Consider the following 227,258-nt stretch of genomic DNA (forward strand, 5'->3'; position numbering starts at 1 on the left):
CCGGTCAGCGTAGCGGTCTGACGAGCGCGGAGAAAGACCGGATCAAGGAGTTGGAGCGCGAGGTTCGTGAACTTCGCCAAGCCAACGAGATCCTGAAGAAGGCCAGCGCATATTTCGCAGCGGCGGAACTCGGCCGTCCGTTCCGCAAATGATCGCGTTCATCGATGATCACCGTTATGTCCATGGTGTCAGGCCGATCTGCCGGTTTCTGGGGATCGCACCATCGACTTTCTACGCCTTCAAGGCCGTGGAGCGTGATCCCGATCCGGCATCGGCTCGCACCAGGCAGGACCGGCTGGACATGGTCGCCATCAAGGAGGCCCTCGATGGCAGCCGGGGACGATATGGCGCGCGCAAGGTTTGGCACCAGTTGCGCCGAGGCGATCACGACATCGCCCGCTGCACGGTGGAACGGCTGATGCGAACCATGGGATTGCAAGGTGTTGTGCGCAGCAAGAAGGTCGTCACCACCAATCCCGATGCGGCACAGCCTTGCCCGGACGACAAGGTGAACCGCGCTTTCGTGGCAGACATGCCGAACCAACTCTGGGTCAGCGATTTCACCTATGTCTCAAGCTGGCAGGGCATGGTCTGCGTGACCTTCACCATCGGCGTTTTCGCCCGCAAGATCGTTGGCTGGCGTGCCTCGACCTCGATGACGACTGGTTTCGTCTTGGATGCCCTGAACCAGGCCATCTGTCAGCGCCCACCCTCCGAGGCTGACAAGCTGATCCATCACAGCGATCGCGGCAGCCAAGGCAGATTCAATGCTGTGTTGCACGAAGACCAGTTCGCGGTCTTGTACCTTGCAGGGGTCCAACGGCTCATACCCTCCAGCTATCATACTGGATTCCCGAGGTGAATCCCAACAGGGAGTTGCGCTACAAGGCCCCGTGTAGGGGATTCCTGATATCGCAACCTTCTTGCTTCACATCCACATGCTGCAAGGCGTCTTGCTTTCATGGCGGCCATTCAGTTTGCGCAATCTGGTCTTGCACGTTACAAGCAGCAGCGCCTTTATCGGCACATGGTCGCGCTTTCCGGCGGGGTCAATGGAAAGATCCTGCGTCGTGCGCTGCCCGACCAATTCAAGGCCAACTGAATGGTTAAGCTCGATATTATGTCCGATCCGATCTGCCCCTGGTGCTATATCGGCAAGGCGCAACTGGATCGCGCGTTGGAGAAAAACCTCAACCACCCGTTCGAGGTAGAATGGCATCCGTTCCAGCTGAACCCCGACATGCCGGCAGAAGGGATGGACCGGCGCGCGTACCTGGAGGGCAAGTTTGGCGGCAAGGACGGCGCGGTGAAGGCCTATATGCCGGTTGGCGAACATGCCAAGGCTGCGGGGCTGGATCTGAACCTCGAAGGGATCACCCGCACGCCCAACACGCTGGATGCGCATCGCTTGATCCATTGGGGTGGCATCGAAGGACGACAGACCGCTATCGTCTCTTCGTTGTTTCGGGCCTATTTCCAAGAGGGCCGTGATATTGGCGACCACGAAGTGCTGGCGGATATTGCTGACGCATGCGGCATGGATGCGTCTGTCGTGCAGCGACTGATAAATTCCGACGCCGATGTGGAGGAGATCCGCAACCGTGACGCGGCAGCCCGCGAGATGGGCGTGACTTCGGTGCCGACTTTCATCGTGGACCGCAAACATGCCGTGCCGGGCGCGCAATCGGCGGAGCTATGGACCAAAGTCATCGAAGAGCTGGGTCAACAGGCCTGATCCTTACATCGCTATCGACGATAGGGGCCTTTGATAACGCCTGACCGATTTATTACTCACCATGTCAGGCAGCACGGGTCATCAAAGAGCCGCTGACCTGCCTCCCCCCGAAATCCCTCATTAGGGGGTGAGGGCCGCCTGACCTTTGCGCCACTGTTTTTCAGTCTCTACGCCCGAGAGTAAACCGATTGAGCAACCTGTTGTCTGGAAATTCGGCGCTGGCGGGATCGTGCATCTTGGCATTTCCATTTGATGCAGGCTTTGGTTTCGACAGCCCTTTTATCGACGATCTCGACCAGCAAGGTGCCTGCCAGCCGTGCGAGAGACTCCGCGTTCGGAAGCGCCCTGATCATTTCGGTGCAGCGTTTCAGCTCCTGCTGGATGGCAAGTGGCGGTGTCCCACGGCGTGGAGCAGGAGCGTCGATCTTCCGAGAGGTTCGAGGGTAATCAGGGGGCCATGGCGGGCAGCCTGACGGTGAAATTGTCGGTGACGCGGGCGTTGGCGAGAACGTGTTCGGGGATGAGGTCAACGCACGCCCGGAGGCGATAGCTGGCTCCTTCGATCTGGACGACCACGGCGTGGTGCAGCAGCCGATCCGCAAGCGCAGTGGCGACGACCGCATCGCCAAAGACCTCCCCCCATTCGGCGAAGCCGCGCTTGGATGTGAGGACCATGGCGTCTTTCTTGTAGCGCGCGTTGATGAGTTGGAAAAACAGGTTCGCGACGCCTTGGGGAATGGCAGATAACCGATCTCGTCCACGATCAGCAGGGACGCCCGTGCGTAGAAGCGGATTTTCTCGACCAAGCGGCCTTCGCGTTCGGCTTTGGACAGCCCTTCGAGAAAAAAACCGGGTAAATTCCTCAAGTAGAGACCGACTTTCCGGGACGCATTCCACTTGAGGGTCTGCGCGAGAACCCGATCACGACTATTTCTTTCCGCTACTGACGGACACAGGAAACATCGCCTTCTTCACAATAAAGATGTTTCTCCAGCAAGCCGGTTTGCGACGTTGTGACCGCCTCCAGACAGTTGGCAAGAACCATCGGATGGATGCTACCGCCACGATAAGGTTCTGCCTCGAAGGCACATTGGGCATCCTTGTAGGCAATCCATGCCCGTTGCGCCTTTTTCAACCTTTGCTGGCTGGGCGCATCAAGCTGTCGCATGAGCGCCTTGTAACTCCGGTTGAGATTCGCATCGGCGGCCTTCAATGCCTGGTCTGCACACCGATTGAGGCTGGCTTGATCCGCCGCGTTACTACAGTTCGATTGGGCATTGGCCCCTGTCGAAAAGAGTGCCGCCGCGCAGGCGATGGTAAACCGGGTTATCGTCATCTTTCAGTATCCTCTTCTGGGTGAGGGCAGCGTGTATGCCGCTGTTGTCCGATCGGATCAATCTGCAACAACCGCCGCGTTGCCATTCATCATGCCCGGTGCCGCCACATATGCGGCAAAACCCACGATCATCTGCGCGACAATGCCCTTGTCGCTCCACCGCTTCCATCGGTTGTAGAATGTCTTAGGAGGGCCATATTCCGCAGGCGCATCCCGCCAACGTAAGCCATTGCGCTTGATAACTATAATCCCGCTCAAGACACGCCGGCCATCAACGCGAGGCTTGCGATCGCTGTGTTGCAGCTCTGACGGCGTGCGTGCCCTCTCGGCAGATTTGCCAGGCAAATCGCCTGCCGGGTGACAGTATGTGGCGCTGCCATGACGAATTTGTCCCATACTGCTTTCTTCCATTCCAGCAAAAGGATCACACCATCAAACCGTGGGATCAACCACCTAGCGTATGCGCAGCGGTTTTACGCATCCGCCGGGGGCTCTTTGTCCCGGTGGCATATGCTGGCGGCACAAGAGGCGAAACATCAGGTGCTGCTTGACGCAGATGCGCACAGCCATGGACCCGTTGGCGAATTTTCGGCGCATGCATTGAACAGCGGCGTGTTTCGCCCCAAAAGGGTTTCAGACGGGGCGGTTTGGGATGGTGAGAATGGATACGAACGGCAGCGTACTGGCACTGGGATCAATGTCAGGCACCTCCCTGGACGGGGTGGATGCCGCGATGCTGCGCACCGATGGCGTAACGATCGAAGCCTTTGGTGACACCAGATATCGGCGGTATTCCAGCGGCGAACAGGCCATGCTTCGGGCGGCGTTGGGGCGCTGGCCCGACGAGGGCCTTGGGCAGGCTCCGGATGTTTCCCTGTCGGCACATGTCGAATTGTTGTCAGCGTTTGAGGGGGCCGAACTTGTGGGGTTTCACGGTCAGACGCTGGCGCATGATCCACAGGGGCGGGGCACCCATCAGATGGGGGACGGCGCGGCATTGGCGCAGGCCTTGGGCGTTCCGGTGGTCTGGGATTTTCGCAGCGACGACGTGATGAACGGCGGCGAAGGCGCGCCGCTGGCACCGTTCTTTCATTTCGCCTGCGCGGCGTGGATCGGGGCCACCGCTCCCTTGTGTTTTCTCAACCTTGGCGGGGTCGGCAACCTGACATGGATAGACCCCGACAAACCTGCGCCGGAGGTCGATGGAGCGTTGCTGGCCTTTGACACGGGGCCGGCCAATGCGCCACTCAACGACTTGATGATGCAGCGCTGCGGGCTGGAATGTGACCGCGACGGTGCTTTGGCTGCGCGCGGAACGGTTATCGATACTGCGGTGGCGCAGTTTCTGGACAACACGTTTTTCCGTCGCAGCCCCCCTAAATCACTGGACCGGGATGATTTTGCGACGGCGCTGGACCTTGTGCGCGGGCTGTCTGACGCCGATGCGGCCGCGACATTGACGGCGATGACGGCCGCATCGGTGAAGCGCGGAATGGAGCAATGTCCAATCCCGCCGGACCGCGTGTTGGTGACGGGCGGTGGGCGGCGCAATCCCGTGATGATGCGGATGCTTCAGGATGCGCTGTCTTGTCCGGTGATCGCAGTCGAAAGCGTCGGACTTGACGGCGATATGCTGGAGGCGCAGGCCTTTGCCCACCTGGCGGTGCGGGTGGCGCGCGGTTTGCCCACCTCTGCGCCGTCCACGACAGGGGTGCGTGCGCCGGTAAGCGGCGGAGTGATCAGCACGCCCTGACCGTTTCCGGGTGCCTGTGCTTGGCTCCGTCATTCGGTGTTCGCGGGTTTGCCGCATAGCCGGGTCGGCGCGTCGTCCATGACCGAACCTGCTACAATCGCAGAATCGGCACGAGGTTGTGATTATCGTGAAATTCCGCCCCAAACGGATCGCAATCAGCGACAAAACCCCACGAATTCATGCACCTACACGGCCAGCTTCCTCTTTATGGTGGTAAACTGTTGAGACGGGTCAAACCCGTGTTAGACTCTTGAAGGAAGATGCGATAGCTAATCGTCGTTAGCGCTAACGCAGTGATGCGCAAAAGCGCATTGCGCCCAGAAAATCGGAGTCCGAGACCAGATGGTATCCCGCGTCATTCCTGTCGATCCGTTCGATCTAGTTATTTTCGGCGGTACGGGCGACCTTGCCCGCCGGAAGATCATTCCCGGTCTGTTCCGGCGTTTTTGTGCCGGACAGATGCCCGAAGAGGCCCGCATCATTGGCGCTGCACGGTCTGATATGGATGATGCGGCTTATCGCAAAGTGATTGCCGACGCGATCAAGGAGTTCGGCAACGGATTCACCTTCGAAGCCGCCAAACTGACCGCGTTTCTTGAGCGGATCGGCTATGTCGCCGTTGATGCGACAGGAACGGATGGCTGGGCGGAGCTGGCTGACCGGATGCGGGAGGGGACGGTTCGGGCGTTCTATTTTTCGGTCGGTCCATCGCTGTTCGGCGATCTGGCGGAACGGCTGCACACGCATGGTCTGGCGACCGATCAATCGCGCATCGTTGTCGAAAAACCGTTTGGCCGTGATCTGCAAAGCGCGCGTGCGCTGAACGCCACACTGGCCGAGCATTTCCGCGAGGATCAGATCTATCGAATCGATCACTATCTGGGCAAGGAAACCGTCCAGAACCTGATGGCGGTGCGTTTCGGAAATGTGCTGTTCGAACCGCTATGGAACGCGCAATATGTCGATCATATCCAGATCACCGTCGCCGAAACCGTGGGTGTCGGCGGGCGCGGCGGGTATTACGACAAATCCGGCGCGATGCGGGACATGGTGCAGAATCACCTGATGCAGCTTCTGTGTCTGATCGCGATGGAGCCGCCCTCGAAATTCGAACCCGACGAGGTGCGCGACGAAAAGCTCAAGGTGATCCGCGCGTTGGAACCGGTTGAGCCGCACCATATCGTGCGCGGACAATACGGTGCCGGAGGCGATCAACCAAGCTATCGCGACCATGCTGAAAATCCACGCTCGAACACCGAAAGTTTCGTTGCCCTCAAGGCGCATATTTCGAACTGGCGTTGGGCGGGGACGCCATTCTATCTGCGCACGGGCAAACGGCTCAAGGCGCGCACATCCGAGATCGCCGTGGTGTTCAAGGATGCGCCGCACTCGATCTTCGGCGTTGATGCCGGGCGGCACCGCAATGTGCTGGCGATCCGGTTGCAGCCGAATGAGGGGATGACTCTGGATGTGACAATCAAAGAGCCGGGACCAGGCGGGATGCGCCTGATCGACGTGCCGCTGGATATGACCTTTGCCGACGCGCTTGGCGATGAGGCCGAGGAAGTGACCGACGCCTATGAGCGCCTTATCATGGACGTGATCCGGGGCAACCAGACGCTGTTCATGCGCGGCGATGAGGTAGAGGCCGCATGGGCCTGGACCGATCCGCTGATCGAGGGCTGGAAGCAACGCGGTGATGTGCCGAAACCTTATGACCCCGGCACTGCTGGTCCCGACGATTCGATGATGCTCATGCATCGCGACGGACGCCGCTGGAGGGAGCTGAAGACGTGAACCTGATTGAATATGCAGATCGTGAAATGCTGGCCATCGACCTGGCAGACAAGCTGGCATCGGAACTGCGCGCATCGCTTGACAGCCATGACCGTGTTACGCTGGCAGTGCCGGGTGGCACCTCGCCGGGGCCGGTCTTTGACGCGCTTTGCGGCGTCCGGCTGGATTGGGCGCGCGTCGATGTGATGCTGACCGATGAACGCTGGGTGCCGGAGGATCACGAACGATCCAACACGCGGCTGTTGCGGCAGCGTTTGTTGACCGACCGCGCGTCCGACGCGCGTCTGGTGCCGCTTTACGCAGATGCGCGCCAGCCCGAGGATGTGCTGGCCGAGATCGAACTGGAGATCAAACCGCGCCTGCCACTGAATGTCGTGTTGCTGGGCATGGGCGCGGATATGCACACCGCGTCGATCTTTCCGGGGGCAGACCGTCTGATGGATGCTCTGGCACCCGAGGCGCCGATCTTGCTGCCGATGCGCGCACCCGGCGCGCCCGAGCCGCGGATCACGATCACGGCGCATGTGCTGAACGGGGCGCTGGCCAAACACCTGCTGATTTTCGGGGCGGAAAAGCGCGACGCGCTGGAAAAAGCCCGCACCCTTTCGCCGGAAGAGGCACCGATCGCGGCTGTGCTCGACGGCATGACAGTCCACTGGGCGGAGTAACCTGCAATGACTTGGGATGATCTGAAAGCTGCGGCGGATGCCGTTGAAGACCGGCATATGCTGACATTGTTCGAGGACGAGACCCGTGCTGACGCCTTCAGCGTGGACGCTTTGGGGATGCGGTTCGACTATTCCAAAACCAATATTGATGTCGCGGCCCGTACCATGCTGGTCGAAATCGCCCGCGAGGCGCGTGTCGAAGCCAAGCGCGACGAGATGTTCAGCGGCGCAGCGATCAACAACACCGAGGGCCGCGCCGTGCTGCACACCGCGCTGCGCAATCTGGATGGCGGTCCGGTCACGGTGGACGGTGTCGATGTGATGCCAGGCGTGCTGGCCGGCTTGGACCAGATGCAGAGTTTTGCCGAGGCGGTACGCAGCGGCAGCTTCACGGGGCAGGGCGGCAAGATCACCGATGTGGTCAATATCGGCATCGGCGGATCGGATCTTGGCCCCGCGATGGGCACATTGGCGTTGGCACCCTACCACGACGGGCCGCGCTGCCATTTCGTGTCCAATGTCGATGGCGCGCATATCGCCGATACGCTGCACGGGCTGGACCCGGCAACGACGCTGGTGATCGTCGCCTCCAAGACCTTTACCACCATCGAGACGATGACCAATGCCCGCACCGCCAAGGCGTGGATGTCCGAGACCGTCAGCGACCCGGCCACGCAATTTGCCGCTGTGTCCACCTCGCTTGAAAAAACCGGCGAGTTCGGCATCGCGTCGGACCGTGTCTTCGGGTTCGAGGATTGGGTTGGCGGGCGTTATTCGATGTGGGGACCGATCGGGCTTGCGCTGATGATTGCGGTCGGCGGTGAGGCTTTCCGCGCCTTCCTGCGCGGCGCGCAGGCGATGGATGTGCATTTCAAATCCGCCAGTCTCGAAGAGAACATGCCGGTGCTGCTGGCGCTGGTGGGGATCTGGCACAATCAGGGCTGCGGCTATGCCACCCGCGCGGTGTTGCCCTATGACCAGCGGCTGTCGCGGCTGCCCGCCTATCTGCAACAGCTGGAGATGGAGAGCAACGGCAAGCGGGTCGCAATGGACGGCTCTACGCTGGATGTCGATTCCGGTCCCGTTGTCTGGGGCGAGCCGGGCACCAACGGCCAGCACGCCTTCTATCAGCTGATCCATCAGGGCACGCGGGTTATCCCTTGCGAATTCATGGTTGCCGCCGAAGGCCACGAGCCGGATCTGGCGCATCACCACACGCTGCTGATTGCCAATTGTCTGGCCCAGTCAGAGGCGCTGCTGCGCGGCCGCTCGCTGGATGAGGCGCGCAAGATGATGACCGATAAAGGTTTCACCGGGGACGAGCTGGAACGTCAGGCCCGCCACCGGGTTTTTCCCGGCAACCGTCCGTCAACGACCTTGGTCTATCGGCAACTGACCCCGGAAGTGCTGGGCCAGATCGTGGCGCTTTATGAACACCGGGTGTTTGTCGAAGGTGTGATCCTTGGCATCAATTCCTTCGACCAATGGGGCGTCGAACTGGGCAAGGAACTGGCCACCTCGCTTGGCCCCGTCGTGACAGGCGAGGCGAGTGCCGAGGGCAAGGATAGCTCCACCCGTGCATTGGTGGACTACGTTCTGAAGCATCGCGGTTAGGACTGACGCAGCGCCAGCCTGAGACCCGTCAAACGGAACAACGCGACAGACGCAATCCTGTCGCGTTGATCTATCGTTAAAATCTCTGGCGTGGGGCAGCGGTGCCGTCCGTGAATCTGCTCGGCCGCATGAACCGCCGGGCGAAGCTACGCCGTGCTCGCAATAGACCCCGCGCGGCGTGTCGAGACAGGCTTAGAACCAGCTTTGCACATTGCGCGCACCGGTCGAGATGTCCTGACCGACACCATCGACCGTCGCGCAAGCCGTCAGGGCGGCAAGGGACAGAAGCGCCAGGGCAGCAGTTATTTTTGTTCGTGTCATGTCAATTCTCTTCATACCACCAGACATCCGGATTCCAGCCGATCCAATCGCCATACATCGGGATGTTTTCGGGGAATTTCAACTCTTTCACATGGGCGATGCGGCTGATGTTCCATTGATAGATCGGAATCACATAGCGCCCGGTGGTCAACACGCGGTCCAGCGCCTTGGCGGCGGCCAGAAAATCCTCGCGGCTTTCCGAGGTCAGCAGCCGGTCGATCATCGCGTCGGCTGCGGCTGATTTCATCCCCATCAGATTGCGCCCGCCCGGTGCATCGGCCTCTTCGGACCCCCAGTAAAGACGCTGCTCATTGCCGGGGCTAAGCGACAGGCCGCGGCGCATATAGGTCATGTCGAAATCATAGCTGTTGATGCGTTCATTATACTGCGCGCTGTCGACGACCGTGATCCGGGGCGTGATGCCAAGACGTTTCAGCGAGCGGGCGAAGATGTCGATAATGGCCTGTTCCTCGCCGCCCGCCTGTTGCAGCAGGATGTCGAAGATGAAAGGCGCGCCATCGGCATTCTTCATCATGCCGTCCTGCACGGTCCAGCCGGCCTCTGCCAAAAGATCCATGGCGCGGGCGATATTGCGGCGGTTCCGCTCTGATCCGTCCCCTTCGGGCAGAGTGTAGCCTTCGAGCGCGCCGGGCAGCAATTCATCCGCAAAAGGTTGCAGAAACTCCTTTACGCGGCCGGTGGCGGGGCCGTGATCCATCGCCAGCACCGAGTTGGAAAAATAAGAGGAGATGCGGGGCTGCTGCGAGCCGGTCATCGTCTCGTTGACATATTCGAAATTGAACGCGTGCAGCATGGCGTCGCGGACGCGCCAATCCGCAAAAATCCGGTTGCGGGTGTTCATCACGAATCCGGTGATGCCCGAGGGGCGCTGATGGGGGATGACGGATTTGACCACATCGCCCTGAGTCACGGCGGGGAAATCGTATTGCGTGTTCCACTTCTCGACGTTGAATTCGCGCATCGCCGTCAACTGGCCCGCCTTGAACGCCTCGAACATCACAGAGCCGTCGCCGTAAAACTCCATACGGATCTGATCCAGATTGGCCTGTCCTGCCATGAAGGGCAGGTCGCGACCCCAATATTCCGGGTTGCGGCGCAGGGAGACAAAGCGGCCAGCCTCGAAATCGTCGATCACATAAGGTGCCGTGGCGATCGGGATGGTATCGAGCCCGGATTCGCCGAACGCCTTGCCGTCCCACTGTGCCTTTTTCAGGATCGGCCGCATGCCGATCAACAACGCCAACTCGCGGTTCGGTTCGGAAAAGGTAAAGCGCAGGCTGCGGGGGCCGGTCTGTTCCATGCGGGCCACCTGATTCCACGTCCCGTGATAGCGTGGATGGCCTTCGGTGCCCAAAGTCTCGTAGGACCACATGACATCCTCGACCGTGACGGGGGTGCCATCGGAAAAGGCCGCCTCGGGGCGCAGGGTGAATTCCGCCCATTCGCGATTCGGCCCGACCTCGATTGATTCGGCCAAAAGTCCGTAAAGCGTAAAGGGTTCGTCCCAGCTTCGGCCCATCAGGCTTTCATAAGAAAGGTAGCGCAATTGCCACGGCGTTGTGCCCTTCAGGATGTGCGGATTGAGGCTGTCGAAGCTGCCGGTTTCGCCGGTGACGATGCGCCCGCCTTTGGGCGCATCCGAGTTTGCGTAGGGGAGGGACACAAAACCAGGTGGGAGCGCCGGATCGCCATACATAGCTATGCCATGTTGCGGCTCTGCCACGGTTGATGTCGCGGCGCAGCAAAGTGCAATTGCCAGCCCCTGACGCCGCAGAGATTGGAAAAAATCTGGTCCCATATTGGCAACATTCCTCGACTGCTCTTGTTTTATGGAACCGGACCGTAACGATGGATTCACGCCTTTTCAAACTTTTAGCTTGGATGGCGGCGCAGGATTGCTTATAAAGGGGGCACTGCTCGATAGGTTTCTTGCCTGTATGAAACCTGCCTCAATAACTTAACGCCCGCTTCGTGCGGGCGTTTTTTTTTGGTAGGGTTTTGGCCCCACGCTTAAACCGCGCCACGGCAGAGAGGGGCAGATGGTGGACAAGAATACGGTGTTGCAGCCCTGTATAACAACATGACGCGGGCCTGACGGGCAAAGCGGGATGGGTTGCCGGCGAGGGCTTTGCGATGGATGGTCCATATTCCGACCCGACGGCACAGATGCAGGAACCTACAGCGCTGGCGGCGTGATTCTGTCGCGAAATCGCGGGTGCGAATCGAACTGGCCAGCGACGTCGGTCATCATCACGCACATCTGCGATTCGGCTGCCGTATTGCGATATGGGCCGGATCGGCACCGATGGCGGGGCTGTCGGTACGGTGGCACGGATAGTTTGCTGTCCGAGGTGATTGGCTTTGTCGGCGAGTTGTCGGAGGGGCAAGGTGCAGATCATAGATAATCGAGCTAAACCCCATTTCCGCGCGACAGTACGGTTATCCTCGCGGAGGTTCTGCGCCAGGGCGCGGCGCTGTGAATTGCGATGCGACCAAGTTATCGTGAAAACCCGATTTTCCCCTGTTTCTCGCGATTGTAGGGGCTAGGATGCTGCGCGACAGCATAGCGATGCATTCACGCAACGACGGAGACTATCACATGAGCTTGAAGGGCAAGACCGCCATCATCACCGGATCGAATTCAGGCATCGGGTTGGGCGTCGCACATGAACTGGCGCGTGCCGGCGCGGACGTGGTGCTGAATTCGTTCACCGACCGGGCAGAAGATCACAAGCTGGCCGAAGATCTGGCCGCGGAACATGGCGTCAAGGCGCGCTACATTCAGGCGGATATGTCCAAGGGCGATGAGTGCCGCAAGCTGATCGAAAGCGCAGGCGTTTGTGACATACTGGTGAATAATGCCGGCATTCAGCATGTCGCGCCGATTGATGAATTCCCCGTCGAAAAATGGGACGCGATCATCGCCATCAACATGAGTTCGGCCTTTCACACCACCGCTGCCGCCCTGCCGTTGATGCGCAAGGCGGGCTGGGGCCGTGTCATCAACATCGCCAGCGCGCATGGGCTGACGGCGTCGCCGTTCAAATCGGCCTATGTGACGGCAAAGCACGGCATTGTCGGCATGACCAAGACCGTGGCGCTGGAAACCGCGCGCGAGCAGATCACCTGCAACGCGATCTGTCCGGGCTATGTTCTGACGCCGCTGGTCGAAGCGCAGATTCCTGACACCGCCAAGAAATACGACATGAGCGAGGATGAGGTGAAACAGAAGGTGATCCTTGAGCGCCAGCCCTCGAAAGAGTTCGCGACCGTCGAACAGATCGGCGGCACGGCGGTGTTCCTGTGTTCCTCCGCGGCAGAGCAAATCACCGGCACGACGATCAGCGTGGATGGCGGCTGGACGGCGCTTTGAACGGCGACAAAGGCTTTCGCGGTCAGGATCTTTCAGGCGTTGTTCTTGGCGATGCGGCCATGTCGAGCGGTGTCACCGGTGACATCGGCGTGACCCGTACGACATTCACCCGAACCTTGTTGGAGGGCATGAAAGGCCTATGGCAAAACCGGTGAAAAAGCGGATCAATCTGGCGCTTCAGGGCGGCGGCGCGCATGGTGCCTATACTTGGGGTGTGCTTGACCGCCTGCTGGAAGAGCCGGATCTGGAAATCGCCGGAATTTCCGGCACATCGGCCGGGGCGTTGAACGGGGCCGCGCTGAAGGCCGGGCTGCGGCAGGGTGGGCGTGAACAGGCGCGCGACAATCTCGACTGGCTCTGGGGGCAGATCGGTGCCGTGAAAGACCTGCATGTGCCCGCCTGGATGGGCATGGCCATACCGGAGGCCCGATTGATTTCCGGCGCGCTGGAATGGTCCTTTCCCTACATGATGGCAGATTCCTTCAGCCGCATGGTATCGCCCTATGTCTGGGGGCCGTTTTATCGCAATCCGCTGGAACCGATCGTCAGCCAGTTTCATTATGACGATATTTGCGGGCCGGGTGGTCCTGACCTGTTCATCTGCGCCACCAATGTGCGCGATGGCAAGGTGCGGGTCTTTTCAGGCGACAGCATCAATGCCGATGTCGTCATGGCCTCGGCCTGCCTGCCGACCCTGTTTCAGGCCGTCACCCTGCGCGATCCGCGCTCCGGCAAGATGGAGCCGTTCTGGGATGGCGGCTATACTGGCAACCCCGCGCTGTTTCCGCTGTTTTCCAAGTCGCTGCCCGATGATCTGGTCATCATCAACATCAACCCGATCATTCGCGAGAAATTGCCCACGACACCGCCGGAGATCCAGAACCGGATCAACGAGATCAGCTTCAACTCTTCGCTGCTGCGAGAGTTGCGGGCGATCAATTTCGTGCAACGGCTGATCGGTGGCGGGTCGGTGGTGGACGGGGCCATGAAGAATGTGCTGGTTCATATGATTTCGGACGACGCGCTGATGAACGACCTGTCGGTGGCCACCAAGACGATTGCGATCCCCTCCGTCCTGAGCACGTTGAAGGCGGCAGGCCGGGCTGCCGCGCGCAGGTTTCTGGAAGAGCATTGGGACGATCTGAATGTGCGCCAGACAGCCGATCTGAAAGACATGTTCGACTGAGTGAATGCCTGTCTCGGGACGTGGCCGCTGCGCAGTTTCGGTGCCGGTCAGGCGCTGAGGCGGCGCTTTTCTTCTGCCCGCAATTTCGCCTTGGCCAGATCGGCAGGCTCTTTTTCGTGCGGATAGACCAGCCCGGCCGAGATCACCAGCTTGGCGGCGTCCTCGACGGTCATGTCCAGCTCGACCACATCCTCGCGCGGTAGGAACAGCAGAAAGCCGGAAGTCGGGTTCGGCGTCGTCGGGACAAAGATGCTTAGCAAATCACCGGCCACTTCGGGACGGGCTGCGACCTCACCCTTGGCCTGGGTCGAGACAAAGCCGATCGCCCAGATGCCCTTGCGCGGATACTGGATCAGGCAGGCTTTCTCGAAGCTGCGGTCACTTTGCGCAAAAACCGTCTCGGCGATCTGTTTCACACCGGAATAGATCGACCGGACGATCGGAACGCCTTCCAGCAGGCTTTCGGCAAAGCGCAGGATGGACCGTCCGATCAGGCCCTTGGCGACCCAGCCGACGATGATGGTGAACAGCAAAAAGATGATCACGCCGACACCGCGCAGGTTGATGCCGATGTATTTTTCCGGCTGGAACGTATAGGGGACCAGCGGCAGCACAACCCCATCGACCCATCCGATCAGCGTCCAGATGAACCAGATCGTCAGCCCCACCGGGGCAATCACCACGAGGCCGGTCAGAAAGCTGGAGCGCAGGCCGGCAAACAGGCCAGGGCGTCGCGGGTCTTTGTCGAAAGGGCTGTTCATGGATCTTTCCGCAGGGGTCGGTCCGCCTCAAACTAAGGGGTCGGCCGGGGTGCTACAATGGGCGCGGCCGTTTAAGACGGCGCATTCCCCTGTCGTTTGCTCATTTCTTGCGCAATCTTCGCCGCCAGACGGGCATTGTTGAGGACAAGTGCGATATTTGCGTCCAGCGACCGGCCTTTCGTCAATTCAAAGATGCGTTGCAACAGATAGGGCGTGACCGCCTTGCCGATGATCCCGTGCTGCTTGGCGTCGGCCGTGGCTTGCGCGATCACCGGCTGAATTTCAGATCGCGAGATCTCGGCCTCGACGGGGATCGGGTTGGCGATCAGCTGGCCGCCGGGCAGTCCAAGCGCGCGGCGTGCGACATGCGCTGCGGCAATGCCTGCGGGATTGTCGATGCGCAGCGGAGCGCGCAGGCCGGAATTGCGCGACCAGAAGGCCGGAAACGCATCCTGACCGACAGCTATGACCGGCACGCCGCGGGTTTCGAGTACCTCCAGCGTCTTGGCCAGATCAAGGATCGCCTTGGCACCGGCGCAAACCACGCTGACCGGCGTGATGGCCAGTTCCGCCAGATCGGCAGAGACGTCAAAGCTCATCTCGGCACCCTGATGTACGCCGCCGATGCCGCCTGTGGCGAAAACCTCGATACCTGCTTTCTCGGCCCCGATCATGGTGGCCGCGACGGTTGTGGCACCTGTGCCGCCTTGCGATATGCACACCGCCATATCGGCGCGGCTCAACTTGGACACACCTTTGGCCTGTGCCAGCTGTTCCAGCTGCGCATCGGTCAGCCCGACATGCAGGGTTCCATCGAGAACCGCGATCGTGGCAGGCTCTGCCCCATTGTCGCGCAGTTCCTTTTCGACCTGACGCGCGGTTTCAAGATTCTGGGGGTAGGGCATCCCGTGGGTGATAATGGTGCTTTCCAGCGCCACAACGGGGCGACGTTCGGCCAGTGCCTTTTCAACGGCGGGCGACAGAGTAAGCGAAGCAGTCATAGCGGTGTTTCTCCTGAGACGTAATCGGCGGCCACCTGCAAGGCAGAGGTCAGCGCCTCCTGCCTGTCGGTGCCGCGCTGTTCTGCGGCCATATGCGCGGCCATGAAAGTGTCGCCCGCGCCGGTGACACGGGTCACCAGCACCTCGGGCGGCATCTGTTGAATCACCCCGTCGGGTGAAGCATCCGAGGCGGGGCTGCCGCCATCGGTGACGAGCGCGCGCGCGGCACCGAGTTTCACCAGCGCAGCGGCGGCGGCGGCGCTGTCGTCAAAGCTTTGATGACACAGCAGCCCGGCCTCTTCGAGATTGACATATAACATGCCGCGGCCTTGCAGCAGGAAAGAGCGCAAGCGTTCCGCCTTGCCGGGCGAGGCGGGCGCGATGCGCAGATCGGCGCGGGCAAAGGCGGGATCCTTGGCGATCTCTTCCAGCAGGGTGGTGGTCAGGTTGCCATCCAGCGCGACGGTCCCGGTATATGGGGCCTCGGCGCCGCCCAGCGTGCCGTCGCGCAAGGGGGCCAGGATGCGCGCGCCTGCCGCTTCCAGTGAATGCGCGTCGGCGATTGCGGCAATCAGACCATTGGCACCCTCGACTGCCATGTAGACATCTGTCGGCAGATCCTCTGACCGGTAGATATGGTCCATCACCAACCCGCGCGACGTGCAAGCGGCCACCAGTTCATCGCCCTCCGCATCGCGACCCACCGCTGACAGCAGCACCGGGCGCATCTCGAATTGTGCCAGCGTCATCGCGATATTCAGCGCAACACCGCCGGGCAGCCGCGTGATCCGTCCGGGAACGTCCGATCCTTGACGCATATGGCTGGCGGCGCGGCCGATGACGTCCCAGAGGACGGAGCCGATGCAAATAATGGTATGGGGCGCGTGCGAAGTCATAAACATCTTTTGAACGGTTCCCTGCGGCGACGCAACAGGACTTCGCCGTGTTGAAGTTTCTACTTGATTGATGATCCACCTGAAATACTTTGCAAAGACAAGTTCTTCGGAGGGCGCATGCCACATTTGTTACTCGTTCGTCTGCTGACAGGCGTCTTCTTGCTGATTTCCGCGTCCACCGCTTGGGCACATGAGGTGCGCCCTGCAATCGGCGATCTGACAGCAGCCGACGGCCGGTTGGAATTGGCATTGTCATTGAACGCCGAAGCGCTTGTTGCTGGGGTCAACCTTGACGGTGTGACAGACACGGACGAGACGGACAGTTCCGACCGTGTCGATGCGCTGCGCGCGCTGTCGCCGGAGGAGATGGCTGAACGCCTGCGCGCGGCGCTTGCCGATGTCGTGGCAGCACTCGACCTGCGGGCAGGCGACGCGCCGCTGAATGCCCAGCTCGACAGCATTGACGTGGCGCCGGTGGGAAATACCGACCTGCCGCGTGACACGACGATTGTGCTCAGCGCCGATCTGCCGCCTGCCGTCGATACGGTGCAGATGTCCTGGCCTGCGGAATACGGCACGCTGGTGCTGCGCCAGCAGGGCGTCGAGGATCCCTATACCGAATACCTTTCGGGCGGGCAGGGCAGTGGGCCCATATCGATCTCGGGTGGCGATCAGCGCGGGGCGCTTGCGACCTTTGCCGCCTATGTGCCGGTGGGGTTTGATCACATCCTGCCGCTGGGCCTCGACCATATCCTCTTTGTGCTGGGGCTGTTCTTCCTGTCGCCGCGCATCCGGCCACTCTTGTGGCAGGTTTCGGCCTTCACGCTTGCCCACACCGTGACGCTGGCGCTTGGCGCGACCGGGGTGGTCAGCGTGTCACCCGCCATTGTCGAGCCGCTGATCGCGGCCTCCATCGCCTATGTCGCCTTCGAGAATATCCGCTCGCCGGTCATGAGCCGCTGGCGGCCGCTGGTGATCTTCGGGTTCGGGCTGCTGCACGGGTTGGGCTTTGCCTCTGTTCTGGGAGAGTTCGGATTGCCGCAGGACCGGTTCCTGTCCGCGCTGATAGGTTTCAATATCGGTGTGGAACTGGGTCAGTTGACCGTGATCGCTGCGATGCTGGCGCTGGTCTGGGTGGCGTTGCGTGTCGATGAGGGGCGCGCCAAGGTCGAGGCCGGGCAGACCGTCTATGGCGTGCTGATCGTGCTGTTCCTGGGGGCCGGTTTTCTGGTGGATCGGGGCGCGATGGCGGCAGTGCTGGAGGTCGATCCGATCGTCTTTCTCGCGCCGCTTGCCGTGCTGTCGGCGCTGTGTCTGGCATCGGTCACGCTGGTTGACGAACTGGCGGCCTATCGCCGGTTTGTCGAAATCCCGGCCTCTGCCGTGATTGGTCTGGTGGGCCTCTATTGGGTGATCGAACGGGTTTTCCTTTAGGAGAGGCCTGATAGCGCCCGCAAATTCAGGAGTTTGCACGCTTTTCAGTCGTCCCACTCTTTCCGCGGCGCAACGATGGCGGCACCCAACAAGCGGCTTGCAATGCATCAGGGCTTGCGCGCGGCTTTGATGCGGTCTATACGCGCGCCACTCAATCCGCAGGTATGGGCGGGCTGATGGGGGAGACATCCTCATCCGTCCACCGGTTGGCGCATTCCGCGCTGCACCCCGTACCAAGGCGAAAACCGGAAAGGATAAAGACATGGCTCTTCCAGAGTTCACCATGCGCCAGTTGCTTGAAGCAGGCGTTCACTTTGGCCACCAGACGCAGCGCTGGAACCCGCGTATGGGCGAGTTCATCTACGGTGCGCGCAACGGCATCCACATCATGGACCTGACGCAGACCGTTCCGATGCTGGATCAGGCGCTGAACGTCATCCGCGAGACCGTTGCCAAGAATGGCCGCGTGCTGTTCGTCGGCACCAAGCGTCAGGCCGCGACCCCCGTTGCCGAAGCCGCCGAGAAATGCGCCCAGTATTACATGAACCACCGCTGGCTGGGTGGAACGCTGACCAACTGGCAGACCGTGTCGAAGTCGATCAATCGCCTCAAGCAGATTGACGAGCAGATGGAGACCGGTGCCGAGGGCCTGACCAAGAAAGAGCGTCTGGGCATGGAGCGCGAGCAGACCAAACTTCAAGCCTCGCTTGGCGGTATTCGCGAGATGGGCGGCCTGCCGGATCTTCTTTTCGTCATCGACGTCAAGAAAGAGCAGCTGGCAATTGCCGAAGCCAACAAGCTGGGCATCCCGATTGTGGCCGTGGTTGACACCAACTGCTCGCCCGATGGCATCGACTACATCATTCCGGGCAACGACGACGCGGCCCGTGCGATCAACCTGTATTGCGATCTGGCCAGCCGTGCGGCGCTTGACGGCATGCAGGCGCAGTTGGGCGCTGCCGGCGTTGATCTGGGTGCGCTTGAAGAAGCCCCCGTCGAAGAAGCCATCGCCGAAGACGCACCTGCCGAGGCTTAAGCCCGACAGCGATGTCGTGAGAACGACATGATAGCTTGATACTGGGGCGCGGCAGTTGCCGCCCCCGACCCCCAAGAACATGAGGAGAGCCGAAATGGCGATCACAGCATCCCAGGTGAAAGAACTGCGCGAAATGACCGGCGCAGGCATGATGGACGCCAAGAAGGCGTTGACCGAGAATGACGGCGATATGGAAGCCGCAATCGACTGGCTGCGCACCAAAGGTCTGGCGAAAGCCGCCAAGAAATCCGGCCGCACCGCTGCCGAAGGTCTTGTCGCGGTCAAGGTCGAAGGCAACAAGGGCGTCGCCGTCGAAGTCAACTCCGAGACCGATTTTGTCGGCAAGAACGCCGAATTCCAGTCGATGGTCGCTGCGATTGCCGAAGCGGCGGTCAATGTGGCAACGGTCGAGGAACTGGCCGATGCGGATCTGGGTGGCAAGACCGTCGCCGAGACCCTGACCGCCAAGATCGCCACGATTGGCGAGAACATGGCCCTGCGCCGGATGGCCTCGATCGAGGGCGACACGGTTGTGTCCTATGTCCACAACGCCGTCGCTGACGGCATGGGCAAGATCGGTGTGCTGGTTGCGCTGAAAGGTGACAATGCCGCATTCGGACGTCAGGTTGCGATGCATATCGCGGCGGCATCGCCGCAGGCGCTGAATGCTGACTCGCTTGATCCGGCCGTGGTCGAAAAAGAGCGTCAGGTTCAGATCGATATCGCGCGCGAGTCGGGCAAGCCCGAGCAGGTGATCGAGAAGATGATCGTTGGCCGGATGAAGAAATTCCTCGGCGAAGTGACCCTTCTGGGCCAGGCTTTCGTGGTCAACCCCGATCTGACGGTTGAAGACGCTGCAAAAGAAGCCGGTGTCGAGATCCTCGGTTATGTCCGTCTTGAAGTCGGTGAAGGCATCGAGAAGAAAGAAGAAGATTTCGCCGCAGAAGTGGCCAAGGCCGCTCAGGGCTGAACCATATGGCGGTCGCTTTCGGGCGGTCGATGGGCTTTCAAACGGTGCCGCAGCTTTTGCCGCGGCACCGTTTCTTTTTCGATCCGTCCCAATGCGGGGAGCAAGCAGGGAAGGCCGATAAAAGGCGACCGAACCACACACAACACAGGCAACATTTAAAACGATCCGGCTCGGTCCGCGCCGGCAGAAATTGCCGGTTAGGGACGGCAGGGCCTAGTAATCGCTAGGGTGCCGTCCCCTGTTCCTTTGGCTAAAGCCACCACTCACGGAACATCTTCAGCATGCCCCTTAACCCTAGGTCACGAAAGTAAGGTATTCCGGACCTTTCGGAGAAAACTCTAGGGCCGTCGAATAACCATCTAATTTCAATGCCATTTTAGGATTGGACATCCAGAACGAACATCTGGTTCTGGAAAGAAGCTTTGAGCACGGCCTGCGCCGTTGTTTCAACGCTCAGCGCGACGCGGGCAAGCCGCAGATGCTTTTCCACCGTAGCCGTTGTCAGCCCCATCAGGATTGCAATATCCTGCATCGTCTTGCCGTCACCCACCCATTCCAGGGCTTCGCGCTGGCGCGGTGTCAGCGTCCGGTTCGGGGCGAAATAGGGCAGGGTAAGAATTTTCAGATGCGCGAGATTGTTCATCAGGATGATGTCATCGCTATGACGCACCCAGATATCGTCGACCTCGTCTTGCGTCAGACCCTTGCGGGCGGTCAGTGCGATGGCCCCTTTGGAGCGCGCCGAAACCGATTTGAAGCTGAGCGTATAGCCGGCCGTCACGTCTTGGGACAGGTTGAAATCAACCACGCGGCGTTCTGCCTTGCTTAGCGCATCGGCGCGCGCCATGTCGGCGATCACCCGCCAACTGCAATCGCCTTCGTTCTCCAGCGCCCAGTTGACCATCGGCGCGTGATGGTACAGCCCCTGGCCTATAAACCCATCCGTATAGGCCGTGCTGTGATTTGTCAGCAGAAGAAAGTCATTGGGATCCCCAAGCGAGCTGGCACTGCGGAACCGGGTGAAGCCGTACATGATCCGGTCAAATCCGAAGCTGGCCATGCGTTCGGTATGCATCGCCCAAAGCTCTTCGATGCTGGGCGTATTGGTCATCTCGATCAGATATTTCTTGTCGCCAGCGTTCATGTCTGCCTCTTGTCATTCAGGCTTAGCCCATACGGCCAGACACGCAACGGTCGCAATGTCTGGCATTCCCCGGAGCCGGAACCATTTCTGACATCGGCACCCAGGCAGGCGCGTTCACTCTTTACGGATCAAACAGCCACCCTTGGTGTACAGGCGTAAGGGTGACAGTTGCAAGTTTTGCTGTCCAGTTTGAAATTGACCAGCCGGTCAAAATGCAATCTTCGCATTTTTCTAACGTTTCAAATCGCTTCGAATGAAGCGCCAAAGCAGCCAGGCCAAGACCGCGAAGGCCAGAAATCCGGTAATGTCGCCAAGCACCTCGGAGATCTGCGAGACGTAGCTGCCGAACACATATCCCAACCCGAGGTAAAGCGTCACCCACACCACCTCGCCCGCGATATCGAAGGGCGTGAACCGTCGCAGAGGCATCGCCACCACGCCTGCCATATAGTTGACGCCCGGCCCCAGCGGAGCAAGCAGCCAGCGGGTCAGGAACACCGCCATGCCGCCGCGCGTCTTCAGCATGTGGCGGGCGCGGTCCATCAGCGGGATGCGCCAATGGGCCAGTCGTGCGCCGCCCCAACGCCCAACGGCATAGCCCGCATGATCAAAGAAGATCGCCGCGACAAGGCTGGTCACATAGACCTGCGCGCCGCTAAAATCCCCGGCGGCGATCAAAGACCCGCAGATAAGCAGCGTCAGTGAGGCCGGCGCAGGTGCGCCCAGGCACCCAAGTCCGATGATCAGCACCAGCACCGGAAGGCCGTAGACCGGCAACCATTCCAATGCGACTTCTGTCATTCAGTCGCCGCTTTTTGCCGGGCGATGACATCCATGACGCGCAGCGCATAGGTCTCGAAGTCGATGTTCTGTTGACGCGCCAGGTGACCCAGGCTGGTCTTGCGGTCCGGGACCGGTTCCAAAGCCAACGCATCGCGCAGCTTGCGGGGGTCCAGCATCCACGACCGCGCGACATATCCGATCGTCATCCAGGGTTCCAACTGCTGTTCATGGTGTTTCGGGTCGTTCCAGTACACCATGTCCAACCCGACACGCACGCCGAAGAACAGCGCAGCAACAAGCGACAGCCCCAGCAACCAACGGGCCGCGCGCCGGTTGCGTTCACGATGTTTGACGTTCGGGCTCACTTTCTGGTCTCCGCATGGTGTCGTCTGGGCCGGTATAGTGTGACGCATCCTGGCGCGGGGAACAATGCAGAGGGCCGCGCAGGCGGTTTTGCAAAGCGGTGTCGGCAGGTTTTTCACCTGCGGGCCGGTTTTGGCTTGATGTATCTGCCCGTCCTGCCGACATTGGGCATCGCAGATCACTCAAGGCGGCAGTCAGGCCGCGTCGCGAACAGGAGCGCGCATGCCAAGCGATAACCCGACATGAAATTCTTTGATCTTCGCATTCCGTTCTTCCTGCCACTCTGGCGGCGCGTCGTTACCGTCGTCTTGACGGGTGGTTGGGCGGCGTTTGAACTGGCGAATGGAAATCCCGGCTGGGCTGTGATTTTTGGCGCTGCGGGCGCGTTTTGTGCCTATGAGTTTTTCATCGTTTTCGATCCCGAGAATTTCAAGGGCGACAAGGATACCTGACCGGACTTGCGCTTGGCCTGCGCACCGCGCACTTTGAGGACAAATTGCAGCGGCCGCGCAATCCGGTGCCGCGCCACTGAAAAGAGAGGGCTTTCACATGATCATCGACAATAACCGCATCGCGGTCGTGACCGGCGGCGCGTCAGGGCTTGGCGCGGCAACGGCGCGGGCTTTGGCAACAGCGGGGGCGACCGTGGTTCTGTTTGACATGAACACCACCTCCGGCCCCGAGATGGCAAAGGAATTGGACGGAGGCTTCTACAAGGTCGATGTCAGTGATGCCGAAAGCGTGCGCGCTGCCCTTGCCGAAGTCGAAAGAGTTTATGGCAGGCTGGACATTCTGGTGAATTGCGCCGGTGTCGGTCCGGCGGCAAAAACCGTCGGGCGCGACGGGGCGCATGACCCGGCGATGTTCTCCAAGACCATTCAGGTCAACCTTGTGGGAAGCTTTAACTGCGCCAGCCAAGCCGCTGCGATAATGTCGAAAAATGATCCAGGCCCGGGGGATGGAAGTCGCGGTGTGATCATCAATACCGCGTCGGTCGCAGCCTATGAGGGACAAGTCGGGCAAATTGCCTATGCGGCCTCCAAGGGCGGTATCGTCAGCATGACCCTGCCCATGGCGCGCGATCTGGCCAGCCTTGGAATCCGGGTGTGCAGCATCGCGCCGGGACTTTTCCTGACACCGATGTTGCAGGGTTTGCCTGACGATGTGCAGGACAGCCTTGGACAACAGGTGCCGTTCCCGTCGCGGTTGGGCGATCCTGCGGAATATGCGGCCCTCGCGCTGCATATCATCGAAAACCAGATGCTGAACGGTGAGGTCATCCGACTTGACGGGGCGATCCGCATGGCCCCGCGCTAGGGCATTCTGGCGTCGCAGCCGAGGTCCGGGTTGCGCGGGAGGAGGCCGTTATCATGCAACCCGCCTGCGCTGAAGCGGCGGTTCGATGATTTGGACAGAGCCTGACGATCGCTCCGGTCGTCTACGGTGACACTTGCGTCATGTCCGGGATGCGGGCAGAGGGTTGCAGCCAGGATGCCGGAGAACAGGGTCTAAATGTCCACACAGCTCTTGAATAAATGGGTCGCCCTTACGCTGGCCGGATTGGCCGTCGTCCTGTCGCTGACGACGTGGTTTTCCGCGACAGCGGTTCTGCCGGATTTGCAGGTCGTGTTGGGGCTTGATGCGTCAGGGGCGGCCTGGCTGACAAATGCGGTGCAGGCTGGTTTTGTTCTGGGGGCGTTGGTTTCCAGCGTTCTGGCACTGTCGGATGTCTTGCCGCTGACCCGGCTGATGGCGGTGGCAAGCCTTGCTGCGGCGGGGTTCAATGCGGTGGCGCTGCTGGATCCGGGGGCCGGTTGGGTGATTGCCGCGCGGTTTGCAACGGGCGCGTCACTGGCGCTGGTCTACCCCCCTTCGCTGAAATTCATCGCGACGTGGTTCCGCAAGGGGCGGGGATTTGCGATGGGGGTCATGGTTGGCGCGCTGACGCTTGGATCTGCACTGCCGCATCTGGTGCGCGGGGTCGGCGTGGGGTTCGATTGGCAGGCGGTGCTTGTTGTCAGTTCTTTGGCAAGTCTTGTGGCAGCGGCAATCTTCGGACTTGTGCTGCGCGAAGGGCCGGACCCGTTTGGCCGGGCCGCAGTCGATCTGCGCCAGATCGGAAAGGTCATTCGGGACCGACCGGTGATGCTGGCCAATGTGGGCTATTTCGGCCACACATGGGAGGTGTACGCAATGTGGGCGTGGATACTGGTCTATATCGGTGCCGCGCAAGAGGCCGGGCTGGCTGTGACCAATGCCTCTATACTTGCCTTCGCGGCGATTGCGTTCGGCGCACCGGGCAGCGTGCTGGGCGGGTTGGTCGCCGACCGGATTGGACGGTGCAAGACAACGGCGATTGCATTGGCGCTTTCGGGCGTTTCCGCTGTGTTGATCGGGGTCAGCTTTGACGGGCCGGTCTGGATCTTTACCTTGGTTGCATTGTTCTGGGGCATGACAGTGGCAGCGGATTCCGCCCAGTTCTCGGCGGCTGTGACCGAGTTGGCGGATCAAAGTCATGTCGGTGCGGCGCTGGCATTCCAGATGGGCGTGGGGTTTGCGATCACCATCGTGACGATCTGGATGATGCCGCTGATCGCCGAGGCGCTTGGGTCGTGGCGATGGAGCTTTCTCGTGCTGGTGCCGGGGCCTGTGCTGGGAAGTTGGGCGATGCTGACATTGCGACGCATGCCCGAAGCCGCGAAGATCGCGGGTGGGCGGCGGTAACGTCCTGATCCTGCACGGCATCGAGTGGTGCTGAACGGGGGCCTACGCCCCGCGAAATATTCGCGATGCCCCGATCATCTTTTCCAGCGCGGCAATCCGGTCGGTGCTGGATGATCGCGCCTGAATGCCCGCCACCAGCGCCTCGATCAGAAAGTTGATCGCAAGGGTCGAATCCCAGCTTGAAGGCGCTTCGACCATGCTGCGAAAACAATGGCGGGCATGCGCCTCGATGGGCGAGCCCCATTGATCGGTGAACAGAACGATATTGCCGCCCTGCTCGACGACCAGTTTTGCCAGCCGCTCCAACTGTTTCTCATAGCGGCGGATGTCGAACACCACGAGCGTCGCGGAGGCGTCAATATCCAGCAGCGATTGCGGCCAGACACTGGGCGAGGCATCAAGCATCGACACACCCGGTCGGATGATCTGCAAATGGTTGTAGAAATAGATCGCATTGGACCGGGTGATCCGTCCGCCCATCAGGTAGATGTGGCGTTTCGGATCGGACAGAAGATTGGTCGCCTCTTCGAATTCCTGAACATCCAGGCGGTCTATCGTGGCGTTGATATTGCGCGACACGGCCAGCGCAAAGCGGCTGATGATGTGATCGCTATGCGCCTCCATTGCCGAGGTTTCCAGCTTCGCCAAGGGCTGCTTCACGCGCGCCGCAACCTCTTCGCGAATGGTGTTCTGGAAGTCGGAAAACCCGTCGAAGCCAAGTTTGCGTGCCAGCCGGACCACCGTCGCGGTCGACACTTGCGCAAGCTCGGCAAGCTTGGTGATGGATTGCAACCCGGCAACCAGTGAATCGTCCAGCAATGTCGCGGCCAGCCTGCGTTCAGCAGCGGTCAGGTCGGGTTGCTGGGCCTTCAGCATGTCCCAGATCAGCGCCTTGCCACCGGGCGATGCTGTCGGTTCGGTCATTTCCACACCTCCGGTCTGCACAGTAATAGAAACGATCTTGACATCATGTGCGACTCTGTAGTGATCTTTACACATTGAATACAAGGGAACAAGAAATGGATGCGCAGGATCGGCCTCCGTTTGTGATATCGGGCGAGGGCGGAACTGCGCCGGTTGTCCTGATTTGCGAACACGCCTCTGCATATATTCCGCCGGAACTGGATGGTCTGGGGCTAAGCGGTGAGGCGCAGAAATCGCATATCGCCTGGGATATCGGCGCGCTGGACATGGCCAAGCGATTAAGCGCGCAGATGGGCGCGCCGCTGATTTCCGGCCAGATTTCGCGTCTTGTCTATGATTGTAACCGGCCGTTCGAGGCATCAGACAGCATTCCCGAACAAAGCGAGGTTTATGCAGTTCCGGGCAACCGGGGGCTGAGTGCGGCGGATCGGAAGGCGCGTTTTGATTCGATCCATACGCCGTTTCACAACGCGGTCAGCACCGTGATCGACAGGCAGTCCGCTCTGACGGGCGGGCAGGTGGCTGTTATCACCTTGCACAGCTTTACTCCGATCTATCACGGCAAGACGCGCGCGTTGGAGCTTGGTTTTCTCTGTCACGAAAGCGGCGACCTTGCACAGGCGGCGACGGCAATCGAAGCGGAGCGGGGCCTGATGAAAGCGGCGGTGAATGCACCCTATTCAGCAAGTGACGGGGTGACGTACAGCTTGCACAAGCATGGCGAGGCGCGCGGGTTGCAGTCTGTCATGGTCGAGGTCCGAAATGATCTGATCGACACGCGTGCAAAGGCACATAGCATCGCGGATCACCTTGCAGACACGCTTGCTGCCGCAATGGAGCGCGTCGCGCAGCGGGGCCCCGCATGACGTTTTTCAGACGGTATATCGCGCTGGTTGACGCCATGAACCGCGCCATCGGACGCGTGACGATGTACGGCATTTTCGCGTTGATGGGCGTGCTTTTGTGGTCGTCGATCTCCAAGACATTCTTCAACCCTTCGCTGTGGACGCTGGAAATGGCGCAGTTCATGATGGTGGGGTATTACATCCTAGGCGGGCCGTATTCGATCCAGATGGGATCGAATGTGCGGATGGACCTGCTATACGGCGAATGGTCCACGCGGCGAAAGGCGGCGGTGGATTCCGTGACCGTCTGTTTCCTGATCTTCTATCTTGTCGTCCTGCTATGGGGCGGCATCGACAGCACGGCCTACAGCTTCAAATACGGCGGTGAGCGCAGCCCGACGGCGTGGCGGCCCTATCTCTGGCCGATCAAGATCGTCATGTGCGTGGGCATCGTGTTGATGCTGCTTCAGGCGGTGTCCGAGCTTTTCAAGGACATCCTGCGCCTGCGCGGAGAAGAGGTCGCCGATGTCGTATGAGATGATCGCGATCTTCATGTTCGCCACGATGATGGCGATGCTGTTGACCGGGCAAAGGGTGTTTGGCGCTATCGGCTTTGTCGCGGTGATCGCGGCGCTGGTGCTTTGGGGCGACCGGGGCGGCTATGACATCGCCTTTTCCAGTGCGATGAAGTTGATGAAATGGTATCCGCTGCTGACGCTGCCGATGTTCATCTTCATGGGCTATGTCTTGTCGGAATCGAAGATCGCCGATGACCTGTACAAGATGTTTCATGTCTGGATGGGCGGCTTGCGTGGCGGGTTGGCGATTGGCACGATCGGGTTGATGGTGCTGATCTCGGCGATGAACGGGCTGTCGGTTGCGGGCATGGCCATTGGCGCCACGATTGCGCTGCCTGAACTTTTGAAACGCAACTATGACAAGCGGATGGTGACGGGGGTCATTCAGGCCGGATCGTCATTGGGCATCCTCGTACCGCCCTCGGTCGTGCTGGTGCTGTATGCGATGATCGCGCGGCAACCGGTGGGGCAGCTATGGCTGGCGGGGGTGATCCCCGGTCTGATGATGGCCGCGATGTTCATCATCTACATCGTGATCCGTTGCTGGTGGAACCCGTCGCTTGGTCCCGCCTTGCCGCCGGAAGAACGTGCCATGCCCTTGGGCGAAAAGCTGAAACTGCTGCGCGCGGGACTGCTGCCGCTTGGCATCTTCGCGGCGATGATGGTGCCCTTTGTCAACGGCTGGACCTCGCTTGTCGAAAGCTCTGCCATCGGGGCGATGACAGCCTTTGTTGCCGCGGTCCTCAAGGGCCGGATGACGCGAGACGTGTTCGAGACCTCGGTGCGCCAGACGCTTGGGATATCGTGCATGTTCATGTGGATCATCCTCGCCGCCATGGCCTTTGGTGCGGTGTTCGACGGGTTGGGCGCGGTCAAGGCGATCGACACGCTGTTCACCGAACGGCTGGGGCTGGACCCGTGGATCATCCTGATCCTGATGCAGCTCAGCTTTATCCTGATGGGCACGTTTCTGGACGACACCGCCATGCTGGTGATTGTCGCGCCGCTTTATGTGCCGCTGGTCAAGGCGCTGGGGTTCGATCTGGTCTGGTACGGTGTTCTGTATACGATCACCTGCCAGATCGCCTATATGACACCGCCTTTCGGCTATAACCTGTTCCTGATGCGGGCGATGGCCCCGCCGGAAATTACCCTCAAAGACATCTACGGATCGATCCTGCCCTTTGTTCTGGTCATGGTCTTCGCGCTGGCCGTTGTGATGATTTTCCCGCAGATCGCCCTTTGGCTACCCGGATATATTTATGGAAACTAACCCCAAGAACTCCGCCAACGGAGCGTCAATTTCAAACCCAACAAGGAGAGTTCGATGACTTCACGACGTAAGTTTCTGAGCACGGCGGCGCTTGGCGGCGCTGCATCGCTGGCGGCCCCGGCCATCGTCAAGGCGCAGGCCCCGATCAAGTGGCGGTTCCAGACCTATGCGGGCGCGGCGCTTGGCGAATTTGTCACCAAACCGGTAATCGACTACATCAACGAGGCCGCCAATGGCGAGATGGAGATCGAGCTGTTCTATGCCGATCAGATCGTGCCCACAGGCGAGTTGTTTCAGGCGCTCCAGCGCGGCACCATTGACGGCGTGCATTCGGATGACGATTCCATGGCCTCGCCCACGCCCTTGCAGGTGTTCGGCGGCTATTTCCCGCTGGCCACAAAGCACTCGCTGGATGTGCCGGTGCTGTTCGACCAATACGGGCTGGCCGATATCTGGCGGTCAGAATACGAAAAGGTTGGCGTTGCGTGGCTGTCAGCCGCGGGGCAGGATCCGTGCAACTTCAACACCAAGAAAGAGATCACCTCGCTGGCCGATCTTGACGGGCTGAAGCTGTATACCTTCCCGACGGCGGGGCGCTTTCTGTCGCAATTCGGCGTTGTGCCAGTGTCCATCCCCTATGAGGACGCAGAGGTTGCGGTGCAGACAGGCGAGCTGGACGGTATGGCATGGTCCGGCATCACCGAGGATTACACCGTCGGCTGGGCGAATGTGACCGACTATTTCCTGACCAACAACATCTCGGGTGCGTGGATCGGGTCGTTCTTCGTGAACCAGGGCCAATGGGCGGATCTGCCCGAACATCTCAAGGCCGTCGTCATGGCCGGGATCGAAGCAGGCCACACCTATCGCAACCAGTGGTACTGGGGCGGCGAGGCTCGTCTTCGCGCGCAGGGCGACCAGTTGCAACTGCGGTCCATCCCGCAGGAAGAATGGAAAGTGGTCGAGGATGCAGCCGTCAAATTCTGGGACGAGATCGCCGAGGAAGGCGAGGTCCACGCCAAGATCGTAAAGATCTTCCGCGATTACAACGAGGTGATCAGCAAGGCTGGCCCTCCCTACACGTTTGGATAAGACCATATGGGACGCGCTTTGCGGCGCGTCCCGTTTCTGGATTACAAGGATCGGAGATTGCCCATGTCTGGCATATTGCCCTTTGATGACCTCAAGGCGCAGGTCGCAGAAGGCCGGATCGATACGGTACTGGTGTGTATTGTCGATATGCAGGGCCGCCTGATGGGCAAGCGGTTCCACGCGGGCCATTTCATCGCCAGCGCCTGGGAAGAAACGCATTGCTGCAACTACCTGCTGGCCACCGATCTGGAGATGGCCACGCCCGAAGGCTATGCCGCGACAAGCTGGGAAACCGGCTATGGCGATTATGTCATGAAGCCGGACCTGACGACTTTGCGGCCGGTGCCATGGTTGGAGGGCACGGTGATGGTGCTGTGCGATGTACTGGATCACCATACCCATCAGCCGGTTCCGCATTCGCCGCGCGCCATGTTGAAAAGCCAGATCGCGCGGCTGGAGGCGATGGGCTTTGACGCGATGATGGCCACGGAGTTGGAATTTTTCCTGTTCGAGAAGAGCTTTGAAGAGATCCGCAAGGGCGGCTTTCAGGACCTCACACCGATCAGCGGCTATAACGAGGATTATCACATCTTCCAGACCACCAAGGAAGAGCATGTGATGCGTCCCGTGCGCAACCATCTGTGGGATGCCGGTATCCCCATCGAGAATTCCAAAGGCGAGGCCGAGGCCGGTCAGGAAGAGCTGAACATCAAATACGCGGCTGCCCTTGATACGGCGGATTACCACAGCATTGCCAAACATGCGGTCAAGGAGATTGCCTGGCAAAACGGGCATGCGGCGAGTTTTCTGCCAAAATGGCACAAGGACCGGGTTGGCAGTTCCAGCCATGTGCACCAGTCATTGTGGAAGGACGGCGTGCCCGCGTTTTTTGATCCCGAGGACAGTTTGGGCATGAGCGCGCTGATGAAGAACTATGTGGCCGGGCTGCTGAAATACGCGCCTGATTACACCTATTTTCTGGCCCCCTATATCAACAGCTACAAGCGCTTCATGAAGGGGACGTTTGCGCCCACGCGGATCATCTGGTCCGTGGACAATCGTACTGCCGGGTTCCGGCTGTGTGGGGATGGCAGCAAGGCCATTCGGATCGAATGCCGGATCGGCGGGTCGGATCTGAACCCCTATCTCGCCATGGCCGGGATGCTGGCCGCAGGCATTGCCGGGATCGAGGAAGAGCTGGAGTTGCAGCCCCCGGCACGCGGAGATGTCTACCAGGGCGAGACAGCGATGATTCCCGATAGTCTGGAGGCGGCGCGCGCGGCACTTGGCGGGTCTGCCTTGATGCGGAAAGTCTTTGGCGATGCGGTCGTCGATCATTATCGTCGGGCTGCCGAGGTCGAGATCGAGGAATTTTCGCGTGTGGTGACGGATTGGGAAATTGCCCGAGGATTCGAGCGGGCTTGAGAGGACAGGAGCGAGGGGCCGGCCCCTCGCGCTCCCCGGAGTATTTTGGCCAAGAAGAAGGGCAGGGCGCGGGTCTTGCAAGAAAGGAAGGTTTGACGTGGGTCAGACAGTGAAATGTATTTCTCCGATCGACGGGTCTGTTTTTGCGGAGCGGGATGTGGCGGCGTTTGAACAGGCGCGTGACAAGGTCGCGGGCATGCGTGCTGCGCAGGCGGAATGGGCGGCGCGGCCCTTGCAGGAGCGGATCGACCTCGTGATGGCAGGGGTTGCCGCTGTGGGCGAGATGAATGATCGCATCGTGCCGGAACTGGCGCGGATGATGGGCCGTCCGGTGCGTTACGGCGGCGAGTTTGGCGGGTTCGATGAGCGCGCGCGTCATATGGCTGCGATTGCGAAGGATGCCCTGGCCGATCTCGTGGTGGGCGAGGATGCGACGTTCCGGCGCTATATCAAGCGGGTTCCACATGGGGTGGTTCTGGTCGTGGCACCGTGGAATTATCCCTACATGACGGCGATCAATACGGTTGCGCCTGCGTTGATCGCGGGCAATGCCGTGCTGCTGAAACATGCGACGCAAACCCTTGTCGTGGGCGAGCGGATGGCACAGGCGTTTCAGGCGGCTGGAGTGCCCGCCGAGGTGTTCGACAATATCTTTCTGGACCACGACACGACCTTCCAGTTGATCGCGGCCCGCACGTTCGACTTTGTCAATTTTACCGGTTCGGTCGGTGGCGGCCAGCAGATGGAGCGCGCCGCAGCGGGCACATTCACCGGGGTTGCAACCGAATTGGGTGGCAAGGATCCGGGCTATGTCATGGAGGACGCCGATCTGGATGCGGCGGTCGAGACGTTGATCGACGGGGCGATGTTCAATTCCGGCCAGTGCTGCTGCGGGATCGAGCGGATCTATGTGCAGGAAAGCCTGTTCGATGCGTTTCTGGAAAGGGCGTTGAAGATCGTGCGCGGCTACAAGCTGGGCAATCCGCTGGATGAGGCAACGACGCTTGGTCCGATGGCGCATGTGCGTTTCGCGGACGAGGTGCGCGCGCAGATCGCCGAGGCAGTGGCGGCCGGGGCCACGGCGCATATCGACAGATTTGCCGAGGATGACGGGGGCGCTTATCTGACACCGCAGATCCTGACCGGCGTGACGCATGACATGGGGGTGATGCGGGATGAGAGTTTCGGCCCCGTGGTTGGGATCATGCCCGTCAAGGATGATGCCGAAGCGATTGCGCTGATGAATGACAGCGAATTTGGCCTGACCGCCAGCCTGTGGACAGGGGACGTTGAGCGCGCGCAGCGTGTGGGCGACCGGATCGAAACCGGAACTGTGTTCCTGAACCGCGCGGATTATCTTGATCCGGGCCTGTGCTGGACCGGCTGCAAGAATACCGGGCGCGGCGGCGGCCTGTCGGTGATCGGTTATCATAATCTGACGCGCCCGAAATCCTACCATCTCAAGAAGGTAACGACATGAGTCTGACTGGAAACTGGTCCTATCCGACCGCAATCAAGTTCGGCGCAGGCCGGATTGCAGAGCTGCCCGATGCCTGTGCGCAAGCCGGGATCGCGCGCCCCTTGCTGGTCACTGACAAGGGGCTGGCGGATCTGCCGATCACCGCGCAGGTTTTGGATATTCTGGAAACCGCGGGCCTGGGCCGCGCGGTCTTTGCGCAGGTTGATCCAAACCCGAATGAGACGAACCTTGCCGCCGGTGTGCAGGCCTACCGGGATGGCGGGCATGACGGGGTGATTGCCCTTGGCGGCGGCTCCGGTCTGGATCTGGGCAAGATGGTGGCCTTTATGGCCGGGCAAACCCGGCCTGTCTGGGATTTCGAGGATGTCGGCGATTGGTGGACTCGCGCCGATGCAGATGCAATCGCACCCATCGTGGCCGTGCCGACGACCGCCGGGACAGGATCGGAGGTGGGGCGGGCCAGTGTCATCACCAATTCCGAGACCCATGTGAAGAAGATCATCTTTCACCCCAAAGTGCTGCCGTCGGTGGTGATATGCGATCCGGAATTGACGGTGGGCATGCCGAAATTCATCACCGCAGGCACGGGGCTGGATGCTTTTGCCCATTGTGTCGAGGCGTTCAGCAGCCCGCTCTATCATCCGATGAGCCATGGCATCGCGCTGGAAGGCATGCGTTTGGTCGTCGAATATCTGCCGCGCGCCTATGCGGATGGCACCGACGTTGAAGCCCGCGCGCAGATGATGAGCGCGGCCGCGATGGGGGCGACGGCGTTTCAGAAAGGGCTGGGCGCGATCCATGCGCTCAGCCATCCTATCGGCGCGGTGTTCAGCACCCATCACGGCACCACGAATGCGGTTTGTATGCCCGCCGTCTTGCAGATGAACGCAGGAAAGATTGCAGACCGTTTCGATCGCGCGGCAGGCTATATCGGCATCGAGGGCGGCTTTGACGGATTCTGCAAATTCGTGCAGGATTTCAACGACAGTTTTGCCATTCCGCGAAAGCTGTCCGAGATGGGCGTGCGTGCTGACCGGATCGACGAGTTGGTGCCGATGGCACTGTCCGATCCGTCCTGCGGTGGCAATCCCGTCAAGTTGACCGAAGGGAATGTGCGGTCGCTATATGAGACCGTCATCTGATGTGTCATCAATCTGTGATATGTCGGTCCTAAGGACGCAGGAAAGGCTATCCACGCCTTTGAGGAAATACACAACTTGGAGAATTGAAATGAAAACTCAGTTTCTTATGACGACAACCGCGCTTGTCGTGACGTTTGGCGCAGTCGCGCAAGCCGATACGCTTCGCCTGCTGACATGGGGCGGCTACGCGCCCGAAGAGGTGGTGGCCAAGTTCGAGGAACAGACCGGCCACACCGTTGAGGTGACAAAGTCCAACAACGAGGAAATGATCGCCAAGCTGCGCGCCACAGGCGGCGGCGGGTTCGACCTTGCCCAGCCCAGCCAGGATCGGATTGCAGGGCCGCAGGCCGAATTCGGCATCTACAAGCCGATGGACCTGTCCAAGATCGACGCGGATCTGTTCATTCCGTCGATGCTTGAAGCCACCAAGGGCAACACCACCGTGGGTGGTGACGTCTACGGTGTGCCGCATATCTGGGGCACCTCCGGTCTGGTCGTGGACACGGCTCAGGCCGCGTCGGTCAAGGATTATACCGATCTGTGCAATGACGATGTGGCGGGCAAGGTATCCTACCGTTTGAAACGCCCGACGCTGATCGGCTTTGCCTTCGCGATGGGCGAAGATCCGTTTGCGGCCTATGGCGACCCGGCGAAATACGAAGAGGTCATGGCAAAGGTCGAAGAGGCGCTGATCGCCTGCAAAGCCAATGTGAAAACCTATTGGGGTGGCGGGGATGAATTGATGGGGCTGGTTCGCTCGGGCGAGGTTGTGGCCTCGATGGCGTGGGACACCGGCGGCTGGAAGCTGAACGAGGACAACCCGGATGTGACCTTCTTGGCACCGGCATCCGGTGCGCTTGGCTGGGTCGATACGTTCGCGCTGCCCGCCAAGGGCAAGGCAGATGATGTCGCCTATGAGTGGATCAACTTCGTCATGCAGCCAGAGGTCGCCGCGATGATCACCGCCGCTGCGGGCAACTTCACCGCCTCCAAAGGCGCGGATGAATTCGCATCGGACGAGTTGAAAGCCCGCTATCAGGCAAGCTTTCCGCCGGAAGCCATTGACAACATCAAGTGGTATCCGCCAGTCCCTGCCGGTCTTGAAGTGATCGAAGGCGGTGTTCTGGACCGCGTGAAGGCTGCCAACTGATCTGACTTTGGCGGCATCCGGGCTGATGTTCGGGTGCCGCCCCCATGAATGGATTTCGCATGAGTTTTGACCTTGAATGTCGCAATCTGACCAAGCGTTTCGGGGGCACGACGGCTGTCGATGACGTGTCTTTCGAAGTGCCGAGCGGGTCGTTCTTTTCGATCCTCGGCCCGTCGGGTTGTGGCAAGACCACGATCATGCGGATGATCGCGGGTTTCCTGGAGCCAAGTTCCGGCGACATCCTGATCCGGGGCAAATCCATTCTGGATGTGCCGCCGAACAAGCGGCCGGTGAATATGGTGTTTCAGCATCTGGCACTGTTTCCGATGATGAACATTGCCGAGAATATCGGCTACGGATTGCGCCGACAGGGCATGGCCAAGGCGCAGATCGCCGTGAAGGTGGATGAGGCGCTGGACCGGATTGGCCTTCCGGGCATCGGCACGCGCAAGATAGACGAGTTGTCGGGCGGGCAGAAACAGCGCGTCGCCATCGCCCGCTGCATGGTGCTGGAGCCGGACGTGCTGTTGCTGGACGAACCGCTTGGTGCGCTGGATCTGAAGCTGCGCGAACGCATGAAGGTAGAGCTGAAATCGCTTCAGGCCGCGTTTGACACCACCTTTGTCTATATCACGCATGACCAGTCCGAAGCCTTGGTGATGTCCGACACGATTGCCGTGATGAACGAGGGCCGGTTTGAGCAGATGGGCAGCGGGCGGGATCTGTATTACCGCCCCGCAAGCGCCTTTGTCGCGGGCTTTGTCGGCGACAGCAACCGCTGGGCCGGCCGGGTGGAACGCGCAGAGGGCAATGTCATGCAGGTCCGCACGGAAAGCGGGCTTTCGATGCGCGCTTCTGCCCGTGACCGCGCGTTGGGCGTCGGTGACGCCGCGCAGATATTTGTCCGGCCAGAAGCGATCCGGATCAGCACCGCAGCCGATGATCTGGCGCATTTCGACAATCACCTGTCGGGCAGGGTCACGAACCTGCTGTTCAACGGTGCGGCCAGCCGCATCGTCGTGGCCGCAGATGCCGAAGAGATCGAGGTGAACCTGCCGCAATCGGGCGAATTTGCGAACCTGACCGAAGGGGACGCGGTGCATATCGGCTGGGCCGGCGATCAGGGCAATTGTTTTGCCGCAGGGGCCGCGCCATGAAAAGCGGCGCGCGTCTTGGCCTGATCCTGCTGCTGACCCCTTTGTTGTTATGGTTGGTCCTGCTGATCCTGATCCCGCATGTGGACATGTTCCTTGTCTCCCTGCGCGAACGGGTGGGCGTGGGCGAATACCAGGTCTCGCTTGCCAATTATCTGACGTTTTTTCAGGAGCCGCTTTACCTCTGGACGTTTCTGCGCACGGCGGTGATGTCCATTATGGCGACGCTCATCACGCTTCTGATCGCCTTTCCGGTCAGCTATTTCATCGCCAAGATCGCGCGCGGGCGCAGCCGTTCGGCGCTGTTTCTGCTGTGCCTTGTGCCGTTCTGGGTATCCGAACTTGTGCGCACCTTCGGCTGGATGATCCTGCTGCGCGAGACCGGCATCATCTCTAACCTGTTGCAATGGGCGGGGCTGGTCAGCGGCCCGGTCGAAATGCTGTATAACGACGCGGCGATCATGGTCGGGCTGGTCTATACCTCGATGCTGTTCATGGTGGTGCCGCTGGTGACGACACTGGAAAGCCTGCCGGACGAGGTGATCGAGGCAGGCTATGATCTGGGCGGCACCAATACCAGCGTGATGCGGGAAATCGTGATCCCCCATGCCGCCCCCGGCATCGTGTCGGGCAGCATCGTGGTCTTCATGCTGAGCCTTGGCAACTACCTGACGCCGACAATGCTGGGCGGCAAGGACAGCCTGTGGTTCACCGAATTGATCTATTCGCAATTCATCGTCCGCTTCAACTGGGAGCTTGGGGCAGCCTTTGGCTTCATGCTGCTTTTGTTATCATCGCTGATCGTCTGGGGAATGCTGCGGCTGACCGGGCAGACGCTTGAACGGACAATGGGGTGACGCCATGATCCCATCCATCCCGCAACCCCGCGCTTTGCGTGCCGCCTATGTGGCCTATGTCGCGGCGTTCTTCATCTTCCTCGCGCTGCCTTTGGTTGTCGTCGCGGCCTTTGCCTTCAATGACAGCCAGTTCCCGTCGCTGCCTTGGGAAGGCTTCACCTGGGGCTGGTTCATTGGCTCTGAACGCCCGATGATCGGCGCTTTCCACGAACGTGGGATCCTGCGTGCCATCGGCACCTCGGCCTTTGTCGCGGTGGGCGTATCGCTGCTGGCGGTGGCGGTGGGTTTGTCCAACGCCTTCCTGTTCAATCGGTACAGGTTTCGCGGACAGGGCATCCTGTATATCTTCATGCTGCTGCCGCTGGTGGTGCCGGGGATCGTGCTGGGGATCTCGATCCTTGTGTTCTCCAGCCGCGTGGCGAACGGGTTGTGGGATATGGCCCAATGGGATGTCGTGGCTTTGCGACCCGGTCTGACACTGGTCATCCTCGGGCAGTTTTCCTTCATCGCAACCATCGCGACACTCGTGATCGCGGCACGTCTGCAAAAGTTCGACCGAAGCCTGGAGGAGGCGGCGATGAACCTTGGGGCCGGGCGGCTGGTGGCGGTGCGGACCGTGACCTTGCCCTATCTGACGCCCGCGCTGATCGGCGCCTTCGTCGTGGCCTTCCTGATGAGCTTTGAGAATTTCAACACGACGCTGATGCTGGTCGGGTCGGATGCGCCACTGACCATCGCGATGTTCGACCGTCTGAAAGAGGGTTCTACCCCCTTGCTGAACGCGGTCTCCTTGCTTCTGATGCTGGGATCGTCGCTGCTGGCGCTGGTGATGATCGCGTTTCAGCGCAAATAGGGCGGGCCAGTGGTGTGGGAAATGCCGTCAAGCGACGTTATCTTGCAATTCTCAAAAAGTCGTTCCCCTTACAGCAGCTTGGAAAACGACATCGCCTTATACGCGTCGGAACTGTTCTGGTAGCGATCCGACAGGTTTTCGGTCACAGGCAGAACCGGCGGAGGGTCCGTATCATGCGAGGACCGCCGTAGTAGCGAGACCCCGCTCAGCTTCGGACGCTCGCTGAGGGGGCGCATCGCCTTGGCGAGTTCCCGCGACATGACCGGTGCCGCGATCGACGTGCCGCCGACACCGATGCGGCTGCCGCTGCGCGACCCCACTGCACGAATGACCCCGCGCATCCGCTGCATGGAGGCCGGCGCACTGGCGTCGATGCCGCGCAAACCTTGCCCGCCGCTGCCGCCTTCGCCGGAATAATCGACCGGTTCCAGCGTGTCCGCAAAGCAGCCGCCGACCACGACGATTTCCGGCGCCGTGGCGAAGGCGTTGATCGTGCCGGCGCGCCGAACATAGGGCAGGGTGCCGTCTGGTCCGGGCCGGTCCTTGGTCACGGCAAAGCCGCGCGCATCGACCTGGCTATATTGCCTGTCCTGTAGGTATGACTGCCGACCGCCACCCCGGTAGCCGGGGATCATGTCATCGCGCTGCACCACCAGATCCAGCGGCCAACCGGCCTCGGACGGCGAGGTATCGGCCGCTTCCAGCAACAGCTGCCATGGTCCCGGCACGGTATAGGCCGCGGCGGGGTTGCCGGGCACCGTTGGCGGCACGGCCAGAGTCAGCCGCACACGCCCCCCGGCGGATGGTGTGTCGATCCTCTTCGGCACCCATTGCGTGTAGCATCTCGCCGCGAGTTGGGCACCGTTCTTCAGATCGAACACACCGTCCAAGGGCACCGGGCCAAGCGGCGCGGCCTCTTTGCTATGGGCGGGCCGAAGGGTCAGGGAAATCGGCAAGGCGTCCGGCTTCTCGGGCAGGGGCGTTGACCAGATTTCCAGAAAGCTGGGGGTGGGATCGTCGGGTTCGATTGTCCAGAACAGCGGCGATGCTTGGGCATCCACCGGCGCGTCAAGCACGGCATGGACCTTGGCTTGCCGGAAGTTTCCCGCCGGAACGACGATGCGGATCGGAACCCGGTCACTGGGGCGGTTTGAATTTACGGCAGCGATAAACCGGTCCAGCAGGCTGGTGCCATCGCGCGGGCCAGCCGTAAGGCCAAGGCTGATATTGATGACCAGCGGATAATCCTTATCGTCACGCCGGCAGCGGTGTTCCACATGGCTGATAAGGCGAACCATGCCCAGGATCACAAAGATCTCGGCAAAGGTGCCCGACGTGTCCATGATCAGGCGCTCCGGCAGGGAAACAACAGCCAGATCAAAGTCTTCTGGTGCGATATTCATCTCTCCCGGAGGGGTCAGACCATCCGGCCCCCGCGCATTGGTAGAGACGCCGAAGCTCGCCGCCAGATCGGCCACGGCTGTTCCGTGCCCGGCTGTGCGTGCCAAAGACTGCGGCGTGCCGAGGCTCATATCCAGTGCGCTGGCGTGGCGGTACAGACCGTCTTCGTCAATCGTTTCGCCCATCGGGCCGCGCCGAAACTGGTCGATCAACCGTTCGATCCCGTTTCTGTCATATTCCCTGCCAAAGGAGGGTGCGTTTTCACCTGCCTTGTGCCGCGCGCTTTGAAGCCACAGATAATCGATGCGGCTGCGACCGTTTGGAAGCCTGAACCGCTCATGCGCGAAGGCCGTCGCATCATCGATGATGCCGACGATCACGCGGTCATTTGCGGGCGGTAAAGTTTGTACCTTGGCAGAGATGCTTTCCTCGTCGTGCTTGCCGTTTTCAGGCGCTTCTGTCGGAAGAGCGTGGCGTGGCAGGACATGATGCAAAAGCCGCCCCCAAGGGTCCGAAGCGTCGCCGATTGCCGTCTGGATGGCGCGCGCCAGCCATGGAATATCGGTGTCCAAAAGATCCTGCGCGGCAAAGGACTGGTCAACATGCGACCAGGCAGAGGTCCAGTGAATGTAGGGCGAGATGCGACCGCCCGGCGGCAGCGATTCAACATGGGTCCAGTCGTGTTGCCTGGCCATGACTTACCCGCCTTCCGGAAGATGTTCCGACGCGGCTTTCTTCCAAAGCCTGCTCCAAAGATCATCCGTCGCCCGCTCGGACGTGTCCTTTGACCGGACCACGGAGGTTGCGCCCTCGGTTTCGGCGGCGTCAATCAGATCCGCAACGATGCCGTGATGAAAATCCCTGTTGTTCCAGGCCGTCCCGTCAAACGCCCAGTTCCCGACCGGGGCAACGCTTGCACCCGCCGTCGCGGCAAGGTGTTCGGCCAATCCGATGCCCAGCACCGCACCCGCCGCGCTGTCCACCGGATAGTGCACCCCGGCAACCGTCCGGTTCACCGCGATGCGCGCAGCCAGCCGGAACCGTTGCTGCATATCGGCGGCGGCGCGGGCCGGATCACCGCCGCGCAACAGGGTCAGCAAAGACGCGATCAGAAACGCCTCGGTCGCGTGTCCGCTGGGAAGAGTGCCATGCGTCGGGGTTGCGATGATCGGCTCGACACGCGGCGAAAATTGCACCGGGCGCGGGCCGTCGAAACTCAGCTTGATCCGCTGGATGATGCCACCCGCATAGCCGGCGGCGGCGTCCAGCACTTTCAACGTGTAGGGGGTGCGTTCGGTATCCAGAAGATCGCCCACGGCAAAGAATGACAGGATGTCGCCCATCTGCACGATGATCTCTGGCAGGCGTTCGTCCCGCAGATCGGCGTAGCTTTGAATATAGGGCACCTGCTCGGCAAAATCGTCTATGCCGGGGCAGGTCATTTTTACGAACGGATCGCCCGCAAAGCCGTCCGAAAGCGGCCCGGCCTTGCTGATGACCCGCGCGTGCAGGCTGGCCTGTTTATCGCCAAGTTCGATCCGCGTGCTCTGGATCAATCCCGCGACAACCGCCTGAAGAAAATAGGGCGTGTCCGGCAGGCGCGGCAGTTGTGCATCATCCGATCCCAACAGGCCGGTCAGCCTGTCTTCCGCCTGTTTCAACCGGTCGCTGCGCAGGCCAATATTGTCGAAATCCAGCGCCTCTGTCGCGACCACACCGTCATGGCTGGTTGCGAGGGCAGCGGACAAAAGCGGGTTGCTGTCGCCGGTCACCACGCCTCTGCCTTGGGTCGATTGCGTGGATTGCGTCGACTGGGTGGACTGAGTTGATTGCGTGGAAACGAGGGTCTGTACTGATTGAACGGACATGAGAATTAACTGCCTTCTGAAGGTGAGTTTAAAAGCTCTGCATCATTCTTGGGCTGAATTGCCGCTACGTCAATGATCACAAGCCGGTCGGCTGGCAAGGAATACCTGACTTCCGTGATCTGTCCTTTGGGTTTACCATAGGTAAGAAATCCAACAGGAAGAGCGTTGTCATCACAATGTCGACCACACAGAATTTCGTTCTGAAACTGGCTGGTCCGGTGCGTCTTATCCGGTCGGACGGTCTTGAAATCACGCCCAGCGCGGCAAAACTGAAAGCCCTGCTGGTGCTGATCGGCACCGGCAATGGGATGCGACGGCCCCGCGCGTTTTTGCAAGACATGCTGTGGAGCTGTTCTGACCCCGAAAAGGGCGGTGCCAGTCTGCGCCAGGCGTTGAGTGCGGCGCGCAGGATGCCTGGCGGTACCCCGGATCTGTTGATGATCAATAACGATGCCGTTGCGCTGAACCCAGCGCGGGTCAAGGTTGATCTGTCCCTGCCGCGCGACTGTATCGAAATGCCGGAATTTGCCGAAGGGCTTGATGTGGCCGACCCGGAATTCGAAGACTGGGTGCGCGACAGACGGTCGGAATTTGCCGATGCCTGCGACAAGCTTCGCGATGCGGTGCCGACCCACCATGCGCTTGCCGCACGGGTCAAGGCTGCGATGCCCACGGGCCGGAAGCGGCCGGCGATCGTCGTCCTGCCACCGGTTTGCGATCACTCGTCGGTACGCGCCCATGCCGAGATTTTGACGGCCGACGTCGCGACACATATTGCGCAGCTTGGCGAGGCCGAAATCCTGCTGGAACCCAATGCGGTCGCAAATGGCGAAAAGCTTGCCGTTCAGGTGCGTGCCATGCGCAGCGGTCCCGGTCTGCGCTTTCAGGTCCAGCTTGCGGAAACGGCCGTGCCCCGGATCGTCTGGATCGGGGACGTCAACTGTGCCAATGCGCCAGAAATTCATCAGGACGCCAACTTCGATCAGCTTCTGGTCGATACGGCTGCGGCGGCAAGCGCGCATTTCGGACGGCTTAGCCCCGAAGGCACGCCGGACGTATCGCATCTGGCGTTCCAGATGTTTGCCCATTTCCCGTTTCAGGACGGAAACCGCTTGCGGCGCTTCGACGCCTGGTTCGATCAGCATAGCGCCAGCCCCAAGAACAGCGCCACGCAGCTTGCCTGGCGCGCAAGGCTGCGGCTGGTGACGTTGCTTGAACGCAGCAGCAGTGATCGGCACGCCTTCGGCGAAGCGGTGGAGTTCAGCCGCGCCGCCATGTGCATGAATACCGGCGATCCGATGGTCACGGCGATTGCGGCGGATGTGGCGCTGCATGTTGAAGGCCGGGTCGAATTGGCGTGCGAACTGGCGCGGACAAGTGCTGTCAAATGCCCTCGGAACCCATTCATTCATGCGATCCTTGCGCAGGCGCTTGCCCGCGCGGGATGCCCGAGCGAAGGCTATGCCGTTGCGCAACGGGCGCTTCGGCTTGCGGCCGGGCAGCCCAACCAGAGCTGGTGGCATGCGATATGTGCGGCGACGGCGATCAAGCAACACAGCTATGCGGACGCTCGAAAACATGCCGAACTGGCGCATTTTCTGGCCCCGACATTCCGCCCGCCGCTGCGCTTTCTCAGCGCTTTGCGGTTTCATGCCGGCGATGAGGCAGGCGCGGCCGAGGCGCTTGGAACACTGAAGTCGCTGGAGCCGGATTTCTGCCTGCAACGCATGGCCGACGAAACCTACCCGGTGGCGTCCATGCGCGGCACCGAATTGCTTGCCGTGACACAAAGCGGATTGCTCTGATACCAGTCGCGACCGGGCAGGGTGCCACGCATCTTCGTAAACGTCTGCTTGTGTTGTGAACTGTTTCCAGATCCCGATTATCGAATAAGGTACTGCGTCACTGATGCGCGACCGGGATCGGATTGTCGTAAAGATTGCCTGCTGTCCTGTGGGCATCTTACGCGAGAAAGGAAGCGGCGATACCTCGCCGCTCCCCAGTATCAGCTCCTCGGGCAGAGGAGGTATGGCAGATGCCATGGTCACAGGACGAAATCACCGGCCCAATAGTCAGAGGCGGTTGTCGCGCCGTCCTGAATGCGGATCGTCAGTTCCCATGCGGCGTCGGCATCAGTGTTGCCAACAACCCAGGTCTCGGTGCCTACGTTGATCACGCCAAGCTCGCCGGTCGCAAGTCCGGCCCCCACACCGCCCCATGTAAAGGCGTTGTTGCCGGCAGCCACTTCGTTGGCATCAATCGCGGAAAGGTCGATCTTGTCTTCGGTGACCCAGGTGAAGTTGATACCCGCGCCATCAAAACCCTGGATGATGTCACGATTGGCACCCACGGATTCCGATGCCGAATAGTACACGAAGGTATCCTCGCCACCGCCGCCATTCAGGATGTCGGTACCGGACCGGCCGCGCAGCACATCGTTGCCGCTATTGCCGACCAGCCGGTCATTGCCGCTGCCGCCGTCAACCACATCGTTGCCGCTGCCGGCTGCGACGTAATCATTGCCGCTGCCTGCGAAGATGTAGTCTCTGCCGGAACCGCCATAGATCGTGTCATTGCCGGAACCGCCCGAGATGACATCATTGCCGCCCAGCCCGACAATCCGGTCATTGCCGCCATTGCCATACATGCGGTTGGCACCGCTTGTGCCGATCAGATAGTCACTTCCGGACCCCGAATAAATGTTTTCGAAGTTCAGGAAAGTCTCGAACGAGAAGTTCGTCGCGCCGGTTCCGAGGTTAACGGTGTAGTTGCCCGAATAGTCGGTGGTGTTGAGCCAGTCATTGCCCGATCCGCCGTTCAGATACTCCGTTCCGCCATTCCCGGCATAGATGTAGTCGTTGCCAGAATCTCCGTAGTAGCGACCGTAGCCGGATGACGTGATATTGTCATTGCCCGATCCGCCATAGACGGTATCTGTTCCGGTGCCCGCATCAATCCGGTCATTGCCAGCGCCGCCGGACAGGTAGTCGTTTCCACCCAGCCCGTCGATCGTGTCATTGCCGTTATTGCCATACATGCGGTTGGCATCGTTGGTGCCGGTCAGCTTGTCATTTCCGGAGCCCGAATAGATGTTCTCGAAGTTCAGGAATGTCTCGAACGAGAAGTTCGTGTCGCCGGTCCCGAGATTGACGGTGTAATTGCCCGAATAGTCGGTGGTGTTGAGCCAGTCATTGCCCGATCCGCCGTTCAGATACTCGGTGCTGCCATTCCCGGCGTAGATGTAGTCATTGCCGGAGTCGCCGTAGTAGCTTCCGTAACCCGAGGACCAGATCGTATCATTGCCAGACCCACCGGACACGGTATCTGTTCCGGTGCCCGCATCAATCCGGTCATTGCCAGCGCCGCCGGACAGGTAGTCGTTTCCACCCAGCCCGTCGATCGTGTCATTGCCGTTATTGCCATACATGCGGTTGGCATCGTTGGTGCCGGTCAGCTTGTCATTTCCGGAGCCCGAATAGATGTTCTCGAAGTTCAGGAATGTCTCGAACGAGAAGTTCGTGTCGCCGGTCCCGAGATTGACGGTGTAGTTGCCCGAATAGTCGGTGGTGTTGAGCCAGTCATTGCCCGACCCGCCGTTCAGATACTCGGTTCCACCATTTCCGGCGTAGATGTAGTCATTGCCGGAGTCGCCATAGTAATACCCATAGCCGGAGGATGTGATGTTGTCGTTGCCCGATCCTCCGGACACGGTGTCCGTCCCGGTGCCCGCATCAATCCGGTCATTACCGGCACCGCCGGATAGGTAGTCGTTTCCGGCCAGACCATTGATGGTGTCGTTGCCGTTGTTACCGTAGATGCGGTTGGCTCCGGACGTGCCGGTAAGGGTGTCACTTCCGGATCCGGAATACAGGTTTTCGAAATTCACGAAGGTTTCGAAAGAATAGTTAGTATCTCCGGTGGTCAGGTTCACGGTATAATTGCCCGACCATTTCGTGGTGTTCAGCCAATCCGTTCCGGACCCGCCGTCCAAAAGTTCTGTCCCGCCATTGCCGGCGTAGATGTAGTCATCGCCGGAGCCACCATAGTAGCTGCCGTAGCCGGAGGACGAAATGTTGTCATTGCCAGCGTCACCATTGACATAGTTGGTGCCGGAAAGGTCACTGATCCTGTCATGGCCATTGCCACCGTAGATGGTGTCGTTGCCGGTGCCACCGTCAAGCGAGTCGTTGTCATCCATCCCGCTCAGGTAGTCGTTGCCGCTGCCGCCGTACAAGGTGTCGTTGCCATCATACCCGTACAGGCGGTCGTTGCCAGCGTTCCCATAGGCGCGGTCATTGCCGGCGTAAAGAAACATCCAGTCATCCAGGCTGGTGCCATAGCGCACGTCGTTGCCCGGGGTTCCATAAATATAGTTCGGCATAATTCATCTCCATAATGTCGTTTCCGATCACTTTGAGCGGACAGGGAGAAAAAACACACTCGGCGTGAAGTGATCGTGAAAGCGTGTTAAAGGTTTGGAAATAAGTCTTAAAATACGATCGAAACAAAGGAGGATCGGACGCGGAAAATGCGGTGCCGCGCCTGAAATACCGTTTGTCGGGCAAGCGAGTCGTCTGGTGGCGCGAACTGCTGGCCGCGTGTCCGGCTGTCAGGAATTGATCTTTTCTGCGCCGGACGCGTGACTGTGTGGTGGTACAGGAGAGATTGCACGGCTAGGCTGTCCGCGCGACGTATCGTCGATTGCACGCGTGGAAACATGCGCTGTGCGGCACGCATCAAGGTTTGAGATTGATCCTGGAGACGACATGACCAAATTTCCCGTTTTCGACGGTCACAATGATCTGGTGTTGCGCCTTCTGAAAGGTGAGGTCACCGCCGGGCAGGTCGTACAGGGGTTGCCTGACGGGCATATTGACACGCCGCGTGCCATCAAAGGCGGGTTCGGCGGCGGAATCTTCGCGATATTCGTGCCGAACCCGGATAATATATCGGTGGATCACGAGGCCATGAAAACCCCGCCCTATGGCCTGCCTCTGCCGCCGCGGATCACCGAAGATCGCGCCGTCGAGTGGACGGAAAACGGCTTTGCCGCGCTGGAGGCCTTGGAGGCGGCGGGCGCGATCACGATCTGTCGCAGCGCCGCAGAGATCGCCGCAGCACTGCCATCGCCAAAAATGGCGGCGAGCATTCATATCGAAGGGGCAGAGGCGGTGGACCGCGACTTTGCGCGGTTGCATGATTGGCACGCGCGCGGGCTGCGATCGCTTGGCCCGGTCTGGAGCCGCGACACGGTCTGGGGGCACGGCGTGCCGTTTCGCTTCCCGTCCGATGGCGATATCGGCCCTGGGCTGACCGATGCGGGCAAAGCGCTGATCCGTGAATGCAATTCGCTCAGGATCATGATAGACCTGTCGCATCTGAACGCGAAAGGGGTCGAGGATGTCGCCCGGATCAGTGATGCGCCACTGGTCGCAAGCCATTCAAATGCTTGCGCTGTTTGCCCTCACTCGCGCAACCTGACCGATCGGCAGCTTGATATGATCCGCGACAGTGACGGGATCGTGGGGGTCAACTTTGCCAGCGCCTTTCTGCGCCCAGACGGCAAGTGGGATGACAAGTTCGGCCTTGACATCTTGCTCCGACATTTTGACCATTTGGTCGAGAGAATGGGGGAAGACCGCGTCGGCTTTGGTTCCGACTTTGACGGCGCGCTTGTCCCGGCCTTGATCGGTGATTGTGCGGGTCTGCCCAATCTCATGAAAGCATTCCGGGATTCCGGGGTGGGCGACGCACTTCTGGCGAAGCTCACGCATGAAAACTGGTTGCGCGTCCTGCGACAAACGTGGGGCGAATAATATAAACAGGGAGTTTGCCATGAAGAAGAGTTTCGTAGCCGCCGCGGTGGCCGCCATTATGTCGGTCAGTGTGGCCGCACCGGTCTTTGCCGAAACGCCGCCCAACATGCTGGTCATCGCCAATCGGATCGACGACATCAAGACGCTTGATCCGGGCGAGAGCTTTGAATTTGCGGGCTCTGACGTGTCGCGCAACGTCTATGAAAAGCTGGTGAACTTTGATCCGCTGGATCTGGACGCGGGCTATCAGCCGGAGCTGGCCGAAAGCTGGGAAATCTCCGAGGACGGCAAAACCATCACCTTCACCATTGCCGAGGGCCATGTGTTTTCCTCGGGCAACCCGGTAACGGCAAAGGACGCCGAATTTTCGTTGCGGCGTGCGGTGCTGCTCGATAAGACGCCATCCTTCATCCTGACCCAGTTCGGGTTGAGCGCCGACAATGTCGAAGAGACGATCAAGGCCACGGATGACCGGACCTTGGTCCTGACACTGGATAAACCCTACGCACTGTCCTTCGTGCTGAACTGTCTGACATCGACCATCGGCGGCATCGTTGACATGGCCTCGGCCATGGATAACGAAGTTGACGGCGATATGGGCAACGATTGGTTGCGCACCAATACCGTTGGATCTGGCCCCTACAAGGTGGTGGAGTGGAAGCCGAATGAAAGCGTCCTGATGGATCTGAACCCCAATTTTCACGGCGACAAGCCAGCGATGGAGCGGGTGATCGTCCAGCATATTCAGGAAAGCGCGACCCAGCGTTTGCAACTGGAACGCGGCGACATCGACGTGGCGCGCAACCTGTCGCCCGAGGATGTGGCGGGTCTTGCGGATGTCGAGGGCGTGAAGGTCGTGGACGAATTGCGCGGCCGCTTGATGTATTTCTCCGCCAATCAGAAGAAAGAGATGCTGGCCGATCCCAAGGTGATCGAGGCGCTGAAATTCGCCACGGATTACGCGGGCATGTCTGATTCTTTCCTGAAGGGGCAGTATACCGTGCATCAGGCGTTCTTGCCGCGGACCTTCCTTGGCGCGCTGGAAGAGACGCCGTACAGCTATGATCTGGATGCCGCGAAGGCCGCGCTGGCAGAGTCCGGATTTCCCGACTGCGGCCCGATCAAGATTTCCGTGCGTGACGCGCAGGAACGCATGGACATCGCGCAATCCTTGCAGAATACTTGGGGTCAGTTGGGCTGTGACGTCGAGCTGATCGTCGGCACCGGTGCGCAAACGCTGGATCGCTACCGCGCGCGCGAGCATGACATTTACCTTGGTGCCTGGGGACCGGACTATCCCGACCCCAACACCAACGCGGGCACCTTTGCAATCAATCCCGACAATTCCGACGAAGCGGGCGCAACCGGTCTGCTGGCCTGGCGCAACGCCTGGGCCATCCCCGAGATGACAGAGACAACCCTGGCAGCGGTGGTCGAGAACGACACCGAAAAGCGCAAGCAGATGTATCTGGACCTGCAACGCGAGCATCAGAAGACCAGCCCCTTTGGCATCATGTTCCAGCAGATCGAACAGAACGGCATGGGTGCCAGTGTCGAGAATTTCGTAGCCGGTGGGGCAACGACCGAAGTGTCCTACTGGGTCATTACCAAGTAAATGACGGATGTGACCAATGGCGAAGGGCGGCGCGGGCCGTCCTTCGCCCCGTGGCTGATCAAAACCGTGGCGACTTTGGTGACTGTGGCGGTCACTCTGCTCGGCCTTCTTTTCGTGACCTTCATGATCGGGCGGGTGATGCCCATCGACCCGGTTCTGGCGGTGATCGGGGAACGCGCCACGCAGGCGCAATACGACGCCACCTATCTGGAGCTCGGTCTCGACAAGCCGCTTCTGGTGCAGTTCGGCATATATGTCAGCGACGTGCTACAGGGCGATCTGGGCAAATCGATCCGCACCGGGCAACAGGTGACAACCGACATCGCGCGCGTCTTTCCGGCGACGCTGGAACTTGCCACGCTGGGAACGCTGATCGGTGTTGCGATCGGCGTGCCTTTGGGCGTTCTGGCCGCCGTCAAACGTGGCAGCTGGATCGACCAGGTGGCCCGTCTTGTCGGGCTGGTTGGATATTCCATGCCGATCTTTTGGCTGGGTCTGGTCGGTTTGCTGCTGTTTTACGGCATTCTGGGCTGGGTGGCCGGGCCGGGCCGCGTGGGCATCTTCTATCAAGGCATAGTCGAGCCGATCACCGGCATGTTGCTGGTGGATGCGGCGCTGCGCGGCGAATGGGTGGTTTTCCGGGACGCATTCTCGCATATCATCCTGCCGGCCGCGTTGCTGGGCTATTACTCGCTGGCCTATATCAGCCGCATGACCCGCAGCTTCATGCTGGAACAGTTGAATGCGGAATATGTCATAACAGCCCGCGTCAAGGGGCTGTCGGAATGGCAGGTGATCTGGGGCCATGCATTCCGCAATATCCGGATCCAGTTGATCACCGTCATCGCGCTGGCCTATGCCAACCTTCTGGAAGGGTCGGTTTTGACCGAAATCATCTTTGCCTGGCCCGGCATCGGCAGCTATATCACCACATCGCTTCTGGCCAATGACATGAACTCTGTTCTTGGCGGAACCATCGTGATCGGCAGCATCTTCGTGGGCATCAACATCCTGTCCGACCTGCTGTATCGCTTTTTCGATCCGAGGGCCAAATGATCACAGCAAACCTGCGCGATTGGCTTTTGTCGGACGCCCCCACATCCCGGCGTCAGGCCCGTTTTGCATCCTGGTACAAAGGCTGGCTGACGCTTCGGTCCAACACGCTGGCGATGGTGGGTCTGATCGTGCTGGCCCTGATCATCCTCGCCGCGATCTTTGCACCCGTATTGGCCACGCATGACCCCTATGCTCAGGATCTGGGTCAGCGCCTGCTGGGTGCGGGACAAGGCGGCCATCTTCTGGGGACGGACAGCCTGGGCCGTGACATCTATTCCCGGCTTCTCTATGGCGCGCGCATTTCGATCTACATCGTGTTACTGGTGGCGATGGTGGCACCGCTGGTCGGGCTGATCGTCGGCACGGTGTCGGGCTATGCGGGTGGCTGGGCCGATGTGGTCCTGATGCGAATCACCGATATCTTCCTGGCCTTCCCACGGCTGATCCTGGCGCTGGCCTTTGTCGCCGCTTTGGGGGCAGGGATCGAGAATGCCGTTCTGGCGATTTCCCTGACGGCCTGGCCGCCCTATGCCCGGATCGCACGGGCCGAGACGCTGACCATCCGCAATTCCGATTACATCCACGCCATCCGTCTTCAGGGTGCGGGGCCGTTCCGCATCGTGACCAGACATATCTGGCCGCTCTGCATCTCCTCATTGGTGATCCGTGTCACGCTGGATATGGCCGGGATCATCCTGACGGCGGCCGCTTTGGGTTTTCTGGGTCTTGGTGCACAACCGCCCAGCCCGGAATGGGGGGCGATGATCTCGGAAGGGCGCAAGTACATCCTTGATTACTGGTGGGTTGCCACCTTTCCCGGCCTTGCGATCTTTGCCATCAGCCTTGCCTTCAACCTGTTGGGCGACGGGTTGCGCGATATGCTTGACCCCAAGGAGGACAACGCATGAGTGAAACGCTTCTCGACGTCGAAAACCTGCGCGTCAGTTTCACGACGCGCACCGGCACGTTCGAGGCGGTGCGCGGGATCTCTTTCACCCTTGGGCGCGAAAGACTGGGGATCGTCGGCGAAAGCGGGTCGGGAAAATCCATGACCGGACGCGCAATCCTGCGGCTGATCCGTCCGCCGGGCCGTGTGGAGGCAGACCGCATCACGATGCATGGCGAGGATGTGCTTGCCGCCACTGAAACCCGGATGCGGCAGCTTCGCGGCGGGCGCGTGTCGATGATCATGCAAGACCCGAAGTTTTCGCTGAACCCGGTGATGACCGTGGGCCAGCAACTGGTCGAGTCGCTGCGGGCGCATGAAAAACTCGCCCGGTCCGAGTGCCGAAAACGGGCCATCGCCATGCTGGACGAGGTTGCCATCCGCGACCCCGAACGCGTTATGGGGCTGTATCCGCACGAGGTCTCGGGCGGTATGGGCCAACGCATCATGATCGCCATGATGCTTTTGCCGGGTCCGGAAATCCTGATCGCGGACGAGCCGACCTCGGCGCTGGATGTGTCGGTACAATTGCAGGTGCTCGACATCATGGACCAGCTTGTGAAAACCCGCGGCATGGGGTTGATCTTCATCAGCCACGATCTGAACCTTGTGGCCAAATTCTGTGACAGGATTGCGGTCATGTATGCGGGCCGCATTGTCGAATGTTGCAAAGCCTCCGAATTGCACAAGGCGCAGCATCCCTACACGCTTGGCCTGCTGAATGCGGTGCCGGACCTTGAACATCCGCGCCCGAGGCTGGAGGTGCTGCAACGCGACCCCGCGTGGCGAGACGCGCTTTCCGTGAGTGCACGAACATGACAAACCCCGCAATCGATATCCAAGATCTCGATGTCTGGTTTGGGGCCGGGCGTGGCCGGAGCGACGCGGTCAGGCAGGCGAGCTTTGCTGTGGAGCAGGGCGAAAGCTTTGGCATCGTCGGTGAAAGTGGATCGGGAAAGTCCACAATCCTGCGCGCTATCGCCGGGCTGGTGCCAACATGGTCAGGCAATATGACCGTGGCCGGAGAAGCACTGGGGCCACAACGCAGCAAGGCGTTTTTCCGCAAGGTCCAGATGGTGTTTCAGGATCCCTATGCCTCACTGCATCCACGTCAGACGGTGGATCGCGTCTTGTCCGAAGCGATGGGGTTGCACGGCCTCAAAGATATTGACAGCCGCATCCCGCGCCTCATGGAAGATGTCGGGCTTGGCCCGTCCTTCCGGTTTCGGTTTCCGCACCAGTTATCGGGTGGCCAGCGGCAGCGCGTCGCCATCGCGCGCGCCTTGGCCTGTTCGCCGCAGATCCTGCTGCTGGATGAGCCGACCTCGGCGCTGGATGTCTCGGTGCAGGCGGAAATTCTGAACCTGCTGACCGATCTGCGGCGGGATCACGGGTTGACCTATATCATGGTCTCGCACGATCTTGGGGTTGTCGGTCATCTGTGCGAACGGATCGCGGTGATGAAACAGGGCCGGATCGTGGAAGTTCTTGACGTGGAAATGATGCGGCACCTTGAGGCCAGCGATCCGTATACACGGCAATTGCTCGACAGCTCCATTCAGTCCTCCCGCAGCGCGTGACGCCGCCAATTCCGCGCGGGGCAAGAAGGCATTGCTGACGCGTTACATCCGTCAACCGCCAACGCGGCGGTCACTCTCATTCGTCGCAGATCACAAGATCGGTACCCCAGTCGCGACACGCGGTTTCAAGCCGCGTTGTCAGTGGCAGGTCTGTGAAGAACATATCCACCTCGGATAGTGACGCGATTTTGGCGGGGGCGCTCCGGGCGAATTTGGTGTGGTCAGCCACCAGCAATGATTTGCGGGATTGGCTTAGAATGGCGCGGCTGACGCTGACCTCCTGAATATCGTAATCCAGCAAGTCGCCATCCGGGTCCAGCGCCGAGCAGCCGATCACGGCCATGTCGAATTTGAACTGGCGGATCGTGTCGGCAGCAAGATTGCCGACCAACCCGCCATCCGCGCGGCGTAATTGGCCCCCCGTCACGATAATTTCGCAATCCCTGTTGGCGACAAGGATATTGGCCACGTTCATGTTGTTGGTCACGACCATCAGGTTGGTGTGGTGCAGCAATTCGCGCGCCACGGCCTCGGTACTGGTGCCGATATTGAGAAACAGCGAAATGTCATTCGGAATCATCTGAGCACAGGCGCGCGCAATTGCCGTTTTGCCCGACGGGTTGATGGCACGCCGCTCTTCATAGCCGATATTCGTTGTCCCGGATGGCAGGATCGCGCCGCCATGCACACGTTCCAACCTGCCGGCATCGGCCAGGTCGGTCAGATCGCGGCGAATGGTCTGCAATGTCACCCCGAAACGGTCTGCCAGATCGTCCACGGTGACCTTGCCTTCCCGGCGCGCGATTTCCAGGATCTCTGGATGACGAAAGGTCTGGGACATGGCTGCATTCCTGTTGTTTCGTCGTCCATAGCGGGTATGCTCGGATCAAACTATAGTGTCGTTTCCCTTGCCAGTGCAATGTGGCGCGCGGGAGCGCAGACCCAGGGTATATTCATCAAGCCTGTCGTCAGTCTGACCACAACAGAAGTATAGTATCGACAAAAGCGAACAAAAGCGAAAATTCTACTGTTGCGATTTTGATCTTTTGATTGCATAACATTGAGAGGGTTACGCAAGGGGGGGAATCGCGTGGCGGACAATACTGACACAGACGTGACAGACCTGTTCGTGATTGGTGGCGGCATCAACGGATGCGGCATAGCACGCGATGCCGCGGGGCGCGGTTTGTCAGTGACTCTGGCCGAGATGAACGACCTTGCCTCTGCCACGTCTTCCTCGTCCACCAAGCTTTTCCATGGCGGGCTGCGCTATCTGGAATATTTCGAATTTCGACTTGTTCGCGAGGCACTGATCGAACGTGAAGTGCTGTTGCGCGCAATGCCGCATATCAGTTGGCCGATGCGGTTTGTCCTGCCTTATCATAAAGATATGCGATTTGAGTCGGAAACGCCGACATCGCGCCTATTGAGCATCGTCATGCCGTGGATGAAGGGGCGTCGTCCGGCCTGGCTGATCCGCCTTGGCCTGTTCATGTATGACAATCTGGGGGGGCGAAAGATCCTGCCGGGCACGAAGACTCTGGATCTTGGCGACACAGCGGAAGGTGCGCCGCTACAGGATCGCTTTGCCAAGGCATATGAATATTCCGATTGCTGGATCGAGGACTCGCGCCTTGTCGTGTTGAATGCCCGCGATGCCGAAGCGCGCGGCGCAAATATTCTGACACGCACAAAGGTTCTGTCGGCAGAGCGCGAAGGTGATCTTTGGCGAATAGAAACGCGCAATAACGAAGACGGCGCGCCAAAGATCCACTTGGCCCGTATGCTGATCAATGCGGGTGGCCCATGGGTGGGGGACATCATCCATTCCAAAGTGCGGATCAACACCACCGAGGGCGTGCGTCTGGTGCGCGGCAGCCATATCGTGACGCGCAGGCTTTACGATCATGACAAATGCTATTTCTTTCAGGGGACCGACGGGCGGATCATCTTTGCGATCCCGTATGAGAATGATTTCACGCTGATCGGCACCACCGACGCCGAGCATGACGATCCCTCCGATAAGCCAGTATGCACCCCGCAAGAGCAGCGCTATCTGATCGACTTTGCCAACCAGTATTTCGCCAGAAAGATCAGCGAGGATGACGTCGTCTGGACCTATTCCGGCGTGCGACCCCTTTATGATGACGGGGCCAGCAGCGCCACGGCGGCGACGCGGGATTACACGCTGAAGGTTGACAAGGACGGTGGCGCGCCGATGCTGAATGTCTTTGGCGGCAAGATCACGACATATCGGCGTCTGGCCGAAAGCGCGCTTGAAAAAGTCTCGCAAAACCTGCCGGATGTGAAAGCGCCCTGGACGGCGGGTGTGCCACTGCCCGGCGGCGATTTTCCGGTCGATGGGGTGGATGACCTTGTGTCTGATCTGAAAGGCAGATTCGCGTTCCTGTCCGAAACCTGGGCGCGGCGGTTGGTCCGGGCTTATGGCACTGAAGCGCAATTCGTGCTGAACAAGGCGACAACCCCCGATGATCTGGGCTATGATTTTGGCGCGACGCTGACAGAGTCCGAAGTGATCTGGCTGATGGACAAGGAATATGCCCGCACAGCCGAGGATGTGGTCTGGCGCCGCAACAAGCTGGGCCTGAGGCTGAGTGCCGAACAGATCGGCACACTTGATGACTGGATGGCGGCGCGCCGCGCATCTGCGTGCAATGCAGCAGAATAGGGGGAGGATCTGATGACGCTTGAACTCAGAAATGTGTCGAAGGTCGTGGAGGGGCAAACCCATATCCACCCGACAGATCTGACACTGGAAAAGGGCACGATGAACGTGCTTCTGGGGCCGACATTGTCGGGCAAGACCTCGTTGATGCGGCTGATGGCGGGGTTGGATACGCCTGCGACCGGGCAGATTTTCTGGCAGGGCGAAGACGTCACCGGTATGCGCGTGCAGGATCGCAAGGTTGCGATGGTCTACCAGCAATTCATCAACTATCCCTCAATGACGGTCTATGACAACATCGCCTCGCCGATGCGGCTTCTGGGCATCGATAAGTCCGAGATTGACCGGCGCGTTCGCGAAAATGCCGAGCTGATGAAGCTGACGACGATGCTGGATCGCAAACCGTTGGAATTGTCGGGCGGCCAGCAGCAGCGCTGCGCCCTGGCGCGGGCCTTGGTCAAGAATGCCGGGCTGGTCTTGCTGGACGAACCTCTTGCCAATCTCGATTACAAGCTGCGCGAAGAGTTGCGGGTGGAAATCCCAAAGATATTCGAGGCTTCGGGCGCGATCTTCGTCTACGCCACGACCGAACCCGAAGAAGCTTTGCTGCTGGGTGGCAACACCGCCGCATTGTGGGAGGGCCGGGTGACGCAGTTTGGTCTGACGCCGCAGGTTTACCGCCAACCGGCGGATGCCACCACCGCGCGGGTGTTTTCAGATCCGCCGATGAACTTCGTGCAAATCGCGAAAACCGGGTCGTCGCTGAGTTTTGGCGACGGTCGCACCGTGCCCGCCAGCGGCAAACTATCCGAGTTGCCGGACGGTCGCTACAGCGCCGGGTTCCGTCCCAACCATCTGGAGATCACCCAGCATGTTGCCGATGCGGTGCCATTCAACACCACGCTGACGGTGACAGAGCTGACAGGATCGGAAACATTCGTGCATCTGGATCATCACGGCGAACGCTGGGTCGGTCTGGTGCACGGCGTACATGACCTGTCTATCGGGGCCGATCTGACGGTCTGGCTTGATCCCCGGCATATCTACATCTTTGGCGAAGACGGCAAGCTGATCGCCCCGGCCGCCTATGCGCTTGCAGCCTGAGGGGAAACAGATGGCCAAGATCACGCTCGACAATCTCGCGCATTCCTACCTTCCCAATCCCGCGTCCGAAGATGATTACGCGCTGAAGGAACTGAACCACGACTGGGACGATGGCGCGGCCTATGCGCTGCTGGGATCTTCAGGATGCGGCAAGTCCACACTGCTGAACATCATCTCGGGGCTTTTGCATCCCAGCCAGGGGCGCATCCTGTTTGACGGACAGGACGTCACCCATGCGCCCACGGCAGAGCGCAACATCGCGCAGGTGTTCCAGTTTCCTGTGGTCTACGACACGATGACCGTGCGTGACAACTTGGCCTTTCCTCTGCGCAACCGCGGCAGGGACGAGGCCTATGTCGCAGAGCGCGTTCAGGAAATCGCCCGGATGATCGGGATGGAGGACATGCTCAGCCGCAAGGCGCGCGGTCTGACAGCCGATTCCAAGCAGAAGATCAGTCTTGGCCGCGGCATGGTGCGCAAGGACGTCAACGCGCTGCTGTTCGATGAGCCGCTGACGGTGATCGACCCGCATATGAAATGGGAGCTGCGCACCCAGCTGAAAAAGCTGCATCACGATTTCGGCCATACGATGATCTACGTCACGCATGACCAGACAGAGGCGCTGACCTTTGCCGACAAGGTTGTGGTGATGTATGATGGTCGCGTCGTGCAGATCGGCACCCCCGAAGAACTGTTCGAGAGGCCCGAGCATACGTTCGTGGGCTATTTCATCGGCTCGCCGGGCATGAACGTGTTCCCGGCCCGCGTCGAAGGCGATACCGCCTATATCGACGGCTCCGAAGTGAAGCTGGCAGGTGGCTACGCAGCGATAGATGGCAAGGTCGAGATCGGGGTGCGCCCGGAATTCGCGCGGCTCAGCCAGACGGACGGGTTGCCGGTGCGGGTCCATCGCGTTGAAGACATCGGCCGACACAAGATCATCCGCGCCGAGGTTTTGGGACATGACATCAACATACTTGCGGATGAGGATGAGCATGTCAGCGCGGATATGAACCGGGTCACGTTTGATGCAAGCCATGTGAATGTCTACGCAAACGACTGGCGTGTCGCGCCCACAGGGGAGGCCGCGTGATGACCGTAAAACAACGCGATACCCTTCTCGGGCCTGACCCGAGAACTCTTGCCTCGCACCGGGCGGCGTCACCTGATGCGTATCCTGACCGCTCACCTATCAGCCAAACCAACGCACGAACCGGGGGAGGGTTCGCCTGATGGAAAAGACAGTCAATCAAAAGGCGTGGTTCCTTGTTCTGCCGGTGCTTTTGCTGGTGGCCTTCTCGGCGGTGATCCCGTTGATGACGGTCGTCAACTATTCGGTTCAGGACACGTTCGGGAACAACCAGTTCTTCTGGGCCGGGCTGGAATGGTTCAGCGAGATGCTGGACTCCGACCGGATGTGGGACGCGCTTGGCCGCCAGCTGATGTTCTCTTGCATCATCCTTGCGATCGAGGTGCCCCTGGGCATTTTCGTGGCACTCAATATGCCCAAATCAGGCGTCTGGTCGTCGCTTTGCCTGGTGCTGATGTCACTGCCGCTGCTCATTCCGTGGAACGTGGTCGGTACGATCTGGCAGATCTTCGGCCGTGTCGATATCGGCCTGCTGGGCTATACGCTGGATGCGCTGGGTATCGACTATAACTACACGCAGGACACGCTGGCCGCCTGGATCACCATTGTGGTGATGGATGTCTGGCACTGGACCTCGCTGGTTGCGCTGCTGGCCTTTGCCGGTCTCAAATCCATCCCCGACGCCTATTATCAGGCCGCCAAGATCGATCAGGCATCGCGCTGGAAAGTCTTCCGCTACATCGAACTGCCCAAGATGACGGGCGTGTTGATGATCGCCATCCTGCTGCGCTTCATGGACAGTTTCATGATCTATACGGAACCTTTTGTCGTCACCGGGGGCGGGCCGGGCAATGCCACCACGCTCTTGTCGATTGACCTTGTGAAAATGGCGCTCGGACAGTTTGACCTTGGACCTGCGGCGGCGTTCTCACTGATGTATTTCCTCGTGATCCTGCTGATCAGCTGGGTGTTCTACACGGTGATGACAACTCTTGATAAGCGGGAGGGATGAGCCATGAGTGATGCAACACAAACGCCTGTCACGTTCACGGCCAAAAAGCGCAAGGCGCGGATCAATTCCAGCGCCGTGGTCATGACGCTCTACCTGCTGTTCCTGCTGCTGCCGATCTATTGGCTGCTGAACATGAGCCTGAAGACCAATACCGAGATCCTGAATTCCTTCACGCTGTTCCCGCGTAATCTGACATTCGCCAACTATGCCACCATTCTGACCGATCCGGCATGGTATCTGGGCTACGTCAACTCGCTGATCTATGTGACGATGAACACGGTGATCAGCCTCGCGGTGGCGCTGCCTGCGGCCTATGCGTTTTCGCGCTATCACTTCATGGGCGACAAGCACCTGTTCTTCTGGCTGCTGACCAACCGCATGGCGCCGCCCGCCGTTTTTGCTCTGCCGTTCTTTCAGCTTTATTCCAGCGTGGGTCTGTTTGACACCCATATCGCCGTGGCGCTGGCGCATTGCCTGTTCAATGTGCCGCTGGCTGTCTGGATCCTCGAAGGGTTCATGCGCGGCGTGCCCAAGGAAATTGACGAAACGGCCTATCTGGACGGCTACGGTTTTGGCCGCTTCTTCGTGAAGATCTTCATGCCGCTGATCGCGTCCGGCATCGGTGTGGCCGCGTTCTTCTGCTTCATGTTCTCATGGGTGGAACTGCTACTGTCGCGCACCCTGACAACCGTTGACGCAAAGCCGATTGCTGCCATCATGACCCGCACCCAAGGCGCGTCGGGCGTCGACTGGGGCGTGCTGGCGGCCGCCGGCATCCTGACCATCGTGCCGGGTGCCTTGGTGATCTATTTTGTCCGCAACTACATCGCCAAGGGCTTTGCCCTGGGGAGGGTGTAACGATGCAAACTGATCTAAAGCTGAACTTCGCTGCTTCGCTGCGTATTGCTTTGGTCGGCGGATGCCTGAGCCTGACAGGCTTGTCCGAGGCAGGTCCGGCACATGCGCAGGCCGCAGAGCCTTGGGAAACCGGTTGTCTGGTCACAGGGCTTGACCCGAATGGCGATGGTTTCCTGTCCGTCCGCCGTGGTCCGGGATCGCAACATCAAGAGATCGCACGGGTACATAACGGCGACGCATTGTTTTTCGACAACCGCCAATGCCAGGGAAAATGGTGTTTTGCCGAAGGCGGGTCGATCGAGAACACGCAATCCGACATTCGCGGCTGGTTCTATACAGCTTGGTGTGAATTCTATCCGTAGGGAGGATAACTAATGGCATGGATGGCATGGACATGGCCGACGGCGACCTTCTTTATCGTTATCGCCTTGTTGCTCATCATCTTCACGGCGCTTGCGATCAAATTTCCCGAAACGCCCCGGACGGGTATTCTGCGGATTGAAACAACGCGCGGTGACAGGCTTTTCATAACGCTTCTGGGGTCGGCCTTCATCAATCTGGCCTGGCTCGGGATTGTCGGGGCGCACCAGCCGTATGCCCTGATCGCGTGTCTTGTCTATGCTGCGGCGGTGTTTCGCTGGGTTTAGACACACGGTTTGTGACCGGGGATTGAGGAGACCCGGACATGAAACAACATATCCTCGAAACTGGTTTTAATTGGGAGGAAACCCATGAACTCGAAACTGAAATCGACCACGGCCGCGCTGCTGATCCTTGCGGGGCCGGCCTTTGCCGACATGGAGGCGGCACGCGCGTTCCTGGATGAAGAAATCGGCGATATGTCGGTGCTTGATCGCGAAGGTCAGGAAGCCGAAATGCAGTGGTTCATCGATGCCGCAGCCCCGATGGCCGGCATGGATATCAAGGTGGTGTCGGAAACCATCACCACGCATGAATACGAATCCCAGGTGCTGGCACCTGCCTTCACCGCGATCACCGGCATTCAGGTCACGCATGACCTGATCGGCGAAGGCGATGTTGTCGAAAAGCTTCAGACCCAGATGCAGTCCGGCGAGAATATCTATGACGGCTATATCAACGACTCTGATCTGATCGGCACCCATTGGCGCTATCAGCAGGCCCGCAACCTGACCGAGTGGATGGCGGGCGAGGGCGCGGATGTGACCAACCCCGGCCTTGATCTGGAGGACTATATCGGCACGTCCTTCACGACCGCGCCGGATGGCAACCTGTACCAACTGCCCGACCAGCAATTCGCGAACCTTTACTGGTTCCGCTACGACTGGTTCAACGACGAGCAGAACAAGGCTGATTTCCAAGAGAAATACGGCTACGAGCTGGGCGTGCCGGTCAACTGGGCGGCCTATGAGGACATCGCGGAATTCTTCACCGGGCGGGATCTGTCGCGCATGGGTGTCGAAGGCGAAGTCTTTGGCAACATGGATTACGGCAAGAAAGACCCGTCGCTGGGCTGGCGCTACACCGATGCGTGGCTGTCCATGGCCGGCGTTGGATCCAAGGGCGAGCCGAACGGCCTGCCGGTGGATGAATGGGGCATTCGCGTCAACGACAACTCGCAGCCCGTGGGTTCCTGCGTCGCGCGCGGCGGTGCCACCAACGGCCCCGCAGCGGTTTATGCCGTGTCCAAGGCGATCGAGTGGCTTGAAAAATACACGCCGCCCGCAGCCGCAGGCATGACCTTTGGCGAGGCTGGCCCGATCCCCGCACAGGGCAATATCGCCCAGCAGATGTTCTGGTACACCACCTTCACGGCCGACACGGTCAAGCCCGGCCTGCCGGTGATGAACGAGGATGGCACGCCCAAATGGCGCATGGCCCCCTCGCCACATGGTGTTTACTGGGAAGAAGGCACCAAGCTGGGCTATCAGGATGTGGGATCCTGGACGCTGATGAAATCCACCCCGGTGGACCGTGCGAAAGCGGCCTGGCTCTATGCGCAGTTTGTGACCTCCAAGACCGTGGATGTGAAGAAAGCCCATGTTGGCCTGACCTTCATCCGCGAATCCACAATCCAGCACGAATCCTTCACCGAGCGCGCCGACAAGCTGGGCGGTCTGGTCGAATTCTACCGCTCGCCTGCACGGGTTCAGTGGTCGCCCACCGGCACCAACGTGCCTGACTACCCCAAGCTGGCACAGCTGTGGTGGCAGAATATCGGTGACGCAATGTCGGGTGCCAAGACCACTCAGGAAGCGCTGGATGCTCTTTGCGCCGATCAGGAACGTGTGATGGAGCGTCTGGAGCGCGCAGGCGTTCAGGGCGACATTGGTCCCAAGCTGAACGAGGAAAAGGATCCTCAGGAATGGCTTGCGATGGAAGGCTCGCCCAAGGCGAAGCTGGAAAACGAGGACGAAGAGCCTCAGACAATCGCTTATGACGAGCTGATCAAGTCCTGGCAGTAAGCCTTGCATATCGGTCGGGGCCCCATCGCGGGGCCTCGGCCAGATCCAGATAAGAACCGAAACACTTCAAGAACCGCATGGCGGGCGCCTGTCTGATACGTCCCGGCGGAAGATGAGACTGGCCATGACCCATATTCTTGCCATCGATCAGGGCACGACTTCGACGCGCGCGATCCTGTTCGACACATCGCTTTCGATCATTGCCTCCGCGCAGGAAGAATTTGCACAGCATTTTCCTAATAGCGGTTGGGTAGAACATGACGGATCGGACCTTTGGTCGACCACGGCGGCGACCTGCCGTTCAGTGATCGAAAAGGCCGGGCAGGGTGCCGACCAGATTGCCGCCATCGGCATTACGAACCAGCGCGAAACCACGCTGGTCTGGGATCGCAAGACTGGCAAACCGCTGTATAACGCCATCGTTTGGCAGGACCGCCGCACCTCGGATATGTGCAAGGCGCTGAAGGCCGACGGGTTTGAAGAGACGGTAACTGACCGCACCGGGCTGCTGCTTGATCCGTATTTCTCGGGCACCAAACTGGCTTGGATTCTTGAAAACGTAGATGGCGCACGCGCACGGGCTGAGGCGGGCGAATTGGCTTTCGGAACGGTCGATAGCTGGCTGGTCTGGAACCTGACCGGCGGGAAAGAGCATCTGACCGATGCCACCAATGCCGCCCGCACGATGCTTTACGACATCCGCAAAGGGCGCTGGTCCAGCTCGATCTGCGAGCGGTTGGGCATTCCGATGTCCATGCTGCCAGAGGTGCGCGACTGTGCCGCCGAGTTTGGCGAGACCCGGCCCGATCTGTTCGGGCGCGCGATCCCGATCCGGGGCATTGCCGGCGATCAGCAGGCCGCGACGGTCGGGCAGGCGTGTTTTGAGCCGGGCATGCTGAAATCCACCTATGGCACGGGGTGTTTCGCGCTGCTGAATACGGGCGAGACGCCGGTGCGGTCGCAGAACCGGCTGCTGACCACCATCGCGTACCAGTTGGATGGCAAGCCCACTTATGCGCTTGAAGGGTCGATCTTTATCGCGGGTGCAGTGGTGCAATGGCTGCGCGATGGGCTGAAAATGATCCGTGACGCGGGCGAGACGCAGCCCATGGCGGAAAGATCCGATACCTCGCAACAGGTTGTGCTGGTGCCCGCCTTCACCGGTCTGGGGGCACCTTACTGGAACGCGGAATGCCGCGGCGCAATCTTTGGCCTGACCCGCAATTCCGGACCCGAGGAACTGGCACGGGCCGCCCTTGAAAGTGTCGGGTTTCAGACCCGTGACCTGTTGGATGCGATGAAGGCCGACTGGTCCGAAACAGGTGCGAAGGCGGACGCCTCAACCCCCGCGCTGCGGGTCGATGGCGGGATGAGCGCATCGGATTTCACCATGCAGTTTCTGTCCGACATCATCAATGCCCCGGTTGAACGGCCGCATGTGCTGGAGACCACCGCGATGGGGGCGGCTTGGTTGGCTGGCCATCAGGCGGGGCTTTTGCCGGATATGCAGACCTTTGCTGACAGTTGGACGGCCGAGGCACGATTTGACCCCACAATGGCCGAGGAACAGCGTGAAGAAAAATATATCGCTTGGAAACGCGCGGTCGAGGCAACCATCGGTTTTGCGTCCTGACTGTCGGGCTCAAATATCTCTTGTAATAAAGGTTATTTATTATCAGAGGCTTGATGCGATAAGGTGATGCTTTGCATTACCTTGATGCGCGCCATTTCGTCCATGCTTCAGGTGTATCCAGATCTGTCAGCGCGGCGCGGCCCGGCAATGGCACAAGCCTTATCCGATCACGCATCTGCTGCAAGATCGGACGCGCGCCACGGTCACCGCTGAGGGTTTTGAACAGAGACAGGCAGTCGGCAGGAAACAGAACGGGATGGCCGGGTTTGTCCAGCGATGATCCTTGAATGATCGCGTGAGGATTGTTCTCGTAGTATTTGATAATACTGTCTAAATCGGAACTCCCTATATCCGGCATATCGGCGGGCAGGATCAGCGCGCCGTCAATTCCGTCGGGCAAAGCCGTGGCTGCTGCGCGCAGGGACGCGGCCATTCCCTCTGCGGCATCCGGCACCGGGATGATCCGCAATGACAGATCGTCCAGCGCGTTCGCACGCGGGTGATCTAGATTGGGCAGCGTTACAAATACCGCATCCGACACAGCACAGGCCCGTTCTGCCATGATACGCAGCAACGGTTTGCCATCAACATCCTGCAACAGCTTGTCGGCCCCGCGCATACGACGACTGGCACCGGCTGCGGGAATAATTATAGCGACTTTCATCTGCGTCCGCCTGCCTTCAGGGTTAAAGGGAACTCCTGCATCTAATGAGCGTTGGGCGCAGGTTTGGATCCTTGCCGTCAGCCCATCCGCGAACCGATTCCAGTAAGATAGCACCAATGCGATCAACCAGCGCATATGAGGTCAGTAGCTGCCCGAAGCGCAAAAACCAAGGACGTTTCCCGCGGTCCGGTCAGCTTATATTCTTGGCATCGGTGTTTTCCGCATTGGCGCACCGCTCGCCCGAGCTGTGGTTTTCATTTTGGACCCCACTAGGTATTCCGGAATGTGTGTCGGCGGCATATGCTCGGCTGGCAGGTCGAAACACGACAATCGGTGCGGCGGGCGCGTCGGGGAGGTAGGTTAATGCTGAGCACGATCTTGCGGCGCGCGCGACAGATTTCACGGCGCCTGCATGTGCGGGTAATCCTGTTTGCGGTGCTCAACCTTGTGGCGCTGGCATTGGCCAAAATCGTGTCGCCGATCGTGCCGGACTGGTTGGGCGACCGCATCGGTGCCGAAGCCGTGGACCCGATCCTCAGCATCATCGCCTCGTCCATGCTGGCGGTCACGACGTTTTCGTTGACGATCATGATGACGGGATTGCATCGGGCCTCAAGCCAGTGGACCCCGCGCAGCCATCTGATCCTGCGCGAAGACACGGTTACGCAATCGGTATTGTCGAATTTTCTGGGCGCCTATCTGTTTGCGCTGGTCGCGATCATCCTGCGCGCCGCGGACGTGTTCGATCATCGCGATATCGTGGTGCTGTTCGGAATGACGCTGGTTGTGGTGGCGTTGATTATCGTGTCCTTCATTCGGTGGATTTTGCATCTCGAAGGGCTAGGCAGCCTGCCGGAGACCGCGAAACAGATCGAGAACAGGACCACGGATTCCCTGAAGCGGATCGCCAGTTATCCCTGCAAGGGGGCCAATCCGCTGACAGACCCAAACACGCAAATCCCGCAGGGCGCATTGATGATCACCGCCCCGCAACATGGCTATATTCCGCAACTGTTCGAAGAGGCGTTGCAGAAACTCGCCAGCGATAACGACCTTCGTATTTATCTGGTTACATCCGTCGGGCGATACCTTCACAAGGGCGATCCACTGGCGTTCATTTCCAGGCCAAGCGGCGCATTGGATGACAGCCTGAAAGACGATATCACCGAATGTATCCAGATTTCAGACCTGCGCAGTTTCGAGCAGGACCCGGTATTCGGCGTCGCCGTCATGGCGGAAATCGCGACCAGAGCTTTGTCGCCGGGGATAAACGATCCGGGCACCGCCATTGACGTGGTCTACCGTCTTGGCCATCTGGTGTCGCTTGCAGCGCCGCAAGGTGTCGACGTGCCGGACGTGAAATATGATCGGTTGTGGGTGCCGCCTCTGGATTTGGCAGAGTTGTTTAACACCAGTTTCGATCCGATCTGCCGATGCGCCGGAGACGCGGTCGAGGTGCACCTGGCCCTTCAGAACGCGCTAAGCGGTGTGATAACCCACGCGGCCCCTGAATTGTCAAAAGAGGCCTGGAAGATGGCGGAGATCTGTCGGGCACGCGCCGAAACGATGATCAGCTTTCCGGCGGACCTTGCGCGGCTGCGCGAAGTCGCCGTGACGCAGAAGGCGGATACTGTTTAGGCTGCGGCACGGCTGTCAGGGTCAACTGTGTTTCCCGCCGGAACAGACGTTCCGTTAAAGGGGCCGGATTTTAAGCCGTGTCACCCGGTTCCCTTCGCGCCCGGTGACTTCAAAGCGGAAGCCGTGAAAGCTGAAGACCTGTCCGGTGCTGGGGATCATCTGCGCCTCGTGTATGACCAGCCCGGCAACGGTGTTGGCCTCGTCATCGGGCAAGGCCCAATCGGTGGCGCGGTTCAGGTCGCGGATCGTCATCGCCCCATCCACCCAGAAATGCCCGTCATCGGCGTGACGGACAGGGTGGTCGGCATCGGGATCAAATTCGTCGGTGATCTCGCCCACGATTTCTTCGAGGATGTCCTCCAGCGTGATAAGCCCTTTAAGCGAGCCGTATTCGTCAACCACCAGCGCGAAATGTGTGCGCCGCCGCAGGAACTGCCGCATCTGTTCGTCAAGGCTTGTGGTGTCGGGCACGAAATAGGGCTTCATCGCCACATCTGTGATCTTGAACGCCTCCAGTTTCATGGCGGCATCCGTTTCCCGGCCCGCGATCAGCATATACATGACGCGCAGCAGATCCTTGGCATGGACCACACCGATGATGTTTTCCGGCTCGTTGCGGTAGACTGGCAGGCGTGTGTGGCTGCTTTCAAGACATTGCTCAAGGATCAGGTGCGGTTCGGCGTCGGCGTCAATCATCTCGATTCCCGAACGGTGCAACATGATCTCTTCAACGGTGCGGTCGCCCAGATCCAACGCGCCAAGAATGCGGTCGCGATCTTCTTTTTCGACCACGCCTTCGGAATGGCCAAGGTTCAGGGCACCAGCGATCTCTTCACGCACGGCCAGAATGTGACTGTCGGGATCGGTCTTCACGCCAAAAACACGCAACACGCCACGCACCAGCCAGCGCACAGCGGCCACTACGGGCGAAAAGACGAGGATCACCAGCCGGATAATGGGGGCCACTTTTGCGGCGGCGGTTTCGGCATTGGTGATGGCGTAGGTCTTTGGCAGAACTTCTGCAAAGATCAGAACCAGCAGGGTCATCACCAGCGTCGCGAGCGCCACACCGGATTCACCAAACGCCCGCGTGAACAAGGCCGTCGCCAAAGATGTGGCGAGGATGTTCACAAGGTTATTGCCCAGCAGGACAGACCCGATCAGCCGCTCATTGTCTTCGGTGATGGTCAGCGCGCTGACGGCCCCGCTTGATCCTTTGTCAGCCTGCGCGCGCAGTTTGCCGCGCGACGCTGCGGTCAGGGCGGTTTCGCTGCCGGAAAAGAACGCTGACAGGATCAGCAGAAATATAATCGCCCCGGAGGTTATCCAGAATGCCGAGTCGAAGGTTGATAATGTCGCGGAGTCCATTCAGGGGCCCTTGGTTGGTGTCATTCCGCTTATGAGGCTGCGTTGGCCGTCATTCAAGAGCAACCGGCCCGGTCGCCGAGCAGTCAGTGCGGTGGTCATGGTCAGCTATGGATCCTCGGTGACGGTATCATCGGCGTCCGCGTGCGGCCCGGCTGACTGTGTCAGGGGGTGGTGCTCCAGAACCAGTTCGCGCAGCCGGTCCTCCAGCACATGTGTGTAGATCGGTGGTGGAGACATCGGCATGACCCAACAAGGTCTGGATCACACGCAGATCGGCACCTCCGGCGAGCAGATGCGTGGCAAAGGCGTGGCGCAGCGTGTGGGGCGTGACTTTCGCGGGGGAAACGCCGCCCGCAACGGCAATTTCCTTGAGCATGACGTAAAACGCATGGCGTGTCAGGTGGCCAGCCTTGCTATGCGACGGGAAAAGAAAGGTCGATACCGGTTTGCGCTCGGCTCTGGCGGTGTCTTGCAGCACATCAAGCGCGTTCAGCCAATCGGCCAGCGCCACGCGGGCAGGGGGCGACAGGGGCACCATGCGTTCCTTGCCGCCCTTGCCCCGGATCAACAGCATCTGCGGGCGTCCGCGCGCGGCGGCAACCGGCAGCGATACCAGTTCTGTCACACGCATGCCGGTCGCATAAAGCAACTGCATCAGACATGTATTCCGCAACTGATCGCTGGGGGTGCGGCCATGCGTCTGTGCGGCTTCCAGCAGGCGGTCGACCTCTTCATGGCTGAGCGTTTTGGGCAAGCGCGCATCGCGCCCCGGTCCGGTGATCTGAAGCGTTGGATTGTCCGTTCGCCAGTTTTCCTCGTAGATGAACCGGTAAAGCTGCTTGATCGCCGAAAGCCGCCGGGCACGGGTGGATTTCGCCAATCCCTGCGCGTCGCAATGGGTCAGGTAGGCCTCGACCTCTGCGCGCATGGCCGTGGCAAGCGAGCCGCCCGCATCGGTCAGCCAATCGTGAAAATCGCCCAGGTCGCGGGCATAGGCCAGAAGCGTGTTATGCGCGGCCCCGCGTTCGGCGGCCTGCGCCTCAAGAAAAGCGGATATCCAGTTGCGATCGTTCATAACTGGCCACGTCCCGCGAGCAAAAGTTGCAACGCGGCGCGTCGGGCGGCGTCTTCCAACCCGACGCTGCGCAGCACGATCAGCGCATCCGTCAAATCTCCGGGGTCGCCGCGCATACCCTGACGCATCAACGCGGTGGTGCGCAACAGAACCTCGCCCAGACGGTCATCGGCAAGCTGCTCTGCCAGTGCGTCGGGCAATGCGGCGTCCGGCGCGAACGCCGCTGCAATGGCATGGGCGGTGGCATCCTGCTCGGGTGGCTCTGCGGTGTCCCCGCGCGCAATCGCGGCAGCAAAGGCAAAGGGGCTGTCCGCGGTCAGCTTCGCCGCCATCATTTCGTAGTCGGGCGAAAGCAATGCGGCTTGCGTCGCAAGATCCGCGGCACGCCCGCTGAGCGGGTATTTCATCAGCGACGCACCATAGAGCCGGGAAAACGGCACAACCAGATCGGCCGCCAGCATCAGTGGCCAGACCCGTTCCAGCGCGGCGGAAATGGCCTGCGGATCGCGCGAGGCCAGCGCCGTGTCAAAGCGTTGCAAGCCTTCGACGCGGTCCCAGATGCCGCCCGACGCGGCGCGAAGCCGGTCAGTATAGATGCCCAGCATCCGGTTTTCCGAAATCGCGCCAACGCGCGCCAATCTCTCGGCGGCAGCAAGCTGGGCCTTCCAGCCCGCATCGCCATTCAGGTTCACCGTCGCGAATGGCCGGGGCAGGGTGGCCGTGGGCAGAGGTTCGCCCAAGGCCTCGAACAGACGAAACTCCAACGGCGTCGGGCGTACTGGTGGGGTCAGAGGGGCCAGTTCCTCGGCCAGTTCAGGATCAAGGAACCGTTCAAGCAGCGACGCCTCGCGCTGTGTCAGGGCGTCAATCGCGCGGGCGGTGCCCAGCGTCGTCATTGCCGTGCTCCAGTCGCTGTCACGCGCCGAACAAAAGATGCGTGCGCCGTAGCCGGGTGCCAGATGCGGCTTTGCGGCCAGTTGGGCACAGGCCGGGCCGGTTTGGCCGGTCAGCAATGACAGATCAAACCACAGGCTGAACAACGCCGGCGTATCGCTTCCCGCCCGCTCGATCAGCGACATGGCGGGTTCCACCGCGCCCATATCCATCAACTTCGCCGTACGCGCTGCCAAAAGCTGCTCCCCGCTTCCCGCATCGGCAGGAGGATCGGCCTCAGCCAGCAAAAGCGTGAACAGCAGCGCGTTTATCGCCGGCAACCCGTCTTCCGGCTGCGCTGCAATCAACTGCTCCAGCGTGTCGCTGCTTGACGCGACCCACATATCGGCCGGAAGTCCTGTCACGCTGGGCGGCAACAGGCCGACCGCGGCGAGGCTGGTCTGATCCAAGGGCATCACCGACACTTCGGGCGACCGGGCAGACTGGCTGATGGGCGGCTCGATCTGCGGTTGCGGACGCCTTTGCGCGCGCGGTGCCTGCTGCGCCACCGGAGACGGCACGTTCAGTTCCAGCCAGTCGATCGCCGACAAGGGTTCTTGAGCCATGGCCGTGGTGGCGGTCAGCGCCGAAAGGATGGCCGCCGCCGTGCTATTTCGCATTCAACGTCACCGGTTCCCTGATCTCGCTTGCCGGAGCTGAGAAATCAGCGCCGAAAAACGGTCCGACATAGGCGTATGCCACCAATGCGATGGCACCCAGAACCAACAAATAAAATAGCCATTTCAGAATGCGCCCCATGAAATATCCCTTTAGCCTGCATGTCTGCTTGTTTTGCGGAACTTATAACTGGCCTTTTGCGCAAGATCACGTCATTCAGACCTGCAAATTGAAAAATGGCGGCGGATGGCCGAAAACGGCAACGAATGACAGCCAAGTTGAAGAAAACAGTTGTCCTGGTGGGCATGATGGGCGCGGGTAAATCCGCGGTGGGCAAGGCGCTTGCCGCATCGTTGGACGTGCCGTTCATCGATTCGGACGAGGAAATCGAAAAAGCGGCCAATATGACTATTGCCGAGATTTTCGCGCGTGACGGCGAGCCCTTTTTCCGGCGCAAGGAAAGCCAGGTTATCGAACGTCTTCTGGGAAACCAGACCGGCATTCTGTCAACAGGGGGCGGGGCCTTTCTGGACCCGGCCAATCGCAAGATGATCTCTGACCGGGGTGTGTCGGTCTGGCTGGATGCCGAGCTTTCGCTGCTGTGGCAGCGCGTACGGCACAAGGACAGCCGTCCGTTGCTGCGATCCCCCGATCCGCGCGGCACCCTGGCCGCGATTTACGAGGCGCGCGTGCCGATCTATGCAAAGGCCGACCTTATGGTAAAAGCAGATCCTGCCTATTCGATTGAAACCATGGCCGCGAAGGTCCGATGCGCGCTGCGCGCGCGTCCCGATGTTCTGGAGGACGAGCAATGAGCGAGACTGTGCATGTCGATCTGGCAGAGCGCGCCTATGACATCCGCATCGGGGGCGGGCTGCTGGCCCGTGCCGGCGTTGAGATTGCGCCATTCCTGCACCGCCCGCGTGTGGCGATTGTCACGGACCGCAATGTCGCCGCCCTGCATTTGAGCACGTTGCGCGATGCGCTGACGGCGGAAGGAATCGAAAGCGTTGCGCTGGAACTGCCGCCCGGCGAGGCGACGAAATGCTGGACCGAATTGCAGAACGTGGTCGAATGGCTGCTGGCCCAGAAGATCGAGCGGCGTGACGTCGTGATTGCCCTGGGCGGCGGCGTGATTGGCGATCTTGCGGGCTTTGCCGCCGCCATCCTGCGGCGCGGCGTACGATTCGTGCAGATCCCGACCTCGCTTCTGGCACAGGTTGACAGTTCGGTGGGTGGCAAGACCGGGATCAACTCGGTCGCGGGCAAGAACCTGGTGGGCGCGTTCCATCAGCCGGCGCTGGTACTGGCGGATATCGGTGTGCTGGCCACGCTGCCACGCCGCGACCTGCTGGCGGGTTACGGCGAGGTGGTCAAATATGGGCTGCTTGGCGATGCGAATTTCTTTGCCTGGCTCGAAGTGAACGGTCCGCATCTATCGACCGGCGACATGGAGGCCCGCGCCAATGCCGTTCGGCGGTCTTGCGAAATGAAGGCCGAGATTGTCGTGCGCGACGAGACAGAGCAGGGCGACCGCGCATTGCTGAACCTCGGCCACACATTCTGTCATGCGCTGGAGGCTGCGACCGGGTATTCTGACCGCTTGCTGCATGGCGAGGGCGTGGCGGTCGGCTGTGCGCTGGCATTCGAGCTTTCGGCGCGTCTGGGATTGTGTGCGCAGGAAGTGCCCAGCCGGGTGCGGGCGCATCTCAAGAACATGGGCATGAAGGTCGATCTGACCGACATTCCCGGCGAGCTGCCTGGGCCGGAGGCTTTGTTGGAGCTGATGGGGCAGGACAAAAAGGTGCTGGACGGCAAGCTGCGCTTTGTGCTGGCGCACGGCATCGGGCAGTCTTTCGTCACGTCGGACGTGCCGCCGGATGCCGTTCTGTCCGTCTTGCGCGACAGCGCGGGCTGATCCATGCAAAAGGTGCCGGGCAGGAACCCGACGCCTTTGGTCCTTTTTGCTTTGCTGAAAAGTCAGACGCTGACCAACCCGGTCTCGCGGGATTGCGCGCGGTCCAGGCTCCATGCGCCGGGGCCGGTAAAGACGAAAAGCAAGAATACAAAGCAGAACAGGACGGCCGCATCGCCACCATTATTGGCAGGGAAGAAGCTGTTTCCGGCATGGGCCATGAAATAGGCCACCGCCATCATGCCCGACGTCACGAATGCGGCCGCGCGGGTGAACAGTCCCACAAGAATCAGCGCGCCGCCCACCAGTTCAATCGCGCCAGCCCACCACATCAATGTGAAAAATTCGGGCGAATATTCTGCTGCGGGGAAGCCAAAGAGTTTCTGGGTGCCATGCTGGATAAACAGCAAGGCGGTCATGATGCGCAGGATCGCAAGCATCTTGGGTGCGTGGTTGGACAAGGTCTGGGTCATGGGGGTCCCTGTAAATGCCGATGTGTTTGTCTGAGGGTGATCTAGCCTGCCATCGTCAGTTTGGATACGCAGATACCCGCGCAATGCCTCTGCGATTATGCACAGCGGCGGCATAGGATTTGCGACATGCGCACAGCCTCGGCGAGGCCAGCGCGAGATGCAAGACCCCGGGTCGCAAGAGCGCCCGGGGTGGGTGCGCATCTTGCATCTGTTGTTTGCGATAAGGCGGATCGGCGCTTTGGGGTTATTGAGCGAGGAGTACCGGGCCCTTGTCAGCGCAGGCCATCGTGGTTTGAGTGCCAATCTCAAGCGGGGCGTCGACGTCGTCTTGCACGGCGAAGACCTGGCCGAAAGCGCCGGTCAGCGTGTATTCCATGCGTACGCCGACATAGGTCGCTTTGGCCACCGTGGCCGGGATCCCGTCCGACGCGCCGATCACAAGCCGGGAAGGCCGCACGGCGAGGGTGGCAGGACCGGGCGGCAACCCGCGCGACGCGAGGGTGTGCCGGTAGCCTTCAATGTCGATGGTGGCCATGTCGCCTGTCACAGAGATGATTTGGCAGGCCAGCAGGTTCGCCTCGCCAATGAAATCGGCAACGAAGCGGTCATTCGGCGCATCGTAAAGCTGTCGCGGCGTGCCGATCTGCGCGATGGCAGCGTTGCGCATCACCACAATCTCGTCCGAGACGGCCAGCGCCTCTTCCTGATCATGGGTGACATAGACAACGGTGAGGCCGAGATCCTTCTGGATCGCGCGGATGTCCTCGCGGACCTGACGGCGCAGCTTTGCATCGAGGTTGGACAGCGGTTCGTCGAACAGAAGAACCTGCGGCTCAAGCACAAGTGCGCGCGCGACGGCGACGCGTTGCTGTTGCCCCCCCGAAAGCTCTGACGGAAGGCGACCGTCAAAACCCTTGAGTCCGACAAGATCCAGACCATGCAGCGCACGGCTGCGCGCCTCCTCTTTGCCGAAGCCCGAGAAGGTCAGACCGTACTTCACGTTCTCCAGCACGGTCATATGCGGAAAAAGCGCGTAGGATTGAAAGACCATCGACACATCGCGATCGGTGGCGGGCAGCTTGGTCACATCCTGATCGCCTATGGTGATCCTGCCGGAACTGGCCATTTCCAGCCCCGCGATCATTCGCAGCGTCGTGGTCTTGCCGCAGCCCGAGGGGCCAAGCAGCGTGACGAGTTTGCCCGCCTCTACATGCAGGTCGATATTGTCGACGGCTACCACATTCTTGCCGAACAGTTTGGACACGCCGTGGAATTGCACCGGCGCGGCCTTGGAGCCGAGGATCTTGTCTGTCATTGGGCTTTCTCCGTTGCGTGCTGCGTGCGTCGGCCGATTTTGACCCGCCCCACAAGAAGTTGCAGCAGACCCACCGCCGCCAGCATCACGAAGATCAGCGTCGTGGAATAGGCAATCGCAAGGCCGTAATCGTTGTTCTCCACCCGTCCGATGATATAGCTGGTGGCCATGTCATATTCGGCGGAGACAAGGAAGATCACCGCCGAGATCGCCGTCATGGCGCGGACAAAACTGTAGACCAGCGCGGCAAGGATGGCCGGACGCAAAAGCGGCAGGATCACCCGCCGGAAGGTCTGCCAACTGTTGGCACCAAGGGTGAGCGAGGATTCGTCAAGGCTCCGGTCAAGTTGCGACATGCTGGCAATCCCGGCGCGGACGCCGACGGGCATGTTGCGAAAGACAAAGCTGATGACAAGGATGACGCCGGTGCCGGTGATCTCTATCGGGGGGACATTGAAGGCCAGGATATAGCTGACGCCGATCACTGTGCCGGGGATGGCGAAGCTGAGCATGGTGCCGAACTCGAACGCGTCCTTTCCAGCGAAACTCTGACGGGTCAGCAGATAAGCAGCAATCAGGCCGACCGCAGCGGTCAGCGGTGCCGCAATCGCCGCGATCATGATCGTCGTCCAGAAACTGTCCCATGCCGATCCGGCCCAATGTATCCCGTGCTCGTTCATGCCGATTGCGAAAGCGGTGACGTAATGTTTCAGCGTCAGCGAATTGTCGACACCCCAAAGCTCTACCACGCTGCCGTAAAGGATCATGGCGTAGACGATGATTGTGAACAGCGCCCATCCGAACGCGACACCGATGACAGGTATGGCAAGGCCGTTCGGCATCAGCGGATGGACGCCCGCATCGCCCTTGCCGGTGACAGTGGTGTAGCTTTTCTTGCCCAACCAGGCGCGCTGCGCATAAAAGGCCGAGAGGGTGAAGAACAGCAGCACCATGGCCAGCACGGCGGCGCGGCCCTGATCATATTGCGCGCCGACGATGGCAAAGAAAATCTCGGTCGACAGCACATCGAAATTACCGCCCAGAACCAGTGGATTGCCGAAATCGGCCATCGATTCAATGAACCCCAGCAGGAACGCATTGGCCAGACCGGGCCGCATCAACGGAAGCGAGACGGTGCGGAACGTTTGCCATTTGTTGGCGCGCAGCGTCTGCGCGGCTTCCTCCATCGACGGCGACACCCCCTCGACCACGCCGATCAATACGAGGAAAGCGATGGGCGTGAAAGCGAGGGTCTGGGCAATCAGCACACCGGGCATACCGTATAGCCAGCGCGTCGGCTGCACGCCGAACAGATCGGACACGAATTGCGTGACCGATCCGGACAGGCCGAACAGCAGGATCAAGGCAAGGCCAATCACAAAGGGCGGTGTGATGATCGGCAGAACCGTCAGCGCCCGCAGCGCACGTTTGTAGCGAAACCCCGAGCGCGTCACGACCAGCGCGAAGGCAAGTCCGAGAAGGGTGGTCAGGAACGCCACGGCAATGGCGAGGAACAGCGAATTCCATGCGGCACCACAGCGCGCACCCCACAGGCAACCAAGGCCCCAAAGCCGATTGTCAAAGAATTTCGCGAAGAAGACTGCAATGGAATAGGCACCGTCCTCGGTGATAAAGGCGGCAAACAGCATCTTGGCAATCGGAAAGAAAACAAAGGCGGTGACAATGGTGATGATGCCACCGATAGCGCCGACAACAAAAACATCGCCGTTGATCGCACCGCGCGCGGCAATGCCTTGCGTCAGAAGAAACAGAAAGGCCGAGGCGCAGATCATGGCACCGTAGCCCATACCAAACTGGCGATCGCCCAACTCTCCGAACAATGCGTTCAGCCAGTCATAGGCGAAACCGCGCAACCCGATGCCAAAGCCCTGCGCGATCAGCCAGCCGAAGCCAAGCGCGCCGGCAAGGATGAGCACGCGGGCATAGACCGGATCGGATTTCCTGCGGCCCAACGCCAGCAAGGGCAGCGCAAGGGCAATCAGCAGAGGCGCAAGCCACAGCTTTTCGCCCTTCGCGATCAGGAACGCGGCCGGCGCGTAATCCGTGTCGAACGGGTAGCCATCCAGTAGCCATCCGAACGACCACAGCCCATCCTCGACCATATACCATGGCAGCAGGCAGAACCCGACCCACCCGGCAATGATCCAGAAGATCAGCACCGGATGAGTGGTCTTTTTTGTCGTGTCAGTGCGCACTTACTGGGGCAGGGTCGATACTTCTTCGTCCCACTTCTGCAACAGCCGTTTCCGCTCGTCCGACGATCCGTATGTCTTGAAATCATAGTCGATCAGCTTGATGGTCGACATATCCGGTGCCTTGTCCGACGTCTGGGCACCCGTGTTGGAGGGAACCTGAAAGGCGTTGACCTCTAACGCAAGGTTCTGCGCCTCGACACTCAGCGCCCAGTCATAGAACTGTTTCGCTTCGTCCATGTTGCGCGCGCCTTTGACGATCGACATCGACCCGATCTCATAACCGGTGCCTTCACACGGTGCCACGACCTTGACCGGGAAGCCCGCGACCGCCTGTGCCACCGCGTCATGCATGAAAACGATGCCGATGGTGGTCTCGCCACGCCCCGCAGCCTTGATCGGGGCAGAACCGGATTTGGTGTACTGGTTTATGTTCTTGTGCAGGCCTTTCATGAATTCAAAGCCTTCATCCTCGCCGAAGATCTGCACCATCGATGCAAGCGTTGTATAGGCCGTGCCAGAGGAGTTGGGGTTCGCCATCTGGACATGACCCTTGTATTCCGGCTTCAGCAAATCCTTCCAGCAGGCCGGTTCCGGCAGATCGTTAGCCGCCAGCAAATCGGTGTTGTAGCCATAGCCCAAAGCGCCCGAATAGATGCCGATAGTGCGGTTCCCGGCGCTTTCGGCCTGTGAAATGGCCCAATCGTGAAGTTGGTCGCGCATCGGTGACAGATATTCCTCTGTCAGGCCTTCCTCGGCGGCCTGAAGATGCGGGTCGCCCGTGCCGCCCCACCAGACATCGCCCTTGGGGTTTGCTTCCTCGGCGCGCAGTTGTGCAAAAGTCTCGCCCGAGGATTTGCGCGTCATGTTGACGTCGATGCCGGTCGCTTCCTCGAAACTGCGGGCCATCAACTGGCACCATTCTTCCTGCGCAGAGCAATAGAATGTCAGCTTGTCCGCATAAGATGCCGAGACAGAGGCGCTGAGCGCGATCAGTGATCCCGCAAATGTGGCCGTGAGCTTTTTCATGTTCTTTCCTCCCAAGTTGTTGTCGTCAGGCACCGGTTGACCGGGCTTCGTATTTTCAAAGGTCAGGATTGGCATGTCCTACAGGCATGCGAGCCCAACTCCTGTGAGTTTTTATCAACTGGAACATCCGGGCCTTAAATTTGCAACAAAAATAAATCCCAATCTACGCTCATGTGGGGATCGCCTATGTTTTGACCGCCGACTTCAACACGCTTGCGGGTAAGAATGTTGCGCAAGCATCTGAACATAAATGATTTATTTCTGAGGTGTTGACCGACGAAGCCCAAAGGGCGGACCGACACAAGCAAATGAGGTGAATATCGTGATATAATCGGAAATACGTTTAAAAACAAAAAGAAGCCTGCCGGGGTTAAACCAATGCGGGCTTTTCGGAACTGGCGGATTTGTTGGTAACCATGGCGCGGTCGGCAGAAGCCGACCACGCCATGTTGGTTTCAGAACGGAATTTCATCGTCCAGATCACGGGAGGGGCTGGGTTGGCTGCTGCCGCGACCGCCACTGTCGCCGCCATATCCCCGGTCATCCTGCGGGCCGCTGTCGTAGCCACCGCCACCATATCCGCCGCCGCCCTGGCCGCCACCACCGCCGTCGTTCCGGCCGTCGAGCATTGTCAGTGTCGATGTATAGGGACGCAGCACGACTTCGGTAGAATAGCGATCCTGACCGGATTGATCCTGCCATTTGCGCGTCTCCAATTGTCCTTCAAGATAGACCTTGGATCCCTTGCGCAGATACTGTTCTGCTATGCGGGCCAACGGTTCGGAGAAGATCGCCACGGAATGCCATTCCGTGCGCTCCTTACGCTCGCCGGTGTTGCGGTCCTTCCACGTCTCGGACGTGGCGATGCGCAGGTTGCACACCTTGCCGCCGTTCTGGAAGGTGCGGACCTCGGGGTCGCGTCCCAGATTGCCTATCAGAATGACCTTGTTGACTGATCCCGCCATTTGCGCTCCCGCTTGTCTTTGTATGTTCGAACTGTTTTTCCGGGCCCGAATCTGCCCGTCGGATTGTGGCTGACATTACACGACAGGCCGCGAGGGGGAAGGCAACGGGGTGGCGTATTTTTCAAATTCGGCTATAGTCCGGTCAAAATGAGGGACAGCAGGGTGATTTGACGATGCGCAAATTTGTTTTTGTGGCCGCGCTCGGCGCAATGACGCTGGGAACTGGCACCGCTTCGTTACATGCGGAAACGCTTTCGACAAAGAATCGGGCGACGCTGTTCAGTTCTCAGACACGCATTCTGGATACGCGCGCCTCGCAGCAATACAAGAACTCCGTCAGATTGCAGCCCGCGCGCGTGGTAACGCCGACCAAATGGGGCACGGCGGATGGCGCTGTCAAATCCTACAGGGGCAAATACAAAGGCATCTATTCGACCATGGCGCGTGATGCGGCGCGCCGACATGGTGTGCCGGAAGATCTGTTTTTGCGCCTTGTTCAGCAGGAAAGCGGCTGGAATGCCAAAGCCTTGTCCCATAAAGGGGCGATCGGACTGGCGCAGTTGATGCCGTTCACCGCTCGGAAACTGCGGGTTGATCCGCATGATCCGGCGCAAAACCTTGAAGGCGGGGCGCGCTATCTCAAACAGCAATATGCCACATTCGGGTCGTGGCGTCTGGCGCTGGCCGCCTATAATGCCGGTCCGGGAGCGGTGCAGAAATATGGCGGCGTGCCTCCTTACAAGGAGACACGCAACTATGTGAAGGTGATCTGGGGCGGCTAGGCTGCGGATTTCTCCTGCTCGGCAACGGCTTTCGTCGCCGGTCTGTCCAGACAGCGGGTCGCCCAGTCACGGATGGCAGGGATGTCAGGCATAAGCTGTGGTGCCCAGCCATAAGTGGATGAAATCAATATGTCGGCAGCGCTGATTTGATCGTCCACAAGATAGGCATGGGTGGTCAGTGCCTTCTCCAGCTGGGCGTTCGCCGTCGCAAGGTCGCGATAGGTCGCCTGCAACCCCGGATGCGACAACTCGCAAAACTGCATCACGATAAGCGGTTCAAATACATTACCATACCACGACAGCCACGACAGATAAGCCCCACGCCCCGGTGCGCCGATGCTTCGGCCCAAGGGGGTGTCGCCGAAATGATCCGTTAGGTACAGCATGATCGCATCGCTTTCGCGGATCATCGCACCGTCATGCATCAGGCACGGCACCTTGCCTTCGGGATGCGGATTTGCGGTATCCACCGCGCCGGATCCATCCTGTCGCGGGATCGACACCTTCTGGATGTCCACCTGATCGGTCACGCCCATCTCGTGGATCAACTGAACAATCCGGGTCGAGCGGGAATTCGGCGCGTGGTACAATGTCAGCATGTCAGTCTCCTTTATTTGACCGCCCACTCATGTCATGACCTCCTGACATTTACTGTCAGGAAGCTCGCACGCCCGTCCGGTTTCCGTCATCTGCCGCAAGGCGCCGGTTCAAGGACCGGCGCGGGGACGTTCAGGCATCTTCTGTCCGGACCTCGATCACCGGTTCCATCGTGACAAATTCGGCTTCAGAAAGGTGGCATTTGACCTGATGTCCCTCTGCCATGCGGCGCATCGGGGGCACTTCGGTCTCGCACAGATCGCCGGGCACGCGAGACTTCCATCGACACCGAGTCTGGAACGGGCAGCCGGGCGGCGGGTTCATCGCCGAAGGCACGTCGCCTTCCAGCACGATATGTTTCTTCTTGACCGAGGTATCGGCAATCGGCACGGCGGATAGCAGCGCCTCGGTATAGGGATGAAAGGGGGGCGAGAAAACCTGCGCGGTGTCGCCCAGTTCGACAACATGGCCTAGATACATGACCATGACCCGGTCGCTAAGATAGCGCACGATCGACAGGTCATGGCTGATGAACAGCAGCGTGGTCTTTTGCTCGCGCTGGATTTCCATCAGCAGATCGGTGACGGCCGCCTGCACACTGACATCGAGCGCCGAGACAGGCTCATCCGCGACCACGATTCGCGCATCGCCCGCAAAGGCGCGCGCAATACCGACGCGCTGCTTTTGTCCGCCTGACAATTGCCGCGGCATCCGCCCTGCAAATTCACGCGGCAGCTTCACCAGATCCAGAAGTTCCAGCATGCGGCGGTGCCGGTCGGCCTCGGTCTTGCCGATGCCAAATATCTCCAGCGCCCGAATGATCTGCCGGCCCACGGTCATCGACGGGTTGAGCGTATCGAACGGGTTCTGAAACACCATCTGCACGTCAGCGATTGTCTTCGTGTCACGCTTCTCGATCGGGATCTGTTCGATGTTCTTACCGTCCAGCAATATCTGCCCTTCGGTCGCCGTCTCCAGCCCCATCAGCACCTTGGCAAAGGTCGACTTGCCGCAACCGCTTTCCCCGACAATCGCCAGCGTTTCGCTTTCGCGCGCCTCGAAACTTAGTGTCTCGTTGGCCTTCACTACCTTTTTCTCACCGCCAAACAGCGCATTTGCCGCGACCTTGTAATATTTCTTCAGCGCCTCCATGCGCAGGACGACCTTGCCGGCCTCGCCTTTTTCATGGGTCGCACCGATGGTGGGCGGGGAGGCCCAGTCAATCTCGCGGAACCTCACGCAGCGCGTGGATTGACGCTCGTTGCCGGGGACATCGAACATCGGAATATGCCCGGCGTCACAGCGACCGGCTTCGAAATAATCACAGCGCGGACCGAAATTGCAGCCCTTGGGCCGCTCATGCGGAAGCGGAAAGTTGCCCGGAATGGCCACCAGAGGATGCGCATTCTTATCCGCGCCGGGCAGCGGGATCGAACGGAACAGCGCCTGCGTATAAGGATGCTGCATCTGATCGAACACATCCTCGATAGAGCCGCGCTCCACCGCCTCGCCGGAATACATGACGCAGATTTGATCGCAGGTTTCCAGAACCAGTCCCAGATTGTGGCTGATGAACAGCATGGACGTGCCATATTTGCGCCCCAGATCCTTCACCAGTTCCACAATCGAGGCCTCCACGGTCACGTCCAGCGCGGTGGTCGGCTCGTCGAGGATCAGCAAGGCAGGCTTCGACATCAACGCCATGGCAATCACGATGCGCTGCTGCTGCCCACCCGACAGCTGATGGGGGTAGGCTTTCAGAATGCGCTCTGGGTCCGGCAGCTTCACGTCCGCCACAACCTCCAGCGCACGGCTCCGCGCCTGCGCCTCGGAGATGCCCTCATGCAGCATTGGCACTTCCATCAACTGCCGGTCAATCTTCATTGCCGGATTCAGGCTGGCCATCGGCTCCTGATAGATCATCGCGATCTCGTTGCCGCGGATCTGTCGCAGCTCGCTGTCGCTCAGATCCGCCATGTCGCGGCCCTTGAACCGGATAGCCCCCCCCACAATCCTGCCGTTGCGCCCCAGGTCCCGCATCACACCCAAGGCCACCGTGGATTTCCCGCAACCGGATTCGCCCACCAGCCCGACCGCCTCTCCCGGCTGGACCTTGACGGAAAAATCCATCACCGCCGGGATCTCGCGCAATCGCGTGAAGAAGGAAATCGACAGACCGTCAATTTCCAGAATGGGCCCGTCATATGGCTCTTTCATCACTCAACTCCTTCACTCGACGCCGAAACCTGAGTTTCATCTTCTTCTTGGCGAAAATACTCCGGGGGTCCGGGGGCTGGCCCCCGGCCTTGGGCCGGATCAATCGCGCAAGGATTCCTCCCGCAAACCGTCCGCCAGCAGGTTCAACCCAAGAACCAGCGACAACAGCGCGAAGGCCGGGGGCAGGGCGGGGTGCAGATAGATCGTCAACAGCTTGCGGCCTTCGTTGATCGTCGATCCCCAGTCGGGGCTTTCCGGCGGCATGCCCAGGCCAAAAAATCCCAGCGTCCCCAGCAGGATCGTCGTATAACCAATCCGCAGACAGAAATCGACGATCAGTGGCCCGCGCGCGTTGGGCAGGATCTCCCACAACATGATATACCAGCCGCCTTCACCGCGCGTCTGGGCGGCGGCGACATAGTCGCGGGTCTTGATATCCAGCGTCAGCCCGCGCACGATCCGGAACACGGTGGGCGCGTTCACAAAAACCACCGCGACAAACACCACAAGGATGCCTCCGGGCACATCGAACAGGTCCAGCCAGCGTGGCAGCACCTTCAGCGGCGTACCCGCGTCCGAGATGAGCGACAGATAAAGCCAGCCCATCCCCGCCAGCACCCCGACCAGCAAGGGCGTTCTCACAGCAGGGCGCGTTTGATACCTTGAATTCAGCAACACGCCCGCAAAAATCAGCGGGAACACGAACAGCACCGCCGCCATGTAGCTGGGAATACCCGTCGCCACGATTTCGGGCGTCACAAGCAGATAGAACAGAAGGATCACCGGAAAGGCGAGTACGAGGTTCGCCACAAAGGTCAGCAAAGTATCCAGCTTGCCCCCGTAATATCCAGCGGGCAGGCCCAGCGTGATGCCCACCATGAAGGCGAACAGCGTGGCGAGCGGCGCAATCTGCACGACGATCCACGATCCCTTGATGGTGCGGCTGAAGACATCGCGCGCCAGATTGTCACCACCCAAAAGGTAATAGGGATACTCGCCCGCCTCGGCACCCCGCAGGGGCGTGCCGGGCACCTTGTTCTTCATCCCGGACGCCTGCGCCAGCGCATCATGCGTCACGATCAGGTCCATCGCCCCGAAAATGCCGGTAAAAATCCAGAACATCACCAGTGCGAATCCGATCATGCCAATGGTTGAATCGAACAGTTTTCCGTAAAACCCCAACCGCCTCTTGAAGGTGATCGACAGCGCGAATAGCCCCAAAAGCGCAATCCAGACCGGCAGGAATTGCCAAAGAATGCGCGGGATGATCTCTGCCCAGGTCAGCGGTTCCATTAGGCAACTCTCCTCAGGACACGCTGATGCGCGGGTTAAGATAGACATAGCCGATGTCGGAAATCAGCTGTGTCACCAGCACGACGATGACCGAGACGACGGAAACGCCCAGCAAAAGCTCGATATCGTTATTCCCGGCGGCCTGCACCAGCGTCCAGCCGAAGCCTTTGTAGTTGAACAAGGTCTCCACGATCACCACGCCGTTCAACAGCCACGGGAATTGCAGCATGATGACCGTGAAGGGCGCGATCAGCGCGTTCCGCAGCGCGTGTTTCATCACGATATTGGGAAAGCTCACACCCTTCAAGCGCGCGGTGCGGATATATTGCGCGGTCATCACCTCGGCCATAGAGGCGCGGGTCATCCGCGCGATATAGCCCATCCCGAAGAGGGCGATTGTCAGGACCGGCAGAAAGAAATTCTCGAAATTGGCATCCTCCATCGCCGAGGTCGCCGTGCCCTTGAACCATTTCAGGCCCACGGCAGAGGACGCGAACACTGCGATCAGGATCACGCCGGAGACATATTCCGGCGTTGCCGTAGTGGTGATCGAGATCGTCGAAAGCGCCCGGTCGGTGCGCGAGCCTTCGCGCATTCCCGCAAGCACGCCCAGCAGCAGCGCCGAGGGCACCATCAGGATCATCACCCACAACATCAGCTTGGCCGTCAGCCCCAGCCGGATGCTGATTATGTCGCTGACATCCTCGCGAAACACGGTGGAATAGCCCCACTCGCCCTGCAAAACGCCGCAGTATCGGGGGGCGGTCTCTATCGTCATGCCGTCATCCAGACAGCGTGCCTGAACCGATCCATCTGCGGATAGGTTCACAAAACCCGGTACAACACCAAGCCATTCGCCGTATTTCATCAATATCGGTCGGGCGTAACCTCGCGCCTCCAGCCAAGAGGCAACCTGCGCATCGGTCATGCGCATATTGCCTTGGGTCTTTGCCAGCTTTTCAAGGTTGGGCTGAAGGTTGGTCAGCCAGAACACCACGAAGGTCAGGCAGAGTGTGGTGAGCAGCATCACACCGAGGCGGCGCAACAAAAAAATTGCCATGGATTTCCTTCTGACGGGGGCAGAACGCACCGGGGCCGCAAATGGCCCCGGTACAAAAATCAGGCCTTGAAGCCGAATTTGTGATAGTGGAATTCGTGCGCCGGGTGTTTGTCGACGTTCACCAGCGTGCCGTTATGGTGGTTGTAGAGGTTGCGCCAGTAAGGCTGGATGATGATCGCGTCGTCACGCATCAACTGCTGGATCTTGGCCATCACCTCACGACGTTTGTCGGCATCGGCGATCGACAGTGCCTCGGCCATCAGAGAGTCGAATTCGGGGTTTGAATAGGCTGTCTCGTTCCAGGCCTGGCCGCTGCGATATGCCAGCGACATGACCTGAACCTCCAGGGGCCGGTGGTTCCAGTTGGTCGAGCTGAATGGATATTTCGTCCAGTCGTTCCAGAAGGTCGATCCCGGCAGGATCGTGCGTTTGACCGAAATGCCTGCATCGCGCAGTTGCGCGGCAATCACGTCGCCGGTGTTTTTCTGCCAATCGTCGTCGATGGTGATCAGCTCATGTTCGAAATCGGCAAATTCCGTGGCGTCCATCATCTCTTTGGCTTTGGCAGGATCGTATTCTGACGGGCCAAGATCGGCGAAGGCCGGATGGATTGGGCAGACGTGATCGTTGCGGGCAACCTCGCCCCGGTCGGAATAGCCCAGCTCAAGACAAACGCTGTTATCGACAGCCAGCGCCAGCGCCTTGCGCACGTCCCGGTTGGCATAGGGTTTGCGCCCGTCCACGTCGGCCACATGGTTGGTGCGGAACACGGCGGTCGAGGCGGTGACAGTCTCGGTCTGGGTCCAGCCGATCGCCGTCAAAATGTCGATGAAATCACCCACGGATTCGTAAAGCAGATCGACCTCTTCGGATTCTGCCGCCGCCACCCAGGATGCCGGATCAGTACCATAATCAATCAGCTCGATCCGGTCGAGGTAAGGCCCGCCGAACACTTCGGTTCCCCACCATGTGTGATCGGTATTGCGTTCCATCACGCAGCGCACGCCGACCTCCAGCGAAACCGGCTTGTAAGGCCCGGTGCCGATACCGAAATCGAACGGGTTTCCGCCGTCGTAATCGGCATGCATGATGGCGGCCGGATAATCCGACATATTGGCGATCACGGCGATATCGGGGGCTGAAAGGCTCAGGCGGACCGTGTGGTCATCGATGACTTCGATTGCCCCTTCACGCGCTTGCCCGGAGGCTTCGTCAATCAGGCCTCCCATCCGCGACGCCATGGAGTTTTCCTCCAAAGCGGTATCGCACCAGCCCCGAATGTTGCGCGCGACATCTTCGGCAGTGAAGGCGTCGCCGTTATTCCATGTCACCCCCTGACGCACGTTGAGCGTATATTGCGTTGCGTCGTCATTGACCTCCCAGCTTTCCAGAAGCATGGGCGTAAAGCTGCCGTCGTTTTCGTACTGCACGAGGTATTCATAGATGCCGCGGGACTGGTTGCCGATCTCGGACCAGTCATAGGCGCGGGGGTCTTTCATCGCCTTGACGAAGCTTTCGATCCGCAGCGTGCCGCCCTGTTTCGGTGTCTCTTGCGCCTGCACGGGCTGTGTCAGGCCGCCTAGCGCGTAGGCAGCGGTCGCGGTCAGCCCCAGCGCGGTGGTGCGGGTCAGGAATTCACGTCGGCTCAGCTTGCCCTGCTTGAATTCATCGGCATACATCTGCGCCGCAGGATGCAGATTTTTCTGCGTCTGTGTCATGTGTATCATTGCGATCTCCCAGTGAACAGTCTGATTTGTCAAGGATTATTGCGTTTTGCAAATAGGGCGCTTTACCCTGTCATCAACGTCGCAGCGTCTTTGCGTTGCGCGCCTTCGGCATGTTTCAAGTTTCCCCGTCAACATATGGTTTCGGATATTGATGGCCTGAAAGCGACATCAACACCAGTCAAAAACGACATGTTCGAACAGTATTGCATGTCGGGCAGTGCTGATGATTTCTGAGAAATGTCTGGCAGAGCGCTACTGAGCCGCAACTGGCGGTCGGACGTGTCAATATCCGTTCCCTGTCGCAACCTTGTGGTGCATCCCCGAAAGCCGGATTTGATACGAAGGTATCCGATCTTGCAGGCCATTGACGCGATCAGTCGTCACTTACCGGGTCATACCGTGTCCATGATTTCATCCGGGCGCGGAACCATGTGCGCTGCCGTTTGGCAAATTGCCGGGTTGCGATGGTGGCCGCCTCGCGCGCTACGTCCAGCGTCATCTCGCCGCGCAGATGGGCGATCAGCTCTGCCGCACCGATTGCCTTGGCCGAGGGCAGGTTGGTGGAAAATCCATCGAGGTTGTCGCGGGCCTCTTCCAGCGCACCTTGGGTCAGCATCGCATCAAAGCGGCGGGCAATACGGGCATTCAGCCAGTCTTTCGGCGCATCGAACAGGATGGGATGAACCTTCTGCAATGCCAAACGCGGCGGAGGCGTCGCATCCTGCCACGACGCAAGCCCGCGCCCCGTGGTGCGCTGTACTTCCCAGGCTCGTTGCACGCGCATCGGGTTCTGCCTGTCGATCCTTGCAGCCGTGACGCTATCAAGCTCTGCCAGCAGCGCCGCGTGCCCCTCGGCTGCCAGACGCGCATCGGCCTCGGCACGGATCGGGGCAGGGGTCGGCGGGATTTCTGCCAGCCCTTCGGTGAGGGCCGAGAAATACAGCCCCGTCCCGCCGACGATGATCGGTCGTTCCGGCCCCGCGAGGAGCGGATCGAGATCGCGCAGCCAGTGACCGACCGAATAGGCCTGATCGCCCGGCACATGACCGTAGAGAAAATGTGCCGCGCGTGCTTCCTCTGCAAGCGAAGGCCGCGCGGTCAGAACCCGCCAGTTCCGATAGACCTGAATGGCATCGGCATTGACGATCACACCGCCTTGGGTTTCCGCTATCCTCAACGCCAGCGCAGATTTTCCCGACGCTGTCGGCCCTGCGATCAGGACCGGCGTGTCTGCCGCCAGCGCCGCCAGCCATGACGGCTTACCCAAACCGAGCCTCCTGCGGTGAAAGAAATTCCAGGTTTATCCGCTTATCGGCTGTGCCATGCATTGTGTCTGCTCGTGTTTTCCGACATTTTGCGCGCAATCTAGACCTTTGCTCGGAAGAGACGCAACATGCCCGATACCGCCTCCGCCCCGCAGACCGCTTTCAGACGCGTTTTGTTGAAAATCTCAGGAGAGGCGCTGATGGGCGACCAAGGCTACGGCCTGCACCCACCCACCGTACAGCGCATCGCCGAAGAAGTGAAATCAGTCCACGACATGGGTGTCGAGATCTGCATGGTGATCGGCGGCGGCAACATCTTTCGCGGTCTGTCAGGTGCCGCGCAGGGGATGGAGCGGACAACGGCCGATTATATGGGCATGCTTGCCACGGTGATGAACGCGCTGGCCATGCAGGCGGCGCTGGAAGAACTGGGCGTCTTTACCCGCGTCATCAGCGCGATCCCGATGGATCAGGTCTGCGAGCCGTATATTCGCCGCCGCGCTGTCCGCCACCTTGAGAAAAAGCGCGTCTGCATTTTTGCGGCAGGCACCGGAAACCCTTATTTCACCACGGACACGGCCGCAACTTTGCGTGCAAATGAAATGGCTTGCGAGGCGATCTTCAAGGGCACAAAAGTGGATGGCGTCTATGACAAGGACCCGGTCAAACACGCGGATGCCAAGCGTTATGACCGTGTGACCTATGACGAGGTTCTGGCGCAACATCTTGGCGTGATGGACGCCTCTGCGATTGCCCTGGCGCGCGACAACAGCCTGCCGATCATTGTTTTCAGCCTGGATGAACCCGGCGGTTTCCGTGGCATTCTTGCAGGCCAGGGCACCTACACAACGGTACATTCCTAAGCCCGGAACGGCGTCTTTCCGGCGGCTGTGTAAATATTAACTTTCCGCCGCGATACCGATGTTGCGCTGCGAATCTGATCGCCAGTCAGTGTGCAAACGGCGGGACCGGGCCTGTTGCGCGGCAGTTCCCCGCGCTTGAGTGCAACACCACCTATACATTGTAATGCCGTTGGCGTTATAGATGGCGGAAGAATACAGGCTCCAAGACCAAAGAGACCAAAGATGGCTGATGATACTTTCGAACTTGATACTGACGACCTGAAACGCCGGATGGATGGCGCTATGGCGAATTTGCGCACCGAGTTTGCTTCGCTGCGGACCGGGCGGGCTTCGGCGTCGATGCTGGAACCTGTGCAGGTCGACGCCTACGGGCAAATGACGCCGATCAACCAGGTGGGTACGGTCAACGTCCCTGAAAGCCGCATGGTCACGATCAACGTCTGGGACAAAGGCCTTGTCGGCAAGGTGGAAAAGGCGATCCGCGAAAGCGGGCTGGGCATCAATCCACAGCTGAACGGCACGATCATCATGTTGCCGATCCCGGAACTGAACGAAGAACGTCGCCGTGATTTGACCAAGGTTGCCGGTCAATATGCCGAACATTGCCGTGTCGCCGTGCGCAACGTGCGCCGCGACGGTATGGATCAGACCAAAAAGGCCAAGAATGACAGCAACCTTTCCGAGGATGACCAGAAATTCTGGGAGACCGAGATTCAAGAGCTGACCGACACATACATCGCACTGATCGACAAGGCGCTGGAACATAAGCAGGAAGAGATCATGCAGGTCTGAGCGGACCCGCCGGTAAGGAGATCACAATGGTGAAACCGATCCGCGAGGGCAAAGGCCCGCGCCATGTAGCTATCATTATGGATGGCAATGGCCGATGGGCCACTCAAAAGGGCAAACCGCGCTTGTTTGGACATCACGCAGGCGCAAAACGTGTCCGCGAAATCGTTGAGGCCTGCCCGGATGCCGGTGTCAAATATCTGACGATCTTTGCGTTCTCCACCGAAAACTGGAAGCGCACGCAAAACGAAGTTGCCGGCCTTATGAGCCTGTTCCGGCGCTATATCAGCCGCGAAGCGCAGGCCTTGCTGAAGGAAAACGTGCAGGTCCGGTTCATCGGCGACCGGATGAAACTTGACGACAAACTGGTCACCCTGATGGATGAGCTGGAGCTTTTGACGTCGCATTGCACAGGCGTTAATCTGACCATCGCGATCAATTACGGCGGACGGGACGAGGTGGCGCGCGCCGCCCGGCGTCTGGCGCATGACGTGGCCGCGGGCAGGCTTGCCCCGCAGGAAGTCAATGAAGAGACATTGCCGCGCTATCTGGACACCTATGTTCTGCCTGACCCCGATCTGGTGATCCGCACCAGCGGCGAGGCGCGTATTTCCAACTTTCTGCTGTGGCAATCGGCCTATGCCGAATATGAATTCATCGACACGCTGTGGCCGGATTTCTCGGCTGCCGAATTTGCCCGGCTGACCCGGTCCTATTCGACCCGCGATCGCCGTTTCGGTGCCGTCAACGTATGAGTGCCTCGCCTAAATGGGATGACTTGGCACCGCGCCTTGCGTCGGGTGCGGTGATGGTCGTGATCGGACTTCTGGGCGTTTGGCTGGGTGGTATCTGGTGGCATCTGCTGATTGCTGCCATTTCCGGTGTCATGGTCTGGGAACTGGCGGTGATGCTGCACGGCGCAAACTCTGACCGGATGCTGATGCTTGGGGGGATTGCTGCCGCAGCGGCGATGCTCTCGATTGAACTGCCTGCCGGGTTTGCGTTGCCGCTGCTGCTTGCTCCCGCTCTTGTCGGCGTCACGTTGCTCGGACGGCGCGCGCCAACTTACATGATTTATACAGCCGTCATTCTGCTGGCCGGTTACGGCATGATGGCCCTGCGCGACGATTTTGGACTGGTCTGGATGCTCTGGCTGGTTCTGGTCGTGATCGTCACGGATGTCGGTGGCTATTTCGCGGGGCGGATGATTGGCGGGCCGAAATTCTGGCCGCGCGTCAGCCCCAAGAAAACATGGTCCGGCACTGTGGCAGGCTGGATTTGCGCAGGTTTCATCGGTGCGATCTTCGCAGGCTTTACCGAAGCAGGGTCGGAGCTGGTCGGCATCAGCATTGCCGCCGCCATGGCCTCGCAAATGGGGGACGTTGCGGAAAGTGCCATCAAACGGCGCTGCGGCGTCAAGGACAGTTCCAGATTGATCCCCGGTCACGGCGGTCTGCTGGACCGGTTTGACGGGATGCTGGGTGCTGCCTTGTTCCTGCTTGTGGTTGGCCAGATCGTCAACTTCCCGCCGGGGGTGCAATGAGGCGCATATCGGTTTTCGGGGCGACCGGATCCATTGGACAAAGCACACTTGACCTGATCGGACGCGCGCCAGACAGCTATCACGTCGTGGCGCTGACCGGCGGGCGCAATATCGCGTTGCTGGCTGAGCAGGCACGGCAGCATAGACCGGAAATCGCGGTCACCGCTGATCCCGACCGGCTGACCGATTTGCGTGATGCGCTTGCTGGAAGCGGCATAGAGGCCGCCGCCGGAGAGGGCGCGCTGATCGAGGCGGCCACGCGGCCCGCCGATTGGGTGATGTCGGCAATCGTCGGTGCGGCCGGCCTTGCGCCGGGGTTGCGCGCGCTGGAACAGGGCGCGACGCTGGCGCTGGCCAATAAGGAAAGCATGGTTGCCGCTGGCAAGTTGATGCTGCAAAAAGCAAGCAAGCATGGCGGGCGTATCCTGCCGGTGGACAGCGAACATTCCGCTGTCTTTCAGGCCCTGATTGGCGAAAATATCGCGTCTGTAGAACGGGTTATCATTACTGCCTCAGGTGGTGCATTCCGTGACTGGCCGCTGGAAAAGCTGGCGGCGGCGACACCGGAACAGGCGGCGACCCATCCCAATTGGGACATGGGTCAGCGGATCACGATAGATTCCGCGTCCATGTTCAACAAGGCACTGGAACTAATTGAAACACGAGAGTTTTTCGGCATTTCGCCCGAGAATATCGAAACTGTCGTGCATCCGGAATCGCTGATACATGCTCTGGTTGGCTATAATGACGGGGCGCTGATGGCGCATGTCGGTCCGCCGGATATGCGCCATGCGATCGGCTTTGCCCTGCATTGGCCCGAACGCCGATCTTTGCCCGTGGAGCGGTTGGATCTCACGGCCATCGGTTCGCTCAGTTTTCGCGTTGCCTGCGACCAGCGCTATCCGGCCCTGCGCCTGGCGCGCGAGGTGATGCGGGAAGGGGGCCTTTCCGGTGCCGTGTTCAATGCGGCCAAGGAACAGGCGCTTGACGGTTTTCTAGCACGTCAGATCGGGTTTATGGACATGGCCGGTATCGTCGAGGACGTTTTGTCCGAGATTTCGGCAAGACCCGGACATATTCACGCAGAGTTCACCCTTGATAATGTGAACAGGTTGGATCATCTGGCACGGGACACGGCACGCGGCGCGATAAAGCGCCTCATGGACCGGAAAAATTAGGGCGAATGGACAAGACATGGCAGGGCTGATCCCGCAATTTGGAAGCGTTTTCCTGACCTTGGCGGCCTTTGTGGTGGCGCTGTCGATCATTGTGGCGATTCACGAATACGGCCATTACATCGTCGGCCGCTGGTCGGGCATCGCTGCGGATGTGTTCTCGCTTGGTTTTGGGCCGGTGATCTGGAGCCGTGTCGACAAGCGCGGAACGCTGTGGCAGATCGCGGCATTGCCGCTTGGCGGCTATGTGAAATTCCGCGGTGATGCGAATCCTTCGGGAGGTGTTGATACCGACGCGATGGACGTGCTGAGCGCCAAGGAACGTCGGCAGACGATGAATGGCGCACCGCTATGGGCGCGCACCGCAACGGTTGCCGCCGGTCCGATGTTCAATTTCATCCTGTCGATTGTGGTCTTCATGGGCGTGTTCATGGCGCGTGGCGTGGTGACCGAGCCTCTGACGGTGGGAGAATTGCGCAACCTGCCCGTTGAGCAGCAACTGCTTCCCGGTGATGTGATCCTTGAAGTTGCGGGCCAGACGGCCCCGTCTTTCGATGATCCTGCGGCGTTTGAAAGCTTTATGAAATCGCTGCCCGCGCAGCCGCAGATCGACTATACCGTGCGCCGCGAGGCCGAGGTCGTGCAGGCGCAGGGGCCATATCCCTATCCGGCGATTGCCACGCAGGTTGTTCCGCAATCGGCCGCCTACGACATCGAGATGAAAGCGGGCGATGTCATCCGCCGAGTCGACGATGCGCCGATCTATGCGTTTGAACAGCTCAAGGAAATTGTCGAGGGATCCGACGGGCGGCCGTTGCAGCTTGACGTGTGGCGCGACGGCGAAGATCTGGACTTTGTGTTGGTGCCGCGCCGCGTGGACGAACCGCAGCCCGACAACAGCTTCAAGACCAACTGGCGCATCGGGATCGCGGGTGGTCTGTTCTTTGAGCCAGCCGTTTCGACGCCCGGTCCGCTTGACGCATTCAATGCGAGTACAGCCCAGACCTGGGGGATCATCACCGGTTCGTTGTCGGGACTGTATCATATGGTCACCGGCGCGATCAGCAGTTGCAACCTCAGCGGGCCGCTGGGAATCGCGCAGGCATCTGGTGCGATGGCCAGTCAGGGCACAACCAGCTTCATCTGGTTCATCGCCGTTCTCAGCACGGCTGTCGGTCTGATGAATCTGTTCCCGATCCCGGTGCTGGACGGCGGGCACCTGGTGTTTTACGCCTATGAGGCGATCACGGGACGCCAGCCCAACGACAAGGCGTTGCGGATCCTGATGACAATCGGGTTGGCCATTATCCTGTCAATCATGGTTTTCGGCCTGACGAACGATCTTTTCTGCCCGTAGCTTTGCCGCCATAATCTCGTGCGGAAATGGCGGACAGGGGCGATTTAACTGCCCTCAGGGCAACATCTTAGAAAAACCGGACTCACCGCTTTTGACAACCCGGTGTTTAGCCGATACTCACGTTTCAAACGATGTCTGTACGGAATGGAAGCATGATCAACAATGCTGAGGGCAGGGCGTTCGGACCAGCCACTAAGTCGGGTAAGCCCCGCACGCTGATCACAACGTTTTTAGCGATGATAGCGATTGCGTTTGCGGTTTTGCCGCAGACCACAATGGCGCAGGACTACAGGTTCAACTCGGTCTCGATCGAGGGCAACCAGCGGGTCGAGGCGGGAACGATCCTCAGCTATGCAGGGATCGCCCGTGGCCAAAGCGTCAGCGGTGGTGACCTCAATGAGGCTTATCAGCGGATTGCAGGGTCAGGTCTGTTCGAGACCGTGGAACTGGTGCCGCAGGGTGGCACCCTGGTGATCCGGGTCGCTGAATACCCCACGATCAACGTCATCAACTTCGAAGGCAACGCGCGGATCAAGGATGATGTGCTGACGAACATCGTGCAGTCGCAGTCCCGCCGCGTCTTCAACCCGTCCCAGGCCGAACGTGACGCCGCTAATATCGTCACCGCCTATGCCCAACAGGGCCGCATTGCCGCGCGCGTCACGCCCAAAGTCATCCGCCGCAGCGACAACCGTGTCGATCTGGTTTTCGAGGTCTTCGAAGGCGGTGTCGTCGAGATCGAGCGTATCGGTTTTGTTGGCAACAAGGTTTATTCCGATTACCGTCTGCGCCGCGTTCTGGAAACCAAGCAGGCAGGCATTTTCCGCCTTCTGGTCAAGCGTGACACGCTGATCGAAGACCGGATCGAATTCGACAAGCAGGTGCTGAACGATTTCTACATGTCGCGCGGCTATGTTGATTTCCGCACCACAGGTGTGAACGCCGAGCTGACCCGCAAGCGCGATGGGTACTTCCTGACGTTCAATGTGCAGGAAGGGCAGCAGTTCCGCTTTGGCGAAGTGACAACAACATCCGATCTTGCCGAAGTTGACGTGGACCTGTTTCAGGACGCGTTGAAAGTGCGCCCCGGCGTGGTTTATTCACCGATGCTGGTCGAAAACTCCATCGCGCGGTTGGAACGGCTGGCGATTCGTGAAGGGTTGAATTTCGTTCGGGTCGAACCGCGGATCAGCCGCAATGATCGCGACCTGACTCTGGATGTGGAATTTGTCCTCAGTCGCGGACCGCGCGTTTTTGTCGAGCGGATTGATATCGAAGGCAACACCACCACGCTTGACCGGGTCGTGCGCCGCCAGTTCCGCGTCGTCGAAGGCGATCCGTTCAATCCTCGCGAAGTGCGTGAAAGCGCCGAGCGTATCCGCGCGCTTGGCTTCTTTACCAAGGCCGATGTCGATGCACGCGAAGGGTCCAGCCCCAATCAGGTGGTCGTGGATGTCAATGTCGAAGAGCAACCCACAGGCTCGCTTAGCTTTGGCGGCAGCTATTCCACAAGCAACGGTTTCGGCGTCGCCATTCAATTCCGCGAACGTAACTTTCTGGGCCGGGGACAATCCTTGTCGCTGGGTGCCACGACCGGTGTCGACAACCGCCAATACAACTTCAACTTTGGCGAACCGGCCTTTCTTGGCCGCGATCTGGCGTTCAACTTTGATGCGTCTTATCGCGAGACCGACAATGACAATGCCGAATATGACACGGATTCCGGTCGTATTTCGCCATCGTTCAGTTTCCCGGTCTCCGAAAATGGGCGTCTGAGGCTGCGCTATACCGCCGAAGTGTCGGATATCAGCGATGCTGACGATACCAAGGTGGGCGATCTTATTCAGGCCGAAGCCGACCGTGGCCAGATCTGGAATAACTCCATCGGGTATACTTATTCCTATGATACGCGTCGCACCGGACTGAACCCCAATGCGGGAGTGTTGCTGGAATTCGGCCAGGATTTCGGCAAGGCTACCGGTGGTGCCAGCTTTATCAAAACCAATGTTCGCGCCATTGCCCAAACCAAGGTTCTGAACGAAGACGTGACCTTGCGGGCGACGCTCCAGGGGGGCGCGCTGAATTATTCGGGCGGGTCCGGCCGCGTTACAGACCGTTTCTTCATGGGGCCGTCAGTGATGCGCGGCTTTGAATATGGCGGTATCGGTCCGCGTGAACGCGGCAAGAACGCACAAGGCAACTCGGTCGATGACGCGCTTGGCGGCAACCTTTATGCTGTCGCCCGGTTTGAGGCAGAGTTCCCGCTTGGTCTGCCAGAGGAATACGGCATTTCCGGCGGTGTGTTCTACGACGTCGGCTCTCTCTGGTCTTTGGACAATACCAATGAAGACACGAAGTACGAAGATTTCAGCGCGCGTCATGTGGTCGGTGTGTCAATCTTCTGGGATACGCCGATTGGCCCGCTGCGTTTCAACTTCACCGAAGCCTTGCAGAAAGAGAAGTACGACGTTGAGCAGAACTTCGACCTGACCATCTCGACTCAGTTCTGACATGATGCTTTGCAAGACATTCGGGGCGGCGGCATTGGCTGCCGCCCTTTTCCTTGGCCACGCAGCGCCCGCCCAGGATATGGTCAAAAGCCCGATCCTGACGGTCGAGGCCGATAAGCTGTTCAACGAAAGCCTGTATGGTCAGAGGCTTGCTGACGAGGTCGAGACGGAGGGCCTCGAACTATCCAGACAAAATCGGCGGATCGAGGCAGAACTGACCGCCGAAGAAAAAAGGCTGACGGAACGGCGTTCCAAATTGCCACCGGCTGAATTTCGGGCGCTTGCAGACGCGTTCGATGAAAAGGTGCAAAGAATCCGGGAAGAACAGGATGCGAAGGGGCGGGCTTTTGCCGGCCGCACGGACGAAGTGCGACGCGTGTTTCTTGCGGCCGCACAGCCCGTTTTGGGTGAACTGATGCGAGAGGCCGGTGCTGCCGTCCTTGTTGAACGCCGCAGTGTCTTTCTCAGCGCAGACGCCATAGACATCACCGACGAGGCGATCACCCAGATCGATCAGCTTCTAGGAAACGGCTCTGACGAAATACAGGCTGCACCGGACGGGCCCGCGCCCGATCCGGTGCCTCCTGCCGAAGGGGAGACGGTTCCTTCAAACCCCTAGCGCTTGCCCCGCCGCGCGACAGTTGCTAGGTCACTATGATCCATGCCACTTGTCGAGGACCCCATATGACCGAGGCTTTGAAAACTGCGGATATCCAGTTGATCCAGCGTATCTTGCCGCATCGCTATCCGTTTCTTCTGGTCGACCGCGTCATTGATATCGACGGCACATCCTCTGCCGTCGGCATCAAGAACGTCACGATGAACGAACCGCATTTCCAGGGCCATTTCCCCGGCACCCCGATCATGCCAGGCGTCACGATTGTCGAAGCGATGGCGCAGACCTCTGCCGTGATGGTCGGCGTGGCGCTGGATCTGGCCGATAAGGACATGCTGATCTACTTCATGGCGATCGATAAATGCAAATTCCGTCGCAAGGTCATTCCCGGCGACGTGCTGCGCATGTCGCTGAAAACACTTCGTGGCAAGCCCGGCGGCAAGGTCTGGAAATTTCAGGGCGTGGCCGAGGTAGAGGGCGAGATGGCCGCCGAGGCGGAATTCACCGCGATGATGGATTTGCCCGCGTGACGTCAGACATCCATCCTTCCGCAGTGATCGAAGAGGGGGCCACGCTCGGCGATGGCTGCAAGATCGGGCCGTTCTGTCATGTCGGGCCGAAGGTAACGCTTGGACCAGACGTGGTTCTGAAAAGCCATGTGGTTGTCACCGGGGTCACGTCCATCGGCGAAGCGACCGAGATATTCCCCTTCGCGGTGATCGGCGAAGTGCCACAGGATCTGAAATTCAAGGGTGAGGAAACCCGGCTGGAGATCGGTGCCCGTAACCGTATCCGCGAACATGTCACCATGAATGCCGGCACTGCGGGCGGCGGTGGCGTCACGCGTGTGGGCAATGACGGGCTGTTCATGGCGGGCTGTCACGTCGCGCATGACGCTCAGGTCGGTGACCGGGTCATTCTGGTGAACAACTCGGCCCTCGCCGGACATTGCGTGCTGGAGGACGATGTCATCGTCGGCGGGCTGTCTGGCGTTCATCAATGGGTCCGTATCGGGCGCGGGGCCATCATCGGTGCCGTGACCATGGTGACAAATGACGTCATACCTTACGGCCTTGTCCAGGCACCACGGGGCAAGCTGGATGGGCTGAACCTTGTGGGGCTAAAGCGCAAAGGCGTCGCACGGTCGGATATCACGGCGCTGCGGGCCGCGTTTCAGATGTTGGCACAGGGCGAGGGCGCCTTTCAGGACCGTGCCAAACGGCTGGGGGCAGAAACCGAAAGCGACTATGTGCGCCATATCGTCGATTTCATCCTCGGCACGACCGACCGTTCGTTCCTGACGCCGGGCTGATCATGGCGGGACGGCTTGGCCTTTTGGCGGGGAGTGGCCAATTGCCCCCGTGCATCTTTCAGGCGCATCCTGACGCCTATTGTGTCACCCTGAAGGGCATGCCCCATGATCTTCCCAACGGTGCCGCGCGTGAACACCGGATAGAGCAGCTTGGTGCGCTGTTCGATGATCTGCGTGCCCAGGGTGTGACCCGCGTCGTCATGGCTGGCGCGATGGCGCGGCCAGAGCTTGACCCGGCGATTTTTGACGCTGAAACGGTGACCCTCGCGCCCGCCTTCAAGGCGGCTTTGCATCACGGCGATGACGGGCTCTTGCGCCATATCGTAGCCCTGTTCGAAGAGCGCGGTTTTGGCGTTATCGGCGCACATGAGCTTGTCGCTGGCTTGACCGCCTCGGCCGGCTTGCTTTGCGGGCCGGAACCAGACGACATCGCGAAAGCCGATACAGAGAGGGCCGCCGCAGTTCTGTCCGCCCTGTCCCCGCTCGATCTGGGACAGGCGGCGATTGTCGCCGGCGGGCTTTGCCTCGGCATCGAGACACTTCAAGGCACAGATGCATTGCTTGACATGGCCGCGGCAACCCAACCAGAACGACGCCCCAGGGCCCCCGGCGTGCTGGTCAAACAGCCAAAGCACGGACAGGATCTACGCGTGGACATGCCCAGCATCGGACCGCGCACGATTGAGGGTGCAAAACGCGCAGGTCTTGGCGGCATCGTTATCGCGGCAGGCGGCGTATTGATCCTGGATCGTGACGCCACGCTGAGCGCAGCCAAAGAGGCAGGAATTTTCCTACAGGCCCGCGATGTCTGAGCCACAGCGCGTATTCGTCATCGCAGGCGAGCTGTCAGGCGACAAACTGGGCGCAGCCATGATGCAGGGGCTGAACGAATTGACGGGCGGGCAGGTGGCCTTTCAAGGGGTCGGCGGCCCGCGGATGGAAGCGCAGGGTCTGGACAGCCTGTTCCCGATGGACGAAATCTCGATCATGGGGATCACCGAAATCCTGTCGCAATATTCCCATCTCAAGGCGCGCATCCGTGAAACCGCCGACGCAGTGATCGCGGCGCGCCCGGATGTGTTGATCAGCATCGACCTGCCGGAATTTTCGCTGCGGGTCGCGCGGCTGGTCAAGGCGGCCAGCGATATCCGCACCGTGCATTATGTGGCACCCACCGTCTGGGCATGGCGTCCGGGCCGGGCGGCCAAGATGGCGCGCCATATTGATCAGGTACTGGCGCTGTTCCCGTTCGAGCCGCCTTATATGGAAGCTGCGGGCATGCGCTGCGATTTTGTCGGCCATCCCGTCGTGACCGATCCTGTCGCAACCGCGGACGAGATCACGGCCTTCCGCGACAGCTTTGACATTCAGGGCGATTACCTGCTGATCCTGCCCGGATCACGACGGTCCGAGGTGGGTCGCCTCGCGCCGATCTTTGGCCAGGTCCTTGCCCGCGTTCTGGATGAACGTCCCGGTTTGCGGCCGGTGATTCCGGCGGCCGCCCCGGTTGCCGATGCGGTCCTGCAAGCGGCCGGATCATGGCCGGGAAATCCGGTCGTGCTTGACCCGCGCAGCCATCCTGACCCGGCATTGAAGCGCGGTGCATTCGCCGGGGCACGGGCGGCGCTTGCGGCATCCGGCACGGTCAGCCTTGAACTTGCCGCGGCGGGCACGCCGATGGTGGTCGCCTATGACATGAACTGGTTGTCGCGGCAGGTCATCTCGCGGATGTTGCGCGTCGATTCAGTGACCTTGGTCAATCTGGTGACAAATTCGCGCAACGTGCCGGAATTTATCGGCAAAGCTTGTCAGCCCGCCATGGTTGCAGAGGCCGTGCTGAAAGTGCTCGCCCATCCCGAGGCGCAGCAGGCGGCAATGTCTGAAACGATGCTAAAGCTGGGCTTGGGTGGCCCCGCGCCGGGCCTTCGTGCTGCCCAAGCCGTTCTTGACGGGATCGCAGAATCCGCAAACTCCGGGCAATAGCATCCGAAACGGCAGCCCCCTCTCTCATCGCCAACGAAAAACGCCGCGCCCGGTCTTTCCGGGCGCGGCGCATCATCCCCAAAAAGGGTGGATCAGTTTGCCAGTTCGCTGGTCTTGGAATATCCGTCGGTGAACCCGGTCAAGGACATATCGACCGTCACTTTCTGATCTGGTGCCAGCGCCGGAACGATGGTGATCTTTGCCACTTTGCCGCGCTTGAAGCGGTTCACGTCATCGGCGGTAAAGCCGACGCGGGCATAACAGCCAATCGGATTGCACAGCGTAAAGTCATAACGCTTGGGCTGACCGCCATCCACCGAGATTGACATCTTCTGCGTCAGAAGCGTTTCAAGCGGCACCACGAACGTGCCGCCGGCCTCGACCTGCCCCCCGTCCTTGACGCGGAACAGGCTGACTTCGGCAACGCTGTTGCCTTGGCCGTCTGTCAGCAACTGATACATCTGGCACGGCTCTTCGCCTTCCTCGACGCGCAGGCACTGCATATCCCAGTCACCGATCGTTTCGCGCACATATGTCTGCGATTGCTCGGCATCGGCTTCTTCGCCAGTGTCGAGTTGATCGGCCAACGCGCCTGCGGCCGGAGCCTCTGTCGCGGGCGCATCTGCTGCGGGGGCTGCGGTTTCGGCTTGCTCTGTTGTGGACTCGGCAGGTGCCGCGTCCGTCGCGTCTTGCGCGAAGGCCGCCGATGACGAAGCCATCAGGGCGGCAAGTGTCAGAGCACTGAGGTAGGTATTCATAAATTGCTCTCCCAGAGCTAGTGGTCTCTGGCAGGCGCTTACCATGCACACCGGCAGATGTCAGGCCAAAATTGGCCATGTCCCGGAAAATCCAGCAAGAACCTGCCCGGAATGAGTGTAAAATAGCAGCATGGAAACAAGGGGTTGTCTAAAAATTCGAAAGGAGCCCTAAGGCTCCTTCCTGTATTCTTCACTCCCCGTCGGACTGGCCGACTTCATCATTGCTGAAACGGTACGAGACTTGAATGTCACGGTCAACAGAAAAAATTTCGGCATCTAAGATGGGTTGGATGAAATTTTTCTTGACGGAATTCTCAACCCGAATCGATTTGAACTGACCGCCCAAGCCGCGCGGCTAAAAAAATGCCGCACCCGAAGGCGCGGCCAGTCTAACAGGGAGGAAGTCTATCCGAGACCAAAGAGGACATGTGGCACCGGACGTATTTCACTTTCACCGGAAATGGTTAAGGTTAGATGTTCAGGGCGTTACGGGCCAGCAGCAGGGGCAGCGATCAATGGATAACGGGATCTTCATCGGGGGCGGCGGGGCGGACTATGTCGAGAAGCAGTTTCTTGATCTCAAATACGCCAATCGGCACGGGCTGATCGCAGGGGCGACCGGCACCGGGAAAACCGTCACGCTTCAGATCCTGGCCGAGGGGTTCTCTGCCGCGGGCGTGCCGGTCTTCCTGTCGGATGTCAAAGGCGACCTGTCGGGGCTGGCGGAACCCGGCAGTGCGGAGGTCAAGTTGCATGATGCCTTCACCGAACGCGCGGCCCGGATAGGGTTTACTGACTTCAGCTATGATGCATTCCCGGCCGTATTCTGGGATCTGTTCGGCAAGCAGGGCCATCCCGTGCGCACCACCGTGGCCGAGATGGGTCCATTGCTGATATCGCGGCTGCTGGATCTGACCGAGGCGCAGGAAGGCATCCTCAACATCGCCTTTCGTCTGGCCGATGAGCAAGGGTTGCCCATTCTCGACCTCAAGGATTTGCAGGCGCTGCTGGTCTGGACGGGCGAAAACCGTGCAGAGCTCAGCCTGCGCTATGGCAACATCTCGGTGGCGTCGATCGGGGCAATTCAACGCCGCCTGCTGGTGCTGGAAAATCAGGGCGGGGGGCAGATATTCGGTGAACCGGCGCTCGATTTGGCCGACATGATGCGCGTGGGGGCGGACGGACGTGGCCAGATCAATATCCTTGCCGCCGACACGTTGATGGGTGCGCCACGGCTTTATGCGACTTTCCTGTTGTGGCTGCTGTCAGAGCTGTTTGAAGAGCTGCCCGAGGTTGGTGACCCCGACAAACCCAAACTCGTCTTCTTTTTCGACGAAGCACATTTGCTGTTCGACGATGCGCCAAAGGCGCTGGTCGACAAGGTCGAACAGGTTGCGCGGCTGATCCGGTCAAAGGGCGTCGGTGTTTATTTCATCAGTCAGAACCCCGATGACATTCCCGAGGATATTCTCGGCCAGCTTGGCAACCGGGTCCAGCACGCCTTGCGCGCCTTCACGGCGCGGGACAAGAAAGCCCTGCGGATGGCGGCTGAAACCTACCGGCCCAACCCGGATTTCGACACCGAAGCGACGATCCGCGAGGTCGGCGTGGGCGAGGCGGTGACCTCGATGCTGATGAAAAAAGGCGTGCCGGGGATCGTGCAACGCACGTTGATCCGCCCACCATCATCGAAACTGGGGCCGATCACGGATAGCGCGCGGTCCCGGATCAACGCCGCATCCGATCTGGGCACTAAATACGCCGATGCCGTGGATCGCGATTCCGCCAGCGAAATGCTGCAACGGCGTGCTGACACCGCCGCCCGCGCCGCAGAAGACGCAGAGCGTCGCGAGGAAGAGCAGTCCGCAGCAGAACGTGAGTACAGCGCCGGACGGCGCTATTCCGGCACACGGGTGGCGCGTTCTTCCTCAAAGTCGCGGAAAGGCACGCTCGATTTCGACGATAGCAGTCTCGGCGGTGCCATTGCCAACGTCCTTGTCAAAGAACTCAAAGGCACCACTGGTCGCCGCATTGTTCGCGGCATTCTGGGCGGTCTCTTCAAGGCCCGATAACGCCGCCACGCCCTGAACAAGGGCACCACCCCTTCTTCTTGGCACAAATACTCCCGCCGGAGGCGTCGACCTTCTCAAACCGGACCGCCGCAGGATCGTTGGCGCAGAAATCTCAGCGCTCCGGCAACAGGCCCCGCGGACTGAAACGCAGCACCAAAAGCAGGATCAAACCCATGGTCAGCAGCCGCATATGCGCCACGCTGTCCAGGAGGTGGCCTTTCAGCCAGGATCCGTCGCTCATCCCGGCGGTGATCAGTCCCATCAGGGCGCTTCCGATCGGCTCCACCTCGACCCATAGGAACCAGATCAGGAACCCGCCAAGGACCGCGCCCAGATTGTTGCCAGAGCCGCCGACAATCACCATCACCCAGACAAGAAACGTATAGCGCAGCGGTTGGTAGCTGCTTGGAGTCAATTGCCCGTCCAGCGTGGTCATCATGGCCCCGGCAATACCGCAAATCGCAGAGCCGAGGATGAAGATCTGAAGATGCCGGCCAGTGACATCCTTGCCCATCGCCCGTGCGGCGGTTTCATTGTCGCGGATCGCACGCATCATCCGCCCCCAAGGGCTTCTCAGCGCCAGTTGCGACAGGGTCAGAAGCACCACCAGAACAGCCGCAAAAAGCGCCCCGTAGCCCAGTTTGACGAAAAGCGTGGATGCGGTGGTTGGATCAAGCCCGAAGCCCGCAGCGCGTTCGACAAAGCCGGGATCGTTCTGCAAGTCGATTTCGTAGGGCAGGGGACGCGGCAGACCGATGACATTCTTGACGCCGCGCGTCAGCCAATCCTCATTCTTCATTATGGCGATGACGATCTCGGCAATACCAAGCGTGGCAATGGCAAGGTAATCCGACCGCAACCCCAGCGCGGTCTTGCCGATCAGCCAGGCTGCCCCGGCCGCCAGAAGGCCGCCCACCGGCCAGGCGATCAATACCGGCAATCCCAACCCACCAAGATACCCGGTGGTTGCGGGGCTGATCGCCTCGACCGCATCAACGCCTGCATCGAACACGGCGCGGAAGATGAAAAAACCCGCCACGATCAGGACAAAGACCACCAGTCCGCGCAACCGCCCGGCAAGCCGTCCCCAAGCGATAACCGCAGCAGCGATGACCCCCGCGCCGACCAACAGCCCGCCAAGCACCCGCAAGCCGCCTGCTGCCCAAGCCTCTGCCACGGGCGGCGCGGAAACAAGAACTGTTGCCAGCCCGCCCAAGGCCACGAAGCCCATGATGCCGACGTTGAACAGTCCCGCAAAACCCCATTGCAGGTTTACGCCCAGGCTCATTATCGCCGAAATCAGCCCCATATTCAGGATCAACAGGGCAGTGTTCCAGCTTTGCAGAAACCCGGATCCAAGGATCAGCAGCGCCACGACTGCAAACAGGATAATCTCGCGTGAGGTCATCGGGATGGTCTCCGTCTTGCTGAACAAACTTGCGCGCTGGTCCGGATGTCGGACTGTGGCGCAGTTTGCACGTCAAGGGCAGGGAGGCAAAGCAGGAATTGGCGTCAACTTCGCCTGTGACAAAGAAAAACCGGCTCCGCGAAGGCGGTGCCGGGTGCATTCTCCCTGAAACGGACCGAGGCTCAGCTTTCGGCTTTGTCAGCCTTCTCGCCGGTCACGGCATTTGTCAGCTTGCGCAACACGCGTGCGGATTTCTCCATCGACTTTTCAGGCATCTCCGAAAGCGCGTCACCAAGCAGAACGGTCAGCTCTTTTTCGACCCCTTGCAGCACGGTGCGGCCTGCATCTGTCAGCAGAACCTTGCGGGCGCGCTTTTCGTCTTCGTTTATCTTCAGCTCGACATAGCCTTTTTCGGCCAGACGGTTGACGATCTGGAACATTCGCTGACGGGTCAACGAGAAGGCGCGACCGAGGGCTGCGACCGACTGGTCCTCCTTGTTGGCCAGACGACGCAGAACCAGCCAGCCGGCGGTGGTCAGGCCCTTGTCGGCCAGCATCTTGTTACTGGTAATCGCGGATTGCAGCGAAAATGCATTCACGATGATGCGGGCGAAATCTGTGGTTGTGCTCTTGCTCATGACAATATGCTCCCGGAGTTATCTGATGAGGGTGCCGGTGTTCCAGCGTTTGCGGAACATTTTGGGTACACCCAGCATATTGTCAAGGGGCTTTACGGTTTTTGGCCGCTGTCGGCAGCGTTGTGCCTGTTCTGTTTCAAGGCTTCACGCAACCTCGTTTCCTGCGCGCTCTGCGCCTTCCAGACAGTGTGGGCAATAGCTACCGCCTCATCTGTTGTCAGGCCCGGATAGTCCTGCCAAGGATCATTCAGATCGGGCAGGGGCGAACGGAACAGCGCACCCCCGTCAGGCAGATACCGCGCAGCGATCCGGGCGTTGCTCTCGGCAAATTCCTGGGCAATTTCCAGTCGCTCACCTGGCGGATAAAGCGCCTGATGCTCTGGCTTGTCAGGACGATCCTGGGACCATGCTTCAAGCGCTTTCTGAAGCAATCGATACTCGTGGCTGATCCGTCGCTCCTTGGGGAATTTCATCAGGAAATCCATCGCCGCGCGGTTCAGCTTGTCATTGCGGCGCGGTGCTTGCCTGTAGTCAGAGGTCAGCGTCAGCCCGAGCACGTCCATGAACTGTTCGACCAGCGAGGTTTCAAAGAATTTAGGCTCAAAACTCCGCACGCAGATCCGGTCGATGCCGATGACATTCTCCCAGTCGCGCAGGACATGATCGTAGTTCAGGCTCGCTTTGATCTGCCGCAAATAGCTGTGGCGATCATTGAAGACGGCACCACCGCGCAATTGCTGTCGGTAAACTGATTCCAGCCATTCATCCTGTCTGCGCAGATAGACCAGCATGTTAATGTCATAGTCTGAAAAATATTGCGTCAGCCGTTTCAGATCATTGATATGAAACAACGACTCTGAACTGATGACGATATTTTCTGCGCCGCTTTTTTCGCGTTCGCGGGCCAATACCCGGCGCACCTTGGCAGCATCGGCCTGCCGGATCCACGCCAGTTGCTTGTCATCGGTGCGAAAAAAATTGCCGAATGTGTGATGCGCATTCCATTGCCGCCCGGTTTCCGGATAAAGCCAGCCATTCTGCGCCAGCACCTCGCGATTGAGCGAACAATGCAATTGGATTGTGGTCGTGCCGGTCTTGGGCAGTCCGGTGTGGATCAGGAGCTTCGGTTTCACAAGCTATACTCTAGGGCTGGCGTTTGTTTTTCTATCTGAGGCGTTGTTTCAGCGCGTGGCCGGTAAATCAAACTGATTTTCCCCGGAACAGGCCGGTTGGCCGGAACAACAGCACGATCAGCAGGATCATGAAGCTGACGGCGAATTTATATTCCGTACTCAAAAGCTGTACCAAACCGTCCGGCTCCAGCGGTCCGGGCATCATATAGACCAGCACTTTTTTCCAGGCATAGGTGATGCCCACCTCGGAAAACGCAATGACAAAACCGCCTGCGATTGCGCCCACCGGGCTGCCCAAACCCCCGACAATGGCGCTGGCAAAGATCGGCAGCAGCAGTTGGAAATAGGTGAACGGCTTGAAGCTTTTGTCCAGCCCATACAGCGTGCCCGCCACCGTCGCCAATGCCGCGACAAGCAGCCATGTGACCAGCACCACCCGTTCGGGGTTGATACCCGACAGCAGCGCCAGATCCTCGTTATCCGAATAGGCCCGCATGGATTTGCCGGTGCGGGTGCGGTTGAGAAACCAGAACAGCAATGCGACCACAACCACGGCCGTTACCAGCGTGATGGCCTGTGTGCTCTTGATCGCCAGCCCTTCGTCAAGGCCGGTCATTGCCTTGAAGTCGCGCGCGCTGATGATGAACCGTTCACCATCGGCAAAGCGCTGATCTTCCGGCCCGATGATAAAGCGCGTGACGCCGTTATAGATGAACATCACCCCCATGGAGACGATGACAAGGATCACCGGTTTGGCCTTTTGCGCGCGATAAAAGCGATAGACCGCACGGTCCGTCAGCAAGACCATCGCAGCAGCACCAGCAATCCCGAAGGGCAGGGCCAGCAATGCCGTGGGCAGCGGGCCCAGGCTGATCCCCGCCGCCTGCATCGCCCATGTCACCAGCACGACCACCATTGTGCCGAAGGCCATCGTGTCGCCATGCGCAAAGTTCGAAAACCGCAGAATGCCATAGATCAGCGTGACGCCCAAAGCGCCAAGCGCCAACTGGCTGCCATAGGCAAGTGCCGGGATCAGAACGAAGTTTGCCAGCGTTATCAGACCATTGAGAAGGTCCATCATCCGGCCTCCGGCATACGGTTAGCGTGCAGGCGCAGGATCACATCCGTCGGCACAGCAAGCGCCAGTCCGGTGCAGAGCATGATAGACCCCTCTGCGCGTAAGTTGCGGCCAATGGCGCGCAGGCCCAAAGCCATTGCAATGTAAGGAACCACGACGAACAAAAGCCCGAGCACGATTGCAAACGCGCCCAAAGAGCACGACAGCAAGGCGGCGATGCGGCCCATTTGCGTGTAACTCATACCCTATCCCCCCAGAAAACTCTTGCGCACGTCCTCATCGGCCAGCAATTCCTTGCCCGTTCCGGTGAACGCATTTGCGCCTTGCACCAGCACATAGCCCTTGTCGGCGATTGCGAGCGCCTGCCGGGCGTTCTGTTCAACCATCAGGATCGGGATGCTGGTGCGCGCAACCTCGATGATGCGGTCGAACAGCTCGTCCATGACGATCGGGCTGACGCCTGCGGTGGGTTCGTCCAGCATCAGCACCTTGGGCTTTGTCATCAGCGCGCGGCCGACGGCGACCTGTTGGCGCTGGCCGCCGGACAGTTCGCCCGCTGCCTGACGCCGCTTGTCGCGCAAGATCGGAAACAGGTCATAAACTTGCTCCATCGTGTCGCGAAAATCGTCCCGCCGCACGAAAGCGCCCATCTCCAGATTTTCTTCGACCGTCATCGAGGTGAAGATATTGTGGGTTTGCGGCACAAAGCCCATGCCCTTGACCACGCGATCCTGCGGGCTGAGTTTGGTGATGTCCTCGCCGTCCAGCACCACATGGCCCTCGCGCAGATCCAGCATGCCGAAAACGGCCTTCATCGCGGTGGATTTGCCTGCGCCGTTGGGCCCGACGATCACCGCGATTTCCCCGCGTTCCACTGCGATTGTACAGCCGTGCAGAATGTCTGCGCCCCGCCCGTACCCACCGGACATGTCCTTGCCGATCAGGAAAGGATTGCCTTGCGCATCAGTAGCCTTGCCGCCGCCCGCCGCACGCATGACCGATCCCATTCCGTGCGGATTGGTGATTGACCGGTCGCGATTGCCGCGATCATCCTGCCATGGGTTGCCGCTCATGCGCAGCCCGCCGAAAACGGTGCGAAACCGGTATTTTCAGTCACACATCCGGGCGTGAGACACCGTTGACAACGGGCTTTGGTGGTAGGTTGTTCTGACAAACCCTCCATCACACCATCTCCTTGTTCTTCAGGCCCGTGCCGAGATAGGCCTCGATCACCGCATCATTGGCCTTGATCTCGTCAATCGTGCCTTGTGCGAGAACTTTGCCTTCGGCCATGACAATCACCGGGTCACAAAGGCGGCCGATGAAATCCATGTCGTGTTCGATCATGCAGAACGTATAGCCGCGCTCTTGATTCAGCCGCAAGATCGCGTCCCCGATGGTGTTGAGCAGGGTGCGGTTCACACCCGCGCCGACCTCGTCAAGAAAGACGACCTTGGCATCCACCATCATCGTGCGGCCCAGTTCCAGCAGCTTTTTCTGCCCTCCGGACAGGTTGCCCGCACGTTCATCCTTGAGATGTGAAATCGTCAGAAAATCAAGGACTTCATCGGCCTTCTTTAGCAGAGCAGCCTCTTCCTGCGCAATCCGTCCGCGGCTGAACCACGCGTTCCACAGCGTTTCACCCGACTGGCCGCCCGGAACCATCATCAGGTTTTCACGGCAGGTCATCGAGCCGAATTCATGCGCGATCTGGAAGGTGCGTAACATGCCTTTATGAAACAGGACATGTGGCGGCAGGCCGGAAATATCTTCGCCATCCATACTGACGCGCCCGGAGGTTGGCTCAAGAACGCCTGCTATGACATTGAAAAGAGTTGTTTTTCCAGCGCCGTTCGGCCCAACAAGTCCGGTGATTGATCCGGTGGCGATCTCAAGCGACGCCCCATCAACGGCATGAAATCCGCCAAAATGCTTGTGCAGGTTCTCAACCCGTATCACAGCACCCCTTTCCGCGCCTTGATGACGCCTCTCATCTTATTGAAACAGCCCGGAAAACCGGGCTGCCTGGGTTTGCGCATTGACGTTCAGCGGAACGACACCGTTTCATAACCACCATCGGTGATGGTGTATTCGCGGTAGGTGCCTGCGGCTTCGCCCGGTCCGATCAGTTCCACATTGGTGGCGCCGACGTAATCGACCTCACCGCCATTGGCGAGGATTTCCAACGCCTTGGCCAATTCGCCCGGCAGGATCTGTTCACCGGGGGCATTGGCCACATCCATGACGTTGTCCGCGACGGCCTTCGAACTCGCCTCGCCACCCGCCATCATCGCCAGCGCGATCAGCGCCGCCGCATCATAGCTTTCACGGGTGAAGGACGACTCGCTGTTCACACCTGCCGTTTCGGCGAGGGCTGCGAATTTCTCTGTGCCTTCGCCTTCGGACCATGGCACCGCGCCGAAGGAGCCTTCCATATCGCCGCCAAGATCCGCCATCAGGGCGTCGCTATACATGCCGTCACCCATCATGAACGTGTCGAAGGCACCGGTGTCGAGCGAGGCCTGAATGATGCCCTTGCCGCCCTGATCGGAATAGCCCAGTACGACCAGCAGATCGCCACCGGCCGAAGCCAAAGCGCCGATCTCTGCGGAATAATCGGCTTTGCCATCCTCATGCGGGGCGTTCAGCGTGACGGTGCCGCCATTTTCCTCGAAAGACGAGATGAAGCTGTCGGACAGACCCTTGCCATAGTCATTGTTGGTATAGGTCACCGCGACAGAGGTGATGCCCTTGTCGGCCAGCAGAGTGGCCAACACTTCGCCCTGCCGCGCGTCAGACGGCGCGGTGCGGAAGAACAGCCCGTTATCTTCTGCATTCGACAGGCCCGGCGACGTTGCCGAAGGCGAGATCATCGGCACGCCATTGGGCACGGCCACGTTGGACAGGACGGCGCCAGTCACACCAGAGCAGTCAGCCCCCATGATCGCTACAACGCCATCAGTTGTAACCAACCGTTCCGCGGCGGCAGTCGCGGCCGCGCTGTCAACGCAGGTCGAATCCGCGCGCACGGGTGCAAGCGTCACGCCGTCCAGAAACTTGCCGCTGTCATTGACTTCGCTCAGCGCAAGTTCGGCAGAGCCAGCCATCATTGGCGTCAGCGACTCGATCGGGCCGGTAAAGCCGAGTATGACGCCGATATTCACGGTACTTGCGTGGCTTTCAGCATAAACGCCACTCGCAGTCAGGGCGCTTGCAGCGGTGGCCATCAAAAGTTTTTTCATTATCTTCTCCCGAGTTGGAACATGTGTCCTGGCCAAAGCCTAAGCGGCGTCATGCTAAATGAAAAGAGCCGTGTGATGTTGCCGTTGCGCGATGGACGGACGGGTTTGTCTTCGCAGTTTGAACATTGACTGAACCGGATGCCTGAAAAGTCAGCTTCTGCACCGGACCGGGCCGCGCACCCTGGTTTGTATGGTACCACATGCGCGTCCAAGTGCACCCGCCCCGGACTTGATCCGGGGCCTCAACGTCATGGTCAGAAAGGCCCCGGATCAAGTCCGGGGCGGGTGACGCCAGATCACGCAGACATTGAACCTTATATCGACAGGCGCGCGGCATGGCTGCCGCGTTCACGATAAGGGGTGGTTTGATAATGGGCCCGGTAGCATTTCGAAAAATGTGAAGGCGATGCAAAACCGCAGGCGAGCGCGACGTTGATCACGCTCATATCGGTTTGCATCAGCAGGTTGCGTGCCTTTTGCAGACGAAGCTCCATGTAATAGCGCTTGGGCGAACGATTAAGATAGCGGCGGAACAGACGCTCCAGTTGTCGTGTGGACATGCTGACCTCCTGCGCCAGGACCGATGGGCTGATCGGTTCCTCGATATTGGCCTCCATCTTGTGAATAACCTGGCTCAACTTGGGATGGCGCACACCGATCCGTGTCGGGACGGACAGGCGTTGTGTGTCCTGATCCGTGCGGATGGCCGAATAGATCTGCTGGTCGGCGACCGCATTGGCCAGTTCCTCGCCGTGATCATCCGCGATCAACTGCAAGAACAAATCAATCGAAGAGGTCCCGCCTGCGGTGGTCAGCCGATTGCCGTCGACCACGAAGACGGATTTGGTCAGATGAACATCCTCGAACTCTTCGGTAAAGCTGTCGTGGTTTTCCCAATGGATCGTCGCCCGCTTGCCGTCCAACAGCCCGGCCCGCGCCAAAGTGAAGGATGCCGTACACAATCCTCCAACTGTCAGCCCACGCCGGGATTCGCGGCGCAGCCAGTTCAACAGCCGTTTGGAGGTGGCTTCCTGCACATCTGTGCCGCCGCACAGCATGATGGTATCGTCGCGATGCAGCTCGTCCAGATCGCCATCCAGCACCAACGTGGTGCCGGTAGAGCTGACAGCATGACCGCCGCCTTCAGCGATCACCCGCCAGCTGTAAAGCTCTTTGCCGGACATGCGGTTGGCAAGGCGCAGACAATCCATCGCCGCAGAGAAAGACAGCAGCGTGAAATGTTCCAGCAAAACGAACACGAAATGCCGGGGTTTGACCGGCGTTTCAACGATCTCGATGACCTGACGTGGTGACGCCATCCTTCCGGTCTCCCTGCGTCTGCCGGGTGTCGCGTTGCGCAAGCCCCGTGGATGTCTTGTTTCAATTGGCCAGAAGCACGATAAACCGTCAAGGGGCAGGGCTGCATTTGCTTGTGGTCACTTGCCGCGCGGTTTTGTATAGAGATCCCGCTATCGCTAACGACCGGAGAGAACAAATGACCGAGTGGCAGAAATCGAGCTGGCGCAACATGCCGCGGGTTCAGATGCCTGATTATACGGATGAGGCCGCGCTGAATGCCGTTGAAGCACAGCTTGCCAAATATCCGCCGCTGGTCTTTGCCGGCGAGGCGCGCACGCTGAAATCGCAATTGGGTGCCGCCGCACGCGGCGAGGCGTTCCTGTTACAAGGCGGTGATTGTGCCGAGTCCTTTGACCAGTTCAGTGCCAATTCCATCCGCGACACCTTCAAGGTGATGTTGCAGATGGCGATGGTGCTGACTTACGGTGCAAAGGTTCCGGTGGTGAAGGTCGGCCGCATGGCCGGACAGTTCGCCAAGCCGCGTTCCGCGCCGACCGAAGTCAAGGATGGTATGGAGCTGCCCAGCTACCGCGGCGACATCATCAACGAGCTGGACTTCTCGGAAAAGGCCCGCATGCCCGATCCGCAGAAGATGTTGCAGGCCTATACACAGGCTGCGGCCACGCTGAACCTGCTGCGCGCCTTTTCGACCGGTGGCTATGCCGACGTGCATCAGGTGCACCAGTGGACGCTTGGCTTTACCGAAGGCGAGAAGGCCGCGAAATATCGCGACATGGCCAACCGCATCAGTGACACTTTGGACTTCATGAAGGCCGCAGGCGTGGATTCCAAAGCCTCGCACACGTTGCAGACGGTGGATTTCTACACCAGCCATGAATCGCTGCTGCTGGAATATGAAGAGGCGCTTTGCCGTAAGGACTCGACCTCCGGCAAATGGTTGGCCGGGTCCGGGCACATGATCTGGATCGGTGACCGCACACGCCAGCCCGACGGCGCGCATGTCGAATTCGCGCGGGGCGTGCTGAACCCGGTCGGCATGAAATGCGGCCCGACCACCACGGCGGAGGATCTCAAGGTTCTTATGTCGCGTCTGAACCCTGACAACGAAGAGGGCAAGCTGACGCTGATCGCCCGCTTCGGTGCAGGCAAGGTCGCGGAACACCTGCCGCGCCTTGTCAAGGCCGTTCAGGAAGAAGGTGCCAATGTCACCTGGGTTTGCGACCCGATGCATGGCAACACGATCAAATCCTCGACCGGCTACAAAACCCGGCCATTCGAGTCGGTGCTGCGTGAAGTGCGCGAGTTCTTTGGCGTTCACAAGGCCGAGGGCACAATCCCGGGCGGCGTACATTTCGAGATGACCGGCCAGGATGTGACCGAATGCACAGGCGGCGTCCGCGAAGTCAGCGACGAGGATCTGTCCGACCGCTACCACACGGCCTGCGACCCGCGCCTGAATGCGTCGCAGTCGCTGGAATTGGCCTTCCTGGTTGCAGAAGAACTGACCGGGCGGCGCGATGCGCTGGCTGCCGCAGCGAGCTAAACCGGTTCCAAAATACCGTAGGAAAGGCGCTCAACAACAGGGCGCCTTTCTTTTTTGTGGCGAAAAAGCAGTGCGCATTACGAAAAAAAAGAGAGCAAAGCGAATAGCCTTGCCCTCCCACTCATCAATAAAACACCCGGCGCGGGTTGCACACCGTTTCAATATCCGACTGCTACAAAAGGCTTTCAGTATTCGTCCGTCCGCACCAACCGTAATGCTGGTTTGTCCCCGAAAGGCGCGGCTCTTTCAGCAAAGCCGGGACCGGTGGCATTCACATTGTTCCGGATCGGCTGTGGCTGCACCGGGGCCATATTCCGTTTGCGCGGCACATTCGACGGCGCATCCGTCTGGCGACCGGGGCGCAAGTCCACGCGGCACACGCCGACCAGGTTCAGTGTTTCGACCCGAACGCCGACAATCTCCATCCGGCAGGGCAAGCGCCCGATTTTACCCTCTGTCACGAGAACGCCCATCGCCCGGTCGACCTCACCGGTATGGGACCGCAGTGGATAAAGCACCAGCTTGCCGGTCAATGCAGGCCGACCGATACCCGCTTCAGCGCGCAGTTCAAGTCGCAGGATCGCGGGGTCGGCAAACGCCTTTTCCAACGCGCTGGCAAGCGACTCGCGGCTTTCGGGGACGAAGAGCGCACTTAACGGCATGCCCGCAACCTCCATGCCCATCAGGTCGGACAGATGCGCTCCGGCAACCCGCAAACGCGCAAGTCCTTTTCCGATACGCTCGACGATGAACGACACGTCCAGCGCGCCCTGCAATCCGCGCGGATCAACCTCGCTGCGCGCCGGGATCGGATGATCATGCCGCAGCCCATGCCAATAGGCATCGACAAGGCGCAGTGCCGAGGTCTGGTTTTTCTCCTGATATGGCTGAATTGAAATCACGTTCTTGGCAGTCTTTTTCCGGGAAAACACGGCGAAAACTCCACTCACTAAAATCCTTCTTTGTTCGCCGACCGAAGTTCCGGTTAATTTGGCTTCACAAAGGTTACGAATACCTTAATAGCGCATGGCGATCACCGTTTCGCCACATTTCTTTCCAAAAGGTTAACGCATCCTCTGACCGGGTTCGCTTGCCAGCGCGGCCCGGATTGCGTAACCGATAGGCAACCGACCTGAAAGGAGCATTCATGCGGCAGTCGATGACCGGTTTTGCCTCGGGGCAGGGCAGTGCGGGGCGCTACCGTTGGACATGGGAGATCCGCAGCGTCAATGCGCGCGGGCTGGATCTGCGTCTGCGCGTTCCCGATTGGATCGAGGGGTTGGAGACTGCGTTGCGCGCCCGTTTAAGCAAGGCCGTAAAGCGCGGAAATATAACGCTGAACCTGCGCATGCATGCCGAGGACGGCGCAACCCTTCAGATGCTGAATTCCGCCCAGTTGGACGCGACCCTGACGGCACTCGCAGAGGTTGAGGCCCGCGCGATGGATCGCGGCATCACGCTCGCCCCGGCGACTGCGACCGGAATTTTGGCGTTGCGCGGCATCCTTGACAGCAGCACAACCGAGACGGACACCGCCGGGTTGCGCGATACATTGGAAGCGGATTTTATACCTGTTCTCAAAAGCTTCTGCGCCATGCGGGAAGCAGAGGGTGAGGCATTGCAAACCGTTCTGACCGCCCAGATCGACCAGATCAAGCTGCTGACGGCCGAAGCCGAAACGCTTGGCGAGGCGCGTCGCAAAGACATGGCTGCGCGGATGAAAACCGCGCTTTCGCGCGCGCTGGATAATAGCGACAGTGCCGATCCGGACCGGGTGGCGCAGGAATTGGCACTGATCGCGGTCAAGGCGGATGTGACGGAAGAGCTGGACCGCCTGCACGCGCATGTTGCCGCCGCGCACGACCTTCTGGCCAGCGATGGTCCCGTGGGGCGCAGGTTGGATTTTCTGACTCAGGAATTCAATCGCGAAGCCAACACATTGAGTTCAAAAGCACAATTCCAGCCCTTGACGCGCGTCGGGCTGGACCTGAAGACGGTGATCGACCAGATGCGCGAACAAGTTCAGAACGTGGAGTAGGCAATGACCAACCGGCGCGGCCTTTTGATTATCCTGTCCTCACCTTCGGGTGCGGGCAAATCAACCCTGTCCAGGCGGTTGCTGGAATGGGACCCCAGTCTGCGCTTTTCCGTTTCCGCGACAACACGCGCGCCACGCCCCGGCGAGGTTGACGGCCAAGACTATCATTTCATGGCCGAAGAGCAGTTCAAACATGACGTCATCGAAGGCCAGATGCTGGAACATGCGCATGTTTTCGGGAACTTCTACGGCTCTCCTATGGCACCGGTTCAAGCGGCAATCGAAGCCGGACGCGACGTTCTGTTCGACATAGACTGGCAGGGCGCGCAGCAGATTTCCAATTCTGTCCTGCGTGATTTCGTGCTGTCAGTCTTTGTTCTGCCGCCCTCGATTGCCGAATTGCGCCGCCGTCTGGAATCCCGAGGGCAGGACAGCGCCGAGGTGATCGCCAAGCGGATGCAGAAAAGCTGGGATGAGATAAGCCATTGGGACGGTTATGATTATGTGCTGGTCAATGACGATCTGGATCACAGCTTTGAAAAGCTGCGAACCATCGTGACGGCTGAACGGCTGCGCCGCGCGCAACAACCCGGCCTGCTGGATCATGTTCGCAATCTGCAAAAGGAATTCGAGGAGATCTCCGCATGACACTGTATAGCATCGACGGACAAGCGCCTGATATTGCCGAAGATAGCTGGGTTGCACCAGATGCGAACCTGATCGGGCGTATTGTTCTGCAAGCGGGGGCATCGGTCTGGTTCGGCAGCACTTTGCGCGGCGACAATGAGGAAATTCTGATCGGCGAAGGCTCGAACGTGCAGGAGAACTGCGTGTTTCATACCGATATGGGGTATCCGCTGACAATCGGCGCTGGTTGTACTATTGGTCATAAGGTCATGCTGCACGGCTGTACCATCGGGCAGAACTCGCTGATTGGCATGGGGGCAACCGTGTTGAATGGCGCGAAGATCGGTGACAATTGCCTGATCGGCGCTGGCGCTCTGATCACCGAAGGCAAGGAAATTCCCGACGGCTCGCTGGTCATGGGCGCGCCGGGTAAGGTTGTGCGGCAATTGGACGATGCCGCCATTGAAGGGTTGCGCCAAAGTGCGCGCAATTATCAGGACAATATGCGGCGGTTCCGCGCCGGGCTGAAGCCAGTCTGAAACTGGTATAACCCCGTCCCGCGGCATGTTTTGCATTAACCCTGATTATGTCGAGAATGTGGCCGTCACCCGTTCACAAGAAGGCGCGGCACTGCGTAAAAGCGCCGACGTTAACCGTGACCGTGCCAAATTGGGCAAGTTATCCATATCAGATCTGGACTCCGACAGACCGACACCCATCCGAAAGGACAACCCATGAAGCCTACTCTCATCCGTCACGGCGGGCTGCCAGCGGGCGCACAACACGCGGTTGTCACGCCGCTGATGCCATCGGTGGTTTATGCCGCCGACAGCCCGGATGCGCTGGACGCTCAATATGGCGGTGCTGTCGAGGGCTATACCTATGCGCGTGAGGGGCATCCCAACGCGGACGTGCTGGCGCGCCGGATAGATGCGATGGAAGGCGCGACCGACGGGCTGGTCGTCGGGTCCGGCATGGCGGCGGTGACGGCGGTTCTGTTGGGTCTGCTTGAAGCGGGCGATCATGTGCTGGGGGGCGATCAGCTTTACGGGCGGTCTCTGCGGATGCTGAAAGATGATCTGCCGCGCCTGGGCATCGCCACGTCGCAAGCCGATCCGACCGATATCGACGCGATGCGCGCCGCTTTGCGTCCAGAGACAAAGCTGATCCTGATCGAGGTTGTCTCGAACCCGACGCTGCGCGTGGCCGACATGACCGGTCTGATCGAGCTTGCCCGTGAAAAGAACATCCTGCTGGCCGTGGACAATACCTTCACCACGCCGCGCGCGATCCGTCCGCTGGAGATGGGTGCCGATATTCTGATCCATTCGGTCACCAAGCTGATGGCGGGGCATTCCGACGTGACGCTGGGATATGTGGCCGCAAAGGACGAAACCCTGCGCCGCAAACTGTACGATTTTGCCGTGACTACCGGGTTGACCGCCAGCCCGTTCGATTGCTGGCTGGCCGAGCGCGGATTGATGTCTTTTGACCTGCGGTTCGACCGCGCCGAGGCGACAGCGCAGCGCCTGGCCGAACATCTGGCCGGGCAGACGGGCGTGAAGCGGGTTCTCTATCCCACGCGCGTCGATCACCCTGATCACGCCCGCGCGCAGGGGCTGTTGCAAGGGCGTGGGTGCAACATGGTCAGCTTTGAGCTGGACGGCGGGCGCGACGCGGCCAATGCCTTTGTCAAAGCTGCGGATGGCGTGGCCTTTGCACCGACGCTGGGCGATGTGGGCACCACGCTGTCGCACCCGGCCAGTTCCTCGCATCGCAGCCTGACACCCGCCCTGCGCTCCTCGCTCGGCTTGACCGAAGGGTTCTTCCGCGTCTCGGTTGGTCTGGAAGAACCCACGGCGCTGCTGGCCGTGTTCGACAAAGGGCTAAAGGCGGCAAGTCAGGCATGAGGTCTGATCTGGCAAAAGCACTGATCGACGCGATCCCGCTGGCAACGATCCTGGTCGGCGCAGATGAACGCGTGCAAGCGGCCAATGCCGAGGCCGACAAGTTGCTTGGTCCGGGCGTCAGGGGGCGGCATTTTATAGCCGTGCTGCGCCAGCCTGCCGTGCTTGATGTCATCGAAGGATGCCTGCGTGACGGATCGGCGGCGACGGCGCGCTATCTGACATCGGTCGGGGCGCAGGACGTTACCTACAAGGTCAGCGCACGTCACGTTCCGGATGCAGGCGCGCTGATCTGTTTCGAGGATGTCACGCATATGGAGCAAGCCGTACAGATGCGCCGTGACTTCGTGGCAAATGTCAGCCACGAATTGCGCACGCCGTTGACGGCGCTGATGGGCTTCGTGGAAACGCTGCGTGGCCCCGCGCGCGAGGATGCCGCGGCACGCGAACGCTTTCTTGGGATCATGGAACGTGAGGCCAACCGGATGAATCGGCTTGTCGGCGATCTGTTGTCACTCAGCCATGTCGAATCGGAAGAGCGGGTCCGACCGACCGCGCGTGTCGATCTGTGCGGATTGGTCCGCTCCACATCGCATTCGCTTGCGCCTTTGGCCAAGGATGCCGGGGTGGCTCTGATGTTGGATCTGCCCGAGGACGGGTTTGATATTGCAGCCGATTCCGATCAGCTGCGTCAGGTTCTGATCAACCTCACAGAGAATGCGATCAAATATAGCGGGCGCGGGTCGACGGTTACGGTGTCGGTCACGAGCCCCGTCTATCAACCGCGTTTGCGGAGCGACGGCACCCAGCTGACGGTGCGGGATAGCGGACTGGGCATCGACGCGATCCATATTCCCCGCCTGACGGAACGGTTCTACCGCGCCGACAGCCACCGGTCGCGAGAGATGGGCGGCACCGGACTGGGATTGGCAATCGTCAAGCACATCATCAACCGCCATCGTGGCCGGATGCGCATTACCAGTGAAAAAGGGCAGGGGACGACCGTCAGCGTTTTGTTGCCCATTGGATAGACACATCCGGCGAAATTGCCGAAATTCTTGCGATGTATTCCCTTGAGAAGATCAAGATTTTGACTTTCGAAATGTGAATGAAGTCACTTTTAATTACTGATTATCAAATAGTTGGTCGAAGAACTTCAACGCATAACCCCCAGCGCCGTCAATGTCATAAAACCGTTACGAACTTGTCACAAAACCATAGCGTGCCCGTCTTATGTCGTCGCTCAGGGTCATCACGAGGATGACTGCGAATTTTGTCAAACAGGAGCCACCTATGTCTTCCGTAAAACTAACCGCCTCTGCACTGGCGATTGCTGCCGTTTCCGCCACAGCCGCTGCGGCGCGTGACCAGGTACAAGTTGCAGGTTCCTCGACCGTGCTGCCATATGCCTCGATCGTGGCCGAAGCCTTTGGCGAAAACTTCGACTTCCCGACACCCGTCGTGGAATCGGGCGGATCGTCGGCCGGGCTCAAGCGTTTCTGCCAGGGTGTTGGCGAAGAGCATACAGATATTGCCAACGCTTCGCGCAAGATCCGCGAAAAGGAAATTCAGGCCTGTGCCGAAAACGGTGTGACCGACATCGTCGAAGTCCGCATCGGCTATGATGGGATCGTCTTTGCCAGCCAGCTGACCGGCCCGGCTTATACCGAGTTTACCCAGTCCGACATTTTCAACGCCTTGGCACCGAAGGTCATGGTTGATGGCAACCTGGTCGACAATCCCTACACCAAGTGGTCCGATTTCAACGCTGATCTGCCGGCCGAAGAAATCCTTGCGTTCATCCCCGGCACCAAGCACGGGACGCGCGAAGTGTTCGAGGAAAAGGTGATCGCGGTTGGCTGTGCAGAAACCGGCGCAATGGAAGCGATGATCGCGGGCGGCATGGATGAAGATACCGCCGAAGATGCCTGTCTCCAAGTGCGCAGCGACGGCCGCTCCGTTGATATTGACGGCGACTATACCGAAACGCTGGCCTCGATCGACGCCAACTCAAACGCCGTCGGCGTGTTCGGCCTGGCGTTCTACGAGAACAATACAGACGTGCTGAAAGTTGCGACAATGGCCGGTGTCGCACCGACCACCGAAAGCATCGCAAGCGGCGAATATCCGGTCTCGCGTCCGCTGTTCTTCTATGTGAAGAAAGCTCATATCGGCGTGATCCCTGGCCTGAAAGAGTTTGCCGAATTCTTCGTCGCTGACGAGATCGCAGGCCCGGATGGTCCGCTGGCCGAATATGGTCTGGTTTCCGACCCCGAACTGGCCGACACGCAGAACGCGGTTGCCGATGAAAAGACCATGAGCGCAGAGATGTAATCAGGCGTCTGCCTGACTGCCGGGGGCGGACCACCTTGCCGCCCCCGTTTCTTCGTTTGACCTTTTGAACTGACAAACACACTGGGGGGCTTATGCCTGTTTTCTGGCTCGTGATTGTGGTGCTCGCACTTGCGGCGGCCGGGTATATCCTGGGCCGGTCCCGGGCGCTGACCAGCGCCGGAGGGGACATTCGCCGGTTGCATTCACTGCCGTCCTATTACGGTTGGAATGCGGCGCTGAAGGTGATCATACCGGCATTGCTTTTGCTGGTGGTCTGGCTGCTGGCACAGCCATTCTACGTCAACAGCGTCGTGTCAAAAATGATCCCGCAAGCCGAGATTTCCGAAGGGTCAAGCCGCGGCCTGGTGATGGCCGAGGTGCGTCGCACGGCCAACGGCCTTGACAGTATCGCTGCGGCCGGTCTGATCGACGATGATGAGACGCGCAATTTGCGGGTGGACACCACCGACGTCACCAAGCTTCTCAAGGATGCGGGGCAGGTGGTGACATCGGGCATCACCCAGCCGGTGCTTGCCGCGGCCCAGCATTACCGGATCATGAAAGCGTCCGGCGATCTGATCATGTCGATTGCCGTTGTGGCGTTTGCCTTGGCCGGATTGCTGTGGGGTGTCAGAGAAAGCCATTTCGATTTCCGCGCACGCAACGTGGTGGAGCAGGTCGTAAAGGCGCTGCTGATTGCAGCCGCGTCAATAGCGGTGCTGACCACCGTAGGCATCGTCTTTTCGCTGATCTTCAACACTTGGGAATTCTTTCGACTGTACCCGGCGGCGGATTTCTACACGCTGTTCGAATGGGCACCCAGCTTTTCGGGCCGTGGCGGCGCGTCCAGCTTGGGCATTCTGCCGCTTCTTTGGGGTACGTTCTATATCTCGCTTGTGGCCTTGGTCGTCGCGGTCCCGGTTGGTCTGTTTGCCGCCATCTACCTGTCCGAATACGCCAGCCCGACCGTGCGGGGCTTTGCCAAGCCGATGCTTGAATTGTTGGCGGGCATTCCAACGATTGTCTACGGCCTGTTTGCCTTGTTGACGGTTGGCCCGATGTTGCTGACCGTGTTCGGAGATGATGGTTTGGGCTGGATGCAGGGCGGACGCGCGGTGATGACCGCCGGCATCACGATGGGCATCATGTTGATCCCTTTTGTCAGTTCCTTGTCGGATGACATCATCAACTCTGTCCCGCAGTCGATGCGCGACGGGTCTTACGGGCTGGGTGCGACCAAATCCGAGACCATCAAGCAGGTCGTTCTGCCTGCCGCCTTGCCCGGTATCATCGGTGCCGTTCTTCTGGCCGCGTCGCGCGCGATCGGCGAGACGATGATCGTGGTGCTTGGGGCAGGGGCCGCGGCCCGACTGTCGCTCAATCCGTTTGAGGCGATGACGACCGTGACCGCCAAGATTGTCAGCCAATTGACCGGCGACAGTGATTTCGCCTCGCCCGAGGCGCTGGTGGCCTTCGCGCTTGGCATGAACCTTTTCATCCTGACCTTGGCGCTGAACGTTCTGGCACTTTACATCGTGCGCAAATACCGGGAGCAGTACGAATGACCGACACAAGCTTTACCCCGCCCGGACGTGTACCTGCGCCACGCCACGGCTCGCTCATCACACTTGATGCCCGTACAAAAAAGCGTAACGCCGCCGAAAAGCGGTTTCGGATGTACGGCATCGCCGCCATTGCCACTGGGCTGATCTTCCTGACGGTTCTACTGAGCGCCATCATCGCGAACGGGAAAGGGGCGTTTCAACAGACCTTCATCACCACGCAGGTTTTCTTTGATCCGGCCAAGCTGGACAAGAACGGCGACCGCAACATTGATGACATCAAGAAGGTCTCGACCTTCGGATATACGCCGCTTCTGCACAACGCGATTTTTGCCGAAGTCACAGATCGCGGTATCGAGACGCCTCTGACCAAAGCCAGCGAGATGAAGGCGCTTATATCAGCGTCGGCGGCTGCGCAGGTGCGTGACGCGGTCATCGCAAACCCCGATTTGATAGGCGAAACGGTCGAATTCCGTATCCTCGCGTCGTCGCGCGTCGATGGCTATCTCAAAGGGCGTGTATCCCGCGAAAGCGTTATCCGTGACAAAAGCATAGATGCCGAACATCTGGACCTTACTGATGCTCTGGCAGATGCGGGTGTCATTGAGAAACGTTTCAACCTCAGCTTCATCACGGGTGCGGATGCATCCGAAAGCAGAGCGGAACAAGCCGGTATGGGTGTTTCCATCCTGGGTTCCCTGTTCATGATGCTGGTGGTGCTTGTTCTGTCGCTGCCCATCGGTGTTGCTGCCTCCATCTATCTGGAGGAGTTTGCAAAACAGAACCGTTGGACGGATCTGATCGAGGTGAATATCTCGAACCTCGCGGCGGTGCCGTCCATCGTGTTTGGTATCCTGGGCCTTGCCGTGTTCATCCAGTTTGCGCATCTGCCGCAATCCGCGCCGCTGGTCGGCGGGCTGGTGCTGACGCTGATGACGTTGCCGACGATCATCATTTCGACCCGAGCGTCGCTGAAGGCCGTGCCGCCTTCGATCCGGGATGCAGCGCTTGGCATTGGGGCCTCGAAGATGCAGTCCGTGGTTCACCATGTCTTGCCGCTGGCCGCGCCCGGCATTCTGACCGGGACAATAATCGGGCTGGCGCAGGCGCTCGGGGAAACCGCGCCGCTCTTGCTGATCGGGATGGTTGGCTACATTGCGTCGAACTATCCCGATGGGATCGCGTCGGGCTTTCTGGATCCGAACTCTGCCATGCCGGCACAGATTTACGAATGGGCAAAACGCGCTGACCCGGCCTATTACGAACGCGCCTGGGGGGGCATCATCATCCTGTTGGTTGTCCTGCTGTCGATGAACCTTATCGCGATTATCCTGCGCCGCCGCTTTGAGCGCCGCTGGTAAACGGAGACCAAACATGTACGATGCGCCTAAATCTCTGGAGACGACCTTGGACCAGAAAACCGCCAAGATCACAGCCCGTGACGTTCAAGTTCATTACGGCGACAATCACGCCATCAAGGACGTGAATGTGAACATCGAAGCCAATACCGTCACCGCATTCATCGGACCTTCGGGCTGCGGAAAATCGACGTTTCTGCGTTGTATCAACCGGATGAATGACACGATCGACATCTGCCGTGTGCAGGGGGAAATCCTGCTCGACGGTGAGGATATCAACGACAAGCGGGTCGATCCGGTGCAATTGCGCGCCAAGGTCGGCATGGTCTTCCAGAAACCCAACCCGTTCCCGAAGTCGATTTACGACAATATCGCCTACGGTCCGCGCATTCACGGGCTGGCAAAGAATAAGGCTGATCTCGACGCAATCGTTGAGAAATCCCTGCGTCGCGGTGCAATCTGGGAAGAGGTCAAGGACCGGCTGCATGCCTCCGGCACCGGGCTGTCGGGCGGCCAGCAACAACGCCTGTGCATCGCGCGCGCCATTGCCACGGAACCCGAGGTCTTGCTGATGGACGAGCCTTGTTCGGCGCTTGATCCCATCGCCACGGCCCAGGTCGAAGAGCTGATCGACGAATTGCGCCAGCAATATTCGGTGGTGATCGTCACACATTCCATGCAGCAGGCCGCAAGGGTCAGCCAGCGGACCGCCTTCTTTCATCTCGGCAATCTTGTCGAGTTCGGTGACACGGTCAAGATCTTCACAAATCCCGAAGACAGCCGCACCGAAAGCTATATCACTGGCCGGATCGGATAGAACCATGAATGACAGCAGACATATCGCATCGGCTTTTGACCGGGATCTGGACTCGATCCATGCGAAAATACTGAAGATGGGGGGGCTGGTCGAGGCGTCCATCGTCGACTCTTCCAAAGCGCTGGAAAGCCGCGATCAGGAACTGGCCGAAAAGGTGCGTCGCGGCGATGCCGCCATTGACGCGCTGGACGAGCAGATCAATGACGAGGTGGCCAACCTTATCGCGCTACGCGCACCAACAGCGGTGGATTTGCGGACCGTGCTGGCGATCATGCGGATGACCTCGAACCTGGAGCGGATCGGTGATCTTTCGAAGAACCTTGCCAAACGGTCGGACGTGCTGGGACAACTGACGCAGATTTCCGGCGCGACCGGGTCGATCCGGCGCATGACGCGCGAAGTCGAGGCGATGCTGAAGGATGCTTTGGATGCGTTCATCCAGCGCGATCCCGATTTTGCACGCGACGTGATCGAGCGCGACCGCGAGGTCGACGAGATGTACAACACGCTGTTCCGCGAATTCCTGACCTTCATGCTGGAGGATCCGCGCAATATCACCGCCTGCATGCATTTGCATTTCATCGCCAAGAACGTCGAGCGCATGGGCGATCATGTCACCGCGATCGCCGAGCAGGTGCTGTTTTATGTCACCGGGGAAACGCCGGAAGGAACCCGACCCAAAGCGGATGTCACCTCCATGGACATGAAATATAACCCCGAAGCGGAGCCAGACTAGGATGAGCGCGTCACAACCAACGATACTGGTGGTCGAGGACGAAGCCTCACAGCGTGAAATCCTGTCCTACAATCTGGAGGCTGAGGGATTTCGCGTCGCCGTCGCCGAGAACGGCGAAGAGGCAATGCTGCTTGTCGCGGAAGAGGTGCCGGACCTCGTGGTGCTGGACTGGATGTTGCCGAACGTCTCGGGGATCGAGGTGTGCCGCCGCATCAAAAGCCGCTCTGATACCCGTAGCATTCCGGTCATCATGCTGTCGGCCCGCACCGAAGAGGTGGACCGGGTCCGCGGGTTGGAAACCGGCGCTGACGACTATGTCGTAAAGCCGTTTTCGGTCGTAGAACTTATGGCGCGGGTGCGCGCGCAGCTGCGCCGGACACGGCCCGCGACAATGGGCGCGCGTCTGGAATATCTCGATATCCTTCTGGATGCCGAAACCCACAAGGTCACACGCGCGGAAGCACCGCTGAAACTGGGTCCGACAGAATTTCGGCTGCTGGCGACGTTCCTGGAAAAGCCGGGCCGGGTCTGGTCGCGTGAACAGCTGCTGGATCGGGTTTGGGGCCGGGACATCTATGTCGATACGCGCACCGTGGATGTTCACATCGGACGTCTGCGCAAGGCATTGTGCCAATATGGCGGCGAAGATCCTCTGCGCACGGTTCGGGGTGCAGGCTACGCGCTGGGTTAGAGATCTCGTCGACATTCAATTGGTATGGCAGATGATCCGGAATGGAAAGGGTCTGCCGCCCATACACCATTCGTATAATCTGTATTATGTAAATATTAGAGGTGCGCACGAGATGAAATTGCAGCCTGAATGGACATTTCATTAAGAGCTATGCTTCGCTCTGTATACGTTCAGTTCGTTGGAATGCTGACGCGCAACTGGATCGTCTCAAGCCCAAGATTGTCGTCGTACAGCCCCGCATTCGAGCGGTGATCGTAGGCCAGACCGAACCGCGCGCCGCTGCGTCCTTGAAGGCCAAACTCGATACCGGAGCGGAATTCGATCGGGCCGCCAAGATCCGGGCCGCCACCTTGCAGATACAGACCCGTCATCGCGTGAAGCTGCATATAGGCGGTCTGGCTGCGATTGCTCATCGTATAGGCATGACCCAAACCGGCCCAGGCATCGCCGCGCCCGGTGACCGATAGACCGTAGATCATCTGAAACGGACCATGCGCCTTGCGCGTATCGCGACGAATGTAAATTTCTTCGTCGACTTGTTCATCTTGGAAATACACACCGCCGCCAGAGATGGCGGTGTATGACGGCACCTGATTATAAGCGAGACAGCCTTGGTTGGGACAATGGTTCTGCGACATGTCCCAAAGCCCAAGTGCAAGGGTCAATACCGCGAAAGTTCCATCAGCCATGCTGTTCTCCGTTCCTTGACTTGGTGCGTCTGAATGCCTCGAAACACTGGTGGTGTCCAGTCTTTGTGCGGGTCGGTTTCTACAACTTTATCCGGTATTACTCAAAGGTTTCGAACCAATCAGGCAGCACGGTGCGAAACGGAAATTTCAAAGCTCGCGCTTTGACGACACCCAGGCGCTCACTGCGCATGGGATCGTTGGAAAGCGCACGAAAGGCCTTTGCCCGCGCCTTGTGCCATGGCAGCACGGGTTTGGCCCGGAAACTTTCCAGAAAGCGCGCTGCGTCTGCATCCGCCTCACGCCAGCCAGCGCCGGGTAATCCTTTTTGGCCTGTCGTCGAAATTGCAATACGGTCAGCGTTGACCTGTTCCAGCGCGGTCAGATTGGCATATTTCAAATGTACCAGATACACGCCCTCTGGCATCACGAAAGGAAAACCCGCCAGCTTTTGCAGCCGCACTTTCGTGCCATGCAATGTCAGGTTGACCGGCTTGGAGTGCGCGAACGCCTTGCTGTAATGGCCTGTAAAGGAAACGTTTTTACGCGTTCTCCAAAACCCGTCCCGCAATGGTCGATCTTCGGCCTGTTCAACCAGATCAAGGCCAAGCGCGGTAAGGACGGGCACCCTGCCCGCTGCGGCAAATATCTGTTGAAGTGTGCCAACACGGGGATCGGTGCAGATCACTTCGTCCACATCGGTGCGGATCACCCAATCATAGCTGGCGAGCAACCCGGCCTGAAACCCGTTCAGCAATTCCGACCGCCTGCGGTCAAAATGGCTGAGGTCATCACGCGGAATCGTCCAGACACTTGCGCCCGGACAGATCCGCTGAACCTCTGGGTCGGCACCATGCGCCACGATATACAGCGCGTCGGCCCCCAACAGTCGCGCGTAGTGACGATACCAGGCACCCAAAGCCCAATAGTCTTTGTAAACCATTGTCAGTGCGCAGATTTTCATGCCGCCCTCGCGTTTCGAGGTAAATGGTTAGCCGCGCCAATACCGCCTGACAAGAGGCTGGTCTGAAATAGCCACATTCCTGATTGTTCTTGTCGGATTGACTTATCCTAGTCTTTTTGTCAGTAACTTGACCAGAAATGCAATCAAGCCCACCGCGAACCGACAGGAAAGACTATGATGATACGCACGATGACAGCCGCCTGCGCCTTGGCCGCGTTTTCCACGCCGCTGATGGCCGGAAAGGCCGACGTTCTGAACACCTATGCCGACATCGCGCAGGCCGGATACGAAGACAGCCTGACCACGGCACAACGCCTGTCGGATGCCATTGATGCGCTTCTGAAAAACCCGTCTGCCCAGGCATTGACCCGCGCCCGTGAGGCCTGGATCGCCGCGCGTGTACCGTACCAGCAGACAGAGGTGTTTCGTTTCGGGAACGCGATTGTCGATGATTGGGAAGGCAAGGTAAACGCCTGGCCGCTGGATGAAGGCCTGATCGACTATGTCGCCGATGATGCCGGGCCGACCGATGAAAACCCCTATGCCGTGCTGAACGTGATTGCGCAGCCGACATTCACCTTGTCAGGTCAGGAAATCGACGCGACCTCGATCACGCCAGAGCTTCTGGAAACCACTCTGCATGAGGCGGATCAGGTTGAAGCAAATGTCGCAACCGGTTATCACGCCGTGGAATTTCTGCTTTGGGGTCAGGATCTGAACGGCACCGATCATGGCGCGGGCGACCGGCCCTGGACCGATTACGCCACCGGCGATGATTGTACCAATGGCAATTGTGACCGGCGTGGCGAATACTTGCGTGCAGCGACCGATCTGTTGCTTTCCGATCTGGAATGGATGGCCGCGCAATGGGGCGCAGACGGCGAAGCGCGCAGCACCTTGACGGCGGATGAAGATGCCGGGCTGGTGGCGATGCTGACCGGGATGGGCAGCCTTTCTTATGGCGAACAGGCGGGCGAGCGGATGAAGCTGGGCGTCATGCTGAACGATCCCGAAGAAGAGCATGACTGTTTTTCCGACAACACCCATAACAGCCATTTTTATGACGGGCTGGGCATTCGCAACGTCTATACCGGGCATTACACCCGCGTCGATGGCAGCATCGTAAGCGGCGAAAGCCTGTCCGATCTGGTCGCAGAGGCCGATGCGGATGTTGACACTGCTCTGCGCACGCAACTGGATGCAACCATGTCGCGTCTGGCAGCGATCAAATCCACCGCCGAGGCGGGCACCAGCTATGATCAGATGCTGGCGCGCGGCAATGACGCCGGCGAAGCCCTGATCATGAGCGCGGTTGACGCGCTGGTGAACCAGACCCGCGGGATTGAGCGCGCAGTGACCGCGCTCGGTCTGGACGGCGTCGGCATCGAAGGCTCCGACAGCCTTGACGATCCAGACGCAGTCTTTCAGTAAACGGCCAAAACGGGGCGGCGACCGGGCCGCCCCAACAGGATCACCACATGACGTCTCGTCTGGCTCTCACTTCACTGGCTTTCACTTTGGCACCGCTTGCGGCAATGGCAGAGATCCCCACGGATCACCCGCTGGCCACCCTGCCCCGCACCGATGCGGAAATTGCCCGGATTGCCCGCGCCGTCGCGCCGCCCACCGATTTCACGGTGCCTGAACCGTTCGAGGCCAATCCCGGCGGGGGGGCCACCGTGCGCGCGCGCGAGACCTCGGATGCGTTTTCGCTGCCATCAGGCAATATCAGCTTTGAGGACGAGCTGGACTTCAAGCTGGGCAACGGGCTGTTCCGCAAACTATGGGTTTCTTCGCCCTCCTCGACCCGCGCCTCTGACGGGCTGGGACCGGTCTATAACGCGCGTTCGTGTCAGCGCTGCCATCTGAAGGACGGGCGCGGGCACACACCCGAAGGACCGGAGGACAGCAATGTGTCGATGTTCCTGCGTCTGTCTGTCCCAAGCAACGCAGAGCCATCGAAGATTGAAACCTACCTGACAGGCATCGGTGACACCACGCCGCGCACCCGTCCTGATCCGGTCTATGGCGGACAATTGCAGGATTTCGCCGTCCCTGGTCACGCCGCCGAAGGGCAGATGCGCGTGACATACACAGATCAGCCGGTGACGCTTGGCGATGGTGAAGTGGTGACGCTGCGGGCACCAAGTTACAGTATCGCCGACGCGGCTTATGGCACCCCTTCCCCGGACATCCAGATATCCGCCCGCGTAACTCCGCAGATGATCGGCCTTGGCCTGCTGGAGGCGATCCCGGCCGAGGATATTCTGGCGCTGGCCGATCCCGAGGATGCCGACGGTGACGGAATTTCCGGCAAGGCACAGGTGGTCTGGTCTGTGGAATATGATCGCCCGATGTTGGGACGTTTCGGGTGGAAAGCCGGCAATCCTTCCGTTCTGGAACAGGCTGCCAGTGCCTTTGCGGGCGATATTGGAATCTCCAACCCATTGTTTCCAAACGCATCAGGCGATTGCACCGCGCGGCAGGACGCCTGCGTGGCGGGCCCGCATGGCGATGACGATGCGCGCGGAACAGAGATCGACGCCGAAGGGCTGGACCTTGTTACCTTCTACAGCCGCAACCTTGGCGTCCCTGCCCGCCGCGACATCGACGATCGCCAAGTGTTGCGCGGCAAGGAAGTCTTTTACTCCTCAGGTTGTGCCACCTGTCACCAGCCGAAATTCGTCACCGCGCGGCTGAAGGATCAGCCGGAACAGAGCTTTCAACTGATCTGGCCGCATACCGACATGTTGCTGCATGATATGGGCGAAGGGCTTGCCGACAACCGGCCAGAGCTGCGCGCGACGGGCCGGGAGTGGCGTACCGCGCCGCTTTGGGGTATCGGTCTGACACGGCAGGTCAGCGGCCATGAGGCCTATCTGCATGATGGCCGCGCCCGCACCTTGCTGGAGGCAATCCTCTGGCATGGCGGCGAAGCCGAAACCGCCCGCGAGACCGTGATCGGGTTGGACAAGCCCGACCGCGACGCCCTGATCCGCTATCTGGAAAGCCTGTGACATGCGCCTGATCCTTGCCCTCGCCTTCGCTGCCGGTCCTGCCTTTTCAGGCGTCCCGGAGGCGGTGAACGACCATATCCTGCCGATGACGGCGCGTTTTTCGGAAGCTGCCGAAAATCTGTCAACTGCTGCAAAGACTGACTGCACTGCCAATGCCTTGCAGGACGACTTTCAAGCGGCTTTCGATGCATGGATGGGGGTTTCTTATCTTCGGATCGGGCCTGTCGAACAAGACGGGCGCGCGCTGGCGATCCAGTTCTGGCCGGATACGCGGGGTTTGGTGCCACGCACCGTCGCAAGGTTGATCGCGGATAAGGATGCTGCCGCCCAGTCCACCAAGCAGTTTGCCGACGTCTCCATCGCCGGCCGTGGCTTTGCCGCGCTAGAACGTGTGCTGTTCGAGCCGAAATTTTCCGATTATACGCCAGACAGTTACACCTGCAAGCTCGCGCAGGTAATGAGCGCCGATCTGGCGCAGATGGCGGCTGCCATAGATCAAGACTGGAGCGACGAATATGCCCAGACCGTCACCAGCGCCGGGGATGCCGGAAACGCTACATTCTTGACCAAATCCGAGGCCGCGCAGGCGCTTTACACCGCTTTGACGACAGGGATCGAATTTACCGCGGACCAACGCCTTGGTCGGCCCTTGGGCACGTTCGATCGCCCGCGCCCCACACGGGCCGAAGCGTACAGGTCGGGCCGGTCGCTGCGCAATGTTATACTATCACTCGAATCCTTGCATGGATTCGCACAAGTGCTTGCCGATGGTCCGACCCCGCAGATTGATGCCGGTTTCGACATGGCACTGCAAACAGCGCGCGATCTGGATGATCCGGTCTTCGCCGGTGTCGAAGATCCGCAGGGCCGCTTGCAAGTCGAGATCCTCCAACAGAAAATCAAGGCGCTCCTGCCTGCGATCGCCAATGAGGTTGGCGTGCCGCTTGGGGTTTCCGCCGGGTTCAACGCGACGGATGGGGACTGACCGATGATCGCACGGCGCGCTTTTCTCGGAAGCCTTCTGGCGGCGGCAGGCACACCACGGCTTAGCTGGGCGGATGTTGGCAGCCCGGCATGGCTTGGCGCGGCGCGGGATGCGGACGGGTTTTATGTGCTGCTGGGGCTGGCGCGGGACGGGGCGGAACGGTTTCGCATTGCCCTGCCCACCCGTGGTCATGCCGCCGCAGCCCACCCCACAGCGCCCGAGGCGGTGGCCTTTGCCCGGCGTCCCGGCACCTTTGCGCTGGTCGTCAACTGCCTGACGGGCGAGGTGACGCACCGGCTGCAAAGCCCGGAGGGGCGGCATTTTTACGGGCATGGCGCGTTTATCGCGAATGGCGACATCCTGTGTACCACCGAGAACGAGATTGAAACGGGTGCGGGCCGGATCGGGCTTTGGTCCCGCAAACGGGGCTATGCACGGATTGGAGAGATCGCCAGCCACGGCACTGGCCCGCATGAAATTCTCAGCACAGCAGGTGATGTTCTGGTGGTCGCCAATGGCGGCATCCGCACGCATCCCGATCAGGGCCGTGAAAAGCTGAACATCCCCGAGATGCGGCCAAGCCTTGCCTATATCGCCCCGGATGGCGCGCTGCTTGAAGAGGTCGTGCTTGACCCGGAGCTGCACATGAACTCGATCCGCCACCTTGCGCAAGCGCCCGATGGCACCGTCGGTTTTGCGATGCAATGGCAGGGAGAGTCCTCGGACCCGGTGCCGCTTCTTGGATTGCATGAACGCGGCAAGGAACCGCGTCTGCTTTCTGCCGATCTGGGCGAGCAGTTGGCGATGCAGGGTTATGCGGGCAGTGTCGCGTTCAGCCGCGACGGCACAGATATCGCGATCACCTCGCCGCGCGGCGGGCGGGTACACCGGTTCGATGTCGCCACAGGTGCCGTCCAAAGCCTTGCCCGCGCCGATGTTTGCGGCATCGCTGCCGGGCCTGACGGAATGGTGGCAACGGACGGTCTGGGCGGCCTCTTGCGTCTTGGTGCCCGGCCCGAACCGATAGCACGCTTTGAAGGGCTTAGCTGGGACAACCACCTTATCGCCCTCTAACCCCTTGCAATACCCTGCTTTCGCAGTCAAATTGCGGCACGAGACAGGGACAGACGGCCCATCCGTCCTTGCACTGACCACAAGAAATTCAGGCGCTGTGCCCGCCTGCCCGTTTTGCGGCGGGGCTGACAGGATGATCCATGGACCTCGCTGCGCTGACCTATTTCAATGACCTTCCGACATTGATGCTCGGGGTTTTGGCGGTGTTTCTGGTGGGCCTGTCCAAGGGCGGCCTGGGCGGGGCGATGGCGCTGATTGCGGTACCTCTCCTGGCCTTTGTCATGCCGCCGATGCAGGCGGCTGCCCTGCTGCTGCCGGTCCTTCTGGCCATGGACGCAATCAGCCTTTGGGCATGGCGCGGCTATTACGACAAACATCTGTTGGTGCAAATGCTGCCCGCCGCGGTGCTGGGTATCGTGATCGGCGCATCGGCGGTGTCGATCACCTCGGATGATTTCGTGCGGCTGCTGGTCGGGCTTGTGGCGCTGCTGTTCGTTTTGCGTGTCGCCATCGGCGCGCGCGGCAAGACGGGCCGGGTTTCCGCGCGCCGGAACGGGCTGCTCGCCACGATATTCGGCACGCTGGCGGGTTTCACCAGCTTTGTGGCCCATGCAGGCGGCCCGCCTTTTCAGGTCTACGCGATGCCGCTGCGGCTGGACCCGAAGATCTTCACCGGGACATCGGTGATCTTTTTCGCGGTCGTCAACGCAATCAAGGTTATCCCCTACGCCGCACTGGGGGAGTTCACCGCGCAATCGCTCTGGTCGGCGCTTGTCCTGCTGCCTGTCGCCTTGGTGTCAACTTTGGTGGGGGCGGCAATCGTCAAGCGCATGCGGGCCGAGGTTTTCTATCCGTTGATGTATGGGATGGTCGCCATCGTGTCCTGCAAGCTGATCTATGACGGCCTGAGCGGAATGATGACGGCTGGCGCATGACCGGCCTACTCCCGGCGCGCGTGCCTGCCGAACGCTGGCTGAAGATGCCACCGTTTTCTGCCTGTTGACGCGGCAGATCGCCACTGTTTGCGCCCATTGTACGCCATTGTATGCAGAGCGCATTGACACGCTGCACCCGCTGATCTAGGCGACAGGCAACTGCGCGGAACCGGGGGTCGTGGATGCCCTGCGTGCCTTCCCGCCGCGTGCCTCCGGGCGCCGCCACGCATCCTGCCTGGCCGCCCGTCCTGAATGCGGAGACGGCTGACATCATGGCGAATTCAGAAACACCCGATATCATCTATACCATCGTCGACGAGGCCCCGGAACTGGCCAGCGCATCGCTGCTGCCGATCATCCGGTCTTTTGCCAAGGCCGCCGACATCGGGATCGAGACGCGCAATATTTCCGTTGCCGGGCGCATCCTTTCGGCATTCCCCGATTTCCTGACCGAAGAGCAGCGTATTACCGATGACCTTGCCGAACTGGGCAAGCTGGTCAAGCAGCCGACCGCCAATGTCATCAAGCTGCCCAACATTTCGGCCTCGCAGCCGCAATTGAACGCCGCGATCAAGGAACTTCAGGGACAGGGCTACGCCCTGCCCGACTATCCGTCCGATCCGCAAAGCGATGCCGAAAAGGACATTCAGCGCCGCTATGACGCGATCAAGGGCTCTGCCGTGAACCCTGTGCTGCGCGAAGGCAACTCTGACCGGCGCGCGGCCAAGGCGGTCAAGGCCTATGCGATGCAGAACCCGCATTCGATGGGCAAATGGTCCGCCGACAGCCGGACTCATGTGGCGCAGATGGACGGCAATGATTTCTTCTCCAACGAGAAATCCGCCACCATCACCGCGGCACAGGCCGGGCCTGCCAAGATCACCTTCACCGCCGAGGATGGCACCGAAACCGTGCTGAAAGACGGGCTGATCTATGACGAAGGCACCGTCGTCGATGCCACGTTCATGTCGGCCGCCGCGCTGCGCGATTTCATCCGCGCGGAAGTTGCCAGCATGGAGCCGGGCGTGCTGTTCTCGGTTCACCTGAAAGCCACGATGATGAAGGTCTCGGACCCGATCCTCTTTGGCCATTTCGTCAGCGTCTATCTTGAGGATTTCCTGGCCAAGCACGGCGACACCGTTGCGGCGCTGGGTTGGACACCGAATGCCGGGATCGGCGATCTGGAATCGAAAATAGCCGGCAATGCAGAGCTGGAGGCTGACCTGAAAGCGGCGCTTGACGGCAAGCCGCCGCTTTACATGGTGGATTCCGATCGTGGCATCACCAACCTGCATGTGCCCTCGGACGTGATCATTGACGCCTCCATGCCGGCGGTGATCCGTGCGGGCGGTATCGGCTGGGGTCCGGACGGCAAGGCGGCAGAGACCAAATGCTGCATTCCCGACAGTTCCTATGCGCCGGTCTATGACGAAACGATCAAGTATTTCAAAGAGAACGGCGCGCTGGACCCGACCACTTGCGGGGCGGTGTCCAATGTCGGGCTGATGGCCCAGAAGGCCGAGGAATACGGCTCTCATCCCACCACGTTCGAGATGGCGGGCAAAGGCACGGTCCGCATCGTTCTGGGCAATGGTGACGTGCTGCATGAACACGCCGTGAATGAAGGCGACATCTGGCGCTCTGCCACGGCGAAGAAAGCCCCGATCGAGGATTGGATTCAGCTTGGCATCGCCCGCACCAAAGCCACCGGTGCGGCGGCCTTCTGGCTGGACGCGAACCGTGCCCATGATGCGGAACTGATCAAATATGTGAAACCCGCGCTGGAGAAGGCGGGGATGGACATTCCGATCATGGCCCCGCGCGCCGCGACCCGCTTCACGCTGGAGACGATGACCAAGGGCGATGATTGCGTGACCATCACCGGCAACGTGCTGCGTGATTACCTGACCGACCTGTTCCCGATCCTCGAACTGGGCACCTCGGCCAAAATGTTGTCCATCGTCAAACTGATGAATGGCGGCGGGTTGTTTGAAACCGGGGCCGGCGGTTCCGCGCCCAAGCATGTGCAGCAGTTGATGGAAGAAAACCACCTGCGCTGGGACAGCTTGGGCGAGTTCTGCGCGCTTGGCGAGTCGCTGAAGTTTCTGGCCGAAAGCCGGGGCAATGCCCGCGCCGAGATCATGGGCGAAGCTGTCGAAGTAGCGACCCAGAAGCTTCTGGAGACCAACAAATCGCCAGAGCGCAAGGTTGGTCAGTTGGATAACCGGGACAGCCATTATTGGTTCGCCCGCTACTGGGCAGAGGCGCTTGCGGCACAAACCGCAGATGCCGATCTGGCCGCGCATTTCACGCCGATCGCCAAAGCACTGGTTGACAGTGAAGAGGCAATCGCGGCCGAGATCACCGCAGCCGAAGGCAAAGCCGTCGATCTGGGTGGCTACTACCATGGTGATCCCGACAAGACCTCCACCGTCATGCGCCCCAGCACCACGCTGAATGGCATCATCGGCTAACCCTGACGGATGAAAAGAAAGGCGCTGTCAGGACCAATTCCTGACAGCGCCAGTCAATACTCAAGGAGCATGCCACCAAAAGGCATTCCTGATGCGCGGTTTGCGCACGGCAACCCTAGCGCTCTGCCAGTTCCGCCTTGATCAACCCTTCGATCTTGTCGATCGGGTGGTTGGTATATGTCTTGGATATCTCGGCGATCACGCGCGACGATACCTCTTTGTGCAGCTTGTCGCGCAATTCGCCAAGAATGTTCGGCGGCGCGGCGATGACCAGCTTTTCGAACTCATTCTTATGCGCTTTCTGATACAGGATGTCGGAAAGCTCGTCGGCGAAGCGCTCTTTCGCAAGTTCGTGCCAATCCGTGTCATCCATGGCAGAGCGTTGACCCACGCCCGTATCCTGCATGCGGCCCGGCCGATTGGCCGATTGTTCGCGGTCGGACGGATTGTCCTGCTCTTCGTGCTGCATCACATTGAGATCGGGATCCTGCGCATCCAGATCGTTGCGCAGAAAAAGCGCCTTCTCGCCATCCGCGACAAGAATCCAAGTGCCTTTTGAAAGTGCGACCATTACACTTTCTCCTTATCACCACTGCGGTTCTGATCCTGCCCCAATGGTCGGGTCTTGCCGGCCGAGGTTTCATCATACCGCTTCTCTTCATCGCGGGTGCCGACCTTGCGGGCAATCTCTCCGCCTGACCGCCCTGCCTCTGAAGGCTGATCTTCCAGATTTTCGGGCTTCTCACCCAGAACCTGCTCAGTCTCGCGTGTGCCGTCGGTTGATCGCTTTCTGTCTGCCATGACGTCCTCCTTTGGCTGCATCAATGAACCAACCCCCAGCGCGGCACTCCTGTTCCATGCCCTTGTGAAGCTTGTCCGAGTTTCTTCACCGGGACGTCTGCAATATCGAAATCCATCGTCCATTGCGCAGATTTTCTGACGCTGGCCGCCACGCAAAAACGCCCCGCAGCGCAGGGCCACGGGGCGTTCAAATCGATTAGGTCGGATTCGTTCAGGCTTTGGACAGCCGCTCTGCCACGTTATCCCAGTTCACAAGGTTCTCCAGGAAGTTGGACAGGTAGGCCGGGCGCTTGTTGCGGAAGTCGATGTAATAGGAATGCTCCCACACATCGCAGCCCAGAAGCGCGGTCTGGCCGAAGCAGACCGGGTTCACGCCATTTTCGGTCTTGGTGACCTTCAGGCTACCGTCACCATCGACGACCAGCCAAGCCCAGCCGGAACCGAATTGACCTGCGCCCGCAGCCGAGAAGTCTTCCTTGAATTTTTCGACCGAGCCGAAAGCATCCTTGAGGCGCGATTCAAGCTCTCCGGGCATGGCGTCCGAGCCTGGCCCCATCATTTCCCAGAACTGGGTGTGGTTCCAGTGCTGCGAAGCGTTGTTGAAGATACCGGACTGGGCGACGGCGTTGGCGTCATATGTGCCCTTGATGATCTCTTCCAGAGATTTGTCCGCCCACTCGGTCCCGTCGATCAGCTTGTTGCCGTTGTCGACATAGGCCTTGTGGTGAATGTCGTGGTGATATTCCAGAGTCTCCTGCGACATGCCTTTGCTGGCAAGGGCGTCGTGGGCATATGGAAGATCGGGAAGTTCGAAAGCCATTTTGGGGTCCCCCTAAGTGTTGTGGCTGCTATACGATAACTGCGCATTCCGTTCAGTAAGGTCAACCCTTGGTGGCGCTTTCGGGTTCCATCCGATTCACGCCAAATCTTTGAAAAAGGGACCGGGGCGCGCTGACTTACCGCGTTTGTCATATCTGTCAATCGCCATGAAGCCCAACCTCACTGCCGGTTGCTGCGGCGGTAGACAGCAACTCCATCATATAGGGGGCGACGGACCGGAAACAGATCACCTCTGCCCGCGTGTCGGACCGCAACCAGAAGGCTGCCGCGACCTGTGCCAGCCGCGTACGGCGCAGCATACCGGGACGAAACACGTCAGGTGCCATGTCGACAGGAGCAAGCTTCGCCAGCACCTCGCGCAGCCCTGCCCCTTCCAGCGTGAACATCGTCCGTGCGTCCGACACGTTCAGCGCAAGATGATGCGTGCCAGCCAGGTCGTTGGTCAATCGGGCAAGCGCGCGGTCCGCCTCGGGGTACGGACAAAGCAGCATCACCTCGTCCGGGGACATCCACAACAGGCCCTGGCGGCCCTCCCAAAGCGCCTCGCGCTGTGCCGGCATCGCCACGCCGGCGGCACTGGACACGGCCCGCGTAAAGATCTCCGAGTCGAAATCGCCCCGGATCTGGACCATGCCTTGCAGGCCCGCCTCTTCGACGGTGACAAATCCTTCGTAGCGTGCGCGGCGCAATGCGCTGATGGGTTCAGACATTCTGCTTTTCCCCTTCAGGGTCATAGAAGACCGGATCGACGATCCGGGCGGGCACGGTGAAGCCTTCGACATGGGTGAACTCGATCACCTCGTCCATCCGGTCAGGTCCGTTCAGCACCAGCCCCATGGCGATGCCGCGGCCCAGCGTGGGCGAAAAATAGGTCGAGGTGACGCGGCCCTGAGTGTTGCGTTGGTCATTGGCATTGGTGCCCCCTGCCACCGCATAAGCGCCCTCTGGCAGGACCGATCCATCCTCGGTCATCAGGCCCACCAGCTTCCAGCGCGAAGGATCCGTCATATGGGACCGCGCCTGCGCACGTTTGCCCAGATAGTCATCCTTTTTCTTCGAGATTGCCCAGTCCAGCCCCAGATCCTGCGGGATCACCGTGCCGTCGGTTTCATCCCCGATCATGATGAAGCCTTTTTCGGCGCGCAGAACATGCAGCGCCTCCGTCCCGTAAGGTGTGATGTTCCATTCAGCGCCTTTGGCATAAAGCAGATCCCAAAGCGCGCGACCATGCCCTGCCGGGGTGGCAATTTCATAGGACAGTTCCCCGGAAAAGCTGATCCTGAAGATCCGCACAGGGAAGCCCCCAAGCGTCCCATCGACCCAGGTCATGAAGGGCAGAGCCTCTTTCGAGACATTCATGCCACCAAGTTTCTCAAGCAACTTCCGCGCATTGGGTCCGACAACCGCGATCTGTGCGTATTGTTCGGTCACGTTGGCGGTGTAGACCTGCCAGTCCCACCATTCGGTTTGCAGCCACTCTTCCATATGGGCATGGATATGGTCCGCGCCGCCCGTGGTGGTGTGGCAAAGGAAGGTGTCCTCATCCAGCCGCGCCACGACACCATCGTCGATCAGAAAGCCGTTTTCGCTGCACATCAGCCCGTAACGGCATTTGCCGGGCTTCAGCGTCGACATCATGTTTGTGTAAAGCATATCGAGGAAGCGGCCCGCATCCGGCCCCTTGACGATAATCTTGCCTAACGTGGAAGCGTCAAGCAAACCAAGGCTTTGACGGACGGCCTTCACCTCCCGGATAACAGCCTGTGCGTGGTCTTCCTCGCCGCGCGGGTAACAATAGGGCCGTCGCCATTGACCGACAGGTTCCCAATGCACGTCATGGTTTTCGTGCCATGCGTGGATCGGCGTCTGGCGGATCGGCTGAAACAGTGGGCCACGCGCCTCGCCCGCGATCACGCCCATGGAGATCGGTGTATAGGGCGGGCGGAAGGTGGTGGTGCCGACCTCTGGGATGGCCTCACCAAGCGCATTGGAGAGTGTCGCGAGGCCGTTGATGTTACTGAGTTTTCCCTGATCGGTTGCCATGCCCAGCGTGGTGTAACGCTTGGTATGTTCAACACTTTCATAGCCTTCGCGCGCCGCCAGTTGCACATCCGAGACCTTGACGTCGTTCTGATAATCCAGCCACGCCTTCATCCGCAGATCATAGCGCGCGCCTTGCGGCATCAGCCAGACCGGCTCCAGCGGTTTTTCTGGCACGTCTGTGGCATCCGGCGCGGATGTTTGCCCGGAAAAGCCGGCATTGTTTCCAGCGACAGTCCCGGTTTGTGCGGCGTCTTTCAACAGCGAGGCCAGCGCCATATGACCATCTGCGGCACCAGCAACGCTGACGAAGGGTTTGCCGTCAGCCCCGGTCGGGCCAGCCTCAGCGCGCGGACGGAAGAAGGCCCCCGCCTCGTCCCAGTCCAGTTTGCCACCGCAATGCGACCACAGGTGAACGACCGGGGACCAGCCGCCGGACATGGCAACCGCGTCGCATGCGATCTCGTCCAGAATGGCGCCCTCGCCCTGCTGGTTGCAGATTGCCACGCCCGTCACACGCTTGCCGCCCAACACCTTTGCGATACCGCGCCCCTGTTCGACCCGGATGCCAAGCCCCTGCGCCTCGGCCATCAGCGCGCCACCGCCATAATTGCGCGCGTCGATGATGGCAGGCACGTCCAGCCCGGCTTTCTTCAGGGCAATCGCAGTGCGATAGGCGTCATCGTTATTGGTGACCACGACGGTCCGATCGCCGATACTAACCCCCCAGTTCACCAGATAATCGCGCACTGCCGATGCGAGCATGACACCCGGAATATCGTTGCCCGCGAAAGAGATCGGGCGTTCGATGGCACCGGTTGCGGTGACGATCTGTGCGGCGCGGATACGCCACAAACGGTGGCGCGGGCCGTCCAAATCGGGCGCATGGTCGGTCAGGCGTTCGTAGCCAAGCGCATAACCATGATCGTAAACCCCTGCCCCCATGGTCCGGTTGCGCAGGGTGACATTCGGCATGGCGTGCAACTCGTTCAGCACTGAAGTGACCCATGTTTCGGGCGTCTGACCGTCGATTAGGCCGCCATCGACCGGGGCGCGACCGCCCCAATGCGCGGTTTGTTCGAGCAGAAGGACTTTCGCCCCGGTCTGCCCGGCGGCTTTTGCCGCCATAAGGCCAGCGACACCGCCGCCGACCACAAGCACATCGGTGTAATGGTAGAAATGTTCGTACCTGTCGGCATCGCGTGCCCCGGCATCGGGTGCCTTGCCCAGACCGGCGGAATGGCGGATGAACGGTTCGTAGACATGTTTCCAGAAAGCGCGCGGATACATGAACATCTTGTAGTAGAAACCGGCGGGCAGCACCCGCGCCAGATGCGTGTTGATCGCGCCGATATCCATCTCAAGACTGGGCCAGTGATTCTGGCTGGTGGCTGTCAGCCCGTCGAAAAGCTCTGTCGTGGTGGCACGCTGGTTGGGTTCGAACCGGTTGCCCTCGCCCAGATTGACCAGCGCGTTGGGTTCTTCCGCGCCAGAGGCCACGGGGCCGCGCGGGCGATGGTGTTTGAACGACCGGCCCATCAGCACCTGATCATTGGCCAGCAGTGCAGAGGCCAGCGTATCGCCGGCAAAACCGTTCAGGCGTTTGCCGTTGAAGGTGAACCCGACGCGATAGGTGCGGTCGGTGAGGCGTCCGCCGGTGGGAAGGCGTGTGCTCATGTTTCTGGCCCTGTCATTGGTGGCGATGTCGGAGCGCTCCGCGCGGGAGTATTTTTGCCAAGAAGAAGCATCAGGACAACTCTCTCCACGTCCAGCCGGGGCGTTTGGCAGTGATCGCATCGAGGATGGCTTGCGGCGGCTTGGTCGTCTGGGCGGGGTATGTGCCGAACACCTCCATCGTCATGGTGCAGCGGGCGGCGTGGAACCACTTGCCGCAGCCGTGAGAGTGCCGCCAGCGTTCAAAATGCACGCCCTTGGGGTTTTCGCGGGTGAAGAGGTAGGACTCAAAACTGTCATCCGAGGAGTCAGGGCCGTGCCGCGTCAGATGCGCCTCGCCACCGGCATGGAGTTCGGTTTCCTCGGCTTGGACGTCGCAATAGGGGCATTTGAGGGTTAGCATGTGTTACGCTCGCCGCTGCTGCAAATTGCCCGAAAGCGAAATTTTGATTTACGATATAGGTCGACAGTCAGGTTGATACTCATTCTTACATCACCTTATTGAACCAAACGTGGAAAAGATCCCCATAGCCCGAAATTAGGGTTCCGATGATTGCGAGCAAATACTCATGCATGTCACCAATACGCCGATACGGTCGATATTGTTCTGCATTCAAGAATAGGCGCGTTCCTCCGAAGACACAGATAGCAGTTGCCACCCCCAGCGTTCCGAGGCGTTGAAATGTCTCGGCTGAGAGTTGTACGAGCCCAAAAGCAAACAGCCCGCCAACCACATAAGCTGGTATTGCTTCATACAACCACTTCTTCAATGCGCCACCCCTGCCGCCACGCTCTCATCCACAAAGCGGCCTTCGCGGAAGCGGTTCAGGCTGAAGGCGTCCGTCAGCGGCGAGCGGCCGCGGGCCATCAGCTCTGCCATGGCCCAGCCGGAACCGGGAATCGCTTTGAAGCCGCCGGTGCCCCAGCCGCAATTGATGAAGCAGCCGCCAAGGGGCGTTTTCGACAGGATGGGCGAGCGGTCGCCGGTGATATCGACGATGCCGCCCCATTGGCGCAGCATTTTCAGGCGGGAGATCATCGGGAAGGTTTCAACCAGCGCGCGGACGGTTTCCTCGATATGGTGGAAGCTGCCGCGCGGGGTGTAGCTGTTGCACCCGTCCGTGCCGCCGCCGATGACCATCTCGCCCTTGTCGGACTGGCTCATATAGCCATGTACGGTGTTGGCCATGACAACCACATCCATGCAGGGTTTGATCGGTTCGCTGACCAGCGCCTGTAGGGCCACGCTTTCGATGGGCAAACGGAAGCCCGCCATATCGGCCAGCGCGCCGGAATGGCCCGCGACGACGAGCCCGAGCTTGTCACAGGCAATGTCGCCCTGGGTGGTGGACACACCCGTGACGTGCCCGTATTCGGACTGCACGCCGGTGACCTCGCATTTCTGGATGATGTCCATGCCCATATCCGAACAGGCCCGCGCATAGCCCCAGGCCACCGCATCGTGGCGCGCCGTGCCAGCCCGTGCCTGCCAGAGCGCGCCAAGCACCGGGTAGCGCGGTCCGTCGATATTCATGATCGGCACCAGTTGCTTGACGCGGGCGGGCGCGATGAATTCGGTCACAACCCCTTGCAGGGCATTGGCATGGGCGGTGCGTTTGAAGCCGCGGACTTCATGTTCGGTCTGGGCCAGCATCATCACGCCACGGGGCGAGAACATGACGTTGTAATTGAGGTCCTGGCTCATCGTCTCGTACAGGCTGCGGGCCTTTTCGTAGATCGCGGCGGACGGGTCTTGCAGGTAGTTCGACCGGATGATCGTGGTGTTGCGCCCGGTATTGCCACCCCCCAGCCAGCCCTTTTCCAGCACCGCAACATTGGTGATGCCGAAGTTCTTGCCAAGGTAATAGGCGGTGGCAAGGCCATGCCCGCCTGCCCCCACGATCACAACGTCGTAGCGTTTTTTCGGTGTGGCTCGCCGCCAGGCACGGTCCCAGCCTATGTGGTCACGCAGGGCTTCTTTGGCGATGGCAAAGGCGGAATAGCGTTTCATGGGCGTCGAATCCGGCAATCTGTTCAGGTGTTCTGACTGAACCTTGGCCTGAACCACCCCATGATCGCAACCGTCACGATCATGTGCAGTTGCGACATCGGCGCACCCCTGCGCGGTTTTGCTCTTTTGTGATGGCGCGCGGCGCTATACATGACCTGCATGATTGGCGCAGGAGCAAGCATGACGGTTTTCTGGTTCCTTACCGTGGCGTTGACCTGCGGCGTGGCCGCGCTTTTGACGCTGGCACTTGTGCGGGGACGCCGCGACACCGGCCCCGCCGAAGCGTTCGACCTGAAAGTCTATCGCGACCAGTTGGCCGAGATTGACAGGGACGCCGCCCGTAGTGTGATCGCACCGGAAGATGCCGAACGGCTGCGCACCGAGGTGTCGCGGCGCATTCTGGCGGCGGACAGTCGCGTTCAGGAAGGGAAGGACGTTTCGCAGGTGCGCCGGGGCGGGATGGTTTTCCCTGCGGTTCTGACCCTGGCGCTGCTTGCTGGCGGGATCGGGCTGTATTGGCAGTTGGGCGCGCCGGGTTACGGCGACCTTGGCCTTGAGCGCCGCAAGGAGATGGCCCGCGACGCCCGCGAAAACCGCCCCTCGCAGGCAGAGGCAGAAGCAGAAATCGCCCGCGCCGGACCCGCGCCGCTGCTGGAAGAGCCGCCTGCTGAATATCTTGCACTGGTCACGCGGTTGCGCGGTGCGGTGGAAGAGCGGCCCGATGATCTGCAAGGGCAGACGCTTTTGGCAGGCAGCGAGGCGGCGCTGGGCAATTATGTGGCCGCGTCCGAAGCACAGGCGCAGGTGGTTTCTCTGCGGGGCGAGGGTGCCACGGCGCGCGATTACGCGGACCTTGCCGATATGCGGATTCTCGCGGCGGGCGGCTATGTCTCGCCTGCTGCCGAGGACGCATTGAATGCCGCCCTGTCGCGCGATCCGGCCAATGGCGTCGCGCGCTACTATTACGGTTTGATGATGGCCCAGACCGGGCGCCCGGATGCGGCCTTCCGTCTTTGGCAGGATCTGTTGCGTGACAGCACTGCGACCGATCCCTGGATCGTGCCACTGCGCGCCCAGATCGAGGATATGGCGATGCGCGCGGGCGTTGACTATCAGCTGCCACCGCTTGTGGATGCACCCGGTCCTAGCGCGGCCGATATAGACGCCGCGGGCGAGATGTCAGAGGCCGACCGGCAGGAAATGATCCGCGGCATGGTCGCGCGCCTGTCCAACCGGCTTGCCATAGAAGGCGGCCCGCCCGAGGACTGGGCGCGGCTGATCGGCGCGCATAATGTGTTGGGCGATACCGCCCAGGCCCGCGCCATCCTGCAAAATGCCGAAGAGGTGTTTGTTGGCAACGCGGCGGCCCTGGAAACGATCCGGGCCGCCGCCCGCAGCGCGGGCCTGCTGCCATGATCCGGCAATGCCGCGCCCTGCCCGACGTTGCGTTCAAGCGCGCCCTGCTGCGTCTTGGCGTGGCGGCCATCCTCCCGCGCTGCGCAATGAACGCGCAACAACCGCGCGAGGTGTCTTGATGATCTACGAAGAGACCAGCGATTTTGTCGCCGCCCTGCCCCGGCCCTGTCCGTTGATCGGCCTCGATTTCGGCACCAAGACGATCGGAGTCGCGGTCTCTGACGGGCTGATGTCCGTGGCCACACCGCTGGAGACGATCCGCCGCAAGAAATTTACCCTGGACGCCGCACGCATTCAGGAAATCATCGCGCATCGCAACATCGGCGGGCTTGCGCTTGGCCTGCCGCGCAACATGGACGGCTCCGAAGGGCCGCGATGCCAGTCGACACGCGCATTCGCGCGCAATCTGTCGCGCCTTTGGGACGGACCGATTGCCTATTGGGACGAGCGTCTATCCACCGTCGCCGCCGAAAGAGCGCTGCTGGAGGCGGATACGTCACGCAAACGTCGCGCCGAGGTCATAGACCATGTCGCGGCTTCATATATCCTGCAAGGGCTGCTTGACCGGGTTCGGCATCTCGCGGCGCAGTGAAAGGGCATGTTGTGAAAGACGATATCTGGAAACGCGATGAGATCGCATCGCCCTGCGTTAATCTTTGCGTCGTTCACCCCGAGGCGCGCCTTTGCACGGGCTGCCTGCGCAGTATCGACGAAATCACCCGCTGGTCGAAAATGCCGGCGGAAGAACGGCAGCAGATCATGGACACCCTGCCCGCCCGCCGGTCCACGCTGACCAAGCGCAGGGGCGGGCGTGCCGGACGGCTTGCGCGCAATGCCACCCCCCCATCGCAGGCAGACTGAGGCGCTTTTCCTCTGGTGGCGCGCAGGTCAGGAATCGCCGCGCAAACCGGAGGCGACAATGCGACGAAGCAGCGTTGCGGCCAGACGCACCGATCAGCCCGACTGATGTTCGAAAACACGGCGCGTTCACATAATCAAGGTTGTTCCTGCGCTGCCGCGCGTTTCGGATCCGCGATCACGCCGCCTGTGCGTCAAGCACGGCGCACAGCGCCTGTTCGATCAGCTCTGGCCCCGCCCCCGGCAGATGTGCCTGTTCCGACAGCACCCTTCGCCAGATACGCGCTCCGGGACGTCCCGAAAACAGTCCCAGCATGTGGCGTGTGACCTGTGCCAGTTTTCCGCCTGATGCGATATGATCGGCTGCATAGGGCATCATCTGGCGTGCTACTTGCACCGGATCGGAGTCTGGTCCACTCCCAAAGATCCGCCGATCAGCTTGCGTCAGGATCTCGGCCGGGGAATGATAGGCGCTCCGTCCGATCATCACCCCGTCAAAGCCCTGGTCAAGGAAAGCCTCGGCCTCATCCAGCGATCCGATTCCGCCATTCACCGACAGATGCAGCGCCGGAAACAGCCCCTTCATGCGCAACGGCAATGCGTAATCCAGCGGCGGCACGTCACGGTTCTGCTTCGGGCTGAGCCCCTGCAACCACGCCTTGCGCGCATGAATGGCAAAACGCTGCACACCGGCCGCCGAAACGCGTGCCAGAAACTCCGGCAACACGGCATCGGGATCCTGATCGTCCACGCCGATCCTGCATTTTACCGTCACTTCAACCGGGCTGGCCTCGATCATCGCGGCACAGCATTCCGCAACAAGGCCGGGATCTTTCATCAGCACCGCCCCGAACGTGCCCGATTGCACCCGGTCCGACGGGCAGCCGACATTGAGATTGATCTCATCATAGCCCGCAGCCGCCCCCAACCGGGCCGCCTCTGCCAGTTCCACCGGGTCCGAGCCGCCCAGCTGCAACGCCACCGGATGCTCTTCAGCGTTGAACGCCAGCAAATGTGTCGCCCCGCCCCGAACCAATGCCGGAGCTGTCACCATTTCAGTATACAGCAACGTATGGCGGCTAAGCCGCCGATGCAGATAACGGCAATGACGGTCGGTCCAGTCCATCATGGGTGCCACGGACAGGCGGGCGGCGCGGATAACTTCCGATTTCCCTTGTTTTATTGGGTTTGCCTGCTCAGCCATCGGTTCCGTCTTTCTCTATTTGGGCCTGTTTGCCCCCGTTTTTGCCCATGGTGCAACAAAATGTTGCAACAAACCCGAAATGTTGCACCGCCGCGCTCGCGATCCTCCGCGCCGTTTTTTCAGCATGGAAACGGCCGCAAGCTCCCGCAGCGACACAGCCCAGGTCAACGCAACAGCGGTGAGTTATCGAACCTTGAACATGGATCCAACCGCCAAACGGTTCCTGAGCCGATTTCCCGGATATCGAAACGCACATCTGAGAAGAAATCCCATGGGAACCATTATAACGCGTGCAAAGAAGGACGGATCACAGAACTATACCGCTACCGCTCGAAAGAAGCAAAAGGGCAAAGTTGTCCTTACAGAGACCGACACATTCCCCAATGAGAGATCAGCAAAGCGCTGGATCAGACAACGCGAAAGTGAATTGAAGGCCAAAGGCGCTTTGACCAGAGCATTCCAAACAAAACGGCGCAAAATATGGTCCGATGTGATCGCCGATTATTGCGCCGCGTCTCCGAATGGATTTGGAAAGACGTAAACGACCCATCTTGCATATCTCCAGCGCCTTTATTTCGGACAAATCGTAGTCGAGGACACGGACGATCATACGTTCTTTCAGTTGGCAACAGACCTACGTCACGGGGACTTTATTGCGAAAAGATGTTGAATTTCGCGCGATCCATCATTGTGCCATCATCGAAGCGGGCAACACCTCATACCGGTTCACACAAGGCAAGCAACGCGGAAAAACATAAACCTCGCGCAAGCAAAGCCCCCAGGCGGACCCGCGACATGAGGGCGGCGCGCCGGGGGCTTTGCTCCACATAGGAGGAAATTTTATCGCTGAAACCGGGTCAGTTTTGAACCCTCATTGACATGCCACTATCTGCCGATTTGCCGCTTTTCAACGACGCAGCACAGAGCGAATAGCCACTAGAAAGAAACTTCTCTCCGGTGGGTGCCGGGTCCGGATCAGACGCAGATTTCGTTGCCTCTGCGAAACCTTCCATCGTCGTGACGTTGCCGGCAAATGACCTACACATGGACAGGCATGTCAAGCAGGGTCTGTCACCGGACGAGCCGCCCATTTGAACCCGTCAGATCAATCCGTATTGGTGGGCCTTGTTGCGCAGAAAAGGAAGACCGTTCTCCATCACTTCGGCTTCGCCGGACGCGACCGGTCGCCAGACGGACAGGCCGTTTGCGAGTTCGGGCGGCATGTTGATGAAACTTTCCATCGCCAAGCCCCCTTTGAAACCGATCGCGCGCAACGCACTGTAAATCTCGTCCCAGGCGATTGTTCCGGCCCCCGGCGTTCCCCGATCGGATTCCGACAGGTGGATGTAGCGCAGGTGGTCGCGCGCATCGATGATGCCTTGCGCGATGCCCTTTTCCTCGATGTTCATATGGTAGGTGTCGAGATGGACAAATATGTTATCCGCGCCGATGCGTTCGATCATCTCGACCGCTTGCCAGCCGGTATTGATCAGATGGGTCTCGTAGCGGTTGACCGGCTCGATCCCGAACAACAGGCCCAGTGACTTTGCATGTCGCGTCGCGCGGGTCATGGCATCGGCGACGTTATCCAGTTCGGCTTGCGTCGGCGGCTGGCCCGACCGTTCGCCAATGCCGCCATAGACAACGCCAGACAATGCCTCTGCCCCGATCGCCGCACATTTATCCAGTGCCACGGTCAGAAAATCGACCGCGCCATCGGGGTTATGCGAGGCCCATACCTCTTGCGGCAGGCCCAGCGAACAGACCGCGCGCATCTGTGCCGCCTCCAGCATCTGACGGCTATGCGCGGCATCAACACTTGGCGGATCAAGCAGCGCAATTTCAAGGAAATCCATGCCATAGGATTTCGCCTTGGTGACAGCCCTCTCGCAGCCCGCCCGATCCCATGTCATGGTCCACATGCTTGTATGAACGCCGAAGCCTTCCATATTATCCCCCCAGATCCTTTCTGGCCTGCACAAGCGCAACGGCAAGCCCTTCATCAATCATCAGTTTCTTGACGAACCCGGCACGCAGGACGGCCAGTGTCGAGGCCAGCTTGCCAATGCCCGCGGCCAGCAACACCGTGTCCATCTGCGCCATATCAGCAGGTTGTACGCAGGGCGTACAGCGGTTCAGTTCTATATCTGCAACCGTGCCGTCGGCCCGGTAAAAGACACCGCAACAATCGCCGACGACCTGTGCGTCAAGCAGTTGCTGGATTTGATCGGCAGTGAAGATATCGCTGTCAAACAGGATGGCACCTTCGCGGCATTCGCCAACGCTCATCAGCGCGTGATCGGCCTTGCGGGCGACATCCATCGCTTCGCGGACAAGACGCTGTGACATGATCCCCTCACAGGCAACTGCACTGTCCGTCACAAACGGCGCGGGCAGCAGGATCGCGCGCCCTCCGGTCTGGGCCGCCAGCCTGACGCAGACATCACCGGGTGCCGTATGCGAGGCATAGGTCACCGATCCCATCAGCGACACGAAGGTCAGGCCCGTATTGCGCACACCTGTCAGATTGTCCGCCATGGCAGACAGCGTGCGCCCCCATCCCAGCCCGACCGTGGCCTGACTGTCGGCCCCGGCGATCCGGGCAAGATAGCCGCTTGCAAGGATCGCAACCGCGTGGCGTGACATGACGTCATCATCGGTCGCAGCGCCGGTGGGCGCGACCTGCACCTCTTGCAGGCCAAACCCGTCAACCAGTTGATCGGCCAGCGCCAATGTGCGCGAGGTCCGATGCTCGACCGTGATACGCACCAGCCCCTGTTCGCGCGCGTCGGCCAGCATACGCAGCACCTTGAAGCGCGAAATGCCCAGCCGTTTACTGACCTCCTGTTGGCTGAGGTTGCCGACATAATACAGCCACGCAGCCTGTGCTATATCGTCATCAGCCTGGCGTTTCTGCATCATCATCGCGCGCCCGAGACTCCTTGGATTTCCAACGACAAAATGGCTTGACCGACGAAATGATGCTAATATAGTCACAAACGTGCAGTCAATGCACAAGTGTTGAAAGCGCGCCGGGCCTAGCGGCTGCGGCCCTTTCGTCGGAGGTTCGAAGTAACACATTCTGCTTGGGTCGATGAGTTTCCTCGTGGTCCAGGTCAATGACCCGCAAAAGGCGGGCATAGGGAGAGAGACATGAAGACCAAGATCAAACTGCTTGCCAGTGCTGCGCTTGTATCGACCGCCTTTCTGGGCACTCAGGCAACCGCAGACAGTCACTCCGCGAACATTGCCACCGTGGTCAAGATCGCGGGTATCCAATGGTTCAACCGCATGGAAGAAGGCGTGAACAAGTTCGCGGAAGACACCGGCATGAACGCGTTTCAGGTTGGCCCCGCGCAGGCCGATCCACAGCAGCAGGTTGCGCTGATCGAAGACATGATCGCCCAGGGTGTTGACGCGCTGGCCGTTGTTCCGATGTCCCCCGAAGCGCTGGAGCCGGTGCTTGGCCGCGCCATGGAAGCAGGCATCGCCGTGGTCACACATGAGGCGGCGGCACAGGAAAACACCACCTACGACCTTGAGGCCTTCGTGAACGAGGATTTCGGCGCGAACCTGATGGAACAGCTTGCCACCTGCATGGGCGGTGAAGGCGAATATGCCGTCTTCGTCGGCTCGCTGACATCGCAGACGCACAACCAGTGGGTGGATGGTGCAATCGCCCATCAGGAAGCCAACTATCCCGACATGACGCTGGTCGGTGACAAGAACGAAACATTCGACGATGCCGAGCAAGCCTATACCAAGGCGCAAGAGGTTCTGCGCGCCTTCCCGGACATCAAGGGAATGCAGGGATCGGCCTCGACCGACGTGGCGGGTATTGGCCGCGCCATTGAAGAACGCGGGATGGAGGACGACACCTGCATTTTCGGCACCTCGCTACCGTCGATCGCCGGTCAGTATCTTGAAACCGGCGCGGTGGACGGCATCGGGTTCTGGGATCCGGCGGTTGCAGGCGAAGCGATGAACAAGATCGCGGTCATGCTGCTGAACGGTGAAGAAGTCACCGACGGCATGGACCTTGGCCTGACTGGCTATGAGAATGTGAAACTCGATGGCAAGGTCATTTTCGGCCAGGCCTGGGTGAACGTGAACAAGGAAAACATGAGCGAATATCCGTTCTGATCCTGTCGCATCCGGGGGCGGCTTGCGGGCCGTCCCCATTTTTCAACTACACTCAAATCAAGTTGGTTGTTCATGTCCTCAGACCATGACACCGCGTTTATCGACCTGCGAGCGATCACCAAACGCTACGCCGGTGTGACAGCGCTCGACTCTGTTGATTTCACCGTCCAGCCCGGCGAAGCGGTCTGTCTGGCAGGTGAAAACGGGTCCGGAAAATCGACCCTCATCAAGATCATCTCGGGCGTGGAACCTGCCACCGAAGGCACGATCCGCATCGCTGGTCAGGATCATCCGACTCTCAATCCGCGCATATCGGCTGCGGCTGGCGTGATGGTGATCTTTCAGGATTTCTCCTTGTTCCCGAACCTCAGCGTGGCCGAAAACATTGCCTTTGCCACCCAGCTTTCGACCCATCAGCGGTTCTTCAGATCCCGTTCCGCGCGCAAGATTGCCGGCGACGCGCTGGACCGGATCGGGGTCCAGATCGACCTGGATGCACGGGTAGAGTCCCTGCCCGTCGCGCAAAAACAGTTGGTCGCGATTTGCCGCGCATTGGCATCCAAGGCGCAGTTGATCATCATGGACGAACCCACCACGGCCCTCACCGACAAAGAAGTTCGCCGCCTTCAGGGCATCATCCGGATGCTCAAGGAAGAAGGCGTCGCGGTGATTTTCGTCAGCCACAAATTGGCCGAAGTGCTTGACGTGTCGGAAAAGGTGGTGGTGCTGCGCAACGGCAAGAAGGTTGCCGAAGGGCCGGCATCCGATTTTGACACGCAATCGCTGACCTATCACATGACGGGCCGCGACGTGCCCGAAATGCCGCCCAGCGACGTGACCGCCGGGGCACAGACCTTGATGCAGGTTCAGGGGCTGACCAAGGCAGGGTCGTTCGCGGACATAGATTTCGAACTCAAGACCGGCGAAGTGCTGGGCATCACCGGGCTGTTGGGATGTGGGCGCACCTCTGTCGCCAAGGCGCTGTTCGGTCTGGTATCGCCGGACGCGGGCAGCATCACGGTCGATGGCAAGCAGGTGCCTCTGGGCGACCCGCAGGCGGCGTCACTGGCGCGGATCGGCTATGTCCCCGAGGACCGCCTGACCGAAGGGCTGTTTCTCAGCCAGTCCATTCTGCGCAACGTCGCTGTCGGGCGTCTGGATGCACATTCCAGTGCCGGATTCCTCAATATGCAGGGTCTGACCGAGGAGGCGTCGGAGTGGCTCCGTCGGCTCAAGGTCAAGGCACCGGATGTCGAAGCCCCGGTAAAATCCCTGTCTGGCGGCAACCAGCAGCGGGTCGCGCTGGCACGGTGGCTGTCGCGCACGCCCCGTGTACTGGTCCTGAACGGCCCCAGCGTCGGCGTCGATGTCGGATCGAAGGCCGATATACACGGCATCATCCGCGATCTGGCAAGTCAGGGGATCGGGATCATCGTGATCTCGGACGACCTGCCTGAATTGCTGGCCACCTGTCACCGCATCCTGGTGATGCGCGACGGCCGTATTATCGACGCGCTGGACGGAAAATCAGTGACCGAAGACGACCTAGCCCAGAGGCTTGCCTCATGACCAACCTGCTTCCCAAGGATTTCTGGAGCCGCAATGAAACGCTGGTCGCCGGCGTGATCATACTGTTCTGCATTCTCGCCACGCTGTCGGATCCGCGCTTCTTCAGCATCACGACCGTGTCGGACCTGCTGCGCGCCTCCATCGTGATCGGCATTCTGGCCGTGGGTGCGATGCTGGTGCTGGTCTCCGGCGGCATCGACGTCAGTTTCACCGCGGTCGCCGTTGTCGCGATGTATTCGTCAACCGTACTGGCGCTGGCCATCTGGCCAAACATACCTTGGCCAATGATCTTCGTGATCTCTGTCATAATCGGTGCGGGATTGGGGGCGATCAACGGGTTTTTCATCGCCTTTCTGGGCCTTCCCACCCTGATCGTCACGCTTGGCACATTGTCGATCTTTCGAGGCTTTCTGCTGACCTTCATCGGCTCGCAACGGATTTCGAACCTGCCGCCTTCGATGCGCGATTTTTCACGCGGCGTCCTTGCGCGGGGCACGACCGAGGCGGGGAATTTCTACTCGATCCCTTGGGCGGTGCTTGCGCTTGTGTTCGTGATCGTCCTGACCTGGTTCATCCTGCGCAAGACCATGTTGGGCCGGTCGATCTATGCCATCGGCGGATCGGTCGAAAGCGCGCGGCGGATCGGCATCAACGTCAAATGGACCCAGTTCTTTGTCTATGTCTATGTGGGCGCGCTTGCGGGGCTTGCGGGCATCATTCACGGGGCGGTCGGGCGCATGGCCGATCCGTTCTCGCTGGTCGGGCTGGAACTGTCGGTGATCGCTGCCGTGGTTCTGGGCGGGGCGCGATTGATCGGAGGCTACGGCACGCTGACCGGAACGATGCTGGGCGTGGCCCTGATCGTCATCGTCCAGAACAGCCTGATCGTGGTCGGCATTCCGACCACATGGCAATCCGTCACAATCGGCATCCTGATCTTGCTTGGCACTGGCATTCCCGCCTATCGCGCCAAGCGGACCGCCGCACAGGCAGGATGAGGGTATCATGTCTACACACACATCCATGAAAGACGTCACCGCCGCCCCGGAATTCCGGTTGCTGGTGATCGCGGTCTTTGTCTTTGGCCTGATGTCCGTCCTGTCGCCGGACCGCTTCCTGTCGGCGCAGAACCTGACCTCCATGGCGTTTCAGTTTCCGGAATTTGCAATTCTGGCGCTGGCCATGACGATTGCCATGATGACCGGCGGGATCGACCTGTCGGTTGTGGGGGTCGCCAACCTGTCGGCGGTGGTGGCAGCGCTTATCCTGACGCAATTCTCGGATGCCGAGATGCCTGCCTCGCAATCGGCACTCTGGCTTGTCATCGCCGTCACGGCGGCGCTGTGTGTCGGGGCCATTGCCGGGTTGATCAACGGATCGCTGGTGGCGTTCTTTGGCCTGCCGCCCATTCTTGCCACTGTGGGATCGGGTCTGGTCTTTACCGGCTTTGCCGTTGCCATGACCGGCGGCAGCGCGGTGATGGGATTTCCGGGCACCGTCGCGCTGATCGGAAACGCGACGCTTCTGGGCGTTCCGGTGCCGCTGGTCCTGTTTGTCCTTTTGGCCGTCCTGCTGCACCTGATCCTGACACGAACTGCCTTCGGTCTGCGGGTGACAATGTACGGGGCCAACCCGATGGCCGCGCTTTATGCCGCCATTGATGTCAACCGGGTGCTGCTCAAGGTCTACATGATCGCAGGGGTGTTTTCGTCCATTGCGGGTCTCATCGTGATGAGCCGCGCCAATTCGGCCAAGGCCGATTACGGGTCGTCCTACCTGCTTCTGTCGGTGCTGATCGCCGTATTGGGCGGGGTGAACCCTTACGGCGGCTACGGGCGCGTGATCGGGGTCGTCCTGGCGGTGCTGTCGATGCAATTCCTGTCCAGCGGCCTGAATATGCTTCAGGTCTCCAACTTCGCGCGAGAACTGATCTGGGGGGCACTGCTGATCCTGGTCATGGTCATCAACACCCACGCCCTCACCGCCCTACGCGGCAGCCTGAAACCTTCGAAATAAACATCCATCCCGAGCGGGAGGAGGACATGATGAAAAAGATACTCAACAATCCAGAAGACTATGTAGACGAGATGCTGGCCGGGCTGACTGCCGCACATCCGGAATATTACCGCCTGCATGGCGATGGCGGCAAGGTTGTCGCCCGCGCGAAACCGGGCAAGGATGGCAAGGTCGGCATCGTCACCGGCGGCGGATCGGGCCACCTGCCCGTCTTTACCGGCTATGTCGGCACAGGTCTGCTTGACGCCTGCGCCATCGGCGATGTCTTTTCTTCGCCCTCAGCCGAACAGATGGCAGATGCAATCCGCGTGGCCGATAGCGGCGCGGGCGTGCTGCGCCTTTATGGCAATTACGGCGGCGACGTGATGAATTTCGACATGGCCGGAGAGTTGGTGGAATTCGAGGACATCACCTGTTCCACCGTGCTGCTGGCCGATGACGTGGCCTCTGCCCTGCCCGAGGAACATGAAAAGCGGCGCGGCGTGGCTGGCATGGTCTACGCTTTCAAAATGGCCGGAGCCGCCGCCGAGGAAGGCCGCGATCTGGCGGGCGTGACCGCCGTGGCGCAGAAAGCCGCCGATGCCTGCCGGTCCATCGGGGCGGCCCTGTCGCCCTGTACGGTGCCGCAAGCCGGCAAACCCACCTTCGAGATCGCCGATGACGAAATGGAAATGGGCATGGGCATCCACGGCGAACCGGGCGTCTGGCGCGGCAAGCTGCAAACGGCTGACCAGATCGCCGGCGAGATGATGGATCGGCTTCTGGCCGATATGCCGATTGCCAGCGGCGACCGTGTCTCGGTCATGGTCAATTCGCTGGGGGCGACCCCGCCGGAAGAGTTGTACATCCTGTATCGCACCGTGAAGGCCCGGCTGGAGGAAGCAGGCGCGACAATCGTCATGCCGCTGGTCGGCCGCTATGCCACCTCGATGGAGATGACGGGCGTGTCCTTCACCCTGTGCAAGCTGGACGAAGAGTTGGAAACGCTTCTGAATGCCCCCTGCGACTGCGCGTTCTGGAGGGTGGGATGACGATCACCCGCGACGCGCTTTTGTCCGCCATTGACCGCATTGCCGCGGCGATGGAGCGTGACTTCGACATGCTCAACACTGCCGATGGAGCCTTGGGCGACGGTGATCTGGGCGTCACCATGTCCCGCGGTATGCGCGCCATCACCGCCATGAAGGACGACCTGCCCGACGATATCGGCAAGGCGCTGTTTCAATGCGCGCAGGCGTTTACCAAATCGTCGGGGTCGTCCTATGGCACGTTGATGGCCACCGGGTTGATGAGCGCCGCCAAAACCCTGCGCGGCGCGCAGTCGATTGACGTGGCCAATGTGCCGGACCTGATCGCGGGTGCGCGCGACAAGATGCAGGAACGCGGCAAGGCGGACCTGGGCGGCAAGACCGTTCTGGACAGCCTTGATTATGTCGCCCGCGCCACGGCCAAGGCCGACGCCGGGGATATGGCCCACGCTGCTGCCCAGGCGGTGGACGATGCGCTGGATGATTTCCGTGACAAGCCCGCCACGGTTGGACGCGCGCGGATATTCGGTGACAAAAGCATCGGCATGGACGATCCCGGCATGCTGGCCATGCAATCCGTGGTCAAGGCAGCGACCGGACAGTAAAACCGCTGCCAAAAACGGAAAAGCCGAACACCGATGATGCGGTCCGGACCCTGCCCGGACCGCTTTACTTTAGACCAGCGGATCGTCCCCGCCATAATAGCGATCCGCGTAATCCGCATGCAGGGCCTGATCGGCGGCGCTGAAACGCGGCTGGGCAAAATTGTGCTGATGCCAATAGGGATAGACCAGCGGCAGGCGGCTGACATCGTTGAGGCGGGTCAACTCGTCTTCACTCAGCACCAGATCCACGGCGCGGAAGTTACGCTCGAACTGTTCCACCCTGCGGCCGCCGACCACCAGTGACGCGATCGCCGGACGGGTCAGAAGCCAGGCCAGCGCGACCTGAGCCGCCTCGACCTCATGCGCCTCGCCGATTTCGACCAGCACATCGACGATGTTCCACAGCCGCTCTGTGTCGCGGATCGGCGGTTCGTCCCATCCCGCAGCCTGACGTGATCCTTCAGCCGGTCCGGCACCCCGGCGGTGTTTGCCCGACAGCAGCCCCGCCGCCAAAGGCGACCACACCAGCACGCCCAGACCCTGATCGACCGAAAGCGGCAAAAGCTCGTATTCCGCTTCACGCGCCTCGATCGTGTAGTGGATCTGCTGGGTGGCAAATCGGCTGGAATGACGCGGCGCGGCGGCAAGCGATTTCATCACATGCCACGCTGAATAATTGGAACAGCCCGCATAACGGATCTTGCCCTGCTGGATCAGCGTATCCAGCGCCTCCATCGTTTCCTCGACAGGGGTCAGGCCATCCCATTCATGCATGTAGTAAATGTCGATATGGTCGGTGCGCAGCCGCTTTAGCGAGCGTTCACATTCACGGATCAGGTGCCAGCGCGACAGGCCTTCATCGTTCGGGCCGTCGCCAATCGGCATCCGCGCCTTCGAGGTGACAAGGATGTTGTCATATCGGCCTTCCAGCACCTCGCCCAGAATTTCCTCGGACAGTCCGGTGGAATACATGTTCGCCGTGTCGAACAGGTTGATACCGTTGTCGATGCAGGTGTCGACAAGCAGCCGTGCATCGCTGACATCCTGACTGGCGGCGCGGCCAAAGTCCCCGCGCCCGCCAAATGTGAACGTCCCCATTGTAAGTGCCGAAACCTTCAGCCCGGTCTGTCCCAGGGTGCGATACTGCATGATGTGTTTCCTTAGCCTTTTGTGTTGTCTGTCTCTCGCGGCCCGTAGTTTTGGAATGCGACCAGCACCTCTGCGATTTCGGCATCCGACAACATATGCGCCTCGCCGCCGATGCTGCTGAACAGATAGGTGCGCGCAAGCGTTTCAAGCTCTTCCAGCCGCCAGCGGGCCTTGTCGATCGTTTCGCCCAGAACCGTCGCGCCGTGATTGGCCATCAGGCAGCCGTGCCGGTCCGCCATGATCTGCGCCATGTTGGCACAAAGTTCCGGGCTGCCAAAGAGCGCATAATCCGCCAGCGGCACATTATTTCCACCAAAGGCCGCGATCATGTAGTGGCATGCCGGGATCTGTCGGCGCTGTACCGCAAGCACGCTGCAATAAGGCGGATGGGCGTGCAAAACCACCGGCATATCGGGGCGCGCGTTGTGCATCCCCTGATGGAATGGCCATTCCGAGGACGGTTTTGCGCTGCCATCCGCCGGCAAGCCGGAGAGCGGGATCGTGACCATCGCCTCGGGCGTCAGGGCCTCGTAGGGTACGCCGGAGGGCGTGATCAGGATACCCTCATGGGTCCGGGCCGAAATATTGCCCGAAGTGCCTTGGTTGAGGTGCCGTTCGTTCATCCAGAGGCAGGCGTCTATCAACGCCTGACGGGTTGCGGTGGTATCGGGAAGCGGGGGTGCTGGCGTCATGGTTTCATCTCCAACAATTCTTGCGCGACCCGCGTGCTGGTCGCCAAATGCGTGACAAAGCCGCCCTTGATAGCTGCCTTTGCAGGTGCCGCGCGGCCCGGACCCGCAGCGACCAGAAGCGCCATATCCTTGCCGCGCATCTGATCCAGGGTCACGCCGATCATGCGGTCCTCAACCTCGGTCGGCACGGGCTGTCCCGCGCTGTCGATCAACCGGCCACAGATCACGCCGACTGCGCCATTGTCACGGGCATCGGCGATGGTTTCAGCGCTCAGGATGCCGGAGCGCACCACATGGGCGTCAGCGTCGCAGGTGCCGCAAGCCAGAACGGTCTTGTTGCAGCCTGCCAGCGCGTCAAGCTGGTCATGCACCACCGGTTCGGCCGACAGCGCGTCGCGCAACGCCTTGCTCGACAGGACCAGCGGCACATGCAGGTTGATGCATTGCCCGCCCAGCCTTTGTGCCAGTATCGCGGTACATGCCTCGGCGGCAAAGCCAAGTGCGGCGGGGCGCGACCCCAGAAGCTGGATCACCGTCAGGTCCGGCACCGGCGTGTTTGGCAGTTGCTGCGCCATCTGGTACACGGTCGCGCCCCAGGACACACCCAGCCTGTCGCCCGGCCCCAGCAAACGGGGCAACCAGTCGGCCGCCGCCCGCGTCACCCGCGCGACGCTTGCCGCAGCGCCCTCGGGATCGACCGGATCATCGGGCACCACAAGGGCCTCGGCCAAGCCGTAGACGGCGCAAAGCTCTGCCGCAAGACGATGGCCGCAGAACACATCGCTGTCCAGATGCACCCGCACCCAGCCCCGCGCGCGCGCCTCATTGAGGTAATTGACCACCGAAGCGCGGCTGATCCGCATACGTTCCGCGATCTCGTTCTGGTTCAGCCCGTCGTGATAATAAAGCCATGCCGCCTCGACAAACGGCGTGTCGTCACGCGGTGGAAGCCGCGCAAGATCCGTGGCACCGGGTTTTGCCTTGCCCAATGGCCCGACGGTCACGGGCATCGCCTATTCTGCCGCTCTGACAAAATCCGGGAACAGATTGGCCAGCCCTTCCTCGGAGGCCTCGCAAACCCCGCGTTCGGTGATCAGGCCGGTGACCAGACGGTTCGGTGTCACGTCAAAGGCCGGATTGCCCCCGTCCGTCCCGGCGGGCGTGACTTGTACGGTGCCGATCTGCCCGTCCTCTGTCAGGCCCTGAACATGGGTGATCTCTTGGGCGTTACGCTCTTCGATGGGGATTTCGGACACGCCATCGCTGACGGTCCAGTCAATCGTCGGCGATGGCAGCGCGACGTAGAACGGCACATCGTTGTCCCGTGCCGCCAGCGCCTTGAGATAGGTGCCGATCTTGTTGCACACATCGCCGCGCCGGGTGGTGCGGTCGGTTCCCGTGATGACCAGATCCACCATGCCGTGCTGCATCAGATGCCCGCCTGCATTGTCGGTGATATAGGTGTGCGGCACCCCGTGTTTGCCCAGCTCCCATGCGGTCAGCGCGCCCTGATTGCGTGGCCGGGTTTCGTCCACCCAGACATGCAGTGCAATGCCTGCGTCATGGGCATGGTACATAGGGCTTGTCGCGGTGCCCCAATCCACGGTGGCCAGCCATCCGGCATTGCAATGGGTCAACACCCGCACAGGCTCTCCCGCGGGTTTTCTGGCGGCAATCTCCTGGATCAGGGCAAGACCGCTTTCACCGATCCGGCGGTTGATCTCGACATCCTCATCGGCAATCTCATGCGCGAGGGTCAAGGCGGCAGCAGCGCGGTCGGCCTCGGCCAAGGGGCGCAACGCCGCACGGCAGCGGTCCAGCGCCCAGCGAAGGTTGATGGCCGTGGGGCGGGTCTTTTCAAGAAACGTCCAGGCCGCATCCATATTCGTATCCGTTGGATCCTCGGCCATCGCCAGCGCCATGCCATAGGCCGCAGTGGCACCGATCAGCGGTGCCCCCCGGACCCGCATCTGGTAGATCGCATCGGCGAAATCCTGCATCGTCGCCACGGGAACGACGCGGAATTCATGCGGCAACCAGCGTTGATCTATGATTTCCAGAACGTCATTGTCACTGTTCCACCACAGGGACCGATAATGCGTGCCGTCGATGTTCATAAGACATCCTTTCCATTGTAGTCCCGCGCAAGGGCGCAAACCGCCTGCGCATTTGCAACCGTATCTGCCGTGTGAATCAGTTCCGCGCCCATCAAGAGGTTCCGGGCCTCAAGCGATGCACGAACCGACATATCGGCGATGTCTTCGAAATCGGCATTATGCGCCAATGACAGGCAACGCCGATGCATCTCGATCCCGCAAACGACCCAGGCGTCGCGCCACAGCCCCGTCAGAACGGCGTCGCAGGCCGGGCTGCTGTCATGGCCCTGATCTTCGAACAGCGCGGCCGGAAACAGGATGCCTGTCCGCTCGGTCGCCCAGAGATGACGAAACTCCGCCTCGAAAATACGGCAAGTGTCCGCGATGACCCCAAGGATCCAGTCCTGATATTCGTCAAGGTCAGCCCCGCGATGCGCAGGCTGGCTGAAATAGGCCATCAGGAAATTCGCACAAAGCATGCCGATATCGAATCCCAGCGGGCCGTATTGCACAAATTCCGGGTCGATCACCCGGCTGTCGCTACCCGTCGACATGATCGACCCGGAATGCAGATCGCCATGCACCATGGTTTCGGTGTTCGACACGAACCGCTGCAACGCCTGCTGCGCCTTGATCTTGAGGGCCACATCCGCGCGCAGCGTTGCAATGACCGGGTCCAGCCCCTCCGTGTGGCTGTTCATCTCTGCATCGAAATACGGATCGGTAAAGACCAGCGCCTCGGTGATGGCGGGGATTTCCACATTTCCGGCAAAAAGCGCCACATCCGCTTTCTTGTCCGGACTGCTCATCGACAGTTCGGACCCGCGAAAGGCCGTGCGGGCGCAGTAACGCCCCAGAAACTCTGCAAGACCGGCGACATGTTCGCCCGCGATCAGCTTGCGGCGCAGGATCACATGCGGGGCCAGAAACTCCATGATGATCAGCGCCTGCGACTCGTCGAAATGGTAAATGGCCGGCACCGCCCCCGGATCGCGGGCGGCCTGACGGATCAGCGCGTGATATTCGTAAAACGCCCGGTATAGGGGCAAAGGCCAGCTATCGCCGACAAGGCGCACATAAGGCAGCGCCTGTTTGACGATGACTTTACCGCCGGGGCCCGTGACGATGAACACAAGGTTGAGATTGCCGTCCCCGACCTCTTCCACCTGCCACAATGCCGGATCTTCACCGACCTGCGCTGTCAGGGCCGTCACGTCTTTCAACCGTTCCGGCAAGGTCTCCACGGTTAATGCTTCATACGCCGTGTCTGCGCTCATCAGCGATGTCTCCCTCTTGCTTCGACGCGCTGTCACGTCTTGGGTAGCCTCGTATTTATACTTTTGTCAAATCATTTGACAAATGCATTCCCCCGCGCCTACCGTCGCCCCATCAACGGGAGGAAGCGAGTGGCCGGTGACGCGCTCAAAGTGAACGGATTGCAAAAATCCTTCGGGAAAAACCATGTATTGCGTCAGATCGACCTGACCCTTTCGCCGGGCTCCGTAACCGTGCTTATGGGGGCCAACGGTGCGGGGAAATCGACGCTGGTCAAGGTGATCTGCGGCCATCATCGCGCCGATGGCGGCACAATGACACTGGCCGGATCAGCGTTTGAGCCGACAGATGCGGCGGACGCGATCCGCAAGGGCGTGGTCACTGTACATCAATCCATTGATGACGGGGTGATCCCGGATCTGGACGTGGCCAACAACCTGATGCTGGACAGTCTGGTGGATCGCGGTCACGGCCTGTTTGTCCGCGAACGCCACCTGCGCGCCGAGGCCGCAAAGGTGGCCGCCGCGATGGGCATTGACGTGAACCTGCGCGCGCGGGTGTCCGACCTGGCGGTTGCCGATCGCCAGATGATCGCCATCGCCCGCGCCATGGCTCGCGCCCCGAAAGTGCTGATCCTGGACGAACCGACCTCATCGCTTTCCGCGACCGAGGCGGACCGGCTTTTTGCGCTGATCGACCGCCTGCGCGATCAGGGCGTCGCGATCCTGTATATCTCGCACCGCATGTCTGACATCCGCCGCATTGCCGACCGCATCGTGGTGATGCGCGACGGTGCGATCTCTGGCGTTTTCGACACGGACCCGCTGGATTACGAAGCCGCAGTCACCGCGATGCTGGGGCACCGGATGACCGATGTGGATGTCGCGGTACAAAGCGGCACCAAGCCGGTTCTCGAATTGCACGATCTGCAACTCTTCCCCAACGCCACGCCGATCAACCTTGCAGCGCATGACGGTGAGGTGGTGGCGCTTGTCGGCTTGCTGGGCAGCGGGAAAAGTCGGCTGGCAGAGATCCTGTTCGGCATCACGCGCCCCGCACAGGGACAGATCCGCATCAACGGCACGGGCTACGCGCCTCGCTCGGTCGAGGATGCGATTGCGCAAGGGGTGTTCATGTCCCCCAAGGACCGGGGCACCAATGCCGTGATCCCGGCGTTCGACATTGCCGACAACATGACCCTGCCCTTCCTTCAAGGTCTCAGCATCGGCTCGTTCCTCCGAGCGCGCCAGCAACGCAGCAGGGCGCAGGAGATGGTCCACCAGCTTGGTATTGTGTGTCAGTCGGTGGGCGACGGCATCGACACACTGTCGGGTGGCAACCAGCAAAAGGTGATGATCGCCCGCTGGCTGCTGGAACCTGCCAAGGTGCTGCTTCTGGATGAGCCGTTTCAGGGCGTGGACATCGGGGCGCGGCGTGACATCGGGCACCATATCCGTGCCTCGGCACCGGGGCGCACCACCTTGGTCTTTCTTGCCGAGATTGACGAGGCGCTTGAGCTCGCCGACCGCATTATCGTGATGAATGAGGGCGCAATCGTCGGTGAACACGCAAACCAGAACATCGACCTCGCCGCGCTGGTCGCGGATATTTCGGGGGCCAAACCTATCGCAACAGGCACTGCTACATGAACGACCGTCTACTAGATTTCGCCATCCGTTATGGCTTTTTGATCCTTCTGATCGGGCTGATCGTCTATTTCAGCCTCGCGGCACCGGGGTTCTTTGGCCCATTATCCGCCGCATTCGTGCTGCAATCGGTGGCGATCACGGGCATCCTTGCACTTGGTGTGACCTGCACGCTGGTTGTCGGCGGGTTCGACCTGTCCATCGGGGCGGTCGCGACCTCGGCGCTGATGCTGTCGGCCTATTCCATGGTGATCCTCGAACACCCGACCCCCGTTGCCGTGATGCTGTGCCTTGGAATGGGTGCGCTGGTCGGGTTCATCAACGGGGTGCTGATCGTGAAATTCCGGGTACCTGACCTGTTGGCGACGCTGGGCATGATGTTTCTTCTGATCGGCTTGCAGCGCATCCCGACGCAGGGCAACTCCATCGCGGCGGGCATGATGTTGCCGGATGGCAGCGTGGCCGAGGGCACGTTTTCCGCCGCCTTCCTGTGGCTGGGTCGTCACCGTTTTGACGTGGTCATCGACCGGTTGCTGCCGATGCCGGTGGTGATCTTCGTTGCCATTGCCGTGTTGATCTGGCTGTTTCTGGGCTTCACCCGGCATGGACGTCTGATGTACGCAATCGGGTCGAACGCGCGGGCGGCCGCGCTCGTCGGTACGCCGGTCAACCGCTACAAGATCGCGGCCTACATGATTTCTGGCGTGACCGCCTCTATCGGGGGAATCCTTCTGGCCGCACGGCTGGGGCGCGGCGACATTGCCAGCGGCAACAACCTGCTGCTGGACAGCGTTGCGGCTGCGCTGATCGGGTTTGCGGTTCTGGGTGTCGCCCGGCCAAACGCGTTCGGCACCGCCATCGGCGCGCTGTTCGTCGGCATCCTGCTGCAAGGCATGACGATGATGAACGCGCCCTATTACACACAGGATTTTGTCAAGGGGGCCGTGCTTGTCGCCGCTCTTGTCTTCACATTTTACCTGTCCTCACGCCGTACCGGCACGGGACATTGATCATCAGCGAATGGGAGAACGCGATATGTTGAGACGTCATTTCATGGCCATGGCGAGCGTGGCAAGCCTTGCGCTTGGCGCGGGTGCGGCAACGGCACAAGAACCACCTGCCCCTTTGGACAATCCCGAAGATGTGACCATCGCGCTTGTGCGCTACCTGTCCACGGGCGACTTCTTTCAGGCCTATCTGTCCGGCGTCGAAACCCAAGCTGATGCGCTTGGCGTCAACCTGCGCGTGCTGGACAGCCGTCAGGACGCGGCGCTTCAGGCCGATATGGTGGATCAGGCCATCGCGCTGGGTGTGGACGGGATCATCATCCAGCACGGGCTGACAGAATCCATGCGCGAAGCCGCGCAGCGGGCCGTGGATGCGGGCATCAAGGTCGTCGCTTTTGACGTGAACGTTGAAAACGAGGCCATCCCGCAGATCGAACAGTCCGACTACCTGCTGGGCAAGCTGGCGCTGGAACAGGCCATCGCCGACAATGGCGACAGTTTCGCGGCAGGCTATGTCTACGTTCCGGGCATCGCGCCACTGGATCGTCGTCATGTCGCCTGGGAAGAGGTCAAGCAAGCCAATCCCGGCATCACCGAGGCCGCTCGGGTCGGCACGCTCGACAATCCGATTGCCAATGCCAACGCAAATCAGGCGCGCGCGGCGCTTCAGGCCAATCCCAACATCTCGGTGTTTTTCGCACCCTTCAACGAGTTTGCAAAAGGCGTGAAAATCGCCGCGGACGAGCTGGGCCTGAGCGGTGACCTGAGCATCTATTCCGCCGACGTCTCGACCGCGGATATCGCCCTGATGCGGGAGCCGGGCAGCGCCTGGAAAGCGACCGTGGCCACGAACCCATCCGTGGTGGGCGAGGTTTCGGTCCGGGCGCTGGCCCTGATGCTGACGGGCGAGGATCCGGGTGCCTCCGTGGTGGTGCCGCCAACCCTGATCACGCAGACCTTCCTGAACGACAATGACATCCGCAATATGGAAGATCTGGGCGCGAAGATGCCCCAGTTCCAGCATGCCGATGTGGCGGTGGCCGACTGGATGGCCCTGCCCGCGCGCTGATGCATACCGATCCGGCCCTGACAGTTTCGGGGCCGGACCCCCTTTCAGGAACGGAGCGTCCCATGCTGATCGGAATGGACCCACGAACGACACCCGAATTGCTTTATACGCTTGCGCGGATGGGGCATGGCGATGAGATCGTCATCGCCGACCGCAACTATCCGGCCCAGTGGTCAGCCGCCGGCTGTCTGGTCAAGGACGTGATCCATTATCCCGGCCATGACGCAACAATCGTGGCCGACCTGATCACCCGCCTGATGCCGCTGGACACGTTCCACACCCATTCCGTCCTGCGCATGGAGATCGACGATCAGCCCGACACGATGTCAGACGTGCATCGGGCCGTCTGGGACGTGCTGACACCGCGCTTACCCGAAGGCGGCATATTATCAAGCATCGAACGTCAGGCCTTTTATCGCCGCGCCGGAGGCAGCTTTGCCGTAGTGCAATGCAGCGAGGATCGTCCCTTCGGATGCTTTATCCTGCGCAAGGGTGTCATTTTCTGAAAGCATACTGCGCGGCGCGACCGTCAAACAGCATGTAGGGCAGCGTCGCATCACGCCACATCTGAATGTCGCGCTTCTGGCTGGCCAGCAGCGTACCCGCCGCATCGAAAAGGCCCGCGCGCTGCCGGTTCCGACATCGGCACCTACAAAATCAGGTCCGGTCATCTACAGATCCACAGCATTGGGCAGAAGGACCAGATCGCGAATGGTCACGTTCCGCGGCCGTGTCAGCATGAACACCACGCAATCGGCAACTTCCTTGGGTTGCATCAGGCTGCCTTCGGCCAAAGCCTGATCCATCTTGGCCTTGGGCCAGTCATCCAGCAACGCCGTGACAACGGGCCCCGGAAGGATCGCCCCGACACGCACGCCGTGTTGGGACATCTGCCGACGCACGGTGTGGGTGAAGGCCTGCACCGCATGTTTGGAGGCTGTATAGATCGGTTCCCAGACGACGGGAACGACCCCGGCGACGGAACTGGTCAAAATGACATCGCCGGATTTTTGCGCCGCCAGATGCGGCAAGACCGCGTGAACAGACCGGAACACCGCGTTGATGTTGAGGTTCAGCACCCTGTCCCATTGATCCGGATCGCCTTCAAGAACGTCGCCCCCCACATAGGCACCTGCATTGGCGTGGAACACATCCAGCCTGCCGGCCTGTGCCAGAATCTGCGGCAGCATCTGCGCGACGCTCTCGGGGTTCAGCAAATCGGTCACAACCGGATAGGTGCCTGCGCCAAGCTCTGCACAGGCTTTTTGCACTGCGGCCTCGTTGCTGTCGATCAGCGCGACCTGCGCACCTGCGGCCAGACATTCCCGCGCACAAGCCAGACCGATGCCAGAGGCCGCGCCTGTGATGGCAACAACCTTGCCGTTCAGATCATTCATTTCGTCTGCTCCCTAAATGCTGGAATGACCGCCTTCGATCATCATGATGGCACCGTTCACAAGATCCGATGCCGGTGAGGCCAGATACAGCGCCATATCCGCAATCTCGACCGGTTCTCCGAAACGCCCAAGCGGTGTGCGGGCGATAAACGGATCCTTCTTCTCGGGTGCGGACCAAAGCTGTTTGCCCATCTCGGTCATGACCACGGTCGGGCAGATCGCATTGACCTGCACGTTATGTGGCGCGGCCTCGACCATCAGCGATTTGGTCAGGGCGTTCAGCCCGCCCTTTGATGTGGCATAGGCCGCATGATCCTGCAAAGCGATCACGCCGGTCTGCGACGAAATATTGATGATCTTCCCCGATCCGCGCGCCATCATTCCGGGCAGCAAAGCCTGCGACAGGACAAAGGGGGCTGTCAAATTCACGGCCATCGTCCGCGCCCAGTCCTCAATTGCATAGCTGGTCACGGGTCCGGTGACCGCGATCCCGGCCGAATTGACCAGAATGTCGATGTGACCTTCTGCACCTGCCAATGCTGCTTTGGCGATGCCCATGGTTTCATCCGCGCAGGCCAGATCGCCCGTCACTGCGGTAAATTTGCGCCCAAGCGCCGTAACCGTCCGACCCAGTTCCGCCAATCTGTCCCGATCCCGCCCATGACCGATAATATCGGCACCCGCATCGGCAAACACCTCGGCAATGGCAAAGCCGATCCCCGACGATGCGCCTGTCACAAGCGCCGTGCGCCCGGCAAGGCCAAATCGGTTTTCCCATTGCGCCATGGTCTACTCCAGATTGGTGTGGTTGGCGCGCATCGCCTCTGGTGACAGAGCCAGACGGTCGCGCAGATCCAGAACCAGAAATTCAAAGAACAACAGCATCAGCACCTCGAATAATGACCCCATCGGCAACACCGAATTGCCAGCCGCCCCCTGATCCGATGCCATGGTCTGCGCGGGAAGATGGACCACCAGATCCGCGTCAAGCGGCACAGCGCCGTCAGGTGTCGCGGTGATGCACAGCACCCGCGCGCCCGCGTTCCGCCCGACCTGTGCCAAGGCCGAGACGGTCGAGAACTCACCGGGGCCCGCGCTTATGAACAGCACGTCGCCATCCGCGACCGGCGGCACTGTCATGTCGCCCGCCACATGCGCATCAAGGCCCAGATGAAACAGGCGCATTGCCAGCGCCTTCATCATCAACCCCTCGCGGCCAACGCCGTAGCAGACGATCCGTCCCGCGCTGGCCAGAACCGTCGAAAGATCGTCGATCTGATCCAGAACCGCTTTGCCCAGGCCCGGACGCAATTCGTCCAGAACCCGATCTGCCAGACTCTCTCGGGGCGGGGCCATCGCTCAGGCGTCCTGCATATTGATCTGGATCTTGACGTCGGTCGGGAGCGCCGCGACGGCGCGTTCAAAGGCTTTCACGCTGTTGGAGAATGCAAACGTGGCCGAGATCAGCGGCTTGAGATCAACCTTTCCGGACGCCAAAAGCTCTATCGCGCGGTCATACATGTTTGCATAACGGAAAACCGTTTCCATGCGGATTTCCTTGGATTGGGCCAGCACGATGTCCACCGGGACCGGATCTACCGGCATCCCGACCCAAACCACGCAGCCCGCAGGTGCCACAGCTTCCAGCGCGGTCTGCACCGATTTTGCCGCCCCCGCACATTCAAAGACCACATCAGCGCCCCAGCCGGACGTGCCCGCGCGCACGACCTCTGCCGCGTCGTCTTTGGTCACGTTGATCGGGTGGATATTTCCGTAATTCGCGGCAACGCCCAGCTTTTCATCGACCAGATCAGAGATATAGACCTTGGAACACCCGCCTGCCAAAGCCGCCAGCGCCACCATGATTCCGATTGGGCCGGCCCCTGTGACCAGTGCCACATCGCCGGGCTTGATCCGGGCACGGGTTGCCGCTTGCATTCCGATCGCAAAGGGTTCGACCATCGCACCCTCGGCAAAACTCACATTCTCGGGCAGTTTATAGGTGAAGGCAGCGGGATGGACCACCGACGGCGTCAGGCATCCATGCACCGGCGGGGTGGCCCAGAACCGCACATCGGGATCGACGTTATAGACACCCAGCTTGCTGGCCTTGGAGGCCATGTTGGGAATACCCGGCTCCATGCAGACGCGATCCCCGACGGCCAGATGGGACACACCCTCGCCCAGTTCCGTGACAATGCCCGCGGCCTCGTGGCCCAGAACCATGGGCGCGTTGACGACAAAGGGGCCAATCTTTCCATGCGTGTAATAATGCACATCGCTGCCGCAGACACCGACCGTATCCACGGCGATCCGCACGTCACCCGGCCCCACATCGTCTGGCAGAGCAATGTCCCTCAGCGCCAGTTTGTTCTTTTCTTCCAATACCAGTGCAATCGGCATCGCTATCCCCGTCTAAACTGAACCTGTTCGATCAGTGTCCCGCGCCACTGTCGTGTTTTCAAGCAATGCGCGGGCCGTGTCCTCATCCGTCACCAACGTGTTCACAAAGCCGCGCCGCAGCGCCGCCGTTATTACCGGCAGCTTATGCGCCCCCCCAGCGGCAAGGATCACGTTGGGTATCGCCGTCAGATCCTCCAGCGAGACACCGATAACGCGCTCGTTCACCGGATGATCGATAAGCGCACCATTCGCATCAAGCACATGCCCGATAATGTCGCCTACCCCGCCGCGTGCGCGCAGCTCTTCGGCGTCAATATCCTTGGGAAGCGCATCACGGACCAGCAGCGAACTGCACAGATCCCCGGTCGCCAACGCAACCGCGCCGCAAGAGCGGATCTTGTCCAGCATATCAGCGATGATGTCCTGCTGCATGAACATCGCCTGGCTGGCTGCGCTTCCGGCGAACAACGGTGCCGTGAAAAAGCTGTGTTCCGCATTACACAGATCCGCAAGCCGCGTGGTGATTTCGTACCCATTCACATCCGACCCGCGCGTGATGCCGCCCATGATCGACACGATTTCCAGATCGGGTCGGTCGATTGGCTGCATGAACCGGGTGGCCAGATTAAGCGTATTGCCCCAGGACATGCCAAATTTCTTCAAATCGGGATCCGTCAGAATTGGTCCCAGATAACTGCCCAACCCCGCACTTATCAGTGGCGTCGTCGAGGCAGGGCTTTGCGGCGAAGGGACGATAACGGCACGCGCCAGCCCGAAACCGCGTTCGACTTTCCATTCCAGATCAGCCGAGGCCGCATAAATGGAATCGACACTGATCCGCAAGATACCGCGGCGCCGGGCCTCGCCGAGGGCCTTGTTCACGCGCATTCGGGTGATCCCGAACCGCTTTGCGGCGTCGGCCTGTGTCAGGCCTTCGATCTCGCAGGCCCAGGCCAGACGCACCAAAAGCTGTTCGTCCTCGTCGATCTGTTCAATTTTTACACTCCGCGACATCTGAACCGCTAGACGCCATAGCGGCGGGGCCGCGGGTGGAGCTTGCCGCGCGTGCACATTCCGGAACCTGCAACGCTCATTTGACCGCCCCCATGGTCAGACCGCGCACCAGTTGCTTGGACGCAAGCAGCGCAAAGATCAGCACCGGGATCACGATCAGCGTCGAGGTTGCCATGATCTTGCCATAGGGAAGGTTGTAGCCCTCCATGAAGGACACGGCCATCGCGGGGGCTGTCTTGGCTTCGGACCGGGTCAGGATCAGGCCGAACATCAGCTCGTTCCACGAAAAGATGAACGAGAAGATCGCCGATACCGCGACGCCCGGCATGGCCAGAGGCAGGCAAATCTTGCGCATGATCGTAAATTGCGAGGCCCCTTCCAGACGCGCGGCTTCGTCCAGATCATAGGGAATACCGCGAAACTGGTCCGTCACGATCCAGATCACGATCGGCAGGTTGAAGGTCAGGTAGATCAGGATCAGCGTGATATGCTTGTCCAGAATACCCAAATTCCGCGCAATCAGGAAGAACGGCAACGCCAGCACGATGGGCGAGACCATGCGATTGGTGATGAACCAGAACCAAAGGTCCTTTTTGCCACGAAATTCAAACCGGGCCAGCGCAAAGGCCGCAGGCACCCCCAGAAAAATCGCCAGAACCGTGGTCGAGATCGCAATGATCAAAGAGTTGATCAGCGTGCGCAACACACCATCTTCGAACAAGGCTTCGCGGTAGTTGTTCAGCGTCGGTTCGAATATCCAGACCGGCGGTGCCTCAAGCGCCACGATCTGTGTCTTCAACGAGGTCGTCACCATCCAGTAGAACGGAAAGACACAGACCGCGATGATGATGAAAAGCAGCAGGATCTGCGAGGCCAGAGACCGCGTGGTATTCATCGCTCAAACCTCTTTGTAGAAGACGCGAATATAGATCTGCGCCAGAATGATGGTGATGATCAGCAAGATGATTGCCTGCGCCGATGCCAGCCCCTGATCGAACCCGCGAAAACCGACGCGCTGGATCATCAAGGATATGAACTCGGTCGCGGCACCGGGCCCGCCGCGTGTCAGGGTAAAGACCATGTCAAACAGCTTCAGCGTGTCCGCTGTCCGCAGGATCAGCACCGCCACAAGACCGGGCAGCAAAAAGGGCAATTGCACATAGCGCAGGACCGTCCACCAGCTTTTGGTTTCCAGACGTGCGGCTTCTTCCACCTCACCGGGCACCATGGTCAGGCCCGCCAGCAGCACCAGCGCCACGAAGGGCGTCCACTGCCAGACATCCCAGAAGATGATCATGGCAAAGGCATTGGTCGGATCGCCGATCCAGTTGATGTTGGCCCCACCAAGCATCTGATTGATGACACCGAATTTCTGGTTGAACATCACCTGCCCCAACAGGCCGACCACCGCATAGGTCGTGGCCATCGGCAGCACCAGCGATAGCCGCGCAAGGGTCTTGAGGATGGTCAGTCCTGGTTTGTGCAGGACAAGCGCGATGCCCAGACCAAGCGCCAGTTGCAAGGGAAGCGCAGTGCAAAGCAGAAAGAACGTCCGTCCCATCGCCTGCCAGAACACCTCGTCTGTCAGCACTGTCCAATAGTTTTCAAGCCCGATGAATTTGACCTGCTTCAGCTTGATCAGGTTGAAGAAATGCAACGAGGTCCACGCCGCATACAGCAAGGGCGCAATGCCCACGATCGCAAGACCGAAAACTGCCGGAGCGATAAAACCGATAACTGTACGTCTGGAAACTTGTCCGCGCATGGTGCGCCTCCCGGCAGTCAGATCAAGGGCGGCACGTTCTGCGCCGCCCTCTTGGTGGTATGTGGTTTATTGCGCGAGCGGCTTGTCGCCCGAGTAATAGCCAGCGTCTTCCAGCACCGCTTCCATGCGGGTGCCGATTTCCTGAGCGCCCTCTTCGGTCGTCACTTCGCCCAGCATCATCTTCGTGCCCCATTCCTGCACGATCTCGGTGATTTCGGGCCATTCGGCAAAGCGTGGGCGGAATTCAGGCACACCGTCCTGCCAGCTTTCGACCAGCGCGGGGATATACTTGAACGTCTCGGCCAGCGCCGGATCTTCATAGGCGGACTGCCGGGCGCTGACGCCGCCGCGTTCCACATATTCGACCGCATTGGCTTTGGATGTCGCCCACTGGATGAACAGATAGGCGGCTGCCTGCTCGGCCTCGTCCGCCTGACTTGCCACTGCCATCGAGAAGCCACCAAGTGCAGGCTTGCGCCCGGCCGGGCCTTTTGGTTCGGGCGCGATTTCTACGCAGTCCGCGACCTTGGAGGTTTCCGGCGACACGACGCTGGAATAAAACGCCGACCATTCGGTGATCATCGCAATATCGCCTTGCGCGAACCCGTTCACCACCTCGGCGTGATCATAAGCCACGATGCCGTCCGGCATGTATTGCATCAGATCCTGACGAAACTGAAGTCCGGCCTGCGATTCAGGCGAATTGAGGTTGGATTTGAAATCGGCGTCAAGAAATGACCCGCCAAACGGCCAGATCATTCGGGCGAAACTGTCTGCCGACTGCGTTTCATTGCGCTTGGATTGCAGGGCAAACGCGTATTTCCCGTCTTTGGTCAACGCTGGCCCGTACACGTCCTTCAACTCTGTCCATGTCTCTGGTGGACCGTCAAAACCGGCTTCTTCAAGCATGCAGCGGTTATAGAACATCAGGCCCGAATAGTTATCGACCGGAAGACCGTAGGTTGTGCCGTTCCAGCTGCCGAATGCGTCCAGCACAAGCGGGAAGAAGTCGTCGATATCCAGATCGGGATCGACAATATCTGGAAACTTGGCCTGAACATCAGCAAGCGGCAGCGCCCAGTCGTTTTCGGCAAAGTTGCCGATCCAGACAAGGTCGATCAGCACGACATCCAGATCGCCACCAGCCACGAAGTCGCGAACCTGTTCACCCAGAGCATTCTCATACGGGTGCTTGATGACGTTTACCTTGATCCCGGTTTCTTCCTCGAATGCCGGCAACATGGCTTCAATCGCCTCGTAGCCCGGACGCAGAAGGAACACGACATCAACGGTGGTGCCCGCATAAGGCTCTGCCGCTTTCGCCAGGCTCCAGCCATGACCTTCGGCCAGCGCGCCTGTCGCCATAACACCGGACAAAGCCACGGAACACAGAAGCTTCCTGATACTCATTTTCTCATCCTCCCTATCGCAGTAATTGATTGACAATCATATGTGTCTGCATGGATACAAATGTAAATTCGGCGGGTATGAAAAAGCAAGTGCTTTCTTTCAGTCAAGCCGGTTGAAGCCCAAAGGTGACGACGGAGGAAGTCCAGGATGGCCACAGTACAGATCCGAAAACTCAACAAGTATTACGGTAAGATGCAGGCCCTCTTTGATGTGGATCTGGATGTGGCGGACGGTGATTTCGTGGTCTTTGTCGGGCCTTCCGGCTGCGGGAAATCAACGCTTCTGCGCGCCCTTGCAGGATTGGAAGGCATCGATTCCGGCACGGTAAAGATTGGCGGAACAGACGTATCGAATGCCGAACCGGCGGATCGTGGCCTGTCGATGGTGTTCCAGTCCTACGCGCTTTACCCGCATATGACCGTCCGTCAGAACATGGAATTCGGCATGAAGGTGAACGGCGTCGCCCCTGCCGAACGCACTGAGCGGATTGATGAAGCCGCGCGCATTCTGCAACTGACCGACTATCTTGACCGCAAGCCGTCGCAACTGTCAGGCGGTCAACGTCAACGCGTTGCGATCGGCCGGTCGATCGTCAAGAACCCATCAGTGTTCCTGTTCGACGAACCGCTATCCAACCTTGATGCCAAACTGCGCGTCCAGATGCGGGTGGAGCTTGAGGCTTTGCACAAGCAACTGGCGGCAACGATGATCTATGTGACCCACGATCAGGTCGAAGCCATGACGATGGCGGACAGGATTGTCGTGCTCAACGGCGGGCGCATCGAACAGGTCGGCACCCCGATGGAGATCTATCACACCCCCGACAGCAAGTTCGTCGCCGAATTCATGGGGTCTCCGGCCATGAACGTGTTCCGACACAGCGGCATGCGCGATATAGCTTTGCGCCCGGAAGCGACCTATATCGGCTGCCGTCCGGAGCATATGGTTATCCACCCGAAGGGCGGCGGGAATGTCGACGCGGTTGTTTCGAACAAGGAACAACTGGGCGGCGAAAACCTGCTATATCTGAAACTGGCTGGTGGCCTGACCTTGGTCGCACGCGTTGATGGCGACGACCAGACGGCGGTGAATGCCGAGGTCGGCGTCGAATTTCCTTCCAACCGCCTGCATCAATTCGATCAGGCTGGCCGCGCGCTGCGATAGGACGGCCCTTTTGGCGATCACCAACAATGATCCCCGATGCCCTGCCTTTGTCACCGACCTGGTGATCCTGGATTTCGATGGCGTTGTGGCGGATAGTGAGGTCATCTCGCTGGGCAGTTTGCAAGCCGCCCTGCAAGACTTTGGCGTCGTTGTCGACCTGCCCGAGGCGCGTCGCCGCTTTTTGGGAAAATCCCTGACCGCGATCAAAGCCGACGCGAGCCAAATCGCCCCCGAAGGAAAATGGGACGGTTTCGAGAACCACTGGCATTCCATCCTGTTTGAAAGGTTCTCGAAAGAACTGGCTCCTGTTGCAGGCGTGGCGGATTTTCTTGCACGTCTCAAAGCGCATGGCCTCCCCTATTGCATTGCGTCAAGCAGCGGGCTCGAACGCATCTATTTCGCGCTGAGTGTCATGAATCTGACCGACCATTTCCCCCGTGTTTTCAGCGCCCAACAAGTGACCCACGGCAAGCCGGCACCAGACCTGTTCCTGTATGCGGCCCGCAGAATGAACACCGCCCCCGAACGATGCGTGGTGATCGAAGATTCGCCATATGGCATCCTGGCCGCAAGGGCCGCGGGAATGCGTTCAATCGGTTTTCTGGGGGGGCAACATCTTGCAGGATTGCAAATATCGCATCGCCAATTGTTATTGGCGCAGGGCGCGCACGAAATTGTCGATGCTTTCGATGAGATCACGTTCGAGGGACAAGTACATTTGCAGAATCGGGTGTGATTTTTGTTCCTGAAGCTTTGGCGGCCAAAGGTTGCGGGGGCTGTACGCGGGCCGCGCGTAGAAGAGCCGGAACATGTCTGCGCTGATACCCGGTGCTGCTGGGGGCGGCATCATGGATAGCCACCACATTCATGCGTGATGGCTTAGGATTCTAGCCGGCTCGCCCCCAGGCAAGCACATTGTTTGATCGCGTGCCCGGAGACGCCTGTGGGGGAGACGCCTGTGGGAATGAGGGGCCAGCCCCTCATACTCCCCGGAGTATTTTTGCCAAGAAGAAGCACAAAAGAGCCTGAGGGCGGTGTTGTGCTATTTCAAGCGCGGACCTGCGGCGGTCCTTATGATCCCAGAACGCCGACGGACAAGACCCTGTACATGCCCCAAAGCGTCGTCACAAAAATGGCCGCCATAGCCACGGTCTGAACCCAGACACGGTGGCGGTGCAAATGGCGAAAGAGCGCCTCACCCTGAGGCCCCTCGGCCCGGATGCGTCTTGCGGCAAGCAGCGACAGAAGCGCGACGATGCTTAGCGGCAGACTCAGAAGAAACAGTGCCTGGGCCAACTCGATCCAATACACCCAGCCAAGAATCAAAAGCCCGGTGAGCATGAAACAGCCCAGACCCAGCAGCCAAATCCCGGCCTGATCGGCCATACGCAGACGTCGCAGGACGTTGATCCGGACCATGTCCTCCAGGTCTTGCTCTGCCTGACCTCCCTGTCTGCGCGCGGCGGCAATCATGTGATAGGGCACGCCAAGCACATGGTGGCTGACCATCGACCAGACAGTTGCGAGCATGATCCAGAACCAAATGCTGGAAAACGACCGCAAGTCGATTGCCTCTAATATGGTTCCGTACAAATTCTATCCTCTGCCTTTTCCGCGCGATTTCGTGTCGATATGCCTGCTGGCCATGACCGTTTGCCCTTAACCGCGCCCTTGCGCAAGGCATGCGCTTGCAAATCCGGTTTGGGATGGTGGGCCGGGAGTGGCCTGCCGCATGGTGAATGCGCCGCAAACTGTCCGGTTGCAGGCCTGTGCAATGGCGGGCCTGTCCTGTTGCTCCGGCTTGGTTTTCGACAGGCCGTGATGACGCCAAATCGTCGGTTGCTTCCGAAGCCCTTTGCCAATTTACGCGCCTGCAAGGTCTGGACAATGCGCCCCCCGAGGGTGCATCCAAAGGGAAAGTTGCAATCAGCCAGAGGTCAACGCCCGTGTCGCATATACAGCCCCCCTTTCCCGCCGCCCGGTTTCGGCGCGCGCGCCAGTCCGAAGCCATCCGTTCGCTGGTTCGCGAGAACACGCTCTGCCCGTCGGATTTCATCTGGCCTATTTTCGTGCGCGATGGCGAGGGGATCGAAGAACCCGTCCCCTCGATGCCCGGCGTGGTGCGACGGTCCGTCGACCGTGTGGCGCAGGCGGCGCGCGAGGCGTTTGCCATGGGCATTCCGGCGATTTGCCTGTTCCCCTATACCGAACCGGCACTCAAGACCCCCGATTGCGCCGAGGCCTGGAACCCCGAAAACCTGTCGAACCGCGCAACACGGGCGATCAAGGCAGCAGTGCCCGACATGGCTGTGATGACGGATGTGGCGCTGGATCCGTATAACAGCGACGGCCATGATGGTTTTGTCGAGAATGGCGAGATCGTCAACGACCGCACGGTGGAGGCATTGGTGAAACAGGGGCTGTCGCAGGCCGATGCCGGCGCGGATATCATCGGGCCGTCGGATATGATGGATGGGCGCATCGGCGCGCTGCGTCAGGCATTGGAGGGCGCGGGGCATTCCAATGTCATGTTGCTGAGCTATGCCGCGAAATATGCCAGCGCCTTTTACGGCCCGTTCCGTGATGCGGTGGGGGCATCGGGTGCGCTGAAAGGCGACAAGAAAACCTATCAGATGGATCCGGCCAATTCCGACGAGGCGCTGCGATTGGTGGCCCGCGATCTGGCCGAAGGCGCGGATATGGTGATGGTCAAGCCGGGCATGCCATATCTGGACATTTGTCGCCGGGTGAAGACCGAGTTCGGCGCGCCGACCTTTGCTTATCAGGTGTCAGGCGAGTACGCGATGATCCAGGCGGCAGCGCAGAACGGCTGGATCGACGGAGAGCGGGCAATGCTGGAAAGTCTGATGTGTTTCAAGCGTGCAGGCTGCGACGGAGTGCTGACCTATTTCGCCCCCGAGGCAGCGCGCGCGCTCGGAGCATAGCGGACACTCGCCGAACGGCCATGCAATGGCGTGACAGACGGCGGGTTTCCGCGTATAATGCAACATAACCGGCCAGAAACGTCGGATCCGAGGCAATCAGGCGCACCCAAAACGCGCCGCATCAGAACGAGAGCAGGCAACATGAGCCAGATTTCCCGACGCAATCTTACCCTTTCCCTGGGGGCCCTGCCCCTTGTCGCGGCCTGTGCCAACGGCATCGGCAGTGACGGTCCGCAGCGGATCGACGCCCGCGTAGACGCCACTCTCGCGCAGCTTTTCACGAACTTTCCGGGCACGCGCTCTTTGGAAAGCAAATCGACCGGTATGCTGGTCATGCCGCTGGTCACCGAAGCCGGCCTTGGCCTTGGCGGTGCCTATGGGCGCGGTGCGCTGCGTGTCGGCGGTGTGACGGTTGACTATTATTCGACCACGAAGGCCAGCGCAGGCATTCAAATCGGCGCGCAACAATATGCGCATGTGCTGTTTTTCATGACCGAAGATGCATTGCTGAATTTCCGCCGTTCGCCCGGATGGGCCGCCGGTGCGAACGTGCTTTATGCCACGCCGGAAACCGGTGCGACGCTTGCGGCCGAAACGACAACCTCCATGGCACCGGTCATTGCCGTTGTCTTCGGTCAGTCCGGCCTGCGGGTCGGCGCGACTCTGGAAGGTGTGAAATACACCCGCATCATTCCATAGCGACAAGACGAAACGCCAAGCCAATTGGGGGGCTATACGCCCCCCCCCCGCCAAGCGTTTTTGCATGTCATCAGTGGTAGGTGAATTCACCGACGACGTTCTGCCATTCCCCGGATGACAGCATCTTGCGATGGGTAAAGCGGACAGAATGCAGCGGGCCTTCGATTTCGTCCTGCCAATATTCGATGAACCGGAACAGTTTAGGATGATCCGGCGCAAGATCGTATTCCTGCCAGATAAATGTGTTGAGAACATTCCGGTAGTCCGGCATCCGGTAGAACATTTCGGCCGTGGTCAGCCCGTAGCCACGCAGCATCAATTCGGTTTCGCTTTCCTGCATTGGGAACCTCACGTTTCTTATGGGTCTGTAAATCATGCCGGGCAAAGATTTACTTTTCAATAAAAACAGTGTGTTGGCAGAGTGTGCTGGTGGCTGCCAGAGGAACTTGGCCACACCCATTGCACCCCATATCCTGCCTCTGATATAAGGCAGGCAACAAGATATAGAAAAACAGGAAGATGGGAACCTGACGTGAACGATACACCGGAACCCCCTGAAAACATGGGAGAAAATGCACCGGAACGCCCGGCCTTTAGCGGGCCGACGGTGTCGATCACCGACGAGATGCAGACCAGCTATCTCGATTACGCGATGAGCGTGATCGTCAGCCGGGCGATTCCCGATTTGCGTGACGGGCTGAAACCCGTGCATCGGCGTATTCTTTATGCGATGCATGAAACCAACAACAGCCACGACAAGCCGTACCGCAAGTCGGCCCGGCCCGTTGGCGATGTCATGGGTAAGTATCACCCGCATGGCGATTCCGCGATCTATGACGCGCTGGTGCGGATGGCGCAGGATTTCTCGATGTCGCTGCCGCTTCTGGACGGTCAGGGCAACTTTGGCTCGATGGATGGCGATAACGCCGCCGCCATGCGCTATACCGAAGTCCGCATGGACAAGCCTGCGGCCTACCTGCTGAACGATATCGACAAGGAAACGGTCGATTTTCAGGACAACTATGACGGCAAGGATCGCGAACCGACGGTCCTGCCCGCACGGTATCCGAACATGCTGGTCAACGGGGCTGGCGGTATTGCTGTCGGCATGGCGACCAACATTCCGCCGCACAATCTGGGCGAGGTCGTGGATGCCACGCTGGCACTGATCGAAAACCCGGATCTGAGTTCCGAACAGCTGATCGAATATGTGCCCGGACCCGATTTTCCGACGGGCGGTATCATGCTGGGCCGGACCGGCGCGCGCAAAGCCTATCTTGAAGGGCGCGGCAGCGTCATCATCCGCGCCAGAACGCGCGTCGAAGAATTGCGTCGCGACCGCTGGGCGATCATCATCGAAGAGATCCCCTATCAGGTGAACAAGGCCACGATGATCGAAAAGATCGCCGAGGCTGCGCGCGAAAAGCGCATCGAAGGCATTTCCCACGTTCAGGACGAATCCGACCGGGACGGCGTGCGCGTGGTGATCGAGCTGAAACGCGATGCCACGGCCGAGGTCGTGCTGAACCAGCTTTTCCGCTTTACCCCGATGCAGACCTACTTTGGCTGCAACATGCTGGCGTTGAATGGCGGACGGCCGGAACAGCTGACCCTGCGCGGTTTTCTGACCGCCTTTGTCGATTTCCGCGAGGATGTCGTGGCGCGGCGCACCGCCTATCTGTTGCGCAAGGCACGCGAACGCAGCCATATCCTGTGCGGTCTGGCAGTTGCGGTCAGCAATGTGGACGAGGTTGTCGCCACGATCCGCGCCTCTGCCGATGCCGCCGAAGCGCGGACCAAACTGATGGAACGGCGCTGGCCTGCCGGTGAGATCCTGCAATATATCGCGTTGATCGACGACCCGACCCACAAGGCCAATGAAGACGGCACCTATAACCTGTCCGAAGTGCAGGCCCGTGCCATTCTTGAACTGCGCCTGCAACGCCTGACGCAACTGGGTGTCAAGGAAGTCACGGACGAGTTGGAAGAACTGGCCGGCAAGATCAAGGAATATCTTGAGATTCTGGGCAGCCGCGAACGGATCATGGAGATCATCTCGAACGAGCTTCTGGAGGTGCGCGAGCAATTCGCCGTGCCCCGCCGCACGGAGATTGTCGACTGGTCCGGCGATATGGAGGACGAAGACCTTATCGAGCGTGATGATATGGTCGTGACCGTCACCCAGTCCGGATATATCAAACGCACGGCGCTTTCGGATTTCCGCGCGCAGCGGCGCGGCGGCAAGGGTCTGTCGGGCATGTCCACCAAGGACGATGACGTTGTCACCACGCTTTTCGTCGCCAATACCCATACGCAGCTTTTGTTCTTCACCACGGATGGGATGGTTTACAAGCTGAAGACCTGGCGTCTGCCGCAGGGTGGCCGCACGTCCAAGGGCAAGGCGATTGTCAATATCCTGCCGATCCCGATGGGCGTTTCGATCGCCGCGATCATGCCGGTGGACCGCCCCGAAGAGGAATGGGACGCGCTGCAAATCGTCTTTGCCACCAGCGCGGGCGACGTGCGTCGCAACGCGCTGTCGGATTTCACCAATGTGATGCGCAACGGCAAGATCGCGATGGATCTTCCCGAGGGCGTGGAACTGGTGAATGCCCGTATCGCGTCGACGGATGATGACGTGATGCTGGTGACAAATTCGGGCCGTGCGATCCGTTTCCGCACCACTGATGTGCGCGTTTTCAAGGGCCGCAAATCGACTGGCGTGCGCGGTATCCGCCTGAACGGCGAGGACCGCGTTGTGTCCATGGCGGTGATCCGTCACTTCGAGGCCAGCCCGCAGGAACGCGCAACCTACCTCAAGATGCGCCGGGCAATGGCAGGGTTGACCGATGAGGTCGATACCGATGACGACGAGGAAGCCGTCGCAGGCGTCGAGGTGTTCACCCAGGAACGCTATGCCGAAATGTCGGCGGCGGAAAACCTGATCCTGACAATCACGGCCAAAGGGTCGGGCAAACTGTCGTCCAGCCATGATTACCCCGTGCGCGGACGTGGTGGCCAGGGTGTGAATGCCATCGACAGGGCCATGCGTGGCGGGGCCGTGGTTGCCGCCTTCCCGGTCGAGATTGACGATCAGATCATGCTTGCCACCAGCCGCGGTCAGTCAATCCGCGTCCCGGTCGAAGGCATCTCTTTCCGCTCGCGCAGCGCCGGGGGCGTCAAGGTGTTCAACACGGCCAAAGGCGAAGAGGTCGTCAGCGTCGCCTGGATCGCGGATCAGGGCGAGGATGACCCCGCCGAAGAAAGCTGATTTCCCAATCAACGGAACTACCTGACAACGGGCGGCAATCTTGTCGCCCGTTTTCTTTGAAGAAGGCACTGGGAAAGCGCTGCGTCCGGGCAAGATCAAATCACACTGCGATACAGTGTGCTGCCGCGTTCAAGCGTCCCGACCGGCCTTTGGCATCGCGCAAAGGCCAGATCGTGCTGTCCGACGGCATTGAGAACCGCTGGGCCGCATTGCTCGCGTATCTCAACGCCTAGGGGCCGCGCTTCAGACGCCGTAGATCGCGCCGAACTTGGCCTCAAGATAATCCAGCAAGGGCGCCTCGCTGGGCGCTTTGCCACAGGCCAGCGTGATCAACTCGCGCGGCTCGTACAGCCCGCCATGCTGCTGCACGTTCTCACGCAACCAGCCCGTCGCGCCGCTGGTATCGCCGCGCATCAACTGCTCATCAAGTTGTGGCACGTCCCGGCGCAGCGCCTCGTGCAGAGACCCGGCATAGACATTGCCCAGCGTATAGGTCGGGAAATAGCCGAACAGCCCGACCGACCAATGCACGTCCTGCAAGCAGCCGTTGGAGGGTTTGTTGACCGGATAGCCGAAATCCGTCTCGAACCGGGTGTTCCAAGCCTGCTCCAGATCCGCCACGGGCAGATCGCCCGAGATCAGCTGACGTTCCAGATCAAAGCGGATCAGGACATGCAGGTTGTATTGCACCTCATCCGCCTCGGTCCGGATATAATCACGATGCACCGTGTTGACGGCGGCATAGAAGGCCTCTGCATTGTCGACGCCGAGATCGCCAAATCTGTCGCGCATCTGACCGTAGAGATATTCACAAAAGGCGCGGCTGCGGCCGATCTGGTTTTCGTAGATCCGGCTTTGGCTTTCATGCACCCCCATGCTGACCCCGGCCCCCAGCGGCGTCAGCAGGAAATCGGAATGGATATTCTGCTCGTAACAGGCATGGCCCACTTCGTGGATCGTCGAATACAGACAATCAAAGGGGTTCTGTGCGTCGGTGCGCGTGGTGATGCGCACATCCTGTCCGCTGCCGGAACTGAACGGATGCACGGCCCTGTCAATCCTGCCACGCGCGAGGTCGTAGCCAAACGCCTTTGCGACCGTCTCGGACAGGGCCAGTTGCTGGGCCATATCAAACGTGCCGCTCAGCCCCTTGGGCGTCGGCGCGCCCAATAGCTTTTCGCGCAAGGACACCAACCGGGGGCGTAAAGCGCCAAACAGGTTTTCCAGAAAGGCGGCAGAGGCGCCGGGTTCGTAATCCTGTATCATCGCGTCATAGGGCGTGTAATCCGTCCCCTCGGCCAGCGCTGCGCCCTCTTCCTGTCGCAAGCGGATCACCTCGGCCAGAATCGGTGCAAACCGCTGGAAATCATCCGCTGCGCGGGCCTCGGCCCAGGCCCCCTGCGCAAGGCTCGTCACGCGCGCCAGTTCCGCCGACAGGCGCGCAGGCACGCGTGTGGCGCGATCATGCGCGCGGCGGATATGGCGCATCTGCGCGGCGGCCACAGTGTCCAGCGCGGCATCGTCGATCGCGGCCAGCCAGTCGCCAACGCGCGGATCGGTGCGGCGGGCGTGCAGGACGCCCTCCATCGCGGCCATTTCCTCGCCCCGCTGGGCCGCAGCGCCGCGCGGCATGACGGTTTCCTGATCCCAGCCCAGACGGCCTGACACCTGCTGCAACGCCTCGGTTTCGCGCTGGAACGCCAGCAAGTCCTGATATGCCGACATGGGTTAGCCTCTCACCGATTGAACACGGGGATATTGCGCGGCAAAGCGCGCCCGAAGGATCAGCACCCAGGCAAGGATCGCGCCCAGCTGATGCAGAATGGCGAAATGCAGCGGCGCGGAATACATCACCGTAACGATGCCCAGCACCATTTGCAGCAGGACCATCGCGATCATCGCATTGAAGGCAAACCGCGTCGTGCCATTGGGCGAGCGGCGCGCCCGGAGCCACACGACGATGGCGTAGACGACCAGCAGATAGCCCGCCATCCGGTGCATGAACTGCACCAGTCCGGCATCCTCGAAGAAATTCCGCCACAGTGGTTCTATCTGGAACGGGTCTGGCGGGAAAAAGCCCCCGGCCATCAGCGGCCAGTCGATATAGTTGCGGCCCGCGTCGATGCCCGCGACAAGGGCACCCAGCAGGATTTGCACAAACGCCAGATGCATCAGGCCGGTGCCCATGCCGAACAGTTTGCGTTCGCGGGATCTTCGGGCCTGCATCAGGTCGCGTTCCTCGCGCGACAGCATCAGGATATACCAGGTCAGAAAGCCCAGGATCACGAAGGCCAGCCCAAGATGAATCGCCAAGCGGTAGCTGGCCACACTCAACATCGAGCCTTCCAACCCGCTGGTCACCATCCACCAGCCGACAAAGCCCTGAAGCCCGCCCAACGCCCCCAGAAGCAGCAGGCGCGGTGACCAGCCCGGCGGGATCTTCCGCGCCACCAGAAAGCCGATGAACCCAAGTGCCCAGACCAGCCCGATCACCCGGCCAAGCTGTCTATGCCCCCATTCCCACCAGTAGATCGCCTTGAATTCGGACAGGGTCATGTCCATGTTCTGCAATTCATATTGCGGGATTTTCTGATAAAGTTCGAACTCTGCTTGCCAATCTGCCTGCGTTAAAGGCGGCAGGGCCCCGGTTACGGGCTTCCATTCGGTGATCGACAACCCGCTATCGGTCAGACGGGTCAGCCCCCCCACAAGGATCATCGCCACGACCAGCGCGAAGATCAGCACCAGCCACAGCCTGACCGGCCCGCGCGCGCCGCGTTTGGCGCGGTCAATCACGCCGGTCTGCGGGACCGCCTTGTCGCGCGTCTCGACCTCTTCGAAGATGCTGCGTTTCTGGCTCATCAGGCTTTCTCCTTCGCGCGGCCCCCGCAAGGCACCGGGTCAAGCCCGGCGCGGGTTTGCGCAGACATTAGGCCCGCCCCCCGGTGGCTTCAAGTCAGTCGCCACGTTCCTTCCATCGGACCATCTGCCGCAGGATGCCGTGCAGCATCTGCACATCGGCGCGCGTCATCGGCATCCTGCTCCAGAGGTTGCGCAGGTTGATCTTCATACCCTCGGCCTTGGCTTCGGGAAAGAAGAACCCGGCCGTGTCCAGGCGTTCCTCGTAATGCTTGGCCAGCGCGTCCAGTTCCTTGACGTTGGCCCATTCGGACCCGCCCATGGCCATGTCCTCGGCCACGACATCAACCGTTTGGCGTCGCCACTCATAGGCGGTCAGCAGAACACATTGCGCAAGGTTCAGCGAGGCGAAGTCCGGGTTCACGGGCACCGAGATAATGGCATTGGCCTGCGCGATATCGGCGTTTTCCAGCCCCGCGCGTTCCGGCCCGAACAGCACGGCGACCTTTTCGCCGCGCGCGATCCGGTCGCGGGCTTCTGCCATGGCACGTTCGGGGCTGAGCACCGGTTTCGTCAAGCCGCGCGGTCGCGCCGTTGTCGCCAGAACGTAGGTGCAATCGGCCACGGCCTCTGCCACGGACGCGGCCACCTGCGCCTCGTCCAGCAGCCGTCCGGCACCGGCCGACATGGCGGTCGCATCTGGATTGGGCCAGCCATCGCGCGGCGCGACCAGCCGCATCCGGTCCAGCCCGAAATTCCACATCGCGCGCGCTGCGGCACCGATGTTCTGGCCCATTTGCGGGCGGACGAGGACAAAGGCAGGCTGAGGGATCGCGGACGGCATGGGGTCTCCGGTGTGGTCTTGCGCTTTCCGATACGCAAGCCGCCCCCGGACTGCAAGAGACGTGTTCAGAGTTTGCCATACCCAGAGGGACGTCGCACCGCTGCACTGTCGGGCGGGGACGACCGTGGCGCTTGCACGCACACTCGCTGCCAAATAGGCCGAGTGCGCCGTGCAGACCCCATGGTCAAGGGCAAAACCCCGCGCTATAGAAGGCGCTCGACAGCTTTGGGAGCCTAAAAGATGTCCGAGACGGAAACGCCGCAAATCTATCTCATCACTCCGCCGGAATTCGAGCTGAGTACCTTTCCGGAGCTTCTGGGCCGTGTGCTGGACAGCGCCGAGATCGCCTGTATCCGCCTGGCTCTTGCCACACGGGATGAGGACCGAATCTGCCGCGCCGCCGACGCCGTGCGCGAAGTGGCCCATGCCCGCGACATCGCGCTGGTGATCGAGGAACATGTCTTGCTGGCACAGCGGATCGGGCTGGACGGCGTGCATCTGACAGACGGTTCACGTTCCGTGCGCAAGACCCGCAAGGATCTGGGTGCGGATGCGATTGTCGGCGCGTTTTGCGGCCAGTCCCGCCATGACGGGCTGATTGCCGGCGAAGTCGGGGCCGATTACATCAGTTTCGGCCCGGTCGGAGACAGCCCACTGGGCGACGGCACGCGCGCAGAAACAGAACTGTTCGAGTGGTGGTCAGAAGTCGTCGAAGTTCCGATCGTCGCCGAGGGCGCGCTTGACGTGAAGACCGTGGCGGAACTTGCGGGCTATACGGACTTTTTTGGATTTGGCGAAGAGGTATGGACAGCAGATGATCCGGTGAAGGTCTTGTCCGGTTTGATCGCGGCGATGGGGTAAGGCACCGGCGCACAAAATCACCCTAAGATCGACCTTTTAGCTATTGATTTTCCAGTGAGTTTTTATGGGTCTCGCGCACCGAATCTTCTGTAGCGCGGGCCAGACTCTTGCGGTTCGGAAAATCGTCGACACGCAAAGGCGCATGATAGATCAGTTCTATCCACCCTTGACGCCGCGCCGCCAATGTCTTGAGCAAATGCGAGCCGAAATCCATATCGCCCCACCATCCATAGAACCGCAGGCTTTCACCCTTTGGCGCGTGATACACCAGCGTGACCGGCTGCAACCAGATCTTATGCTTCAGGTTCTTTGCAAAGAACGCCTCGTAAAGTGTTGACTTGAATGGAAGAACACGCAAGCCATCGGTCGATGTTCCTTCGGGGAAGAACAGCAGCTTGTGTCCCGCCAAAAGCCTTGATTCGAACAGTTGTGTTTGTGCCCGCGCTTCTCGCGGATCGCGCCGGATAAACAGCGTCCCCGTCGCCCGCGCCAACCAGCCGATACCCGGCCAGCCCGCGACTTCGGATTTCGAGACGAAATAGATATTCTTTCGCGAATTGAGCACGAAAATATCCAGCCAGGACGAATGGTTGGCGACAATTGCGCCATGGTGCCGCATCTGCTGGCCGTGCACCGTCAGCCGCAATCCCATCAGCATCAGCGCCACCCGGCAAACAGTCTGCGTCACATAGGGCGTCCACGGGCGCTGCACCCCGTGCAGCGGCCTTTCGATCAGACGCAATAACAGCAGCACACCCAGCCCGCCGAACACCACCGTTCCGACCAACAGGCCGCGCCAGATAACCCGAATCCAGCCTGCCGGGCCAATGCGAACCGGCTCTTCCGGCTCATCTGCATCCCAAGTGCCGCTCATGCGTCGCTACGTTGATAAAGCGATCTCTGTCGCTGATTCATCCGTGCAGTGTCCATCACCAGGCAGACATCGGTCGTATTGAACTGGGTATCGACAAAGACACCGTCGCCGACAAATCCACCCAGCCGCAGATAGGCCTTTATCAAAGCGGGCGTCTCGATCATCGCGCGGCGACGGTCGATCCTGTCCTCGGGCAGAAGATCCATCGAGTGATAGCTTCGCGCCCGTACCCGCAAGTCAGGCGGGGCAAGATGGCGCGCCCGCAAAAGCGATAGAGGTTGTGCCAGGGCTTGCGGATCGGTGCCGTGAAAACTGGCCACGCCGAACAGGATCTCAATCCCGTGCTTCTGAACATATTCCGCCAGCGCCGCCCACAGATGCACCATCGCCGTGCCTCCACGGTGATCGGGGTGAAGGCATGATCGCCCCAGTTCCAGCAAACGCCGCCCCGAGGCACGCAACGGTGCAAGATCATATTCATCCTCGGAATAGAACTGCCCAACAGCTTTCGCCTGATCGCATCGCAACACCCTGTAGACGCCGACGACAGGTAAATCGGTGCCGGCCGGCGCATGTGTATCAAGCAAAATCAGGTGATCGAAATAGGCATCGAAACGGTCACGCTCCAGCCCGGCAGCGTGATCGACAAGCACACCGTCGCCGCCCAGTTCACGGATAAACACATCATAGCGAAGCCGCTGCGCCGCCACGACCTCTGCCGGGCTTTGCGCGAGCCGCGCGACATATCGTGGGGGGTGTAATTTCATTCCGTCCGGTTCTACAGTTGCGCTGAGCGAACACATTAATAGGACTGCCCGTTGCAAGATCGCAACCGTTTTGCCACTGGCAATTCAACCTTGGGGTGATCTAAGGTTGCGTTTACCATTCATAAAGACTCCTATGTCCTAGTCGTCGGCATCAAACACCGGCACCAGACTCACGCGGGAACCTTCTATGACTTTCTTTCCGGCTTCGCGAAAATTCACGGTGATACGCCCGGCAATATTGGATTGCACCTGTCCCAGCCCCCAATCAGGGCAGTCTGGATGGCGCACAATCATTCCTGGCTCCAGAAAAGCGTTCAGGTCGTCCATGACGGCTCCTGTCGTGAGGGGGACCAATGATGCAGGGTAACGCGAACCTGGCAGAGTTGATAGGCTCTCGCATCTGTCATGATCTGATCAGCCCGATCGGCGCAATCCAGAACGGGTTGGAATTGATGTCATTGACCGGCGAAATGGGGGCCAGCCCGGAGATGGACCTGATTTCGGAAAGCTGCGCCCATGCCAATGCGCGCATCCGGTTCTTTCGCATCGCCTTTGGCTCTACCGGGGGCGGGCAATCGCTAAGTGCCGGCGAAGTGCAGGGCATCATTGCGGGCATGTTTCAGGGCGACCGACTAAGCGCGACGTGGATCCCCCGCGACGCCACGCCCCGCGAAGAGGTACAACTGGCGCTGTTGGCCCTGCTCTGCATGGACAGGGCGTTAAGCCGCGGCGGAGAGGTCCGCATCGACTGCGATCAAGGCGAATGGCATTTGTCTGCAAGCGGTCCTCAGATGCGTGTTGATGCCGAAATGTGGAAACTTCTGCGCAATGCCACCGGCGGGTCGGATGTCATGCCCGCCGATGTGCAGTTCCCATTGCTTTCGGTGCGCGCAGGCGACCTTGGCCGCGATATCAACTGGCGCGAAAACAGCGAGACGCTGGATATCCGGTTCTGAGGACCGATCCGCGCCGTCAGTCGCGCAAAGTGCCGTCGCCCGTCACGATGTACTTGAAGCTTGTCAATTGCTCTGCGCCCACCGGACCGCGTGCATGCATCTTGCCGGTGGCGATACCGATCTCGGCCCCCATGCCGAACTCTCCCCCGTCGGCGAACTGGGTTGACGCGTTGCGCATCAGAATGGCGCTGTCCAGCCGCTCGAAAAAATGTTCTGCGGCGGCGTCATCTTCGGTGATGATGCAATCGGTGTGGTTGGACCCATACTGCCGGATATGGGCAATCGCCGCGTCAATATCCGGCACGACACGCGCAGCAATATCCATATCCAGATACTCGCGTCCCCAATCGTCGGTCGAGGCTGCCTGCGTGCCTTCGATGGTTTGAAGGGTCTCATCCGCATGCACGCGAACGCCTGCGTCGATCAACGCGCGGATAACGCCCTGGCCCACCGTGTCCAGCGCCTCCTGATGGATCAGCAGACATTCGGCGGCGCCACAAATTCCGGTGCGCCGCGTTTTGGCGTTCAGGACGATGTTCAGCGACTTGACCGGATCGGCATCCTTGTCGATGAAGATGTGAACGATACCTTCGAGATGGGCGAAAACCGGCACGCGTGCCTCGCGCTGAACCAGCCCGACAAGGCCTTTGCCACCACGCGGCACGATCACGTCGATCGTGTCTGTCATCGCCAACATTTCGCTCACGGCGGCACGGTCGCGGGTGGGCACAAGCTGGATTGCATCTTCGGGCAGACCCGCCATGTGCAGACCTTCGACCAGACAGGCATGGATCGCCTGTGAGGAATGAAAGCTTTCGGATCCGCCGCGCAGGATCACCGCATTTCCGGCCTTGAGACAAAGCGCCCCGGCATCCGCCGTCACATTGGGCCGCGATTCGTAGATCACACCGACGACGCCCAGCGGGGTACGAATGCGCTTGATATGCAGGCCCGAGGGTTGGTCCCATTCCGTCATCACCGCGCCCACGGGATCATCCTGCGCCGCCACGGCGCGCAATCCGTCGCAAATCCCCTTGATGCGCTCATCGGACAGCAAAAGCCGGTCCATCATCGCATCGGTCAGACCTTTTTCACGTCCGAATTCCAGATCCTTGGCATTCGCGGCAACGATGTCGGCGCGCGCGGCCCACACGGCATCGGCGGCGGCCTCAAGCGCGCGGGCCTTGGCCGACGGGTCGGCATAGGCCAGAGTCGCGGCGGCCGCTTTGGCACGTTCACCGATCTGGGCCATGACGGCGGGAATGTTATCGAGGTCTTTCATGGGTCAACCTTTCGCATGGGGCCGGGCGGAAACGGCCGCGGACAGTATAACAGACGACGCGCTCACAGCGCCATATCATCACGGTGGACCAGTGCGGCCCGGCCGGGATAGCCCAGCAATGCCTCGATCTCGTCACTGCGATGGCCGGAAATCACACGCGCCTCTGCGGCGGTATAGCGCGCCAGCCCCTGCCCCAAAGTACGGCCAGACAGATCACTGATCTGCACCGGATCACCGCGCCCGAATGTGCCGGAAACCTCGGTCACACCGGCAGGCAGCAGACTGTTGCCCCGGCTGAGCGCGCGCGCGGCGCCCTCATCCAGAACCAGCGTTCCGCGCGGTTTCATCGCCGCAATCCAGCGCTTGCGCGCGGCATGCGGATCCAGCAATGGCGTGAACCAGGTCGCGGGCGCGCCGTCCTCCAGCGCGCGCAGCGGATGCAGCACAAAACCGTCGGCAATGGCCATGGCACAGCCGGATGCGGTCGCGGTCTTGGCCGCCATCAGCTTTGTTTTCATGCCGCCCTTGGAAAGGCCCGATCCCGCATCCCCCGCCATCGCCTCGATCTCGGGCGTGATCGCGTCGATGACATCGTAGCGGCGCGCGGTCGCGTCCGCCGCCGGGTTGGCCGAGTAGAACCCATCGACATCCGACAGCAGGATCAACTGGTCCGCCCCCACCGTGACCGCGACCTGAGCGGCCAGCCGGTCATTGTCCCCATAGCGGATTTCGTCCGTGGCCACGGTGTCGTTTTCATTGACGATCGGCACGACGCCGAAACCGACCAGTGTCTCCAGCGTGGCGCGTGAATTGAGGTAGCGACGGCGGTTGGCGCTGTCCTCCAGCGTCACAAGCACCTGCGCGGTGGTGATGTCATGCGGGGTCAGCGCCTCTTCGTAAGCGCGGGCCAGGCGGATCTGGCCAACTGCGGCGGCGGCCTGGCTTTGCTCCAACGCGAGAACCGTCTCAGGCAGGCGCAGCACACCGCGCCCCAAAGCGATGGACCCCGAAGACACAAGGATCACATCCGTCCCGCGCGCCTTGATCCGGGCCACATCAGCGGCCAGCGCATGCAGCCATTCGGATCGTAACGCACCTGTCGCCCGGTCGACCAAAAGGGCCGAGCCGATCTTGACGACAAGCCGCCTCGCCTGAGTTAGGGACGCCACGCTTCCGTCTCCTGCTGGGGGCCTTTCTGGCGGATGCGGTCTTCGGAAATCTGTGCCCGCACGGCGCGCAGAACCTCGGGCAGACCTTCACCTGACACGCCGGACATCAGCATGACAGGACCGCCCACCACGGCTTCCAGCTCTTCTTTCAGGAAGGCGCGTTCTTCGTCGTCCAGCGCGTCGATCTTGTTAAGCACCGTCACGCGCGGCTTGTCCGCCAGTGCAGCACCGTAGGCTTCAAGTTCGTCGATAATTGTCCGGTAATCCACCATGGGATCGCCCGATGTGCCATCGACCAGATGCAGAAGGACCGAGCATCGTTCGACATGGCCAAGGAACAGGTCGCCCAGCCCCCTGCCCTCATGCGCGCCTGCGATCAGGCCCGGAATATCGGCCACGACAAATTCAGCGCCATCAATGCCGACAACGCCAAGATTGGGATGCAGCGTGGTGAAAGGATAGTCCGCAATTTTTGGCCGTGCATTCGAGGTGGCTGCCAGAAAGGTGGACTTGCCCGCATTGGGAAGACCCAGCAGGCCCGCATCCGCGATCAGTTTCAGCCGCAGCCAGAGCGTGCGTTCCACACCTTCCTGCCCCGGATTGGCACGGCGCGGTGCCTGATTGGTGGAGGTCTTGAAATTCAGGTTACCCCAGCCACCATTGCCGCCCTTGGCAAGCAGAACGCGCTGGCCCAGCTCGGTCATGTCGGCAATCACCGTCTCTTCGTCCTCATCGAGGATTTCGGTGCCCACAGGCACCCGCAGCACGATGTCTTCGCCCGTCTTGCCGGTGCGCTGCTGGCCCATGCCGTGCTGCCCGTTATCGGCGAACCAATGCTGCTGATACCGAAAATCAATCAGCGTGTTCAGCCCATCGACCGCTTCGGCCCAGACATTGCCGCCATTGCCGCCATCGCCGCCATCGGGACCGCCGAATTCGATATATTTCTCACGGCGGAAGCTGACTGCGCCGCCCCCGCCCGAGCCCGAGCGGATGTAGACTTTGCACAGATCTAGGAATTTCATCGGAGCCCCCGGAGGTTTTGCCTGTCAGGCGATACTGTGTCTGGCGTCAAGGCTCAAGCCCCGAGGTGGTGTGCGGCACCTAATCCAGCGCCGCAAAAGCGGCCTAGCCGCGCAGTTTCTTGATGTAGGTCCAGGTCGGAACCGTGGCATTGCGCGCGACACAGAAAACCTCTGCGTCACCGATATATTCAAAGCCGCAATTGGTCAAAACCCGCGCCGAAGCGGGATTGTCCTGAAACACGCTTGCGAACATCGTCTCATTCTCCAGCGGGTTTGCAGCGACCAAGGCTTCTACGGCTTCGGACGCATGGCCGGTGTTCCAGTAGGCAGGCGCAATCCAATAGCCGATCTCGGATTGGTTCCGGTCCATCTTCTCCAGCGAGATGATCCCCATCACTTCTGGTCCTTGCGCCTTGGTGCCGTCGATCACCCATACGTCTTCGTCGCGCACGGGTGCCTGCGCGCGCTCGATAAACGCCTTGATCGAGCCCGGCGGCAAAGGATGCGGGATGGACGCGGTCATCTGAGCGACACGCTCGTCACCTGCATGTAGTTCGATCAGGCCAAGATCGCTTTTGCGCAAAGGGCGCAGATCAAAGCGGTCGGCATGAACAACCGCTTGCGGGTTGATCTTCTGGTCAAGGCTCATCGGGTTCCTCCCTAAAAGAGCGTATGGCTGTCGCCGCATATAACGGACACAGGATTACGGTTGCCCGGCGCATTACGGCCGCCTTTGATGGGCTTGTCGCGCCACGTTCCAGACATTTCAGCCGGATGAGAGAACCTGCGTAACCTATCCTGATAGATGGCGATTGGCGCTTTGGCTTGCAAGACGTGCCTCCTCAGATCGTCTGATCTGCCACGTCCGCCAAAGCTATCGAATAAGAAAAAGGGACCGGCCCCGAAGCCGATCCCCCAAATTGTGTCTCACCAATGGGTCGGCTTATTCAGCGGCCTCCGCCACTGGCAGAACCGAAATAAAGGTGCGGCCCTTGAGGCCCTTGTGGAATGTGACCTTGCCTTCTTCGGTGGCAAAGATGGTGTGATCGCGGCCAAGGCCGACGCCCTCACCCGGCCACCATTTCGTGCCGCGCTGGCGGCAAATGATGTTTCCGGGGATTGCGTGCTGACCACCGTAGAGCTTTACGCCCAGACGACGGCCGGCAGAGTCGCGACCGTTGCGGGAGGAACCGCCTGCTTTTTTATGTGCCATCTTTCAGCTCTCCTTACTTCGATGCCAGATCTTTGGCCTGAGCGATCCAGCCTTCACGCTCGATCCGGCCTTTGAACGACAGTTTCTCGTCCATCTCGGCGACGTCCGCTTCGGTCCAGGCTGCGATCTGGGCAAAAGAAGTCACGCCGTTTTCATGCAGTCTCTTTTCCAGCGCGGGGCCGACGCCCGACAGCTTTTTCAGGTCGTCACCGCCAGCGGCTGCGGCTTTCGGCGCGGCTTTCTTTGCGGCAGCCTTTTTCTTCGGCGCGGCAGCGGCCACGCCTGCGACCGAACCAGCACCTACGGCGGCCTTCACACCGGATGCATCCGCGCCAGTGGCCAGAATGTCGGTGATCCGCAGCAGCGTCAGTTGCTGACGATGGCCCTTGGTGCGCTTGGAACTGTGCTTCCGGCGGCGCTTGACGAAGTTGATGACCTTGTCACCTTTGATCTGGTCGATCACATCGGCCTGCACGGCAGCATCCGCCACCAGCGGCGCACCGACAACCGGGCTGTCGCCACCAACCATCAGAATTTCGTTGAACTGGATCTTGTCTCCAGCATCGGCAGCCAGCTTTTCCACCCGGAGCACATCGCCCGACTGTACTTTGTATTGCTTGCCGCCGGTTTTCAGAACCGCGAACATTTCGGTCTTCCTTGTCTCTTCCGCGTCCTGTGGCCCCGGCCCTGCCGGTGTTCATGGGCCTGCGCCCGCCTCGAACTGCGTGCCCCTTTGCGGGACAACGTTAAATAAAAACACGACAGCGGAGCCGAAAGCCCCGCCGATCATGTCGGGCGCTTATCGTGAACCGCCCCCTGATTGTCAAGCTTTCAAACTGGCTTTTTGACGGATGTCCCTGGCCTACAGGTCCTGGCTTTGCATCTGGCGCGCGGCGGCCAGCCCAAGGGCATAGGAAATATCGCCATACATATCGTCAAACCCGGCAAACAGCGCCCGGTTCATGGCCGCCCCTGCCTCGGTTCGCGACAACGCGGTATAATCCTCGATGATCTCGGGCTCCAGCGGGCCGTACGCCATCAAAAGATATCCGTAAAGCCATTCGCGCGTATCGACGCGGGTGTCTTCCTCCTGTGCCCAGACATCCGAAACAATCTCGTCCTCGGACATTTTGACCGCGCCACCCTCGGCCAGCCCACGATAGAACTGATAGCTGGAATTCAACGCTCCGACGACATTGGCTTCGATCAGGTCGTTGACCTCGACAAATTCGTCAAGCACCCGCAGGCGATCATCGCCACTGCCATCAAGGTCACGAAACACGGCGCGGGCCTGCTCTTCAACATCCTCATCGACCAAGGCCTGTCTGGCACTGATTTCCAACCTGACGATGCGCTGTCCTTGTTCGGTTCGGAAAAACGCCAGCAGCGGATCCAGATCGGTATCCGCCAACGCTTCACGGAACCCTTCGCGGACCGAGGCTTCCATCTTTTTGACTGAATAGATCCGCTGGACCGTTGTATTCCAGCTTGGGCTGGGACCGCCGGGGATCAAATCCTCGGCCAGTTCCGCACCATAAGCAACCCCCTCGTCCTGCATCACCGCGATCACCTCGGGGATACCAAGCGCATCCAGCAACGCGTCTGCCTGGCTGCTCGCGGCAGGCAGTGCCAGGAATATAAAAGGCAGTGCCAGAATTTGACGAAGAAACATGATGGGCATCCATTGTAGCGGTTCAGAACGTCAATTAGTTCCTTGACGCGCGATTTCCAAGCCGTGCGGCATCGCCGACGCGGACTGCGGCAGTTGCCCTGTTCGATTTAGCGGCGGCATAGTTGATGTTCGTCGGTTGGAAAATCCTGTTGCCGCACCTCATTGCCTTTCGGTCCTGCATGTTGCGCCCGACCGATGGGCCAGATCCCGAACACAGATGCCGCACAAAGATTTCCTGCCTCAATCAGTGACTTTTGCGGTTGCACCCCACCGCCAGAGCCGCTAAATGCCACCTCCACCAGACCCCCGCGGAGAGGTGCCGGAGTGGTCGAACGGGGCGGTCTCGAAAACCGTTGAGCCTTCACGGGTTCCCAGGGTTCGAATCCCTGTCTCTCCGCCAAGATGCCATTTTCATACAGCTTCACTTGGTAGCGATCAGCCCCTCACGGGGCTGTTTTTGTTGATTTATCTGCATTCATTGCTGCATTTGATTCCTCTTCGATTAGACACGTTTCTATTCATTGCGTGGTAGAAGTTGTGTTATGTTTGAATGAGTTGTCATAGCGGAAAGCTGATCGAGAACCTTGTCAGAACGCCCGGCTCAGGACGTCATGGCGACGGTAGGTTGCGTCGATCATCACGGTCTTCTTCTCGCTGTGCCCGGCTGCCAGCCCAGCCATTATTGCGCGAAAATGCCTTTGTCGCTCCACCGTTTGCAACGGTTGTATAGCGTCTCAGGAGGGCCATATTCCGCAAGCGCACTCCGCCAACGTAAGCCATTGCGCTTGATAACTATAATCTCGCTCAAGACACGCCGATCATCAACGCGAGGCTGCCGTGGGACTTCGGGAATAGGGCTTTAGGCGCGCCATCTGTGCGTCGCTCAGCCAGAACAGAGCAGACATGTTTACCGCTCGTTTTTGAGCCATGAAACGTGCCAACAAGCGGCAATCAATGGATCCCGAGTCTAGAATCCTCGACACACGACCAATCAGCCGCTGGTTGGCGCATTCACGCCGACTTTGAAGGCGTCTTGCCCTTCCGGTGTCTGCCGCCGCTGACCGGTCCGGGGGCATGGATTATTTGCGCTACAGGAGCAAAAACAAGGTGCCTGACTCGACAGCACATTTCGTGAAACGCGACATCAAAACCCAGGTTCGGAGCGGGTTTTTCTTTGCGCCTTGAAGCCCGGCCCGACGGTAGGCTAAACGAAGCCACCAACTACTCTGGCCAAAGAATGGACAAACCATGACCTACCACCCCAAATCGGACTTCATGAATGTCATGATGAAGCGCGGCTTTCTGGCCGATTGCACCGATTATCAGGGGCTGGACGAGGCGCTGAATGCGGGCGTGGTGCCGACCTATATCGGCTATGATGCCACGGCGAAATCGCTGCATGTGGGGCATCTGCTCAACATCATGATGTTGCGCTGGCTGCAAAAGACCGGTCACAAGCCGATCACCCTGATGGGCGGCGGCACGACCAAGGTGGGCGATCCGTCTTTTCGCGCCGATGAACGTCCCCTGCTGACGCCGGCGCAGATCGGCGACAATATTGCGGGCATGAAACAGGTATTCTCCAAATACCTGACCTATGGTGACGGTCCGACCGATGCCTTGATGCTCAACAATGCCGAATGGCTGGACGGGTTGAACTACCTCGATTTCCTGCGCGATATCGGGCGGCATTTCAGCGTCAACCGGATGCTGTCTTTTGAAAGCGTCAAGTCGCGGCTGGACCGCGAGCAATCGCTGTCGTTTCTCGAATTCAACTACATGATCCTGCAAGCCTATGACTATCTTGAACTGAACCGGCGCTATGGCTGCATGTTGCAGATGGGCGGCAGCGATCAATGGGGCAATATCGTCAACGGGATCGACCTGACGCGCCGGGTGCTGGATCACGATATCTACGGGCTGACCTCGCCCCTGCTGACCACAAGCGACGGGCGCAAGATGGGCAAATCGGCGGGCGGCGCGATGTGGCTGAATGCCGACATGCTGGCACCCTATGAGTTCTGGCAATTCTGGCGCAACACCACCGATGCCGATGTGGGCCGTTTCCTCAAGCTCTACACTGAAATGCCGCTGGACGAATGTGAACGGCTCGGTGCGCTGGCAGGGTCCGAGATCAACGAGGCCAAGATTGTGCTGGCCAACGCCGTCACCACGATGTGCCACGGACCCGAGGCGGCAGCGGCGGCAGCGGATACCGCGCGCGAAGTTTTTGAAAAAGGCGGAGTGGGTGATGATCTGCCAACGCTGGCGCTGTCACCCGAGGAGATCGGAGAAGGTATTTCCATCGTGCAACTGATCGTCCGGGCGGGTCTTGCGAAATCCGGCAAAGAGGCCAAACGCCTGATCGCCGAGAATGGTGCCCGGATTGACGACGCGCCGCTATCTGATGCCGGTCTGATGCTGGATGCGGCCGCGCTGTCCTCTCCGGTGAAACTGTCGGCAGGCAAGAAACGGCACGCCTTGATCCGTATCGCGGATTGAGCGCGACAAGGCCTTGCCACTGCGCGCGGGTAAACTGCGCGCAGTCCGCCATTGCATAGATCACGACAATCTCCAGCACTACACCAGACACTCCACAATCGCGACGATCGCGGCAGGTAGCGACAGAACCACCGCAACAAGAAAAGCTGCGGCAAGCGTCGGTCTGGGGCGCGGGGCTTTGATGCCGCGAACGGTTTGGATCGTCATGGCACGATTAACGCCGAATTAGGTTTCCAGCGTCTTAACTGGCGCGATGGAGACTGATTTTCCCGCCAGCCTGGCCCTGCCCTTGCAGCAATCCCCGCATCATGCGCGTGCGCTGGATCTGCTTGGCCTGCGTGCCGAAAGTCTGACAATCCGCAAAGACGGTGCGCCAATCGGGTGGTGCCTGTCTCAAACGCGGCGGCTGCGCCTGTTTGGCGACGTCCGCATGGTGACGCGCGGTCCGGTCTGGAAGAACGCGCATGCAGGCGTTGCGCTCGACTGGTTGGCGCAGTGGCGGTCCAACAACCGGGCCGGGCCTTTGCTTTTCAATGCCGACGGAATGGCACCCGAGGCGCTGCGGAACCTTGGATTCTGGCCATTGATGACCGGGACCACCGTTGCGATGCTTGCCCTGTCGGCCCCCGACGAGATGCGCAGCCGACTGACGCAGAAATGGCGCAACCGTTTGGTGCGCGCCGAGAATGGTCCGCTAAGCGTTCACAGCCAGAATTTTGACGGCGACCCTGCGCATTGGCTTCTGGTGGCAGACAAGATGCAACAGCGCCGACGCGGCTATTCCGGCCTGCCACCCGCCTTCACCGCGGCCTTTGCCCGCGCCAATCCACACAGCGCCCGCGTGTTCACGGCCTGTCACAAGAATGAACCTGTCGCGGCGATTCTGATTCTGCGGCATGGGCGCATGGCAACCTATCACATCGGTCACACGCTGCCCGATGGACGCCAATACAACGCCCATAACCTGCTGATCTGGCGGGCGATGACATGGCTGGCAAAGAACGGCCACGACCTTCTGGACCTTGGGACAGTCAACACGCAGGACGCGCCGGGGATTGCGCGGTTCAAGTTGGGGACAGGTGCCAACGCCAAACATCTGGGCGGCACATGGCTGCACCTGCCGGGGCTTGCGCCGTTTGCGCGCCGCCTGCCCGCACGGCTGGCCGCGTGATGCTGATGCTGGAACACGCGCCCCCTGAGTGCGACGATTTCATCAGCGCGATGCCTGGCGCAACAGCAGGGAGTCATCATTCGGCCAGACCTGCCACGCAGAAGCCCGTACCGGATAGGTATCAAAAGCTTGCCGACCAAGATGCCGGGACGCTGACCGCCCCTGTGCCAACGCGACGCACAGCAAAAAGCCGCGCCCGGTTCGCCCCGGCGCGGCCTTTCATCCTCATTTGCGTCAGGCATGCGCCGAACGTGTCACCGCGATACAGTGACCTTTGCCATACGGTCAGGCTCTCCGATCACGGCACCGTTCGGACCCTCGCCGCGCTTGATCGCATCAACCACATCCATGCCATCGGTGACTTTGCCGACAACCGTATACTGGCCGTTCAGAAAGTCGCCCGGCGCGAACATGATGAAGAATTGCGAATTGGCGCTGTTGGGCGATTGCGACCGCGCCATGCCGACAACGCCGCGCTCGAACGGACGGTCGGAAAATTCCGCGGGCAGATCCGGCAGGTCAGACCCGCCGCGCCCGGCCATTCCCATATCGCCGCCAAGCTTGCCGAACTTCACGTCGCCGGTCTGCGCCATGAAGCCGTCAATCACGCGGTGGAACACGATGCCGTCATAGGCACCCTGCTCTGCCAGCGTTGCGATACGGTCGACATGTTTCGGGGCCACATCCTCGAACAGGTCGATGGTGATTGTGCCGCTGGTGCCGCCCGCAACGTCGATTGTCATTTCCGTGGCCAGAACCGGCGTGCCCGCCAGCATCAGCGCCAGTGCAAGCTTACGCATCTGCGGCCACCTTGACAGAGATCATCCGGTCCGGGTTTGCCGGCGGCTCGCCCTTGGCGATGTCATCGACATGTTCCATGCCGCTGATTACACGGCCATAAACCGTGTATTGCCCGTTCAGAAAGCTGTTATCCTTGAAGTTGATGAAGAATTGCGAATTGGCCGAGTTCGGGTTCTGGCTGCGCGCCGCGCCCAACGTGCCCCGGTCATGCGGCAGCTTGGAAAATTCGGCAGGCAGATCCGGCAGGTCCGAACCGCCGGTGCCGGCACGGCCCGGATTGTAGTCTTTTTCCATGTTCGCATGTTCGACATCGCCGGTCTGCGCCATGAAGCCGTCAATGACACGGTGAAAGGCAACGTTGTCATAAGCCCCGGCACGGGCCAGTTCCTTCATACGCTCTGCATGTTTGGGGGCCACATCGGGCAACAGCTCGATTGTGACGGTGCCCCCCTTCAATTCGATCAGGATGGTGTTTTCGGGGTCTTTGATCTCTGCCATTGTCAGGCTCCTTCGCTGCATTTGGCGTGATACCTAAGCGTGCAGCGGCCAATTGCCAAGCGTGTGCATTGACCTGGCTGTCCGGGTTGGTCAGAACAAGCGCAACAAGAGACAGAAAAGGAACGCCCCATGGCTTGGAAAACGCTCGATCAGATGGACATTAGCGGCAAACGTGTGCTGGTGCGCGTCGACATCAACGTGCCGGTCGAGGATGGCCGCGTGACCGACGCCACCCGCATCCAGCGGATCGTGCCCACCGTGCGCGACATTCTGGATGCAGGCGGCAAGCCGGTGCTGCTGGCGCATTTCGGGCGACCAAAAGGCAAGCGCGTGCCGGAGATGAGCCTGCAACCGCTGGTGCCCGCTTTGGAAGAGGCATTCGGCGCGGATGTTGTCTTTGTCGCCGATTGCGTGGGCCCCGCAGCCGAGGCTTCGGTGACAGCGCTGCAACCCGGTCAGGTTCTGCTGTGCGAAAACACGCGGTATCATGCGGGCGAGGAAAAGAACGACCCGGAACTGGCTGCCGACATGGCCCAGCTGGGCGATATCTACTGTAACGATGCGTTTTCCGCCGCCCACCGTGCCCATGCTTCGACCGAAGGCTTGGCGCGGTTGCTGCCCGCGTGTGCCGGTCGCTTGATGCAGGCGGAACTCAGCGCGCTGGAGGCGGCCCTCGGTCAGCCCGAACGCCCGGTTGTTGCGGTCGTTGGCGGGGCGAAAGTGTCAACAAAGCTCGACTTGCTGGGCAATCTGGTGGCACGCGTGGATTTTCTGGTGATCGGCGGCGGCATGGCCAATACGTTCCTCGCCGCTCAGGGCGTGGATGTGGGCAAATCGCTGTGCGAACACGAGATGGCAGACACCGCGCTGGAAATTGTCGGCAAGGCAAAGGCCGCGGGCTGCGAGATCATCCTGCCCTCGGATGTGGTGGTGGCGCGTGAATTCAAGGCCGGTGCCGCGCATGAAACCGTGCCAGTCGCCGACTGTCCTGCGGATGCAATGATCCTCGATGCCGGCCCCGACACGGTGGCACGCATCGCCCAGGTTCTGGAAGGTGCCAAGACGCTGATCTGGAACGGCCCTCTTGGCGCGTTCGAGATCGAGCCATTCGATGCTGCCACGAATGCTGCCGCTGCCAAGGCCGCGCAGCTTAGCCGGGATGGCGCATTGACCTCTGTTGCGGGGGGCGGCGACACCGTGGCGGCGCTGAACAAGGCAGGTGCTGCGGATGACTTCACCTATATCTCCACCGCCGGCGGTGCCTTTCTGGAGTGGATGGAAGGCAAGACATTGCCGGGCGTCGCGGCGCTTGGCTGACCACCACATGCGCGTCATCGAGGACTGACAGGAAAGCTTGGGCGCTACCGGCCGTTTCTCGTTTCCGGGGTGCATTTCCGGCACTCTGCCGCCATGAGTTAACGCTGTTGGCGCAAACACTGCCACTGTTAGCGCCAACAGCGTTGCAAGCGATATGTCCTGCCCATATTCGGAACGCATAAAGTCAACCGCTGCTGCGAAAGGGCGTTCAAACCATGAAATCCACCCGTACCGTTCAAAAAATTCTGTCCAATTACGAAGGCGAAACGCCCGGCGTGAAGGCCAACCTGAACCGGATGCTGATGACAGGCAAACTGGGCGGCACCGGCAAGATGATCATCCTGCCCGTCGATCAGGGATTCGAACATGGGCCTGCGCGCAGCTTTGCCCCCAACGCACCCGCCTATGATCCGCATTATCATTACAAGCTGGCGATCGAGGCCGGGATGAACGCCTATGCCGCGCCGCTGGGAATGCTCGAAGCGGGTGCCGACACATTTGCAGGCCAGATCCCGACGATCCTCAAGGTCAACAGCGCCAATTCGCTGATGCCCTCCGAGCAGCCGAAATCGCAGGCGATCACTGCCAGTGTCGATGACGCGCTGCGCATCGGTGCCGGATGTATCGGCTTTACGATCTATCCCGGTTCCTCTGCCGGTCTTGGCATGTTCGAAGAAATCGCCGAGATGCGCCGCGAAGCCGCCGCCAAAGGCGTGGCCACCGTGATCTGGTCCTATCCGCGGGGCGAAATGCTGGACAAGGACGGCGAAACCGCCATCGACATCGCCGCCTATGCCGCCCAGATCGCGGCCCTGCTGGGCGCACATATCATCAAGATCAAGCTTTCGACCGATCACTTGTCCCTGCCCGAGGCCAAGAAAGTTTACGAATCCGAAGGCATCGACATCGCCAGTCAGGCCGCGCGCGTGCGCCATTGTGTCGATTCGGCCTTCGCCGGTCGCCGGATCATGGTGTTCTCGGGCGGTGCCAAGAAGGGCGCCGACAGCGTTTATGACGACGCGCGCGCCATCCGCGACGGCGGTGGTAACGGGTCGATCATCGGGCGCAACAGCTTCCAGCGTTCGCGTGAGGATGCCTTGGACATGCTTGGCAAACTGGTCGACATCTACAAAGGTCGCGACTGAACTTTCGGCCCTGCGCCATTTCGGTCAAAATCGGTTCGCGCAGGGCCGCCCCCGATTGTTGCGCAAGGATCACGGGGACTTTTTTTCGAAATTCTCCTTTTCCTGAATGATTCACAGCGTGATTCGTCTGTGCCATAGTTTCTGAGAGCGCCCCAAGAGGCGCAGTGAGGCAGAATATGAGCATCCTTCGAAACCGCCCCGCCTTCGGTGCTGTGATCTTTTTCGCCGTGGCCTTCAGCCTTGGCATCTACTTCACCTTTGCCGCAGTCCAAGGTGACTACGGACTGTTCAGACGTGCCGAGATCCGGATCGAGGCGCAACACCTCACCGAGGAGCTGGCACAGTTGGAATCCGAGGTGGCGCGCATGCAAAACCTGTCGCGCCGCTTGTCCGACGACTATCTGGATCTGGATCTGCTCGACGAACAAGCCCGCGATGTGCTGGGGCTGATCCGTGCCGACGAGATCGTGGTCCGCTAATCTTAACCTGCTCAAAGCAGGTTCCTGCCCATCTCTGTCGCGCAGTTTTTCGCACCTGGACGCTCTTGCCAGGCAAGCCTTCCCCTTCTACGCTGATCACAAGTTCAAGGCTAAACTATCCAGCCAATGGAGGGCCTCACAGATGGCAGCCCGGAAATCCGCGACCAAGCCCAACGTCTCTGCCGAAGAGCTGACGCGCTACTACCGCGACATGCTTTTGATCCGCAGATTCGAGGAAAAAGCCGGTCAGCTTTACGGAATGGGCCTGATCGGCGGCTTCTGTCACCTTTATATCGGGCAAGAAGCTGTCGTCGTCGGGCTGGAGGCCGCTGCCGAAGACGGCGACAAGCGCATCACCTCCTATCGCGACCACGGCCACATGCTGGCCTGTGGCATGGACCCCAATGGCGTCATGGCGGAACTGACCGGCCGCGAGGGCGGGTACTCCAAAGGCAAGGGCGGCTCGATGCATATGTTCTCCAAGGAGAAACATTTCTACGGCGGTCACGGCATTGTCGGCGCGCAGGTACCGATTGGCGCAGGCCTCGCCTTTTCCGACAAATACCGCGAGAATGGGCGCGTGACCTTTACCTATTTCGGTGATGGCGCGGCCAATCAGGGGCAGGTCTACGAGACATTCAACATGGCGGCCCTCTGGAAACTGCCGGTCGTTTTCGTCATTGAAAACAATCAATACGCTATGGGCACCGCGCAGCAACGGTCCACCTCCACCCCGGATCTGCACACCCGTGGCGAAGCGTTCGGCATCCCCGGCGAGGTGGTGGACGGCATGGATGTTCTGGCTGTCAAGGCGGCTGGAGAAACCGCAGTCGGTCACTGCCGCGCAGGCAAGGGCCCCTATATTCTGGAAATCAAAACCTATCGCTACCGCGGCCATTCGATGTCCGATCCGGCCAAGTACCGCACCCGCGAAGAGGTCCAGAAAATGCGCGAGGAACGCGACCCGATAGAACATGTCCGCAGCCTTCTGCTTGAAGGCAAACACGCCACCGAAGACGATCTCAAGGCGATCGACAAAGAGATCAAATCAGTCGTTAATGCCAGTGCGGAATTCGCCAAGGATAGCCCCGAACCCGCGCTTGAAGAGCTTTGGACAGATATATACGCAGAGGCCCGCTGATGCCACATTTTGAGATCCACGCCGAAGACCCTGCCCGCGCCCGCGCCTTTTATACCGGTCTTTTCGGCTGGGAATTCACTCCCATGCAAGGTGGCGAGGAGGTCGAGTATCACCTGATCGGTGGCAAGGATCTGGGGGACAGCCTGACCGGCGGCTTGATGAAACGGATGGATGCCACACCGGCGCCAAATGGTCCTATTCGCGGCTGCACCTTGACCTTCGAGGTCGCGGATGTCGATGAACGCTACGCTTGGGCGCTTGATCATGGCGGTGCCGAAGCCTTGCCCCCGACCGATTACCCCGGCGTGGGCCGCGCAGCCTATGTCGAGGATGGTGAAGGCAATGTCGTGGGATTTATCACCCCCGCCGAGACGGAGACTTAGCCCATGGCCACGGAAATTCTGATGCCCGCTCTTTCCCCGACGATGGAGGAAGGCACGCTTGCAAAATGGCTCGTCAAGGAAGGCGATACCGTGTCTTCCGGCGACATTCTTGCCGAGATCGAAACAGACAAGGCCACGATGGAATTTGAGGCCGTGGATGAGGGCATTCTTGGACGCATCCTGATCCCCGCCGGCTCCGAAGGCGTCAAGGTAAACACCCCCATCGGATTGCTGCTTGACGAAGGCGAAGACGCCGCCTCTGCCACCGTTGAGTCCGCGCAAAGCCAGCAACCGGCCCCTGCCGACAAAACGCTGACCTCCGAAAGCGCCCCCGCTGCGGCGCAAAGCCATCCCGAACCCGACCGCTCGCCCGACTGGCCCAAAGGCACGGAGACACACCAGCAGACCGTCCGCGAAGCCCTGCGGGACGCGATGGCCGAAGAGATGCGCCGCGATGGTGACGTGTTCCTGATGGGCGAAGAGGTCGCTGAATACCAAGGTGCCTACAAGATCAGCCAGGGATTGTTGGACGAATTCGGCTCCAAACGGGTCATAGACACGCCGATCACCGAACACGGATTTACCGGCATCGCCGTTGGGGCCGCCTTTGGTGGGCTAAAGCCGATCGTCGAATACATGACGTTTAACTTCGCCATGCAAGCCATGGATCAGATTGTAAATTCTGCCGCCAAGACCCTGTATATGTCCGGCGGTCAAATGGGCGCGCCGATGGTCTTTCGCGGCCCCAACGGTGCCGCTGCACGCGTCGGTGCCCAGCACAGCCAGGACTTCGCCGCCTGGTTTTCGCATATACCGGGCCTGAAGGTCGCGATGCCCTATTCCGCCTCGGACGCGAAGGGCCTGCTGAAAACCGCCATCCGCGATCCGAACCCGGTGATCTTTCTGGAAAACGAAATCCTCTATGGGCGCAGTTTCGATGTGCCGAAACTCGACGATTTTACCGTGCCGTTCGGCAAGGCGCGGATCTGGCGGGAGGGCACGGATGTGACCATCGTCAGCTTCGGCATCGGGATGACCTACGCGCTGCAAGCCGCTGAAAAACTTGCCGAAGACGGGATCAGCGCCGAAGTCATCGACCTGCGCACCCTGCGCCCGATGGACACGGCAACCGTCATTGCATCGGTACAGAAAACCAACCGCTGCGTCACGGTCGAGGAAGGCTTTCCCAAGGGCGCGATCGGCAACCATATCTCGGCCATCCTGATGCAAGAAGCGTTCGATTGGCTCGACGCACCCGTAATCAACTGTACCGGCAAGGACGTGCCCATGCCCTATGCCGCCAACCTCGAAAAGCACGCGCTGCTCACCACCGAAGAGGTGATGGAAGCCGTGCGGAAAGTGACATATCGGTGATGCCGCCAATGCCCCACCCGGCCGCCTCGATCGCGGCCAGACGATGACCCGCGTTGAAGTGCAGGGCCGCGACGTCGCAAACGAAGCCTACCGGATCGCGACAACGGTGGCAGGATCACCTGTCCGCGCCCTTGTGCCTGAATGCCTGATGCAAGGCCTGCGCCCGGGTGACCGCCCGTCCCACCGGGAAGCCTATGAATGGATCGCCGCCCACAAGGCCTCGTTGATCCGCGCCGTGGAAACGCTTTCGCGCGGAAAGCTTCCACGACGCCCCTACGACATTCTCACACTGATCGAAGACGCCCCTGCTTCTTCTTGGCCAAAATACTCCGGGGGTGTGGGGGCTGGCCCCCACGCGCCGACGCCCTCATCCGGCGCGCCGTCAAAGAGGACCTGACCGATGCCCACAGAAATCTTGATGCCCGCCCTCAGCCCGACAATGGAAGAAGGCACGCTCGCAAAATGGCTGGTCAAGGAAGGCGATACGGTGTCGTCCGGCGACATCATCGCAGAGATAGAGACCGACAAGGCAACGATGGAATTCGAGGCCGTCGATGAAGGCACGATCGGCAAGATTATCATCACGGAAGGCACGGAAGGCATCAAGGTGAACACTCCAATCGCGGTGTTGCTCGAAGAGGGCGAAAGCGAGACGGACATCCCGGCCAAAACCGGACAAAAGCCTCCACAGAACACCAGTTCCGAAACACCCCCCGCCCCGGCCCCCGAGCCGGGGCCTCGCGCGCCCGCCGCACCAAAATCCGACTCTGGTGACCGCATCTTTGCCTCGCCGCTGGCACGTCGTATTGCTGCCCAGAACAATCTGGATCTTGGGCAGATCAAAGGCTCCGGTCCACACGGGCGGATCATCCGCGCAGATGTTGAAGGTACCCCCACCCAAGCCGCCGCGCCCGCCAGCGCAACGCAAGGTCGCGCAGATGCGCCCCCATCCATCCCGCCTGCCTCCTCAGGTCAGATCGCAAAAACCTATACCGACCGTCCGCATAAGGAAGTACCGCTCGACGGGATGCGCAAGACGATTGCCGCGCGATTGACCGAGGCCAAACAACAGATTCCGCATTTCTACCTGCGCCGCGATATTCAACTGGACGCTCTGCTCAAATTCCGCGCCGATCTGAATGCGCAACTCGACGCGCGCGGGATCAAACTCAGCGTCAATGACTTCATCATCAAGGCCTGTGCGCTGGCCCTCCAACAGGTGCCTGCCGCCAATGCCGTCTGGGCGGGTGACCGCATCCTGCAATTGACCCCCTCGGACGTCGCCGTTGCCGTGGCAATCGAGGGCGGCCTGTTCACACCCGTTCTCAAGGACGCCGAGAAGAAAACCCTCACCACCTTGTCAGCAGAGATGAAAGATCTTGCTGCGCGCGCGCGGGACCGAAAACTCGGCCCCCATGAATATCAGGGCGGCAGCTTTGCCATTTCCAATCTGGGAATGTTCGGGGTCGAGAATTTCGATGCTGTGATCAATCCGCCCCATGGCGCAATTCTTGCGGTTGGCGCGGGCATCAAAAAGCCTGTTGTCGGTCCGGATGGCGATCTGACAGCTGCCACCATCATGTCCGTGACACTCAGCGTCGATCACCGTGTCATAGACGGCGCACTTGGGGCAGAATTGCTGGCGGCGATCAAGGAAAACCTCGAAAATCCGATGGTTATGCTGGCGTGACCTGTGGCAGCCGATCACGGCGTCGATCTCCACAAAGACATGGGCGCGGCAGACCAACGCGCCCATATTCCACCTTCACATCGGCGTATCCAAACGACGGCGTCGCCTTACACCTATCGGGCTGATGCTTCACGCACCCGAACGCAGGATCTGGTCCATGGTCATCGACGGCTGGTCACATCCTGCCTCGCCCACGATCCGTGCAGGCACGCCCGCCACGGTCTTGCAGGCCGGAACCGCATCCAGAACGACCGACCCCGCGGCGATGCGGGAGCAATGGCCGATATGGATATTGCCCAGCACCTTTGCACCGGCCCCGATCAACACGCCGTCGCCGATCTTCGGGTGGCGGTCTTCCTCTTCCTTGCCGGTCCCGCCAAGCGTCACCGAATGCAGCATCGAGACATTGTCGCCCACAACCGCAGTTTCGCCAATGACGATCGAATGTGCGTGGTCGATCATGATGCCGCGCCCGATCCGCGCCGCCGGGTGAATATCCACGCCGAAGACTTCGGAACAGCGCATCTGAAAGAAATAGGACAGGTCCCGTCGCCCGACGCGCCACAGCCAGTTGGCAACGCGGTAGCTTTGTAACGCTTGAAAGCCTTTGAAAAACAGCAATGGTTGCAGGAAACGATGGCATGCCGGGTCGCGATCATAAACCGCGACAATATCCGCCCGCGCCGCTGCTGCCAGGTCGGGATCCTTGGAATAGGCTTCGTCGCAGATTTCACGCAGCATCTGTTCGGACATTTCACCCGAGGCCAGTTTCAGTGACGTGCGATAAGCCAGCGCAGCTTCGATCGTGCCGTGATGCAGCACACTCGAATGGATAACGCCCCCCAAAAGCGGTTCTTCACGGATCGCGACGTGACCCTCTTCGATGATCTGGCTCCAGACCGGATCGAATTCGGTGAGCTTCGCGCGGGTCGTTGGCATGGCAATTCCTCCTTGGACCGTGCTTAGATACACCAGATAGGTGGCTGACGCCAATTGCAAACCTGTGATGGAGGAGATCGTGGACCGAAATCGCAAATTCCGTCAGCTGATCGAAGATCGGCTGACCACCTTGACCGACGATAATAGTTTGGGTCGCGACGCTCAGGCTGTGGTCGAACTTGACCAGCAGGCAGTCGGCAGGCTAAGCCGCATGGATGCTATGCAGTCACAGGCGATGGCCCTTGCCGGTCAAGTGCGCCGGGATGCCGAAACCCAACGTCTGCGCCAGGCCTTGCAACGACTGGACCAGGACGAATATGGCTGGTGCGACGAATGTGGTGAACAGATCGCCGAAAAGCGGCTGGAGATCGATCTGACCGCCACCCGCTGCATCGGCTGTGCCTCCGGCTAGGCCAGCGGCCAACAGTAATACCCTGCGCGTCAGGAACCCATTGCGCAGGGTCAAGGCTCAGGTCGTGGTCGTCACCGTCGCAAATGGTCCCGGCCCGAAACGTGCCGAAAGCTGTGCGACCGCGACTGTCACCCCCGGCCCGTCCTGTGCCCGCGCCGCGGCGCTGTAATGCCAGGCAGGTGTTTCCAATGTGTGTTCGCGCAGCACCGTCTCGCCCTGTAGCACCCGCAGCAAGTAGGCTTCGCGTTCTTCGCCAAGGGGCACTTCCGGCGTTTCCCAAATGTCACCATCGGTTCTGGTCCGCCGGATCCAACTTACAGCCAAGCCGCCGTCTGACGCCGAAATCCGTAGATGCGCAGGGCGGTAGGGCCGCAGCCCAACTCCCTCGAACGCGTGCACTTCGTGGACATAGCTGGGGTCGTCATAACCGCGCTTTGCCGGGCCGATTCGGTAATGCCGCGCCAGCCCGCGTGTCGCTGTTGCCAGTTCTATCTGCTGCGGTGTGCCATCCAGCATCACCACCCAGGATCCGGCGGGCCAGACAGTCGGCTGGACGCCGTCACTGCCCGCCTGCCCGCGCAACCTGTGAGACAGCAGCCAGGTGTCCTTGTCCAACAGCTCTGCGTCGCGAAACTGAAACACCTCCCAGCCGCCCGGCGTGCCGTCGCCTATTGCGGCCATGTTCGCGCCTGACAGCAACGCCGCATCGCTGATGCTTTGCAAAGCGCCAGAGGTCAGCTTGACCTGCAAGGCATTGCCTCTGTCAATCCGTCCAGCGGGTGCGGCAAACAACGGTGTCTCTGTCAGGCCCACCTTGGATTGTGCCGCGATGATCTGGTTAAGCCCGTAATCCTCGTCGCTCACGGCATCATAGACGGCAACGGTTCCGGGCCAAGGATCAGCCGCCAGCGCCAGATGCGGAGCGTGAGCGACCTCATCACCGGTCAGCAGCGGCAGATCCAGAAACAGCGGCAAGACCGGAACCGGCGCGGTGAACGGGCGCAAGCTGACTTGGTCATCGGGGAATTCAGACGGTCGGTAGACATCGGGATCAACCCGGACGGCCTCGATCAGTTGACCATTGCCATGTTCAATCCGGTCGATGCGGTATAGCGCGCCATCCTCGTTCAGCGCCACCACATCGCCAGCGCCAAGATCCATCCGCGAAGGCGGCAAGGCAAAGCGCACGGCGTCCCGCGACAGGCGCGCCTCGGACAGCCAACGCTCGGCGGTCTGACGTCCTTCGGCACGGGTCATCGACAGGGCAAGCTCTGTTTCAGCCACTGAATGCGTGGTGTCGTCGGGCAATACTGTTTCTTCGGCCACGGTGTCATAATCGCCATCCGCCTGTAGAAACCGCACCCGAACTCGTCCCGACATTTCCACATCTGCGGCGCGGGTCTGCTCTACCGTGCCCTCAAATTCCGCATTTTCGGCAAGTGCTTCGTGGCCCAGCGACAGCGGTTTGCTCTGCGCCCGCATCACGAATGTCAGCAGGCCGTTCCGCTCTACCGCGTCAAACCCGTAGGCCAGCATCAGCGGTTGCAACGCGCCGCGCGCCGCCGCGACATCCGGCACAACATAGCCACGCACGAACCCGTGCAGCCCGCTGACGTCATAATCCCGCAAACCTGCCCGTTCGCAGATCTCTGCCACGACAGAGGCCAGCCTGCGCCCCGAGGATCGCCCGTTCAGCCAATGCCCGCGCAGGTAGTTCGCCCCGTCTGACCACAAGGCGCGGTTGGCGGGAAACCACGGATAAGGCCGCGCATCCCAGGCCCAGACGAAGGCCCGATCCATGTCGATCATCGGGCCATCGTAAATTTCGGACACGGGATTATGTGCCGGATCGCGCCAGTATCCCTGCATCGCGCGCAGATACTGGTGCTGGATCAACTCGTCCCGACGACCGTCCGAATAATGCGGCAATGCGGATTCCGAGCTTTTTGGATCCAGAAACTTGTTGGGCTGGTTGCTGCCCTTGTCGATGGCCGCGCAGCCATATTCGGTGAACCATATCGGTTTCGACCCCGGCACCCAGGCCGTGGGCTGGGTCTGCCGCTCGCCCGCAATCCGTTCGTGATGCGGGTTCGACCACCAGTTGCGGATGTCCTTGTAGCGCCAGACCCATGGCTCGTCATGGGCCTCATCGGTGATCGGCTCGCGCCGCTGCGCCTCTCGTGCCTCATTGGACGGGTAATACCAGTCGTAGCCTTCGCCGCCCTCGATATTCGACGCGAGATAATCCTGATTGTGGATCGCCTTCCACTCTGCGTCCGCGTGGTCATGCCCGTCGCGCCAATCCGACAAAGGCATGTAATTATCGATCCCGATGAAGTCTATATTGTCATCCGCCCAAAGCGGATCCAGATGAAAGCGCAGATCGCCGGTGCCGTCCTGCGGGTGATGGCCGAAATATTCCGACCAGTCAGCCGCGTAGCCAATCTTGCAATCCGGCCCCAGAAGGTCGCGCGCCTCCGCCGCCAGTGCCTGCAACTCCGCAACCGCCGGATAGCCAGAGCTGCCACGGATCGTCGTCAGCCCCCGCATTTCCGATCCGATACAGAAAGACGATACGCCACCCGCCGCAGCGCATAGCGCCGCATAATGCAGGATGAAACGCCGAAATCCCCATTCGGCTGGACCGGAATAGCCGACCTTTCCCTGGCCCACAGAGAAATCAGCAGCGCTCGCCGTTCCGAAAAACTGCGCGACCTGCGCATCGGCGGTGACTGTTCCATCTGGCGATCCGTCCTGACCGGGGGCCGCCGACAGGGTGATCCGTCCGCGCCACGGCAACGGCGGCTGTCCTTCTGTCCCCGTCCAAGGATCCGGCACAGTGTTTCCGGCCTGCTGATCCATCAGGATAAACGGATAGAACATCACATCCTGCCCACGCTCGTTCATCTCGCGTATGGCCTGCACAACCGAGGTATCACATGGCGTGCCGCCATATACCGGCCGGCCCTCCACCTCCGGCACGATGCCTGCGGTCGCGCGCGTCTGTCCCGCAACCCCCCAGGGCATCGTACCGGCGTCAAACTCGTCCTGCTCCACGCGTGGGCGCACGGTGCAGGCACCGCAGCGCAGATCGTTTCCAAACCAGCTGACGACCAGCGACACGGAACGGGCGTTGGGCAGTTCCGCCTCCAGCATGTCCAGGGATTGCAGCAGGTCAGGCTGTTCCGAGGCGGTGTTGATATTGGCAATCGCGGCCTTGCCGCCGCCATATTTGAAATGCACCGGCACAGTGGCCAGCGCATATTCGCCGGTTCCGGGCATCAACGCGACGCCGCTGATCCCATGCGCCACACTGGCGGGATCGTTCTTGTCCTGATCGGGGCGCGTGACCTCAAAGCTGAATTGCGGGATACGATTGCCGAACCGTTCAAGCCCAAGATCCTCGAACACCACATAGGCGGTGCCACGATAGGCCGGAACATTGTCCGCGCCTTCAACAGCCGCGATTGCCGGATCGGGCAACTGGTCGCGGCTGCCGGGATAAACGCGCATCGTTACATCCCCCAACGGCACTTCCGCGCCATCAGCCCAGACGCGGTGCACACCGGTGATTTCGCCTTCGCACAGCGCCAGCGCAAGGCTGACGGAATAGCTGAACGACTTCATCTTGGGCTGGCGTGGCGCGCCCTTGCCGCCACCACCGCCGCCGCCGCTGGTGGTGACGTGTTCTTGAAACTCCGTCGCCCAGATCAGGTGCCCACCGATCCGCATACGCCCGTAGACCTGCGCAATCGGGGCACCTTCGCCCGCGCCTGTCAGACGAAACCGGTCAATGCGGCCGGTTTCTACCGTTTCCGATCCCTGCCCCATCAGGCGTTGGTCGATGGCCCGACCCAGCGTCGCCCCGGCAAACCGGCCCACGGCCGTCATCGACAGACCCAGCAGGCTTCCACCGACAGAGCTTCCAAGCGCCGCACCCGCGGCCGACAGCAGAATCGTCGCCATGAGATTATCCCTCCAGAGGAAAACGGAAACGCGCCACGATGCGACGTCTCCAGGGGGCGCTGAGCGGGCTTTCGACCACCCCGTGCCCCGTATACGCGTGAACGAAGGCGGGCAGATTGCCTGCCTCCGAAAGGATGCCCAGATGCTTGGCGACCGCCCCGTTCCGCATCCGGAACAGCAACACGTCGCCGGGCTTCATGTCGGGCTCGGCTGGCGAAAGATGCGCCAGGGCAGCAGCCCACAAACGTTCCTCGCCCTGCGGTTCCGACCAGTCGAACGTATAGGCCGGAATGATTGCAGGCTCTGGTCCGATGACCTCGCGCCAGACACCCCGCAAAAGGCCCAGACAATCGGTGCCCGCGCCGCACATCGAGGCCTGATGCCGGTACGGTGTTCCCAGCCAATCGCGCGCTGCGGTCACCACCTGCGAACCCACCGACATCACCGCCGACTCCCGCCGGATTGCGCCGTGGCGACCGATGGATGCACCATGACCCAGTCCTCCTCGGGTATGTCGGGAAAGCCCTGAAAATTCAGTTGATTGGCGAATTTCAACCGGCAGGTTTCAAACCGTTTGTCACAGCCCGCAATGATGCGGATCTTGTCGCCAGAGGCAATGTCTGCCCGCATCGGCTCCCACAGTTCGACGATGCGCAGATCGCCGTCGGACCTGTCGCGCTTCACCGCGCCCTTAAGCCCCGTTGCAGATCCCGACAGCACTTCAAAGCTTCCGCGCTGGAACCAGCCGGCATCAAAGCTGCCAGTATCGGCAAACCGGAAGATCCGTCGCGCTTCAACGTCGATCAGATGCGCCTCAACCGAATAGCCCGGCGTCGAAACGTCGAAGCCGCAGGAGCCATCGCCCAAAACGGCCGAGCACGGTTTTTGGAACACACGCCCCAACGGTCGGTTCAGCGCCTCGCTTAACCCGCGCAACTCAGCCTCGAACGCGCCGCCGGACCGGCGAATTTCGCCCAGTGAGCCGCGAAACAGCAATTGCCGTTCCTCCGTGTCCGCCCAATTCACCAGCCAGGACGACACTTCCGCGCCGTCGAACCGCCCCGAGGCAATATCCGCCTCTGAAATGGCCGACGACGACAGCGCACCCATCGCCTCGCTGTTATCCACCGACAGACCGGTACTTTGTTGCAGCGCCCGCGCGGTCAGGCCGGTATCTGCACGATGCACCATTCCGCCAAAGACCAGATCGCAATCGTGATCGGTAAAGCCCATCTGCACGCCATCACGCCGCGTAACGCTCCAGGCGCGTGCAACGGTGGTGCATCCGGATTGCAGATGCGTCTTCAACCCCTCATGAAACGTCATCAGACACGCACCTCCACCACTGGTACGTCGGGCACCTCGCCCGCATGGAAACTGGCGACGCTTGTGCGGATACTGTCTGTGTCAAACCGCACCGGCACGTCGAATTCGAACCCGGCCGTCACCTCGCCCTCGGCCAGCGGCGGCTCTGCAAAGGTGATCAGGCCGGTATTGTCATCGACCTCGTAATGCACACCGTGAAAAAGCTCACCACCTTGCACGCCCGCACGGACAGAGCCTTGAACCGGCTTCGTAACCGGGCGGTCATAATGGCTGTCCCCCGACCAGTAGCGCTTGATCAGTTGGAACGTCACCGTCGCACCGTCACCGCGCGCGATCACCTGATCGTCAAACCGAACGGTCCGCGACGCACGACAGCTTTTGTAATCCGCCCAGTCTTTCCAGCGAAAGCCGAACAACTGCCCCTGACGCGCCTCGAAAAAGGCGATAAGCTCGCCGATATCGTCCAGCGACCGCAGGCCTAATCCGGCATCGTAGCGCCGCCGGGAATGCGCCCAAGGCGTATTTCTCTCCTCGAACCCGTTGGCCAATGTCACCACATCGGTGCGCCGTTCGGGGCCGCCGACCGACCCAAAGCTCAGGCTGGCCGGAAATCTGACTTCGTGAAATGACATGACATCCTCCTCAGCGGTTGCGTTGACCGCGGGTTAACGCGCGGCTCATCTGGGCGGCGACCTGCGCCTGACTGCGGCGGAACCCATCGACATCCGGCGTGGTGATGTTCATCACCACCGTTGTTGCCCCGGATCCTCCCTGCGCCTGTACGCCCAGTTTGCCATCCGCGCCGCGTGTCAGTGGCATGATCGCTTCCGGCCCGGCCTCTCCCATCAACCCCGTACCGCCGCGCATCGGAAAATTTGTCGGCCCGGTGACAACCCCGCCCTTGGCGAAAGGCATTACCCGTCCTTGACCAAAGGCCGCGCCGTCAGCAAAAGGCGACGCGCCGCCGAATATCCCCGCGACGCCGCCCGCGATCAGGCTGCCAACGTGATCCGTCACCGGCTTAACAGCCGCGTTATATGCGGTGCCGATCATGGAGTTGGCGACCCTCTCCAGCGCGTCCGACAGCTTCATCCCGTCGAACACAACCCCGTCGATTGCGCCCTTCAAACCGCGGCTCAACGAGGTTTCCAACGCCGCGACACCTTTGCCGGTGGCGCTGAACGTCTGGTGGATGCGGCGCATTTCCGCGTCGAAACCGGCTGCCATTCCGGCCGCGGATGCGAACGAACTTTCCAGCGCATCCACTTGATTTTCCAGCGTTTCCGCTGTGTCTCTGTCAGACATCTTCTGCCCTTTCCTGACTGTCCGGATAGGCGCGGATCAGCGCCTCCAACCCATCGCGCCCCAGGGACGCCGCGCCGGGGCGTTCGCCCAGCATCACCCGCAATTCGGCAGGTGTCAGCGCCCAGAACTCTGCCGGACGCAGACCCAGCCCTTGTAAGCCGGCACGCATCAGCGCCGGCCAGTCCAGCGCGCTCACGTTGCGATCTCCTCCGGCGGCAGGAAGGCGCGGGTCAAAAGCTCTGCCGCGACCCGTGCCGCCGCCAACGGGCCGCCGCTGATCTCGGCGGCCAGAAGATCCCCCGCACGCCCTTGCCAACCGCCGCCACGAAGCCCGGCGACGATCAGCGCCAGCACATCGCGGCTGCTGACCTTGCCGCCTTCGAACCGGGCCACCAGATCCATCAGCGACCCGCTGTCCAACCCGGCTTCCAACTCTGCCAACGCGCCCAAAGTCAGGCGTAGCTGGTGCTGCACCCCGTCGATCTCCAGCGCGACTTCCCCTCTGTACGGATTGGTCATGGCCTTACAGCGCCGTAAAGGTCAGTTGACCGGCCGACGCCATGGACAGTTCGTAGGTTGCCTCGCCGTTATGCGAACCGGCATATTCGATCGACGTCACCTGGAACGGGCCTTCGATCGTGCCGAAATCCGGAATGATGACTTGAAAATCAGGCGTCTCGCCGTCGAAAAAGATCTGTCGCGCGCGCTCGTCCGTCGTGTCATCACGGAAGACACCTGACCCTGAAAGCGAGGCCGACCGCACACCCGCGCCGCCTAGCAATTCGCGCCAGCCACCCGAGCTTTCCAAAGAAGTCACATCGACCGTCTCGGCGTTGAAACTTACCCGCGTGGCACGCAGCCCCGCCAGCGTCTGAAACTGGCCGACACCGGTCAGATCCACCTTGATCAGCATGTCCTTGCCGTTCTGGGCACCCATGGCATTTACTCCGTTGATAGTGTTCAGTTGTCTTCCACGCGCGCGCGGAATTTCAGGTCGATGCGGCGGATGGTTCCGGTTCCCACACGCGCCGCCTGCGCCTTGAGAAACCGCATCCCCACCAATCGCCCGCGACTGAGTGTCAGCGCGGGATCGTTCAGCGCATCACTGATTGCAGCGGCGGCTTCCTTTGCCTGCTGGAACCCGGCAGCGCCTGTGACGACGGTGATCGTCAGATCATGCTCTGCCCCGGCACCGGTGGCATCGGATTTGTCGCGGACCACCTCGGCCCCCAGCGTGACGTAAAGATCCGGCACCCGGCCCGATGGCAGTGCGTCGTAGACATGCGCGCCGACGGCGGCCTGCACCCCGGCATCTGCCAGCAAGCAGCCATAGACCGCCGACTGAAGCGGAGCGGAAAGCGCATAGCTCATGCCGCGACCTCCTCTTCGGCAAAGCAGATCAGGAACCGGCCACGCGGGTCGCGCTCGCTGACCGCTTCGATGCGGTAATGCCTGGTGCCCTCACGGAACCGCTGTCCCGCTTGCGGGCGCATCACGCTACCCACCGGGGCACCGCGCACCGTGATTTTGAACCCCATGACCGAGGCAGAGGATGCAGGTCCGGACACTTCGCGCCCGCTGCGCGGTTTGACCTCTGCCCAAAGGGTGCCAAGCGCGTTCCAGCCCTCGTCGTAGCCGCCCGCCCCATCGGCCGTGACCAGCGGTGCCTCAAGCACCAGCGGGCGATTCAGTTCGACCATACTCATTGGTCTGCCCCCAGGCCGATGCGAAGCGGCCTGTAACGCTCGATCAGGCTGGTCACGCCGAAAGGCATGCAGCCGCGGCCCAGCGAGGTCTCGTCGCGGTATTCATAATAATGCGCAGCCAGCAGCATCACCGCCTGCGCCAGATCGGCGGGCAGCGCATCCCAGTCGGGCGACATGCCGGCGGTCAGTTTCAGTTCTGCATGACCACCATGCGGAATCGTCGGCAGGCAACTGCCCATCGACGCAAGCACCGGGCGCACTGCGTCTTGCACCAGACGGTATTTGCCCGGTTCGATCACTGTCGGCAGGCCGTCGCGCCCAACCAGGCACAGTTGCGAAATCGCGCTGACCGGGGCAATCGGCAAGCCCTGACCGGCACCGTTCCAACGCTCCACCGTCCAGGTGAAATCACGCGCAATCAGCGCCTTTCCGGTCCGCGCTTCGATAGCCGCAAGGGCCGCGCGCAGAAAACCTTCGAGCAATCCGTCCTGCAAGCTGTCTTCGGCAAAGCCCGATCCCAGCCGCAGGTGGCTCTGCAATCCGGCAATCGGAAGCACCGCCTGCGGCACTGTGGTTTCTTCGATCAACATCATGGATCGTCTCCAAACATCCTGCCCCTCCGCGGGAGCATTTTCCGGCAAAAAAGGCGCGCGCCACTCACGTTGCTCGGACGGAGGGGAGCAGCTGGACAACGCAAGTCCTAACCGGCGCGCGCCAGGGCAGCGGGTTGCCCCGCCGCTCTTCCGCCGCGCCTTACGAGACGGCGAAACGCAGAAGCTTGATCGCGGCAAAATCGCTGACATCGCCGCCGACACGCTTGGTGGCATAGAACAGCACATGCGGCTTGGCCGAGAACGGATCACGCAGGACACGCAGATCTGGACGTTCGGCGACGGTGTAGCCAGTGCCGAAATCGCCAAAGGCAATCGCATCGGCACCCGAACCCACATCGGGCATGTCCTCGGCAATCAGCACGCGGTATCCCAACAGGCGCGCAGGCTCTGCCGCCGCCAGTCCGTCAGACCACAGAAACCGGCCATCGGCATCCTTGAGTTTGCGCACCAGACCGGCGGTCTTGGAGTTCATGACAAAAGTCGCGTTGGCGCGGTATTCCGCCCCCAGCGAATAGACCAGATCGATAAGCGCGTCAGCGCCTGCAAACCCACCATCGGCACCGGTCGGCACATAGCCGATATTGCCCCAGCTCCAGACGTCATTGTCGACGGTGGGGTGGCTCAGAAAACCGGTGGGTTTGTCATTGCCGTCACCGCTGATAAAGGCGGCAGCCTCGGCACGGGCGAACTTGTCGGCGATCCGGCCAGCCAGCCAGCCCTCGATGTCGAATGCGGCATCATCCAGCAGACGCTGCGACGCTTTGGGCAGAGCCGACAGCTCGTGCAGCGGAATGGCGATGCGGTCGACAATCGGCGTGCCCGTTTCGGTCGAAGGCCCGGCTTCGGACGCCCAGCCCGCCCCCATCTCTGTGGTGTCGATCAGCACATCGTAGGACGTTGCCTCGACATTCACCACATTGGCGATCGCCCGGATAGATGCCGTGGTCGCAAGCACCGAATTGACCGAGGCAGAAGTCACCGGATCGACAAGATAGCCGCCATCGCCGTTGACGGCTGTGGACATCGCCTTGCCTTCAAATTCCAGGCCGCGAAGCCCATCGTCATCGCCCGACCGCAAATAGGCATTGAATGCCTTCTGGTGCGGCACCTCGACATCGGCCGAAGTGGCCAGTGCGGGACGGTAGGCAGTGTGAGATTTACGATCAAGCATGGTCAGTCGCTCTTCCTGTTGTTGAAGCCGTGCGGACATGTCGTCCTGAAAGGTTTTGAAATCCCCGACAAAACCCGCGATTGCGGATTTTACCTGGGTGACCGGAGACAGATCTTCCCCGGTCCGAGAGGTCGTCTCGGTCTTGCTCATGGCATTGGTCCCGTGATGGCGTGGCGCGTCAGTCGCGCGCCAGGTTGCGGCGCGCGCCCTCCAGCGCCTGCGCCAATTCACGCAGCATGGCTTCGGCCGGGGCATCGCCCTTGGCCGCCACGCGCGCACTGGGCAGCATCGGGAACGTCACAAGCGAGACCTCCCAAAGCTCCAGTTCCGTCAGAAGCCGCTGGCCCCTGTCATTCTTCGTGGCTTTCAGCGTGCGGTAGCCAATCGAAAGCCCGTCAATGGCCCCCGCCGCGATCAGCGCCGCCGCTTCACGGCCCTTCTGCGTGCTGTCCAGCAGTCGGCCCTTGACGAACAGCCCGCGACCGTCCTCGCGCACCTCGTCCCAGATCCCGATGGGCGTCGCCGGATCGTGCTGCCACAGCATCTTCACCGCGCGGCGTTCCTCGAGCATGCGCTTCAGAGATGCTTTGTACGCGCCCGCCTCCACCACATCACCGCCCTGATCGCAGGCTCCGAACAGCGAGGCGTAACCCTCGATGCGACTGCTATCCGTCACCGAGACTTCCGTCTCAAAACGGCAGAATTTCTGTTCCAATCCGTAGTCCGTCTGCATGTCTTGTCCTTCCATCATCTCGAAAACCCGGATCAGGGTGCCGCCGCCAGAAGGCCCTGTACCGCCTGTGCCAGGATCACGCCCACCACGCCATAGACCGCCAGCCACAACCGTCGTTCCAGCCGCTCCATCAACATTTCGATCTTGTCGATCCGTCGATTTGCTGCCTCGAATTGCATCCGCGCCATGCGCTCATGCGCTTCCAGTTTCAACGAGGGCGCGCAGTCGAATGGCAGACCTCGGCTATCAGCCATTGGCCTCGTCCTCCGTCAGTGCGGGCAGACCTAACATGGCCCGTTTCTCGGCAACGGTCAGAAACTCGGCCGCTGTGACACGACCCCATTGCGCATCACGTTCTGCACTCAACGCAGGCACTTGGTCCAGGTCGGGCTTGAGCTCGAACGTCTCGCCGATATGTGCGCCCAGCCAGCCGCTCAGCGCCCCGGCCACCCGCATTGCCAGCGGCAGAACCGTCAGCCGATAGAACGCCCGGTTGGCCTCTTGGTAATTTGCATAGGTCGCATCACCCGGTATCCCCATCAGCATCGGCGGCACCCCGAAGGCCAACGCAATTTCCCGCGCGGCACTTTCCTTGGTCTTCTGGAATTCCATATCCGAGGGGCTGAACCCCATCGGCTTCCAGTCCAGCCCGCCTTCCAGCAGCATCGGCCGCCCGGCATTGCGCGCGCCCTGGTGATAGCTTTCCATCTCGCTCACCAACCGATCGTATTGATCCGGCGCAAGGCTGCCCTGCCCCTCCGCGCCCTTGTAGACAATCGCACCCGAAGGCCGCGCGGCATTGTCCAGCAGCGCCTTGGACCAGCGCGAGGCGCTGTTATGCACGTCCAGCGCCATCGCGGCCGCCTGCATCGGGCTAAGCCCGTAATGGTCGTCCTGCGGATGAAAGCTCTTGATATGGCAGATGGGGGAAACCGGCCCCGTGGCATCAAACCGGTGCTTGCGCCCGCCGACCGCGTATTCGTACCCCACAGGCCAGCCATCCGGTCCGGGGATCACCGACAGTCTGTCAGACCGCAGCACATGCAGTTCCGCCAGTTCGCCCAGATCGGTTTGCACCGCCTCGACATAGCCATTGCCCGACAGCAGGATCTGGCCATAAAGCGCCTCCAGCAGCTCTGCGCGGCGCTGCGCCGGGTTCGGCGCGGACAGCAGCGCCAGCACCGGATGGCTTTCATAGCGTCGTTCCGCGTCCTGTAGCACCAACGGCAAGGCCGCTGCGGCCTCGGCAATCAGCTTCACCGCGCGGAACCCGATCGGGTTGCCGGCAAAGCCTGTGCGCGTCAAGGACACCGTGTCGCGCGGGCTCCAGGCCACGCGGCCATTGCCCTGCATGGCAATCACCCGACCCACCGCGCTCGCCTTGGCCTCGGGGGCCGCAGGCGCTTTTGCCGGGGCCGATACTGCCTGGCTCTTGCGCATGAAATCAAATACCATCGTGTGATGCTCCTCGTTTCACCTGTGCCGTGCAGACAAGCCGCGATCCCTCGGATCACGCTGTTTCGCGCGGCCCGTCCTGCCTGCCTGCCACTCTGGCTGTCTGTCCGTCTTGCTGTCAGTCTGACGAGGTTGCCCGCCGCCGTTGAAACCAATCTAGGCTTTAATGGTTAAGGTCGCTTAACCACTGCGTTCGCACCCCCTAAAGCGCGCGCAACTGCGGTTTGCGCCAGCCCGCCGCCGGTTGGATCATGCCCTCTGTCAACGCCCAGACCAGCGCATCCACGCGGTCCGGCGATCCCTTGCCCTGATAGCCCTGCAAGGTCATGCGGCACATCTGGTCCTCCAGATCGCCAAGGCCGCGCAGGTGGCTGACGCGCCCCTGCTCATACAAAGCCGCGACAGGCTCGGCCCGTGCGATCTTGCCTTTCGCGGCATGAACCTTCGTCACCGGCACCAACGGATCGACCTGCCGGATCACCTGTTCGACCATGTCGCCGCCCTGGTTGACCTCGGCCACCAGACGATCAGCCCCCCAATGCTCCATGCAAGTAATCGCGGCGCGCGCCCATGTCATCGGGCTGGCCGCGCGCACGCTGGCATCTTCCAGCACCACGGCGCGCCAATCCTGCACCGGCCCCTGCATGTTCACACCGATCGCCACGATCCCGCATTCGTCAGAGCCCGCATGGCCACTGACCGGTGGATCGACCGCGACCAGCACCCGGTCGAACGCGCCCGCCTTGTCGATCCGCACCTCATCCAGCACGGCATGCGTCCACAACGCGCCTTCCTCGTCTTCCATCAACACGCCGTCCAGTTCCTGCCGCCCCAGCCGCGTCCCGGCATAGCGCGCCCGCACCTCGGCCAGAAAACTATCCGCCAAATTGGCACGGTTCGCCTCAGTGGGCGCATGGCTGACAACGGTCGAGTCCAATTTCAACAACTGCTTGAGCACACCCACATTGCGCGGCGTCGTCGTCACGCATTGCTGCGGACACTCCCCCAAACGCAAACCGAATTGCAGCATGTCCCAGGTGTCCTGCGCGCGTTTCCACTTGGCCAACTCATCCACCCAGGCGGCATCGAATTGCGGCCCGCGCAGCGATTCAGGCTCATGCGCGGAAAAGGCCATCGCTTCGGCCCCGTTCGGCCAGATCAGCGTGCGCCGGCCACCGTGCCATTCAGGCTGTCGGTCCGGGGGTGAACAGGCCAGAATGCCGCTTTCACCAAACACCATCACTTCGCGCACCTGATCCAAAGTTTCGCCGACCAGCGCCACGCGTTTCGCCCGGCCGGGATCGCGCGGACGCGACCCCTCTACCATGGACCGGACCCATTCGGACCCGGCGCGCGTCTTGCCCGCGCCGCGCCCGCCCAGAATGACCCAGGACCGCCAATCCCCCACCGGCGGCAATTGATGGTCCAGCGCCCAGAACTCGAAAATGTAAGGGAGAGCCAGAAGCTCTCCCTCGGTCATATCGTTCAGGAACTCATTCCTCACGGCAGCATCTGCGCAAGCGATCCAGGCGGCACCCGATCTCAGATCGGGCGGCGTCGAAATCGATCGCGTAATCCCGGACAATTCCGGCTCTGTCTCGTTGTGCTTTTGCAAGTTGCGCCTCCGTTTCGCTGGCAGCCTTCAACATGGATCTCACATATGCGAGTATCTTCAGGCCCTCTGTTTCCGTTCCGACTTCCCCGGCGCGGACCCGTTGCCTCAGATCCTGCAAATCTTTTCGTGCTTCCCGAAGCTCTTCGCGGACCTCGCGGGCCACGTTTTCCAATTCGGCAAACCCTTCTTCCGGGGTAATAAGTGTCATGTGCTCGATGACCTCTCGATTGAGTGATCCTCCGCCCGAACCGCATGAAAAAACGGCCACCGGGGTCACCCCCGGGGCCGTTCGCCCACCTGTTCCAGCATGCCACAACCTATACGGGAGATCGTTCGCAGAGTCAAACCTAAACACGCCCAAAAGATTCCGTAAGTAATTGTATATAAAGGTTAATAACCGCTCCCCCTCAACCTGAGCATAACGTGAAAACCATCGCTTTTCGCCATTTTTCGGACAAAGGAAAAAGGCGGCGCCACCCCCAAGGATAGCCCCGCCTTCTAAATCAAGTGATTAACTTTTTCGAAACCACACCGCGCGGTGGCGTTACTGATTGCGCTGCGCCTCCAGCGCACGGTAAGCCGCCACGTTGCGATTATGTTCGTCCAGCGTCACCGCGAAGTTGTGACCATCGGCCGGATTGAGCGTGCGCGCGACAAAATAGATGAAGTCCGTATCCGACGGGTTGAGTGCCGCCACGATGCTGGCACGTCCCGGATTGGCGATCGGCGTCGGCGGCAGACCCTTGATGACATAGGTGTTCCACGGCGTCTCGCGGTCCAGTTCCGACCGACGCAACCCGCGCCCCAGCACGCCTTTGCCTTCGGTCACGCCATAGATGACCGTCGGGTCGGTTTGCAGCGGCATGTCCGCGCGCAGCCGGTTGGTAAAGACCGAGGCAACCTGTCCGCGCTCTTCAGCATTGCCCGTCTCTTTCTCGATGATCGAGGCAAGGATCAACGCCTCTTCCGGCGTTTCCAGCGGCAGATCATCGGCGCGGTTCGCCCAGGCATCGGCAAGGATTGCGTCCTGTGCGCCCTGCATCCGGGCGATCACCGAATCCAGCGTATCGCCGGGCTGAACCTCATAGCTGTCGGGCGCAAGACTGCCTTCTGCCGGAACCTCTGCCTCGCCCTCCAGCAGGTCCAGCGACGCCAATTCCTGCACCACCTGCCAACTGGTCACGCCTTCGGCCAGCGCAACGCGGTACCGGGTGTCGTCCTTTTCGCGCATCTCGGCATAAACCGGATTGGTCTCTGCATCGCCGGGCGCAAACTTTGCCCGTTCGGAATAGCGGCCACTGGCCGGATCAAGCTCTCGCACCTGGATTTCCGCCGCAGTCACGCCGATGCGGTAAACAATCTCTGTCCCGCAGGTGCTGGCACCGCCACGGGTCACGATATCGACAATTTCTGCCATCGACGCGCCTTCCGGCACCAGAAAACTGCCCGCTTTCAGGTCTTGCGCCTTGTCCATGTAATCCGCGCCGATCCGCAGAATCGCCCCGCTTGTGACGGCCCCCTGACCTTCCAGATTGCGCGACACAGCGCGCAGGTTGGTCCCACGTTCGACCTGCACGCAGATTGCCTGCTCCAGCGGACCTTCGGACAGATATTGCGACCGCCCCCACATCACCACGCCCCCGGCCAGAAACAGCAAAACGACGAAGAACGTCAGCGCGTTAGACGCGATATGGCGCCACATCAGTCGACCTTTCTGAAGATCACGCTGGCATTGGTGCCGCCAAAGCCGAAGCTGTTGGACAGGGCCACGTTGATCTTGCGCTCGCGCTTGGCGTTGGGGGCAAGGTCCACCTTCGTTTCCACCGCCGGATTGTCGAGGTTGATCGTCGGCGGTGCCACCTGATCACGGATCGCGAGAATCGAGAAGATCGCCTCGATCGCGCCAGCAGCACCCAGCAGGTGCCCGGTCATCGACTTGGTCGAGGACATGGTGACCTTGTCTGCGGCATCGCCCATCATGCGCTCTACCGCGCCCAATTCGATCTTGTCCGCCATCGTACTGGTGCCATGCGCGTTGATATAATCAATATCGGACGGTTGCAGCCCGGCCTTTTTCAGCGCCATGCGCATGCAGCGTTCCGCGCCGTCGCCATCCTCTGACGGCGCGGTGATGTGATAGGCGTCGCCCGACAGACCGTAACCGATCACCTCGGCATAGATCTTGGCACCGCGCGCCTTGGCGTGTTCGTATTCTTCCAGCACCACGATGCCAGACCCTTCGCCCATGACAAACCCGTCGCTATCGACATCATAGGGGCGGCTAGCCTTTGTGGGTTCATCGCTGCGCTTGGTGGACAGCGCCTTGCAAGCGTTGAAACCGGCGATACCGATCTCCGAGATCGACGCCTCGGCCCCGCCGGCGATCATCACATCGGCATCGTCGTCGCGGATCAGCCTGGCTGCATCGCCGATCGCATGCGCACCAGTGGAACAGGCCGTCACAACCGAATGGTTCGGCCCACGGAATCCGTAACGAATGCTGACCTGACCCGAGATCAGATTGATCAGCGCCCCCGGAACAAAGAACGGCGACACGCGCCGCGGCCCGCGGTCCCGCAGAACCAAGGCCGTCTCGGCGATGGAGTTCAGCCCGCCAATGCCGGATCCGATCAGAACGCCGGTCCGATCCAGTTCCGCCCGATCATCCGGGGTCCAGCCCGCATCTTCGACAGCCTGCGCCGCTGCGGCAATACCGTAAAGGATGAACGTATCGACCTTGCGCTGGTCTTTTGGTGCCATCCAGTCATCTGGATTGAACGTACCGTCGGTTCCATCACCATGCGGCACTTCGCAGGCATAGTCAGTTGCCAGATGGCTGGCATCGAACCGCGAGATCTTCCCCGCACCCGATTGCCCATCCAGAATGCGTCTCCAACTTTCCTCGACCCCGCTGGCCAAGGGGGTGACAAGGCCAAGTCCTGTGACAACAACACGGCGCATTCGGTTGTCCTTCCATCAATTTCGTTCCTGCCGCTCTTACCCTGCATGCGGGCAAGGGGGCAAGACCGTCGGCTATCACTTTGACAAAGTTCCGCACGGCCCGGCATGATCCTGCGCCCGCGACATCCCGCAAGCATCGCCCCAATTTGTGCCTTTATCGCCTGTCAGAAAGGCACCAATCACGGCTCCGCAGGTGCTTGTGCGACCCCACAAACGAAAACGGCCCCCGTGACGGAGGCCGTTTGCGCTGTCTCTATGACTGTTGGGGCTCAGGCGTTGGCGTTGGAGATGAATCCAACCGCGTCGCCGAAGGTCTGAATGGTTTCCGCGGCGTCGTCGGGAATTTCGATGCCGAATTCCTCTTCGAAGGCCATGACCAGTTCCACGGTATCAAGGCTGTCTGCGCCCAGATCGTCGATGAACGAGGCGTTGTCCACGACCTTGCTTTCCTCGACACCCAAGTGCTCTACCACGATCTTCTTAACGCGATCTGCGACGTCGCTCATATTGTCTTCCTCACGGTATTGTCGGGACTTGCGCCCGGATTATCCCTCGCCCCTGCGGGGTTTTCAAGTGCCCTTGCGGGCGGCTCAACTCCCCGCGATGCGGGTCGGATTCGAAAGGGTTTCCCCCTTCTGCCCGAAACTTCTGCGCCTATAGCACATGGTGCAGCGTTGGCAAACGCTTTCGCACCGGTGCCAAAGACGCTTTTACAACATGGCCATACCGCCATTGACGTGCAAGGTGGTTCCGGTGACATAACCGGCCTCTGGCGCGGCAAGATACAGAACCGCAGCGGCAATTTCGGCCGGATCGCCCATGCGGCCTGCCGGAATTTGTCCCATGATCGCGGATTTCTGATCGTCGTTCAGCTTGTCTGTCATCGCGGTGGTGATAAACCCCGGTGCCACCGCATTGACGGTGATGCCGCGGCTTGCGACCTCATAGGCCAACGACTTCGACATGCCGATCACACCCGCCTTGGCGGCGGCATAGTTGCCCTGACCGGGATTGCCGGTGGCCCCGACAACGGACGAGATATTCACGATGCGCCCCCAGCGCGCCTTCATCATGCCGCGCAGCACCCCTTTGCACAGCTTGAATGTCGCGGTCAGGTTCACATCGATCACCGATTGCCATTCGTCATCCGACATCCGCATGAACAGATTATCCCGCGTGATCCCGGCATTGTTGACCAGAATATCCAGACTGCCCATCGCCTCGATTGCCTGCTTGGGAAGGGCATCAACGGCTGCGAAATCCGACAGGTTGCACGGCAGGACATGCGCACGCTCGCCAAGCTCGGCGGCCAGCGCCTCAAGCGGTTCGGTCCGTGTGCCACTCAGCCCTACCGTGGCGCCCGCGCCGTGCAACACGCGCGCAATCTCGCCGCCGATACCTCCCGAAGCGCCGGTGATCAGCGCGGTTTTTCCAGTCAGATCGAACATACCTGTCCCTCGTTTGCGGCGGGCCTGCTATTTTGCCGACCGTGCCGCGATGTTCCATATTTGAGGCGTATCGCATTGCATGGCCTCATAATCAAGACGAGCAAATCGCGATCTCACCCCGCCCGGTAACGCCTTGCCCCGCAGCCAGAGACAAAGATTGTTTGCGTCACACTCGATACCTGCCAGCGTTAAGCGTCACCGGCAAATCCCGCTTCACGATTCTCTTGTGACCTGCCGAAGCGGCCTGTGCGACATTCTTCAGCTCAGGCTTTCTGCCGCCGCCTTGACCTCGTCGGGTGTGCCGATATTGCGCGTCGCGATGGTTTTGTCGATCCGCCGGATCATGCCCGACAGCGCCTTGCCCGCGCCGATCTCCCAGATCTCGGTGACGCCCTGCGCCGCCATGAACCCCACGCTTTCACGCCACCGCACCGATCCAGTGACTTGCTGCACCAGCAAAGAGCGGATGGTTTCGGGGTTGGCGACATCATGGGCCAGAACATTCGCCACCAGCCGCACGGACGGGTTGGAGATTTCGACATCCTCCAAAGCCTCTGCCATCGCGCGGGCGGCAGGCTCCATCAACTGACAATGGAAAGGCGCGCTTACGGGAAGCAACACGGCGCGCCGCGCCCCTTTTTCCTTGGCGATCTCGACGGCGCGTTCCACGGCTGCCTTGTGCCCGGATACGACAACCTGCGCCGGGTCGTTGTCATTCGCAGCCTCGCAAACCTCGCCCTGCGCGGCCTCTTGCGCGACGGCGCGCGCGGTGTCGAAATCCAGCCCCAACAACGCGGCCATGGCTCCGGCACCGACAGGCACGGCTTCTTGCATGGCCTTGCCACGAATCCGCAAAAGCCGTGCGGTGTCGGCGATGCTGATCGCACCGGTTGCCGCCAGCGCGGAATATTCGCCCAGCGAATGACCCGCCACATAAGCGGCCGCATCCATCGCCACGCCTTCTGCCTCCAGTGCCCGCATCGCGGCAAGCGAGGTGGCCATCAGTGCGGGCTGCGCGTTCTGTGTCAGCGTCAGCGCATCCGCCTCGCCTTCCCAGATCAGTGTGCTCAGCTTTTCGCCAAGCGCGTCGTCCACCTCGTCAAACACGGCCTGCGCCTGCGGATAGGCCTGGGCAAGCGCCTGCCCCATGCCGATAGTCTGGACACCCTGCCCAGGAAATACGAATGCGCGGCTCATCTAATGCCCCCTTGTGATGTGCGGCCCCTCTCTGTCGGGGCGGTTGGACCTGATGTACCGTCACAGCAGCTTTCGCGCAACGCAGTTGACACCTCCGCGGGCAGACTTGCACCCAGGACATTTCCGTGTATACGGAGCGCTCCTTTCGCAAGTACAGACACACCGCGCAGACTCTCGTGGGCAGGGGCGGAAGGATCACAGACCTGTCCTTTGAAATGCGCCGCAATATGAACGGAGACCGCATGCCACTGTATGAGCATGTTTTCATTTCGCGTCAGGACTTGTCCAACACCCAGGCCGAAGGCCTTGTTGAACATTTCGGCACCGTCCTCGCCGATAACGGCGGCACACTCGTGGAACACGAGTATTGGGGCGTCAAGACCATGGCGTACAAGATCAACAAGAACCGCAAGGGCCACTATGCCTTCCTGCGCACGAACGCCCCTTCCGAGGCCGTACAGGAAATGGAACGCCTGATGCGTCTGCATGACGATGTGATGCGCGTTCTGACCATCAAGGTCGACGAGCACGCCGAAGGACCCTCGGTCCAGATGCAGAAGCGCGACGAGCGGGACAACCGCCGCGAGCGCCGTTGATCACCTGAGAAAAGGACGCTAAACCATGGCAACAAAACCATTTTTCCGCCGTCGTAAAGTTTGCCCCTTCTCGGGCGACAATGCACCTGCGATCGACTACAAGGACACACGTCTGCTGCAACGCTACATCTCTGAGCGTGGCAAGATCGTCCCCAGCCGCATCACCGCCGTCTCGGCCAAGAAGCAGCGTGAACTGGCCCGTGCAATCAAGCGCGCCCGTTTCCTCGCCCTGCTGCCCTACGCAGTGAAGTAAGGAGTAAGCACCATGCAAGTCATCCTTCTCGAACGCGTTGCGAAACTCGGCCAGATGGGCGACGTCGTTGACGTCAAGCCCGGCTACGCCCGCAACTACCTGCTGTTGCAGAAGAAAGCCCTGACCGCGTCGGAAGACAACATCAAGGCATTCGAAGCACAAAAAGCGCATCTCGAAGCCCGCAACCTCGACAGCCGCAAGGAAGCCGAAGCACTTGGTGAAAAGCTCGACGGTGAGCAGTTCATCGTGATTCGCCAAGCATCCGACGGCGGCAACCTCTACGGTTCTGTCACCACGCGTGACGCCGCGGACACCGCGACCGAGGCCGGCTTCTCGCTGGACCGCAAGCAGATCATCATCCGCGAGCCCATCAAGGTATTGGGTCTGCACGAACTTGAGGTGAACCTTCACCCCGAGGTCATGGTGACGATCACGCTGAATGTCGCCCGCTCGCCCGAAGAGGCAGAGCTTCAGGCATCCGGCAAGTCGATCCAGGAACTGGCCGCCGAAGAAGAGGCCGCCGCAGATTTCGAGATCGCCGAACTGTTCGACGATATCGGCTCTGCTGCCGAGGACGACGACGCGCCCCGCGATGTGGTCAACGCCGCAGCCGAGGCCGAAGAGACATCCGAAGACAACTAAGTCTTCGCCACGTCCCCCAGCAGGGACGTTCAGACCGCGCGGGCCCACCCCGCGCGGTCTTTTTATGGGCTGCTCTATTAATCCGCCATCACCGTTGCTGTCTGCGAATGGCAAGCTCTCGGCGAACGGCCGACCCCCACGACCGACAGATAACATCCCGTAAGATAAGTCGTTTTTGTACGAAAGCGTTTTCGCTACA

General features: G+C 60.3%; 219 protein-coding genes, 1 tRNA gene, 5 pseudogenes and 1 other annotated feature. Of the genes and pseudogenes, 114 read left to right on the top strand and 111 right to left on the bottom strand.

Annotation, left to right across the window (positions count from 1 at the left end):
* The 3 genes and pseudogenes from DMZ65_RS00010 to DMZ65_RS00015 form a co-directional block, all read left to right on the top strand.
* A pseudogene (locus tag DMZ65_RS00010) lies at positions 1–757 on the top strand (IS3 family transposase); the annotation flags it as partial.
* Positions 107–223, top strand: a sequence feature (AL1L pseudoknot). Its footprint overlaps the pseudogene before it by 117 nt.
* 204 nt (positions 758–961) lie before the next feature.
* Positions 962–1,102 (top strand): hypothetical protein, encoded by a 141-nt coding sequence (locus tag DMZ65_RS19395; protein WP_157960531.1) that lies wholly within the window; start codon positions 962–964, stop codon positions 1,100–1,102.
* Positions 1,103–1,735 carry a DsbA family oxidoreductase gene (locus DMZ65_RS00015; protein ID WP_116596889.1) on the top strand — a complete coding sequence of 211 codons (633 nt, stop codon included), beginning with the start codon at positions 1,103–1,105 and terminating at the stop codon, positions 1,733–1,735.
* A gap of 447 nt (positions 1,736–2,182) precedes the next feature.
* Here the strand turns inward: DMZ65_RS00015 and DMZ65_RS00025 are convergent.
* From DMZ65_RS00025 to DMZ65_RS00035, 3 genes and pseudogenes are all read right to left on the bottom strand, one after another.
* Positions 2,183–2,601: pseudogene (locus DMZ65_RS00025) on the bottom strand (ATP-binding protein).
* 74 nt (positions 2,602–2,675) lie between these two features.
* Positions 2,676–3,071 carry a lysozyme inhibitor LprI family protein gene (locus DMZ65_RS00030; RefSeq protein ID WP_116596891.1) on the bottom strand — a complete coding sequence of 132 codons (396 nt, stop codon included), beginning with the start codon at positions 3,069–3,071 and terminating at the stop codon, positions 2,676–2,678.
* Positions 3,072–3,182: 111 nt separating this feature from the next.
* Positions 3,183–3,416: pseudogene (locus DMZ65_RS00035) on the bottom strand (transposase); the annotation flags it as partial.
* Positions 3,417–3,732: 316 nt separating this feature from the next.
* Between DMZ65_RS00035 and DMZ65_RS00040 the strand changes: the two are divergent.
* The 4 genes from DMZ65_RS00040 (at position 3,733) to pgi (ending at position 8,903) form a co-directional block, all read left to right on the top strand.
* The gene (locus tag DMZ65_RS00040) at positions 3,733–4,824 is read left to right on the top strand and encodes an anhydro-N-acetylmuramic acid kinase (RefSeq protein WP_116596892.1); all 1,092 of its coding nucleotides are present in this window, start codon (positions 3,733–3,735) and stop codon (positions 4,822–4,824) included.
* Between the two features lie 342 nt (positions 4,825–5,166).
* Positions 5,167–6,621, top strand: coding sequence for a glucose-6-phosphate dehydrogenase (gene zwf / locus DMZ65_RS00045; RefSeq protein ID WP_116596893.1), 1,455 nt, complete (start codon positions 5,167–5,169; stop codon positions 6,619–6,621).
* Positions 6,618–7,289, top strand: a complete 672-nt coding sequence (gene pgl / locus DMZ65_RS00050) for a 6-phosphogluconolactonase (protein WP_198662589.1) — start codon at positions 6,618–6,620, stop codon at positions 7,287–7,289. The genes zwf and pgl overlap by 4 nt, the downstream gene beginning before the upstream one ends.
* A 6-nt stretch (positions 7,290–7,295) precedes the next feature.
* The gene (gene pgi / locus DMZ65_RS00055; protein WP_116596894.1) at positions 7,296–8,903 is read left to right on the top strand and encodes a glucose-6-phosphate isomerase; all 1,608 of its coding nucleotides are present in this window, start codon (positions 7,296–7,298) and stop codon (positions 8,901–8,903) included.
* A gap of 192 nt (positions 8,904–9,095) precedes the next feature.
* Here pgi and DMZ65_RS00060 read toward each other — a convergent pair whose 3' ends face one another.
* Together DMZ65_RS00060 and DMZ65_RS00065 are read right to left on the bottom strand one after the other, a co-directional pair.
* Positions 9,096–9,224, bottom strand: a complete 129-nt coding sequence (locus DMZ65_RS00060) for an entericidin EcnA/B family protein (RefSeq protein ID WP_084349937.1) — start codon at positions 9,222–9,224, stop codon at positions 9,096–9,098.
* Between the two features lies 1 nt (position 9,225).
* Positions 9,226–11,043, bottom strand: coding sequence for an extracellular solute-binding protein (locus tag DMZ65_RS00065; protein ID WP_438942689.1), 1,818 nt, complete (start codon positions 11,041–11,043; stop codon positions 9,226–9,228).
* 801 nt (positions 11,044–11,844) lie between these two features.
* Between DMZ65_RS00065 and DMZ65_RS00070 the strand changes: the two genes are divergently transcribed.
* The 3 genes from DMZ65_RS00070 to DMZ65_RS00075 are packed head-to-tail and all read left to right on the top strand — an operon-like array spanning position 11,845 to position 13,804.
* The gene (locus tag DMZ65_RS00070; protein WP_116597524.1) at positions 11,845–12,618 is read left to right on the top strand and encodes a 3-hydroxybutyrate dehydrogenase; all 774 of its coding nucleotides are present in this window, start codon (positions 11,845–11,847) and stop codon (positions 12,616–12,618) included.
* A complete protein-coding gene (locus DMZ65_RS19400; protein WP_157960532.1) occupies positions 12,615–12,773 on the top strand; it encodes a hypothetical protein in 159 nt (52 codons plus the stop codon). The genes DMZ65_RS00070 and DMZ65_RS19400 overlap by 4 nt, the downstream gene beginning before the upstream one ends.
* Positions 12,770–13,804 (top strand): patatin-like phospholipase family protein, encoded by a 1,035-nt coding sequence (locus tag DMZ65_RS00075; RefSeq protein ID WP_116597525.1) that lies wholly within the window; start codon positions 12,770–12,772, stop codon positions 13,802–13,804. Before DMZ65_RS19400 ends, DMZ65_RS00075 begins: the two co-directional genes overlap by 4 nt.
* Before the next feature lie 47 nt (positions 13,805–13,851).
* Here DMZ65_RS00075 and DMZ65_RS00080 read toward each other — a convergent pair whose 3' ends face one another.
* The 3 genes from DMZ65_RS00080 to DMZ65_RS00090 form a co-directional block, all read right to left on the bottom strand.
* Positions 13,852–14,565: a DUF502 domain-containing protein gene (locus DMZ65_RS00080; protein ID WP_116596896.1), complete on the bottom strand. Its 714-nt coding sequence runs from the start codon at positions 14,563–14,565 to the stop codon at positions 13,852–13,854.
* A 71-nt stretch (positions 14,566–14,636) separates the two neighbouring features.
* Entirely contained in the window at positions 14,637–15,566 is a 930-nt protein-coding gene (locus tag DMZ65_RS00085; protein WP_116596897.1) for a pseudouridine-5'-phosphate glycosidase, read from the bottom strand.
* Positions 15,563–16,462, bottom strand: a complete 900-nt coding sequence (locus DMZ65_RS00090) for a PfkB family carbohydrate kinase (RefSeq protein WP_116597526.1) — start codon at positions 16,460–16,462, stop codon at positions 15,563–15,565. Before DMZ65_RS00090 ends, DMZ65_RS00085 begins: the two co-directional genes overlap by 4 nt.
* Positions 16,463–16,579: 117 nt before the next feature.
* On the opposite strand from DMZ65_RS00090, the gene DMZ65_RS00095 reads away from it, so the two are divergent.
* The 3 genes from DMZ65_RS00095 (at position 16,580) to tsf (ending at position 19,902) form a co-directional block, all read left to right on the top strand.
* A complete protein-coding gene (locus tag DMZ65_RS00095) occupies positions 16,580–17,896 on the top strand; it encodes a HupE/UreJ family protein (RefSeq protein ID WP_116596898.1) in 1,317 nt (438 codons plus the stop codon).
* A gap of 262 nt (positions 17,897–18,158) precedes the next feature.
* Positions 18,159–18,932: a 30S ribosomal protein S2 gene (gene rpsB, locus DMZ65_RS00100; protein WP_116596899.1), complete on the top strand. Its 774-nt coding sequence runs from the start codon at positions 18,159–18,161 to the stop codon at positions 18,930–18,932.
* 94 nt (positions 18,933–19,026) lie between these two features.
* Positions 19,027–19,902, top strand: a complete 876-nt coding sequence (gene tsf, locus DMZ65_RS00105; RefSeq protein WP_116596900.1) for a translation elongation factor Ts — start codon at positions 19,027–19,029, stop codon at positions 19,900–19,902.
* Between the two features lie 376 nt (positions 19,903–20,278).
* Here the strand turns inward: tsf and DMZ65_RS00110 are convergent, their stop codons facing one another.
* The 3 genes from DMZ65_RS00110 to DMZ65_RS00120 all read right to left on the bottom strand — a co-directional run bounded on the left by DMZ65_RS00110 (position 20,279) and on the right by DMZ65_RS00120 (position 22,194).
* The gene (locus tag DMZ65_RS00110; RefSeq protein WP_116596901.1) at positions 20,279–21,046 is read right to left on the bottom strand and encodes a LuxR family transcriptional regulator; all 768 of its coding nucleotides are present in this window, start codon (positions 21,044–21,046) and stop codon (positions 20,279–20,281) included.
* Between the two features lie 231 nt (positions 21,047–21,277).
* Complete coding sequence (locus DMZ65_RS00115; protein WP_116596902.1) at positions 21,278–21,847, bottom strand: DedA family protein; 570 nt, start codon at positions 21,845–21,847, stop codon at positions 21,278–21,280.
* A complete protein-coding gene (locus DMZ65_RS00120) occupies positions 21,844–22,194 on the bottom strand; it encodes a hypothetical protein (protein WP_116596903.1) in 351 nt (116 codons plus the stop codon). Before DMZ65_RS00120 ends, DMZ65_RS00115 begins: the two co-directional genes overlap by 4 nt.
* Before the next feature lie 240 nt (positions 22,195–22,434).
* On the opposite strand from DMZ65_RS00120, the gene DMZ65_RS00125 reads away from it, so the two are divergent.
* From DMZ65_RS00125 to DMZ65_RS00135, 3 genes are all read left to right on the top strand, one after another.
* Entirely contained in the window at positions 22,435–22,644 is a 210-nt protein-coding gene (locus tag DMZ65_RS00125; RefSeq protein ID WP_116596904.1) for a hypothetical protein, read from the top strand.
* Positions 22,645–22,741: 97 nt separating this feature from the next.
* Positions 22,742–23,509 carry an SDR family NAD(P)-dependent oxidoreductase gene (locus tag DMZ65_RS00130; RefSeq protein ID WP_116596905.1) on the top strand — a complete coding sequence of 256 codons (768 nt, stop codon included), beginning with the start codon at positions 22,742–22,744 and terminating at the stop codon, positions 23,507–23,509.
* Between the two features lie 195 nt (positions 23,510–23,704).
* Positions 23,705–24,916: an MFS transporter gene (locus DMZ65_RS00135; protein ID WP_116596906.1), complete on the top strand. Its 1,212-nt coding sequence runs from the start codon at positions 23,705–23,707 to the stop codon at positions 24,914–24,916.
* Positions 24,917–24,958: 42 nt separating this feature from the next.
* Here the strand turns inward: DMZ65_RS00135 and DMZ65_RS00140 are convergent, their stop codons facing one another.
* Positions 24,959–25,840, bottom strand: a complete 882-nt coding sequence (locus DMZ65_RS00140) for a MurR/RpiR family transcriptional regulator (protein WP_116596907.1) — start codon at positions 25,838–25,840, stop codon at positions 24,959–24,961.
* 74 nt (positions 25,841–25,914) lie between these two features.
* On the opposite strand from DMZ65_RS00140, the gene DMZ65_RS00145 reads away from it, so the two are divergent.
* The 11 genes from DMZ65_RS00145 (at position 25,915) to DMZ65_RS00195 (ending at position 37,689) form a co-directional block, all read left to right on the top strand.
* Positions 25,915–26,706 carry an N-formylglutamate amidohydrolase gene (locus DMZ65_RS00145; protein ID WP_232824807.1) on the top strand — a complete coding sequence of 264 codons (792 nt, stop codon included), beginning with the start codon at positions 25,915–25,917 and terminating at the stop codon, positions 26,704–26,706.
* Entirely contained in the window at positions 26,703–27,221 is a 519-nt protein-coding gene (locus tag DMZ65_RS00150) for a TRAP transporter small permease subunit (protein ID WP_116596909.1), read from the top strand. Before DMZ65_RS00145 ends, DMZ65_RS00150 begins: the two co-directional genes overlap by 4 nt.
* A complete protein-coding gene (locus tag DMZ65_RS00155; RefSeq protein ID WP_116596910.1) occupies positions 27,211–28,536 on the top strand; it encodes a TRAP transporter large permease in 1,326 nt (441 codons plus the stop codon). The genes DMZ65_RS00150 and DMZ65_RS00155 overlap by 11 nt, the downstream gene beginning before the upstream one ends.
* Positions 28,537–28,590: 54 nt before the next feature.
* Positions 28,591–29,628, top strand: a complete 1,038-nt coding sequence (locus DMZ65_RS00160) for a TRAP transporter substrate-binding protein (RefSeq protein ID WP_116596911.1) — start codon at positions 28,591–28,593, stop codon at positions 29,626–29,628.
* Positions 29,629–29,691: 63 nt separating this feature from the next.
* Entirely contained in the window at positions 29,692–31,053 is a 1,362-nt protein-coding gene (locus DMZ65_RS00165) for a glutamine synthetase family protein (protein ID WP_116596912.1), read from the top strand.
* 97 nt (positions 31,054–31,150) lie between these two features.
* Positions 31,151–32,533 carry an aldehyde dehydrogenase family protein gene (locus DMZ65_RS00170; protein ID WP_116596913.1) on the top strand — a complete coding sequence of 461 codons (1,383 nt, stop codon included), beginning with the start codon at positions 31,151–31,153 and terminating at the stop codon, positions 32,531–32,533.
* A complete protein-coding gene (locus tag DMZ65_RS00175) occupies positions 32,530–33,675 on the top strand; it encodes an iron-containing alcohol dehydrogenase (RefSeq protein WP_116596914.1) in 1,146 nt (381 codons plus the stop codon). Before DMZ65_RS00170 ends, DMZ65_RS00175 begins: the two co-directional genes overlap by 4 nt.
* A gap of 88 nt (positions 33,676–33,763) precedes the next feature.
* Positions 33,764–34,825, top strand: a complete 1,062-nt coding sequence (locus tag DMZ65_RS00180) for an extracellular solute-binding protein (protein ID WP_116596915.1) — start codon at positions 33,764–33,766, stop codon at positions 34,823–34,825.
* A 44-nt stretch (positions 34,826–34,869) separates the two neighbouring features.
* The gene (locus DMZ65_RS00185) at positions 34,870–35,982 is read left to right on the top strand and encodes an ABC transporter ATP-binding protein (protein ID WP_438942690.1); all 1,113 of its coding nucleotides are present in this window, start codon (positions 34,870–34,872) and stop codon (positions 35,980–35,982) included.
* Positions 35,979–36,836 (top strand): ABC transporter permease, encoded by an 858-nt coding sequence (locus tag DMZ65_RS00190; RefSeq protein WP_116596917.1) that lies wholly within the window; start codon positions 35,979–35,981, stop codon positions 36,834–36,836. Before DMZ65_RS00185 ends, DMZ65_RS00190 begins: the two co-directional genes overlap by 4 nt.
* 4 nt (positions 36,837–36,840) lie before the next feature.
* A complete protein-coding gene (locus tag DMZ65_RS00195) occupies positions 36,841–37,689 on the top strand; it encodes an ABC transporter permease (protein ID WP_116596918.1) in 849 nt (282 codons plus the stop codon).
* A gap of 68 nt (positions 37,690–37,757) precedes the next feature.
* Here the strand turns inward: DMZ65_RS00195 and DMZ65_RS00200 are convergent, their stop codons facing one another.
* Both DMZ65_RS00200 and DMZ65_RS00205 read right to left on the bottom strand, forming a co-directional pair.
* Positions 37,758–39,785, bottom strand: a complete 2,028-nt coding sequence (locus DMZ65_RS00200; protein WP_116596919.1) for a S8/S53 family peptidase — start codon at positions 39,783–39,785, stop codon at positions 37,758–37,760.
* A 3-nt stretch (positions 39,786–39,788) separates the two neighbouring features.
* Positions 39,789–40,958 carry a phosphatase PAP2 family protein gene (locus DMZ65_RS00205; RefSeq protein WP_116596920.1) on the bottom strand — a complete coding sequence of 390 codons (1,170 nt, stop codon included), beginning with the start codon at positions 40,956–40,958 and terminating at the stop codon, positions 39,789–39,791.
* 176 nt (positions 40,959–41,134) lie between these two features.
* Between DMZ65_RS00205 and DMZ65_RS00210 the strand changes: the two genes are divergently transcribed.
* Positions 41,135–42,763 carry an AfsR/SARP family transcriptional regulator gene (locus tag DMZ65_RS00210; RefSeq protein WP_116596921.1) on the top strand — a complete coding sequence of 543 codons (1,629 nt, stop codon included), beginning with the start codon at positions 41,135–41,137 and terminating at the stop codon, positions 42,761–42,763.
* Positions 42,764–43,002: 239 nt separating this feature from the next.
* On the opposite strand, the gene DMZ65_RS00215 is transcribed toward DMZ65_RS00210, so the two are convergent.
* A complete protein-coding gene (locus tag DMZ65_RS00215) occupies positions 43,003–45,339 on the bottom strand; it encodes a calcium-binding protein (protein ID WP_116596922.1) in 2,337 nt (778 codons plus the stop codon).
* 385 nt (positions 45,340–45,724) lie between these two features.
* Between DMZ65_RS00215 and DMZ65_RS00220 the strand changes: the two genes are divergently transcribed.
* From DMZ65_RS00220 to DMZ65_RS00245, 6 genes are read left to right on the top strand one after another with little or no spacing between them, the layout of a single operon-like run.
* Entirely contained in the window at positions 45,725–46,774 is a 1,050-nt protein-coding gene (locus tag DMZ65_RS00220; protein WP_116596923.1) for a dipeptidase, read from the top strand.
* Positions 46,775–46,793: 19 nt separating this feature from the next.
* Positions 46,794–48,389: an ABC transporter substrate-binding protein gene (locus DMZ65_RS00225; protein ID WP_116596924.1), complete on the top strand. Its 1,596-nt coding sequence runs from the start codon at positions 46,794–46,796 to the stop codon at positions 48,387–48,389.
* A complete protein-coding gene (locus DMZ65_RS00230) occupies positions 48,390–49,445 on the top strand; it encodes an ABC transporter permease (RefSeq protein WP_116596925.1) in 1,056 nt (351 codons plus the stop codon). It begins immediately after the preceding gene.
* Positions 49,442–50,353 (top strand): ABC transporter permease, encoded by a 912-nt coding sequence (locus DMZ65_RS00235; RefSeq protein ID WP_116596926.1) that lies wholly within the window; start codon positions 49,442–49,444, stop codon positions 50,351–50,353. The genes DMZ65_RS00230 and DMZ65_RS00235 overlap by 4 nt, the downstream gene beginning before the upstream one ends.
* The gene (locus DMZ65_RS00240; RefSeq protein WP_116596927.1) at positions 50,350–51,210 is read left to right on the top strand and encodes an ABC transporter ATP-binding protein; all 861 of its coding nucleotides are present in this window, start codon (positions 50,350–50,352) and stop codon (positions 51,208–51,210) included. Before DMZ65_RS00235 ends, DMZ65_RS00240 begins: the two co-directional genes overlap by 4 nt.
* Positions 51,207–51,971: an ABC transporter ATP-binding protein gene (locus DMZ65_RS00245; RefSeq protein WP_116596928.1), complete on the top strand. Its 765-nt coding sequence runs from the start codon at positions 51,207–51,209 to the stop codon at positions 51,969–51,971. Before DMZ65_RS00240 ends, DMZ65_RS00245 begins: the two co-directional genes overlap by 4 nt.
* A gap of 76 nt (positions 51,972–52,047) precedes the next feature.
* Here the strand turns inward: DMZ65_RS00245 and DMZ65_RS00250 are convergent, their stop codons facing one another.
* A complete protein-coding gene (locus DMZ65_RS00250) occupies positions 52,048–52,812 on the bottom strand; it encodes a DeoR/GlpR family DNA-binding transcription regulator (protein ID WP_116596929.1) in 765 nt (254 codons plus the stop codon).
* Between the two features lie 249 nt (positions 52,813–53,061).
* Here DMZ65_RS00250 and glpD point away from each other — a divergent pair, with 249 nt between their 5' ends.
* From glpD to glpK, 9 genes are all read left to right on the top strand, one after another.
* Positions 53,062–54,660 (top strand): glycerol-3-phosphate dehydrogenase, encoded by a 1,599-nt coding sequence (glpD, locus tag DMZ65_RS00255; protein ID WP_116596930.1) that lies wholly within the window; start codon positions 53,062–53,064, stop codon positions 54,658–54,660.
* 12 nt (positions 54,661–54,672) lie between these two features.
* The gene (locus DMZ65_RS00260; protein WP_116596931.1) at positions 54,673–55,761 is read left to right on the top strand and encodes an ABC transporter ATP-binding protein; all 1,089 of its coding nucleotides are present in this window, start codon (positions 54,673–54,675) and stop codon (positions 55,759–55,761) included.
* Between the two features lie 10 nt (positions 55,762–55,771).
* Positions 55,772–56,854 carry an ABC transporter ATP-binding protein gene (locus DMZ65_RS00265; protein WP_116596932.1) on the top strand — a complete coding sequence of 361 codons (1,083 nt, stop codon included), beginning with the start codon at positions 55,772–55,774 and terminating at the stop codon, positions 56,852–56,854.
* A gap of 139 nt (positions 56,855–56,993) precedes the next feature.
* Entirely contained in the window at positions 56,994–57,863 is an 870-nt protein-coding gene (locus DMZ65_RS00270; protein ID WP_116596933.1) for a carbohydrate ABC transporter permease, read from the top strand.
* Positions 57,864–57,866: 3 nt separating this feature from the next.
* Complete coding sequence (locus DMZ65_RS00275) at positions 57,867–58,721, top strand: carbohydrate ABC transporter permease (protein WP_116596934.1); 855 nt, start codon at positions 57,867–57,869, stop codon at positions 58,719–58,721.
* A gap of 2 nt (positions 58,722–58,723) precedes the next feature.
* The gene (locus tag DMZ65_RS00280) at positions 58,724–59,083 is read left to right on the top strand and encodes a hypothetical protein (protein ID WP_232824809.1); all 360 of its coding nucleotides are present in this window, start codon (positions 58,724–58,726) and stop codon (positions 59,081–59,083) included.
* Between the two features lie 12 nt (positions 59,084–59,095).
* Positions 59,096–59,368, top strand: coding sequence for a DUF2160 domain-containing protein (locus DMZ65_RS00285; protein WP_116596935.1), 273 nt, complete (start codon positions 59,096–59,098; stop codon positions 59,366–59,368).
* A gap of 84 nt (positions 59,369–59,452) precedes the next feature.
* Positions 59,453–61,165, top strand: a complete 1,713-nt coding sequence (locus DMZ65_RS00290) for an ABC transporter substrate-binding protein (protein WP_116596936.1) — start codon at positions 59,453–59,455, stop codon at positions 61,163–61,165.
* A gap of 124 nt (positions 61,166–61,289) precedes the next feature.
* On the top strand, positions 61,290–62,798 hold the full coding sequence (glpK, locus tag DMZ65_RS00295; RefSeq protein WP_116596937.1) for a glycerol kinase GlpK: 1,509 nt from the start codon (positions 61,290–61,292) through the stop codon (positions 62,796–62,798).
* A gap of 76 nt (positions 62,799–62,874) precedes the next feature.
* Here glpK and DMZ65_RS00300 read toward each other — a convergent pair whose 3' ends face one another.
* The gene (locus DMZ65_RS00300) at positions 62,875–63,462 is read right to left on the bottom strand and encodes a nucleotidyltransferase family protein (RefSeq protein ID WP_116596938.1); all 588 of its coding nucleotides are present in this window, start codon (positions 63,460–63,462) and stop codon (positions 62,875–62,877) included.
* Positions 63,463–63,825: 363 nt separating this feature from the next.
* Here DMZ65_RS00300 and DMZ65_RS00305 point away from each other — a divergent pair, with 363 nt between their 5' ends.
* Entirely contained in the window at positions 63,826–65,100 is a 1,275-nt protein-coding gene (locus DMZ65_RS00305) for a DUF2254 domain-containing protein (protein ID WP_157960533.1), read from the top strand.
* A gap of 54 nt (positions 65,101–65,154) precedes the next feature.
* Here DMZ65_RS00305 and DMZ65_RS00310 read toward each other — a convergent pair whose 3' ends face one another.
* The 4 genes and pseudogenes from DMZ65_RS00310 to DMZ65_RS19615 form a co-directional block, all read right to left on the bottom strand.
* A complete protein-coding gene (locus DMZ65_RS00310) occupies positions 65,155–66,468 on the bottom strand; it encodes an HlyC/CorC family transporter (RefSeq protein ID WP_116596940.1) in 1,314 nt (437 codons plus the stop codon).
* 105 nt (positions 66,469–66,573) lie between these two features.
* A pseudogene (locus DMZ65_RS00315) lies at positions 66,574–67,543 on the bottom strand (site-specific tyrosine recombinase XerD).
* Complete coding sequence (locus DMZ65_RS00320) at positions 67,540–69,096, bottom strand: hypothetical protein (RefSeq protein WP_116596941.1); 1,557 nt, start codon at positions 69,094–69,096, stop codon at positions 67,540–67,542. Before DMZ65_RS00320 ends, DMZ65_RS00315 begins: the two are co-directional and overlap by 4 nt.
* Positions 69,086–69,235 carry a hypothetical protein gene (locus DMZ65_RS19615; RefSeq protein ID WP_198662590.1) on the bottom strand — a complete coding sequence of 50 codons (150 nt, stop codon included), beginning with the start codon at positions 69,233–69,235 and terminating at the stop codon, positions 69,086–69,088. Before DMZ65_RS19615 ends, DMZ65_RS00320 begins: the two co-directional genes overlap by 11 nt.
* A gap of 95 nt (positions 69,236–69,330) precedes the next feature.
* On the opposite strand from DMZ65_RS19615, the gene DMZ65_RS00325 reads away from it, so the two are divergent.
* The gene (locus tag DMZ65_RS00325) at positions 69,331–69,909 is read left to right on the top strand and encodes a shikimate kinase (RefSeq protein ID WP_116596942.1); all 579 of its coding nucleotides are present in this window, start codon (positions 69,331–69,333) and stop codon (positions 69,907–69,909) included.
* The gene (gene aroB, locus DMZ65_RS00330) at positions 69,906–71,012 is read left to right on the top strand and encodes a 3-dehydroquinate synthase (protein WP_116596943.1); all 1,107 of its coding nucleotides are present in this window, start codon (positions 69,906–69,908) and stop codon (positions 71,010–71,012) included. The genes DMZ65_RS00325 and aroB overlap by 4 nt, the downstream gene beginning before the upstream one ends.
* 62 nt (positions 71,013–71,074) lie before the next feature.
* Here the strand turns inward: aroB and DMZ65_RS00335 are convergent, their stop codons facing one another.
* The 6 genes from DMZ65_RS00335 to ssb all read right to left on the bottom strand — a co-directional run bounded on the left by DMZ65_RS00335 (position 71,075) and on the right by ssb (position 77,004).
* Positions 71,075–71,482, bottom strand: coding sequence for a DoxX family protein (locus DMZ65_RS00335; RefSeq protein WP_116596944.1), 408 nt, complete (start codon positions 71,480–71,482; stop codon positions 71,075–71,077).
* Positions 71,483–71,726: 244 nt separating this feature from the next.
* Positions 71,727–72,797 carry an ABC transporter ATP-binding protein gene (locus DMZ65_RS00340; RefSeq protein ID WP_116596945.1) on the bottom strand — a complete coding sequence of 357 codons (1,071 nt, stop codon included), beginning with the start codon at positions 72,795–72,797 and terminating at the stop codon, positions 71,727–71,729.
* Positions 72,794–75,013, bottom strand: a complete 2,220-nt coding sequence (locus DMZ65_RS00345; protein ID WP_116596946.1) for an ABC transporter permease — start codon at positions 75,011–75,013, stop codon at positions 72,794–72,796. The genes DMZ65_RS00340 and DMZ65_RS00345 overlap by 4 nt, the downstream gene beginning before the upstream one ends.
* Positions 75,014–76,039 carry an ABC transporter substrate-binding protein gene (locus DMZ65_RS00350; RefSeq protein WP_116597528.1) on the bottom strand — a complete coding sequence of 342 codons (1,026 nt, stop codon included), beginning with the start codon at positions 76,037–76,039 and terminating at the stop codon, positions 75,014–75,016.
* A gap of 134 nt (positions 76,040–76,173) precedes the next feature.
* Positions 76,174–76,482, bottom strand: a complete 309-nt coding sequence (locus DMZ65_RS19405) for a hypothetical protein (protein ID WP_157960534.1) — start codon at positions 76,480–76,482, stop codon at positions 76,174–76,176.
* 12 nt (positions 76,483–76,494) lie between these two features.
* Complete coding sequence (ssb, locus tag DMZ65_RS00355; RefSeq protein ID WP_116596947.1) at positions 76,495–77,004, bottom strand: single-stranded DNA-binding protein; 510 nt, start codon at positions 77,002–77,004, stop codon at positions 76,495–76,497.
* Positions 77,005–77,177: 173 nt separating this feature from the next.
* On the opposite strand from ssb, the gene DMZ65_RS00360 reads away from it, so the two are divergent.
* Positions 77,178–77,786 (top strand): lytic transglycosylase domain-containing protein, encoded by a 609-nt coding sequence (locus DMZ65_RS00360; RefSeq protein WP_116596948.1) that lies wholly within the window; start codon positions 77,178–77,180, stop codon positions 77,784–77,786.
* On the opposite strand, the gene DMZ65_RS00365 is transcribed toward DMZ65_RS00360, so the two are convergent.
* The 6 genes from DMZ65_RS00365 to miaA form a co-directional block, all read right to left on the bottom strand.
* Positions 77,783–78,385: a glutathione S-transferase family protein gene (locus DMZ65_RS00365; protein WP_116596949.1), complete on the bottom strand. Its 603-nt coding sequence runs from the start codon at positions 78,383–78,385 to the stop codon at positions 77,783–77,785. The two genes, DMZ65_RS00360 and DMZ65_RS00365, sit on opposite strands and share 4 nt — an antisense overlap.
* Positions 78,386–78,515: 130 nt before the next feature.
* Complete coding sequence (locus tag DMZ65_RS00370; RefSeq protein ID WP_116596950.1) at positions 78,516–80,600, bottom strand: dipeptide ABC transporter ATP-binding protein; 2,085 nt, start codon at positions 80,598–80,600, stop codon at positions 78,516–78,518.
* Between the two features lie 99 nt (positions 80,601–80,699).
* Positions 80,700–81,893 (bottom strand): ABC transporter permease, encoded by a 1,194-nt coding sequence (locus DMZ65_RS00375; protein ID WP_116596951.1) that lies wholly within the window; start codon positions 81,891–81,893, stop codon positions 80,700–80,702.
* Between the two features lie 13 nt (positions 81,894–81,906).
* Positions 81,907–82,953 (bottom strand): ABC transporter permease, encoded by a 1,047-nt coding sequence (locus DMZ65_RS00380; RefSeq protein ID WP_116596952.1) that lies wholly within the window; start codon positions 82,951–82,953, stop codon positions 81,907–81,909.
* A 59-nt stretch (positions 82,954–83,012) separates the two neighbouring features.
* The gene (locus tag DMZ65_RS00385) at positions 83,013–84,680 is read right to left on the bottom strand and encodes an ABC transporter substrate-binding protein (protein ID WP_232824817.1); all 1,668 of its coding nucleotides are present in this window, start codon (positions 84,678–84,680) and stop codon (positions 83,013–83,015) included.
* 373 nt (positions 84,681–85,053) lie between these two features.
* Complete coding sequence (miaA, locus tag DMZ65_RS00390; protein ID WP_198662591.1) at positions 85,054–85,947, bottom strand: tRNA (adenosine(37)-N6)-dimethylallyltransferase MiaA; 894 nt, start codon at positions 85,945–85,947, stop codon at positions 85,054–85,056.
* 126 nt (positions 85,948–86,073) lie between these two features.
* On the opposite strand from miaA, the gene pyrH reads away from it, so the two are divergent.
* The 12 genes from pyrH (at position 86,074) to lpxB (ending at position 98,093) form a co-directional block, all read left to right on the top strand.
* Complete coding sequence (pyrH, locus tag DMZ65_RS00395; protein WP_084349999.1) at positions 86,074–86,808, top strand: UMP kinase; 735 nt, start codon at positions 86,074–86,076, stop codon at positions 86,806–86,808.
* A 222-nt stretch (positions 86,809–87,030) separates the two neighbouring features.
* Complete coding sequence (gene frr / locus DMZ65_RS00400) at positions 87,031–87,600, top strand: ribosome recycling factor (protein ID WP_116596954.1); 570 nt, start codon at positions 87,031–87,033, stop codon at positions 87,598–87,600.
* Between the two features lie 26 nt (positions 87,601–87,626).
* A complete protein-coding gene (gene uppS, locus DMZ65_RS00405) occupies positions 87,627–88,352 on the top strand; it encodes an undecaprenyl pyrophosphate synthase (RefSeq protein WP_116596955.1) in 726 nt (241 codons plus the stop codon).
* A complete protein-coding gene (locus tag DMZ65_RS00410; RefSeq protein WP_116596956.1) occupies positions 88,349–89,140 on the top strand; it encodes a phosphatidate cytidylyltransferase in 792 nt (263 codons plus the stop codon). Before uppS ends, DMZ65_RS00410 begins: the two co-directional genes overlap by 4 nt.
* Positions 89,137–90,318, top strand: coding sequence for a 1-deoxy-D-xylulose-5-phosphate reductoisomerase (dxr, locus tag DMZ65_RS00415; RefSeq protein WP_116596957.1), 1,182 nt, complete (start codon positions 89,137–89,139; stop codon positions 90,316–90,318). Before DMZ65_RS00410 ends, dxr begins: the two co-directional genes overlap by 4 nt.
* A 16-nt stretch (positions 90,319–90,334) precedes the next feature.
* On the top strand, positions 90,335–91,672 hold the full coding sequence (gene rseP / locus DMZ65_RS00420) for an RIP metalloprotease RseP (RefSeq protein ID WP_116596958.1): 1,338 nt from the start codon (positions 90,335–90,337) through the stop codon (positions 91,670–91,672).
* Positions 91,673–91,908: 236 nt separating this feature from the next.
* A complete protein-coding gene (gene bamA, locus DMZ65_RS00425; RefSeq protein WP_232824818.1) occupies positions 91,909–94,182 on the top strand; it encodes an outer membrane protein assembly factor BamA in 2,274 nt (757 codons plus the stop codon).
* A 1-nt stretch (position 94,183) separates the two neighbouring features.
* Complete coding sequence (locus tag DMZ65_RS00430; protein ID WP_232824820.1) at positions 94,184–94,801, top strand: OmpH/Skp family outer membrane protein; 618 nt, start codon at positions 94,184–94,186, stop codon at positions 94,799–94,801.
* Between the two features lie 65 nt (positions 94,802–94,866).
* Positions 94,867–95,328, top strand: coding sequence for a 3-hydroxyacyl-ACP dehydratase FabZ (fabZ, locus tag DMZ65_RS00435; RefSeq protein ID WP_116596960.1), 462 nt, complete (start codon positions 94,867–94,869; stop codon positions 95,326–95,328).
* Positions 95,325–96,110 carry an acyl-ACP--UDP-N-acetylglucosamine O-acyltransferase gene (gene lpxA, locus DMZ65_RS00440; protein ID WP_116596961.1) on the top strand — a complete coding sequence of 262 codons (786 nt, stop codon included), beginning with the start codon at positions 95,325–95,327 and terminating at the stop codon, positions 96,108–96,110. Before fabZ ends, lpxA begins: the two co-directional genes overlap by 4 nt.
* Before the next feature lie 2 nt (positions 96,111–96,112).
* On the top strand, positions 96,113–96,922 hold the full coding sequence (locus DMZ65_RS00445; RefSeq protein ID WP_116596962.1) for an LpxI family protein: 810 nt from the start codon (positions 96,113–96,115) through the stop codon (positions 96,920–96,922).
* Positions 96,915–98,093 carry a lipid-A-disaccharide synthase gene (gene lpxB, locus DMZ65_RS00450; protein WP_116596963.1) on the top strand — a complete coding sequence of 393 codons (1,179 nt, stop codon included), beginning with the start codon at positions 96,915–96,917 and terminating at the stop codon, positions 98,091–98,093. Before DMZ65_RS00445 ends, lpxB begins: the two co-directional genes overlap by 8 nt.
* A gap of 92 nt (positions 98,094–98,185) precedes the next feature.
* Here the strand turns inward: lpxB and DMZ65_RS00455 are convergent, their stop codons facing one another.
* Positions 98,186–98,851 (bottom strand): invasion associated locus B family protein, encoded by a 666-nt coding sequence (locus tag DMZ65_RS00455; RefSeq protein WP_116596964.1) that lies wholly within the window; start codon positions 98,849–98,851, stop codon positions 98,186–98,188.
* Between the two features lie 515 nt (positions 98,852–99,366).
* Here DMZ65_RS00455 and DMZ65_RS00460 point away from each other — a divergent pair.
* Positions 99,367–100,923 carry a helicase HerA-like domain-containing protein gene (locus DMZ65_RS00460; RefSeq protein ID WP_116596965.1) on the top strand — a complete coding sequence of 519 codons (1,557 nt, stop codon included), beginning with the start codon at positions 99,367–99,369 and terminating at the stop codon, positions 100,921–100,923.
* A gap of 112 nt (positions 100,924–101,035) precedes the next feature.
* Here the strand turns inward: DMZ65_RS00460 and DMZ65_RS00465 are convergent, their stop codons facing one another.
* From DMZ65_RS00465 to DMZ65_RS00505, 9 genes are all read right to left on the bottom strand, one after another.
* Positions 101,036–102,331, bottom strand: coding sequence for a branched-chain amino acid ABC transporter permease (locus DMZ65_RS00465; RefSeq protein ID WP_116597531.1), 1,296 nt, complete (start codon positions 102,329–102,331; stop codon positions 101,036–101,038).
* A gap of 182 nt (positions 102,332–102,513) precedes the next feature.
* A complete protein-coding gene (locus DMZ65_RS00470) occupies positions 102,514–102,969 on the bottom strand; it encodes a MarR family winged helix-turn-helix transcriptional regulator (RefSeq protein ID WP_116596966.1) in 456 nt (151 codons plus the stop codon).
* A gap of 92 nt (positions 102,970–103,061) precedes the next feature.
* On the bottom strand, positions 103,062–104,102 hold the full coding sequence (locus tag DMZ65_RS00475) for a hypothetical protein (protein ID WP_116596967.1): 1,041 nt from the start codon (positions 104,100–104,102) through the stop codon (positions 103,062–103,064).
* A gap of 67 nt (positions 104,103–104,169) precedes the next feature.
* Positions 104,170–105,180, bottom strand: coding sequence for a branched-chain amino acid ABC transporter permease (locus DMZ65_RS00480; RefSeq protein ID WP_116596968.1), 1,011 nt, complete (start codon positions 105,178–105,180; stop codon positions 104,170–104,172).
* Positions 105,180–105,422, bottom strand: a complete 243-nt coding sequence (locus DMZ65_RS00485) for a hypothetical protein (RefSeq protein WP_157960535.1) — start codon at positions 105,420–105,422, stop codon at positions 105,180–105,182. The genes DMZ65_RS00480 and DMZ65_RS00485 overlap by 1 nt, the downstream gene beginning before the upstream one ends.
* Positions 105,423–105,425: 3 nt before the next feature.
* Complete coding sequence (locus DMZ65_RS00490) at positions 105,426–106,253, bottom strand: ABC transporter ATP-binding protein (protein ID WP_116596970.1); 828 nt, start codon at positions 106,251–106,253, stop codon at positions 105,426–105,428.
* A gap of 109 nt (positions 106,254–106,362) precedes the next feature.
* Positions 106,363–107,139, bottom strand: a complete 777-nt coding sequence (locus DMZ65_RS00495; RefSeq protein ID WP_116596971.1) for an ABC transporter ATP-binding protein — start codon at positions 107,137–107,139, stop codon at positions 106,363–106,365.
* 86 nt (positions 107,140–107,225) lie between these two features.
* Positions 107,226–108,422 (bottom strand): ABC transporter substrate-binding protein, encoded by a 1,197-nt coding sequence (locus tag DMZ65_RS00500; RefSeq protein ID WP_116596972.1) that lies wholly within the window; start codon positions 108,420–108,422, stop codon positions 107,226–107,228.
* A 314-nt stretch (positions 108,423–108,736) separates the two neighbouring features.
* The gene (locus DMZ65_RS00505; protein WP_116596973.1) at positions 108,737–109,741 is read right to left on the bottom strand and encodes a GlxA family transcriptional regulator; all 1,005 of its coding nucleotides are present in this window, start codon (positions 109,739–109,741) and stop codon (positions 108,737–108,739) included.
* A gap of 176 nt (positions 109,742–109,917) precedes the next feature.
* Here DMZ65_RS00505 and DMZ65_RS00510 point away from each other — a divergent pair, with 176 nt between their 5' ends.
* A complete protein-coding gene (locus DMZ65_RS00510) occupies positions 109,918–111,285 on the top strand; it encodes a class II 3-deoxy-7-phosphoheptulonate synthase (RefSeq protein ID WP_116596974.1) in 1,368 nt (455 codons plus the stop codon).
* 185 nt (positions 111,286–111,470) lie between these two features.
* On the opposite strand, the gene DMZ65_RS00515 is transcribed toward DMZ65_RS00510, so the two are convergent.
* Entirely contained in the window at positions 111,471–112,235 is a 765-nt protein-coding gene (locus DMZ65_RS00515; RefSeq protein ID WP_157960536.1) for a PAS domain-containing protein, read from the bottom strand.
* Between the two features lie 197 nt (positions 112,236–112,432).
* Here DMZ65_RS00515 and DMZ65_RS00520 point away from each other — a divergent pair, with 197 nt between their 5' ends.
* From DMZ65_RS00520 to phoB, 11 genes are all read left to right on the top strand, one after another.
* Positions 112,433–113,323 carry a YicC/YloC family endoribonuclease gene (locus tag DMZ65_RS00520; RefSeq protein ID WP_116596976.1) on the top strand — a complete coding sequence of 297 codons (891 nt, stop codon included), beginning with the start codon at positions 112,433–112,435 and terminating at the stop codon, positions 113,321–113,323.
* Between the two features lie 3 nt (positions 113,324–113,326).
* Complete coding sequence (gmk, locus tag DMZ65_RS00525) at positions 113,327–113,971, top strand: guanylate kinase (protein WP_116596977.1); 645 nt, start codon at positions 113,327–113,329, stop codon at positions 113,969–113,971.
* Positions 113,968–114,489: a gamma carbonic anhydrase family protein gene (locus DMZ65_RS00530; RefSeq protein WP_116596978.1), complete on the top strand. Its 522-nt coding sequence runs from the start codon at positions 113,968–113,970 to the stop codon at positions 114,487–114,489. The genes gmk and DMZ65_RS00530 overlap by 4 nt, the downstream gene beginning before the upstream one ends.
* Before the next feature lie 195 nt (positions 114,490–114,684).
* The gene (locus DMZ65_RS00535) at positions 114,685–115,860 is read left to right on the top strand and encodes a trans-sulfuration enzyme family protein (RefSeq protein ID WP_116596979.1); all 1,176 of its coding nucleotides are present in this window, start codon (positions 114,685–114,687) and stop codon (positions 115,858–115,860) included.
* On the top strand, positions 115,857–116,888 hold the full coding sequence (locus DMZ65_RS00540) for a sensor histidine kinase (protein WP_116596980.1): 1,032 nt from the start codon (positions 115,857–115,859) through the stop codon (positions 116,886–116,888). Before DMZ65_RS00535 ends, DMZ65_RS00540 begins: the two co-directional genes overlap by 4 nt.
* Positions 116,889–117,150: 262 nt before the next feature.
* Positions 117,151–118,191, top strand: coding sequence for a substrate-binding domain-containing protein (locus tag DMZ65_RS00545; RefSeq protein ID WP_116596981.1), 1,041 nt, complete (start codon positions 117,151–117,153; stop codon positions 118,189–118,191).
* Between the two features lie 92 nt (positions 118,192–118,283).
* A complete protein-coding gene (pstC, locus tag DMZ65_RS00550; protein ID WP_116596982.1) occupies positions 118,284–119,756 on the top strand; it encodes a phosphate ABC transporter permease subunit PstC in 1,473 nt (490 codons plus the stop codon).
* On the top strand, positions 119,753–121,114 hold the full coding sequence (gene pstA, locus DMZ65_RS00555) for a phosphate ABC transporter permease PstA (protein WP_116596983.1): 1,362 nt from the start codon (positions 119,753–119,755) through the stop codon (positions 121,112–121,114). The genes pstC and pstA overlap by 4 nt, the downstream gene beginning before the upstream one ends.
* A gap of 13 nt (positions 121,115–121,127) precedes the next feature.
* Positions 121,128–121,928, top strand: a complete 801-nt coding sequence (gene pstB / locus DMZ65_RS00560; RefSeq protein WP_116596984.1) for a phosphate ABC transporter ATP-binding protein PstB — start codon at positions 121,128–121,130, stop codon at positions 121,926–121,928.
* 4 nt (positions 121,929–121,932) lie between these two features.
* Complete coding sequence (phoU, locus tag DMZ65_RS00565; protein WP_116596985.1) at positions 121,933–122,664, top strand: phosphate signaling complex protein PhoU; 732 nt, start codon at positions 121,933–121,935, stop codon at positions 122,662–122,664.
* Between the two features lies 1 nt (position 122,665).
* Positions 122,666–123,355, top strand: a complete 690-nt coding sequence (gene phoB / locus DMZ65_RS00570; protein ID WP_116596986.1) for a phosphate regulon transcriptional regulator PhoB — start codon at positions 122,666–122,668, stop codon at positions 123,353–123,355.
* A 170-nt stretch (positions 123,356–123,525) separates the two neighbouring features.
* Here the strand turns inward: phoB and DMZ65_RS00575 are convergent, their stop codons facing one another.
* Together DMZ65_RS00575 and DMZ65_RS00580 are read right to left on the bottom strand one after the other, a co-directional pair.
* A complete protein-coding gene (locus DMZ65_RS00575; protein ID WP_116596987.1) occupies positions 123,526–124,044 on the bottom strand; it encodes an acyloxyacyl hydrolase in 519 nt (172 codons plus the stop codon).
* Positions 124,045–124,141: 97 nt separating this feature from the next.
* Positions 124,142–124,984 (bottom strand): glycosyltransferase family 2 protein, encoded by an 843-nt coding sequence (locus DMZ65_RS00580; RefSeq protein ID WP_232824833.1) that lies wholly within the window; start codon positions 124,982–124,984, stop codon positions 124,142–124,144.
* 198 nt (positions 124,985–125,182) lie between these two features.
* Here DMZ65_RS00580 and DMZ65_RS00585 point away from each other — a divergent pair, with 198 nt between their 5' ends.
* The 6 genes from DMZ65_RS00585 to DMZ65_RS00610 all read left to right on the top strand — a co-directional run bounded on the left by DMZ65_RS00585 (position 125,183) and on the right by DMZ65_RS00610 (position 133,490).
* On the top strand, positions 125,183–126,436 hold the full coding sequence (locus tag DMZ65_RS00585; RefSeq protein ID WP_116597532.1) for an imelysin family protein: 1,254 nt from the start codon (positions 125,183–125,185) through the stop codon (positions 126,434–126,436).
* 47 nt (positions 126,437–126,483) lie between these two features.
* Entirely contained in the window at positions 126,484–128,022 is a 1,539-nt protein-coding gene (locus DMZ65_RS00590; RefSeq protein ID WP_116596989.1) for a di-heme oxidoreductase family protein, read from the top strand.
* Position 128,023: 1 nt separating this feature from the next.
* Positions 128,024–129,007, top strand: coding sequence for an imelysin family protein (locus DMZ65_RS00595; RefSeq protein WP_116596990.1), 984 nt, complete (start codon positions 128,024–128,026; stop codon positions 129,005–129,007).
* 3 nt (positions 129,008–129,010) lie between these two features.
* On the top strand, positions 129,011–130,081 hold the full coding sequence (locus DMZ65_RS00600) for a DUF1513 domain-containing protein (protein WP_116596991.1): 1,071 nt from the start codon (positions 129,011–129,013) through the stop codon (positions 130,079–130,081).
* Between the two features lie 140 nt (positions 130,082–130,221).
* The gene (locus DMZ65_RS00605) at positions 130,222–131,016 is read left to right on the top strand and encodes a sulfite exporter TauE/SafE family protein (protein ID WP_198662592.1); all 795 of its coding nucleotides are present in this window, start codon (positions 130,222–130,224) and stop codon (positions 131,014–131,016) included.
* A gap of 272 nt (positions 131,017–131,288) precedes the next feature.
* Positions 131,289–133,490, top strand: a complete 2,202-nt coding sequence (locus DMZ65_RS00610) for an NADP-dependent isocitrate dehydrogenase (RefSeq protein ID WP_116597534.1) — start codon at positions 131,289–131,291, stop codon at positions 133,488–133,490.
* A gap of 115 nt (positions 133,491–133,605) precedes the next feature.
* Here DMZ65_RS00610 and DMZ65_RS00615 read toward each other — a convergent pair whose 3' ends face one another.
* The 7 genes from DMZ65_RS00615 to DMZ65_RS00650 form a co-directional block, all read right to left on the bottom strand.
* Entirely contained in the window at positions 133,606–134,061 is a 456-nt protein-coding gene (locus DMZ65_RS00615; protein ID WP_116596992.1) for a host attachment family protein, read from the bottom strand.
* Positions 134,061–134,291: a hypothetical protein gene (locus DMZ65_RS00620; RefSeq protein WP_116597535.1), complete on the bottom strand. Its 231-nt coding sequence runs from the start codon at positions 134,289–134,291 to the stop codon at positions 134,061–134,063. Before DMZ65_RS00620 ends, DMZ65_RS00615 begins: the two co-directional genes overlap by 1 nt.
* Positions 134,292–134,502: 211 nt before the next feature.
* Positions 134,503–135,111 (bottom strand): superoxide dismutase, encoded by a 609-nt coding sequence (locus DMZ65_RS00625; RefSeq protein ID WP_116596993.1) that lies wholly within the window; start codon positions 135,109–135,111, stop codon positions 134,503–134,505.
* Between the two features lie 157 nt (positions 135,112–135,268).
* Positions 135,269–135,841 (bottom strand): sarcosine oxidase subunit gamma, encoded by a 573-nt coding sequence (locus DMZ65_RS00630; protein ID WP_116596994.1) that lies wholly within the window; start codon positions 135,839–135,841, stop codon positions 135,269–135,271.
* Positions 135,834–138,848, bottom strand: coding sequence for a sarcosine oxidase subunit alpha family protein (locus tag DMZ65_RS00635; protein ID WP_116596995.1), 3,015 nt, complete (start codon positions 138,846–138,848; stop codon positions 135,834–135,836). Before DMZ65_RS00635 ends, DMZ65_RS00630 begins: the two co-directional genes overlap by 8 nt.
* A 70-nt stretch (positions 138,849–138,918) precedes the next feature.
* Positions 138,919–139,248 (bottom strand): sarcosine oxidase subunit delta, encoded by a 330-nt coding sequence (locus tag DMZ65_RS00640; RefSeq protein WP_116596996.1) that lies wholly within the window; start codon positions 139,246–139,248, stop codon positions 138,919–138,921.
* 363 nt (positions 139,249–139,611) lie between these two features.
* Entirely contained in the window at positions 139,612–140,856 is a 1,245-nt protein-coding gene (locus DMZ65_RS00650) for a sarcosine oxidase subunit beta family protein (protein ID WP_116596998.1), read from the bottom strand.
* A 180-nt stretch (positions 140,857–141,036) separates the two neighbouring features.
* Between DMZ65_RS00650 and ccmI the strand changes: the two genes are divergently transcribed.
* From ccmI to DMZ65_RS00665, 3 genes are all read left to right on the top strand, one after another.
* Positions 141,037–142,272 (top strand): c-type cytochrome biogenesis protein CcmI, encoded by a 1,236-nt coding sequence (gene ccmI / locus DMZ65_RS00655; RefSeq protein ID WP_116597536.1) that lies wholly within the window; start codon positions 141,037–141,039, stop codon positions 142,270–142,272.
* A 118-nt stretch (positions 142,273–142,390) separates the two neighbouring features.
* Complete coding sequence (ruvX, locus tag DMZ65_RS00660) at positions 142,391–142,864, top strand: Holliday junction resolvase RuvX (RefSeq protein ID WP_116596999.1); 474 nt, start codon at positions 142,391–142,393, stop codon at positions 142,862–142,864.
* Positions 142,865–142,875: 11 nt separating this feature from the next.
* Complete coding sequence (locus DMZ65_RS00665; RefSeq protein ID WP_116597537.1) at positions 142,876–143,133, top strand: DUF1289 domain-containing protein; 258 nt, start codon at positions 142,876–142,878, stop codon at positions 143,131–143,133.
* A gap of 175 nt (positions 143,134–143,308) precedes the next feature.
* On the opposite strand, the gene dusA is transcribed toward DMZ65_RS00665, so the two are convergent.
* Positions 143,309–144,334, bottom strand: coding sequence for a tRNA dihydrouridine(20/20a) synthase DusA (gene dusA / locus DMZ65_RS00670; RefSeq protein ID WP_116597000.1), 1,026 nt, complete (start codon positions 144,332–144,334; stop codon positions 143,309–143,311).
* 19 nt (positions 144,335–144,353) lie between these two features.
* Between dusA and DMZ65_RS00675 the strand changes: the two genes are divergently transcribed.
* Positions 144,354–144,875 (top strand): hypothetical protein, encoded by a 522-nt coding sequence (locus DMZ65_RS00675; protein WP_116597001.1) that lies wholly within the window; start codon positions 144,354–144,356, stop codon positions 144,873–144,875.
* A gap of 559 nt (positions 144,876–145,434) precedes the next feature.
* Here DMZ65_RS00675 and DMZ65_RS00680 read toward each other — a convergent pair.
* Together DMZ65_RS00680 and DMZ65_RS00685 are read right to left on the bottom strand one after the other, a co-directional pair.
* Entirely contained in the window at positions 145,435–146,247 is an 813-nt protein-coding gene (locus DMZ65_RS00680; RefSeq protein WP_232824835.1) for a sugar phosphate isomerase/epimerase family protein, read from the bottom strand.
* Between the two features lie 37 nt (positions 146,248–146,284).
* Positions 146,285–147,256, bottom strand: a complete 972-nt coding sequence (locus tag DMZ65_RS00685; RefSeq protein ID WP_232824836.1) for a sugar-binding transcriptional regulator — start codon at positions 147,254–147,256, stop codon at positions 146,285–146,287.
* 231 nt (positions 147,257–147,487) lie between these two features.
* Here DMZ65_RS00685 and DMZ65_RS00690 point away from each other — a divergent pair, with 231 nt between their 5' ends.
* The 6 genes from DMZ65_RS00690 to DMZ65_RS00715 all read left to right on the top strand — a co-directional run bounded on the left by DMZ65_RS00690 (position 147,488) and on the right by DMZ65_RS00715 (position 153,695).
* A complete protein-coding gene (locus tag DMZ65_RS00690) occupies positions 147,488–148,477 on the top strand; it encodes an autoinducer 2 ABC transporter substrate-binding protein (protein ID WP_116597004.1) in 990 nt (329 codons plus the stop codon).
* Between the two features lie 72 nt (positions 148,478–148,549).
* Positions 148,550–150,046 (top strand): sugar ABC transporter ATP-binding protein, encoded by a 1,497-nt coding sequence (locus DMZ65_RS00695; RefSeq protein WP_116597005.1) that lies wholly within the window; start codon positions 148,550–148,552, stop codon positions 150,044–150,046.
* The gene (locus tag DMZ65_RS00700; RefSeq protein ID WP_116597006.1) at positions 150,043–151,044 is read left to right on the top strand and encodes an ABC transporter permease; all 1,002 of its coding nucleotides are present in this window, start codon (positions 150,043–150,045) and stop codon (positions 151,042–151,044) included. The genes DMZ65_RS00695 and DMZ65_RS00700 overlap by 4 nt, the downstream gene beginning before the upstream one ends.
* Positions 151,045–151,051: 7 nt before the next feature.
* Positions 151,052–152,062, top strand: coding sequence for an ABC transporter permease (locus DMZ65_RS00705; RefSeq protein ID WP_116597007.1), 1,011 nt, complete (start codon positions 151,052–151,054; stop codon positions 152,060–152,062).
* A 29-nt stretch (positions 152,063–152,091) separates the two neighbouring features.
* Positions 152,092–153,093, top strand: a complete 1,002-nt coding sequence (locus DMZ65_RS00710) for a dihydroxyacetone kinase subunit DhaK (protein ID WP_116597538.1) — start codon at positions 152,092–152,094, stop codon at positions 153,091–153,093.
* Complete coding sequence (locus DMZ65_RS00715) at positions 153,090–153,695, top strand: dihydroxyacetone kinase subunit L (RefSeq protein WP_116597008.1); 606 nt, start codon at positions 153,090–153,092, stop codon at positions 153,693–153,695. The genes DMZ65_RS00710 and DMZ65_RS00715 overlap by 4 nt, the downstream gene beginning before the upstream one ends.
* A 69-nt stretch (positions 153,696–153,764) precedes the next feature.
* On the opposite strand, the gene DMZ65_RS00720 is transcribed toward DMZ65_RS00715, so the two are convergent.
* Genes DMZ65_RS00720 through mtnK form a run of 5 tightly spaced genes read right to left on the bottom strand, consistent with a single transcriptional unit; the run spans position 153,765 to position 158,909 of the window.
* Complete coding sequence (locus DMZ65_RS00720; RefSeq protein WP_116597009.1) at positions 153,765–154,844, bottom strand: aldo/keto reductase; 1,080 nt, start codon at positions 154,842–154,844, stop codon at positions 153,765–153,767.
* Between the two features lie 11 nt (positions 154,845–154,855).
* Positions 154,856–155,536, bottom strand: coding sequence for a class II aldolase/adducin family protein (locus DMZ65_RS00725; RefSeq protein WP_116597010.1), 681 nt, complete (start codon positions 155,534–155,536; stop codon positions 154,856–154,858).
* Positions 155,533–156,546: a sugar-binding transcriptional regulator gene (locus DMZ65_RS00730; RefSeq protein ID WP_116597011.1), complete on the bottom strand. Its 1,014-nt coding sequence runs from the start codon at positions 156,544–156,546 to the stop codon at positions 155,533–155,535. Before DMZ65_RS00730 ends, DMZ65_RS00725 begins: the two co-directional genes overlap by 4 nt.
* A gap of 3 nt (positions 156,547–156,549) precedes the next feature.
* Positions 156,550–157,653 (bottom strand): S-methyl-5-thioribose-1-phosphate isomerase, encoded by a 1,104-nt coding sequence (mtnA, locus tag DMZ65_RS00735; protein ID WP_116597012.1) that lies wholly within the window; start codon positions 157,651–157,653, stop codon positions 156,550–156,552.
* Positions 157,650–158,909, bottom strand: coding sequence for an S-methyl-5-thioribose kinase (mtnK, locus tag DMZ65_RS00740; RefSeq protein ID WP_116597013.1), 1,260 nt, complete (start codon positions 158,907–158,909; stop codon positions 157,650–157,652). Before mtnK ends, mtnA begins: the two co-directional genes overlap by 4 nt.
* 129 nt (positions 158,910–159,038) lie before the next feature.
* Between mtnK and DMZ65_RS00745 the strand changes: the two genes are divergently transcribed.
* From DMZ65_RS00745 to DMZ65_RS00760, 4 genes are all read left to right on the top strand, one after another.
* Complete coding sequence (locus DMZ65_RS00745; protein WP_116597014.1) at positions 159,039–160,556, top strand: sugar ABC transporter ATP-binding protein; 1,518 nt, start codon at positions 159,039–159,041, stop codon at positions 160,554–160,556.
* On the top strand, positions 160,553–161,563 hold the full coding sequence (locus tag DMZ65_RS00750; RefSeq protein ID WP_116597015.1) for an ABC transporter permease: 1,011 nt from the start codon (positions 160,553–160,555) through the stop codon (positions 161,561–161,563). The genes DMZ65_RS00745 and DMZ65_RS00750 overlap by 4 nt, the downstream gene beginning before the upstream one ends.
* A 25-nt stretch (positions 161,564–161,588) precedes the next feature.
* A complete protein-coding gene (locus DMZ65_RS00755) occupies positions 161,589–162,629 on the top strand; it encodes a substrate-binding domain-containing protein (RefSeq protein WP_116597539.1) in 1,041 nt (346 codons plus the stop codon).
* A 62-nt stretch (positions 162,630–162,691) separates the two neighbouring features.
* Positions 162,692–163,135 (top strand): RbsD/FucU family protein, encoded by a 444-nt coding sequence (locus DMZ65_RS00760; RefSeq protein ID WP_157960537.1) that lies wholly within the window; start codon positions 162,692–162,694, stop codon positions 163,133–163,135.
* Positions 163,136–163,300: 165 nt separating this feature from the next.
* Here DMZ65_RS00760 and DMZ65_RS00765 read toward each other — a convergent pair whose 3' ends face one another.
* The 8 genes from DMZ65_RS00765 to DMZ65_RS00800 all read right to left on the bottom strand — a co-directional run bounded on the left by DMZ65_RS00765 (position 163,301) and on the right by DMZ65_RS00800 (position 170,618).
* Entirely contained in the window at positions 163,301–164,026 is a 726-nt protein-coding gene (locus DMZ65_RS00765; RefSeq protein ID WP_116597017.1) for an SDR family oxidoreductase, read from the bottom strand.
* Between the two features lie 12 nt (positions 164,027–164,038).
* Positions 164,039–164,812, bottom strand: a complete 774-nt coding sequence (locus DMZ65_RS00770) for an SDR family NAD(P)-dependent oxidoreductase (protein ID WP_198662593.1) — start codon at positions 164,810–164,812, stop codon at positions 164,039–164,041.
* A 3-nt stretch (positions 164,813–164,815) separates the two neighbouring features.
* Positions 164,816–165,382 carry an SIS domain-containing protein gene (locus DMZ65_RS00775; RefSeq protein WP_116597018.1) on the bottom strand — a complete coding sequence of 189 codons (567 nt, stop codon included), beginning with the start codon at positions 165,380–165,382 and terminating at the stop codon, positions 164,816–164,818.
* A gap of 3 nt (positions 165,383–165,385) precedes the next feature.
* On the bottom strand, positions 165,386–166,429 hold the full coding sequence (locus DMZ65_RS00780) for an NAD(P)-dependent alcohol dehydrogenase (RefSeq protein WP_116597019.1): 1,044 nt from the start codon (positions 166,427–166,429) through the stop codon (positions 165,386–165,388).
* 12 nt (positions 166,430–166,441) lie between these two features.
* Entirely contained in the window at positions 166,442–167,443 is a 1,002-nt protein-coding gene (locus tag DMZ65_RS00785) for a sugar-binding transcriptional regulator (RefSeq protein WP_116597020.1), read from the bottom strand.
* Positions 167,444–167,519: 76 nt separating this feature from the next.
* Complete coding sequence (locus DMZ65_RS00790) at positions 167,520–168,338, bottom strand: carbohydrate ABC transporter permease (protein ID WP_116597021.1); 819 nt, start codon at positions 168,336–168,338, stop codon at positions 167,520–167,522.
* Positions 168,339–168,341: 3 nt separating this feature from the next.
* A complete protein-coding gene (locus DMZ65_RS00795) occupies positions 168,342–169,208 on the bottom strand; it encodes a carbohydrate ABC transporter permease (RefSeq protein WP_084350071.1) in 867 nt (288 codons plus the stop codon).
* A gap of 66 nt (positions 169,209–169,274) precedes the next feature.
* A complete protein-coding gene (locus tag DMZ65_RS00800; RefSeq protein ID WP_198662594.1) occupies positions 169,275–170,618 on the bottom strand; it encodes an ABC transporter substrate-binding protein in 1,344 nt (447 codons plus the stop codon).
* Between the two features lie 147 nt (positions 170,619–170,765).
* Here DMZ65_RS00800 and DMZ65_RS00805 point away from each other — a divergent pair, with 147 nt between their 5' ends.
* Together DMZ65_RS00805 and DMZ65_RS00810 are read left to right on the top strand one after the other, a co-directional pair.
* Positions 170,766–171,782 (top strand): ABC transporter ATP-binding protein, encoded by a 1,017-nt coding sequence (locus DMZ65_RS00805; RefSeq protein WP_116597023.1) that lies wholly within the window; start codon positions 170,766–170,768, stop codon positions 171,780–171,782.
* Positions 171,709–172,518 carry an HAD family hydrolase gene (locus tag DMZ65_RS00810; protein WP_116597024.1) on the top strand — a complete coding sequence of 270 codons (810 nt, stop codon included), beginning with the start codon at positions 171,709–171,711 and terminating at the stop codon, positions 172,516–172,518. The genes DMZ65_RS00805 and DMZ65_RS00810 overlap by 74 nt, the downstream gene beginning before the upstream one ends.
* A gap of 335 nt (positions 172,519–172,853) precedes the next feature.
* On the opposite strand, the gene DMZ65_RS00815 is transcribed toward DMZ65_RS00810, so the two are convergent.
* On the bottom strand, positions 172,854–173,312 hold the full coding sequence (locus tag DMZ65_RS00815; protein ID WP_232824838.1) for a component of SufBCD complex: 459 nt from the start codon (positions 173,310–173,312) through the stop codon (positions 172,854–172,856).
* Between the two features lie 416 nt (positions 173,313–173,728).
* Here DMZ65_RS00815 and hemB point away from each other — a divergent pair, with 416 nt between their 5' ends.
* Together hemB and DMZ65_RS00825 are read left to right on the top strand one after the other, a co-directional pair.
* Positions 173,729–174,727: a porphobilinogen synthase gene (gene hemB / locus DMZ65_RS00820; protein ID WP_438942691.1), complete on the top strand. Its 999-nt coding sequence runs from the start codon at positions 173,729–173,731 to the stop codon at positions 174,725–174,727.
* Between the two features lie 141 nt (positions 174,728–174,868).
* Positions 174,869–175,426: a lipid-binding SYLF domain-containing protein gene (locus DMZ65_RS00825; protein WP_116597026.1), complete on the top strand. Its 558-nt coding sequence runs from the start codon at positions 174,869–174,871 to the stop codon at positions 175,424–175,426.
* 70 nt (positions 175,427–175,496) lie between these two features.
* Here the strand turns inward: DMZ65_RS00825 and DMZ65_RS00830 are convergent, their stop codons facing one another.
* A complete protein-coding gene (locus DMZ65_RS00830) occupies positions 175,497–175,766 on the bottom strand; it encodes an usg protein (RefSeq protein WP_116597027.1) in 270 nt (89 codons plus the stop codon).
* A gap of 222 nt (positions 175,767–175,988) precedes the next feature.
* On the opposite strand from DMZ65_RS00830, the gene gyrA reads away from it, so the two are divergent.
* The gene (gene gyrA / locus DMZ65_RS00835; RefSeq protein ID WP_116597028.1) at positions 175,989–178,697 is read left to right on the top strand and encodes a DNA gyrase subunit A; all 2,709 of its coding nucleotides are present in this window, start codon (positions 175,989–175,991) and stop codon (positions 178,695–178,697) included.
* A gap of 243 nt (positions 178,698–178,940) precedes the next feature.
* On the opposite strand, the gene DMZ65_RS00840 is transcribed toward gyrA, so the two are convergent.
* From DMZ65_RS00840 to DMZ65_RS00850, 3 genes are all read right to left on the bottom strand, one after another.
* The gene (locus DMZ65_RS00840) at positions 178,941–180,422 is read right to left on the bottom strand and encodes a carboxypeptidase M32 (RefSeq protein ID WP_116597029.1); all 1,482 of its coding nucleotides are present in this window, start codon (positions 180,420–180,422) and stop codon (positions 178,941–178,943) included.
* Positions 180,423–180,425: 3 nt separating this feature from the next.
* Positions 180,426–181,559 (bottom strand): heme A synthase, encoded by a 1,134-nt coding sequence (ctaA, locus tag DMZ65_RS00845; protein WP_116597030.1) that lies wholly within the window; start codon positions 181,557–181,559, stop codon positions 180,426–180,428.
* Positions 181,560–181,653: 94 nt separating this feature from the next.
* Positions 181,654–182,400 carry an RNA methyltransferase gene (locus tag DMZ65_RS00850; protein ID WP_116597031.1) on the bottom strand — a complete coding sequence of 249 codons (747 nt, stop codon included), beginning with the start codon at positions 182,398–182,400 and terminating at the stop codon, positions 181,654–181,656.
* Between the two features lie 240 nt (positions 182,401–182,640).
* Between DMZ65_RS00850 and DMZ65_RS00855 the strand changes: the two genes are divergently transcribed.
* Positions 182,641–183,261, top strand: coding sequence for a thiamine phosphate synthase (locus tag DMZ65_RS00855; RefSeq protein WP_116597032.1), 621 nt, complete (start codon positions 182,641–182,643; stop codon positions 183,259–183,261).
* A gap of 40 nt (positions 183,262–183,301) precedes the next feature.
* Here DMZ65_RS00855 and olsA read toward each other — a convergent pair whose 3' ends face one another.
* The 3 genes from olsA to DMZ65_RS00870 all read right to left on the bottom strand — a co-directional run bounded on the left by olsA (position 183,302) and on the right by DMZ65_RS00870 (position 185,229).
* Complete coding sequence (gene olsA / locus DMZ65_RS00860; RefSeq protein ID WP_116597033.1) at positions 183,302–184,135, bottom strand: lyso-ornithine lipid O-acyltransferase; 834 nt, start codon at positions 184,133–184,135, stop codon at positions 183,302–183,304.
* A complete protein-coding gene (gene olsB, locus DMZ65_RS00865) occupies positions 184,132–184,902 on the bottom strand; it encodes an L-ornithine N(alpha)-acyltransferase (protein ID WP_116597034.1) in 771 nt (256 codons plus the stop codon). Before olsB ends, olsA begins: the two co-directional genes overlap by 4 nt.
* Positions 184,903–185,040: 138 nt before the next feature.
* On the bottom strand, positions 185,041–185,229 hold the full coding sequence (locus tag DMZ65_RS00870; protein ID WP_084350084.1) for a DUF3553 domain-containing protein: 189 nt from the start codon (positions 185,227–185,229) through the stop codon (positions 185,041–185,043).
* Between the two features lie 29 nt (positions 185,230–185,258).
* On the opposite strand from DMZ65_RS00870, the gene DMZ65_RS00875 reads away from it, so the two are divergent.
* Entirely contained in the window at positions 185,259–185,858 is a 600-nt protein-coding gene (locus DMZ65_RS00875) for a histidine phosphotransferase family protein (RefSeq protein ID WP_232824839.1), read from the top strand.
* A gap of 16 nt (positions 185,859–185,874) precedes the next feature.
* On the opposite strand, the gene DMZ65_RS00880 is transcribed toward DMZ65_RS00875, so the two are convergent.
* The 7 genes from DMZ65_RS00880 to DMZ65_RS00910 form a co-directional block, all read right to left on the bottom strand.
* Positions 185,875–187,140, bottom strand: a complete 1,266-nt coding sequence (locus DMZ65_RS00880; RefSeq protein WP_116597036.1) for a glutamate-5-semialdehyde dehydrogenase — start codon at positions 187,138–187,140, stop codon at positions 185,875–185,877.
* 62 nt (positions 187,141–187,202) lie between these two features.
* The gene (proB, locus tag DMZ65_RS00885) at positions 187,203–188,309 is read right to left on the bottom strand and encodes a glutamate 5-kinase (RefSeq protein ID WP_116597037.1); all 1,107 of its coding nucleotides are present in this window, start codon (positions 188,307–188,309) and stop codon (positions 187,203–187,205) included.
* On the bottom strand, positions 188,297–189,334 hold the full coding sequence (obgE, locus tag DMZ65_RS00890) for a GTPase ObgE (protein WP_116597038.1): 1,038 nt from the start codon (positions 189,332–189,334) through the stop codon (positions 188,297–188,299). The genes proB and obgE overlap by 13 nt, the downstream gene beginning before the upstream one ends.
* Positions 189,335–189,437: 103 nt before the next feature.
* Positions 189,438–189,983, bottom strand: a complete 546-nt coding sequence (locus DMZ65_RS00895; RefSeq protein ID WP_116597039.1) for a GNAT family N-acetyltransferase — start codon at positions 189,981–189,983, stop codon at positions 189,438–189,440.
* Positions 189,984–190,277: 294 nt separating this feature from the next.
* Complete coding sequence (gene rpmA, locus DMZ65_RS00900) at positions 190,278–190,547, bottom strand: 50S ribosomal protein L27 (RefSeq protein WP_084350090.1); 270 nt, start codon at positions 190,545–190,547, stop codon at positions 190,278–190,280.
* A gap of 13 nt (positions 190,548–190,560) precedes the next feature.
* Positions 190,561–191,193 carry a 50S ribosomal protein L21 gene (locus DMZ65_RS00905; RefSeq protein ID WP_116597040.1) on the bottom strand — a complete coding sequence of 211 codons (633 nt, stop codon included), beginning with the start codon at positions 191,191–191,193 and terminating at the stop codon, positions 190,561–190,563.
* Positions 191,194–191,409: 216 nt separating this feature from the next.
* The gene (locus DMZ65_RS00910; protein ID WP_116597542.1) at positions 191,410–192,219 is read right to left on the bottom strand and encodes a DUF2059 domain-containing protein; all 810 of its coding nucleotides are present in this window, start codon (positions 192,217–192,219) and stop codon (positions 191,410–191,412) included.
* Positions 192,220–192,529: 310 nt separating this feature from the next.
* Here DMZ65_RS00910 and DMZ65_RS00915 point away from each other — a divergent pair.
* Positions 192,530–192,619, top strand: a tRNA-Ser gene (locus DMZ65_RS00915).
* Positions 192,620–192,839: 220 nt separating this feature from the next.
* Here DMZ65_RS00915 and DMZ65_RS00920 read toward each other — a convergent pair.
* Positions 192,840–193,124 (bottom strand): annotated as a pseudogene (locus tag DMZ65_RS00920) (transposase); the annotation flags it as partial.
* A 343-nt stretch (positions 193,125–193,467) separates the two neighbouring features.
* Here DMZ65_RS00920 and tyrS point away from each other — a divergent pair.
* Positions 193,468–194,721: a tyrosine--tRNA ligase gene (gene tyrS / locus DMZ65_RS00925; RefSeq protein ID WP_116597041.1), complete on the top strand. Its 1,254-nt coding sequence runs from the start codon at positions 193,468–193,470 to the stop codon at positions 194,719–194,721.
* 78 nt (positions 194,722–194,799) lie between these two features.
* Here tyrS and DMZ65_RS19980 read toward each other — a convergent pair whose 3' ends face one another.
* Positions 194,800–194,928 (bottom strand): hypothetical protein, encoded by a 129-nt coding sequence (locus DMZ65_RS19980; protein WP_269801522.1) that lies wholly within the window; start codon positions 194,926–194,928, stop codon positions 194,800–194,802.
* A gap of 46 nt (positions 194,929–194,974) precedes the next feature.
* On the opposite strand from DMZ65_RS19980, the gene DMZ65_RS00930 reads away from it, so the two are divergent.
* Positions 194,975–195,892: a GNAT family N-acetyltransferase gene (locus tag DMZ65_RS00930; protein WP_116597042.1), complete on the top strand. Its 918-nt coding sequence runs from the start codon at positions 194,975–194,977 to the stop codon at positions 195,890–195,892.
* 254 nt (positions 195,893–196,146) lie between these two features.
* On the opposite strand, the gene DMZ65_RS00935 is transcribed toward DMZ65_RS00930, so the two are convergent.
* The gene (locus tag DMZ65_RS00935) at positions 196,147–196,692 is read right to left on the bottom strand and encodes a peptidylprolyl isomerase (protein WP_116597043.1); all 546 of its coding nucleotides are present in this window, start codon (positions 196,690–196,692) and stop codon (positions 196,147–196,149) included.
* Positions 196,685–197,191 carry a peptidylprolyl isomerase gene (locus DMZ65_RS00940; RefSeq protein WP_084349930.1) on the bottom strand — a complete coding sequence of 169 codons (507 nt, stop codon included), beginning with the start codon at positions 197,189–197,191 and terminating at the stop codon, positions 196,685–196,687. The genes DMZ65_RS00935 and DMZ65_RS00940 overlap by 8 nt, the downstream gene beginning before the upstream one ends.
* Positions 197,192–197,320: 129 nt before the next feature.
* Between DMZ65_RS00940 and DMZ65_RS00945 the strand changes: the two genes are divergently transcribed.
* The 8 genes from DMZ65_RS00945 (at position 197,321) to DMZ65_RS00980 (ending at position 204,720) form a co-directional block, all read left to right on the top strand.
* Complete coding sequence (locus tag DMZ65_RS00945; protein WP_116597044.1) at positions 197,321–198,508, top strand: phosphoglycerate kinase; 1,188 nt, start codon at positions 197,321–197,323, stop codon at positions 198,506–198,508.
* A gap of 215 nt (positions 198,509–198,723) precedes the next feature.
* Positions 198,724–199,653, top strand: coding sequence for a class I fructose-bisphosphate aldolase (locus DMZ65_RS00950; protein ID WP_116597045.1), 930 nt, complete (start codon positions 198,724–198,726; stop codon positions 199,651–199,653).
* Positions 199,654–199,829: 176 nt separating this feature from the next.
* Entirely contained in the window at positions 199,830–200,132 is a 303-nt protein-coding gene (locus DMZ65_RS00955; protein WP_116597046.1) for an FtsB family cell division protein, read from the top strand.
* 142 nt (positions 200,133–200,274) lie between these two features.
* Positions 200,275–201,273, top strand: coding sequence for a pyruvate dehydrogenase (acetyl-transferring) E1 component subunit alpha (pdhA, locus tag DMZ65_RS00960; protein ID WP_116597047.1), 999 nt, complete (start codon positions 200,275–200,277; stop codon positions 201,271–201,273).
* Positions 201,273–201,656 (top strand): VOC family protein, encoded by a 384-nt coding sequence (locus DMZ65_RS00965; protein ID WP_116597048.1) that lies wholly within the window; start codon positions 201,273–201,275, stop codon positions 201,654–201,656. Before pdhA ends, DMZ65_RS00965 begins: the two co-directional genes overlap by 1 nt.
* A gap of 3 nt (positions 201,657–201,659) precedes the next feature.
* On the top strand, positions 201,660–203,030 hold the full coding sequence (locus DMZ65_RS00970) for a pyruvate dehydrogenase complex E1 component subunit beta (RefSeq protein ID WP_116597049.1): 1,371 nt from the start codon (positions 201,660–201,662) through the stop codon (positions 203,028–203,030).
* A gap of 43 nt (positions 203,031–203,073) precedes the next feature.
* A complete protein-coding gene (locus DMZ65_RS00975) occupies positions 203,074–203,427 on the top strand; it encodes a hypothetical protein (protein ID WP_198662595.1) in 354 nt (117 codons plus the stop codon).
* A gap of 3 nt (positions 203,428–203,430) precedes the next feature.
* A complete protein-coding gene (locus DMZ65_RS00980) occupies positions 203,431–204,720 on the top strand; it encodes a pyruvate dehydrogenase complex dihydrolipoamide acetyltransferase (protein WP_116597050.1) in 1,290 nt (429 codons plus the stop codon).
* Positions 204,721–204,849: 129 nt separating this feature from the next.
* On the opposite strand, the gene cysE is transcribed toward DMZ65_RS00980, so the two are convergent.
* A complete protein-coding gene (gene cysE, locus DMZ65_RS00985) occupies positions 204,850–205,659 on the bottom strand; it encodes a serine O-acetyltransferase (RefSeq protein ID WP_116597051.1) in 810 nt (269 codons plus the stop codon).
* A gap of 79 nt (positions 205,660–205,738) precedes the next feature.
* Here cysE and DMZ65_RS00990 point away from each other — a divergent pair, with 79 nt between their 5' ends.
* Positions 205,739–206,071 carry a TraR/DksA family transcriptional regulator gene (locus tag DMZ65_RS00990; protein ID WP_232824840.1) on the top strand — a complete coding sequence of 111 codons (333 nt, stop codon included), beginning with the start codon at positions 205,739–205,741 and terminating at the stop codon, positions 206,069–206,071.
* 57 nt (positions 206,072–206,128) lie between these two features.
* Here the strand turns inward: DMZ65_RS00990 and DMZ65_RS00995 are convergent, their stop codons facing one another.
* The 22 genes from DMZ65_RS00995 to fabD all read right to left on the bottom strand — a co-directional run bounded on the left by DMZ65_RS00995 (position 206,129) and on the right by fabD (position 225,568).
* Positions 206,129–210,037, bottom strand: coding sequence for a baseplate multidomain protein megatron (locus DMZ65_RS00995; protein ID WP_116597053.1), 3,909 nt, complete (start codon positions 210,035–210,037; stop codon positions 206,129–206,131).
* 4 nt (positions 210,038–210,041) lie between these two features.
* The gene (locus DMZ65_RS01000) at positions 210,042–210,479 is read right to left on the bottom strand and encodes an NlpC/P60 family protein (RefSeq protein ID WP_198662596.1); all 438 of its coding nucleotides are present in this window, start codon (positions 210,477–210,479) and stop codon (positions 210,042–210,044) included.
* A complete protein-coding gene (locus DMZ65_RS01005) occupies positions 210,479–211,363 on the bottom strand; it encodes a phage/gene transfer agent baseplate hub protein (protein WP_198662597.1) in 885 nt (294 codons plus the stop codon). The genes DMZ65_RS01000 and DMZ65_RS01005 overlap by 1 nt, the downstream gene beginning before the upstream one ends.
* Positions 211,363–211,995 carry a DUF2460 domain-containing protein gene (locus tag DMZ65_RS01010; RefSeq protein WP_116597055.1) on the bottom strand — a complete coding sequence of 211 codons (633 nt, stop codon included), beginning with the start codon at positions 211,993–211,995 and terminating at the stop codon, positions 211,363–211,365. Before DMZ65_RS01010 ends, DMZ65_RS01005 begins: the two co-directional genes overlap by 1 nt.
* Before the next feature lie 10 nt (positions 211,996–212,005).
* On the bottom strand, positions 212,006–212,668 hold the full coding sequence (locus tag DMZ65_RS01015; RefSeq protein WP_116597056.1) for an RcGTA-type gene transfer agent tail tape measure protein: 663 nt from the start codon (positions 212,666–212,668) through the stop codon (positions 212,006–212,008).
* The gene (locus tag DMZ65_RS01020) at positions 212,661–212,864 is read right to left on the bottom strand and encodes a rcc01693 family protein (protein ID WP_116597057.1); all 204 of its coding nucleotides are present in this window, start codon (positions 212,862–212,864) and stop codon (positions 212,661–212,663) included. Before DMZ65_RS01020 ends, DMZ65_RS01015 begins: the two co-directional genes overlap by 8 nt.
* On the bottom strand, positions 212,861–213,187 hold the full coding sequence (locus tag DMZ65_RS01025; protein WP_116597058.1) for a gene transfer agent family protein: 327 nt from the start codon (positions 213,185–213,187) through the stop codon (positions 212,861–212,863). The genes DMZ65_RS01020 and DMZ65_RS01025 overlap by 4 nt, the downstream gene beginning before the upstream one ends.
* Before the next feature lie 4 nt (positions 213,188–213,191).
* On the bottom strand, positions 213,192–213,605 hold the full coding sequence (locus tag DMZ65_RS01030; protein ID WP_116597059.1) for a phage major tail protein, TP901-1 family: 414 nt from the start codon (positions 213,603–213,605) through the stop codon (positions 213,192–213,194).
* Positions 213,606–213,628: 23 nt separating this feature from the next.
* Positions 213,629–214,039: a DUF3168 domain-containing protein gene (locus DMZ65_RS01035; protein ID WP_116597060.1), complete on the bottom strand. Its 411-nt coding sequence runs from the start codon at positions 214,037–214,039 to the stop codon at positions 213,629–213,631.
* Positions 214,036–214,374 (bottom strand): head-tail adaptor protein, encoded by a 339-nt coding sequence (locus tag DMZ65_RS01040; RefSeq protein ID WP_116597061.1) that lies wholly within the window; start codon positions 214,372–214,374, stop codon positions 214,036–214,038. Before DMZ65_RS01040 ends, DMZ65_RS01035 begins: the two co-directional genes overlap by 4 nt.
* The gene (locus DMZ65_RS01045; protein WP_116597062.1) at positions 214,371–214,967 is read right to left on the bottom strand and encodes a head-tail connector protein; all 597 of its coding nucleotides are present in this window, start codon (positions 214,965–214,967) and stop codon (positions 214,371–214,373) included. The genes DMZ65_RS01040 and DMZ65_RS01045 overlap by 4 nt, the downstream gene beginning before the upstream one ends.
* A 160-nt stretch (positions 214,968–215,127) precedes the next feature.
* Positions 215,128–216,309: a phage major capsid protein gene (locus tag DMZ65_RS01050; protein ID WP_116597063.1), complete on the bottom strand. Its 1,182-nt coding sequence runs from the start codon at positions 216,307–216,309 to the stop codon at positions 215,128–215,130.
* 28 nt (positions 216,310–216,337) lie between these two features.
* Positions 216,338–216,892, bottom strand: a complete 555-nt coding sequence (locus DMZ65_RS01055; RefSeq protein ID WP_116597544.1) for an HK97 family phage prohead protease — start codon at positions 216,890–216,892, stop codon at positions 216,338–216,340.
* 32 nt (positions 216,893–216,924) lie between these two features.
* On the bottom strand, positions 216,925–217,146 hold the full coding sequence (locus tag DMZ65_RS01060; protein WP_116597064.1) for a GTA head formation protein, RCAP_rcc01685 family: 222 nt from the start codon (positions 217,144–217,146) through the stop codon (positions 216,925–216,927).
* The gene (locus tag DMZ65_RS01065; RefSeq protein WP_116597065.1) at positions 217,139–218,347 is read right to left on the bottom strand and encodes a phage portal protein; all 1,209 of its coding nucleotides are present in this window, start codon (positions 218,345–218,347) and stop codon (positions 217,139–217,141) included. The genes DMZ65_RS01060 and DMZ65_RS01065 overlap by 8 nt, the downstream gene beginning before the upstream one ends.
* A 202-nt stretch (positions 218,348–218,549) precedes the next feature.
* The gene (locus tag DMZ65_RS01070) at positions 218,550–219,893 is read right to left on the bottom strand and encodes a DNA-packaging protein (RefSeq protein ID WP_116597545.1); all 1,344 of its coding nucleotides are present in this window, start codon (positions 219,891–219,893) and stop codon (positions 218,550–218,552) included.
* Positions 219,841–220,170 carry a hypothetical protein gene (locus DMZ65_RS19620; protein WP_198662598.1) on the bottom strand — a complete coding sequence of 110 codons (330 nt, stop codon included), beginning with the start codon at positions 220,168–220,170 and terminating at the stop codon, positions 219,841–219,843. Before DMZ65_RS19620 ends, DMZ65_RS01070 begins: the two co-directional genes overlap by 53 nt.
* Before the next feature lie 336 nt (positions 220,171–220,506).
* Positions 220,507–221,664, bottom strand: coding sequence for an endolytic transglycosylase MltG (gene mltG, locus DMZ65_RS01080; protein ID WP_116597067.1), 1,158 nt, complete (start codon positions 221,662–221,664; stop codon positions 220,507–220,509).
* On the bottom strand, positions 221,664–222,923 hold the full coding sequence (fabF, locus tag DMZ65_RS01085; RefSeq protein ID WP_116597068.1) for a beta-ketoacyl-ACP synthase II: 1,260 nt from the start codon (positions 222,921–222,923) through the stop codon (positions 221,664–221,666). Before fabF ends, mltG begins: the two co-directional genes overlap by 1 nt.
* Positions 222,924–223,192: 269 nt before the next feature.
* Entirely contained in the window at positions 223,193–223,429 is a 237-nt protein-coding gene (locus DMZ65_RS01090; RefSeq protein WP_116597069.1) for an acyl carrier protein, read from the bottom strand.
* A 204-nt stretch (positions 223,430–223,633) separates the two neighbouring features.
* Positions 223,634–224,371, bottom strand: coding sequence for a 3-oxoacyl-ACP reductase FabG (gene fabG, locus DMZ65_RS01095; protein WP_116597070.1), 738 nt, complete (start codon positions 224,369–224,371; stop codon positions 223,634–223,636).
* 258 nt (positions 224,372–224,629) lie between these two features.
* A complete protein-coding gene (gene fabD, locus DMZ65_RS01100; protein ID WP_116597071.1) occupies positions 224,630–225,568 on the bottom strand; it encodes an ACP S-malonyltransferase in 939 nt (312 codons plus the stop codon).
* 242 nt (positions 225,569–225,810) lie between these two features.
* Between fabD and rpsF the strand changes: the two genes are divergently transcribed.
* Genes rpsF through rplI form a run of 3 tightly spaced genes read left to right on the top strand, consistent with a single transcriptional unit; the run spans position 225,811 to position 227,059 of the window.
* The gene (rpsF, locus tag DMZ65_RS01105) at positions 225,811–226,164 is read left to right on the top strand and encodes a 30S ribosomal protein S6 (RefSeq protein WP_116597546.1); all 354 of its coding nucleotides are present in this window, start codon (positions 225,811–225,813) and stop codon (positions 226,162–226,164) included.
* Positions 226,165–226,189: 25 nt separating this feature from the next.
* Positions 226,190–226,417, top strand: coding sequence for a 30S ribosomal protein S18 (gene rpsR / locus DMZ65_RS01110; protein ID WP_025061827.1), 228 nt, complete (start codon positions 226,190–226,192; stop codon positions 226,415–226,417).
* A gap of 12 nt (positions 226,418–226,429) precedes the next feature.
* Positions 226,430–227,059 carry a 50S ribosomal protein L9 gene (gene rplI / locus DMZ65_RS01115; protein WP_116597072.1) on the top strand — a complete coding sequence of 210 codons (630 nt, stop codon included), beginning with the start codon at positions 226,430–226,432 and terminating at the stop codon, positions 227,057–227,059.
* Positions 227,060–227,258: the final 199 nt, after the last annotated feature.

This window comes from Primorskyibacter marinus, from assembly GCF_003313245.1.
GTDB classification, from domain to species: Bacteria; Pseudomonadota; Alphaproteobacteria; order Rhodobacterales; family Rhodobacteraceae; genus Primorskyibacter; species Primorskyibacter marinus.

What these genes read in the sequence shown, in the direction of transcription:
- DMZ65_RS19395 (WP_157960531.1), top strand. Translation starts at nt 962, where the DNA reads ATGGCGGCCATTCAGTTTGCGCAATCTGGTCTTGCACGTTACAAGCAG.
- DMZ65_RS00015 (WP_116596889.1), top strand. Translation starts at nt 1,103, where the DNA reads ATGGTTAAGCTCGATATTATGTCCGATCCGATCTGCCCCTGGTGCTAT.
- DMZ65_RS00030 (WP_116596891.1), bottom strand. Translation starts at nt 3,071, where the DNA reads ATGACGATAACCCGGTTTACCATCGCCTGCGCGGCGGCACTCTTTTCG.
- DMZ65_RS00040 (WP_116596892.1), top strand. Translation starts at nt 3,733, where the DNA reads ATGGATACGAACGGCAGCGTACTGGCACTGGGATCAATGTCAGGCACC.
- zwf (WP_116596893.1), top strand. Translation starts at nt 5,167, where the DNA reads ATGGTATCCCGCGTCATTCCTGTCGATCCGTTCGATCTAGTTATTTTC.
- pgi (WP_116596894.1), top strand. Translation starts at nt 7,296, where the DNA reads ATGACTTGGGATGATCTGAAAGCTGCGGCGGATGCCGTTGAAGACCGG.
- DMZ65_RS00060 (WP_084349937.1), bottom strand. Translation starts at nt 9,224, where the DNA reads ATGACACGAACAAAAATAACTGCTGCCCTGGCGCTTCTGTCCCTTGCC.
- DMZ65_RS00065 (WP_438942689.1), bottom strand. Translation starts at nt 11,043, where the DNA reads ATGGGACCAGATTTTTTCCAATCTCTGCGGCGTCAGGGGCTGGCAATT.
- DMZ65_RS00070 (WP_116597524.1), top strand. Translation starts at nt 11,845, where the DNA reads ATGAGCTTGAAGGGCAAGACCGCCATCATCACCGGATCGAATTCAGGC.
- DMZ65_RS00080 (WP_116596896.1), bottom strand. Translation starts at nt 14,565, where the DNA reads ATGAACAGCCCTTTCGACAAAGACCCGCGACGCCCTGGCCTGTTTGCC.
- DMZ65_RS00085 (WP_116596897.1), bottom strand. Translation starts at nt 15,566, where the DNA reads ATGACTGCTTCGCTTACTCTGTCGCCCGCCGTTGAAAAGGCACTGGCC.
- DMZ65_RS00090 (WP_116597526.1), bottom strand. Translation starts at nt 16,462, where the DNA reads ATGACTTCGCACGCGCCCCATACCATTATTTGCATCGGCTCCGTCCTC.
- DMZ65_RS00095 (WP_116596898.1), top strand. Translation starts at nt 16,580, where the DNA reads ATGCCACATTTGTTACTCGTTCGTCTGCTGACAGGCGTCTTCTTGCTG.
- rpsB (WP_116596899.1), top strand. Translation starts at nt 18,159, where the DNA reads ATGGCTCTTCCAGAGTTCACCATGCGCCAGTTGCTTGAAGCAGGCGTT.
- tsf (WP_116596900.1), top strand. Translation starts at nt 19,027, where the DNA reads ATGGCGATCACAGCATCCCAGGTGAAAGAACTGCGCGAAATGACCGGC.
- DMZ65_RS00110 (WP_116596901.1), bottom strand. Translation starts at nt 21,046, where the DNA reads ATGAACGCTGGCGACAAGAAATATCTGATCGAGATGACCAATACGCCC.
- DMZ65_RS00115 (WP_116596902.1), bottom strand. Translation starts at nt 21,847, where the DNA reads ATGACAGAAGTCGCATTGGAATGGTTGCCGGTCTACGGCCTTCCGGTG.
- DMZ65_RS00125 (WP_116596904.1), top strand. Translation starts at nt 22,435, where the DNA reads ATGAAATTCTTTGATCTTCGCATTCCGTTCTTCCTGCCACTCTGGCGG.
- DMZ65_RS00130 (WP_116596905.1), top strand. Translation starts at nt 22,742, where the DNA reads ATGATCATCGACAATAACCGCATCGCGGTCGTGACCGGCGGCGCGTCA.
- DMZ65_RS00135 (WP_116596906.1), top strand. Translation starts at nt 23,705, where the DNA reads ATGTCCACACAGCTCTTGAATAAATGGGTCGCCCTTACGCTGGCCGGA.
- DMZ65_RS00140 (WP_116596907.1), bottom strand. Translation starts at nt 25,840, where the DNA reads ATGACCGAACCGACAGCATCGCCCGGTGGCAAGGCGCTGATCTGGGAC.
- DMZ65_RS00150 (WP_116596909.1), top strand. Translation starts at nt 26,703, where the DNA reads ATGACGTTTTTCAGACGGTATATCGCGCTGGTTGACGCCATGAACCGC.
- DMZ65_RS00155 (WP_116596910.1), top strand. Translation starts at nt 27,211, where the DNA reads ATGTCGTATGAGATGATCGCGATCTTCATGTTCGCCACGATGATGGCG.
- DMZ65_RS00160 (WP_116596911.1), top strand. Translation starts at nt 28,591, where the DNA reads ATGACTTCACGACGTAAGTTTCTGAGCACGGCGGCGCTTGGCGGCGCT.
- DMZ65_RS00165 (WP_116596912.1), top strand. Translation starts at nt 29,692, where the DNA reads ATGTCTGGCATATTGCCCTTTGATGACCTCAAGGCGCAGGTCGCAGAA.
- DMZ65_RS00175 (WP_116596914.1), top strand. Translation starts at nt 32,530, where the DNA reads ATGAGTCTGACTGGAAACTGGTCCTATCCGACCGCAATCAAGTTCGGC.
- DMZ65_RS00180 (WP_116596915.1), top strand. Translation starts at nt 33,764, where the DNA reads ATGAAAACTCAGTTTCTTATGACGACAACCGCGCTTGTCGTGACGTTT.
- DMZ65_RS00185 (WP_438942690.1), top strand. Translation starts at nt 34,870, where the DNA reads ATGAATGGATTTCGCATGAGTTTTGACCTTGAATGTCGCAATCTGACC.
- DMZ65_RS00190 (WP_116596917.1), top strand. Translation starts at nt 35,979, where the DNA reads ATGAAAAGCGGCGCGCGTCTTGGCCTGATCCTGCTGCTGACCCCTTTG.
- DMZ65_RS00195 (WP_116596918.1), top strand. Translation starts at nt 36,841, where the DNA reads ATGATCCCATCCATCCCGCAACCCCGCGCTTTGCGTGCCGCCTATGTG.
- DMZ65_RS00200 (WP_116596919.1), bottom strand. Translation starts at nt 39,785, where the DNA reads ATGGCCAGGCAACACGACTGGACCCATGTTGAATCGCTGCCGCCGGGC.
- DMZ65_RS00205 (WP_116596920.1), bottom strand. Translation starts at nt 40,958, where the DNA reads ATGTCCGTTCAATCAGTACAGACCCTCGTTTCCACGCAATCAACTCAG.
- DMZ65_RS00210 (WP_116596921.1), top strand. Translation starts at nt 41,135, where the DNA reads ATGTCGACCACACAGAATTTCGTTCTGAAACTGGCTGGTCCGGTGCGT.
- DMZ65_RS00215 (WP_116596922.1), bottom strand. Translation starts at nt 45,339, where the DNA reads ATGCCGAACTATATTTATGGAACCCCGGGCAACGACGTGCGCTATGGC.
- DMZ65_RS00220 (WP_116596923.1), top strand. Translation starts at nt 45,725, where the DNA reads ATGACCAAATTTCCCGTTTTCGACGGTCACAATGATCTGGTGTTGCGC.
- DMZ65_RS00225 (WP_116596924.1), top strand. Translation starts at nt 46,794, where the DNA reads ATGAAGAAGAGTTTCGTAGCCGCCGCGGTGGCCGCCATTATGTCGGTC.
- DMZ65_RS00230 (WP_116596925.1), top strand. Translation starts at nt 48,390, where the DNA reads ATGACGGATGTGACCAATGGCGAAGGGCGGCGCGGGCCGTCCTTCGCC.
- DMZ65_RS00235 (WP_116596926.1), top strand. Translation starts at nt 49,442, where the DNA reads ATGATCACAGCAAACCTGCGCGATTGGCTTTTGTCGGACGCCCCCACA.
- DMZ65_RS00240 (WP_116596927.1), top strand. Translation starts at nt 50,350, where the DNA reads ATGAGTGAAACGCTTCTCGACGTCGAAAACCTGCGCGTCAGTTTCACG.
- DMZ65_RS00245 (WP_116596928.1), top strand. Translation starts at nt 51,207, where the DNA reads ATGACAAACCCCGCAATCGATATCCAAGATCTCGATGTCTGGTTTGGG.
- DMZ65_RS00250 (WP_116596929.1), bottom strand. Translation starts at nt 52,812, where the DNA reads ATGTCCCAGACCTTTCGTCATCCAGAGATCCTGGAAATCGCGCGCCGG.
- DMZ65_RS00260 (WP_116596931.1), top strand. Translation starts at nt 54,673, where the DNA reads ATGACGCTTGAACTCAGAAATGTGTCGAAGGTCGTGGAGGGGCAAACC.
- DMZ65_RS00265 (WP_116596932.1), top strand. Translation starts at nt 55,772, where the DNA reads ATGGCCAAGATCACGCTCGACAATCTCGCGCATTCCTACCTTCCCAAT.
- DMZ65_RS00270 (WP_116596933.1), top strand. Translation starts at nt 56,994, where the DNA reads ATGGAAAAGACAGTCAATCAAAAGGCGTGGTTCCTTGTTCTGCCGGTG.
- DMZ65_RS00275 (WP_116596934.1), top strand. Translation starts at nt 57,867, where the DNA reads ATGAGTGATGCAACACAAACGCCTGTCACGTTCACGGCCAAAAAGCGC.
- DMZ65_RS00280 (WP_232824809.1), top strand. Translation starts at nt 58,724, where the DNA reads ATGCAAACTGATCTAAAGCTGAACTTCGCTGCTTCGCTGCGTATTGCT.
- DMZ65_RS00285 (WP_116596935.1), top strand. Translation starts at nt 59,096, where the DNA reads ATGGCATGGATGGCATGGACATGGCCGACGGCGACCTTCTTTATCGTT.
- DMZ65_RS00290 (WP_116596936.1), top strand. Translation starts at nt 59,453, where the DNA reads ATGAACTCGAAACTGAAATCGACCACGGCCGCGCTGCTGATCCTTGCG.
- glpK (WP_116596937.1), top strand. Translation starts at nt 61,290, where the DNA reads ATGACCCATATTCTTGCCATCGATCAGGGCACGACTTCGACGCGCGCG.
- DMZ65_RS00300 (WP_116596938.1), bottom strand. Translation starts at nt 63,462, where the DNA reads ATGAAAGTCGCTATAATTATTCCCGCAGCCGGTGCCAGTCGTCGTATG.
- DMZ65_RS00305 (WP_157960533.1), top strand. Translation starts at nt 63,826, where the DNA reads ATGCTGAGCACGATCTTGCGGCGCGCGCGACAGATTTCACGGCGCCTG.
- DMZ65_RS00310 (WP_116596940.1), bottom strand. Translation starts at nt 66,468, where the DNA reads ATGGACTCCGCGACATTATCAACCTTCGACTCGGCATTCTGGATAACC.
- DMZ65_RS00320 (WP_116596941.1), bottom strand. Translation starts at nt 69,096, where the DNA reads ATGCGAAATAGCACGGCGGCGGCCATCCTTTCGGCGCTGACCGCCACC.
- DMZ65_RS19615 (WP_198662590.1), bottom strand. Translation starts at nt 69,235, where the DNA reads ATGGGGCGCATTCTGAAATGGCTATTTTATTTGTTGGTTCTGGGTGCC.
- DMZ65_RS00325 (WP_116596942.1), top strand. Translation starts at nt 69,331, where the DNA reads ATGGCGGCGGATGGCCGAAAACGGCAACGAATGACAGCCAAGTTGAAG.
- aroB (WP_116596943.1), top strand. Translation starts at nt 69,906, where the DNA reads ATGAGCGAGACTGTGCATGTCGATCTGGCAGAGCGCGCCTATGACATC.
- DMZ65_RS00335 (WP_116596944.1), bottom strand. Translation starts at nt 71,482, where the DNA reads ATGACCCAGACCTTGTCCAACCACGCACCCAAGATGCTTGCGATCCTG.
- DMZ65_RS00340 (WP_116596945.1), bottom strand. Translation starts at nt 72,797, where the DNA reads ATGACAGACAAGATCCTCGGCTCCAAGGCCGCGCCGGTGCAATTCCAC.
- DMZ65_RS00350 (WP_116597528.1), bottom strand. Translation starts at nt 76,039, where the DNA reads ATGAAAAAGCTCACGGCCACATTTGCGGGATCACTGATCGCGCTCAGC.
- ssb (WP_116596947.1), bottom strand. Translation starts at nt 77,004, where the DNA reads ATGGCGGGATCAGTCAACAAGGTCATTCTGATAGGCAATCTGGGACGC.
- DMZ65_RS00360 (WP_116596948.1), top strand. Translation starts at nt 77,178, where the DNA reads ATGCGCAAATTTGTTTTTGTGGCCGCGCTCGGCGCAATGACGCTGGGA.
- DMZ65_RS00365 (WP_116596949.1), bottom strand. Translation starts at nt 78,385, where the DNA reads ATGCTGACATTGTACCACGCGCCGAATTCCCGCTCGACCCGGATTGTT.
- DMZ65_RS00370 (WP_116596950.1), bottom strand. Translation starts at nt 80,600, where the DNA reads ATGAAAGAGCCATATGACGGGCCCATTCTGGAAATTGACGGTCTGTCG.
- DMZ65_RS00375 (WP_116596951.1), bottom strand. Translation starts at nt 81,893, where the DNA reads ATGGAACCGCTGACCTGGGCAGAGATCATCCCGCGCATTCTTTGGCAA.
- DMZ65_RS00380 (WP_116596952.1), bottom strand. Translation starts at nt 82,953, where the DNA reads ATGGCAATTTTTTTGTTGCGCCGCCTCGGTGTGATGCTGCTCACCACA.
- DMZ65_RS00385 (WP_232824817.1), bottom strand. Translation starts at nt 84,680, where the DNA reads ATGATACACATGACACAGACGCAGAAAAATCTGCATCCTGCGGCGCAG.
- pyrH (WP_084349999.1), top strand. Translation starts at nt 86,074, where the DNA reads ATGCCCGATACCGCCTCCGCCCCGCAGACCGCTTTCAGACGCGTTTTG.
- frr (WP_116596954.1), top strand. Translation starts at nt 87,031, where the DNA reads ATGGCTGATGATACTTTCGAACTTGATACTGACGACCTGAAACGCCGG.
- uppS (WP_116596955.1), top strand. Translation starts at nt 87,627, where the DNA reads ATGGTGAAACCGATCCGCGAGGGCAAAGGCCCGCGCCATGTAGCTATC.
- DMZ65_RS00410 (WP_116596956.1), top strand. Translation starts at nt 88,349, where the DNA reads ATGAGTGCCTCGCCTAAATGGGATGACTTGGCACCGCGCCTTGCGTCG.
- dxr (WP_116596957.1), top strand. Translation starts at nt 89,137, where the DNA reads ATGAGGCGCATATCGGTTTTCGGGGCGACCGGATCCATTGGACAAAGC.
- rseP (WP_116596958.1), top strand. Translation starts at nt 90,335, where the DNA reads ATGGCAGGGCTGATCCCGCAATTTGGAAGCGTTTTCCTGACCTTGGCG.
- bamA (WP_232824818.1), top strand. Translation starts at nt 91,909, where the DNA reads ATGATAGCGATTGCGTTTGCGGTTTTGCCGCAGACCACAATGGCGCAG.
- DMZ65_RS00430 (WP_232824820.1), top strand. Translation starts at nt 94,184, where the DNA reads ATGATGCTTTGCAAGACATTCGGGGCGGCGGCATTGGCTGCCGCCCTT.
- fabZ (WP_116596960.1), top strand. Translation starts at nt 94,867, where the DNA reads ATGACCGAGGCTTTGAAAACTGCGGATATCCAGTTGATCCAGCGTATC.
- DMZ65_RS00445 (WP_116596962.1), top strand. Translation starts at nt 96,113, where the DNA reads ATGGCGGGACGGCTTGGCCTTTTGGCGGGGAGTGGCCAATTGCCCCCG.
- lpxB (WP_116596963.1), top strand. Translation starts at nt 96,915, where the DNA reads ATGTCTGAGCCACAGCGCGTATTCGTCATCGCAGGCGAGCTGTCAGGC.
- DMZ65_RS00455 (WP_116596964.1), bottom strand. Translation starts at nt 98,851, where the DNA reads ATGAATACCTACCTCAGTGCTCTGACACTTGCCGCCCTGATGGCTTCG.
- DMZ65_RS00460 (WP_116596965.1), top strand. Translation starts at nt 99,367, where the DNA reads ATGGATAACGGGATCTTCATCGGGGGCGGCGGGGCGGACTATGTCGAG.
- DMZ65_RS00465 (WP_116597531.1), bottom strand. Translation starts at nt 102,331, where the DNA reads ATGACCTCACGCGAGATTATCCTGTTTGCAGTCGTGGCGCTGCTGATC.
- DMZ65_RS00470 (WP_116596966.1), bottom strand. Translation starts at nt 102,969, where the DNA reads ATGAGCAAGAGCACAACCACAGATTTCGCCCGCATCATCGTGAATGCA.
- DMZ65_RS00480 (WP_116596968.1), bottom strand. Translation starts at nt 105,180, where the DNA reads ATGGACCTTCTCAATGGTCTGATAACGCTGGCAAACTTCGTTCTGATC.
- DMZ65_RS00485 (WP_157960535.1), bottom strand. Translation starts at nt 105,422, where the DNA reads ATGAGTTACACGCAAATGGGCCGCATCGCCGCCTTGCTGTCGTGCTCT.
- DMZ65_RS00490 (WP_116596970.1), bottom strand. Translation starts at nt 106,253, where the DNA reads ATGAGCGGCAACCCATGGCAGGATGATCGCGGCAATCGCGACCGGTCA.
- DMZ65_RS00500 (WP_116596972.1), bottom strand. Translation starts at nt 108,422, where the DNA reads ATGAAAAAACTTTTGATGGCCACCGCTGCAAGCGCCCTGACTGCGAGT.
- DMZ65_RS00505 (WP_116596973.1), bottom strand. Translation starts at nt 109,741, where the DNA reads ATGGCGTCACCACGTCAGGTCATCGAGATCGTTGAAACGCCGGTCAAA.
- DMZ65_RS00510 (WP_116596974.1), top strand. Translation starts at nt 109,918, where the DNA reads ATGACCGAGTGGCAGAAATCGAGCTGGCGCAACATGCCGCGGGTTCAG.
- DMZ65_RS00520 (WP_116596976.1), top strand. Translation starts at nt 112,433, where the DNA reads ATGCGGCAGTCGATGACCGGTTTTGCCTCGGGGCAGGGCAGTGCGGGG.
- gmk (WP_116596977.1), top strand. Translation starts at nt 113,327, where the DNA reads ATGACCAACCGGCGCGGCCTTTTGATTATCCTGTCCTCACCTTCGGGT.
- DMZ65_RS00530 (WP_116596978.1), top strand. Translation starts at nt 113,968, where the DNA reads ATGACACTGTATAGCATCGACGGACAAGCGCCTGATATTGCCGAAGAT.
- DMZ65_RS00535 (WP_116596979.1), top strand. Translation starts at nt 114,685, where the DNA reads ATGAAGCCTACTCTCATCCGTCACGGCGGGCTGCCAGCGGGCGCACAA.
- DMZ65_RS00540 (WP_116596980.1), top strand. Translation starts at nt 115,857, where the DNA reads ATGAGGTCTGATCTGGCAAAAGCACTGATCGACGCGATCCCGCTGGCA.
- DMZ65_RS00545 (WP_116596981.1), top strand. Translation starts at nt 117,151, where the DNA reads ATGTCTTCCGTAAAACTAACCGCCTCTGCACTGGCGATTGCTGCCGTT.
- pstC (WP_116596982.1), top strand. Translation starts at nt 118,284, where the DNA reads ATGCCTGTTTTCTGGCTCGTGATTGTGGTGCTCGCACTTGCGGCGGCC.
- pstA (WP_116596983.1), top strand. Translation starts at nt 119,753, where the DNA reads ATGACCGACACAAGCTTTACCCCGCCCGGACGTGTACCTGCGCCACGC.
- pstB (WP_116596984.1), top strand. Translation starts at nt 121,128, where the DNA reads ATGTACGATGCGCCTAAATCTCTGGAGACGACCTTGGACCAGAAAACC.
- phoU (WP_116596985.1), top strand. Translation starts at nt 121,933, where the DNA reads ATGAATGACAGCAGACATATCGCATCGGCTTTTGACCGGGATCTGGAC.
- phoB (WP_116596986.1), top strand. Translation starts at nt 122,666, where the DNA reads ATGAGCGCGTCACAACCAACGATACTGGTGGTCGAGGACGAAGCCTCA.
- DMZ65_RS00575 (WP_116596987.1), bottom strand. Translation starts at nt 124,044, where the DNA reads ATGGCTGATGGAACTTTCGCGGTATTGACCCTTGCACTTGGGCTTTGG.
- DMZ65_RS00580 (WP_232824833.1), bottom strand. Translation starts at nt 124,984, where the DNA reads ATGGTTTACAAAGACTATTGGGCTTTGGGTGCCTGGTATCGTCACTAC.
- DMZ65_RS00585 (WP_116597532.1), top strand. Translation starts at nt 125,183, where the DNA reads ATGATACGCACGATGACAGCCGCCTGCGCCTTGGCCGCGTTTTCCACG.
- DMZ65_RS00590 (WP_116596989.1), top strand. Translation starts at nt 126,484, where the DNA reads ATGACGTCTCGTCTGGCTCTCACTTCACTGGCTTTCACTTTGGCACCG.
- DMZ65_RS00595 (WP_116596990.1), top strand. Translation starts at nt 128,024, where the DNA reads ATGCGCCTGATCCTTGCCCTCGCCTTCGCTGCCGGTCCTGCCTTTTCA.
- DMZ65_RS00600 (WP_116596991.1), top strand. Translation starts at nt 129,011, where the DNA reads ATGATCGCACGGCGCGCTTTTCTCGGAAGCCTTCTGGCGGCGGCAGGC.
- DMZ65_RS00605 (WP_198662592.1), top strand. Translation starts at nt 130,222, where the DNA reads ATGGACCTCGCTGCGCTGACCTATTTCAATGACCTTCCGACATTGATG.
- DMZ65_RS00610 (WP_116597534.1), top strand. Translation starts at nt 131,289, where the DNA reads ATGGCGAATTCAGAAACACCCGATATCATCTATACCATCGTCGACGAG.
- DMZ65_RS00615 (WP_116596992.1), bottom strand. Translation starts at nt 134,061, where the DNA reads ATGGTCGCACTTTCAAAAGGCACTTGGATTCTTGTCGCGGATGGCGAG.
- DMZ65_RS00620 (WP_116597535.1), bottom strand. Translation starts at nt 134,291, where the DNA reads ATGGCAGACAGAAAGCGATCAACCGACGGCACACGCGAGACTGAGCAG.
- DMZ65_RS00625 (WP_116596993.1), bottom strand. Translation starts at nt 135,111, where the DNA reads ATGGCTTTCGAACTTCCCGATCTTCCATATGCCCACGACGCCCTTGCC.
- DMZ65_RS00630 (WP_116596994.1), bottom strand. Translation starts at nt 135,841, where the DNA reads ATGTCTGAACCCATCAGCGCATTGCGCCGCGCACGCTACGAAGGATTT.
- DMZ65_RS00635 (WP_116596995.1), bottom strand. Translation starts at nt 138,848, where the DNA reads ATGAGCACACGCCTTCCCACCGGCGGACGCCTCACCGACCGCACCTAT.
- DMZ65_RS00640 (WP_116596996.1), bottom strand. Translation starts at nt 139,248, where the DNA reads ATGCTAACCCTCAAATGCCCCTATTGCGACGTCCAAGCCGAGGAAACC.
- DMZ65_RS00650 (WP_116596998.1), bottom strand. Translation starts at nt 140,856, where the DNA reads ATGAAACGCTATTCCGCCTTTGCCATCGCCAAAGAAGCCCTGCGTGAC.
- ccmI (WP_116597536.1), top strand. Translation starts at nt 141,037, where the DNA reads ATGACGGTTTTCTGGTTCCTTACCGTGGCGTTGACCTGCGGCGTGGCC.
- ruvX (WP_116596999.1), top strand. Translation starts at nt 142,391, where the DNA reads ATGATCTACGAAGAGACCAGCGATTTTGTCGCCGCCCTGCCCCGGCCC.
- dusA (WP_116597000.1), bottom strand. Translation starts at nt 144,334, where the DNA reads ATGGCTGAGCAGGCAAACCCAATAAAACAAGGGAAATCGGAAGTTATC.
- DMZ65_RS00680 (WP_232824835.1), bottom strand. Translation starts at nt 146,247, where the DNA reads ATGACATGGGATCGGGCGGGCTGCGAGAGGGCTGTCACCAAGGCGAAA.
- DMZ65_RS00685 (WP_232824836.1), bottom strand. Translation starts at nt 147,256, where the DNA reads ATGATGCAGAAACGCCAGGCTGATGACGATATAGCACAGGCTGCGTGG.
- DMZ65_RS00690 (WP_116597004.1), top strand. Translation starts at nt 147,488, where the DNA reads ATGAAGACCAAGATCAAACTGCTTGCCAGTGCTGCGCTTGTATCGACC.
- DMZ65_RS00695 (WP_116597005.1), top strand. Translation starts at nt 148,550, where the DNA reads ATGTCCTCAGACCATGACACCGCGTTTATCGACCTGCGAGCGATCACC.
- DMZ65_RS00700 (WP_116597006.1), top strand. Translation starts at nt 150,043, where the DNA reads ATGACCAACCTGCTTCCCAAGGATTTCTGGAGCCGCAATGAAACGCTG.
- DMZ65_RS00705 (WP_116597007.1), top strand. Translation starts at nt 151,052, where the DNA reads ATGTCTACACACACATCCATGAAAGACGTCACCGCCGCCCCGGAATTC.
- DMZ65_RS00710 (WP_116597538.1), top strand. Translation starts at nt 152,092, where the DNA reads ATGAAAAAGATACTCAACAATCCAGAAGACTATGTAGACGAGATGCTG.
- DMZ65_RS00715 (WP_116597008.1), top strand. Translation starts at nt 153,090, where the DNA reads ATGACGATCACCCGCGACGCGCTTTTGTCCGCCATTGACCGCATTGCC.
- DMZ65_RS00720 (WP_116597009.1), bottom strand. Translation starts at nt 154,844, where the DNA reads ATGCAGTATCGCACCCTGGGACAGACCGGGCTGAAGGTTTCGGCACTT.
- DMZ65_RS00725 (WP_116597010.1), bottom strand. Translation starts at nt 155,536, where the DNA reads ATGACGCCAGCACCCCCGCTTCCCGATACCACCGCAACCCGTCAGGCG.
- DMZ65_RS00730 (WP_116597011.1), bottom strand. Translation starts at nt 156,546, where the DNA reads ATGCCCGTGACCGTCGGGCCATTGGGCAAGGCAAAACCCGGTGCCACG.
- mtnA (WP_116597012.1), bottom strand. Translation starts at nt 157,653, where the DNA reads ATGAACATCGACGGCACGCATTATCGGTCCCTGTGGTGGAACAGTGAC.
- mtnK (WP_116597013.1), bottom strand. Translation starts at nt 158,909, where the DNA reads ATGAGCGCAGACACGGCGTATGAAGCATTAACCGTGGAGACCTTGCCG.
- DMZ65_RS00750 (WP_116597015.1), top strand. Translation starts at nt 160,553, where the DNA reads ATGAACGACCGTCTACTAGATTTCGCCATCCGTTATGGCTTTTTGATC.
- DMZ65_RS00755 (WP_116597539.1), top strand. Translation starts at nt 161,589, where the DNA reads ATGTTGAGACGTCATTTCATGGCCATGGCGAGCGTGGCAAGCCTTGCG.
- DMZ65_RS00760 (WP_157960537.1), top strand. Translation starts at nt 162,692, where the DNA reads ATGCTGATCGGAATGGACCCACGAACGACACCCGAATTGCTTTATACG.
- DMZ65_RS00765 (WP_116597017.1), bottom strand. Translation starts at nt 164,026, where the DNA reads ATGAATGATCTGAACGGCAAGGTTGTTGCCATCACAGGCGCGGCCTCT.
- DMZ65_RS00770 (WP_198662593.1), bottom strand. Translation starts at nt 164,812, where the DNA reads ATGGCGCAATGGGAAAACCGATTTGGCCTTGCCGGGCGCACGGCGCTT.
- DMZ65_RS00775 (WP_116597018.1), bottom strand. Translation starts at nt 165,382, where the DNA reads ATGGCCCCGCCCCGAGAGAGTCTGGCAGATCGGGTTCTGGACGAATTG.
- DMZ65_RS00780 (WP_116597019.1), bottom strand. Translation starts at nt 166,429, where the DNA reads ATGCCGATTGCACTGGTATTGGAAGAAAAGAACAAACTGGCGCTGAGG.
- DMZ65_RS00785 (WP_116597020.1), bottom strand. Translation starts at nt 167,443, where the DNA reads ATGTCGCGGAGTGTAAAAATTGAACAGATCGACGAGGACGAACAGCTT.
- DMZ65_RS00790 (WP_116597021.1), bottom strand. Translation starts at nt 168,338, where the DNA reads ATGAATACCACGCGGTCTCTGGCCTCGCAGATCCTGCTGCTTTTCATC.
- DMZ65_RS00795 (WP_084350071.1), bottom strand. Translation starts at nt 169,208, where the DNA reads ATGCGCGGACAAGTTTCCAGACGTACAGTTATCGGTTTTATCGCTCCG.
- DMZ65_RS00800 (WP_198662594.1), bottom strand. Translation starts at nt 170,618, where the DNA reads ATGAGTATCAGGAAGCTTCTGTGTTCCGTGGCTTTGTCCGGTGTTATG.
- DMZ65_RS00805 (WP_116597023.1), top strand. Translation starts at nt 170,766, where the DNA reads ATGGCCACAGTACAGATCCGAAAACTCAACAAGTATTACGGTAAGATG.
- DMZ65_RS00810 (WP_116597024.1), top strand. Translation starts at nt 171,709, where the DNA reads ATGCCGAGGTCGGCGTCGAATTTCCTTCCAACCGCCTGCATCAATTCG.
- DMZ65_RS00815 (WP_232824838.1), bottom strand. Translation starts at nt 173,312, where the DNA reads ATGCTCGCAACTGTCTGGTCGATGGTCAGCCACCATGTGCTTGGCGTG.
- DMZ65_RS00825 (WP_116597026.1), top strand. Translation starts at nt 174,869, where the DNA reads ATGAGCCAGATTTCCCGACGCAATCTTACCCTTTCCCTGGGGGCCCTG.
- DMZ65_RS00830 (WP_116597027.1), bottom strand. Translation starts at nt 175,766, where the DNA reads ATGCAGGAAAGCGAAACCGAATTGATGCTGCGTGGCTACGGGCTGACC.
- gyrA (WP_116597028.1), top strand. Translation starts at nt 175,989, where the DNA reads ATGGGAGAAAATGCACCGGAACGCCCGGCCTTTAGCGGGCCGACGGTG.
- DMZ65_RS00840 (WP_116597029.1), bottom strand. Translation starts at nt 180,422, where the DNA reads ATGTCGGCATATCAGGACTTGCTGGCGTTCCAGCGCGAAACCGAGGCG.
- ctaA (WP_116597030.1), bottom strand. Translation starts at nt 181,559, where the DNA reads ATGAGCCAGAAACGCAGCATCTTCGAAGAGGTCGAGACGCGCGACAAG.
- DMZ65_RS00850 (WP_116597031.1), bottom strand. Translation starts at nt 182,400, where the DNA reads ATGCCGTCCGCGATCCCTCAGCCTGCCTTTGTCCTCGTCCGCCCGCAA.
- DMZ65_RS00855 (WP_116597032.1), top strand. Translation starts at nt 182,641, where the DNA reads ATGTCCGAGACGGAAACGCCGCAAATCTATCTCATCACTCCGCCGGAA.
- olsA (WP_116597033.1), bottom strand. Translation starts at nt 184,135, where the DNA reads ATGAGCGGCACTTGGGATGCAGATGAGCCGGAAGAGCCGGTTCGCATT.
- olsB (WP_116597034.1), bottom strand. Translation starts at nt 184,902, where the DNA reads ATGAAATTACACCCCCCACGATATGTCGCGCGGCTCGCGCAAAGCCCG.
- DMZ65_RS00870 (WP_084350084.1), bottom strand. Translation starts at nt 185,229, where the DNA reads ATGGACGACCTGAACGCTTTTCTGGAGCCAGGAATGATTGTGCGCCAT.
- DMZ65_RS00875 (WP_232824839.1), top strand. Translation starts at nt 185,259, where the DNA reads ATGCAGGGTAACGCGAACCTGGCAGAGTTGATAGGCTCTCGCATCTGT.
- DMZ65_RS00880 (WP_116597036.1), bottom strand. Translation starts at nt 187,140, where the DNA reads ATGAAAGACCTCGATAACATTCCCGCCGTCATGGCCCAGATCGGTGAA.
- obgE (WP_116597038.1), bottom strand. Translation starts at nt 189,334, where the DNA reads ATGAAATTCCTAGATCTGTGCAAAGTCTACATCCGCTCGGGCTCGGGC.
- DMZ65_RS00895 (WP_116597039.1), bottom strand. Translation starts at nt 189,983, where the DNA reads ATGAGCCTTGACCAGAAGATCAACCCGCAAGCGGTTGTTCATGCCGAC.
- rpmA (WP_084350090.1), bottom strand. Translation starts at nt 190,547, where the DNA reads ATGGCACATAAAAAAGCAGGCGGTTCCTCCCGCAACGGTCGCGACTCT.
- DMZ65_RS00905 (WP_116597040.1), bottom strand. Translation starts at nt 191,193, where the DNA reads ATGTTCGCGGTTCTGAAAACCGGCGGCAAGCAATACAAAGTACAGTCG.
- DMZ65_RS00910 (WP_116597542.1), bottom strand. Translation starts at nt 192,219, where the DNA reads ATGTTTCTTCGTCAAATTCTGGCACTGCCTTTTATATTCCTGGCACTG.
- tyrS (WP_116597041.1), top strand. Translation starts at nt 193,468, where the DNA reads ATGACCTACCACCCCAAATCGGACTTCATGAATGTCATGATGAAGCGC.
- DMZ65_RS19980 (WP_269801522.1), bottom strand. Translation starts at nt 194,928, where the DNA reads ATGACGATCCAAACCGTTCGCGGCATCAAAGCCCCGCGCCCCAGACCG.
- DMZ65_RS00930 (WP_116597042.1), top strand. Translation starts at nt 194,975, where the DNA reads ATGGAGACTGATTTTCCCGCCAGCCTGGCCCTGCCCTTGCAGCAATCC.
- DMZ65_RS00935 (WP_116597043.1), bottom strand. Translation starts at nt 196,692, where the DNA reads ATGCGTAAGCTTGCACTGGCGCTGATGCTGGCGGGCACGCCGGTTCTG.
- DMZ65_RS00940 (WP_084349930.1), bottom strand. Translation starts at nt 197,191, where the DNA reads ATGGCAGAGATCAAAGACCCCGAAAACACCATCCTGATCGAATTGAAG.
- DMZ65_RS00945 (WP_116597044.1), top strand. Translation starts at nt 197,321, where the DNA reads ATGGCTTGGAAAACGCTCGATCAGATGGACATTAGCGGCAAACGTGTG.
- DMZ65_RS00950 (WP_116597045.1), top strand. Translation starts at nt 198,724, where the DNA reads ATGAAATCCACCCGTACCGTTCAAAAAATTCTGTCCAATTACGAAGGC.
- DMZ65_RS00955 (WP_116597046.1), top strand. Translation starts at nt 199,830, where the DNA reads ATGAGCATCCTTCGAAACCGCCCCGCCTTCGGTGCTGTGATCTTTTTC.
- pdhA (WP_116597047.1), top strand. Translation starts at nt 200,275, where the DNA reads ATGGCAGCCCGGAAATCCGCGACCAAGCCCAACGTCTCTGCCGAAGAG.
- DMZ65_RS00965 (WP_116597048.1), top strand. Translation starts at nt 201,273, where the DNA reads ATGCCACATTTTGAGATCCACGCCGAAGACCCTGCCCGCGCCCGCGCC.
- DMZ65_RS00970 (WP_116597049.1), top strand. Translation starts at nt 201,660, where the DNA reads ATGGCCACGGAAATTCTGATGCCCGCTCTTTCCCCGACGATGGAGGAA.
- DMZ65_RS00975 (WP_198662595.1), top strand. Translation starts at nt 203,074, where the DNA reads ATGACCCGCGTTGAAGTGCAGGGCCGCGACGTCGCAAACGAAGCCTAC.
- DMZ65_RS00980 (WP_116597050.1), top strand. Translation starts at nt 203,431, where the DNA reads ATGCCCACAGAAATCTTGATGCCCGCCCTCAGCCCGACAATGGAAGAA.
- cysE (WP_116597051.1), bottom strand. Translation starts at nt 205,659, where the DNA reads ATGCCAACGACCCGCGCGAAGCTCACCGAATTCGATCCGGTCTGGAGC.
- DMZ65_RS00995 (WP_116597053.1), bottom strand. Translation starts at nt 210,037, where the DNA reads ATGGCGACGATTCTGCTGTCGGCCGCGGGTGCGGCGCTTGGAAGCTCT.
- DMZ65_RS01000 (WP_198662596.1), bottom strand. Translation starts at nt 210,479, where the DNA reads ATGTCGGTGGGTTCGCAGGTGGTGACCGCAGCGCGCGATTGGCTGGGA.
- DMZ65_RS01005 (WP_198662597.1), bottom strand. Translation starts at nt 211,363, where the DNA reads ATGACGTTTCATGAGGGGTTGAAGACGCATCTGCAATCCGGATGCACC.
- DMZ65_RS01010 (WP_116597055.1), bottom strand. Translation starts at nt 211,995, where the DNA reads ATGTCATTTCACGAAGTCAGATTTCCGGCCAGCCTGAGCTTTGGGTCG.
- DMZ65_RS01015 (WP_116597056.1), bottom strand. Translation starts at nt 212,668, where the DNA reads ATGTCTGACAGAGACACAGCGGAAACGCTGGAAAATCAAGTGGATGCG.
- DMZ65_RS01025 (WP_116597058.1), bottom strand. Translation starts at nt 213,187, where the DNA reads ATGACCAATCCGTACAGAGGGGAAGTCGCGCTGGAGATCGACGGGGTG.
- DMZ65_RS01030 (WP_116597059.1), bottom strand. Translation starts at nt 213,605, where the DNA reads ATGGGTGCCCAGAACGGCAAGGACATGCTGATCAAGGTGGATCTGACC.
- DMZ65_RS01035 (WP_116597060.1), bottom strand. Translation starts at nt 214,039, where the DNA reads ATGAGCTATGCGCTTTCCGCTCCGCTTCAGTCGGCGGTCTATGGCTGC.
- DMZ65_RS01040 (WP_116597061.1), bottom strand. Translation starts at nt 214,374, where the DNA reads ATGAGTATGGTCGAACTGAATCGCCCGCTGGTGCTTGAGGCACCGCTG.
- DMZ65_RS01045 (WP_116597062.1), bottom strand. Translation starts at nt 214,967, where the DNA reads ATGATGTTGATCGAAGAAACCACAGTGCCGCAGGCGGTGCTTCCGATT.
- DMZ65_RS01050 (WP_116597063.1), bottom strand. Translation starts at nt 216,309, where the DNA reads ATGAGCAAGACCGAGACGACCTCTCGGACCGGGGAAGATCTGTCTCCG.
- DMZ65_RS01055 (WP_116597544.1), bottom strand. Translation starts at nt 216,892, where the DNA reads ATGCAGACGGACTACGGATTGGAACAGAAATTCTGCCGTTTTGAGACG.
- DMZ65_RS01060 (WP_116597064.1), bottom strand. Translation starts at nt 217,146, where the DNA reads ATGGCTGATAGCCGAGGTCTGCCATTCGACTGCGCGCCCTCGTTGAAA.
- DMZ65_RS01065 (WP_116597065.1), bottom strand. Translation starts at nt 218,347, where the DNA reads ATGGTATTTGATTTCATGCGCAAGAGCCAGGCAGTATCGGCCCCGGCA.
- DMZ65_RS19620 (WP_198662598.1), bottom strand. Translation starts at nt 220,170, where the DNA reads ATGACACTTATTACCCCGGAAGAAGGGTTTGCCGAATTGGAAAACGTG.
- mltG (WP_116597067.1), bottom strand. Translation starts at nt 221,664, where the DNA reads ATGTGGCGCCATATCGCGTCTAACGCGCTGACGTTCTTCGTCGTTTTG.
- fabF (WP_116597068.1), bottom strand. Translation starts at nt 222,923, where the DNA reads ATGCGCCGTGTTGTTGTCACAGGACTTGGCCTTGTCACCCCCTTGGCC.
- DMZ65_RS01090 (WP_116597069.1), bottom strand. Translation starts at nt 223,429, where the DNA reads ATGAGCGACGTCGCAGATCGCGTTAAGAAGATCGTGGTAGAGCACTTG.
- fabG (WP_116597070.1), bottom strand. Translation starts at nt 224,371, where the DNA reads ATGTTCGATCTGACTGGAAAAACCGCGCTGATCACCGGCGCTTCGGGA.
- fabD (WP_116597071.1), bottom strand. Translation starts at nt 225,568, where the DNA reads ATGAGCCGCGCATTCGTATTTCCTGGGCAGGGTGTCCAGACTATCGGC.
- rpsF (WP_116597546.1), top strand. Translation starts at nt 225,811, where the DNA reads ATGCCACTGTATGAGCATGTTTTCATTTCGCGTCAGGACTTGTCCAAC.
- rpsR (WP_025061827.1), top strand. Translation starts at nt 226,190, where the DNA reads ATGGCAACAAAACCATTTTTCCGCCGTCGTAAAGTTTGCCCCTTCTCG.
- rplI (WP_116597072.1), top strand. Translation starts at nt 226,430, where the DNA reads ATGCAAGTCATCCTTCTCGAACGCGTTGCGAAACTCGGCCAGATGGGC.